Genomic DNA, 225,033 nt, shown 5'->3' with positions numbered 1-225,033 from the left:
TCTGGGAAAATTGTAGGCATCTCGATCTTGAAATCAAGTTCTGGAGGCTCTGCCCTGCGGTAGCCAAGCGAACTCATCTGTCGCCAAGCGTATTGACTTTGATTTTCAGTAATTGCGCTAATCTTTTTTGCTCGGTAGAGAAGAGCTGCCATCGATACGCGCCAGACTGGCTTTAATGCGGCGAGCCTCTGGATTGTCAGACGCCGGCCGGATAAGTAGGGGCGAATGTCGCGTTCTGGCATGAGCAACGCTGATGCGAAATCATTCGCCTCTTCTTCCATTTCCGGTGAAGGCACCTGATGCATGACAACATGCCCAAGCTCGTGCGCGAGGCTGAACCGCTGCCGATCAGCCGGCATGTTGCGGTTCAGGAAGATGCATGGCGGCATGTCCGGCATCTGAACCGTGAAGCCATCCACCTTGAGCGTGGCAAAGTCGCAATGGACAACTAAGCAGCCTGCTCTCTCGACCCACTCAACGAGGTCTCGCAACGGTCCTGATGGTACAAGCCAGGTACGCCTGATGAGGTCCGCGATACGTTCGGGATCGCCACCATATTCGTCGACATCCAGACGCGGAAGGGACAACTCCGGTTCCAGCTCGGCTGAATCAAGCAGTCTTCGAATATGCAGAATCCTGATATTGAGTTCGGCTTCCAGGCGCTCGATTGCCCTCTGCCCAACGCTCGCCCGCTTTCGGTATTGCACGCTCATCGGTAGGCCGATAACCCGGTCATTTTGAAAAAAGAATTCGACGGGAAAATCCAAGGCTTTGCTGACGCTTTTTAACACGTCGTCGGTCGGCCCGATCAGCCCGTTCTCAAGTTTCGACAGATTGGCCTGTGAGACACCTGAGAGCGCAGAGAGCTCGGTCTGACTCCATCCCCGCGCCTGCCGCGCTATCCGCAGCAGGTCCTGATTGAAATCGGCGGGCATTAGTCTTGCCGCTTCTTGCGGTCGTCCGCGGCGCCCTTGAGCTTGACGATGGACACAGCGGGACGTTCGGGTTTCGGCACGGGCATCGGCAACGGAACCAAGGCTTCGTCTGCATCCAGAAAGCTATATTCCCAGGCGATCTGATCGCCGTTGCGGGCGACCACGCAGATGTCGTCGATCTGGGTTTCAAGTCGATTCAGTTTGTAGACGACCTCGACGCGCTGGATCTCTGACAGACCGAACAGATCCTCGTCATGATCGTGAAAAGCGAGCGCCAGTTGCGTAGCAACATTCGACGAGCGTCCCGTCTCATCTGCTTTCTTGAACCGAAACATCACTGTGTCCCGGACGAGGAACTTCATCGTTTCATGGCCGTCGATTACATGGACGGCGTCATGGCCCAGGAGGGCATTGTTCGCGTGTTCAATAATCTGCTCCCAGACGAAATTCGCCCGGCTGCGTTTGTAGCGCCAGACGCCGTTGCGATCGCTGGCCAGCCAGTCATCCCACGCCTCGTAGATTGCGCCGACGATGGGAGCGCGAATTTCATCCAGAATGGGGCGGACGGTCGCTTCACTGGGAATTGGCATGCTCGGGCCTCTATAGTTTCGCAACCGTATAGCGTTCGTGATTTACAAAATCAACATCAAATTATTCAACGTAAAATTCTCTGCACACTGATGATCGGTTGGCCCCGATGATCTGCTCCCCTGGCGACGCCCCAGACGGCTCTCAGGCGCAGCGGACGGCCGCTCGTCGGCCTTTTTAGCGTCGGTGCTGACCGCAGCGAACGGCTCTCCGCCCCTTGTGTTAATCGAGCGGGCTCCGGTCCGGGTCACCGACTGCATGTCCGCTTGTGCGGTGTGGCCGAGGTACCCTCGCGACCGCGAACAACGACCGCGTCCCACACAACATGCCAACGCGAGCACCATCCCGGAATGGGTCGCTCCTCGGCGACCATAAGTGTTCGCTCGTGCGATCTTCGCATTCCCTCTGATGAAACGACCTGCGCGGGTTACTAAAAACGAGGGTTCGAACAGGTTACTCGACAAGTTTTGAGGGGGAGCTGTTTGGAACCAGTTCCTTTCGATGGAACACTTCGCCCCTTCAAGTCTCGACATACACACTCCCGTCGGCACCACCCTTTCACCGGCGGACTACGTGCGGCTTCTCCATACTCCTGGTTCCGTCGGCAAGACGTCGGTCATGGTAAAGGCCTGCCGAGACCGGATCTTTACGAAGACCTACTCGGTCGAGGATGCGCCCCAATGGATCGAACCCCTGCTCGACTACGACGCATACATCACGTTGCATCGCTTCCACGGACCACGCTCAGGGCATCGACTCGCAGCTCTCAACGGCCTCTTCCTTGATCTTGACATCGATCGCGTTCCGAGTCGACTGGCGGACTCAGGTCGCTGGGCTTCCGCAATCAGTGCAAGGGCTTCTGAACTTGGCCTGCCGGAACCGAGTATCCTGCTTTTCACCGGGCGAGGGCTGGGAGCGATCTGGTTGATCGATGAGATGCCGGCCCGAGCGCTACCTCGCTGGCAAGCAGCGCAAGATGCCCTGATCGCGCTTTTCCGTGCCTACGGTGCAGACCCGTCGTGCCGGGACGCCGCTCGTGTCACGCGTCTGCCCGGGTCGATCAATTCGAAGAGCGGGAAGGAGGCCGCAGTTATCGGTGGCTCCCTGAGACGTTACTGCTTCGACGCATTGGCAGACGCGATTTATCTTGCCGCAGGACGACCAACGCGTGAGCAGCTACGATCCAGCAAGGAAGCGACCAAGAAGAAGAAGAAGAAAGCCGGGATCAAACAGACACCCGGCGGCCTGACGCCGCGGGCCAAATTTCGTGCCGTTCAGCGCGATCTCGAGCGCATTTGTTACGCCTGGGGCGGCAGAGTCCCTGAGGGCTTCCGAAACACTTGGCTGCACCTCTTCGCTACGAGCCTGTCGCATACTTCGACGCCGGCCGAAGTCGAGCAGAGGGTCATGGCAGCAGCGGCCTTGGCGACACCGTTCCTGCCGGCCGCGGAGGTGAGGGCCGTGGTGAAGCTTGCCAGTCGCCAGGCGGAACTTCCGAGATCCACCGCCCCCTACGCGACGGCCGCTATCACTACTCCGGAGCTATGATCGCAGAACTGCTCGGCATCTCCGGGCGGACATCCGAAGCTCTCGGGCTGGAACAGATCATGCCTCCGGAAGAGCGCGCGCGTCGCAAAGCGCGCAGACAGCGCGCACGCCGGCATGATGCCGGAGCCACCGCCCGCAATGAGTGGCTGGAGAAGAACGATCAGGAACGGCGGCAGCCTTGGGTCGCGCTCGGAATCTCCCGGAGCACTTTCTTCAGAAGGAAACGGGCAGGCATCGTTGCTGATAGCCAAGAGTCGAGCCGGTACGATGAGACTGGTCCGTGCCCGCTACAGGGGGGCTATGCCTTGCCGAAGGCGCAAGCTGAGGAGCCCCGCTCCTCAGCTATTCTGCCCCCGCACCAGCCACCAGCCACGCCGCCGCAACCGTCCGACGACGAAGCGGAAACGCATGACATTCGCGTTCCCTGCGCAAATCGCCCTCGAGATGGCATTGTTGATTCAAGCCCTTGCGTGCAATCTGATCTCCAATGGGGAGACGGGTATTGCAAGTTGAAGATTTCATTACGCGGTGGCGTGCATCCGGCGGAAGCGAGATCGCGAATTTTCAGACCTTCGCGTCCGAGCTCTGCGACATACTCGGGGTCGACCGTCCGAAACCTGCCCAGAGCGATGGCCAGACAAACGACTATCGCTTCGAACGCCCAGTCACCGAAACCCACACTGGGACACGCCGACGGCGGCGGATAGATCTCTACCGCCGACAGTGTTTCGTCATGGAGGCGAAGCAGGGCGCTGGTCCGAAGGCTGAATCCGAGCAGCTCAGCCTCCTGTCGGCTGAGGACGCCCCCCAGGGTCAACTGGGGCATGGTCGCCGAGGCACGCGAGGCTTCGAAGATACGATGCTACGAGCCCGAAACCAGGCGGACGGCTACGCCCGAGCAATCTCGAAGGAGGACGGATGGCCACCATTCCTGCTGGTCGTCGACGTTGCACATGTCATCGAGGTCTACGCCGATTTCTCCGGCCAAGGACAGGGCTACACCCAGTTCCCCGATGGCAACCGCTACCGCATCACCCTCGAAGATCTCCGGGATGACGAGGTCCGCGAGCGTCTGCGGACCATCTGGTCCGATCCCATGTCGCTCGATCCGTCGCGCACCGCGGCACGGGTCACCCGCGAAATCGCCGACCACCTCGCACAGCTCGGCCGCAGCTTCGAAGGCCAGGGCCATGAGGGAGAGGACGTCGCCCGGTTCCTCATGCGATGCCTCTTCACCATGTTCGCCGAGGACGTCGAACTGCTGCCCAAGGATTCCTTCCGCGACAAGCTGCGGGAACTGCGCGGCAAGCCCGAGATGGCCGCGCCGGTGCTCCAGTCGCTTTGGGAGACGATGAACACCGGCGGCACCTCGACGGTCATCATGGCGAAGCTCCTCCGCTTCAACGGCGGGCTCTTCCGTGATGCCTCGGCGCTGCCCCTGTCCGAGGTGCAGCTGAGCCTGCTGATCGAGGCGGCCGAGGCCGACTGGAAACAGGTGGAACCGGCGATCTTCGGCACCCTGCTGGAACGCGCTCTCGACAAGAATAGCCGACACAAACTGGGTGCCCACTACACGCCGCGGGCCTATGTCGAGCGGCTGGTGATGCCGACAATCATCGAACCCCTGCGCGCCGATTGGCGCAGCGTGCAGGCCGCCGCCGACCTGCTGCGCAGCCAAAGTAAGGAAAAGGAGGCGCTACGCGAGGTCCAGGGCTTCCACCGCAAGCTCTGTGAGGTCACGGTGCTTGACCCTGCCTGTGGGTCGGGAAATTTCCTCTACGTCGCACTCGAACTGATGAAGCGGCTGGAAGGCGAGGTGATCGCCACCATGGAGGAGCTGGGCGAGACGCAGACCAACCTTGGTCTTGCGGGATATACGGTCGATCCGCACCAGTTCCTCGGGATCGAGCTGAACCCTTGGGCCGCCAACGTCGCTGAGCTGGTGCTGTGGATCGGCTACCTGCAATGGCACTACCGCACCCACGGGAAGGCCGCTCCGTCCGAGCCTATTCTGCGCGACTTCAAGAACATCGAACATCGAGACGCCGTGCTCACATGGTCGGACCGCACGCCCCGGCTGGACGAGAATGGCGCCGCAGTGACGCGCTGGGATGGCACGACCACTATGCGCCACCCGGCGACGGGGGAAGAGGTGCCGGACCCCTCGGCACGGGTGCAGATCTACGACTACGTCGATCCACGACCAGCCGCGTGGCCCGAGGCGACCTTTATTGTCGGCAACCCGCCGTTTATTGGGGCAAGGCGCATTCGATCAGCCCTTACACCTGAATATGTAGATGCTTTGAGGCATGCCTACAAAGGCGTACCTCGAACAGTTGATCTCGTGATGTATTGGTGGTGGAAAGCAGCAGAATTGACGCGCCGAAGCTCTGCGCGACGCTTCGGGCTGATCACTACGAATAGCATCACCCAAGATTACTCCAGAAAGCTGACAGAAAAGCTAATTGGCGGGAAGAAACCAAAAATTCACCTTATCTATGCCACCACTAATCACCCATGGGTAGATTCTTCAGATGGCGCAAATGTCAGAATCGCCATGACCGTAGGCTCCGCTACAAAGCCGGCAAGGCCGGTAATTGGCTTGATTGGCCCCGATGGCAAAGCAACCGATGTTCGCGTTGAAAAGATTCACGCTCGCCTCTCCGATGGACCTGACTTCTCGGAGATAAAAGCTTTGGAGGCAAACAGGGGAATTTGTTTTCAGGGCGTTGTTCCCGCAGGGGATGGCTTCAAGCTATCTACAGGAGAGTACGAGAGCTTCCGCAGCAAACTGCGAAACGCCGAAAAAAAATTCGTTCGGAAATATATTATTGGAAAAGATATTCTTGAGCGCCCACGAGGCTATAGAATTATCGACCTTTTTGGAGTTGACGAGTCTGTCGCGAGGACAGAACTGCCAAATCTTTACGCACACCTCCTTGATCGAGTAAAACCGGTTCGAGAAGAAAACGACAGAGAGCAATACAAACGTTTGTGGTGGATATTTGCCGAACCTCGGCCCGCCCTGCGCCGGAGTCTTTCCAACACTGATGCGTATATCGGAACAACCTATACTGCGAAGCATCGCGTTTTTCAAATGGTAAACGCGGATATACTACCGGACGCCATGGTTTATTGCATTGCCTTGCAAAATGCAGAAAGTCTTGCCGTCCTTTCATCCCATGTGCATCTTACATGGTGTAAGGGGTGCACGGGTACTCTTGAAGATCGCCCGCGCTACAATAGTGCCAATACCTTTTCACCATTCCCTTTTCCGGACCTCACTCCCTCGAATCGCACTACCCTCCGTCAGCTCGGCGAGGAGCTGGACGCGCATCGCAAGGAGCGGCAAGCGCAGCATCCCAGTCTGACGCTTACCCAGATGTATAACACCCTCGAAAAACTCCGCGCGGGCGAGACCATCGAAGGCAAGGACAAGCGGGTCTACGAGGACGGGCTGATTGGCCTCCTCAAGGACATCCACGATCGGATCGACGCCGCCGTGGCCGAAGCCTATGGCTGGCCCACCGACCTGTCCGAGAACGACATCCTGATGAACCTCGTCACCCTCAATCGCGAACGCGTCGCCGAGGAAGCGCGCGGCCATGTCCGCTGGCTCCGCCCCGACTACCAGAACCCCGACGGTCGTGCCGCCGAGTCGAAGCAAGGTAAGCTGGAGATCGCCGAGGTCGCCAAGACCGGCAAGGCCCCATGGCCGAAGTCGCTTCCCGCCCAGATCGCCGCCGTCCGCGAGGCGTTGGAGGATCTCGGAGAAGCGGATGCCGAAACCGTCGCCCGCACATTCACCCGGGGTCGAGCCACCACCGTCGCCCCGCTGCTCGAAACGCTCGCGGGCCTCGGCATGGCAGAAATGACCGATGAGGGCCGCTATGCCATCTGACCGCCGCTTCATCATCGAGCCCGAGGGGTTGCCGGATCTCGCTGGCATGATGGTCGCTACGCTCGACGCCCTTCGGCACCTCGGCGGGTCGGGCAGCATCCAGGAGATAGACGAGACCGTCATCCAGCTCGAGGGGCTCTCTGAGGCCGAACAGGCGATCCCGATGCCGAACAATGATCAGCGCCTGAAGGTGAACTACTACCTCGCCTGGGCACGCACCTACCTTCGGCGAGGCGGTGCCGTCGAGAACTCGGCACGTGGTGTCTGGGCCATCACCGAGGCCGGCAGCGCCATCCACGATCGCGCACCCGCGGCTGCCATCGTCGAGACCGTTCAGGCCGAAGAACGCGAGAAGGCGCGGCAGAAGCGCAAGGCCAAGGACGCGGCCGAGATCTCCGGCGATGCGGATGTCGTCATCGCAGACGCGGATGCTGGGCCGGCGGACGAAGAGGACTGGAAAGCTGCGCTGCTCACCGTCCTCGGGTCCATGGCGCCAGATGCCTTCGAGAGGCTGTCACAGCGGCTTCTGCGCGAGGCTGGCTTCACCAAGGTCGAGGTCCGCGGAAAGACCGGCGACGGCGGCATCGACGGGCTCGGCGTCCTGCGCGTGAACCTCGTCTCGTTCCAGGTCTACTTCCAGTGCAAGCGCTGGAGAGGCAGCGTCGGCGCGAAGGAAATCCGCGACTTCCGCGGAGCGCTCCAGGGCCGGGCCGACAAGGGGCTTTTTATCACCACGAGCCACTACACCCCGGCCGCGACCGACGAGGCGACCAGGGACGGCGCCATCGCCATCGACCTCATCGACGGAGACCGTTTGTGCGACCTGCTCAAGGAGAACGGTCTTGGAGTCGCGACCGAGATGGTCGAGCGGGTTCGCATCGACGGCTCATGGTTCGACAGCGTTTGAGCGAAGAATACCAACTTTTCTGACTGTCGCGTTTCCGGCCTTCGACCGACGATCCGACATTCTTCCTGCCACCTCGGGACGGGGTGGTAGCGCCGAGACGGTATTACCGGCGCTTACCATTACCCAAGCAGGTGCCAAGAATGACCGAAGCTACGAAGAAGACCAACGCCGCCCTCGAGAAGAAGGTGCGCAAAGCCGTCGCCGACATCCAGGCGAAGGGCGAAAAGCCGACCAACGCCGCCGTGCGGGAGATCACGAAGGGATCGTTCCGAGACATCGGGCCGATCGTGAAGATCGTCCTCGCTGAACAGAAGGCCGCGGCCGAAGCATCGCGCGCGGCCCCCGAGATGCCCGAAGAGGTGATTGACCTCTATGCCTCCGCTTGGGAGGCAGCCTGGCGCTGCGCCGACGAGGCAGCGGCTATCGAACGGCGCGCCCACGCCAGCCAGCTCGCCGAGGTCGAAGAGGAAAGAGCGGAGGCCCTCGACAATATCGGGCTGGTCGAGGACGAGCGTGACAGTGCCGTCGCCGAGGCAGAGGCCGCCGGGGAACGCGCGCAACAGGCTGAGGAGAGGGTCGCTTCGCTTACGGCAGAGCTCATGGAGGCCAAGGTCCTCATCGCGAAACTCGAAGGTCGTCTCCTTGGGCGGGAGGAGTTCGCCTCGCAGGGCAACAGTCACGCATCCAATGAAGAGAGCTCCGCGGCGCCTGCCGTGAAGGACGACAGTCAAATGTCTCTATTTCCCGACTCCGGCGACGACCGGATCGTCAGGCAAAACGATGACGGCGGCGCGGAGCAAGTAGATGATCCCGACGACGAACAGGATGCAGCGTGATAGTGGAGATGCCGAGACGCCACCGTCTCGGCATCTCTCGTCATGATCCGCGAACCCGCTGGCGCTCCTTGGCCGCATTGGCGACCCTTATAGGCCCAAGGAACTCGTCGCGGTGCAATGCAGCGACCTCGGGGCGCTTGGCTGTATCGAGGTTCTGCTGACCACTTTCCAGGTCCACCCCCCGATCGTCCGCATTCGCTTCGATGACACGCACGCCGAGTGCGAAGCGATCTCGCAGAGATGTGTCATTCTCGACCAGCTCAACCGCGTCCCGGGTTGCCTGCCACGCCGTGCGTAGCTGGAGATTGGTCGTAGCATTGAGGCGTTCCCGGATCTCATCCGGCTTCGCCTCCGGCGAGATCGACCATGCTCCAGGAAAGCTCGCCTCGGACATGATCAGCGGCTCGCCAGCAGCTACCGCCTCGAGAGGTGCCGGTACCGGTTGCCCATCGCTTCTAAGTGCCGCCGCAACGACCCTGGCGCGGCGTCGCGTCTCGGCATCCTGACGGTCTCGTTTGCGAGCCCGTCGCTCGCTCTCCGCTTCCAGTTCTGCATGGGCTTCCTCTCGCTGACGGAGACGGAAAACCCGTCTGGCAAAGCCGACCAACACGTCGAAGGCGGGCCGGATCGCGTCTTTGAGCTTGCCACGCTCCTTCTTGTCGGCAGGTGCTGCGGGTCCGAAAGTAAGGCCCTCCCGGCGGTCCCGATCCCCCGGCCGGTAATCTATCTGGCGCTCCTCGATCGCCCGTGTCCCGACAGTCAGCGCCCTGATCCGTGCCTCTGCGGTCGAAGCGACCGACCGGCCGCGCGAGATCTCCTCGCGTGCTTGAACGGTCAACGAAGCGACTTCATGCTCGCGGACCAATAGGTCCACCTTGTCTCCAGCCATCGAGGCCTTCTCGCGCGCGAGGTGTCGCGCGCTCTCGGCGGCTTCTTTCACAATTGTGGCGAGCTGCTCTTCCTGGCCAGAGATCTCAATCGCCAAGATCTTGCTGCGCTTAGCGTCTTCAGCCTGCTGTGCTTTCGCGGCCTTCGCCTTCTGGTAGTCCGCCCGGCTCAACCGATGGCGCTTCGGCCCATACCGGAGAAGTCCGGCCCCGTCGAAGACTTCCTCATGAAACGAGTCCTGCCAGCCGCGCATGGCCTCGCAGTACGCCCTGTTCGCCCCATGTCCGACAGCTTTCCTATCTGTGCCATCGGCATCGACATGGGCGGCATTGAAGGCGGCCTTCGCAGCATGTCCAGGATGCAGGCCGTCGGCCCGTCCAGCCTGAGGCGCGACGGCGAGATAGTGCGCATGGACATGTTCCTCATCCCAGTGGATCACCCCCATCAGGAGCACACCTCCGCGAGCTGCCAGGGTCTTCTGCTCGTGCTGCATCGCCGAGGTGAGAAGCGCGACGCAGTCGGCGGCGAGAGCCGGATCAGCGAGTGCGTCGCGCGTAAGTGTCGGAAGCGAGACGACGGAGGAATAGAGCGTCCGGGCATCTGATCGCAGCTTCCGCCAAGCCTTCTTCTTTTTCCCGTCTTTGCCCTTCCGCATGTAGGATTCCTTTACAGCCGCAGCCTTGTCATGTTCGGCCCGCACAGCTGCGAACGATCCCACCGTGCCCGGAAGTATCTGCGGCGGGGGGCAACCGGGGTTCACGTGCAGTGAGGCCATGGGATGACGCTCCGCTTCCCGAAGAACCTCCTCGGCGGTCCATGCCCGCGCGCCGTTCTTACGTATCTTCGTCGGCTTGCTGCCGGGTGCGCCCTGGACGGAAAACGTCTCCAGACGCGCGAATTGATATCCTTCCATCGCCATCTCCTTTGTTCGAGGCGACGGGGAAATAGGTAAAAAAGGTGCCCCTCCGGGAATGTCTGCGACGCGCGCCGCAGGCGCGCGTATCAGGCATAGTGTCCGACTATGCGTAGTGCGAGACGCTCCCTTCCGGGGGCTCACTACGCGCGGCTCTCCGAGGGCCCCTTGCGCCGGGGAGGCGGTCCTGGGCGGACGGCCAACGGAAGCTCGCTGCGCGCACTCCCGCGCCTCCGGCGGCCGGGGGGAGTCGTTCCGCACTCTCCCCCCGGCCCCCCGCTGCTCGGGCCTCCCCGGCCCCGGCGAGGAGGGGGCAAGCCCTCTCCTCGACCTCTCCCAACATGACGGCGCCGAGCGCCAGGACCACATCGCGATGCCTTCGGCCGGAAGCGCAAATTGGCGGGAGTGACGCGCGCAGTGGCATGGTCCCGGGGTGCATCTTTCCGTTTCGGCTCCTCTCTGCGAGAGCCGAAACGGAAAGACGCACCGAGGGGAAAAAGACGGAAGACGAAGAGGGAAGATTGAACGCCGCTTGACCCGGACCTGAGCCGGAAACCCCAAGGGAGATCTTCCCATGTTCGATTTCACTCCACCATCCGAGCAGACCGGTCTTGCGCCATCGGATGCCTTCGACGAGCTTCGAGGTTTCGTCGAGGAGCATCGCGAAGGCCTCTTCGCGGCCGCGGAATTGCTGGGTGCCACACCCGGTCTGCGCCTCGCTCAAGCTGCGCTGGACGGCGTGGTCGCGCCGCAGTCGCCGACGCGCCGCACAATGCGGGCGCTCGCCGATCTGCTCGACCTGCTCATGCTCGAACACGTTCACGATCCGTCGCGGATCGAAGCTGCCAGGTTCGCCCGGATCGATCCAGCCAGCCCTGTCGTCGAAGAAATCTGCTTGCTTGCAGACGGTCTCGAAACGGCTCTGGCGTCTTACTGGCAGGCGACCCCCGCCAATGCCTCGCTCGCTGAGGGGAGGGCCGCATGATGGCGAGTCCCCTCAAGAACTGGCGGCTCCTCGTCGATCTCATCGCAGGCTCGGAGATGACCGACGACCTCGTCGCGCGGATAGCAACCATTACTCTGATGCAGGCCCATGTCGTGACGACACAGGTCCACGACGTCGTGATCCCGCATCTGCCGCCAGAACGGCGCGCCGTCGCCCGGGCCTTTGCCGGTCGGCTCGATCGCCGGGAGCTTTTCTCAGTGAGCATTCTGGACGAACTCGACGCCTTCAGGACAACGCTCCAGGACCGGATTGATGCGGGCACCTCCACATCCTGGTACGGCGATGTAGATCATGTACGCGGCGGCTATGAGGTGCTTCATACCGATCCGGCCGCGCGAAAGCTCGGCAAAGTGATCGAAGAGCTCGACCTCCTGTCCGACCTCGTTCTGGCGACCATTTCTGCTGCCGGCGCCATGCGGGAGACTGGATACCTCATCCACCGATAACGATCCGCGGTGCCCCACGGGGGTGCCGCGTCTTGAGGGTCCCAAGACCCGCGTCCATGGCCGGATCACCATGGACGGGCGTGTCGTGTCCCAACTCCTTGCTGCTGCCCGATAGACACGCCCTTGACGCAGAGCGGCTACCGTTCGTGGGGGGGGTGTACCCCAATAAGGAAAATCCACCGGTCCCCTGTCTCTGAACCGATCTCCCTCCCGAGGGCGGCAGGCCGCTCTCGACCGACCAACCAACCCGATCGGTGGAGGGGAAAATGAAGCGCATATTCAAGAAGAGCTGTCGGGCCGAAAGCTTCGATCGCCTTCCTTGCCTGTCGCGCATCATCGCCTCCCGGGGAGAGTGCTGATGTCCCAGAGCTACGGCTATGCGCCGCGCCTGATGCAGGCACGTGAAGCTGCAAGATACCTCGGCGTGTCCGAGAGCAAGTTTCGCAGCCTTGACCTGCAATCGAAAAGGTCCGGCGGAAACCGCCTCTGGGACCTCCGCGATCTCGACGATTACGCCGATCGCCTCGAATACGATGGAGAAAAGACATGCGAGAGCGAAATCGAAGAAGCGGCGGTGGCATTCCGGATGGCACCAGAACAGGCAGCGGCATGAAACTGAAAGGCCTGAAGCGCTACGAAAGCAGCGGCATCAAGTACGTCTACCACCGCGCCACGGGAATCCAGTTGCCAGCCCATCTTCCCGAGGACCACCCAGACTTCCTGGCCGCCTACCTCGCGGCCTGCAATCAAGGTGTAGCCAAGCCGGCGAAGGTCGTAGAGCTGGTAAAGCCAAATTCTGTTGCCGATATCGTTGCCCGGTACCTGCGCTCGCACGACTTCCGGGGCCTTTCCGAGTCCTATCAGGATGTCCGACGCCGTGACATGAAGCGACTTCTGGCGGTGAATGACGGCGCCGTCGGCAGGGTCGCTTTCGCAAGCGTGCGCCCCGAACACATCCGACACCAGATGGATAGCATGGAGCGAAACCCCGCCAACGAACGTCTGAAGTCTTGGAGCGCTCTCGGAGACTTCGCTCTCGGACGGCGTCTGATCATCACGAAGCCCACCGAAGGGGTGAAGAAGCTCAAAGTAGATGCCACGCCGGGCTACCTCCCGTGGACTTTCTCGGACATCTCCAAGTACCGCTCTCGTTGGGAGTATGGCACCGAAGAACGCATGGCCTTCGAGCTGCAATACTGGGCCGGCTGCCGGATCTCGGACTCCGTCGGTCTTGGCCCCGAGAACGTCGATGATGATGGTTGGCTTGTCTTCATTCAGAAGAAAACCGGGAGTGAAGTCTCGGTGCCATTCGACAGAGGCTTGCCGAAGTTCGCGGTAGCCGAAGATCTCGAGCATCTTCGCCTCGCCATCGCGGCCATGGGAGAACGCAGCGGAACCTTCATGTTGACGGTGCATGGCAAAGCTCGCTCCCGCAAGGGCGCCTCGCAGTGGTTCTCGGAAAGGGCTCAAATGGCCAACGTCCCCGCGGGAAAAACGTCTCACGGGCTACGGAAGAGCCGGATGATCCTTCATGCCGAGCGTGGCGCGAACATTCATCAGATCGCTGCGTGGAGCGGACATGAGACGCTGAAGGAAATCGAGCGCTACACGAAGCGCGCCGAAAGGCGGCGGCTTCTCAGCCCTGAACCCTCCGCGCTTGAGACCGGCAGGTTTTTGAAAGAATGAGCGTCCAAGCATCCGAAAAGGGCCGCACTTGGTGCGGCCCTTTTGCTTTCTGCCGCGTGTCACCTCGGCGACACCTCAATGAAATTTCACAGGTGCATAAGGAGAGAAGCGACTGGGAAGCATCCTTCGGGACGCCGTAAATTGTCTAAGGCCCAATCTGCCTTAGACAAAACCGACCAAGAAGCCAGTGATATCAGTGCTTTGCGGAAGGTAGTGGCGCGCTGGGGAGGATTCGAACCCCCGACCCCCTGATTCGTAGTCAGGTACTCTATCCAACTGAGCTACCAGCGCGTTGCGGCGGGGATACTTGCCCCGATCAGGGTTTGCAAGCGGGAAGTCGGGTCATTCTGCAGCCTCTTCGAAGCGCAGGACCGCCTTGGGCAGGACGATGCGGAACGTGGTGCCGGTGTCGTCCGTGCGCGCAAGATCGAGCGTGCCGCCATGGCCCTTAACGAGGTCCGCCGCGATGGAGAGGCCAAGGCCGAAGCCGCCCTTGCGGGTGCCGCCGGAGAAGGGCGAGAAGAGATGCTCCTGCGCCTTGGGCGGAAGGCCCGGCCCGGTATCCTGCACGATCAGGGTCCAGCCGTCGTCGCTTTCAGTGGCCGAGACGCCGATCTCGCCGAACTCCCCGGTCGCGACGATGGCCTGCCGGGCGTTGCGCACGAGGTTGGCAAGGACACGGTAGAGCTGCTCGCTGTCCGCGCGGAGGGTCATGCCGCTGGGCACGTTCACCGAAAAGCTCACATCCTCGTTTTCCGCCGCGAGCCGCTCGCTCTCGATCACGTCGTCGACCAGCGGGGCGAGCGCGAAGCGGGAGAGGCGCGGTGGCGGCTCCTCGGCCTTGCCGAAGGCCAGCGTGCTCTCGCAGAGCGAAATCGCGCGGCTGATGGAGCTGACGAGCTTGGGCGCGGCGCGGGCAACGGCGGGATCCGCGCTGTCCTCCATGCGGTCGGCGAAAAGCTGGGCCGTGGTGAGGATGTTGCGCAGATCGTGGCTGATCTTCGCCACGGCGCCGCCGAGCTGGGCCAGTCGCTGCTTCTGGCGGAGCGCCCCCGTGAGCTGCGTCTGCATCGTCTGGAGCGCCATCTCCGCCTCTCTCAGCTCCAGGACCTTCGCCTCGGGCGTGATGATCCGGCGGGCATCCTCGGGGGCCGAGGCGTAGGACTGCATCGCATCGACCACACGCTTGATCGGCGCGACGATGACCCCCCTGGCCGCGAAGAAGAGAAGCGCGGCCGTGAGGACGGAGATCACGGCGGACAGCAACAGGATGCGCAGGCCGTAGTCGATCATCTCCGCGCGCAGGCGGCTCGTCTCCAGCGTGACCTCGATCAGCAGCCCCGCTTCCCGTACCGGGTTGCCGATGACGCGGACCACCTGCTCGTCGCGTTCGAGCAGGCGGGTGATCGCGTCCCGGATCAACTCAGCGGCGCCCGGGTCGCGCAGATCGTACGTCGCCACGATGGGCTGCGGGATCGGGCTGTCGAGGATCAGCTGCCGCATCTCGTCCCGCCGCAGGACCACGTTCAGAACGCCGGCATTCTGCAGGAGCTCCGCCTCGAGGTCCTGGCTGAGCATGTCGTCCGAGGCGAGAAGTGCGAGGGAGGCGATCTGCGCCCGCTCGAGGCGCGACAGCAGGTAATCCTCGCGGAAGCGCGCGATCGACGGCACGAAGATCAGCACCTCCGCCAGCATGACGAAGGCGAGGGTGAGGATCAGGAACCGTCCGGAGAGCGAGCGAAAGAACGTCACTGTGGGCTGCGCCTCATGGCAGGATGCGTTGGACGGCGCGAACGACGCGCTTCACGTTCGGGTTATCAAAGAGCCGTGGCGAGAAATAGGCGCCCGCGGCGCGCTTGTTCAGTTCCGACAGCGTGGGATAGGGCGCCACCATGCCGGAGATCTGCGACATCTTCAGCTTCGCGGAGATCGCGAGCGACCAGAGCGCGATCAGGTCTCCGGCGCTCTCCCCCACGATGGAGGCGCCGACGGGACGCCCCCCCACCACCATCACCTTGACCCGGCCCTCGGTGCGGCGCTCCGCCTCGGCCCGGTCGTTCTCCGAATAGGTGCTGGTGACGACTTCGACGGCATCGCCATGCGCCTCCCGCGCCTCTTTCTCGGTCAGGCCGCACTGGGCGAGTTCGGGCGAGGTATAGGTTGCCCAGGGCATATGGGACGTCTTCGCCTTCACCGGCAGGCCGAACAGCAGCCTCCGGATGAGCGTCGAGCCGTGATATCCGGCGAGGTGGGTGAACTGCATGCCGCCGGCCGCATCGCCCACGGCATAGACGCGGCGATTGGTGGTCTGCAGCGTGTCGTCCACCTTCAGCCCCTTCTTGTCCCGTTCGATCCCGGCAGCTTCAAGTCCGAGATCGTCCAGCGCCGGCGCGCGCCCGGCCGCCACGAGAAGGTGCGAGCCGCTATACGTCCCCGCCCCGGTGCGCACGGTGACGCCGCCTTCGGTCCACTCGACCTTGTCCGCGTGATGCCCGGTGACGAAGCTCACGCCCTCCCCCTTCATCGTCTCGAGGACGAGCTCGGCATTCTCCGGATCGTCTTTCGCCAGCGGCGTTCCGCCCTCGATGACTGTCACGCGGGCGCCGAGGCGGCGGAAGGCCTGCGCCATCTCGCAGCCGATGTTGCCGCCGCCGATGATGAGCAGGTGCTCCGGCAGCTCCTTCAGGTCGAACAGCGTCTCGTTGGTGAGGTAAGGTCCGTCCGTCAGCCCCTCGACCGGCGGCACGGCGGGACGGGAGCCGGTGGCCAGAACGATCCGGCGGGCGCGGATGCGCGTATCCCCCGCCTCGACCTCGCGCTCCGAGACGAAGCGGGCATGGGCACGGATGACGGTGCAGCCCATCCCCTCGAACCGCTCCTGGCTGTCCACCGGGGCGATGGCGGCGATGACGCCGTGGATGTGATCGTGGACGGCGGCGAAATCGACCTCTGGCTCCACCGGCGCGATCCCGTAGATGCCGCCACTGCGCATCGCGTGGGCATGCCTAGCCGTCGCGATCAGCGCCTTCGAGGGGACGCAGCCGAAGTTCAGGCAATCCCCGCCCATCTCGTTTGCCTCGATCAGGACGACCTTCGCCCCCATCTGGGCCGCGCCGGACGCGACCGTCAGACCCCCGGAGCCGGCACCGATCACGCAGATATCGGCTTCCATCGTTCTCATGTCAGACCCCTTTCGTCCCGCGGACGCTCTTTAGAATGATAGGCAGAAGGGCAAGCGCGCACAGCCCGATGATCGGAAGGAGGATCTGCGGCTCGAACAGGATCGACAGATCCGGCCGCCCGCCCCGCTCGAACACCGCGCCGAGGCCATTGCCGACGGAGGTGAAGACGAGAGCGCCCGGCATGATGCCGAGGAACGTCGTTACCACGAAGGGCAGGAGCCGCACGCCGACCAGCGCCGGCACGATGTTGGCCACGAAGAACGGGACCGCCGGGACGAGCCGGATCAGGAAGAGGACCTCCCACATGTTCCGGTCGATCCCCTGCTTCAGCCGCCGCACGAGGCCCTCCGACGCGTCCATCCGTGCGGCCAGCTGGGCGCCAAGGCCCCATTTCGCCGCCGTGAAGATCGCCGTGGCGCCCAGTGTCGCGCCGACGACGTTGAGGAACACGCCGGGAAAGACGCCGAAGAGAAAGCCCCCCGTCAGCGTCGCGATGGTCGCGCCCGGCAGGGAAAAGGCGACGATGAGCGCGTAGGCGAAGACGAAGCCCGCTGCCGCCGAGAGGTAGTTCCGGTCCCGGAACGCGATGAGATCGTCACGATTCGCAGCCAGCGCCTCGAAGGTCAGCTGGTCGCGCAGAAGAACCGCGCCGGTGATCGCGACCGCCGCGATGAGGACCAGCGCCCCGTATCTGAGAAGTCGCCCCCGCCCCGTCTCGTCCTCCTTGTCCACCACAGCCTGTCCTTCGATTTTGCACCGTAACGCGCCAGACACTATTGTGCAGGCGAGTGAAACCGGCACCAGACCGGGTAACGCGCGCTTGACCCTGCAGGGTCCGCTAAGACGCCGGCGTTTTCGCCCGCGAGATGCGTTGACAGGGCGCGCCCGACCCTCTAGGGACCGGGCTTCGAATATCCGGGGCTCGCGCCGCGGCGCCGGTGGGCGCCCGCCCGAGCGCGCCCACCGACGGACAATGACGGAGACGAGCCCATGAGCAAACGTACGTTCCAGCCCTCGAACCTTGTCCGCAAGCGGCGGCACGGGTTCCGTGCCCGCATGGCCACCAAGGCCGGCCGGAAGATCCTGAACGCGCGTCGCGCGCGGGGTCGGAAATCCCTGAGCGCGTAAGATCCGGCGGGGCGCCGATGGCGACCCTGACGAAGCGTGCCGATTTCATAGCCGCATCGCGGGCACGTCGCTCCGGCACGCCCGCCTTCATGTTGCAGGCCCGGCAGAGACGCGCGGGCGAGGCCGATCCGGATCTGATCCGCGTCGGCTTCACCTGTTCCAAGAAGGTCGGCAATGCCGTCGCCCGCAATCGCGCGAAGCGGCGCCTGCGAGAGATCGCGCGCCTCGTTCTGCCCTGCGAGGGGCAACCCGGCTGGGATTACGTTCTCGTCGGCCGGAAGGATGCGACCGCGGGCCGGCCGTGGGACCTCCTCCTCGGCGATCTTTCCGCCGCATTGACGCATATTCACGGGACCGCGCGGGCGCAGCAGAGTGCCGAGCCGGCTCTATGAGCCCCCTCGCCCGCCTACTGTCCCTTCCGGTCCATGCCTACCGATTGATCCTGTCTCCCTGGGTCGGACGGAACTGCCGCTTCCAGCCGACCTGCTCCGCCTATTCACTGGAGGCGCTGTCCCGCCACGGGGCGGTCAGGGGAGGCTGGCTCACGATGCGCCGCATCGGGCGCTGTCATCCGTTCGGCGGATCGGGCTACGATCCCGTACCGGACCCACCCCGCGACTCGAGGCCGCCTCATGCTCGATGACTCCACCGAGATCCATCCGCTCTTCGAGGGCGCCCCGCAGAGCACCGAATTCCGCAAGCTGCGCAAGCGCATCGTCCGCGAGACGCGTGAGGCGATCGAGAAGTACGGCATGATCGAACGTGGCGCGCGCTGGCTCGTCTGCCTCTCGGGCGGCAAGGACAGCTATACCCTGCTCGCCGCGCTGACCGAGCTGCAATGGCGCGGCCTCCTGCCGGTCGAGATCCTCGCCTGCAACCTCGATCAGGGTCAGCCGGGCTTTCCCGCCACCGTCCTGCCGGAGTTCCTCGAGCGTATGAGGGTGCCTCACCGGATCGAGTACCAGGACACCTACTCCATCGTGATGGACAAGATCCCCGCCGGCCGCACCTTCTGCGCCCTGTGCTCGCGCCTGCGCCGGGGCAATCTCTACCGCATCGCGCGTGAGGAAGGCTGCTCCGCCGTCGTTCTCGGCCATCACCGGGACGACATCCTCGAGACGTTCTTCATGAACCTCTTCCACGGCGGGCGTCTCGCGACCATGCCTCCGAAACTGGTGAACGAGGAGGGTGATCTCTTCGTCTACCGCCCCCTCGCCCACGTTGCCGAAGCCGATTGCGAGCGCTTCGCCACGGCGATGAACTACCCCATCATTCCCTGCGATCTCTGCGGCTCGCAGGACGGCCTTCAGCGCCAGCAGGTGAAGCAGATTCTCGACGGCTGGGAGAAAAACGCGCCTGGCCGCCGACAGGTGATGTTCCGCGCATTGATGAACGCGCGCCCATCGCACCTCCTGGACCCGGGCCTCTTCGATTTCGCGGCCCTGATGCGTCCGAATGCCCCGGCCGCGACGGCCGGCGAGGCGCCTTCCGAAGGTGCGGACGCTCCGTGAGGACAATTTTAGTCAAAGAGCACAAGCGGCATTAAGCTTGCGGTGAGACCCCGGCACTAGGGTCCTGCGAACGCCCGGCACATCCGCCGAGCCAGCAGGAGCGACCGCCGCCGTGACCATCGCACATGCCCTGAACGCGCTTGAACGCCACGGCCGCCGGTTTCTCCGTCGGCCCGATCTCGCTGCTCTCCTGCCGGCGGCGCTCCTGCTCGCCTACTGGCTCGGCGGGGAGCCCGGCCTCGTTTTCTGCGCCGTCCTTCTTCCCCTCGTCCTGATCGGCCTGTCGCGTACCGGAAGGCCGCCGGAAGACCGCGACGCCCTGACCGGTCTTCTGAGCCGGACGGCACTGGAAGAGCGTGCGGACGCCATGCTCGCCACGCCGAACCCGGACTGTGCTGTCCTGGCCGTTCAGATCGACGGCTTCGATGAACTCGTGCGCGACCTCGGCGCGGGAGGGTCCGAGCAGGTCCTGATCCAGATTGCGGAGCGCCTGACAGGCGCCGTCCGCTCCGGCGATGCGGTCGCCCGCCTGGACGGCGATCGCTTCGCCGTCCTCGCCCATGGGCTGGGGCAATCGGGGCTCGATGGCATCCTGGCCTTCGGCGAGCGCTTGCAGGCCACCGCCCTGAATCCGCTGCCGATCCACGCCGGGACCATCTATGTCAGCCTCTCCGCCGGGTTCTGCCCCGGCCACAGGAGTCCCGGACCCGGCGGCGGCGCGCTGGTGAACGCCGCCCTTCTCGCGCTGCGGCAGGCCCGGCAATCGGGTCGAGGCTGCCTGCGCGCCTATTCGACCGCGATCCAGCAGGCGTCGCTCATGCGCGCGGACCTCGCGGCACAGATCGACGAGGCCTTCGAGACGGGCGCCATCCGCGCGTTCTTCCAGCCGCAGACCTCCACCGACACCGGAGAGATCACCGGCTTCGAGAGCCTCGTGCGCTGGGTCCACCCCGATCGTGGGGTCCTGTCGCCGTCGGTCTTTCTCGATGTCGTCCTCGCCGCCGGCATGACCGAGCGCCTGACGCAGGAAATGCTGACCCAGTCCCTCGAGGCCCTCTGCATGTGGCAGCGCGCGGATCTGGGCATCCCGCAGGTCGCCCTCAACCTCTCCATGCATGAATTGCGCAACCCGCACCTCGTCGACCGGATCCGTTGGGAGCTCGACCGATTCGACCTCGCCCCAAATCGACTCGCCATCGAGGTTCTCGAAACGGTCGTCTGCGCGTCCGACGAAGACGTGATCGTCCGTAACGTCACCGCGCTTGCGGAACTCGGCTGCACGATCGATCTCGACGATTTCGGCACCGGAAACGCCAGCATTTCCGCCATCCGCCGCTTCGGCGTCTGCCGGCTCAAGATCGACCGCAGCATCGTGAGCCGCGCCGACAGCGACACCCAGCAGCGCAAGATGGTGTCCGCAATCGTTTCTCTTGCCGAGCAGCTCGACCTCGAAACGCTCGCCGAAGGAGTGGAGACACCGCAGGAGCACGCGACCGTGGCCCAGCTCGGCTGCCGATACGTGCAGGGGTTCGGCCTCGCCCGCCCGATGCCGGTGGAGGACACCCTTCCGTGGATCTTCCGCTACCGCGGGCGGCTCTCGCGGCCGCCGTTGATCGGGCGAACGGGCTGAGAGGGGCGTCCGGGCCGATCGCGTCGGCGACCGAGTAGGTTCGATGCGGCGCCGCGACACGGGGCACGCTTTGCCCCTTGGCCCTTGACCTTTGCGGCCATGGCGGATTGAACCGGCGCGAAGCTCCTCCCCCCCGCCTCCGCAACCGCCGGATCAGGACGTCGATGGACGATCAGAACAAGAATCTCATCCTAGCCACAGCGCTCAGCTTCCTCGTGATCCTGGGCTGGTTCCTGCTGTTCCCACCCGAGCAGCAAGCGCCTCAACCCTCGGATCCCGCGGCAACGCCCGGCGTTCAGGTCACCGAAGGGGAAACCGGCGCGCTGTCGCCGCCCGCCCTCGATGGCCAGCCTCCCCAGACGTCTGCGGGCGCGACCACGGGGCCTGCGACGGACGTTCCCGAGGCGGCCCGCGTGCCGATCGAGACGCCGAAGCTCTCCGGCTCGCTCTCTCTCGCCGGTGGCCGGATCGACGATCTGCTGCTCAGCACCTACGACGACACCCTCGATCCGGACAGCGGCAACGTGCGCCTGCTTTCCCCGGCCGGTGAGCCGGGCGCGTATTACGCGCTGCACGGCTGGGCCCCCGGCGCCGGCCTCGATGCCGTCGCCGTTCCCGGCACCGACACGGTCTGGGACCTCGAGGAGGGTGAAACGCTGACGCCGGAAAGCCCGGTCACCCTGCGCTGGGACAGCCCCTCGGGCCTGATCTTCCGCCGGCAGATCGCGGTCGACGCGGACTACATGTTCACCGTGACCCAGAGCGTCGAGAACCCCACGGAGACCGACGTCCGCGCCGCGCCCTACGGGTTCGTCGCGCGTCACGGTCTTCCGGATCTCGCCAACTTCTTCATCCTCCACGAAGGCGTCGTCGCCATGGCGAACGGCGAGCTCATCGAGGAGGACTACGACAGCCTTGCCGATCTCGACGTGGACGCCCGCATCGGCGCCCGCGCCGTCACCGAGGAAGACGTCACCGGCGGCTGGATCGGCTTTACCGACAAGTACTGGATGACATCCCTCATCCCCTCCCAGGCGGACACGGTCAATCTCGTGTCGCTCTACCAGGAAGGGCCGGACATCTATCAGACGCAGACCGTCTATCCCACGCGGGACATCCCGGCCGGCGCCACCGTCACGCAGGAGAGCCGTCTCTTCGCCGGTGCCAAGGAATGGGAGACGATCCGCGAATACGAGAAAGAAGGCGGCGTCACCAAGTTCATCGACAGCATCGACTGGGGCTGGTTCTTCTTCCTGACCAAGCCGATCTTCGCCGTGCTGCACTGGCTGAACGGCATCATCGGGAACATGGGCGTCGCGATCATCCTGCTGACGCTCTGCATCAAGGCGCTGCTCTTCCCGCTGGCGTACAAGTCCTACGTCTCCATGGCGCGGATGAAGGAACTCCAGCCGGAGATGGAGAAGCTCAAGGAGCGGGCCGGAGACGACAAGGCGAAGCTCCAGCAGGAGATGATGACGCTCTACCGGGAGAAGAAGGTGAACCCCGCCGCGGGCTGCCTGCCGCTCCTGCTGCAGATCCCGATCTTCTTCTCGCTCTACAAGGTCATCTTCGTGACGATCGAGCTTCGGCACGCTCCGTTCTTCGGGCCGTTCCGGGACCTCTCCGCGCCCGATCCGACGTCGCTGTTCAACCTGTTCGGCCTCTTTCCGTGGGCCGCACCAGAGCCCTCGTCCATCCTTGCCATGATCTTCATCGGCATCCTGCCGATCTTGCTCGGCATCTCCATGTGGCTGCAGCAAAAGCTGAACCCGGCCCCGGCCGATGCCACTCAGGCGATGATCTTCGCATGGATGCCGTGGGTCTTCATGTTCATGCTGGGCGGCTTCGCCAGCGGCCTCGTGGTCTACTGGATCGCCAACAACACGATCACCTTCACCCAGCAATACCTCATCATGCGCAGCCACGGATCGAAGCCGGACGTCTTCGGCAACATCCGCTCAGGCTTCAAGCGCAAGAAGTCCGAGGCCAAGTGAGCACGCTTCCCTTCCCCGTCGTCGCCGAGCCGGAGCCGGCGGCGGCCGAGGCGGGGCGGCTGCTCTTCGCCGGTCAGTCGGAGTTCCTCAAGGGCGTCGTCGCGATGTCCGGCCTGCCCCCGGCGGACCGGCCGGAGATCTGCTTCGCCGGGCGCTCCAACGTGGGAAAATCGTCCCTGATCAATGCGCTGACCGGCACGAAGGCGCTTGCGCGCACATCGAACACACCGGGCCGGACGCAGGAAATCAACTATTTCATGGTTGGTGGGGAGCGCCTCTTCCTGGTCGACCTTCCGGGCTACGGCTTCGCGAAGGCTCCTGTCGCCGTCGTCCAGCAATGGCAGGCGCTTCTCAAGCAGTACCTGCAGGGTCGCCAGACCCTCAAGCGCGCCTTCGTGCTGATCGACCATCGCCATGGCATCAAGGCCGTGGACGCCGAGATCCTGTCCCTACTCGACAAGGCGGCGGTACCGTTCCAGACGGTCCTGACGAAGGCGGACAAGGTGAAGGCCGCGGATCGCGAGCAGATCCTCGTACAGGTCCGCGCCGCGCTCCAGAAGCACCCGGCCGCCTATCCCGAAATCGTCGTGACCTCCTCCGAGACGGGCCAGGGCATGGAGACGCTCCGGTCCATCGCCCACGGCCTTTCCGAGGAGTGAAGCGCGGCCGCGCCCTTTCCACCGGGCTCGCGGGGCAGTAACACGGGGCGCAGTGCCTATTCGGAAGCCAGGGATGAAACGACGTGACATGACCCGCGACTCGATCGCCACCGCCCGCACGCTGTCAGAGGCCCTGCCCTATCTGCAGCGCTATTCGGGTGCCACCGTCGTCATCAAGTTCGGCGGCCACGCGATGGGGGACGACGACGAGATGCGGATGTTCGCCCGCGACGTGGTCCTGATGAGCCAGGTCGGCGTGCGTCCGGTGATCGTCCATGGCGGCGGGCCGATGATCAATGACCTGCTGAAGCGGCTGGCCATCGAATCGGAGTTCGTCGGCGGCAAGCGCGTGACGGACGAGGCCACCGTCGAGGTGGTCGAGATGGTCCTCTCGGGCCGCGTCAACAAGCGCATCGCACAGGCGATCAACGACGAAGGCGGCCGTGCGGTCGGGCTATCCGGCAAGGACGCCAAGCTGATCGTCTGCGAACCGGCAGACGAGGCGCTGGGACTGGTCGGCAATCCGACGCAGGTCTCGCCCGACGTCCTCCACACCCTGCACAATGCCGGGATCATCCCCGTCGTCGCGCCCATCGGGGCGGGGCCGAACGGCGAGACCTACAACATCAACGGGGATACCGCCGCCGGCGCCGTCGCCGCCGCACTGAAGGCGGACCGGCTGCTTCTGCTGACCGACGTGGCGGGCGTCAAGGATCTGGACGGAAACGTCGTGACGCGCCTGACGCCGGACGAGGTCGAGCGGATGACCAAGGACGGCGTGATCGCCGGGGGAATGATCCCGAAGACGGAGACAGCGCTGGCCGCGATCCGCGGCGGCGTGCGCGCCGTGGTGATCCTCGACGGCCGCGCGCCCAATGCCTGCCTTCTGGAGCTGTTCACCGACCACGGCGCAGGCTCGCTCATTCGCGAAGACCACCTCGTCCCGGTCCATCCGGGCCAGCCATGAAGACGGTCATCCTGATCCGGCATTCGAAGGCGGAACCCGGCGCAGCCGGGCAGGACGACGCGACCCGGTCTCTGACGATGCGGGGCCGGGCCGCGGCCGACGCGCTCGGCGGCTGGCTCCGCGAGACGGGCTGGGTGCCCGACCTGATCCTCTGCTCCCCGGCATCCCGGACGCGCGAGACGCTGTCGGAGATGGCCTTCGAAAGCGATCTCGAGGTCCGCAAGGAGATCTACGAGGCGAAGACGGACGACCTCATGCAGATCCTCCAAGACGCAGAGGGCGAGACCATCCTTCTCGTCGGGCATAACCCGGCCATCGGCGATCTGGCGCATGTCCTCGTCAGCTCGGCGCCGGATCATCCCCGCTGGGAGACCTACCCCACTTCGGCCGCGTCGGTGATCCGTTTCCACGAGGACGTGGAGCCGGGGGCGGGCGAACTCGTCGAATTCGTGACGCCGCAGGACCTCGTCTGAGCCCGCGGGCTAGACCCTGAAATGCGAAAAGGGGGCCTAGGCCCCCCTCCCCCGACGTCGGACGATTGCCGGTCTCAGTGACCGAGAATCTGACTGAGGAACAGTTTCGTGCGATCCGAGCGCGGGTTGTTGAAGAACTCCTCGGGCTCGTTCTGCTCCACGATCTGGCCCTGGTCCATGAAGATGACCCGGTTCGCGACCTGCCGGGCGAAGCCCATCTCGTGGGTGACGCAGAGCATGGTCATGCCCTCTTCCGCGAGCGAGATCATGGTGTCGAGCACCTCCTTGATCATCTCGGGATCGAGGGCGGAGGTCGGCTCGTCGAACAGCATGATCCGCGGACGCATGCAGAGCGATCGCGCGATGGCGACGCGCTGCTGCTGACCGCCCGACAGCTGACCGGGATACTTGTTGGCCTGATCGGGGATCTTCACCTTCTCGAGGAAGTGCATCGCCGTCGCTTCCGCTTCCTTCTTCGGCACCTTGCGAACCCAGATCGGCGCGAGAGTGCAGTTCTCGAGAATCGTCAGATGCGGAAACAGGTTGAAGTGCTGGAAGCACATCCCGACCTCGGACCGGATCTTGTCGATATTCTTCAGATCCGAGGAGAGCTCCGTTCCGTCGACGACGATGCGGCCCTTCTGATGCTCCTCGAGCGCGTTGATACAGCGGATCAGGGTGGACTTTCCGGACCCGGAAGGCCCGCAGATCACGATCCGTTCGCCGCGATGAACTGTCAGGTCGATATCGCGCAGGACGTGGAACTGGCCGAACCACTTGTTCATGTCCGAGATCTCGATGGCGATCTCGTCGGAAACCTCCATCGCGGATCGCCGGGGCGTGGCGGGAGCGGGAGCATGGGCGGCGGTGTCTGTGGCGGTCATGGCCGGGGCCTCCTTAGCGGTGATCTGTCCGGAGCTTTTGCTCCAGATACATCGAGTAGCGGGACATGGCAAAGCAGCAGATGAAGAACAGCGCGCCGATGAAGATGAAGAGCTCCCAGTAGATCCCGTTCCAGTCCGTGGTGGCACGGATGGCGTTGGAGAGCCCGATCGGATCCAGAAGGCCGATGAAGACGACGAGCGTCGTATCCTTGAAGAGCCCGATGAAGGTGTTGACGATACCGGGGATGGATATCTTCAGGGCCTGCGGCAGGATGATCAGGCGCATCGCCTTCCAGTAATCGAGCCCGAGCGAATCCGCGGCCTCGTACTGCCCCCTCGGAAGCGCGGCGAGGCCGCCCCGGATCACTTCGGCCATGTAGGCCGAGGCGAAGAACGTCACCATGATCACGACCCGGAGCGTGAGGTCGAACGTCGTGCCCGGGGGCAGGAAGTAGTTCAGCAGAAGCGACGCCGTGAAGAGCCACACGATGAGGGGGACGCCCCGCATCAGCTCGATGAAGGCAACCGAGACGGCATGGATGAAGATCAGGTGCGATTGCCGGCCAAGCGCCAGCAGGATGCCGAGCGGCAGGGACAGGGCGATGCCCGAAACGCCGATGATGAAGGACAGCATGAAGCCCCCCATCGCACGGCTCGGCACGGCTTCCAGCCCGATGGGAAGCGCGCTGGACAGGGCGCCGGACAGGGGCGGCAGGACGAACACCCAGAACAGGATCGGCACGGCGATGGCCGCGACCACGCCAAGAAGCGGGGCGACGGCCTTCGCCCCGATCCGGTAGGCTGGCACTCCGAGCGCGAAGCCCGCGAGGACGAGCAGGTAGGGCCAGATCGTCCCGCCCCAGAGCAGCCAGACCATCGCGACGGGATAAATCGCCGAGAACCAGAGCAATTGCCGCGGCACGCGGGTGAAGAGGACGGGCGCGACGGCGACGCCGAAGAGGACAAGCGCCGTGATCGGCCGCCAGTAGAGCTCCGACGGATAGAACCCCAGCAGAAGCTGCTGCCAACGGTCAGTGATGACGGAGAAGCAGGCTGACGGGGCGCCCGCGCCCCAGGTTGCATCCCTGATCTCGCGGCAGGCGGTCAGCGACCCTGCGAACCAGATGGAGTTCCAGAACCACGGGACGATGTGCATGAGCACCCACGCGACGAAGGCGAGGCCGATGATCGTCAGGATCGCGTTGAACCAGGAGGAGAAGAGGTTCTCCCGCATCCACTTCACGGCGCCGCGTTCGGTCGCGGGCGGCTCGCCCTGCGGGACCATGCTCTCGCGGACATAGGGAACGGTTTGCGCGTGCAGGTCGCTCATCTCACCGCTCCTTCAGCTTGATGGTCGAATTGTAGAAGTTCATGCTCGCCGAGATGACGAGCGACAGGACGAGGTAGAAGAGCCCGAGGAGGAGCATCCCCTCCAGCTCCCGTCCCGTCTGGTTGATCGTGATCCCCCCGAGCGTGGAGCGCACGTCCATGTAGCCGACGGCGATGGCGAGCGAGCTGTTCTTCGTCAGGTTCAGGAATTGCGAGATCAGCGGCGGAATGATGACGCGCAGCGCCTGCGGCAGGATGACGAGGTTCATCGTGCGGCTGGGGCGCAGGCCGAGGGCGAAGGCCGCCTCCGTCTGCCCCTTGGAGACGGAGAGGATGCCGCCGCGCACGATCTCCGCGATGAACGCGCCGGTATAGAGCGAGAGCGCGAGCCAGAGGGCGATGAGCGAGTTTCGCATCATGATCCCGCCCTGGAAGTTGAAGCCGCCAAGTTCGGGATAGTCGAGGGAGAGCGGCATTCCGAGGAGGAAGAACGCGATGATGGCAGGGGCGAAGAACAGCGCGAGCGAGACGCGGAAGACCGGCAGGATGCGTCCCGTCGTCTGCTGCTGACGCTTGGCGTACCCGCGATAGACGATGATAGCGGCGATGCTCACCACGACGATGGCCACGAGGGCCCAGACAGCCCAACCGGCCCCGTCGAGGGGCGTGGGACGCGGGATGTAGACGCCGCGATTAGTGACCGCGATGGAGCCGAAGAGGAGCGACGCGTCTCCATTCTCTCCGAAATCCCGCGGCGAGGGCGTGCTTTCGTTGAGGATCGCGAAGAAGGCGATGATCCACAGAAGGACCGGCACATTCCGGAACATCTCGACGTAGACCGTCATGATCTTCGCGACGAGCCAGTTGTTCGAGAGCCTCAGGACGCCGGCGATGGTGCCGACGACGAGCGCAAGCGTACAGCCGAGCGCCGCGACGAGCATCGTGTTCAGGATGCCGACCAGCGCCGCGCGGCCGTGGCTCGACGCGGAACTGTAGGGGATCAGGGACTGGTTGATGTCGTACCCGGCGCGCTGGCCGAGAAAGCCAAAGTCGAAGTCCTTGCCGAGGGCGGCGAGGTTGATGACGGTGTTCCGACCAAGCCAGAACAGGGCGATGGCAAGAAGCATGAACGCGAATATCTGGATCGTGAGCGATCGGTAGCGCGTGTCGTAGATGAGCTGGCTGAGCTGGAACTTGTCCCTCGCCGGCTGGTCGGGAATCGCGGACATACGGGAGCCCTCTTCATTCGGTCGGCCTAGTCGGCACGCGAATGGCATCAGCCGTCGCGGCCGGTGTCAGCTTGTCCTGGGGGTCTTGATACAAAGAAGGGCGCGGCGATGGCCGCGCCCTTCCCCTGTCGGGATATTACCGGAACGGCGGGGCGTAGAGCAGGCCGCCATCGGTCCACTGGGCGTTCAGCCCGCGCGCGAGGCCGACCGGGGTCGTCTCGCCGATGTTGCGCTCGAAGATCTCGCCGTAATTGCCGCCGGCGAGGATCGCCTGGACGGCCCAGTCGGCGTCGAGGCCGATCATCGCGCCGAGGTCGCCCTCGGTGCCGAGCAGACGGTTCACTTCGGGGTTGTCACCCGCAGAGGAGGCCATGTCCTGCACGTTGGCGGAGGTCACGCCGTACTCTTCGGCAGCGATCAGCGCATTCAGCGTCCAGCGGACGATGTCGCCCCATTCGTTGTCACCGTGGCGGACGAGCGGGCCGAGCGGCTCCTTGGAGATGATCTCCGGCAGGATCACGTGGGCACTGGGATCCTCGAAGGTCGCGCGGGTTGCCGCGAGGCCGGAGGCATCCGTGGTGTACACGTCGCAGGCGCCGGCAAGGTACTGCTGCTGAGCCTCGGCGTTGGTCTCGATCGGGACCGGCTCGTACTCCATGTTGTTGGAGCGGAAGTAGTCCGCAAGGTTCAGCTCGGTGGTGGTGCCGGTCTGGATGCAGACCGTGGCGCCGTCGAGTTCCTTGGCGGAGGACACACCCAGATCCTTGGGAATGATGAAGCCCTGGCCATCGTAATAGTTCACGCCGGTGAACTCGAACTTCAGGTCGTTGTCGCGGCTGAAGGTCCAGGTGGTGTTGCGGGCCAGAACGTCGATTTCGCCGGAGGAGAGCGCGGTGAAGCGGGTCTGTCCGGTCGTGGGCACGAACTCGACCGCCTGCGGATCGCCGAGAACGGCGCCGGCCACGGCGCGGCAGACCGCGACGTCGAAGCCTTCCCATTCACCGTTGGAGTTGGGGGACGAGAAGCCGGTAAGCCCGGTGGACACACCGCAGTTCAGCGTGCCGCGGTCCTGGACCTCCTGCAGCGTCTCGGACTGCGCCGATGCAATACCGGCAGTCAGGCCGCTGGCCGCAAGAACGCCGAGAAATACGGATGTCTTCATGTTTACCTCTTCCTGATGGACAGGCCCCACTTGGCGGGGACCGAATTTATAGGAGCCCGTCAGACGGACCCGAACTTGGCGGGTGAAAGCGGCTGCCTCCTCCCGGCGCACCAACTTTGGGCGGAATCCCAAAAAAAGGTCAAGGGTGCTGTACCCCGGTTGGGTGACAGCGGTCGGCGTTCCGGTGGGTCAATGCAGGTGACGCCCGGGAATTGGGCAATTGCTCAGGCCCCAGGCTCAATGCCGCCGCGCCACGCGCAAGCGCACCCCGAGGCGGCTTCAGGCGCCGGGGCGCGAGAGGCGGTAGAATTCGGCGGCACGGAGAAATTCGCCGCGCTTGAGGGCGGCGGTCTCGGCGGCTTCCTCGTCCCGTCCCCATTGGCTTTCCTGCCAATCCTCGTCGACGCGGCTGCGGCGCCAGAGTTCCTCGTCCGGCAACAAACCCTCGATCACGGCGAGGCCGATCACGAGGGAGCCGGACAGGGAAACGAGTTCGGACAGCGCGGTCAGGGAAAAGTCGTCCTGCTGCTCTAGAATCGCGGAGAGACGGGAAAGTGACGCTGCGTCCTGATCCACGGGCACGACACCGCAGGTCGGGACCAGCGCGACGCCGAAACTCGCTTCGGCCCAGTTCAGAAGCGGATCCCAGGCCTCGTCCTGCAGCGCGCGCAAGGGATCGTCCTCCTCCGCGCGATAGCACAGAAGGTCCGTCGCACCGTAGCTCGCCAGCCCCTCGATGAGGCCGTCACGGTTCGAAGCGACCTTGTCGAGCGCTGCATTGGCGGCGCGGGTGACGGGCATGGTGCCCGGATCGATCACGTCGGCCTGCACGTCCCACTCCGCCGCGACGGCGCGGGCAAGCGCCTCCGACGGCAGCACCAGAAGCTGTTTCGCAGGCGTCCGGATCGGCCGCCCGTCCAGTTCGACCCGGAAGCCCGCCGTTTCAGCCTCGACGGAAGACGTCGTCCAGAATCGTTTCGCCCGCCACTCGCTCATCGGCGCCCCCATATCTCATCCAGCCGGCGCATCAGGCCAGCCGCATCGTCCACAATCGCGTCCGGCTCGGCGGACGCGAGACGCTCTGGGGCGTGGTACCCCCAGCTCACCGCGATCGTGCGGAAACCCGCGGCGCGGCCCATCTCGATATCGTAGCTCGTATCGCCGATCATCACCGCATGCGCCGCGTCACAGCCCGTCTCCGCAAGGGCGGCGAGCAGCATCCCCGGCGCGGGCTTGGACGGATGATCGTCCGCGGTCTGGACGGTCTGGAACAGCCCCTCCATGCGATGCGCCTCGACAATCCTGTCGACGCCCCTGCGGGATTTGCCGGTGGCAAGCCCCAGAAGGACGTCGTCCTCCCCGGCGAGCCGGTCCACGATCTCCCGCGTGCCGGGATAGAACGGAGCGAGCGCGTGGCTCCCATCGCCCGCGAACTGCGCGCGGAAACTCCGCTTGTAGGCCTCGACCATCGCATCCCGGTTGCTCTCCGCAATGCCCGGCACGAGCACCTCGATCGCCTGCGGCAGCGAGAGGCCGACGATGCCGAGGATGGCGGCCGCCTCCGGCACGGGACGTCCGGCAGACTGGAACGCCTCCGTCATCGCCATCAGGATATGCGCCTGGGAATCGACCAGGGTGCCGTCCATGTCGAAGACGACGAGTTTGAGAGGCGCGCTCATTCGTCCTCCCGGAACGGATCGTCAGGCACGTCGCCCGCGCGCCATTCGAGGGTATCCCAGGTCCGGGCCATGTGCTCCGGCAGGGGGGCCACGAAATTCATGCGCGCACCGGTCTCGGGATGGGTCAGCGACAGGGAGCGGGCATGGAGGTGCAACTTGCGGGACAGATCGCCCCCCATGCTGGCGCCCCAACCATCGCCGAGGTTTTCCTGCCCCGAACCGCCGTATTTTCCGTCGCCCATGATCGGATGGCCAAGCTCGGCCATGTGCGCGCGAAGCTGGTGCGTGCGGCCGGTGACGGGGACGAGCGCGGCCCAGCTTACGCGGCCGCCGAGGGCCGACAGGACCGCGTAGTCCGTTGTGGCGCGCTTGGCGTCGGGTGTGGTGTCGATCTCGCCCGGATGAACGCAGATCATCCGCTCCCCCTCGCCGCCGGCGCCATGGCCGGCCGCCTTCATCAGGCCGAACCGGATCGTGCCCATCCGGGGCACGGGAACGCCCGCGACGGCGGCCCAGTAGATCTTTCGCGTGGTGCGGTGGCGGAACGCCTCCCCGAGGCCCTTCGCCGCAAGCCGGGTCCGGGCGAGAACGAGAATGCCGGAGGTATCCTTGTCCAGCCGGTGAACGAGGCGCGGCTTCTCGTCGAGGTCGAAACACAGGGCTTCGGCAAGGCCGTCGACATGGCGTCCGCCCTGCCCGCTCCCGCCCTGGCTCGGCAGGCCGGCGGGCTTGTTCAGGACGATCATCGTATCGTCCCGGAACAGCACCGCGCGGCGCATCATGTCCGCATCCTCGTCCGTGACCTTCGGCTTCGGCGCGCTCTTCACCTCGCCGGGCTCCGGCAAGGGCGGCACGCGGACGGACTGGCCCTCCTCGAGGCGCGCGCCGCTCTTCACCCGGCCACCATCGACGCGCAGCTCACCCTTGCGGCACATCTTCTCGATGCGCGATTGCGCAAGATGGGGGAAACGGCGCTTGAGCCAGCGGTCGAGCCGCTGATCCCCTTCGCCCGCGCCCACGGTGATCGTCTGCACGCCGCTCATGTCAGAGCTCCTCGCATCAATGCCGCTCCGAGGACGAGCCCCAGCAGGGACAGGCCCAGTGAAATGCCCACGTAGAGCGCCGCCTGCGCCGTCGCGCCCCGCTCCCAGAGCGTCACCGCCTCGAGGCTGAAGGAGCTGAAGGTGGTGAACCCGCCGAGAAGGCCGGTCATCAGAAGCGGCGCCAGGTGGGTCAGCCCCCTCTCCGCCGACAGCGTGACGAACGCCCCCATGAGGGCCGATCCGACGACGTTGCACAGAAGCACCGCGACGGGAAAGCCGGACGGACCGAGCGGCAGGGCGCGCGCCACGGCCACGCCCACGCCGAAGCGCAGGGACGCGCCGATCGCGCCGCCGAGGGCCACTTGTCCGAAGGTCCAGATCATGGCGCGTGCATTTCGCCCCGGCCCGGCGGTGTCAACCGCTCTCCCCCTGCCGCTTGGCCCGGAGCTTGCCGAAATAGTCCATCCGCTTGGCTAGATCGCGCTCGAAGCCGCGATCCACCGGGTCGTAGAAGCCCGGTCTCTCCATCCCGTCGGGAAAGTAGTTCTGACCGCTGAAGGCGTCCTCGGCATCGTGGTCGTAGGCATAGCCCTGACCGTAGCCCTGATCGCGCATCATCTTCGTCGGCGCGTTGCGGATGATCTTGGGGGGCGGCTCGGACCCGCTCTCGCCCGCCAGCCGCATCGCGGCCTTGAACGCGGCGTACCCGGCATTCGATTTGGGCGCGAGCGCGAGATAGACGATGGCCTGGCCAAGCGCGAGTTCCCCCTCGGGGGAGCCGAGCCGCTCGTAGGTTTCCCACGCGCCGAGGCAGAAGGCCTGCGCCTGGGGATCCGCGAGGCCGATATCCTCGACCGCCATCCGCGTGATCCGGCGGGCGAGGTAACGCGGGTCCTCTCCCCCCTTCAGCATCCGGGCCAGCCAGTAGAGGGCCGCGTCCGGGTCTGAGCCGCGAACGGATTTGTGCAGGGCGGAAATCAGGTTGTAATGGTACTCGCCCGACTTGTCGTATTGCGCCGCGCGCCGCGTGAGGCGGGCGGAGAGCTTCGTGGCATCCAGCGGCGCGTCCACACGCCAGCCCGCCACCTGCTCGATCATGTTCAGAAGCGCCCGCCCGTCCCCGTCCGACATCGCCAGAAGCTGCGCCCGGGCCTCGTCCGTCAGGGGAAGCGGGTGGCCGATCTCCTCCTCCGCCCGGAGCGCGAGCCGCTCGAGCGCGTCGTCGTCCAGGCGCTCGAGGACGAGGACCTGAGCACGGGACATGACGGCGGCGTTCAGCTCGAAGCTCGGATTTTCCGTGGTGGCGCCGACGAGGACGATCGTGCCGTCCTCCATGTGGGGCAGGAAACTGTCCTGCTGCGCCTTGTTGAAGCGGTGGATCTCGTCGACGAAGAGCAGCGTTCCGCGCCCGTTCGTGCGCCGGGCCTTGGCCGCGTCGAACACCTTCCTGAGTTCCGGCACGCCCGAGAAGATCGCGCTGATCTGCACGAACGACAGGTCCGTCTCGTCGGCCAGGAGCCGGGCGATGGTCGTCTTGCCCACGCCGGGCGGCCCCCAGAGGATGAGAGAGCCGAGCTGTCCGCTGGCGAGCATGGTGCCGAGCGGCCCGTCCGGGCCGAGAAGATGATCCTGCCCGATCACTTCCGACAGATGCGCGGGCCGCAGTCGGTCGGCCAGCGGGCGCGGTGCGCCCCTGCCGTCTCGCGCCGTCTCTTGGCCGGTCTCTGTCCCGCCGGGGCCATGGCTGAATAGATCGCTCATGGCCCTGATCTATGCGTCAAAGCGCAGCGACGGAAGGCCCCTCGGCCCCGACCCGCGCGTAGGGCATCGTCCTGCCCTGCGGACGAGGCGCCCCGCCTGAAGGAGTGGGCGGGCCGTTAGTGGACCATGGAGGTCAGGGTGATCTTCACGCACTGGGTGTCCGCGCCATCGATATGCATCACGGGCCCGGCGGCCACGGCATCGAGACCGAACCGCTTGGAGAACCGGGGCCAGCTTGCGGGAATGAGGCAGAGCACCTCCTCGGCACCGAGCTCCCGCGCGGCCTTGCACATCTCGGAGATGAGCTGGGCATGGACGAGGCCGCGGATCTTGTGCGGCACGCTGTTGGAGACGAAGACGCGGCTGCTTTCCCAGACATCGGCGTTCACCGGCGCCTCGAAGTCGAGCAGATCGGCGGGAATCGAGTCCAGAAGGCCCCTCTGAGCGTCCCGGATCATGTATGTATAGATCCCGCAGCGGGCGGTGGTGGGCGTGAGACGGATACCGGCGAGCACCTGCCCCTCCTCGTGCACCGCGATCCAGCGGGACGCGGGCGTGTCGTACTGGTCGTACTCCATGCCCATGGCCTGGGGCAGATCCCAGTTGTTGCGGACGATGAACGAGTCCCGTCTCGCCCTGAGAAGATTGGCGAAGAGCTCGCCGTGATTGTGCATGTTCTCGAAAGAGAGCGTGGTGGCTTGCATAGCAGACTTTCCTCGTTGCTGCTGGTTAAAAACCCCGTACCGTCCTCCGCGGGCAGACCGGAGACCGGCTTCAAATGAGGCGGTTCTCCTGCGCTCTCTGGATTGCCTCCGCAGTCGTCCGGGCCATGAGGCGCGCTCGAGCGGCCGTCAGCCTGGCCTTCAGCGCGCTCTCGGAAATATCGAGCTTCGCGGCCGCGGCAGCATGACGATTCCCTGCTGCAATCAATCGCAGGGCCTCTTTCTGTGCGTGTGTCAGCTTTTCCGGCGGTTCGGTGATCGCATGCAGACGGGTGACGACATCCCCGATTGCGGCGATTTCGTCGTCATCGTACTCCCGGTCGCTTCGGGAGCATCCGACGATGGTCCGGGAGGAGAGCGGCCCCCGGGAGACAACGCATCCGTAGCGCAGACCGAAGCCCGCGGCCTCGTCCAGGATGCCGAACGGATCCGGGATCCCGAGCGCGCTCCAGCGCGCGCTCCCTTCCGTAGAGAAGCCCCACGCGATCATCGGATCACGGAGCGCATATCCACGCGCGGTGTAATGATCGACCCATTCCTGGCGATAGGTCGAAACCGTGATCAGCGGCGCGACAAACCGTATATGCAGACCCGCATGGTATCCCTCGGGAGACATTTTCCCAAGTTTCTCGAGTTCGCGATCTATACCGATATGTCCAGGCATACCTTTTTAGATAGGTTGCCAAGGTTTCGGTCAACGCGCCGCAATTCAATTAAGGAAGATTAATGGCGGCATGTGGGCCATTTACGCCCCTTGTTGCCGTCAAAACCCGGTCCGGTCACCGTGTTGTCACGCAGACCTGACGTCAACCTTGCGTGAGGCCCAAAAAAAGGCGGCCCGGAATGGGGCCGCCTCTTCAATGCACATCATTCTCTCTTCCGCGCGAATTGCGCAGGAAAAAACGATTAATCGTCCGCGTCTTCCTCGACGAGGCGCGCACGGTCCGCCGCGCCCTTCGCATCGGGGTCGCGGTCGACGAGCTCGACGATGGCCATCGGCGCCATGTCGCCATAACGGAAGCCGGCTTTCAGGATGCGGACGTAGCCGCCCTGACGCTCGGCGTAACGCGGGCCGAGCACCTCGAAGAGCTTGGCGACGTGGATGTCCTGCTTGAGCTGCGAGGCGGCCTGACGGCGCGCATGCAGATCGCCGCGCTTGCCGAGGGTGACGAGCTTCTCGACGATGCGGCGAAGCTCCTTCGCCTTGGGCAGCGTCGTCTTGATCTGCTCGTGCTCGATCAGCGAGCCGGACATGTTGGCGAACATCGCCTTGCGATGCTCGTGGGTGCGATTCAGGCGGCGGTATCCGCGGGCGTGACGCATGATGGTCTCCTTACGTGTTTTGCTTTGTCCGGCGGCCGATGCGTGTCAGGCCGCTCTCCTTGGGGCAGATGCCCGGATCGTGGGGCGGGGCACCATACGGCGCCCCAGCCCTCGTCGTCGGATCAGAACTGATCTTCGAACTTCTTCGCCAGGTCCTCGATGTTCTCCGGCGGCCATTCCTCGACGTCCATTCCGAGATGAAGGCCCATGCCCGAGAGCACTTCCTTGATCTCGTTCAGCGACTTGCGGCCGAAGTTCGGCGTCCGCAGCATCTCTGCCTCGGTCTTCTGAATCAGATCGCCAATGTAGACGATGTTGTCGTTCTTCAGGCAGTTGGCAGACCGCACGGACAGTTCGAGCTCGTCTACCTTCTTCAGCAGAAGCGGGTTGAACTCGAGGCCATCGTCGCCCTCATCAGAACGGGCCGATTCCGGCTCGTCGAAGTTGACGAAGATGGACAGCTGGTCCTGCAGGATGCGCGCAGCGTAGGCCACGGCATCGTCGGGGCTGACGGAACCGTCGGTCTCGAGCTTGAGCGTCAGCTTGTCGTAGTCCAGCACCTGCCCTTCACGGGTGGGCTGCACGTCGTAGCTGACCCGCTTGACCGGCGAGTAGATCGCGTCGATCGGGATCAGACCGATCGGAGCGTCCTCGGGGCGGTTCTTGTCCGCCGCGACGTAGCCCTTACCGGTATTGACGGTCAGCTCCATGTAGACGCTGGCGCCCTCGTCCACGTGGCAGATCACGTGGTCCTTGTTCAGCACCTCGATGCCGGCGCTCTCGGAGATGTCGCCGGCGGTGACGATGCCGGGCCCCTTGTACGAGATCGAGACGCGCTTCGGGCCATCCACGTCCATGCGGATCGAGACACCCTTGAGGTTCAGGACGATGTCCGTGACGTCCTCGCGGACGCCGGCAACCGAAGAGAACTCGTGCAGGACGTTGTCGATCTGCACGGAGGTGATAGCGGCGCCCTGCAGCGAGGACATCAGCACACGGCGCAGCGCATTGCCGAGGGTGAGGCCGAAACCGCGCTCCAGGGGTTCCGCGACGACCGTCGCGGAGCGCTGGGGCACGTTGCCAGGCTTCACTTCAAGCTGCATAGGCTTGATGAGTTCCTGCCAGTTCTTATGGATCATGTATGTCGCCTCCATACCTGTTCGGGGCCCATGTCCGTGGCCGCGAACGCCCGAGGTTCAAAATGACGAAAGGGGGCGCCCAAGCCGCCTCTGTGGCAGCCGGGGCGACCCCGATAATCTCGACGGATCAGACGCGGCGACGCTTGGGCGGGCGGCAGCCGTTATGCGCGATGGGAGTGACGTCCCGGATCGCGGTGATGTTGAAGCCGGCTGCGGCGAGGGCGCGAAGCGCGCTTTCACGGCCGGAGCCCGGCCCCTGCACTTCGACTTCCAGCGTCTTCACGCCATGTTCCTGAGCCTTCTTGCCGGCATCTTCGGCGGCCATCTGGGCGGCAAAGGGGGTCGACTTGCGCGAGCCCTTGAAGCCCATGGTGCCGGCGGACGACCATGCGATGGCGTTGCCCTGCACGTCGGAGATCAGGATCTTGGTGTTGTTGAACGAAGAATTCACATGCGCCACACCTGCGGCGATGTTCTTGGAGACCTTCTTGCGCGTGGTCTGACGGCGATCGCGTGCCATGTTCGTGGTCCTCCCTTACTTCTTCTTGCCGGCAATGGCCTTTGCGGGGCCTTTGCGGGTGCGAGCGTTGGTGTGGGTGCGCTGACCGCGCACCGGGAGGTTCCGGCGGTGACGTAGGCCGCGATAGCAGCCGAGATCCATCAGCCGCTTGACGTTCATCTGCACTTCACGGCGCAGGTCGCCCTCGACGGTGAAGTTCGCATCGATATGCTCACGGATCTGGAGAACTTCGCTGTCGGACAGCTCGTTCACGCGGCGAGCCGAATCGATGCCGACGGCCTCACAGATCTGTTTCGCGGAATCCTGGCCGATGCCATGGATGTAGGTCAGCGCAATGGGAACGCGCTTCGCCGTCGGGATGTTGACGCCAGCGATACGTGCCAAGTGATGTGTCCTTTTCCGGTTGCGGTTCCGTAACGCCAGAACCTTTTTTCACAACTGACGACCCGGGGGTGCCTCAAGGCGACCGGGCCGAAAATAAGATTACGCGCGAGGGAATCGTGTTCCCACGCGCGGAAGTCGCCCAATACTGCCAGCGGGAGGAGACGTCAAGCGCCGCGTTTACGCTTTGTCAAGAATCGACGAGATGGCCGAGGACACCGCCCCGATCTCGCCGAGCCCGTCCACGGACGACAGCTCGCCCCTGGCATAGTAATAGCCGATGAGCGGGCTCGTCTTCTTGTAATACTCCAGAAGGCGCTGCTTCAGGCTCTCGGCGTTGTCGTCCGCGCGGCGACGCAGGTCCGTGGAGCCACAATGGTCGCACACCCCCTCCTTCGCCGTCGGCCGGGTCTCGTCGTGGTAGACCTCGCCGCAACTCCCGCAGGTGAACCGCCCGGAGACACGGCGCACCAGCGCCTCGTCCTCGACCTGCATGGAGATCACCGCGTCGAGCGTCTCGCCCCGGCGCCTGAGCAGATCGCCGAGAGCGTCCGCCTGGGCCAGGGTCCGGGGGAACCCGTCGAAGATGAAGCCGCCCTCCGGCCGGTCGCCGGCAAGACGTTCCTCGATCAGGCCGATGACGATCTCGTCGGTCACCAATTCCCCGCGCGCCATGACGTCCGCCACGCGGTTGCCCATCTCGGTCCCGCTATCCTTGGCGGCGCGCAGCATGTCGCCGGTGGAGAGCTGTTCCATGGCCCGCTCCTCCACGAGCGTCCGGGCCTGCGTTCCCTTGCCGGCGCCCGGGGGGCCAAGAAGAATGATGTTCATCGGCGTGCTGTCCCTTTCCTCCCGCCCCGGCGTTTGCCCCGGAGCTGGGACTTCTCAATAAGTCCTTCGTACTGGTGGGCCAAGAGGTGGCTCTGGACCTGCTGGATCGTGTCCATGGTCACCGACACGACAATCAGGACGGACGTGCCGCCGAAGTAGAACGGGATCGCGAACTGCGAGCGGATGATCTCCGGCAGGAGGCAGACGAGCGCCAGGTAGGCCGAGCCGAGCACGAGGATGCGGTTCACGACGTATTCGAGGTAATCCGCGGTGCGCTTGCCGGGCCGGATGCCGGGGATGAACCCGTTCTGGTTCTTGAGGTTGTCCGCCACGTCGTCCGTCTTGAAGGAGACGTTGTGCGTATAGAAGTACGTGAAGAACACGATCATCGCCGCGAAGAACAGCAGGTAGAGCGGCTGCCCCGGCCCGAAATAGGCCAGGATCGTCGACATGACCGGGCCGGACTGCCCCCCGGAGAAGGTGGAGATCGTCGTCGGCAGCAGAAGCAGCGAGGACGCGAAGATCGCCGGGATGACGCCGGCCGGGTTCACCTTGACCGGAAGATGGCTGGTCCCGCCGTCATACATCTTCATGCCGACCTGCCGGCGCGGATACTGGATGTGGATCTTCCGCAGGGCCCGCTCCATGAACACCACGAAGCCGATCACGGCGATGACCATGAGGATCACGCCGATGATGAGAACCGGGCTGATCGTGCCCGAGCGGCCAGAGGCCAGGAACTGCGCCAGCGCGCCCGGGATCTCGGCGATGATGCCGACGAAGATGATGAGCGAGATGCCGTTACCGACGCCGCGCGCGGTGATCTGCTCGCCGAGCCACATCAGGAACATCGTGCCGCCGACGAGCGTGACCACGCAGGAGGCAATGAAGAACAGGCCGGGATCGGCGACGAAGGGGATGCCGTTCGCCTCGCCGGCCTGCAGCGAGACCGCGAGACCGTAAGCCTGGAACGTCGCGAGGAAGACCGTGCCGTACCGGGTGTACTGGTTGATCTTCTTCCGGCCCTGCTCGCCCTCCTTCTTGAGCTGCTCGAGCGAGGGCACGAGGGCCGTCAGGAGCTGCACGATGATGGAGGCGGAGATGTAGGGCATGATGCCGAGGGCGAAGATACCCATCCGGCCGAGCGCGCCGCCGGTGAACATCGACAGGATGCCCCCGATACCGCTGGCCGCATCCTCCATGAAGACGCGCAGGGCGCCGCCGTCGATGCCGGGCACCGGGATGTAGGTGCCGAGGCGGTAGACGATCAGGAGGCCGAGCGTGAACAGGATCCGGCGGCGCAGTTCGGTCGCCTTGCCGAACGCGCCCCAGCTCATGTTGGCGGCCATTTGCTCTGCTGCTGATGCCATGTGCATCGGTCCTTTCATGCAGACGCCGCCGGGCCGGTAAAAACGGCCCGGCGGCGCCGGAATACCAAGGCGAGATGTAAGGGGGTCGGTGCCCCCTCACAACCGCTTATTCAGTCGCAGCCTGGGGCGTCTTCGTCTCGATGGAGCCACCCGCCTTCTCGACCGCGTCCACCGCGGACCTGGAGGCGCCGGCCACCTTGAGCGCGACCTTGGAGGTCAGCTCACCCTTGGCGAGGATGCGCACGCCGTCCAGCTTGCGGCGCACGAGACCGGAGGCGACCAGCGCGTCCTCGTCGATATCGCCCGCTTCGAGCTTGCCCGCATCGATGAACTTCTGCAGCTGGCCGAGGTTGACGACGGCCCATTCCTTGCGGTTCGGCTTGTTGAAGCCGCGCTTCGGAAGGCGCTGGTAGAGCGGCATCTGGCCGCCCTCGTAAGCGTTGATCGCCACGCCCGAACGGGACTTCTGACCCTTGATGCCGCGACCGGCCATCTTGCCCTTGCCGGAGCCGGGGCCGCGCGCGATGCGCTTCTTCTTCGGGGCGGAGCCGATCGCCGGCGCGAGTTCGTTGAGTTTCATGTCGCTCTCTCCTTGCCGGACACACCCCACGAGCGAAGACGGGATGGACACGGCCTGAATGGTGGTGGATCCGCGCCTACGCACGGAAACGGAAGCGACGCCCCCCGGGCCCCGGGAAGCGTCTGGGATCGAAAGCTCGGCTCAGCCGCGCTCTTCGATGATCTCGACCAGATGCGGGATCTTGCGAACCATGCCGCGGATCGAGGGGGTGTCCTCGAGCTCGCGGGTCTTGTGCATCTTGTTCAGCCCGAGGCCGATCAGCGTCTGGCGCTGACTGGCGGGGCGGCGGATCGGAGACCCGATCTGCTTGACGACGATGGTCTTGGCCATGGCTTACGCGTCCTCGGAGACTTGCGCGGACGCCTCGGGGGCCTCTTCACGCTTGGGGAGGATATCCGAGACCTTCTTGCCGCGACGCTGCGCGACATGACGGGGGCTGCTCTCGCGGGAGAGACCCTCCATCGTGGCCCGGATCATGTTGTAGGGGTTCTGCGTGCCGATGGACTTCGCCACGACGTCATGAATCCCCAGCATCTCGAAGATCGCGCGCATCGGACCGCCGGCGATGATGCCGGTACCGGTCGGTGCGGTCCGCATCACGACACGGCCGGCACCGTGGCGCCCTTCGATGTCATGATGCAGTGTGCGGCCCTCGCGCAGCGGAACGCGGATCAGCCCACGCTTCGCCTGCTCGGTGGCCTTGCGGATGGCCTCGGGGACCTCCTTGGCCTTGCCCTTGCCGAAACCGACGCGGCCCTTCTGGTCACCAACCACGACGAGCGCGGCGAAACCGAAGCGCTTGCCGCCCTTCACCGTCTTGCTGACGCGGTTGATCGCCACGAGGCGGTCGGCGAATTCCGGGTTCTCGTCGCGATCGCGACGATTGCCCCGGCGATTGTCATCTCTTGCCATATCCCGTCTCCTCAGAACTTCAGTCCGTTCTCACGTGCGGCATCGGCCAAAGCCTTGATGCCACCGTGGAACAGGAACCCGCCGCGGTCGAAGTAGCATTCCTCGACGCCGGCCGCTTTCGCGCGCTCGGCAATCGCGGCGCCAACCTTGGCCGCTGCCTCGACGTTGTTCTTGCCGACCACGCCGAGATCCGACTCCAGCGAGGAGGCGGCGGCGAGGGTGCGACCCTGAACATCGTCGATCAGCTGGACGCTGATGTTCTTGTTGCTGCGGTGAACCGACAGGCGCGGGCGCCCGACGGCCGTCTTGCGGAGTTTGTTCCGAACGCGCAGACGGCGCTTGAGGAACAGATCTCTTTTACTGTTAGCCATCTTGCCGTCCTTACTTCTTCTTGCCTTCCTTGCGGAAGATATACTCGTCTTTGTACTTGATCCCCTTGCCCTTGTAGGGCTCGGGAGCACGCCATTCGCGGATATTGGCCGCGACCTGGCCGACGAGCTGCTGATCGGACCCCTCGACGACGATCTGCGTGACCTTCGGCGCGGTGATCGTGACGCCCTCGGGCACCGTGAAGTTCACCTCGTGGCTGTAACCGAGGTTCAGTTTCAGGACATCGCCTTGCATCTGAGCCCGGTAGCCGACGCCGTTGATCTCGAGCTCCTTCTTGAAGCCCTCGCTCACGCCGTGGACGAGATTGGCCACCATCGTGCGGGACATGCCCCACTGCTGGCGCGCCCGCTTGGACGTACCGCGCGGGACGACGCTGACGGCGCCATCCTCGACGGACAACGTCACATCGTCGGTGGCGGTGAAGCTGCGGGTGCCCTTGGGGCCCTTCACTTCGACGGTCTGGCCGGAGACTTTCGCCTCAACCCCGGAGGGCAGCGCGACCGGTCTTTTACCAATTCGAGACATCGTGCCCTCCTATCAGAAGATTGTGCAGAGCACTTCGCCGCCCACGTTCTCGGAGCGCGCGGAATGATCCGACATGACACCCTTCGACGTGGAGACGATGGACACGCCCAGGCCCTGACGGACCGACGGGATATCCTTGACGCTCATGTACACCCGGCGGCCGGGCTTGGAGACGCGCTGCAGCTCGCGAATGACCGGCTGGCCTTCGAAATACTTCAGGCTGATCTCGAGTTCGGGGAACGCCCCGTCCTTGATCCGCTCGTAGCCACGGATGTAGCCCTCGCTCGCCAGCACATCGAGCACCCACGCGCGGACCTTGGAGGCCGGCGTGCGTACGGTGGACTTACCACGCATCTGCGCATTGCGGATACGGGTCAGCATATCGCCCAGAGGATCGTTCATACCATACCCTCCTTACCAGCTCGACTTGACCATGCCGGGAATCTGACCTTCGGAGGCCAGCTCGCGCAGCATGATACGGCTCAGGCCCAGCTTGCGGTAATACGCACGCGGACGGCCGGTGAGTGCACAACGGTTGTGAAGCCGCGTGGGGGAAGAGTTCCGCGGAAGCTCGGCCAGCTTGAGCCGGGCCTTGAAGCGCTCCTCCACGGGACGGTTCTCGTCGTTCGCGACATCCTTCAGCGCCTGCCGCTTGGCGGCGTACTTCTCCACCAGCCGCTGGCGCTTCTTCTCGCGCTCGATCATTGCTTTTTTCGCCATGTCGATATTCCTCAGCTGGTAAAGGGCATGTTGAAGTGCTTCAACAGCGCCTTGGCTTCCGCGTCGGTCTTCGCGGTGGTGCAGATGATGATGTCCATGCCCCAGACCTCGTCGACCTTGTCGTACTCGATCTCGGGGAAGACGATGTGCTCTTTCAGGCCCATGGCGTAGTTGCCACGGCCGTCGAAGCTCGTCCCCTTCACGCCGCGGAAGTCCCGCACGCGGGGCAGCGCGATCGTGATCAGGCGATCGAAGAACTCGTACATGCGATCACCGCGGAGCGTGACCTTGGCACCGAGCGGCATTTCCTCACGAACGCGGAAGCCGGCGATCGACTTCTTGGCGCGCGTGACGACGGCCTGCTGGCCGGTCAGCTTGGTCAGGTCATCCTGGGCGGATTTGGCCTTCTTGCTGTCCCGGACGGCCTCGGAGCCCGCGCCGATGTTCAGCACGATCTTGTCGAGACGCGGCACCATCATGCCGTTGGAGTAGGAAAACTCCTCGGACAGCTTGCCGCGGATCTCGTCGCGGTAGAGCTGACGGAAGCGCGGTGTGTAAGTGGTCGAATCAAGCATCGATCACGTCCCCCGTGGTCTTGGCGAAGCGGACCTTCTTGCCGTCCTCGACACGGAAGCCGACGCGCGTCGGCTTGCCGTTCTTGTCGACGAGGGCGAGGTTCGACAGCTCGATCGGCATCGGGACAGGCCGGCGGCCGCCCTGCTGCTGCTGGCTCTGACGGGTGTGGCGAACGGAGACGTTGATGCCTTCCACCACAGCCTTGCCGGACTTGGGATCGACGGACTGGATCGTACCGGTCTGCGTCTTGTCCTTGCCCGCGAGCACGACGACCTTGTCGCCTTTTTTAAGCCTGGCGGCCATCAGAGCACCTCCGGCGCAAGCGAGATGATCTTCATGAAGTTCTTCGCGCGCAGTTCGCGCACCACCGGCCCGAAGATACGAGTGCCGACAGGCTCGCCCGCATTGTTCAGGATGACGGCCGCGTTGCGGTCGAAGCGGATGGCTGTTCCGTCGTCACGACGGACTTCCTTGGCGGTCCGAACGACGACGGCCTTGCGGACATCGCCCTTCTTGACGCGGCCACGCGGAATAGCCTCCTTGACCGACACCACGATGATGTCGCCCACGGAGGCGTATTTACGCTTGGACCCGCCGAGGACCTTGATGCACTGCACCCGGCGTGCGCCGGAATTGTCAGCGACATCCAGATTGGTCTGCATCTGGATCATTAGGTTTCTCCCGACCTTTGGGGGGCGCTGATCGCCCGATCCCCAGGGTTTCGCTCAAACCGGAACGTGGTCCGGGCCGTTATACGGCCTCGACCACCTCCCAGCGCTTGCTCTTCGACACCGGGGCGCATTCCTGGATACGGACTACGTCGCCGGTCTTGAACTTGTTGCCCTCGTCGTGGGCACGGTACTTCTTGGACTTCCGGATCGTCTTTTTCAGAACCGGATGCGTGATGCGGCGCTCGACGAGGACGGTCACGGTGTTAGCGTTCTTGTCGCTCGTCACGGTGCCTTTGAGGATACGCTTGGGCATGGTCTCAGGCCTCCGTCGCGGCGCCGGCCGCCTTTTCGTTCAGAATGGTCAGGACGCGGGCAGTGTCGCGGCGAACCGTACGCATGCGCGCGGTGTTCTCCGCCGCGCCGGTCGCGACCTGGAAGCGCAGGTTGAACGCTTCCTTTTTCAGGCTGACGAGCTGATCGCGCAGCTGATCGGGCGTCTTGTCTCTGAGATCCTTGGCGGTGTTCGCCATGGGTCACCTTTCCTTTCGACATCACGAGAGCGCCCCGTCGGCGGGTAACGCTGATTCCCGTGGAGTTCGTGAATGAGGGGGCCGTCTACGCGCTGCGGGGAGACATTGCAAGCCCTGTCGCGCCGGCCTCTTCCCTCGCCCCTGCCCCGCCGGACCGGAGCGAAGACGTACGGCACTATAGGGGCACGTTTCGTCCGGACCTGAAGGGCGGGAGGACGCGTCGCGGCTGTCCGGTCGGACCTGCCCGCCAGCAATCTGCGCCCCCTCGTAAACCGCGAGTGCCTGGGAGGCGCGCCCCGCTCCCTTGAAACGGAAAAGCCCCCGGCGGACGAACCGCCGGGGGCCTGATCTCTCGATGGCAGGGCCTCTGGCCTTACCAGTCCTCGCGAACCACGAGGCGCGTCTTGATCGGCAGCTTCATGGACGCAAGGCGCAGTGCCTCGCGGGCCACGGCATCGGTGACACCGTCGATCTCGAACATGATCCGGCCCGGCTTCACCTTGGCCGCCCAGAAGTCGACGGAGCCCTTACCCTTACCCATCCGGACTTCGGTGGGCTTCGACGTGACAGGCACGTCCGGGAAGATGCGGATCCAGACACGGCCCTGACGCTTCATGTGACGCGTCATGGCACGACGGGCCGCCTCGATCTGCCGCGCGGTGACGCGCTCGGGCTGCGTCGCCTTCAGACCGTAGGTGCCGAAGTTCAGGTCATACCCGCCCTTCGCCTCGCCGTGGATACGGCCCTTGTGCTGTTTGCGGAACTTGGTGCGCTTTGGTTGCAGCATCTCGTTCTCTCCTTACCGGCCACGACCGCCGCCGCGCGGGGCGGGGCCGTCCTGGATCTCTTGAGCACGACGATCGCGCGCAGCGGGGTCATGCTCCATGATCTCGCCTTTGAAGATCCACACCTTGACACCGATGATGCCGTAGGGCGTCTGACCTTCGGCCAGGGCGTAGTCGATGTCGGCACGAAGCGTGTGCAGGGGCACGCGGCCCTCGCGATACCACTCCGTCCGGGCGATCTCGGCGCCGCCGAGGCGACCCGCGACGTTGACCCGGATGCCGAGCGCACCCATGCGCATGGCGGACTGGACAGACCGCTTCATGGCACGACGGAAGCTGACACGACGCTCGAGCTGCTGCGCGATGCTTTCGGCGACCAGGGCCGCATCCATCTCGGGCTTGCGAACCTCGACGATGTTGAGGTGCAGCTCGCTGTCGGTGATCTTCGCCAGCTTCTTGCGCAGGACCTCGATGTCCGCACCCTTCTTGCCGATGATGACCCCCGGACGCGCCGTGTGGATCGTCACGCGGCACTTGCGGTGCGGGCGCTCGATGATGATCCGGCTGATGCCGGCCTGCTTGCATTCCTTCTCGATGAACTCGCGGATCTTGATGTCCTCGAGCAGAAGGGTGCTGTACTCTTTGGTATCGGCGTACCAGCGGCTGTCCCAGGTGCGGTTGACCTGCAGGCGCATGCCGATCGGATTGACCTTATGACCCATCAGGCTTGCTCCTCGACTTGGCGGACCTTGATCGTGATCTCGGCGAACGGCTTCTGAATCCGGCCGAAGCGACCACGCGCCCGGGGACGGCCGCGCTTCATCACGAGGTTCTTGCCGACCCATGCCTCAGCGACGACGAGCTCGTCGACATCGAGGTTATGGTTGTTCTCGGCATTCGCGATGGCGGACTGCAGACATTTCCGCACGTCCTCGGCGATACGCTTCTTGGAGAAGGTGAGATCGCTGAGAGCGCGCTCGACCTTCTTGCCCCGGATCATGGCCGCGACGAGGTTCAGCTTCTGGGGCGACGTGCGCAGCATGCGGGTCTTCGCCAGAGCCTCGTTCTCCGCCACGCGGCGAGGGTTCTTCTCCTTGCCCATGACTTACTTCCTCTTCGCTTTCTTGTCGGCGGCGTGCCCGTAATAGGTACGGGTGGGCGCATATTCGCCGAACTTCTGGCCGATCATGTCCTCGGACACGTTCACCGGCACATGCTTGTGGCCGTTATAGACACCGAACGTCAGACCGACGAACTGCGGAAGGATGGTGGAGCGGCGCGACCAGATCTTGATGACCTCGCTGCGGCCGGACTCCCGGGATTTCTCGGCCTTCTTCAGGACGTACGCGTCGACGAAGGGGCCTTTCCAGACGGAACGGGTCATAGCTTAGCGCCCCTTTTTGCGAGCGTGGCGGGAGCGAAGAATGAGCTTCTGCGACGCCTTGTTGGTATTGCGGGTGCGTGCACCCTTGGTCGGCTTGCCCCAGGGCGTGACGGGGTGACGGCCGCCCGAGGTGCGCCCTTCGCCGCCGCCATGCGGGTGGTCGATCGGGTTCATCACGACACCGCGGACGGAGGGACGGATGCCGTGGTGGCGCATCCGGCCGGCCTTGCCGAAGTTCTGGTTCGACTGGTCAGGATTCGAGACGGCGCCGACCGTGGCCATGCATTCCTGGCGCACGAGACGAAGCTCGCCGGAGGAAAGCCGGATCTGGGCGTAACCGCCATCACGGCCGACGAACTGGGCATAGGTGCCCGCGGCGCGAGCGATCTGGCCGCCCTTGCCGGGCTTCAGTTCGATGTTGTGGACGATCGTGCCGATCGGCATGCCGGAGAACGGCATCGCGTTGCCCGGCTTCACGTCGACGCGGGTGCCTGCGACGATCTTGTCACCGATGGCGAGGCGCTGCGGCGCGAGGATGTAGGCCTGTTCGCCGTCTTCATAGCGCACGAGAGCGATGAACGCGGTCCGGTTGGGATCGTATTCGATCCGCTCGACCGTCGCGGAGACGTCGAACTTCGTCCGGCGGAAATCGACGATTCTGTAGAGACGCTTCGCCCCGCCGCCGCGGCGGCGCATCGTGATCCGTCCGGTGTTGTTCCGGCCACCCTTCTTCGACAAACCCTCGGTGAGGGATTTGACGGGGCGACCTTTCCAAAGCTCCGAACGGTCGATCAGAACCAGCCCGCGCTGGCCAGGCGTCGTCGGATTGTACGACTTGAGTGCCATGCTTTCTGTCTTCCGTTTCTATTGCCGGGGCAAACCCCGGCAGGACTTCTTCAGTATCGGAAAAAGCGAGCGGCCCCGGTCGCCCGGGGCCGCCTGCGATGGGGCCTGATATTAGAGGCCCGTCGTCACGTCAATGGTGTTCCCCTCCTCGAGGGTCACATAGGCTTTCTTGACGTCGGCGCGGCGGCCGGGGCGACCCCGGAAGCGCTTGGTCTTGCCTTTGGTGATGGTGGTGTTGACCGCCTTCACCTTCACATTGAACAGGGTTTCGACCGCTTCCTTGATCTGCGGCTTGGCCGCACTCATGGAGACCTCGAAGACGACCGCGTTCGCTTCCGATGCGAGCGTGGCCTTCTCCGTGATGATCGGCTTGCGGATCACGTCGTAGTGGTCGGGTTTCGCGCTCATTTCAGACGGGCCTCCAGAGCTTCGACACCCGCTTTCGTGAGCACGAGCGTGTCACGGTTGAGGATGTCATAGACATTGGCGCCGACAGAGGGGAGCACGTCGAGGCCGGCGATGTTCGCCGCAGCGCGGGCGAAGTTGCCGTCGACCTCGGCGCCGTCGATGACCAGCACCTTGCGCCAGCCGCGGTCGGCGACATGCTTGGCGAGGGCCTTCGTCTTGACCTCTTCGAGAGCCGCGGACTCGATGATGACGAGTTTGCCATCACGGGCCTTGTCGCTCAGCGCCATCTTCAGGCCGAGCTTGCGGATCTTCTTCGGCAGGTCGTGCGCATGGCTGCGCGGGGTCGGACCCTTGTAGGTACCACCCTTGCGGAAGATCGGAGCGTTGCGGTCGCCGTGACGCGCGCCGCCCGTGCCTTTCTGGCGATAGATCTTCTTGGTCGAGTAGCTCGTTTCGGAGCGGGTCTTCACCTTGTGGGTGCCGGCCTGCGCGCGAGCGCGCTGCCAGCGGACCACGCGGTGGAGGATGTCCGAACGGGGCTCGACGCCGAAGACCTCGTCGCCGAGATCCACGGTGCCGGCCTCGCCGCCATCCAGCTTGATCACGTCGAGTTTCATTTGTCTTCGTCTCCTTCGGGCGCATTGCCCTCGGCATCGGAATTGTCCGCCTTGGAGGATTCACCGGCGATATCGGCCTCGGCCTCCTTCAGCGCGGCTTCTTCCTGTGCGGCCTGCTCGGCTGCCAGACGCTCGGCCTCGGCGGCCTCCGCGGCGGCGGCTTCGTCGGCAGCTTCCTGGGCCAGACGTTCGGCTTCGCGGGCGGCGGACTTGAGGGCCGCCGGAAGGATCACGTTCTCGGGCACCGGCTTCTTGACGGCGTCCTTGATCGTCACCCAGCCACCCTTGGAGCCCGGCACGGCACCCTTCACCATGATCAGGCCGCGATCCGCATCCGTGCGAACGACCTGCAGGTTCTGGGTGGTGATCCGCGCGGCGCCCATGTGACCGGCCATCTTCTTGCCCTTGAACACCCGTCCGGGGTCCTGACACTGGCCGGTGGAGCCGTGCGAACGGTGGCTGATCGACACGCCGTGAGTCGCGCGAAGGCCGCCGAAATTGTGCCGCTTCATGGCACCTTGAAAGCCCTTACCGATCGACGTCCCGCTGACGTCGACGAATTGGCCTTCGAAGTAGTGGTTTGCGGTGATTTCCTCACCGACGCCGATCAGGTTGTCGGCATCGACGCGGAATTCCGCGATCTTCCGCTTCGGCGCAACATTGGCGACGGCAAAATGGCCACGCATCGCCTGCGTCGTCCGCTTTGCCTTGGCCGAGCCGGCGCCGAGCTGAACGGCGGAGTAGCCGTCCTTTTCAGCCGTCCGCTGCGCGACGACTTGAAGTTCGTCGAGCTGCAATACGGTCACGGGGATCTGCTTCCCGTCCTCCATGAAGAGGCGGGTCATGCCGACCTTCCGTGCGATCACTCCAGAGCGCAACATCGAAGGTCCTCCTCAGTTAAGCTTGATCTCGACGTCCACACCGGCGGCAAGGTCGAGCTTCATGAGCGCGTCCACCGTCTGCGGGGTCGGATCTACGATGTCGAGAAGACGCTTGTGCGTCCGGATTTCCCACTGGTCGCGCGACTTCTTGTCGACATGCGGACCGCGCAGGACGGTGAACTTCTCGATCTTGTTCGGGAGCGGGATGGGGCCGCGCACCTGGGCGCCCGTCCGCTTGGCCGTGGAGACGATCTCCTGCGTACTGGCATCCAGCACGCGGTAATCGAACGCCTTCAGCCGGATACGGATGTTCTGGCTCTGCATCTTTGTCTTGCCTTTCGAGGCGTGTCCGTGAGCCGGAGAGGTGGAGGAGGCTCATCCACCCCCACGTCGCGGTCTTAGTCTTGTGGTGGACAGGGGGGCCCGGCATTGCCGTCCCCCCTGCCATTCACCGTGTGGTTCGGGACGAACCCGAAGCCCCTCGCCTCTTGATCACTCGATGATCTTGGAGACGACGCCGGCGCCGACGGTGCGGCCGCCTTCACGGATGGCGAAGCGGAGCTTCTCTTCCATGGCGATCGGCGCGATCAGCTCGACCTCGAAGGACACGTTGTCCCCGGGCATCACCATCTCGGTGCCTTCGGCCAGCGTCACCGTCCCGGTCACGTCCGTCGTGCGGAAGTAGAACTGCGGGCGGTAGTTGGCGAAGAACGGCGTGTGACGGCCACCCTCTTCCTTGGTCAGGATGTACGCCTCGGCCTCGAACTTCTTGTGCGGCTTCACCGAGCCGGGCTTGCAGAGGACCTGCCCGCGCTCGACGCCTTCACGGTCGATGCCGCGCAGCAGCGCGCCGATGTTGTCGCCCGCCTCGCCGCGATCCAGCAGCTTGCGGAACATCTCGACGCCCGTGCAGGTCGTCGTCTTCGTGTCGCGGATGCCGACGATCTCGATGGAATCGCCCACGTTGATCACGCCACGCTCGACGCGGCCCGTCACGACCGTACCGCGGCCGGAGATCGAGAACACGTCCTCGATCGGCATCAGGAACGGCTGGTCCACGGGACGCTCGGGCGTCGGGATGTAGTCATCCACGGCGGCCATCAGCTCGCGCACCTTGTTCTCGCCGATTTCCGGGTTGTCGCCGTTCATGGCGGCAAGCGCGGAGCCCGAAATGATCGGGATATCGTCGCCCGGGAAGTCGTAGGAGGACAGAAGCTCGCGAACTTCCATCTCGACGAGCTCAAGGAGCTCCTCGTCGTCCACCTGGTCGACCTTGTTCATGAACACCACGAGGCCGGGAACGCCGACCTGGCGGGCCAGGAGGATGTGCTCGCGCGTCTGCGGCATCGGGCCGTCGGCCGCGTTAACGACCAGGATCGCGCCGTCCATCTGCGCCGCGCCCGTGATCATGTTCTTCACGTAGTCGGCGTGGCCGGGGCAGTCGACGTGGGCGTAGTGACGCGCCTCGGTCTCGTATTCCACGTGCGCCGTCGAAATCGTGATCCCGCGCGCCTTCTCCTCCGGCGCGCCGTCGATCTGGTCGTACGCGCGGAAGTCGCCGAAATACTTCGTGATCGCCGCCGTCAGCGTCGTCTTGCCGTGGTCCACGTGACCGATCGTGCCAATGTTCACGTGCGGCTTGTTGCGTTCGAACTTCTGCTTAGCCATCTCGGCCTCCTTGTCGTCTCTCATGCGGTGGGCGACGCGGTGCCCACCCTAACCGTCGGGTGGTGTAGGGTGGGCGCTGGCGCCCACCGCAGGTCAGGCGTACTTCGCCTGGATTTCTTCGCTGATGTTCTGCGGAACGGCCTCGTAGTGGTCGAACTGCATCGTGAACTGCGCGCGGCCCGAGGTCATCGAACGCAGGGTGTTGATGTAGCCGAACATGTTCGCCAGCGGAACGAAGGACTCGATCGCGATCGCGTTGCCGCGCGGATCCTGACCCTGAACCTGCCCGCGACGGGAGGTCAGGTCGCCGATGACGTTGCCCGTATACTCTTCGGGCGTGATCACCTCGACGCGCATCACCGGCTCGAGCAGCTTGGCGCCGGCCTTGCGCAGACCTTCACGCATGGCCATCCGGCTGGCGATCTCGAAGGCGAGGACCGAGGAGTCCACGTCGTGGAACTTGCCGTCGACGAGCGCGACCTTGAAGTCGATCACCGGGAAGCCGGCGAGCGGACCGCTGTCCATCACCGAGTTGATGCCCTTCTCGACCCCGGGGATGTATTCCTTCGGAACCGAGCCACCGACGATCTTGCTCTCGAAGGAGTACCCTTCGCCCGGCTCGGTCGGGGTGATCTGCAGTTTGACCTCCGCGAACTGACCCGAACCACCCGACTGCTTCTTGTGGGTGTAGGTGTGCTCGATCGGCATCGAGATGGTCTCGCGATAGGCCACCTGCGGCGCACCGATGTTCGCCTCGACCTTGAACTCCCGCTTGAGGCGGTCGACCAGGATGTCGAGGTGAAGTTCACCCATGCCCTTCATGATCGTCTGACCGGACTCGAGGTCGGTCTCGACGCGGAAGGACGGGTCCTCGGCAGCAAGACGCTGGAGGCCGGCGGACATCTTCTCCTGGTCGGCCTTCGTCTTCGGCTCGACCGCGATCTCGATGACCGGATCGGGGAACGTCATAGTCTCGAGCACCACCTGCTTCTGCTGGTCGCAGAGGGTGTCGCCCGTGGTGGTCTCCTTGAGACCAGCCAGCGCGATGATGTCGCCTGCGAACGCTTCCTCGATTTCCTCGCGGTTGTTCGAGTGCATCATCATCATGCGGCCGATGCGCTCGCGCTTGCCCTTCGTCGCGTTCATGATCGAGTCGCCCTTCTTGAGGACCCCCGAATAAACGCGGGTGAAGGTGAGCGTGCCGACGAACGGGTCGTTCATGATCTTGAACGCGAGGCCGGCGAAGGGCTGGCTATCATCCGCATTGCGGGCGATGTCGCGGGTCTCGGTCTCGTCATCGGGCGAGAAGCCCATGTAGGCGGGAACGTCGAGCGGGCCCGGCAGGTAGTCGATGACGGCGTTCAGGAGGGGCTGGACGCCCTTGTTCTTGAACGCGGAGCCGGCGAGGACCGGAACGAAGCTCAGCGACAGCGTGCCCTTGCGGATCAGGCTGCGGAGCGTCGGAAGATCGGGCTCGTTGCCCTCGAGATAGGCTTCCATCGCCTCGTCGTCTTGCTCGACGGCGTGCTCGATGAGGGTGCCCCGCATCTCTTCGGCGCGATCCTTGAGATCGTCGCGGATGTCCTGGACGACCCAGCTCGCGCCGAGATCTTCGCCCTTCCAAACCCATTCCTGCATCGTCACGAGATCGACGATACCCTCGAGCTCGTCCTCGGCACCGATCGGGAACTGGATCGGAACCGGCGTGGCGCCGGTCCGGTCGCGGATCATGTCCACGCAGTTCCAGAAGTCGGCGCCGATCTTGTCCATCTTGTTGACGAAGACGATCCGCGGAACCTTGTAGCGGTCGGCCTGCCGCCAGACGGTCTCGGTCTGGGGCTCGACGCCGGCATTGGCATCCAGCACGCAGATCGCGCCGTCGAGCACGGCGAGCGAACGCTCCACCTCGATGGTGAAATCGACGTGTCCCGGCGTGTCGATAATGTTGAACCGGAAGGAGGCCTCCTGCGGCGTGTCGCCGTAGATGCCGGTCGGGTTCGCGCCGTCCTCGGTGCGGAACCAGAACGTGGTCGTCGCAGCCGAGGTGATCGTGATGCCCCGCTCCTGCTCCTGCTCCATCCAGTCCATCGTCGCGGCGCCGTCATGGACTTCGCCGATCTTGTGGGACTTGCCGGTGTAGAACAGGATGCGCTCGGTGCAGGTCGTCTTGCCGGCGTCGATGTGGGCCATGATACCGAAGTTGCGGTAGCGGCCGAGGGAATAGTCGCGTGCCATGGGATGGGTCCTCAGGCTGGGATTTCGGTTACCAGCGGTAGTGGCTGAACGCGCGGTTCGCGTCGGCCATCTTGTGGGTGTCCTCGCGCTTCTTCACTGCGCTTCCGCGGGAGTTGACGGCATCGGCCAGCTCACCGGCCAGACGCTCTTCCATGGTATTCTCGTTGCGGGCGCGGCTGGCGATGATCAGCCAGCGGATCGCCAGCGCCTCGCGGCGCTCGGGGCGCACTTCGACGGGCACCTGGTAGGTGGCGCCGCCGACCCGGCGGGAGCGCACCTCGACGGAGGGCTTCACGTTGTCGAGGGCTTCGTCGAACACCTCGATGGGGGAGCGCTTGAGGCGCCCCTCGACCCGATCGAGGGCGGAATAGACGATGCGCTCGGCGACGGACTTCTTGCCGTCGATCATCAGGTTGTTCATGAACTTCGTCAGAACAATCGAGCCGAACTTCGCGTCCGGCAGTACTTCGCGCTTCTCGGCGGCATGGCGACGGGACATCGCTTCTTCTCCTTACTTCGGACGCTTGGCGCCGTACTTCGAACGACGCTGACGGCGGTCCTTGACGCCCTGGGTGTCGAGGACACCACGGAGGATGTGATAACGGACGCCCGGAAGGTCTTTCACCCGGCCACCGCGAATCAGGACCACGGAGTGCTCCTGGAGATTGTGACTTTCGCCCGGAATGTAGCTGATGACCTCGTACCCGTTGGTCAGACGCACTTTGGCGACTTTCCGCATGGCCGAGTTCGGCTTCTTCGGCGTGGTGGTGTAGACGCGCGTGCAGACGCCACGCTTTTGCGGGCACCCTTCGAGGTGCAGCGACTTCGACCTTTTAACTTTGGGCTGCCGCGGCTTGCGGATCAGCTGCTGGATCGTCGGCATTCGGTTCCCCGTATCGCTTCCATCAGGCGCGCGCGTACCGCGCGGATAGTTCACATCGAATGCGCATTGCGCGTCCGCAAAACGCAAAGACCGCCGGCGCTTCCTCGATCGCGGAAACGACGCGGTGGAATTTCAGAGGATCGAGGCATCGTGCCTGGATCGTGACCACTTCAGTTCTGTATTCTCACTCCGGGGCAACAGGCCGCTCCGGCTTGAGTGGCCGGTCTCTATGGGGAATCGGGGGGCGTGTCAACAGACCCTTCACAATCTGTGTGTATGAGACCCTCCGCCCTCACGTCCGCGGCCGGATCAGGACCTCCTGCGGTCCTGATCCGGCCGCGGACGTGAGGGCGCGTTCCCGGTAGAAGGTGAACACCCCCATCGTCACGACGATTGCCGCGCCCGCGAGCGTCAAGGGACGCGGCCAGTCGCCGAAGACGAACCAGCCGAGGCCCAACGCCCAGAGAAGCGAACTGTACCGCATCGGAGCGACGACGGCGATCTCCCCGACCCTCATGGCAAGGATCGAGAAGACGTAGCCGAAGAGGATCGCCGCAGATGCGCCCGCGAGGATGCCGATCGCTCCCGGCTCCATCGGCGCCCAGCCCCCGCTCACCGTCGCCGCGAGCGCCGCTGCAAGGCCGACACCGCCCGCGGTGAGGGTGGCCACCACCATGGAGGGGACCGCTGCACCCAGGCGCCGTGTACAGAGATCCCTCACGGTGACGGCCCCGACGGCGGCAAGGCAGAGGAGCGAATGCACCGTGAACCCCTCCGTTCCCGGCCGCACCATCAGCAGGACGCCGAAGAAGCCCACGACGATGGCGCTTAGGCGCTTCCATCCTACCGGTTCGCCGAGAAACGCCGCTCCTGCGAGCGTGACGGCGAGCGGCACGGCCTGCAGGATCGCCGTCGCGTTTGCGAGGTCCATGTGAAAGAGCGCGCCGATGAAGGTGAAGGCCGCGACGATCTCCGCGGCGACGCGCAAGGCGATGAGCGAGCGGTCCCGCCCCGCAAGACGAAGCTGCCGCCATTGCCCGAGGGCCCATGCAAGAAGCGCGAGAAGGACGGTCGTCCCCGCTCCGCGGAGCGCGATGGTCTGGAAGAGCGGGATGTCCGAGGAGAGGATCTTGAGCGCCGTGTCGTTGATCGTGAAGGCGGCCATGCTGCCCAGCATCAAGAGCGCACCGCGGGCATTGTCACCGAGCATCCGAACCTGTCCGCGTGTGGAAGTCGCCAAGCGCTAGCGCGGCGACAGAGGAGCGGCAATAGCCTCCGGACGGGATGGTCCCGAATGGCAGTCGCCCGCGGCTTGCGCGCGTGCCTTACCTCTGCACCGCGAACCCCGCCGCCGGCGCATCCGCATCCCTCACGTCGAGGGTATCCACCTTCGCTGGGGAAGGACCGCGCCGCATCTCCCCGAGCATCCGCTCGACAGCGTCCGGCGGGCCGGAGAGGCAGGCCGAGACGCTGCCGTCCGTCTCGTTGCGCACCCAGCCGTTCAATCCGAACACCTCCGCGCGCTCTTTCGTCCAGGCCCGGAAGGACACGCCCTGGACGCGCCCCGTCACCCGCACCGCCACCGATCTTGCTGCATCATCCATAAGGAGGGACCTAGTCGCCCGGTTCCGCCCCGCCAGTCCTCCCCCGCCCCGCAAACGAAAACGCCCCGGCCGATGGGCCGGGGCGCTTCCAGTTCTGAGTGAACCGCAGGATCAGTCGAGGTTCTCGTCGGTGTTCACGACGATCTCGGTCTCGTCGCGGCCAGCGACCTCTTCCTCGGCCGGCGCGGCGAGGGCAGCGGCCTTCTCGGCCTCGGCCCGGCGCTCGTCGATCACCTTGCTGTCCCGCGCGGACGCAATGCTGCGCATCCGGGAGGTTGCGCCCCCCGTACCGGCCGGGATGAGGCGGCCCACGATGACGTTCTCCTTGAGGCCCACGAGCTTGTCCCGCTTGCCCTGCACCGATGCCTCGGTGAGGACGCGCGTGGTCTCCTGGAACGACGCCGCCGAGATGAAGCTGCGGGTCTGCAGCGACGCCTTGGTGATCCCGAGCAGGATCGGCTCGCCCTTGGCAGGCTCGCGCTTCTCCGAGACGGCCTTTTCATTGGCCGCATCGAACTCCGCCTTGTCCACGTGCTCGCCCTTGAGCAGCGTGGTCTGGCCGCTGTCGAGGATCTCCCACTTCTGGAGCATCTGACGGACGATGACCTCGATGTGCTTGTCGTTGATCTTAACGCCTTGCAGACGATAGACCTCCTGCACCTCGTTGATCATGTAGTTCGCCAGCGCCTCGACCCCGAGGATCGAGAGGATGTCGTGGGGCGCGGGGTTGCCGTCCATGATGTAATCACCCTTGCGGATGAAGTCGCCTTCCTGGACGGGGATGTGCTTGCCCTTCGGCACCATGTACTCGATGGCGGTCATCCCCTCCTCGGTCGGCTCGATGGAGATGCGGCGCTTGTTCTTGTAGTCGCGCCCGAACTTCACGTGGCCGTCCGCCTCGGCGATGATCGCGTGATCCTTCGGACGGCGCGCCTCGAACAGTTCGGCCACACGCGGCAGACCACCGGTAATGTCCTTCGTCCGTGCACCCTCACGCGGGATACGCGCCACCACGTCGCCGGCCTTGACGTCCGAACCATCCTCGATGGAGAGGATCGCGTCCACCGACATCGGGTAGGACACCGGGTTGCCCTGCTCGTTGCGCACCGGCTCGCCCGTCTCGGGATCCATGACGATGATCTCGGGCTTGAGCTCGTTGCCCTTGGGCACCGCGCGCCAGTCCACGACGATCTTCTGCGTCATGCCGGTCGCCTCGTCGGTTTCCTCCCGCACGGCAATGCCGTTCACGAGGTCCACGAAGCGGGCCATACCCGACTTCTCGGCGATGATCGGGAGGGTATAGGGGTCCCACTCGATCAGCTTGTCGCCGCGCTCGACGCTCTGGCCATCCTTGACGAAAACCTTGGTGCCGTAGCCGATCTTGAAGATCGCCCGCTCGACGCCCTGCTCGTCCATGATCGCGATGTTCATGTTCCGACCGATCACGACCTGGTCGCCCGCCGAATTCTCGAGGATGTTGGCATCCCGGAACTCGATCGTGCCGGCCTGGCTCGCCTCCTGGAAGGATTGCTGGCCACCCTGCGCAACGCCGCCGATGTGGAACGTCCGCATCGTCAGCTGGGTGCCGGGCTCGCCGATGGACTGCGCGGCGATAATGCCGACAGCCTCGCCGACGTTCACCATCGTGCCGCGGGCAAGGTCGCGCCCGTAGCACATGGCGCAGACACCTTCGTCCGACTCGCAGGTCAGCGGCGAGCGGATGCGCGCCGAGAGGACCGACGCGGTTTCGATCTCGTCCGCCTTGCGTTCGTCGATCAGCTCGCCCTCCGCCACGATCACCTCGTCGGTGCCGGGAACGAGGATGTCCTCGGCGGCGACGCGGCCGAGCATCCGCTCGGAGATCGAGGCGATGACCTCACCGTCGTTGACCGCCGCTTCGACCGTGATCGCGGTGTCCGTCCCGCAATCGTGCTGACGCACGATGCAGTCCTGCGCCACGTCCACGAGGCGGCGGGTCAGGTAGCCTGAGTTCGCCGTCTTCAGGGCGGTGTCCGACAGACCCTTCCGGGCGCCGTGGGTGGAGTTGAAGTACTCCAGCACGGTCAGGCCTTCCTTGAAGTTCGAGATGATCGGCGTCTCGATGATCTCGCCGGACGGCTTGGCCATCAGGCCGCGCATCCCGCCGAGCTGCTTCATCTGGGTGACCGAGCCACGGGCACCGGAGTGGGCCATCATGTAGACCGAGTTCGGCTCCTCTTCGGCGCCGGCCTCGTTGAACCGCTTGGCGGAGATGGTGTCCATCATCGCCTCGGTGACCTTGTCGTTACACTTCGACCAGGCGTCCACGACCTTGTTGTACTTTTCGCCCTGGGTGATCAGGCCGTCCATGTACTGCTGCTCGAAGTCCTTCACCTGCTCGCGGGTCTCGTCCACGATCGGCCACTTCGTGTCGGGGATGACCATGTCGCCCTTGCCGAAGGAGATGCCCGCGCGGAACGCCTCCTTGAAGCCCATGGACATGATCTGGTCGCAGAAGATGACCGACTCCTTCTGGCCGCAATAGCGGTAGACGGTGTCGATGACGCGCTGGACGTCCTTCTTCCGCAGGAGCTGGTTCACCAGCTCGAACGGCGCCTTGGCGTTCAGCGGCAGGAGCGCGCCGAGACGCACCCGGCCCGGCGTCGTCGTGAAGCGGCGCATGACTTCCTGGCCGTTCTCGTCGATCTGCTTGAGGCGGCACTGGATACGGGAGTGCGTGTGCACCTCGCCCGCGTCCAGGGCATGCTCGACCTCCTCGATCGAGCCGAAGACCATGTCCTGGCCCTTCATGCCCTCGCGCTCCATCGTGATGTAGTAGAGCCCGAGGATCATGTCCTGGGACGGCACGATGATCGGCGCGCCGTTCGCGGGGGACAGCACGTTGTTGGTGGACATCATCAGGACACGCGCTTCGAGCTGCGCTTCGAGCGACAGCGGAACGTGCACGGCCATCTGGTCACCGTCGAAGTCCGCGTTGAAGGCGGAACAGACCAGCGGGTGAAGCTGGATCGCCTTGCCTTCGATCAGCGTGGGCTCGAACGCCTGGATGCCGAGACGGTGCAGCGTGGGCGCGCGGTTCAGAAGGACCGGGTGCTCACGGATGACCTCGTCGAGGATGTCCCAGACCTCGGGACGTTCCTTTTCAACCAGCTTCTTCGCCTGCTTGACGGTGGAGCTGAGCCCCTTCGCCTCGAGCCGCGAATAGATGAACGGCTTGAACAGCTCGAGCGCCATCTTCTTGGGCAGACCGCACTGGTGCAGCTTCAGTTCGGGACCGGTCACGATGACGGAGCGGCCGGAGAAGTCGACCCGCTTGCCCAGAAGGTTCTGGCGGAAGCGGCCCTGCTTGCCCTTGAGCATGTCGGACAGCGACTTCAGCGGGCGCTTGTTGGCGCCCGTGATGACGCGGCCGCGGCGGCCGTTGTCGAACAATGCGTCGACGGATTCCTGCAGCATCCGCTTTTCGTTCCGGACGATGATGTCCGGCGCGCGCAGCTCGATGAGCCGCTTCAGGCGGTTGTTGCGGTTGATCACGCGGCGATAGAGATCGTTGAGATCCGACGTCGCGAAGCGGCCGCCATCCAGCGGAACGAGCGGGCGCAGTTCGGGCGGGATGACCGGGATGACGGTCATCACCATCCACTCGGGACGGTTGCCGGATTCAAGGAAGCTCTCGACGATTTTCAGACGCTTGATGATCTTCTTGGGCTTCAGCTCGCCGGTGGCCTCGGCCAGATCCTCGCGAAGCTGCTCGGCGGTCGATTCAAGATCGATCGCAGCCAGCATCTCGCGGATCGCCTCGGCGCCGATGGAGGCCGTGAAGGCATCCGCGCCATAGGTGTCCTGGGCGTCGAGATACTCCTCCTCGCCCATCAGCTGGCCCTGCGTGAGGTCGGTCAGGCCCGGCTCCACGACGACGTAGTTCTCGAAGTAGAGGATCCGCTCGAGGTCGCGCAGGGTCATGTCCAGCATCAGGCCGATGCGGGACGGGAGCGACTTGAGGAACCAGATGTGGGCAACGGGCGCGGCCAGATCGATATGGCCCATGCGCTCGCGGCGGACCTTCTGCAGCGTGACTTCGACGCCGCATTTCTCGCAGACGATGCCGCGATACTTCATCCGCTTGTACTTGCCGCAAAGGCACTCGTAGTCCTTGATCGGACCGAAGATGCGCGCACAGAACAGGCCGTCACGCTCGGGCTTGAACGTACGGTAGTTGATCGTCTCGGGCTTCTTGATCTCGCCGAAGGACCAGCTGAGGATCCGCTCGGGGCTCGCGAGGCTGACCTTGATCTCGTCGAAGACCTTGGGCGGGGTCAGCGGGTTGAACGGGTTCTGGGTGAGTTCCTGGTTCATTGCGATTTCCTAAAACAGGGGCGGTGGGGAGAGGGCCGGACGGCCGCCGCGCGGGCAGCGGCCGTGAAGGAGCGCCTTATTCGGCGTCCTCCTCTTCCGGCACGGTGTCCTCTTCCTCCGCATCCAGGAGTTCCATGTTGAGGCCCAGACCGCGGACCTCCTTGACGAGAACGTTGAACGATTCGGGCACGCCCGCCTCGAAGTTGTCCTCGCCCTTGACGATGCTCTCGTAGACCTTGGTCCGACCGGCGACGTCATCCGACTTCACCGTCAGCATCTCCTGCAAGGTGTAGGCCGCGCCGTATGCTTCAAGCGCCCAGACCTCCATCTCACCGAAGCGCTGACCGCCGAACTGCGCCTTGCCGCCGAGCGGTTGCTGGGTGACGAGGCTGTAGGGGCCGGTCGAGCGGGCGTGGATCTTGTCGTCCACCAGGTGATGGAGCTTCAGCAGGTACTTCATGCCCACCGTGACCCGGCGGGCAAACTGCTCGCCCGTCCGGCCGTCGAACAGCTCGGATTGACCCGAGTGATCGAAGCCCGCGCGCACCAGCTGCTCGTCCACGTCCGCTTCTTTGGCGCCGTCGAAGACCGGCGTGGCGATCGGCACGCCACGCGTGGCATTGCCGGCGGCTTCGAGCAGAAGGGCGTCGTCCATGCCCTCGATGCCCTCGGCGTACACGTCGTCTCCGTAGGCCAGCTTCATCGCGTCGCGCACCGGGGTCATGTCCCCGTTACGACGATAATCGTCCAGGGCATCGTCGATCTTGATGCCGAGGCCGCGGGAGGCCCAGCCCATGTGGGTCTCGAGGATCTGCCCGACGTTCATCCGGCTCGGCACGCCGAGCGGGTTGAGAACGAAGTCCACGGGCGTGCCATCCGCGAGGAACGGCATGTCCTCCATCGGCACGACGCGGGAGATGACACCCTTGTTGCCGTGACGGCCGGCCATCTTGTCGCCCGGCTGGAGCTTGCGCTTCACCGCGATGAAGACCTTGACCATCTTCATCACGCCCGGCGGCAGGTCGTCCCCGCGGCGGACCTTCTCGACCTTGTCCTCGAAACGGGCCTCGAGCGCCCGCTTCTGGTTCTCGTACTGACTGTTCAGCGCCTCGACATGCTGCGCCTCCGTCTCGTCCGACAGGGCGAGCTGCCACCACTGGCCGCGGGACAACGTGCCCAGAAGCTCTTCGGTGATCTCCGAGTTCGCCTTGACGCCCTTCGGGCCCTTCACCGCGGTCTTGCCGAGGATCATGGTCTTTAGGCGGGAGTAGATGTTGCGATCGAGGATCGCGACCTCGTCGTCCCGGTCACGGGCGAGGCGCTCGACCTCTTCGCGCTCGATCTGAAGCGCGCGCTCGTCCTTCTCGACGCCGTGCCGGTTGAAGACCCGCACCTCGACCACGGTGCCGAAATCGCCCGGCGGAAGACGCAGGGACGTGTCGCGCACGTCGGAGGCCTTCTCGCCAAAGATCGCGCGCAGGAGTTTCTCCTCCGGCGTCATCGGCGTCTCGCCCTTCGGGGTGATCTTGCCGACGAGGATGTCCGCGGGGCCGACCTCGGCACCGATATAGACGATACCCGCCTCGTCGAGGTTGCGCAGGGCTTCCTCGCCGACGTTCGGGATGTCCCGCGTGATTTCCTCGGGCCCGAGCTTGGTATCGCGGGCGGCGACCTCGAATTCCTCGATGTGGATCGAGGTGAAGACGTCGTCACGCGCGATGCGCTCGGAGATCAGGATCGAGTCCTCGTAGTTGTAGCCGTTCCACGGCATGAACGCGACGACCACGTTCTTGCCCAGGGCCAGCTCGCCGAGCTCGGTGGAGGGACCGTCGGCGACGACCTCGCCCTTGCCCACCGTGTCGCCCACTTTCACCAGCGGACGCTGGTTGATGCAGGTGTTCTGGTTGGAGCGCTGGAACTTGCGGAGGCGGTAGATGTCCACGCCCGGATCGCCCGGATCGAGATCCCCGGTGGCGCGCACGACGATACGCTGCGCGTCGACCTGGTCGACGATGCCGGTCCGGCGCGCTGTGATCGCCGCGCCCGAGTCACGCGCCACCACTTCCTCGATGCCGGTGCCGACGAGAGGCGCCTCGGCCTGCAGGAGCGGAACCGCCTGACGCTGCATGTTCGAGCCCATGAGAGCGCGGTTGGCGTCGTCGTTCTCGAGGAACGGGATCAGCGAGGCCGCGACGGAGACCAGCTGCTTGGGGGACACGTCGATGAGGTCGACATGTTCGTTCGGCGCCAGGGTGTACTCGCCCGACTGGCGGGTGGAGACGAATTCCTGGACGAACTTGCCGCTCTCGTCGAGCTCCGCGTTCGCCTGGGCCACGACGTGGCGCATCTCCTCGGTCGCGGACATGTAGTGGACCTCGTCGGTCACCTGTCCTTCGTTCACCACGCGGTAGGGCGTCTCGATGAAGCCGTACTTGTTCACACGCGCGAACGTCGCGAGCGAGTTGATGAGACCGATGTTCGGGCCTTCCGGCGTTTCGATCGGGCACATCCGGCCGTAATGGGTCGGGTGGACGTCGCGCACCTCGAAGCCGGCGCGCTCACGCGTCAGACCGCCGGGCCCGAGCGCCGAGAGACGACGCTTGTGCGTGACCTCGGAGAGCGGGTTGGTCTGGTCCATGAACTGGGACAGCTGCGAGGAGCCGAAGAACTCGCGCACGGCGGCAGCGGCGGGCTTGGCGTTGATCAGGTCCTGCGGCATGACCGTGTCGATCTCGACGGAGGACATGCGCTCCTTGATCGCTCGCTCCATGCGCAGCAGGCCGACGCGGTACTGGTTCTCCATCAGCTCGCCGACCGAGCGCACGCGGCGGTTGCCGAGGTGGTCGATGTCGTCGATCTCGCCCTTGCCGTCCCGCAGTTCGACAAGCGCCTTGATGCAGGCGACGATGTCCTCGCGGCGGAGCGTGCGCTGAGTGTCCTCGGCATCGAGAGCGAGACGCATGTTCATCTTGACGCGGCCGACCGCGGACAGGTCGTACCGCTCGCTGTCTGCGAACAGGCTGTCGAAGAGGGTGCTGGCGGCCTCGACGGTGGGCGGCTCGCCCGGACGCATCACGCGGTAGATGTCCATGAGCGCGGTGTCGCGGTTCATGTTCTTGTCCATCGCCATCGTGTTGCGGATGTACGGACCCACATTGATGTTGTCGATGTCGAGCACCGGGATGTCGGTCACGCCGGCATCGAGCAGTTCCTTGAGGGACCCGCCCGTGACGTCACCGGCCTTGTCGACTTCCCAGGTCAGCTCGTCCCCGGCCTCGACGTAGATCGCGCCGGTTTCCTCGTTGATGATGTCCTTGGCGACGAAGCGGCCGATGATCTGGTCGAACGGCACGAGAAGATCGGAGACCTTGCCCTCGTCGATCAGCTGCTTGACGGCGCGCGGCGTCACCTTCTTGCCGGCCTCGGCGAAGACTTCGCCGGTATCGGCATCCACGAGGTCGTAGGTCGGACGGGTGCCGCGGACGCGCTCGGGGAAGAAGTGCGTGACCCAGCCCTTGTTGCCTTCGCGGCGGTAGTTGACGGTCTCGTAATAGGCGTCGGTGATCGCTTCCTGATCAAGGCCGAGCGCATAGAGCAGCGTCGTGACCGGGAGCTTCCGGCGACGGTCGATGCGCGCATAGACGATGTCCTTGGCGTCGAACTCGAAGTCCAGCCAGGAGCCGCGGTACGGGATGATCCGGCAGGCGAAGAGCAGCTTGCCCGAGGAGTGCGTCTTGCCCTTGTCATGGTCGAAGAACACGCCCGGGGAGCGGTGCATCTGGGAGACGATGACACGCTCGGTGCCGTTGACGACGAACGTCCCGTTCTGCGTCATGAGGGGCATGTCCCCCATGAACACGTCCTGCTCCTTGATGTCCTTGACGGACTTGGCGCCGGTATCCTCGTCCACGTCGAACACGATGAGACGGAGGGTCACCTTCAGCGGCGCGGAATAGGTCATGTCGCGCTGCTGGCATTCCTCGACGTCGTATTTCGGACGCTCCAGCTCGTACTTCACGAATTCGAGAACCGCGGTCTCGTTGAAGTCCTTGATCGGGAAGACCGACTGGAACACGCCGGCAATGCCCTCGCCGTCCATCGGCTCGAGCTGATCGCCGGACTTCAGGAAGAGATCGTAGGACGACTTCTGAACCTCGATGAGGTTCGGCATCTCAAGGACTTCCCTGATCTTGCCGTAATATTTCCGAAGCCGTTTCTGACCGAGATAGGATTGCGCCATGCCGTAAGACACCTTTCGTCTGTCGCGGATCGCCAGCGTCCCGGGGCCGGACGCGAGCGCCGCTCACGAATGAAGGCGGCGGGGTTCCATTCCTGCGGCCGTCCCACCGGCCGCGCCCGAACCCCTTCGGGGAGCCTCGCCTTGGACAGGGTCCGCCCGCACGCCGCAGCACGGGCCCTGTCCAAGAAGGGCTCAGGCCGGGCCGGGAATGACTCCCCGGCCCGGCCGTCGTCTCGCACGTCGCCTGGGGCGGCAGACCGCCCCGGCGCGTGATTACTTGACCTCGACCTCGGCGCCGGCAGCTTCCAGCTTGGTCTTGATCTCTTCGGCTTCGTCCTTGGAGACGCCTTCCTTGACGGCCTTGCCGCCAGCTTCGACGAGCTCCTTGGCCTCTTTCAGGCCGAGGCCCGTGATGGCGCGGACTTCCTTGATGACGTTGATCTTCTGACCGCCAGCGGCCTTCAGGATCACGTCGAACTCGGTCTTCTCTTCCTCGGCAGCGCCGCCGGCATCGCCGGCCGGACCGGCCATCATCACCGCGCCGCCGGCGGCGGGCTCGATGCCGTACTCGTCCTTGAGGATGGTTTTCAGCTCTTGCGCCTCGAGAAGGGTGAGACCCACGATCTCTTCGGCGAGTTTTTTCAGATCAGCCATGATTACTTTTCCGTTTGCTTAGATGTGTCCCGACGTTGCGGGGATCAACCCCGCGCCGGTCTCGCGTCGTCTCACGCGGCCTCGCCGCGCTCCTCGATGGTGCTGAGAATGCTCGCGATGTTCGAAGCGGGCGCGCCAATCGCACCGGCGATGTTCGAAGCGGGTGCGCCGATGCAGCCGGCGATGGAAGCGATGAGCTCCTCGCGCGACGGCAGTTTCGACACGGCTTCGACACCGGCCCGGTCGAGGGCCGACCCACCCATTGCACCGCCAATGACTTCGAACTTCTTGTTCGTCTTGGCGAAGTCCTCGACCACCTTGGCAGCTGCCACGGGGTCTTCGGAATAGGTGAGCACGGTCATGCCCGTCAGGTAGTCCGCAATGGAAGCAGCGGGCGTCCCCTCGAGGGCGATCTTGGCAAGCCTGTTCTTGGCAACGCGCACGGAGCCGCCGGCGTCGCGCGCACGCGCCCGGAGGTCCTGCATCTCGGCGACCGTGAGACCTTCGTAGTGGGAAACCACCACGACGCCAGAGCTTTCGAAGATCTGGCCGAGTTCCTCGACCACTTTCTCTTTCTGGGCTCTATCCACAGTTTTACTCCAAGTGTGAGGGACTTACGCCCCCCGGCTCAATTTGATCCCTTTGCCCTCGCGGGCTCAGGAACCGTTCGGGTCCGCACAGGGTCCCGATCCCAGATCGCCCGAGGAGCAGAAGCCCGCACGGAAATCTCGTCTCGGTTTCCCCGTCTCGGGAAGGAATTACCGGACCTTTCGGCCCCACCCTCCGTCTCGGACAGGACGAAGCCCTATGAGAAGGGCCCCGCCATTCGCGCCCCGCCCCGAAGGACGGGAGCGCGAAATCTCATTCGGCAGCCGTGGCCTGCTCCGGCGCCGCGAGGGCGGAGGAGATATCGACCGACACGCCCGGCCCCATGGTGGAGCTCAGCGACACGCGCTGCATGTAGGAGCCCTTCGCGCCGGCGGGCTTCGCCTTGGCGACGGCGTCCACGAAGGCGCGCACGTTCTCGATCAGCTTGGCCTCGTCGAAGGACGCCTTGCCGATGCCGGCATGGACGACACCGGCCTTCTCCACCTTGAACTGGACCTCACCGCCCTTGGCCGCTTCCACGGCCGCGGCGACGTCCGGCGTCACCGTTCCGACCTTGGGGTTCGGCATCAGGTTGCGCGGGCCGAGAATCTTGCCGAGGCGACCGACGATGGGCATCATGTCCGGCGTGGCGATGCAGCGATCGAAATCGATCTTGCCGCCCTGGATGCTCTCCATCAGGTCTTCTGCACCGACGATGTCGGCTCCGGCGGCAGTGGCCTGCTCGGCCTTGTCGCCACGGGCGAAGACCGCGACGCGGACTTCCTTGCCGGTCCCGTTCGGGAGGGAGACCTTGCCACGGACCATCTGGTCGGCGTGGCGGGGATCGACGCCGAGATTGACGGCGATCTCGATGGTCTCGTCGAACTTCGCGCTGGCGTTGGATTTCACGATGGAAACCGCTTCCTCGACCGCGATGTTCTCCTTGCCTGCCACGGACTCACGGGCAGCGCGGGTGCGTTTACCGATCTTTGCCATGACTTACCCTTTCACCTCGATACCCATCGACCGTGCGGAGCCGAGGATGATCTTCATCGCCTGCTCGACATCGGTCGCACTCAGGTCGCGCATCTTCGCTTCGGCGATCTCGCGCACCTGCGCGGTGGTCACCGTCGCGACGGTCTCGCGACCCGGAGCTTCGGCGCCCCGCGGACGGTTGCGCTTGCCCTGCGGCTTCAGGCCGGCGGCCTTCTTCAGATAGAACGACGCCGGGGGCGTCTTGATGTCCATCGTGAAGGACTTGTCCTGGTAGTAGGTGATCACGGTGGGGCACGGCGAGCCGGGCTCCATCTCCTGCGTCTTGGCGTTGAACGCCTTGCAGAATTCCATGATGTTGATGCCGCGCTGACCAAGCGCCGGGCCCACGGGGGGCGACGGGTTCGCCTTGCCGGCGGGGATCTGCAGCTTCATGGTGCCAGCCAGTTTCTTGGCCATGCCATTTCTCCTTACCAACCGGGGCCACGGCGCGCCGCGCCCCGTTCTTCGTTGTCGTGGTCCGGCCTCGCGGGCGCGCCCGCTCCGCCTCCCACGGCTCTCGACGTCAGGACGCTTTCGCGACCTGCGTGAATTCCAGTTCGACCGGCGTCGCGCGGCCGAAGATCGACACCATCACCTTCAGGCGCTGGTTGTCGTCGTCCACGTCCTCGACATTGCCGGCGAAGCCTTCGAACGGCCCATCGGTGACGCTGACCTGCTCGCCGATCTGGTAGCTGATGAGGGAGCGCGGTTGCTGCTCGCCCTCTTCGACGCGGTTCAGGATCTGGTTCACCTCGGCGTCGCGCATCGGCATCGGCTTGCCCTGCGCCCCGAGAAAGCCCGTCACGCGGTTGATCGAGCTGATCAGGTGATACCCGCGGTCGGTCATTTCCATGTGGACGAGCACGTAGCCGGGCATGAAGCGCCGCTCGGCGGTCACCTTCTTGCCGCGCCGCACCTCGATCACCTCCTCGGTCGGAACGAGCACCTCGTCGATCTCGTCCTCGAGACCGGCCGTCGCCACGTCGGTCCGGATCTGCTCGGCGATCTTCTTCTCGAAATTCGAGAGGACGCTGACCGAATACCACCGCTTCGCCATGACCCTGCCCTGTCTTCTTAACCAAGTTCCTCAAACGCAAAGCGGCGTGCTCCGCGAATCGATGCACGCCAGCCGCCGAATGAGGTTCGCGGTCCCTAGCGCCATGCGGCGGCCGGTTCAAGGCCCCCGCGAAAGATGTCAGCCGAAAATGGAGAGAACCGCCGTCAGTCCGGTGCGGATTCCCATGTCGATGAAAAAGAAGAAGATCGCCGCAAGGGTGGCCATGATGAGAACCATGATCGTGGTCAGCACGACTTCGCGCCGCGTCGGCCAGACGACCTTGGCGACCTCGTTGCGGGTCTGCTGGATGAACTGCAGCGGATTGGCCATGGACCGTCTTCTCTCCGTTTGCGCAGATTGAGCGTCGTGCCGCCCAGGTGCGCAGGTTGAGCGTCGTGCCGCAGGTACGGACCTGCTCCGCGAAATTCAACCCGCGGCGCCGCGGCGCGTGCGCGGCAAACTGGCAGGGGCAGAGGGACTCGAACCCACGACCCTCGGTTTTGGAGACCGATGCTCTACCAACTGAGCTATACCCCTAGGCCGGCTGTGGGCCTACGGCACCCACCGGGTGAAATCAAGCAGCTTTCGTCGCATTCTCTGGCGCGCTCTGCGGGTCCCTGCTACCCCGATGTCCATGGACGCTACGTTATCCCCGACAAATGACGAGGACCGGCTGCTGGCAGCCTTTGCGAAGGCCCCCTGGGAGGGCCTCGGACGCCGGGCGCTCGGAGATGCGCGGGCCGTGCCCACGATGCTCTCCGAGGCGGAACAGAAGCTCTATTACTGGCTTGCCGCCTTCTGGTGCGAGGGAGCGGGGGAGATCGTTGATCTTGGCTCCTTCGCCGGGGGCTCCACCGCCCGCCTCGCCGAGGGACACCGCGCCGCCGGGCTCGAGAGCGGGATCCACGCCTACGACCGCTTCACCGCTGACGAGAAGGTGAAATCCTCCATCCTCTACAAGCAGGGCATTGCGCCCTTCGAAGGGGAGGACATCCTGCCGCTCGCGCAGTCGCTGCTCGGCCCTTGGGCCCCCGCCATCACGTATCATCGCGGCGAGATCGACGAGATGACCTGGAGTGGCGGCCCCATCGAGATGCTCGTGATGGATGCCAGCAAGGCTGCGGGGACGATGGATGCGATGTCCGCCGCGTTCATGCCGCATCTCGTCCCGGGCCGCTCCCTGCTCGTCCAGCAGGATTACCTGCACTGGTCCCAGCCCTGGGTCCCGGCGCAGATGGAGCGCATGGCCAGCTGTTTCCGCCCGATCGCCCACGCCCCTCGCGACACGCTCGTCTTTCTCTGCACGGCACCGGTGACGAGCGATATCCTCGAAGCGGGGCGCACCGCGACCGCGCGCGACGAAGCGCTCCTCTCGGATCTGGAGACGGCTCGGGAGCGCTCCAGGGACTGGGGGCTGGCCGATCGCCTTCAGGAGACCATCGACGGACTTCGTGCCAACCCCGGCAAGCGCCGCGCATTCCAGTTCAAGCGGCCGGGATAGAGGGCGCGCCCGGGCGGGGCGCCTCGATATCACCCCCCGCCCACGCCTCGGCTCTCCTCACAGATTGACCGCGCGGGCCAGCCCGGCGACATCTCCCGACGCGAAGTGGGGGATGAGCTCCGCGATCTCTTCTGAAGAGCGGTCCCACCACGCGATCTTCATCAGCAGCGAAACCTCGTCCGGCGGATACCGCATCCGGATCACGCGGGCGGGATTGCCAGCGACGATCGCGTAGGGCGGGACATCCTTCGTGACGACGGACCCTGCCCCGACGATCACGCCGGCCCCAAGGGTGACGCCGGGCATGATCATGGCGTTGTGGCCGATCCAGCAATCGGGGCCGATCTCGGTATCCGGCAGGACCCCAAGCTCCGCCTTGAAGGCCGCCATCGTGTCCGGCGCGAAGATCGCAAAGGGATAGGTGCTGGGACCGGCCATCGGATGATTGGCGGAGGCGGTGACGAAGGTCGCCCCGTGGCCGACCTGTACGAACCGGCCGATCCGGAGACGCTCCGGCGCGCCGGGATAGAGGTAGGGTGCCAGCCGCGCGGCCCAGTCCTCCGGCGGATCGAAGCTCGAGGCGTAGGCATGATCGCCCACCTCGATATTGGGATGGTCGATGGCGGCGGCGAGGTGGACGAGCCCCTCGTGCGGTTCGCCGGCGAGGGTCAGCGGGTACATGGCCCGCGGATCGGAAAGGGTCGGCATGGACGGACTCCGTGCGTTGGCCTGAAAAGACGGCCCGTCTTCGGGGCCGGGGCGGATCAGATCGCGCGGTACTCCATGTCACCCTCCATCGTTTGCGGGTCCCACATTTGTGCTTCTGCCCCCGCAAAGGCAACCCCGCCAAAGGAAAACGGCCGCCCCCGAGGGGACGGCCGCCAAATCTCGTAGAGAAGCCTCAGGCCCCTCGCCTCTTGATCACTCGATGATCTTGGAGACGACGCCGGCGCCGACGGTGCGGCCGCCTTCACGGATGGCGAAGCGGAGCTTCTCTTCCATGGCGATCGGCGCGATAAGCTCGACCTCGAAGGACACGTTGTCCCCGGGCATCACCATCTCGGTGCCTTCGGCCAGCGTCACCGTCCCGGTCACGTCCGTCGTGCGGAAGTAGAACTGCGGGCGGTAGTTGGCGAAGAACGGCGTGTGACGGCCACCCTCTTCCTTGGTCAGGATGTACGCCTCGGCCTCGAACTTCTTGTGCGGCTTCACAGAGCCGGGCTTGCACAGGACCTGCCCGCGCTCAACGCCTTCACGGTCGATGCCGCGCAGCAGCGCGCCGATGTTGTCGCCCGCCTCGCCGCGATCCAGCAGCTTGCGGAACATCTCGACGCCCGTGCAGGTCGTCGTCCTGGTGTCGCGGATGCCGACGATCTCGATGGAATCGCCCACGTTGATCACGCCACGCTCGACGCGGCCCGTCACGACCGTACCGCGGCCGGAGATCGAGAACACGTCCTCGATCGGCATCAGGAACGGCTGGTCCACGGGGCGCTCGGGCGTCGGGATGTAGTCATCCACGGCGGCCATCAGCTCGCGCACCTTGTTCTCGCCGATCTCCGGGTTGTCGCCGTTCATGGCGGCAAGCGCGGAGCCCGAGATGATCGGGATGTCGTCGCCCGGGAAGTCGTAGGAGGACAGAAGCTCGCGAACTTCCATCTCGACGAGCTCGAGGAGCTCCTCGTCGTCCACCTGGTCGACCTTGTTCATGAACACCACGAGGCCGGGAACGCCGACCTGGCGGGCCAGAAGGATGTGCTCGCGCGTCTGCGGCATCGGGCCGTCGGCCGCGTTCACAACCAGGATCGCGCCGTCCATCTGCGCCGCGCCCGTGATCATGTTCTTCACGTAGTCGGCGTGGCCGGGGCAGTCGACGTGCGCGTAGTGACGCGCCTCGGTCTCGTATTCCACGTGCGCCGTCGAGATCGTGATCCCGCGCGCCTTCTCCTCCGGCGCGCCGTCGATCTGGTCGTACGCGCGGAAGTCGCCGAAATACTTCGTGATCGCCGCCGTCAGCGTCGTCTTGCCGTGGTCCACGTGACCGATCGTGCCAATGTTCACGTGCGGCTTGTTGCGTTCGAACTTCTGCTTAGCCATCCAAAGGCGCCTTCTCAATTATCGCGGGCGGCAACGCCCCACCGGGTTCAGGTCCGCAGGCGGGTTAAAGTCTCCGGACGGGGAAATCAAGCGCGTTCGACGGATCCCGCGCGCGCAGGGGCGCGCGGAGAAGGGTGGACCGGCCAAGCCCCGCCCGAGCCGGGCCGCCCCGCCTCCCTTGGAGACGTCAGTCGTCCGAGCTGTCACCGGTGGTCAGGGGCGCGATCGGCTCGGCACCGAACCATTGCCCGTTCTCCCGCATCCACCGCTCGATCAGGCGCGCGGCGTTCTGCGACAGGTTGCGCATCTGCTCTTCCTTCGACTGCGTGAGACCGGAGCCGACGACGGTCTCCCCCGACAGGCGCTCCAGCGCGACGATCTGCTTGGGCTCGGCGTTGAGCTTGGCCTGCGCGGCATCGTCCCAGACGCTGACCGAGACGACGAGCGCCGATTTCGGCGACAGCACGATCGGGATGCCGGGCACGGCGAGGGCGTAGCCGTCGATACTGGCCGCGACGTGGTAGAGCTTGTCGCCCTCGAACCGTCCGAAGCGCTGGTCCAGCGCCTCCTTGAGCGAAGCTTCCCACTCGTCCGGCGTCGCGGTTCGCGAGGGGCCGACCTTCTGCGCATTGTCGGCCACGACGATCGTGTAGCCAACGGCGAAGTCCCCGAGAGGCTCGAGCGGCTCGTCGAGGTCCTTGGTGGGCGAACAGGCCGAGAGGCCGGCGAAGAGCACGCCGGCGAAAAGGCCCCGGGACAGCGGGCGTATCATGGTCGAAAACGTCTGGCGCATGGCGTCTGGCGAAGCTCCCGCTTGGTCAATCAGGCCAAGTGGGCATAGCGTCTCCCCCACGTCCGCGCAATCTTGCGGGGCGAGCCGGAGGCCGATGTGATCCCTTTTCGCCTCCCGCCCGCTCGTCTAGGAACGCGGGCAGGCATGCGGCCCGGCAGACGGAAGGACACATCATGGCGACGACCGACAATCTGAGGCTCGGGGTCAACATCGATCACGTCGCCACGGTGCGCAACGCGCGCGGCGGCGGCGTTCCCGACCCTGTCCGCGCCGCGAAACTCGCCGAGGCAGCCGGGGCGGACGGGATCACGGCGCACCTGCGGGAGGACCGGCGGCACATCGCGGACGCCGACATCGATGCTCTGATGGCGGCGCTGACCGTACCGCTCAACCTCGAGATGGCCGCGACGGACGAGATGCAGGCCATCGCGCTTCGCCACAGGCCCCATGCCGTCTGCATCGTGCCGGAGAAGCGCGAGGAACGCACGACCGAGGGCGGGCTCGAGGTGGCGCAGGACGAGAACCGCCTCGCCCACTTCATCGCCCCCCTGCGCGATGCCGGCTCCCGCGTGTCGATCTTCATCGCGGCCGACCGCCGGCAGATCGAGGCGGCTGCGCGGATCGGCGCGCAGGTGGTGGAGCTGCATACCGGCGCGTATTGCGATGCCCACGCCGAGGGGCGCCTCGAGGATCGGGATGCCGAGCTGGCCCGGATAACCGACATGGCCGACCTCGCCCACGGCCTCGGTCTCGAAGTCCATGCAGGTCACGGTCTCGCCTACGACACGGTCGCCCCCATCGCGGCGCTGCCCGAGATCCGGGAGCTCAACATCGGTCACTTCCTCATTGGGGAGGCGATCTTCGTGGGGCTCGAGGAGGCTATCGGCGAGATGCGCCGCCGGATGGATGCCGCCCGCGCCGGACAGGCCCTCCGGTGGTAGCGGCAGGGGGCCGGGGTGACTAGGCTTGCCCGAAGAGGCAGGAAACCCCGGAGGTCTTCGTCCCATGCGCCATGCCGTACTCGCAGCCCTCGTGGGGCTCCTCTTGACGCTCTCCCCCGTCGCCCATGCTCAATCCGCCTGCACCTATCCGGCCAGGTTCGACGCGCTGATCGAGACCGTGACTGCGGAGCTTCAGGCCATCCGCACCCGTCAGGGCCTGCCCGCCCTCGTGCACGAGCCGCGCCTCTCCCGCGCCGCGATGTCGCACGCCTGCTGGATGGCGCGGACGGACACCCTCTCCCACCGGGGCGCGGGTCGTTCGCAGATGACGGACCGCATCGAAGGTGCCGGATACGCCCATTCCGGCGCCGCCGAGAACATCGCACGAGGGTACGACGCGCCGGAGGAGGTGCTGACAGCATGGATGCGATCGTCCGGACACCGCCGGAACCTGCTCAACCGCAGCCTGACGGAATACGGGCTCGGTTACGCCGTTGCGCCGAATGGAAGGCCTTATTGGGTCATTGTGATGGCACGCCCTCGCTAGCGCATTTCAGGCGGCATATTCCTGCCGGCCCTTCGGCATGATTCAGCACAATCTTAGGTTGACTTCGGGTCAGCGCTCGGCTGCGCTCATTCTTTTTTAAGAAGTCGACCTCATCCTCAAGTGGGACACAGAGAACCCCACTGCGAAGGACCCTCCCATGCCTCGCGCACTCAATGCCATCGGCGCCGCGATCTTCCTCTCCCTCGGCGCGACCCAAGCTGGCGCCTGCATCATTCCCTCCGAAGCGAACGCGCTTTCATCACGCGTGATGGATCTGGCCGACGGGTTGCGATCCCGCGTCGGTGCCGATCCGCTCAACCACGACCCGCGCCTCGCCGAGGCTGCACAGAAGCAGGCCTGCTGGGTCGCCCGGACCGGGAAGACAATCCATCGGGGCGCCGCCGGCGTGTCCTCCCGCGTCCGGCAGACGGGATACCGCTATACGCTTGCCGGCGAGAACCTCGCCTGGAGTTACGAGACCCCCGAACAGGTTGCCGCCGCCTGGATGCGCTCGCGGTCCCATCGGCAGGCCATGCTGGACGACCGCATGATGGAGGCCGGCGTCGCCGTCGCCGTGTCGGAGGACGGGATGCCCGTCTGGGTCCTGGTGCTCGGCCGCCCGATCTGACGGGCCGCGGCGCATTCCTTTAGCGTGGCGGGCAATGCCAGGTCCCGCCACACGGGAAAGGACCGAAGCCGGCAATTTGCGCCCGACGCTTCAGGCGCCGTTTCGTCGCACCGGCAAACCGGCCCCCCCGTGCCCTCGCCGGACCGCGAAGGTCGATCCATCGGCGAGGGAACGATACGAAGCCAGCTCCCGTGCCCGTCTCCGATATCACGGCGGCCTTCGTCATGCGTACGCCCCTCCCGGGGATGCGCCACCTGCAAGAGACAAAGAACGGCTTCGAACCTCCTCTCTGCGCGGCGGTCGACCCGCCACCGGATACGCGCGGAGAGTCCCGCCCCCTCGAGACCACGCCACCCGGATAGCGGCGCACTGGACGACCGGCGGATGCGCCCCTAGGACGCAGGCCATGATCCTGGGAATCGGCACCGATCTTGCGAATATCGACCGCATCGCGGCGACGCTGGAGCGCTTCGGCGACCGGTTCCGCAACCGTGTCTTCACCGAGACCGAACAGCGCAAGGCGGAGCGTCGGCGGGACACGGCCGGCACCTACGCCAAACGCTGGGCTGCCAAGGAAGCCTGCTCGAAAGCGCTCGGCACCGGCCTTCGCATGGGGATCGCCTGGAAGGACATGTCCGTCTCCAACCTGTCCACCGGACAGCCTGTCATGCATCTCACCGGCTGGGCCGCCGAGCGCCTTGCCGGCATGACGCCCGAGGGGCACGAGGCCATCGTTCATGTCACCCTGACCGACGATCACCCCTGGGCGCAGGCCTTCGTGGTCATCGAGGCGCGCCCGCGACCGACGTGACCCACGCGGCCGGCCGTCTTCACGCACGCCCGGGCCGCGCTTGACAGCCCAGCCCCTGCGGACCAAGAGACGCGAAACCCCGGCCGCGCCGGGGCGCAATTTCCAAAGGCAGGGGCGACGCGTCATGACGAGCAAGGCAGAGGTCAAGGACGGCCTGTGGGAAACCGTCAAGACGGTCGTCTATGCCCTGCTGATCGCGGGAGTCTTCAGGACGCTGCTGTTCCAGCCCTTCTGGATTCCCTCGGGCTCGATGAAGGACACCCTGCTGATCGGGGATTTCCTGTTCGTCAACAAGTTCGCCTACGGGTATTCGCAGTATTCCTGTCCCTTCTCGCTCTGCACCTTCATCGACGGGCGCTGGGTCTCCTCCGAGCCCGAACGCGGCGACGTCGTCGTCTTCCGTCACCCGGTGAACGGGACCGACTTCATCAAGCGGCTGATCGGCCTTCCCGGCGACCGGATCCAGATGCGGGACGGCATCCTCTACCTCAACGGCGAAGAGGTGCAGACCGAACCGGACGGAACGTTCGACGAGGTGATGGCGCCGCAGGGTCCCCAGCGCCTGACCCCGCGCTGCGCCAACGGCCCCGTCGGTCAGGGCGGCACCTGCATCAAGGAAAAGTTCACCGAAACGCTGCCGAACGGCGTCTCCCATTCGATCCTCAACATCGGCATGGGCCCGAACGACAACACGCCGGTCTACACCGTGCCCGAGGGCCACTATTTCTTCATGGGCGACAACCGGGACAACTCGACCGACAGCCGCGTGGACCAGCTCGCGCGCGGTGTCGGCATGGTGCCGGCCGAGAACCTGATCGGCCGGGCGGACCGGGTCATCTTCTCCGCCGCCGGGCGCTCGCTCTTCTTCTTCTGGACGTGGCGGGCCGATCGCTTCTTCGAGGAGATCGTATGAAGCTCTCGACGGAGCTGAAGGCCTTCGAGCGCCGGCTCGGGCATGAGTTCGCCCAGCCCGAACTGCTCGTCCTTGCCGTGACGCATCCCTCGATGACGACCGATCAGAGGCCCTCCAACCAGCGACTGGAATTCCTCGGCGACCGCGTCCTGAACCTCTCCATCGCCGACATGCTCTACCGCACCTTCGCGGAGGCCGGTGAGGGCATCCTCGCGCCGCGATACAACGTGCTCGTGCGCAAGGAGACCTGCGCCGACGTCGCCCGGTCCCTCGACCTCGGGGACGCGATGCGGCTCGGCCGGGGCGAGCGGATCACGGGCGGCAAGCGCCGGGATTCGGCGCTCGGGGACAGCATGGAGGCGGTCCTCGGCGCGATCTATCTCGATGCCGGTTTCGACGCCGCCCGCGCCGTCGTCGAGCGGCTCTGGGCACCGCGGCTGTCGACCGTCGAGGCCGAGGCGCGCGATCCCAAGACCGCCCTTCAGGAATGGGCCCAGGCCCGCCGGCTGCCCCTGCCGAACTATACCCTGATAGATCAGGAAGGCCCCGACCACGCCCGCACCTTCACAATCGCGGCCGAGCTCGCTAACGGCGCGCGGGCAGAGGCGAAGGGCGGATCCAAGCGGCAGGCCGAACGCGCCGCCGCCGAGGCCCTGCTGGACAATCTGGAGACCACCGATGAGCGATGAACAAACCGCCACGACCGGAACGCGGGCGGGCTTCGTCGCCCTGATCGGCGAGCCGAATGCGGGCAAGTCCACGCTGCTGAACCGCATGGTGGGGGCCAAGGTCTCCATCGTCACCCACAAGGTGCAGACCACCCGGGCCCGCATCCGCGGCATCGCGATGGAGGGCGCCTCCCAGATCGTCTTCGTCGACACGCCCGGCCTCTTCCGCCCCCGTCGCAGGCTCGATCGTGCGATGGTCGCCGCGGCCTGGTCCGGCGCCGCGGATGCCGACGTCGTGGTCCTGCTCGTCGAGGCGCATCGCGGGCTGACGGAGGGCGTCCGCGCGATCGTCGAATCCCTGAACGACCGGAGCGGCACTGCCCCCGTGGCCCTTGCCATCAACAAGATCGATCGGGTGAAGGCCGAAACGCTGCTCGCGCTGACTCAGAAACTGAACGACGCCTATCCCTTCGCCAGGACATTCCTGATTTCTGCAGAAAAAGGGCATGGCGTGCAGGACCTGCGCGACTGGCTGGCCGCCGAAGTGCCGGAGAGCCCCTGGCTTTACCCCGAGGACCAGATCGCCGATCTGCCGATGCGCATGATCGCGGCAGAGATCACGCGGGAGAAGCTGACCCTGCGCCTCCACCAGGAACTGCCCTACCAGCTCACGGTGGAGACCGAGAATTGGGAAGAGCGCAAGGATGGCTCCGCCCGTATCGATCAGGTGATCTACGTCATGCGGGACGGTCACAAGGGCATCGTGCTCGGTCACAAGGGCGAGACGACGAAGGCCGTGGGCCTGGCCGCGCGAACGGAACTGGAAGAGTTCCTCGGTCGCCGCGTCCACCTTTTCCTGCAGGTGAAGGTCCGGCCGGACTGGCTGAACGAACGTGAGCGCTATTCCGAGATGGGCCTCGATTTCAGCGATGGCGATGGATGAGGCATCTTTTGAGGGTTTGGCGATAGTGTTGCCGCGAAGCCCTTCCGATGAACGATCCTTCAGCGAAGAATCGGACCGAATTTTCGCAGGAAATTCGTTCAGTTTCGCCCGTTTGCGCAGAGCCCCGGCATGAGCCCCCGTCTCGCGACGCATGTTTGGGTGGACGCCTATCTCACGCGTCTCCGTATCGAGGTCATCCCCGCCTTCATCGTCGCACGGGGGGACCCGACAGCGGGCGCCATCCTCGTCAAGCTGAACCCGCTCGACGGCACCGCCCGAGCCTTCCAGCGCATCACGGCGATGGACAACACGCGACCGTGGGATGTGATTGCGGAAGGGGCAGAGGCCGACGTGGACGCCGTCCTGTCCTCGCAGCGGCGGTTCGACCCCGATATCTGGGTGATCGAGGTGGAGGATCGCGCCGGGCGGCATATGCTTGACGCACCCGGCCTCGACTGACGACGGCCGCCTCACCGGACGGGTTCCATGATCGAGTGGCAGGACGAGGGAGCGCTTCTGAGCATACGGCGCCATGCCGAGGGCAACGCCATCGCGGAGATCTTCACCCCCTCCCGAGGCCGGCATGTCGGCGTTGTCCGGGGCGGTGGCTCCCGGCGTCTGGCTCCGATCCTCCAGCCCGGCGCGCAGCTGTCGGTGACATGGCGCGCACGGCTCGAGGATCACATGGGCAACTTTACCGTCGAGCCGGTGAAGAGCCGCTCCGCCGCCGTGATGTCCGACAGGGCGGCCCTGGCGGGCCTGAGTGCGGTGACCGCGCTCGCTGCCTTCGCCCTGCCCGAACGCGCCGCATATCCGAGGTTCTACGCCCAGACCATCACGGTGCTGGATCTGCTCGGAACCTCCCCCAGCTGGCCCTACGCCTACTTGCGATGGGAGCTGGCGCTGCTGGAGGAAATGGGCTTCGGCCTCGATTTCTCGACCTGCGCCGCCGGCGGCAACGCCAACGACCTCTCCTATGTCAGCCCGCGCACCGGCCGAGCCGTCAGCCGCATGGGCGCGGGCGAATGGGCGGACCGTCTGCTCCCGCTGCCGCCCGCCCTGATGGGGGAGCCGCCGCGGGATACGTCAGAAATCCTGGAAGGCCTGAGGACCACCGGCCATTTCCTCGAAACCCGCCTCCGCCCGTCCCTCGGCGAGCGCCCGCTGCCTCCGGCCCGGGCGCGTTTGATCGCGGCGCTCTCGCGACTCTAGTCCGCCCAGAAACACCCTCTCGTCGCCCGTGCCCGGGTTCGACTGCGTCAAGGTCCCCTCCGGGAACTCCGCGTTCGTCCGCGGCGCAGGCGGGTCGGTGCCGCCGGAAGGCCCTAGGCCGGCCGCTCCGTGAGATAGCGTGCGCTTTTCTCGATGGCGGCCTTGGCGGGTACGAACTCCCGCCCCAGCACCGCGTTCGCCGCACTCGTATCGACCTTGTAGTGATACCCCACGGTCGGCACGATCTGCCGAACGGTGGGGTCGAAGATCCCCATGATCCGCAGGGCGAAAGTGGGCGCACGGCGCTTCGGAATGCCGCGCTCGGGGAAAAGGCTGGCGAGATGCTGGGCGATGTCGATGAGAGACAGCCAGCGGGACGAGGCGATCAGGCGGTGTCCGATGGAGCTGTCATAGTCCAGCGCCCGGACATGGAGCCGCGCGACATCCTCCACGTCCACGACGGGCATTCCGACATCGGGGACCATCGGGTCTTTCCCGCTGAGGAACCGTTCCACGAGGCGCAGGGAGGTGCCGTAATGGTCGTCGAGCGGGATGCCGGCGACGAGGCCCGGATTGACCGTCGTCAGCTTCATCCCCGGCGTCTTGCCGACGAAATCCCAGGCGGCGCGCTCCGCAAGCGTCTTCGACTTGGCGTAGGCATTGGCGGTCGGGTGCTCCGGATCGGTCCAGTCCCCCTCCCCCAGGGTGCTGCCCGAATCCTTGCCGCAATACATGATCGCGACGCTGGAGGAGGTCATCACGACCCGTTCCACGCCCGCCGCATGCGCCGCCGACAGGGCCCGCATCGCACCATCTACCGCCGGACGTATCAGCTCCTCGGGATCACCCGGCTGGCTCATCGGGAAGGGGGATGCAGTGTGGATCAGCGCGTCGACCCCTTCCATCGCGGCAGCCCAGCCATCATCGCGGGTCAGATCGAGTTCGACGAAGGACAACCTGTCCAGGGCGTCTGGATCGTCGAGCACGGGACGCAGCGCCTCTCGAACTTCCTCGGCCCGGTTCGGACTGCGCAGGGAGCCGCGCACGGTATGACCGGCCATCAACAGCTCCTTCGCGACATGCTTGGCGATAAATCCGGTTATTCCGGTCAGAAGGACCGTCTTCGGCATGTCGGGGCTCCCCTTTGGATGCTGGCCGGGGCCTGTGCCCCCTTCCCCCAAACGTGGACTTTCACCGCCCGAGCGCAAGGGATCGACCGGCAGCGGCCGTCTCACGCGGCGGTGGATCGCCGGCGTCCCGGGCGAATGCCGCGCAGGTCGGGGTGGCGTCTACGCCCGGAAGGCGACCGGCACTCGGATCCGCTTGTGCGCCGCGTCTGCGCCTGGAACGCCGCGCAAAGAGCCTCCCCTTCGGGAGGGCGCCTTCCGCGTATCAGTCAAAGGCGGCCAGCCGCGGACCATGCGATCGGCCCTCCCCTCCCTCTCTCCCTTCCGGCCGGCCGCCGCCTCGTCTATGGGAGGCCGCATGACCGGTGCCGCCTTCTCCCTCCATCGCCTGAACGCCCTGTCCCTTGCCGGCAGCGGCCTCGCACGACGGGATGCCGTGGCGCCGGCGGCGCAAGGGGAGGGCTTCGCCGCGGCCTATGATCGGGAAACGCTCTGGTACGATGCGTTGACGGTCGGTCGCGAGACATGGCTCATCTGCCCGAAACTGCTCAACCTCTCGCCCCTGCTGAAGACCCTCGAACTCGACGGAACCCCGGTTCGCCTCAAGGGTATTCAGAGACACCGTCGCTACGATATCGCACGGCTTGGGCAGACGGGCCGGCGCCTTTCGGTGTCGCACGAAGGCTGGCATGCGGACTGCGCCGTCGGCCCCCTTCAGACGGATGCCTTCGAGGGGCTCGACGCCTCCGTCCACATCTCACGCAACAACCGTCTGGAATGGATCGCGGACTGGGCCCGATTTCACGTCGCCGAACAGGGGCTGGAGGCGATGCTGGTGATCGACAACGGCTCGGACGACTACCCCCCCGAGGCCATTCTCGACACGATGGAGCGCGCGGGGCTGAAGGCCGGAGCGGTTCTGCTCGCACCGCAGCCCTACGGACCGGTTCGGGCCAGACGCGGCGGGGGCGGGGCTAAGTTCCTGCAACCCGCGATGCTGAACCTCGCCCGGATCCGCTTTCTCGCCCGCGCCCGCGCCGTCCTGTCCGCGGATCTCGACGAGCTGGTCTGGACCGAAGGAAAGAGCATCTTCGACCATGCCGCCGCGGCCCGCACCGGTTGGGCGATGGTGGAGGGGCGCTGGCGGATGCCGCCCGATGGCGCGGCGGCGCCACTGCGTCACGCGGACCACACGCACCTGCGCAAGGGCGACCCCGCCTGCCCGCCCAAATGGTGCGCGCGTCCCGGCGCCGTCCTCTCCCGCCGCGGCTGGGAGGTGCATGGGCCGGAGATGCCCCTTCCCGCCCGCTGGCTGACAGTGCCGGATGGCGGTTACTGGCATTGCCGGGCCGTCACGACGAACTGGAAGGACTACGACCGGCTGAACACCCGCCATATCGGGCCCTTCGACCGGGCCACGGCGGAGAAACTGGCTCTCCGCCTGCCCTGACCCCGAACGCGCCGGACCGGATCCACGCTCGCCTGCCGGTCAGCTACGACAATCTTCGAACCATGAACAATTCGTCGACGTCCCGGCCGCCCTCGATCAGCGCACGGGGAACCCTGCCCGCTTGCTCGAACCCATGGCGCTCGTAGAAGCGAATAGCAGCGACATTGTCATCGTTGACGGTCAGCTCGAGCTGTCGAACACCGCTTCCCACGGCGAAGGCTGTCACCGCGCTCAGCAGCCTGTCCGCAAGTCCGGCTCCGCGCTCGCTTTCGCGCAGGTAGACCATGACGAGCGTTGCACGATGTGCCCTCTTTTCACCGGTCTGGAGCAACAGCCCCATGATCCCCACCGGCTCGTCGCCTTTCAACGCGGCATAGACAGGGGTCTTCAACCGGTTGAGCCATTCCGGGTCCGGAAGCCGCAACCAGTCCGCTTCCGTGTTGGCGAAAGACGAGGGAGAGCAACGCAGGGATTCCAGGCGGATCGCCTTGAACAGAGGCAGGTCTTTTGCGCCGAGCCTGACTATCTTCACGTCTTCCATGGATTTGTCCCGCTTCAGAATGGCTCTGCCACTTCCACGAAACGGGAAAGCGGGCAAGACACGTCGCGGCATGTCCGATCCGCCGGATACAGCGCATCCATGCCCTGCCGCGACGCAGTCTCCCGATCCTTTCGCAGGCGCCCCCACCATCCCGATGCGGCGATGGACGCGGCTGTCGGCCCTGCTGGCTCTCTTGTCATTCGCAAGGCAGGTGCGAGGAGAATTCGCTCAGGCCACGTCGGCTACTGATTGGGCGTCTCCGCTAAGAACTGCCTGATCCATAAAGTGCAGGATCTCTTGTACCGGAGCCTTACTGATATCCGGCTCGTAGCCAAACCTTGTTTGGACGGCGCGGAAGGACGAAATCTCTTCGTCAGTGAACGCCATATCCCATCCCGAGAAGCGCCGGACCGGGGTATGGCCCTCGCTCAACGAGCGAATATTTTCGTGGCGCCAGTCTTTGTTAATGAGAAGTTTCAGTTGATCCAAAGCGTTCTTAGGGCCTTCGACATACTGGGTGTAATATCCGTTTTCCCGGTGCAAATAGCCGGTGATCTCAAGATCGGCGTTCCGATTGCGAGCATGAAGGTAGATCATCACGTCCTCCGGGGAGCGCGGCAGAACTTTCGCTGTTGAGATGTAAAGCCAATGATACAACATTTTCTTCCTTTCATGACGCCCTTCCGTAGGGGTATGAAATGCGGAAATCCTTAAGGTTATCTAAATTTCCCCAGGCGCCGTACGCGTGGCAGAATGCATCATGAGGAACAGGCAGTGTGGTCTCGAAGCGGACCTTCGCTGCGCGGCCTCAGCGGCCGGCTTTCCGTGCGGTCTGCGATCCGGATGGCCGTTGGCATGAGGGTCGGCTCCGCCTTGCACCCTGTATCAGCGCTCCAAGGGGGATGTCTCACGGCTTTTCGGTGAGCGGGCGGTTGGGTCTGCTCGGCACGGCCCCGCAGGAGGGCGGGCGCGGCGGTGTCGAGAGGTGGTTTCGAGGGCGCGGGCGGTCCGTCTTGCCGGAAGGGCGCCTCGGGGCGCTTCAGGGCACGATCGCGCAGTCCTTCGAAACGCCGTGGCGCTCCAGGATCTCGCCCACGCGGCCGGACCTCGCCATCTCGGCCACGAAGGCGTCGAGATGTGCGGCGGCGTCGGGGCGGCCCGCCGGCAGACCCATGGCCTGCCGGATCTCCATGAAGGGTGGCTGGAGCACGCGGGTCCCCGGGCGGGTCTCGCTTCTCGTCTCCATCGCCTCCCTGATGCCGGCGATGGCGGCGACCTGTCCCTCGTCGAGCGCGACGAGCGCCGTTTCGAGGTTATCGTACTCCACAAGGTTCTCGGCCCCCTGCTGCCGCTTCAGATGCAGCGTGTAGGCACTTCCCTTCACGGTCCCGACCTTCAGGCCCTCGGCGATGAGCGCCTTCGAGTCCGCGACCTCCGTTTCCGTGCCGGCGAGGTAGCAGCCTTCGATACGGATATAGGGATGCGTGAAGTGGATCGTCTTCGCGCGGTCGGGATCGACGGCGAGAAAGCAGACGTCCCAGCGATCATCTTCCGCCGTGGAAGAGACCTCGACGGCGCGCTCATGGTCGAGGAAGACCGCCTGAAGCCCCAGACGGTCCGCCAGCGCGCGGGCCAGATCGACGCTGATGCCGTGCGCCGTGCCGCTCTCGTCGCGGGACACGAGAACCGCGTTGCCGTGGTTCAGCGCCACGCGCAGCCGCCCGGTCGGGGCATAGGCCCGGCGCAGGTCCTCGTCGGTCATAGAAGCGTCGCTCATCGGTCATTCCCCTCGGTCCGGTGGCGCGGAAACAGGCCGCGCGCAACTCTGCCGATCTGGCCCGATCCCGCCGCGGATGTCGAGACGCCTCGTCCCGATCAGGCGGGCTGAGCCGCCCCCTCCCGCTTCAGCACCCGCACGGAAGACCACCATGCCACCCCGATCAGGACGGCACCGCCGAGGCCCGTGATCACCTCCGGGATATGGACGAGCGACTGGGCGTACATCACCACCGACAACGCCGTGATCGCGTAGAAGGCGCCGTGTTCGAGGTAGCGGTACTCGCTGAGCGTACCCTTCTCGACAAGCATGATGGTCATCGAGCGGACATACATCGCGCCGATGCCGAGGCCGATGGCAATGACGAAGAGGTTCTGCGACAGCGCGAAGGCGCCGATCACGCCGTCGAAGGAGAAGGAGGCGTCCAGCACCTCGAGATAGAGGAACGCGCCCAAGCCCCCCGATGCCGCGGCGCGCCCCGTTTGCTGAGAGGCGTCGAGCGCGGCGCCCACGAGTTCGACGACGAGGAAGGTCGCGAGCCCCCAGATCGCCGAGGCCAGGAACACGTCCCGCATCCCCTCCCCCTGAAGGCGGGAGAAAATCAGCATGAGCGCGATGACGAGGGTGATCTCCACGCTCCGGATCGCCGCGATGCGCGACAGGCGCGATTCCAGCCAGCCGAACCAGTGCACGTCCTTCTCTTCGTCGAAGAAGAAGCTGAGGCCGACCATCATCAGGAAGGTGCCGCCGAAGGCCGCGATGGGAATATGTGCCTCGTGCATGATTTCGGCATAGGCGGCCGGCTCGGTCGCGGCGAGCGTCAGCGCGGCGAGCGGGCCGATATTGGCGGCGACCACGACGATCAGCAGCGGAAAGATCACCCGCATGCCGAAAACCGCGATCAGGATGCCCCAGGTCAGGAAGCGGCGTTGCCACTTCGGCGTCATCGTCTTGAGCTTGTTGGCGTTCACGATGGCATTGTCGAAGGAAAGGCTGATCTCGAGGACAGCCAAAACCGCGACGATGAAGAAGATCGAGAGGGTGCCGGGCAGCGTTCCCGTGCTCTCCCATCCGAGCCAGAGCCCGAGGCCGAGGCCTACGGCCGTGACCACGAAGGCCCACTTGAAATAATGGAAGATGGAAGTCGAACGGGCATCGCCCGGCGCGCCGGCGGCGCGGGTCTGTCGGTCGTCCATGTGAAGATCTGTCCAGGCGGCTGGAACAAGGGGCAGCGCCGACATCACGGAAGCACCGCCACTTCCGCCAGAGGGGCCCGGCCGCTGCGCGGGTCCGTCCGAGCGGCCCGCGAGAGCTTAGGTAACGCGCGGACGGCTCCGCGGCAAGGGTCGCGGAGGGTCGCGGAGGGGGCTCGTGTGCCGGGCGAATGGGGAGCGCTGGGAGTGCGGTGCAGGGCCGGTCCGCCGCTCAGGCCTCGGCCGGCGCCCCCGAAAAGAGCGCGCCCAGCCCACCGAAGTCGCTCTCGACTTCCAGCACGCAGAGCCGCTCGAAGAGCTCCTCGGCGCGGGCGGCCGGCAGGGCCCGCGTCGCGCAGGCCATGAACTTCGTCCGCACGTCCTCTGCACGGTCAGGCATCACACGGGGATCTCGCGTGATGTCGTCGATCCGGGCCGCGTGGCGGGCGCCACCCGCCATCTCCACGATCACCTCCGCCGACCATTGTCCGTCCGGGCCGTCGCCCATCTGCGGATGCGGGCGCGCGGACGTCTTCTCCAGAAGCGCGGCTATCCGGGGATCGGCAATGGCGGCCGCATCGAAATGGGCGAGAGTGACGTCCCCGTCCGCCAGCGCGCGGGCGGTGCAGTACTGGACGGAGAACTTCGCCTCGAGCGGCGTCTGCGGCCGGGGCGTGTCGGTATGCGCGAGGCGGCGGGGATGAGGCAGGATCTCGATCCGGGCGATCTTCTCCGCCTCGATCCCGTGAGCCTGCCGCAGGTCGAGGCCTGCGCCGATGGCGGCATGTGCGCTCCCGCAGCAGGGCCAGAGCTTGAGCGACAGCCCGTCATCCTCGAGCTCCCAGGGCGCGCCCCACCCCTCGAAGAGCTTCTCGGCGTCGTAATTGCCCGCCCCATTGAACACCTCGAAGAAGCCCTGGTCGTGCTCGAAGGCGCGCGCGCCGGCGGTATAGCCCCGCTCGGCGAGAAGCGCGGCGAGAAGGCCCGCCCGGCAGGAGCGACCGATATGGAGCGGTTTCGTCATCGACCCGAAATTGGCCTTGAGCCCGGCGCTATCGGATGCGGCGATGGACAGGGCCGTGGCGATCTGCGGCTCGGTGAGACCGAGGAGATGCGCCGACGCGGCTGCCGCGCCGATGGTGCCGAGCGTCGCGGTCGGGTGCCAGCCCTTGTCGTAGTGGTGCCAGTGGACGGCTCGGGCGAGGCGGATCTCGGTCTCCACCCCCGCGGCGTAGGCGGCGATGACGTCCCTGCCCCGCGCGGCTCTCGCCTCGGCCAGGGCAAGGAGCGGCGCGACGAGGGGCGCGGATTGATGGCCGCCGAACACGCTGGAGAAATCGTCGAAATCGAGCGCGTGGGACGCGGTGCCGTTCACCAGCGCCGCATCCAGCATCGAAACGCGCGCATCCGCGCCGATCACGGAGGCCGGCCCTGCCGCCTCGCAGATCCCCGGCGTCTCGCGCAGTATGCGGACGCAGTCCTCCGATGCTCCCGCAAGCGCGACGGCCAGCGTGTCGGCGACGCCGATCACCGCGCGGGTGCGAACCAGCTCGGGAAGCGCCTCGAAGCGGATGTCCGCGATGCGCCGGGCGAAGCCGCCCGCGATGGTCTCACGCGTCATTGTCGCTCTCCCCGTCCGTCACCCTGTAGCGCGCCTCGAGATCGTCCCAGCGGCCCTTGTCCACCACATCCTGCCGCTCCTCGAAGCCGGCAAGCCGACCCGATACGCCGGACAGATCGCCATGATCTGCGAGGCTCCTCGCCACATCGGAGGCCGCGCGGATGGAGGCCTGCAGGATCGCGTTGGCATAGAGCACACCGCCGAATCCCATCTCGGCGAGCCGTTCGCGCCCGACCTCCGGCGTCTTGCCGCCATGCACGATGTTCGCGATCTGCGGCACGAGCAGCTCCGCGGCGATCCGGGCCATCTCCTCCTCCGAGGTCGGCGCCTCGACGAAAGTGACATCCGCTCCCGCCTCGATGTAGGCGCGCGCGCGGTCGAGGGCCGCGTCCAGCCCGTGAATCGCCCGCGCATCGGTGCGCGCGACGATCTGCAGATCCCCGTCTTTGCGTGCATCGACGGCGGCGCGGATCTTGGCGACCATGTCGGCCTCGGGGATCACGTCCTTGCCGGCGAAGTGGCCGCAGCGCTTGGGGAAGACCTGATCTTCGAGTTGCAGTCCCGCCGCCCCGGCCCGCTCCAGAAGGCGCACCGTGCGCACGGTGTTCAGCGCGTTGCCGAAGCCGGTATCGGCATCCACCAGGAGCGGCATTTCCGTGGCGTCGGCGATCCGTGCGACGATATCCGCCACCTCCGTCACCGTTGTCAGACCGATGTCGGGCGCGCCCAGATGCATGTTCGCGATCCCCGCGCCGGTGACGTAGATCGCGCCGAAGCCCTGCCGCTCGATCACGCGGGCGAACATGGCGTTTGGAGCGCCGGGCAGGATCGCGGCCTCGCGCCGGGCCAGGAGGTCCCGCAATACCGTCGTCGGTTTCATCGTCGTACCTTCCTCAATGGTCCACGTGACCGATGGGAGCGTGATCGCCCGGCACCACGGGCTGGCGGGCCAGCTCGTAGTGCACCTCGGGGCGACCGCCTTCCCGATGCAGCTCGCGAAGCTCCTCGGCCACGCGGGCGCCGGCCACGGTGCGGCGCTGGTTGTGTCGCTGGGTCTCGATCCAGGTCGCTGTCTTGTAGCGCTCCACCCAGACCTCCGGGTCCTGCATGTCCCGCGACAGGACCCAGCGGCGGGCACCGTCCCGGAACCGGTGGCGGCGGCGTTCGGCCATGAGCCCGAGGAACCGCGGCACGTCCTGCTCGCGGATCCGGTAGCGGATCGTGGTGATCACCGGGCCGCTCTTGGGCAGCATGTCGAGGGAGATCTGCGGCGGCGTCCACGGCCTGTGCGGATCGAGCCCGTAGGTGTCGAGTTCCCGCAGCGCGAAGACGAAGCCGACCCCGATGCCGACGATGAGCACCGCAGCCGAGACATAGAGCGCCGCGGCAACGCCGAGATCGCCGGCGACGTAGCCCCAGAAGAGACTGCCGAACGCATTCCCGCCGAACGCCACGGTCATGTAGATGGACTGGCACCGGCTCAGCACCCAGCGCGGGGCGGAGAGCTGGACGGTGGTGTTGAAGGTCGACATCGTGACCAGCCAACTCGACCCCGCGAGCGCCGAGGCAAACAGGGTCAGCGGCATGGAGCGGCTGACGGCCATGAGCGCCGCCGCCACCGCGAAGACCGCGAACCCGGCCCGCACGACCGCTTCGAGGGACATCTTCGCGCGCAGCCCGCTCGCCGCGAAGGCGCTCACGATAGCCCCGACACCGAAGGCCCCGAGAAGAATGCCGTAGACCTGGGGGCCCCCGTCCAGAAGGTCCCTCGCAACGAGCGGCAGGAGCGCCATGACGGAGATGGCGGCGAAGTTGAACACCGTGCCGCGCAGCATCACCAGCAGGATGCCGGGGGACATGATGACATAGCGCAGGCCCGCGACCATCGCACTTCCGACCGGTTCCGGCGGCAATCGGTCCGCCGCGTTCATCTTCTCCCAGCGCAAGGCCACGAGGAGCACGCCGAGATTCGATATCGCGTTGACGAAGAAGGCCGCGAAGGCCCCCACCGTCGCCACGATCACGCCGCCGATGGCCGGACCGACGCTGCGGGTGATGTTGAAGCCGACGGAGTTGAGCGCGATCGCCTGCGGCAGCGTATCCTTTGCCACGATCTCCGAAACGCGGGTCTGCCAGCCCGGGTTGTTCAGGGCCTTCCCGGAGCCGATGAGGAAGGTGAAGACGAGCAGGAGCCACGGCGTCAGCATGCCCATGAAGGCCAGCACCGCGAGGATGGTGGACACGACGAGGGTGAAGGCCTGCGCCCAGATCACCGTCGTCCGCCGCCCCAGCGCATCGGCGATGGCGCCCGAGGGCAGCGAGAAGAGCATGATCGGCAGCGCGACGGAGGTCTGCACCAGCGCGACGAGCTGAGGCGTCCCGCCCAGCGTCGTCATCGCCCAGGAGGCCCCGACGAGCTGAATGTGCCAGCCGAAATTCGCCGCGAGACCGGTCAGCCAGTAACCTGAATATCCGGGCGTCCTGAAGGGGGCGAAGGATTTGGGGGGCGTCATGGGGCGGCCGTCTCGAAGGGTCCGTCCGTCCTAGCGCGCCCGCCGCGCAAGGGATAGTCCCCGGCTCTGCCCGCGCGCCCGGACGTCTCAGAGAACGCCAAGCGCACCCTTCGTGATCAGAACGATGGAGAGGCCGAAAAGCAGGACCTCGATGACGCGCAGGTAGAGCGCATCCGGCAGCACCTCCACGAGCCTGCGGCCAAGGATGGTCCCGACGATCCCCGTCGCGGCGAGAATCGCCGTCAGCGTCCAGTCCAGCCCGTCGAGCGCGCCCAGGGCCCAGTATCCCGGCAGCTTGGCCAGATTGCCGGCCGCGAAGGCGATGGCGATGGTTCCGGCGAACTGGAGTTTCGGCAGGCGCTGCGGCAGGAGAAAGGCCTGCGCCGGGGGCGCGCCCGAATGGGTGATGAAGGAGGTCACGCCGGTCAGCACCCCCCAGAAAAGACCTGGCGCCACCCGTGCCGCGGCAACCGGCCCCTCCGGGCCCCGCGCCAGCCATTTGCGCCCGACATACCAAAGACCGATCAGGCCGGTGATGATGAGCAGGAGCGGTTCCGGCGTGTAGGGCGTGATCACGGTGGCCAGAAGAACCCCCGCGAACATCGCCGGGATCAGGATGGCAAGGTTCCGCGCGCTGAAATCCCGGCGGTAGAGAAAGACGCCGATCCAGTCGGTCACGAGGAAGACCGGGAGCAAGACCGCCGCCGCCACCACCGGGTTCATCACAAGCGAACACAGCGGCACCGCGATCGCCCCCGCCGAGGCCAGCCCCCCTTTGGAGGCCCCGACGATCAGCGCCGCCACGAGCAGGATGTAGAGATGGTCCACCGCGCGTCCCTCGCCGTCCGGGTATCACCCGCCGTCTCTACCGGCGAAGGCCGCGAAGGGCGAGAGGATCGGTTGTCCATGCGCAGGCTCGGGGGCGGGACGGTCCGTCCCGTTCCTTCATCGGGACGGAGGACTTGCCCGGACATTCGGCACGCGCCTTCTCGGAGTCGTCCCGGAGGCGGGGGCTGCGCATACCGAACATTCCGGCAGCCCCCGCCCCTCGAGGTCAGCTCATCCCTAGCTTCGACCCGAATGATGCATCGGTCCGCCCGTGCGGCGGGGGAAGCCGTAGCCGTGGATCTCGACGAGGTCGATGTCCGCGGAGCGGGAAGCGATGCCTTCGGAGAGGATCGCCTCCCCCTCGCGGGCCATCGCGTCCACGAGACGCGCGGCGATGTCCTCGCGGGGAAGATCAGACGTGCCCCGGACGCGGGACGACAGAAGCTCGGACACCTTGCCCGAAGGCTGCGGCGTGCGGTCCCCCTCGGCGTAATCGTACCAGCCGCCGCGGCTCTTCTGACCCTTGCGGCCCGCTGCGACGAGGAGGTCACCGAGCGTCTCGGGTACATCCTCGCCCGCCTCGCGCGCGGCGTTTCTCTGGGCGGCGGCGATGTCGAGACCGCCGAGGTCCTGCGCTTCGAATGGCCCCATCTTCATGCCGAAGCCGCGCATCGCGGCGTCCACCTCGGCGATGGGGACGCCCTGCTCCACCAGCGCCTCCGCCTCGGCGCGGTACCGCTTGAGGATGCGATTGCCGATGAAACCGTCGCAGATCCCCGCCCGCACCGGCATCTTGCCGAGGCGCGCGCAGAGCTTGAAGGCCGCGGCTTCCGTTTCCGGCGTCGTCCCCGGCAGGGGCACGATCTCCACCAGCTTCATGACGTGGGCGGGGCTGAAGAAGTGCAGTCCGATGCAACGCCCCTGCCCCTCCAGCCCGGCGAAGATCTCCCGGGGGTCGAGATAGGAGGTGTTCGTGGCAAGGATGGTCCTATCACCGCACGCCGCCGCGAGGCGGGCGAAGACATCCCGCTTCACCTCGAGGTCCTCGAACACCGCCTCGACCACCAGATCGCAGCTCGAAAGGTCCGACACATCGGTTGTGACCTTGAGCGCGTCGCCGAGCCTCTCCCGCTCCGCAGCGTCGATCTTGCCGCGCTTCAGGGCGCCGTCGAAATTGCCGAGGATACGGGTTTTCGCGCGCTCGGCGCCCTCATCGCTCGTCTCCATGACCGTGACCGGCAGACCGGCGAGGCCGAGGGCGGTGGCGATGCCGGCCCCCATGGTGCCGCCGCCGACGACACCTGCCGAGGCGATGTCACTGGGCTCGACGCCCTTGAGATGCGCGGGCCGGGGCGCGGCACGTTCGGCGAAGAAGACATGGCGGAGTGCGGCGGCTTCGGGGGCGGAGCGAAGCTCCAGGAACGTCTCCCGCTCATGCGCCATCGCCTCGTCGAAGGAAGCTTCCGTGGCGCGGCGCAGGCAGTCCACCGCACGCACCGGCGCCTGGTGACCGGCCTTCGACGCCGTCTTGGCTGCATCCTGCCAGAAGCTGTCCGGCTGCGGCTCGACCTGTCGCTCCGACGTACGCGGCGGAAGCGGGCGCTCCAGCGCGCTCCGGGCGAAGACCAGCGCCTCCTCCTCGAGATCGCCGGCGACGACGGCATCGACGAGCCCCGCCTTCTCGGCCTTCGCAGCGGAGATGGGACGCCCGGACGTCACCAGCTCGACCGCGGCTTTCGCCCCCATCAGCCGCGGCGTGCGGACCGTGCCGGACGCCCCCGGGATGATGCCGAGATTGACTTCCGGCAGGCCGACTTTGGCGCTCTCATGGGCGATCCGGAACCGGCAGCCCATCGCGATCTCGAGACCGCCGCCGAGCGCTGAGCCGTGGATCGCGGCGATCCAGGGCGTCTCGGACGCTTCGATGCGAGCCACCAGATCCGGCAGATGCGGCGGCTCGGGAGGCTTGCCGAATTCCTTTACGTCGGCACCGGCGATGAAGGTGCGCCCGGCGCAGGCAAGAATGACGGCGCGCACGCCCGGATCTGCGTCCAGCTCCTCCACCGCGTCCCAGAGGGCCTGCCGGACCTCCAGCGAGAGCGCGTTCACGGGCGGATTGTCGAGCGTGGCGATGGCGATGTCGCCCTCGCGGCGGATCGTCAGGACGGACATGTCAGACCCCCAGATAAGCTTCGCGGATGCGGGGATCGGCCACCAGTTCGGCGGACGGCCCCGACATGGTGATGCGGCCGGTCTCCATGACATAGCCGCGATCGGAAATCTTGAGCGCGCCGTAGGCGTTCTGCTCCACGAGGAGAACCGTGACGCCGCGCGCCTTCAGTTCCTCTACGGTGTCGAAGATCTGCTTCTGCAGGAGCGGCGCGAGGCCCATCGACGGCTCGTCGAGAAGAAGACAGGCCGGGCGGGACATCAGCGCGCGGCCGATGGCGAGCATCTGCTGCTGCCCTCCCGAGAGCCCCCCCGCGGGGAGGTGGCGCTTTTCCCCCAGAATGGGGAACATCTCGTAGGCTTCGGCGATATCCTCACGCGTGGCGCCCTTCCGGCTGTATCCGCCGAGGCGCAGGTTTTCCTCGACCGAAAGATTGGTGAAGATCTGCCGTCCCTCGGGAGAATGGCCGAGACCGAGGCCGGTGCGCTTGTGCGGCGCGGCGGTCAACGGCTCCCCCCTGAACCGGATGCTGCCGCCCGAAAGGGGCTGCACGCCGGACAGGCAGCGCAGGAGCGTCGTCTTTCCGGCCCCGTTCGCGCCGATGACGCTCACGATCTCCCCCTCCGCGACGTCGAGGTCGATGCCGTGCAGGACCTCGATCCTGCCATAGCGGGTGGTCAGGTTCTCAACCTTGAGCATGGAGCGCCTCCTCACCGTCCGCGCCCAGGTAGGCGGCGATGACCTCGGGGTTCTGCGAGACCTGGTCCGGCGGCCCTTCGGCGATCTTGCGGCCCTGATCGAGAACGACGACGTGGTTCGAGATCTTCATCACCAGCTTCATGTCGTGTTCCACGAGGAGGATGGCGATGCCCTCCCCGGCCAGTTCGGCGATCAGCGCGTCGATCTCCTCCGTTTCCACCGCGTTGCAGCCGGCGGCGGGCTCGTCGAGGAGCAGGATCTTGGGATCGACGGCCAGCGCCCGGGCGATCTCCAGCCGCTTGAGCTGGCCGTAGGAGAGGTTCCCCGCCTCCTCCTCGGCCAGATCGCCCAGCCGCACCCGCTCCAGCAGTTTCATCGCCCCGTCCCTTGCGAAGGCCGCCCTGCGGCGGACGGACGGCAGGCCCAGGAGGTCGGCCCAGACGGAACCGCGCTCCCGGAGGTGGAAGCCTGCGACGGCGTTGTCGAGCACGGACATCTCGTGGAAGATCTGGAGGTTCTGGAACGTCCGGGCGAGGCCCATCGGAGCCAGCTTGTCCGGCGTCTGGTCAGTGATTTCGACCCCGTTCAGGTGAACCGTGCCGCGGCCGGGCAGGTAGACGCCGGAGATCATGTTGAACAGCGTCGTCTTGCCGGCGCCGTTCGGGCCGATGACGGAAACGATCTCCCCCGCCGGCACGGCGAAGGACACGTCGTCCACCGCCTTGAGACCGCCGAAGGTGATGCCGAGGCCGGAGACGTCGAGAAGGCTCATTTGCGGGTCCTCCTCAGGCGACGCGCGATGGAGGGCAGAAGGCCCTGCGGCATGAAGATCATCACCGTGACCATGATGGCCCCGAGGACGACCTGTTCGTAATCGGCAAGCACGGTCAGCACCTGCGGCAGGAGGGTCAGGATCGCGGCGCCGAAGATGCCGCCCATGACCGAGCCCGCGCCACCGAGGACCGCCATGGTGACGAGTTCGATGGAATGCATGAAGCCCGCCACGTCCGGCGTGATGTAGCGGTTCTGGAGCGCCAGCAGCGAGCCCGACACGGAGGCGAAGACCGCGGAGATGACGAACGCGACGAGCTTCTGCCGGGCGACGTCTATGCCGAGGGTGCGGGAGGCGATCTCGGAGCCGTGCAGCGCGCGCATCGCCCGCCCGGTCGGACTGTCCCGCAGGTTCAGCGCGATCCACGCACCGATCAGAAGCGCGATGCCGCAGACGCCGTACCAGAATTCACCGCCCGACACGCGCCAGCCGAGGTCGCGCAAGAGGTCGCGAAGGCCGAGCTCCTCCACCGCCATCCCGTCCGGACCGCCCGTCAGGGCGCGTTCGTTCTGGATGGTCATGGCGACGAGAATGCCGAAGCCGAGCGTCGCGACGGCGAGGTAATAGCCCTTGAGCCTGAGGATCGGCCGGCCGATCAGCGCGGCGATCCCGGCGGACAGCGCCGCTCCCAGAAGGAGCGCGAATGCCGGATGCAGGCCGAACTGCTCCGGAGCCAACGCGCAGGCATAGGCGCCGATCCCGGCAAAGCCCGCATGACCGAGGCTGATCTGCCCGGCGAAGCCGATCAGGATGACGAGACCAAGCACCGCGATCCCGTTGACGAAGACGAGCGCGCCGATCCGGTAATAGTACCCGGACGGAAAGAAGAACGGCAGGATCACGATGAGAGCGGCGAGGATCGCCAGCTGAATCCATTTGGACATGCGCTTACACCCTCTCCGCCGCGGTCTTGCCGAAGAGGCCCTGCGGCATGACGAACAGCACCCCGAGGATGACGATGAAGGCAACGGCGTCCTTGTATTGCGAACTGAGATATCCCGCTGTCAGCGCCTCGAGAAGGCCGAGCACCAGACCGCCGACGAGGGCCCCCTTGGGATTGCCCATGCCGCCGAGCATCGCGCCGGCGAAGCCCTTCAGCGCAAGGGCCACGCCCACGTCGTAGGAGACGAGCGTGATCGGTGTGACGAGGACGCCCGCGAGCGCACCGATGGCGGCGGAGAGCGCGAAGGAGAGCGTCATGATCCCGCCGGTGTTGATGCCGACAAGCTGCGCGGCGAGGCGGTTGTTCGCCGTCGCGAGGACGGCCTTGCCCATGAGCGTGCGGGTGAAGAAGAGCCAGAGCGCGACGAAAACCGCCAGCGCGCCCAGGATCACCCAGATCGACTGGGGCAGGATCGTCGCTCCCATGACCTCGATGGGGGCATCGCCGCTGAAGGCGGGGTAGCGATGGATCTGCTTGTCGAAGATGAGCTGCGCCGCGCCTTGGATCAGGATCGAGGCGCCGATGGTGATGATGATGATCGAGATCACCGGTGCGCCGCGGGCGGGCTCGATCGCCAGCTTGTTCAGCGCGACGCCGACGAGGGACGTCAGGGCGATGGCGATGAGCGCGGCGGCCGCGAGCGGCAGGCCGGCATCATGCGCGAACCACGTGATCATCCCGCCCAGCATGACGAATTCGCCCTGGGCGAAGTTCACCACGTCCGAGGCATTGTAGATGAGCGTGAACCCGAGCGCGACGAGCGCGTAGACCGCGCCGACCGTCAGGCCGGAAAAGACGAACTGCAGAAAGGCGTCCATGGACGTCTCCACTGAAGGTGGGATGTGGCGAAACCGGCGGAGCCCGGCGGGACGGGATGATGTCCCGCCGGGCGGATGTCGTTCCCGACAGAGTGTTACTCGACGGAGGACCAGCCGCCATCCGTGATCTCGAGCATCCGGAAGGCGGAGAGGTCGAGGCCCAGGTGGTCCTCTTCGCTCATCGTATAGGTGCCGGTGGTTCCGACAAGGCCGTCCGTCGCCTCGAGCGCGTCGCGGATCGCGTCGGGATCGTCCGATCCCGCCTCGCGGATGGCGTTCGTCATGAGCAGGAACGCGTCATGGGCATAGCCGCCGAAGGTGGAGGGCGCCTCACCGTACCGCTCGCGGTAGGCGTCGTTGTAGGATGTCACCACCTCCCGCTGCGCATCGCCCTCTTCGAGTAGGTCCGCGATCAGGAGCGCCGTGCCCGGCAGGCGCACGCCTTCGGATTCAGACGCACCGGCAAGCTCGATGAACGCATCCGAGGCGACGCCGTGGCTCTGGTAGAACGGCGTGTCGATGCCGAGCTGGCTGTAGTTCCGCGTCACGATGGCGGGACCCTGGCCGAAGCCGGGGTTGAGGATCGCGTCGATCCCGTCCGTGTTGCGGATGCGGGTGAGCTGCGGGGTCATGTCCGCATCCTGCGGCCCGTAGGTCTCGTCCGCCGCGATCTCGATGTCGTAGTCGCCGGCGACCTCCTTGCACTGCGCCTGCATCGACGCGCCGAAGCCGTCGGTCCCGGAGATCATGCCGATCGTGGTGAAGCCCCTCGCCTGCATGTCCTCGAAGATCTTCTCGCACGCCATGCGGTCGGTATGCGGCGTCTTGAAGACGTATTCGCGCACCGGATCGATGATCTGGATCGCGCCGGCGAGAGAGATGAACGGAATGCCCTCGTCCTCGGCAAGCGAGGCGATGGACATGGTGGTGCCCGTGGTCGAGCCACCGATGATGGCGACGACCTCGTCATCCTCGATCAGGCGGGTGGCGAAGGTGCGGGCCTGGTTCGGATCGCCGCCGTCGTCGTAGAGGATCAGCTCGACCTCCTCGCCGTCGATGCCGCCCTCCTCGTTCAATTGCTCGACGAGCATCTCGAGGGTCTTCGCCTCGGGATCGCCGAGAAAGGCCGCTCCCCCGGTGGCGGACAGGCTCGCGCCGAGCCGGATCTCGGCTCCCGCGGTGCCGGCCGCCGCGATGGCGGCACAGGTCAGCAGGGCTGTGGTTGTACGGATCGTCATGTCGTCTCCTCCCATGTCGGACAGTAGTGAGTCAGGCGTCGTAAGGTCAGGCGTCGTGCTCTCGGGTTTCCGGGGCCTCCGGCCACCGGACCATCGCGCGCCGGAAGCGCGGCGCGACGAAGGCCGTATCTGTCAGGCTTGCGTTGCCGGCCGGGTTCCCTCCGGTGACGTGAAAGTCGGAGAACGCCGCCGATTGGTTCACGTAGATCCCGCCGGTGAGATTGACCGAGAGATTGACCCCGGCGCGTGCGAAGGCGCGGGACGCGCGCTCGATTTCCCCCTCGTCCCGCGAATAGAGCGCGGCGGTGATCGCGCCTTTCGTGGCCGCGATGCCGGACGCCGCCGAAATCGCCGCTTCCCCGTCGTCGCAGGGAATGAGAAACGCGACGGGGCCGAAGCACTCGTCTTCCTGCGGGCCTGCGGGCCCGTCCACCGCCACGAGCCAGGGCGTCGCGCTCCTGCCATGCCCGGTCTCGCCGCCGGAGCGGATCACCCGCCCGGCACTGGCGGCCTCCGCGGCGCGCTCCGCGACTTCCGGGCGGACGATGGCGCCGCAGATCTGGGCGGCCGCATCGCTGTCCTCCAGAAGTGCGTCGATGGCCTCGGCGAGCCCTGCGCCCACCTCGTCGAATGTCTTCGGTCCCTCATCCGTCACGATCCCTCCGCGCGGGACGTAGACGTTCTGCGGCGAGGTACACATCTGGCCCGAGTAGAGCGACAGGCTGAAGGCGAGGTTCGCGCACATGCCCCGGAAATCGTCCGTGCCGAGGATCGTGACGGAATTCACCCCCGTCTCCTCGCTGAAGAAGAGCGCTTGCCCGGCATGCCGGCGGATCCAGGAGGCGAAGGTGCCGGAGCCGGTGTAATCCACGATCCGCGTCGCGGAATGCGTGACCAGGTCCTCGGTGATCTCCGCGCCCGGCTCGTCCGCCGCCAAGAGCACCGCATCGCGCGGCAGGTCCGCCTCGGCCAGGACGTCGCGCAGCACGCGAACGGTCAGCGCAAGCGGCAGGATCGCGCCCGGATGAGGCTTGACGATCACCGTGTTGCCGGTAGCGAGGCTGGCGAAAAGGCCGGGATAGCCATTCCAGTTCGGGAAGGTGTTGCAGCCGATGGTGAGGGCGACGCCGCGCGGCACGATGTGCCAACGCTTGCGGATGACGATGGGCGGGCGCTTGCCCTGCGGCTTTTCCCAGAGGGTCTCGGCGGCATGTCGGGTCAGCTCGTCATGGGCGGCGGCAACGGCTTCCAGGCCGCGATCCTGCGCATGCGGTCCGCCGGCCTGGAACGCCATCGGAAAGGCCTGTCCCGTCGTGTGCTCCGTGGCGTGGCCAAGAAGGAAACTCATCGCGTTCAGCCGTGTCAGCGCCTCGAGGCAGACGCCGATCCGCGCCTCGACGGGCGCTTCGGACCAGACGTCGAACGCCGATTCGGACGCTTCGATCAGGGTGTCCGGGCAGGCGGCGGGATAGGTGATGCCAAGCGCGCCGCCCCAGGGAGAGACTTCGCCACCGATGCGGCGCTCCTCGGGATGGCCGGCGATCTCGAACGGCGTATCCTTCAGGGCGGCGAAAGCCTCGGCCCCGTCCGTCCGCGCGGTCTCGCCGTAGATCTTGCCGCTCGGGATCTCCGGAAACGGAGTCCAGAACGCACGCGCCTTCGAGGCTTCGACCGCGCGTGACAGCAGATCGCGATGACGGCTCATGAAATCGGCCATGTCTCCTCCCTCTCCAATAACATTTATTGACCGATCGGTCGGTTTATGCAAGTTTCATTTTGGCCTTGCAGAGCGAGGTGGGAGGAGACCCATGACACCAGAAGATACCGTTCTCACGGCGGTCGAGGACGGCGTGCTGCGCCTGACCCTCAACCGTCCGGACAAGCTGAATTCGTTCAACGACGACATGCACCGCGCCCTTTACGCGGGCTTCGAACGGGCAAGGGACGACGATGAGATCCGCGCCGTCCTCCTGACCGGATCCGGCCGCGGCTTCTCCGCCGGGCAGGACCTCGGGGACCGCGATCCCCGCAACGGGCGCGCCGATCTCGGCCACACCATCGAGACCTTCTACAATCCGCTCCTGCGGCTGATCCGATCGCTCGAGAAACCGGTGATCTGCGCAGTGAACGGCGTTGCGGCCGGCGCCGGGGCGAACATCGCCTTCGCGTGCGACATCGTTCTCGCGGCAGGGTCGGCGAAGTTCATCGAAGCCTTCGCGAAGATCGGTCTCGTTCCCGATTCGGGCGGGACGTGGTGGCTGCCGCGGATCCTCGGCGAGCCGCGTGCGAAGGCGCTGGCGCTGACCGCTGAGCCGCTCATGGCGGATCAGGCCGCGGAGTGGGGCCTGATCTGGCGCGCCGTGCCGGACGAGACGCTGATGGATGAGGCGACCGCGCTGGCCCAAAAGCTCGCCGCCGGCCCGACCGTCGGCCTCGGCCTCACCAAGCGCCTGATCCAGGACGCCGCGACGAACGATCTGGACACCCAGCTCGATCTCGAACGGGACGCGCAGCGCGAGGCGGGCAACTCGGACGATTATGCCGAGGGCGTCACCGCCTTCCTCGAGAAGCGCGCGCCTGCGTTCAGGGGCCGCTGAGATGGCGGAGCACGAGACGGACCCCCAGGCCCTCGCCGAAGCCTGCGCCGCCGCGATGTGGCGGACAGATCCCGCATCGCAGGCCCTCGGGATGCAGATCGAGCGCATCGCGCCGGGCGAGGCGACCCTGTCGATGACCGCGACGGAGGTCATGGGCAACGGCCATGGCACGCTCCACGGCGGCTACATCTTCACGCTGGCGGACAGCGCCTTCGCATTTGCCTGCAACACCTACGACGTCAGAACCGTGGCGCAGCACTGCTCCGTCAGTTTCCTGCGTCCCGGCATCGTCGGCGAGCGGCTGACGGCGACGGCACGCGAGGTCGCCCGGACCGGGCGCACCGGCATCTACGACATCCGCGTCGCCCGCAGCGACGGGACGGTCGTGGCCGAGTTCCGCGGGCATTCCCGCAGCCTCGGCCAGCCCATTCTGGAGGAGGATGACACCATGACAGGGAGTCCGACATGATGGACCTGACCCCCGATCCCGGCCTGCTCGACCCGATCGAGACGGCGAGCCGCGACGAAATCGCCAACCTGCAGGAGAGCCGACTGCGCTGGTCGCTCTCACACGCCTACGAGAACTCGCCGTTCTTCCGGAAGCGGTTCGACGAGGCGGGCGTTCATCCGGACGATTTCCGGACGCTTGCGGATCTCGCGAAGTTCCCCTTCACCACCAAGCAGGACCTCAGGGACAACTACCCCTTCGGGATGTTCGCCGTCCCCCGGGAGAAGCTGTCGCGCATCCATGCCTCGTCGGGCACGACGGGCAAGCCGACCGTCGTCGGCTATACCCCAAAGGACATCGACAACTGGGCCGATCTCGTCGCCCGGTCGATCCGGGCCTCGGGCGGGCGCGCCGGCGACATCTGCCACATCGCCTACGGCTACGGTCTCTTCACCGGCGGCCTCGGCGCGCATTACGGCGCTGAGCGGCTCGGCTGCACCGTGGTCCCGATCTCGGGCGGCATGACGGAGCGGCAGGTCACCCTGATCCAGGACTTCAAGCCCCGGATCATCATGGTGACGCCGTCCTACATGCTCTCGATCCTCGACGAGTTCCGCCGGCAGGGTATCGATCCACGTGAAACCTCGCTCGAGGTCGGCATCTTCGGCGCCGAGCCCTGGACCAACGAGATGCGCAGCGAGATCGAGGACCTCTTCGACATGCATGCGGTCGACATCTACGGCCTCTCCGAGGTCATGGGCCCCGGCGTCGCCAACGAATGCGTCGAGACCAAGGACGGGCTGCACATCTGGGAAGATCACTTCTACCCGGAGATCATCGATCCCGAGACGGGAGAGGTCCTGCCGGACGGCGAGCTGGGGGAGCTGGTCTTCACGACGCTCACCAAGGAAGGCCTGCCGATGGTGCGCTACCGGACGCGGGACCTCACGCGCCTCCTGCCCGGGACCGCGCGCTCCATGCGCCGGATGGAGAAGGTCACCGGTCGTTCGGACGACATGATCATCCTGCGCGGCGTCAACGTCTTCCCCACGCAGATCGAGGAGCAGCTCTTCAAGTGCAAGGATCTCGCGCCGCACTTCCAGATCGAGCTGGTGAAGAAGGGGCGGATGGATGCGATGATCGTCCATGTCGAGTGCCTGCCCGAGAGCGCCCACGACGGCGCCCGCTCCGCATCCGCGCAGGAGCTGGCGCATCACATCAAGTCCGTCGTCGGCATCTCCACCGAGGTCCGCGTGCACGATCCCGAGGGCGTCGCACGGTCCCAGGGCAAGGCGCAGCGGGTCCTCGACTCCCGCAAAAGCTGATGCCGGACTGGCCTATCGCCGGCGCGGGGGATACCACACCCCGGCGCCGGCGCGACGAATGGAAAAACGGCTGATGGCACGAACGAGAGCGAGCGATTTCGAGGAGAAACAGCGCATCCTCCTCAAGGAGGCCGCACATGTCTTCGCGAGCCAGGGGATGGACAAGGCGTCCATGTCCCAGATCGCCAAGGAGGCGGGCGTTTCGAAATCGCTCCTCTATCACTACTATCCCTCCAAGGATGCCCTGATCTTCGCGATCATCCTCGATCACCTGGAGCGGATGGAGGCGACGCTGGCGTCGCTCACCGATCACGGGGAGGCGCCGAAAGCGCGCCTGCGCATGCTCATCGGCACGACGCTGGAGGTCTACCGGGGCGCCGACGACGAGCACAAGGTCCAGCTCAATGCCGGACAGGCGCTGACCGATGCGCAACAGGCGCAGATCAGGGCGCTCGAACGCAGGATCGTCGCCCATTTCTCCGCCGTGATCCTGCAGATCAATCCGGACCTCGTGACGCCCGAGCGGTCGCTGCTGATGCCGGTCACCATGTCCCTCTTCGGGATGATGAACTGGGTCTACATGTGGTTCCGGGAGGGCGGCGCGATCACCCGCGACGAATACGCGGACGTCGCGACGACGCTGATCCTCGAGGGCGTCAAGGCCGTTCGCTGAATCCCCGCCGCTCCAGAACCAGCGGATCGTAATCGGGGGCCTCGGCGCGCTTCCGCCCCGCCTCGACGGCGCTCAGGGGCTCGGCCACCGTCAGGCGATCCCGCGCTTCGAGGGCGAGTTGGCGATAGACGCCGGTCCCCTGCCGCTTCCACGCGATCTCCTCTTCGGTCAGCTCCCGCAGCACCTTCGCGGGCGACCCCACCGCCATGGTGCGGGGCGGAATGGTCTGTCCCGCCTTCACGAAGGCCTGCGCCCCGAGGATGGCGCTCTCGCCGAGCACGGCCTCGTCCATCACAACGGAATTCATGCCGACGAGCGCGTTCCGCCCGATGAGGCAGCCATGCAGGATCGCGCCGTGGCCGACATGCCCCTCCTCCTCGACCACCACGTCCTTGCCGGGAAAGGCATGGCAGACGCAGGTCTCCTGCAGGTTGGAGCCGGGCTTCAGCTCCACTCGCCCGAAATCGCCGCGCAGCACCGCGCCGGGGCCGACATAGCATTCGGCGCCCACGATCACGTCGCCGATCAGGATCGCGGCGGGATGGACGAAGGCGGCCGGGTCGATGACCGGCCTGATCCCGTCCCAGGCATAGACCTGCGGGGTCACGCCTCCTCCGGCATCGGCCAGGTCTTCGCCACCATCGTTAGGACGTCGTACTCCGCGACAGTCTCGCCATCTTGGTTGGTCACGAGACAATCCCAGCGAACCTCGCCATGTTCGGCATTCTCGCGCGGATTGATCGCCTTGCAGGTCAGGCGAACCCGGAGCGTGTCGCCGAAATAGACCGGCGTCATGAAGCGCAGGTTGTCGACGCCGTAATTGGCCAGAACCGGCCCGGGCTCCGGCGAGACGAAGAGGCCCGCCGCGAAGGAGGCGATGAGGTAGCCATGGGCCACGCGGTCGTCGAAGAACGGGTTCGCCTTCGCCGCGTCGCTGTCCATGTGGGCGTAGAACGTATCGCCGGTGAACTCGGCGAAGTGCTCTACGTCCCCTTGCGTGACTTCCCGCGCGTCCGTGAGGACCTGATCGCCGATCTCGAGCTCCGCAAGGGACTTGCGGAAGGGATGCACGTCCGCACGCGACGGTGCGCCCGAAACCCATTCGCCGGTGATCGCGGCAATCATCTCTGGCGTGCCCTGAACGGCCGTGCGCTGCATGAAGTGCTTCACGCCGCGCATGCCGCCCATCTCTTCGCCGCCGCCCGCGCGCCCCGGCCCGCCATGGATCAGCGGCGCAAGCGGTGAGCCGTGGCCCGTGGAGGTCTTCGCCGAGCCGCGATTGCCGACGAGGACGCGGCCATGCCAGGGCGCCATCCCGAGCGTGACGTCGCGCGCCACGTCCGCATCGTTGGTGAAGAGGGAGGAGACAAGGGAGCCCCTGCCCTTCCGGGCCAGCTGGATCGCGCCCTCCACGTCCTCGTAGGGAAGGATCGTCGCCACGGGGCCGAACGCTTCGACTTCGTGGACCGCCACGGCCTCCATCGGGGATGCGCAGCGCAGAAGGATCGGACCCAGGAACGCGCCCTTTTGCGGGTCTCCAGACGCGACCCGAACCTCGCCCGGATCGCCGAAGACGATCTCCGCCTCGGCCCTGAGCCGCTCGACCTGAGCCCGCACCGCGTCCCTCTCGCCGAGGCTGACGAGCGCCCCCATGCGCGCGCCGTCTGCATCGGGAAGGCCGGGCTGCGTCTTGCCGAGCCGCTCCTTCAGAGCGTCGATCACCGCATCCTCGAGCGCCGCCGGCACGATGACGCGGCGGATGGCGGTGCATTTCTGCCCGGCCTTCGCCGTCATCTCGTTCGACACCTCGCGGACGAAGAGCGCGAATTCCTCGCTGTCCGGCCCCGCATCCGGCCCGAGGATCGCGGCATTCAGGCTGTCCGCCTCCATCGTGAAGCGCACGGAATTCTCGACGATCGCGGGATGGGTCCGCAGCTTGCGCCCTGTCCCCGCGGAGCCGGTGAAGGTCACAGCGTCCTGCGGCATGACGTGATCCAGAAGATCGCCTGCCGAGCCGCACAGAAGCTGGAGCGCCCCGTCCGGCAGGATCTCCATGTCGAGTATGGCACGCACGACGCTTTCGGTGAGGAACGCCGTCTGCGAGCCGGGCTTCACGAGGCAGGGGACGCCCGCGATGAGCGCCGGCGCGATCTTCTCAAGCATCCCCCAGACGGGGAAGTTGAAGGCGTTGATGTGGATCGCGACGCCTTCCAGCGGGCTCAGGATATGCCGCGCGACGAAGGAGCCGTCCTTCGACAGCATCTCCACCGGCCCCTCGGGAAGGACATGCGCGTTCGGCCATTCGCGGCGCGCCCGCGATGCGAAGGTCAGTAGGGTGCCGATGCCGCCATCGATGTCGACGAACCCGTCCCGCCGGGTCGCGCCGGTCCGGAAGTTCTCCTGGTAGAAGTCTTCCTTCCGCTCCATCAGCTTCAGGCCGATTTCCTTGAGCATCAGCGCGCGCTCGTGGATCGTCAGGCGGCGGAGCGCCGGCCCGCCGACCTCGCGCCCCCACTGAAGCGCCGCGCCGCGATCCAGGCCCTCCGCGCCGATATAGGCGACGGTCTCTCCCGTTGCGGCGTCGGCGAGCGGCTTGCCCTCTCCGTCCCCGGCCGACCAGCGGCCGGACAGGTAGCTCTCCAGCCGGCGCGGGGCTGCGGATACGTCGAACATCTGATCTCTCCCTTAAATATCGAGGCCGAGCGCGGTCAGGCGGCTTTGCGCCTCGTCCCGCCACGCTCGGCGCAGCTCGCCGCCGGAGCGGTGCCGCAGGCCCATCTGGCGCAGCCGCTCGTAGCGATCCGACGCATCGGGCCCGAACGTCTCCTCCACGCGGGGATGCCAGTAGGCGACGGAGGCCCGGGCCGCCTCGCGGCCGGCATCCTCCGAGGCGATCCGCTCCAGCCCCTCGAGGCCGAGCTCCATGTGCCGACGCTCCCGCGGGGCGATGTTGCGGATCTGCTCGGCGAACGGTGCGTAGGACGCCCGTTCCATCTCCGAGAGATGCTGCATCGTGGCGAGGCCCATGAGCACGTTCATCACGACGGCGTCCGTCCAGCTCTCCAGCGGGTAGTTGAAGACGGACAGGCGCATGTCGAGGCCCTGACGCTCCGGATCGAGCCGGGTCTCTCGATCGGTCCGCGCCGCCCAGTCGTGAACGCTGTTGTAGCGCGACTTGTCGGTCCCGAACTCCTCCATCACGTCGAGCACACGCTCCGCGTGGTCGGCCTTCTCGAGAACGATGCGGGACGCCGCGATCCGCTCCTTGATGCCCGGCGCCCAGTTGATCGCGCCAGCGAAACCGGCGGAGCCGGCAAGCTCGCTGTCCACGAAGGACGACATCATGCGCAAAAGCTCGCCGCGGTAGCGCGGCGGCACGTTGTCCGGCGAGGTCAGCTTTCCCCCGCGGGCGAGGTAGTCGCCGAGGGGCGCGGTTTCGCCTGCGGGCTCGAACTCATTCGTCATAGCTGAGGACCACCTTTTCCGAGAGCGGTATGCACTGGCAGGAGAGAACGTAGCCCGCGCGGACCTCGTAATCCTCGAGCGCCTGGTTCTGCATCATCTCCACCTCGCCCTCGAGCACCTTGGCCCGGCAGGTGGAGCAGACGCCAGCCTTGCACGAATAAGGCGCGTCCATCGCGTTCTCGAGCGCGGCATCGAGGATCGCGGTGCCGTCCTTCGGCATCTCGAAACTCCGCGTCGTGCCGTCGAGGGTGACCGTGACGGCGCAGCTCTCCCCCGCCTTCGCCTCCTGCTTCGAGACCGCGCGCTCTTTGGCGCGGCCGGGCTGAGAGGAGGCGAACAGCTCGTACTTGATGCGGTCTTCCGAAATCCCGTGTGCCTTCAGCGCCTCGGCGATGGTCAGCATCATGCCCTCGGGGCCACAGATGAACGCCTGGTCCACCGTCTCCGCGTCGATCCAATGGCGGAAGAGCCCCTCCATCTTCTCCGAGTCGATCCGGCCGGAGAAGAGATCGATATCCTGGCTCTCCCCGCCGAGGACATGGAGCACGGAGAACCGCCCGAGATAGACATTCTTCAGATCGTCCAGTTCCTCGCGGAACATGATCGAGCTGATCTGGCTGTTGGAATAGACCAGCGTCACCCGCGCGCGAGGCTCCCGCGCCAGCACCGTCTTGACGATGGAGAGGACCGGCGTGATCCCGGATCCGCCAGCGAAGGCGAGGTAGTGGCGATCCGTCGAAGCGTCGAGCTCGGTGTGGAACTTGCCCATGGGGGGCATCGCCTCGAGCGTGTCGCCCGGCTTCAGCTCCTCGTTGACCCAGGTGGAGAAGGCACCGCCGTCCACCCGCTTGATCCCGACGCGCAGCTGCCCGTCATCGAGGCCGGAGCAGATGGAGTAGGAGCGGCGCAGCTCCTCTCCGTCGAAATCCCGGCGGAAGGTGAGGTACTGTCCCTGCACGAAGTCGAAGGCGCTTTGGGCCCCCTCCTGCGGCGCGAGGGTGAGGACGACGGCGTCGCGGGTCTCGCGGCGGATGTCGGTGACGGTCAGCGAATGAAAGCGGGGCATGGGCTCAGATGCACTTGAAATAGTCAAAGGGCTCGAGGCAGTCGCGGCATCGCCACGCGGCCTTGCAGGGCGTGGAGCCGAACTGGCTCACGCGCTCGGTATGGAGCGATCCGCAGCGCGGACAGGCGACGTCGAGGCTTGACCGCCCCTCCAGCCGCGCCACGCGCTGCGCGCGCTGATCGGGCGTTCCCGTGCCCTCGATGGGCGGGGCGATGCCGTAGTTGCGCAGTTTCTCGCGGCCCTCGTCCGACAGCCACTGCGTGGTCCAGGGCGGCGACAGGCGCCGTTCGAGGCGGATGCTCTCGACACCCTTTTCCCGCAGGTGGCTCTCGATGGCGAAGTTGATGACGGCGACGGCCGGACAACCCGAATAGGTCGGCGTGACGGCGACGACGAGCGTCTCCCCCTCCCACCGGACCTCACGGACGATGCCGAGATCGACGACGGAGATGACGGGGATCTCGGGATCCTCGACCTCCGACAGCCAGTCCCAGATCTCCGCCTCTGAGGGCAACGTGTCGAGCATTACCAGCTCGCTCCGGGATACGCCCGCTGGAGGAACTGCATCTCGGCCAGGAGGAAGCCCAGATGCTCGGTATGCCGGCCGCTGCGCCCGCCCGTATGGACGTGGCCCTTGGCCTCCGGCACCTCCAGCGTGGCCTCGCGCAGGACCTCGCCCACGGTCTCGTCCCAGGTCGCGCGCAGATCCTCGGGATCCGGCGCGATCCCTTCGGCGATGACGGCCTTGTCCACTCCGTCGCTCTCGAACAACTCGCCCGTATAGGGCCAGTAGAGCGCGAGGGCCGCGTCCATCCTGCGGTGGCTTTCCTCGCTCCCGTCGCCGAGACGGATCACCAAGTCCGAGGAGCGTTCAAGGTGGTAGTGCACTTCCTTCAGCGCCTTCGCCGCGATCTCCGCCACGCGGGGAGAGCTCGAGTCCGTCAGCCGCGAAAGCATCGCGTGGTGCCAGGCGTCGAACAGGAATTGCCGCATCAACGTCTCGCCGATGTCGCCGCGGGGCAGCTCGAGAAGCTGCACGTTCCGGAACCGCATCGCGTCCCTGAGATAGGCGAGCTTGTCCGCATCGCGGCTCTCGTCCTCCACCTCCGCGGCGAGGCCGAGCCACATCTGCGCATGACCGATGAGATCGAGCGCCGTGTTGGCCAGCGCGATGTCCTCCTCGAGCGCGGGCCCCTTTCCGCACCATTCGGACAGGCGGTGGCCGGCGATGAGGGCATTGTCCCCCATCCGGCAGAGCCAGTCGAAGAAGGCGGGCTTCAGATCGACATTCTGAACGTGTGGATCATGGTGCTGCTGCTCGGCGGCGCGCAGCGCGAGCTCCTCCACGTTCGTCGCGTTCATGTCGGGAAGGGATGGCATTACATGTGCCCCACTTCGTCGGGAATGTCATAGAAGGTCGGGTGGCGGTACACCTTGTCCTCCGCCGGATCGAAGAGCGGACCCTTCTCGGACGGGGAGGAGGCGGAGATCTCGGAGGATTTCACCACCCAGATCGACACGCCTTCCTTGCGGCGGGTGTAGACGTCACGCGCATTCGAGATCGCCATTTCCGCATCGGGCGCATGGAGGCTGCCCACGTGACGGTGGTTCAGCCCGTGCTGCCCGCGGATGAAGATCTCCCAGAGCGGCCATTCCTTGGACATGTCGTGTCTCCTCCTTTTGCGGCGTCAGGGGGCGTCCGGGCGCGGCAGCGGCCCGAGGACGTCCTCGATCGCGAGTCCGATTTCGATGAGCCGGCGGTCGCTGCCGGCCGGCCCGTCCAGTTCGATCCCGACCGGAAGGCCCGTCTCCGTACCGAGGGCGGCCGGAACGGACAGGCCCGGCAGCCCGGCATTCGAGCCGGGATCGGTGTTGCGGATGATGCGGTTGAACATCTCGGGGCTGCTCGCCTCCGGCCCCGCCATCCCTGCGACTTGCGGCACGGTGGGGAAGATCAGGGCGTCGATCCCGCCCTCGTCGAAGAGGCTCTCGTACTCCGCGATGAGCGCAGGGCGCCCTTCGGAGATGGCGGTCTCGTAGATCGGTCCGAGCTCCGCCATCGTGCCGTCCGGCATGGGGAGCTGACCGGGCAGGACGATCATCTCGTAGGTGCCCTTCACGTCCGGGCTCGCGATGTCGGACACCACGTCCTCGATGGTCAGCTCGGGCGCATAGGCCTCGAGATAGGCGACGAGGTCGCGCCTGCCCTCGTAAAAGGCGATGGGGAAGCTCAGCGTCGCGTTCAACTCGAAGATGCTCGATGCATCGACGTCCACCATCTCCACCCCGGCCTCTTCGAGCCGGGCGATGGTGTCGTCCCAGACGGCCTGCACGTCGCCATCGAGATCCGCCGTGAAGCCCGGCGCGATGCCGAGGCGAAGGCCATCCAGATCGGCGGCGCGGGCCTCATCGTCCCCGGTCACGACGCGGTCGAGAAGCTCGATATCCGCAACGGTCGCGGCGATGAAGCCCGGCGTGTCGCGGGTCGAGGAGATCGGCACGATCCCTTCGGCGGGGTAGCGCTCCATCGTCGGACGCAGCCCGGCGGCCCCGTTGATCGCGGCCGGCACGCGGACGGATCCGCCCGTATCCGTCCCAAGCCCGGCGAGAACGGCTCCCGCCCCCACGAGGGCGCCCGTTCCGCTGGAGGAGCCACCCGCGAAGCGCGACGTGTCATAAGGGTTGCGCACCCCGGGTTCGGACCCGGTCTGGTAGACGGGATTCCAGCCCGAAATACCGAAGGCGAGTTCGTGCATGTTGCTGGTCGCAACGACGATGGCCCCGGCAAGCGTCAGCCGCTCCACGATGGGCGCGCTCTCCTCGGAGAATACGCTGCGCAAGGCGGGCGTTCCGGCACTCGCCGGCAGGCCCTCCACCTGCGTGTTGTCCTTCACCACGATCGGCAGCCCGGCGAGAGGTCCGCTAACCTCCCCGGCATCGACGGCCTGCGCCCGTTCGAGAGCGCGCTCCCCGTCGAGAACGGCGACCGCGTTCAGCTCGGACCACGCCTCGAACGCGGCCAGCGCATCCTGCACCGCGGCGTCCGCCGACGTCTCGCCAGCGACGATCGCGTCCACGGTCCCGGCGACGCTCGCGCGCTCCTGAGCCGCGGTCGAACCGGCGCCGATCAGGAGCGCCGACGCGGACGCGCCCCCGATCATCGCAGAGCGGAGCCGCCTCATTCGGCGGCGACCTTGGCGGAGGCGCGGCGCGCGCTCGCCTTCTCGGCGTAGGCGTTGAGACCGTCGCGGAACCATTCGCCCTCTTCCCAGGCAGCCTTCCGGGTGCCGAGACGCTCCCGGTTGCAGGGACCGTTGCCCTTGATCACCTCGAAGAACTCGGACCAGTCGGGCTCGCTGAAATCGTAGCCTTCCTTCTCCTCGTTCCACTTCAGATCAGGATCGGGAACGGTCAGGCCGAGATACTCCGCCTGCGGCACCGTCTCGTCGACGAAGCGCTGACGCAACTCGTCATTGGTGTTGATCTTGATCTTCCACCGCATGGACTTCTCGGAGTGGACGGAATCCTTGTCCGACGGGCCGAACATCATCAGCGCGGGGTACCAGAAGCGGTTCAGGGCGTCCTGGGCCATCTCCTTCTGCTCCGGCGTGCCCTCGGCCATCTTCATCATGATGTGATAGCCCTGCCGCTGGTGGAAGCTCTCTTCCTTGCAGATGCGGATCATCGCCCGGCTGTAGGGGCCGTAGGACGTTCGCTGCAGCGGCACCTGGTTCATGATCGCCGCGCCGTCGACGAGCCAGCCGACAGCGCCCATGTCCGCCCATGTCAGCGTCGGGTAATTGAAGATCGAGGAATACTTCATCTCGCCGGAATGAAGCTTCTCCATCAACTCGTCCCGCGTCACGCCGAGCGTCTCGGCCGCGGAATAGAGGTAAAGGCCGTGGCCCGCCTCGTCCTGCACCTTGGCCAGAAGGATCGCCTTGCGTTCCAGCGTGGGTGCGCGGGTGATCCAGTTGCCCTCGGGAAGCTGGCCGACGATCTCGGAATGCGCGTGCTGACCGATCTGGCGGATCAGCGTCTTGCGGTAGCCGTCCGGCATCCATTCCTTGGGTTCGACCTTCTCGTCCCGGTCGATCCGTTCCTGGAACGCGATGTCCTGTTCGGTCGCCTCGGCGTCTCCGCCTTCGGATTTAACCATCTGTGCATACATGACGTGGTCCTCCTATCAGGGGGTCAAACGCGCTCGAGGATCATTGCGATCCCTTGGCCCACACCGACGCACATCGTGCACAGGGCGTAGCGCCCGCCGGTGCGGTGGAGCTGGTGGGTGGCATGGATGACGAGCCGCGCGCCGGACATGCCGAGCGGGTGGCCCATCGCGATGGCGCCCCCATTGGCATTGACGTGCGCCGCGTCGTCGGGGAGGCCGAGCTCCCGCAGGACCGCGAGGGACTGCGCGGCAAAGGCCTCGTTCAACTCGATCACGTCCATCTGCTCGATGGACAGGCCCGCAAGCTTCAGCACCTTGCGCGTGGCCGGGACCGGGCCCATCCCCATGATCCGGGGCGGAACGCCGGCCGCGGCCATGGCGACGACACGAGCGCGCGGGGTCAACCCTTGAGCCTTCGCCGCCTCCTCCGAGGCGACGATCGCCGCGGCAGCGCCGTCGTTCACGCCGGAGGCATTGCCTGCCGTGACGCTGAGATCGGGGCCGTTCACGCCCTTGAGCTTCGACAGCTTCTCCGCCGTCGTTCCCGGGCGCGGGTGCTCGTCGGTCTCGACAATGACCGGGTCACCCTTGCGCTGCGGCACGCTGACCGGAACGATTTCCTCAGCGAAGACGCCGGCCGCCTGCGCCGCGTCCCAGCGGGCCTGGCTCTCGGCGGCGAAGGCATCCTGATCCTCGCGGGAAATCCCGTAATCCGCGGCGACGTTGTCCGCCGTCTCGGGCATCGAGTGGGTCTCGAAGGCCTTCTTCAACTTGGGGTTCGGGAAGCGCCAGCCGATCGTCGTGTCGTACATCTCGGCATTGCGGGAGAAGCCGGAGGTCGCCTTGGCCACCACGAAGGGCGCGCGGCTCATGCTCTCGACGCCGCCGGCCATCATCCAGGCCGCATCGCCAGCGCGGATCGCGCGGGCGGCCATGCCGATCGCGTCCATCCCGGAGCCGCAGAGCCGGTTGATCGTCGTGCCGGGCACCTCGACCGGAAACCCTGCCAAGAGCGCAGCCATGCGCGCGACGTTGCGATTGTCCTCGCCAGCCTGATTGGCGCAGCCGAGGATCACGTCGTCGAGCGAAGCCCAGTCCGCACCCTCGTGCCGGGAGCGAATCGCCTCCATCGGAATCGCGGCGAGATCGTCCGCCCGAACGCTCGACAGGGCACCGCCGTAGCGGCCCACGGGTGTGCGGATACCATCGCAAACGAACGCTTCAGCCATACAATCCTCCCCTTCCGGCCGGGTAGCCGGACCGTTCCTTGAGGGAAAGATAGGGCGCAAAGCATCACACGTAAACGGCTATCTCATATTTTTTGTGATGCTTCGGCGCGGAGTCGTTCCATTCTCCAGCGCGACGCTTCCGTCTCCGCCAGCATCGGACAGGTGTCGTCGCCGAGGTTGAGGCCGATCTCGGCATCCGCCGCCCCTGCGAGGGCGAGGTAGGTCGAGACGAAGACTGCGCGTGCCCGATGCCCCGGCCAGTCCGGCGGCAGGGCGGATGCCGGCAGGCGCGGATCGGCGAGGGCGGCGCCGCGATACGCATCCACGAGCCTCAGACGAAGCGCCAGCGCTTCGGCCCCGTCCGGGGGCGCTCCCGGTTCCGTCCTGAGGGCGTCTTCCAGCGGCGCGAAGCCCTGCAGGAACGCCGTGAAGCGCTCCGCGACCTCACCCAGCGGCCAGAGGTCCGCGGCCGGTGCCGCGAGCGCTTCGGGGGCGAGATCGGGCGCCTCGAGGACGGACGCATCGGGCCGGGGCATGTCCGCCCTGTCCGGCGCGATCGCGGCCGAGGGGCCGAGGGAGGCCCAGCCGGGTGGACGGCTCCGCAGCCCGAGCGCCACGAGCCACCCTTTCGCGGCGGCGGGCGGCGCATAGAGGATGCCGGCCGCTTCGGAGAACTCCGCTCCGGCGTCAGGCGTCAGGCGATAGTAGCTCCGCCGACCGATCCGCTCCCCCTGAAGCCGGCCGGCCCCGACGAGACGTGAGACGGCGGTGCGCACGAGGCTCTCGGAGATGCCGTGCCGGGCGCAGCAATCGATCAGCGTTCCCATCCAGAGCGTTCCGCCCCGCGGCGCGGCGACGTCGCCGTAGATCGTCACGATGAGGGAGGCCGCGCGCGGTGCCGGTCCGGAGAGGATGTCCCGGGCGGCGATCCGCGCCGCCCCGTCCGAAATGTCCATCGCGCCCCGTCCCGCTCACAATGGGCGCTTGATGGCCGCCCGCGTCCGATCGCAAAGCTCCTAAGCCTCTGCCGGGGCGCGTTCAACATCTAGCGGGCGGCGCGGACCCTCACGCGGACAGCTTCAGGCGCGCCTCCCGGCGCTGGCGCTGCACCTCGGGATCGGGATCGAGGCCGGCGGCGAGGAGGCGCTGGGTGTAGCCTTCCCGCGGATCCTCGAAGATCCGGCGCACCGGGCCCTGCTCCATGATCTGCCCGCCCTTCATCACCAGGACGCGGTCCGCGAAATCCCGCACCACGGGGAGGTCGTGGGCGATGAACATGAAGGCGATGCCCAGCTCGTCCCGCAGCTTGCCCAGAAGCGCGATGACCTGCGCCTGGATGGAGACGTCGAGGGCGGAGACCGCCTCGTCGCAGATGATGAGCTCGGGCTCGAGCGCGAGGGCCCGCGCGATGGCGATGCGCTGGCGCTGGCCGCCGGAGAACTGGTGCGGGTAGCGCTGCGCGTGCTCGGCCTCGAGGCCCACCTGCTCCAGAAGCTCCGCCACCCGCTCCCGCCACCGGCGCTTCTCGACCACGCCGGGATGGATCACCCAGGGCTCGGAGACGATCTGGAAGACGGACATGCGCGGATTGAGCGACTGCGTCGGATCCTGGAAGACCATCTGGATCTGCCGCCGTGCCTTCGCCATCTCCTTCGGCGTCATCGCAAGGAGGTCTTCCCCGTGCCAGCGCGCCTCGCCGGCCGTGGCCTCCTCCAGCCGCAGGATCAGCTTGGCGGCGGTCGACTTGCCTGAGCCGCTTTCCCCCACCACCGCCAGGGTTTCCCCCCGCATCAGGTCGAAGCTGACGCCGTCGAGCGCGGTGAAGGCGCCGTAGACCTTGGTCAGTCCGCGGCAGGAGAGGATGGGCTCGGCGCCATCTTCGGGTCGCCGCATGTCCCCCCGGCCGGGCGCTGCCGCGATGAGCTTCCGGGTATAGGGATGCCGGGCGTTGTGGTAGAGATCGTGCGGCGTCCCGCTTTCGACGATGTGCCCGCCTTCCATCACCACCGCGCGGTCCGCCGCCTCGGCAACGACGCCCAGGTCGTGGGTGATGAGGACGAGCCCCATTCCCGTCTCCGCCTGCAGCTCCTCGAGGAGCGTCAGGATCTCCGCCTGCACCGTGACGTCGAGCGCCGTCGTCGGCTCGTCGGCGATCAGGATGTCCGGCTTGAGCCCCAGCGCCATGGCGATCATCAACCGTTGACGCTGGCCGCCCGAGAACTGGTGCGGGAACTTCTTCATCGCCGCATCGGGGTCCGGGATGCCGACACGGGACACGAGGTCGCGGGCCCGCGCAAGCGCCTCGGCGCCCGGCCGGCCATGGGCGGTCAGGGTTTCCGCGATCTGCCAGCCGACGGTGTAGACCGGATTGAGGTGGCTGAGCGGATCCTGGAAGATCATCGCGATGCGCTTGCCGTTGAGACGTCGGCGCTCCTCGGGGGACATGCGCAAGAGGTCCCTGCCCTCGAACAGGATCTCCCCGCTCGCGATTTCGCCCGGCGGGCAATCGATCAGGTTCATGATCGCCGAGGACGAGACGGACTTGCCCGACCCGCTTTCGCCGAGGATCGCGAGGGTCTCTCCCCGGTCGAGGTGCCACGACACGTCGTTCACGGCATTGACGACGCCTTGCGCGGTGTGGAACCGCACGGACAGCCCGCGCACCTCGAGAAGATGATCAGCCATTGACGCGGCCTCCGAGCTCGAGACGCCAGCGCTGCGTCGGATCGAGGGCGATCCGCATCCAGCTCGACAGCAGGTTGAGGGACATCGTGGTGAGGATGATCGCAAGGCCAGGCCAGAAGGCGAGCCACCACGCCGAGGTGAGGTATTGCCGCCCCTGGCTCACCATCAGCCCCCACGTGATCTCGGGCGGCTGGATGCCGATGCCGAGGAAGGAGAGAGCGCTTTCCGCGAGCATGACGAACGCGAAGTCGAGCGTGGCGATGGTCAGCAGCGTCGGCAGGATCACCGGCAGGATGTGCCGGAAGACGATGCGGAAGGTCGAGGCCCCGAGAACCTGCGCTGCCTGCACGAACATCCGCTCGCGGACCTCCAGAACCTCGGCGCGGGTCGTCCGCAGGTAGATCGGGATCCGGGTGATCGCGAGGACGAGGACGAGGTTCAGCACCGACGGCGCGAGGACATAGAGCACGATGACCGCGAGGAGCAGCGACGGGAAGGACATGATCACGTCCGCAAGCCGCATGATGACCTCGCTCCAGATCCGCCGCGAGTACCCTGCGATCAGCCCCAGGGCCGCGCCGATGACGAAGGACGCGGCGACGGCGCCGGCCGCGATCGCGATGGTGTTCTGCGCCGCCACCACGATCCGCGGCAGAAGCGGACGCCCCAAGGCATCGCCGCCGAGGATGTAGAGCCAGCCGCGCTCCAGCGAGAAGGGCGGTGCATTGCGGGCGCGGAGGTTCTGCGCGCCGGCCGCATCGCCGAGAACGAGTGGCCCGAAGATCGCGCAGAGAACGACGATGCCCAGGAAGACGACGGCGGCGGTCGCGAACTTGTCCGCCCAGAGCATCCGCAGAAGGGAGGACTTCGCGGGCGGCGCGGGATTGGGCGCCGCGGGCGCCGGTGCGGTGATGTCGGACATCGGTCGCGCCTCCTGTCTCAGGTGCGGATGCGCGGATCGAGCAGCGCGTATGCGAGGTCGATCAGCAGGTTCATGAGGAAGATCGCGAGCGCGGTGACCATGATCGCGGCGAGGATCACGTTGAAGTCGCGCTGCAGAATGGAGTCGATCATCAGCTTCCCGACGCCGGGAAAGCCGAAGATGCTCTCGACGACGACGGCCCCGTTCAGGAGCGCGGCGGCCTGGTCGCCGATCACCGTGATCACCGGAAGCATCGCGTTGCGGAGGGTGTGGACGAAGATGATCGGGCGGTTCTTCACCCCCTTCGCGCGCGCCGTCTTCACGTAGGCCGACCCGAGGGCGGACAGCATGGAGCCCCGCACCACCTGCAGGATCAGGCCGAACGGGCGGATGAACAGGACCGAGATCGGCAGGATCCAGTGCCAGACCGAGCCCGTTCCGGAGGTCGGCACCCAGCCCAGATTGACCGAGAAGAGCACGATGGCGACGATCGCGATCCAGAAATCGGGGGCCGACGCGCCGACGAGAGAGAGCATCGAGGCGAACCGGTCGAAGGCCGACCCCACGCGGAACGCCGCGATCGAGCCGACGACGATGGCCGCGACCGTCACCAGCGTCATCGTGATCACGGCGAGCTGCAACGTCCAGACGAAGGCTTCGAGCACGACGTCGAGCGCCGGGCGGGCCTTGCGCAGGCTCTCCCCGAAATCGCCGCGGACGAGATCGCCGAGGTAGTGGACAAACTGGATATGGACCGGGTCGTTCAGACCGTGGAGCTCGCGGAAATTCTGCCGCATCTGCTCGCTGGCATCGACCGGAAGGAAGAGCGCCGCAGGATCACCGGTGAGGCGCGAGAGAAAGAAGACGAGGATCACGAGTCCGAAAAGGGACAGCAGACTCGATATCGCGCGTTTTCCGACTGCTTTGTGCATGACGGGCGTCTCCGCTCCCTCGACGTTGACAGGCAAGGCCTGCGCGGAACCCATGTTCCGCGCAGGCCAGGTTTCGGCTCAGTTCAGGCCGATTTCGGCGAGCTGAAGCTGGCTGTTGGTGGCGATGGTCGGGGTATAGTCGATATCCTCGGCCACCCGTGCGAAGCCCACCATGTGGAACAGCAGCGCATCGGCGATCACCTCGTCGTGGAGGTAGGCGAAGAGCTCGGACCACAGCGCGCTGCGCTCGTCACCCGTCGCCGCGGACGCGTCGTCGATCAGCTGATCCACCCTCTCGTCCGCGATCCCGGACTGACGGCCCTCGCTGTCGTACTTCCAGAACATCGAGAAGACGGGGTCGCCGCGGGAATTGTCATGCTGGGCGCCGACGAGGATCGGGCGGTCCTGCACGTAGGGCTTGGAGTAGTACTGCTCGTGCTCGGCCACCTCGACCATCTGGAGGGCGACATTGAAGCCGGCATCGTTCAGCATCCCGGCGATCGCCTCGTAGGTCTCGGTCGCGCCGGGGAAGTTCCCGGTCCGGCCGATGAGGGAGATCTCGGTATCGACCGGAACGCCGTCCGCGGCCGCTTCGTCCAGGAGCGTGCGCGCCTGCTCGGGATCGTAGGGCCACTGCTCGACATCGGCGTTCCAGCCGATCGTCGTCGGCGGAACGATGGCGGTGGCGACATCTGTGCCGTCGGCGAGGATGGTGCCGATGAACGCCTCGCGGTCGATGGCAAGGTTCAGCGCGCGGCGCACCCGCTCGTCATCCATCGGGGCGACCTCGTGGTCGATCCGCAGGTAGACGGTCTCGGAGTTGGGGTAGGACTTGTCGAGCGTGTCGCTAGTTGCCTCGAGGGCGGAGATGGAGGGCGCGATGTCCGCCTCGCCGGTCTCGACCATCGCCGCGCGAACGGCCGCATCGGAGCGGAAGACGTACTCGGCGGCGGACACCTCGGGCGCCTCGCCCCAGTAATCGTCCCGGCGCTCGAGACGGATGTTCTGCCCCGGATTCCACTCGGCCAGGGTGTAGGGGCCGGTCCCGATCGGATCGCGGGTGAACTCCATGCCGGTCTCGGAGGGAACGACCGTCAGGAGGCTCATCAGGAGCGGCATGATCGGCTGCGGATCCTCGGAGGTCACTTCGAGGGTGGTGTCGTCCACCGCGGTCATCTCGATGCCCATGCCCTCGTAGTAGCGGGAGATCTCGCAGGTGTTCTCGCCGCTCTGCGTGCGCTCGAAGGAGTGAACGACATCGCCGGCATCGAAGGCGGAGCCGTCGGAGAACATCACGCCCTCGCGAAGATCGAAGCGCCAGGTCGTGTCGTCCGTCTGCTCCCAGCTCGTGGCCAGGCGCGGCGTCACGCCGCCATCGCCGCGAACGTCGAGCTCGGTCAGCGTCTCGGAGATGTTCTGCAGGACGACGCGGCCGATATTGGACCGCGTGGCCATGCAGGGATCGATCAGGTCGAGCTCTTCGCCCAGAACGATGGTCACCTCGCCCTCCTGGGCCGAAGCGGCCCCGAGCGCAGCAGCCGAGACAAGAAGCGCCCCGCCCAGAATTCCCGTGAATCTCATGGTCTTCCTCCCTGTTGTTCGCGCTCGGGATACGGCTTCTCCGCGTCTTTCGCGCGCCCCATCTCCCTGCGGGGGCATGCGGCGGAAGCCATGGAAGCCGCCACCGAGTCCGCAGCATATTGGTAAAGTTGGCAAACCATGTCAAACGGGAATGATCGAGCTTCGAAAAATCATCTATTTCTATAAGTCTGCGCCTTCTTGGACGCTGGATTCTGGCAACTTTCAGCCAACGAGTTGACAAGTTGACCCCTTTTTGCACATGGTCGGCGAGACGAGAGACACGAGGGTCCGACCGATGACGCCCGAGGACATTGCAGAGCAGATGGATGGCCGCCTGAACGATGGCGCGGCGCTGCTACCCTCCCCTTGCGTGCAGAACCACGCCGCCTTCCTGGCCCGCCTGCCCGGCGGCGACCTCGCCTGCGCCTGGTTCGGCGGATCGCTCGAAGGCAAATCGGACATTTCGGTTCACGCCAGCATCCTGGCCGAGGGAGCCGATGCGTGGGGCCCGGTTGCCGTCCTGACGGATCTGCCGGATCGCTCCGAGCAGAACCCGGTGATCTTCGTCGCGCCCGATGGCGATATCCTGCTGTTCAACACGGCGCAGCCAGCCGGCAATCAGGACGAGTCCCGCGTCTGGATGCGCGCTCTCACCCGGGACGGTGACAAGCTCGTCGCGGGCGAAGGGCGCGAGACCGACCTGCCCGCCGGCACCTTCATTCGCGGCGCGCTCACGATCCGGGACGACGGAGCCTGGATGCTTCCCCTCTTCCTCTGCCACCCGCGCGAGGGGGCCCGCTGGACCGGTGCGCACGACACCGCCGCCATGGGGATCAGCCACGATGACGGGCAATCCTGGCAGGTGGAGGAGGTCCCGGGCAGCCTCGGCACCGTGCACATGACGCCGGTGGATCTCGGCGAGGGCCGGATGGCGGCGTTCTACAGGCGGCGCCAGGCCGATACCGTCCATCGCTCCGAAAGCGGCGACAACGGCCGCACGTGGTCCGCCCCCGCCCCCACCGACGTTCCGAACAACAACTCCTCGATCTGCGCCGCGCGGCTTCCGAGCGGGCGCATCGCCATGGTGTGCAACCCGGTCTCCGCGGCCCTGTCCGGCGCGCGCCGCGCCTCGCTCTACGATGAACTCGAGGGCGAGAACACGCGCCCGGACGCGACGGGAGGCTGCACGCCGATCTGGGGCGTCGAGCGCGCACCGCTCGCGCTTTGCCTCTCGGACGATGGCGGCAGAAGCTTCCCCGTCCGGCACATCGTCGAGGACGGCCCCGGCACCTGCCTGTCGAACAACTCTCTCGACGGAAACAACAAGGAACTCTCCTACCCCGCGCTTCTGCCGCGCGCGGATGGGGGGATCGACATCGCTTATACCTATCACCGTCGCGCGATCCGACATGTCCGGCTCAGCGCCGAAGACATGCGCCGCATCGCCGGCTGAGGAGGAGAATACCCATGTCCGGACTTGACCGGCCCATCACGCTGCACCAGCCGCGCCGGCTCGAAATCGGCGCCGGCTCCGCCCGGACCCTCGGGGACTGGGCAGCCGGCGCGCGGCGCCCCCTCGTCATCGCCAGCGGCCCGACCGAGCAATACGTGGCGCGGCTGAACCTGCCCGGCGACGTCCAGGTCATCGCGGACGTCCCTCCCGAGCCGGATCTTCCCGCCTTCGAGGCGGTTCTGGAGCGCGCGCGACAGATCGAACCCGACCTCGTGGTCGGTCTCGGCGGCGGATCCGTCCTCGACATCGCCAAGCTCGTCGCAGCGATGTGGGACGGCGACCAGACGCTCAGGGACGTGGCCGGGCCGAACAAGGTCGCCGGGCGCAGGACCCCGCTCGCGCAGGTCGCGACCACCGCCGGCACAGGCTCCGAGGCCGGCATTCGCGCGCTCGTGACCGATCCCGAGACCAAGTCGAAGATCGCGACCGAAAGCCCGCACCTTCTGGCCGATATCGCGATCCTCGACCCCGAGCTGACCTATTCCGTGCCGCCCGCGGTCACGGCGGCAACCGGCATCGACGCGATGGCCCATTGCGTCGAGGCCTTCACGAACATCCGCGCCCATGATCTGATCGACGGCTATGCCCGCATGGGGATCGACCTCGTCGGTCGCTACCTGAAGCGCGCCGTGGAGGACGGAACCGACACCGAGGCGCGCTCGGGCATGATGCTCGCGAGCTATTACGGCGGCATCTGCCTCGGCCCGGTGAACACCGCCGCGGGCCATGCGCTCTCCTACCCGCTCGGCACGCGCCTGTCCCTGCCGCACGGCCTCGCCAACGCGATCATCTTCCCGCATGTTCTGGCCTTCAACCAGTCCAGCCGCCCGGAGAAGACCGGTGAGATTGCCCGCGCGCTGTCCCTCGATGCCGGCGACCTGCTGACAAGTGCCCACGGCTTCTGCAGCGATCTCGGCGTGGAGATGCGGCTTGCCGCCCACGGCGCCGACCGTGAGACCCTCGGCGACTGGGCCGCAGAAGCCCATGCCATCCGCCGGCTGATGGACAACAATCCCCGCGACATGTCCGTGGACGACGTCGCCGCCATCTACCAGGCCGCCTACTGAGCAGGAGCTCCCATGCCATCCACCGCCTTTGTCGCACTCGTCTCCTGTTTCGACGAGGATGAACGCCTGAACCTCGACGCCACGCGCGCCCAGGTCCGCCGCCAGGTCGCTGCCGGGAACGGCATCATGGCCGCCGGCACCAATGGCGACTTTACGGCGCTGACCTTCGACGAACGCGTCGCGCTCGTGGAGGCCGTTGTCGACGAGGCGAACGGCGCCGTGCCGGTCATGGCCAATGCCGGGACCGCCGCGACCTACGAGACGACGCTTCTGGCGCGGGAATTCGACCGGATCGGCGTGACCGGAATTGCCGTCATCACGCCCTACTTCATCGCCTGCACGCAAGATGGCCTGCACCGCCACTTCAGCACAGTCGCGGATGCGGTGGAAACGCCGGTCTACCTCTACGACATCCCGGCCCGCACCCAGAACCACATCGAGCCGGAGACCGCCCGCGCCCTTGCCGCACACGGGAACATCCACGGCATCAAGGATTCGGGCGGCAGCCAGGATACCCTGTCCGCCTATCTGGAGATCGGGCGCGAAGCGGAGGGGTTCGACGTCTATTCCGGCCCGGATCACCTCGTTCTCTGGAGCCTTCGGAACGGTGCCGCTGGGTGCATCTCGGGCCTCGGCAACGCCATGCCCGAGACGCTGGCGGACATCGTGCGCGCCTTTGATGCCGGCGACGAGGCAGCCGCCGAGGCGGCGCAGGCCCGCTACGCGGACTTCCGCACCGATCTCTACGCGCTTGGCTATCCGCCGGCGCTGGTCAAGCGCGCGCTGTGGTGCATGGATCCGTCGGTCGGTGCGAGCCGCCAGCCCGCCCTCCTGCCCGATCCCGCGCAGGACGACGCCATCCGCGAGATCCTGCGCCGGTACGAGCTTCTCTAGAGCGACAGGTCCAGCAGGGAGCCGCCGAAGAGGCGCCCCTGGGAATGCCGGATATGTGCGCGCATCACCTCGCGCGCCTGTCCGGCCTGCCCGCCGGCGATCGCATCGTGGATCGCCCGGTGCTCCTCCAGAACAGCCTCCAGAGCCAGCGGCCCGTCCGACATCAGGCTCTCGCCGTGCAGCTTCATGCCGACGTAGATATGCTCGCGCAGCGCCCTCAGGGTCTCGACGTAGTAGGAATTGTTCGCCCCGCTCGCGACGGCGACGTGGAACGCGAAATCGGCGTCCTCCCGGTGCATCTTCGAGCCCGTCGCGTCGGCCAGCATGTCGAGCGAGGCGCGCATCTCACCCAGGATCTCCTCGTTCCGGCGCTCCGCGGCGAGCCCGGCGGCCTCGACCTCGACCGTGAGGCGGAACTCGTAGCAGCGCTGAATGTCGGCGATAGTCTCGACCCGGGCGAAGCCGAGCGGATTGGCCTTCTGCAATCGCACGAAATTGCCGGCGCCCTGCCGCGCATAGACCAGACCCTCCTCCCGCAGACGCTCCAGCGCGGCACGCAAGACGGGCCGGGACACTCCGAAATGCTGCGCCAGCTCCTTTTCCGCCGGGAGCTTCTCGTTGACGCCGTAATCGCCGCGGGTGATCCGCGTGTGCATCGCACGGTACACCTTTTCGGCCAGGGGGGGCCGGGCGCGCTGACCAGCGGTCTCGCTCATGTGGCGTGATCTCCAAACCGGCCCGAGACGCATCCGCGGGCGAGAGCTGCGAGGACGTCCGGCGCGCCGAAGCCCCCGGATTTCGTGACGAGTGCGAGCCTACCCCAAGGCAGTTCCACCTCGCAAACCGGCAGGCCAGGGAAGACCTCCGCAAGAAGGTCGAGCTGTCCGATGCCGAGCTCTGCGAGGATCGCGTTGGCCGTCTCGCCGCCGCAGCACAAGAGGCTCGCCGGGCGATACTGCCGGATGAGCGCCGCCATGCCGGCCGCGAACTCCGCCCCCGCGGGCGCACCATCGCGCCCCGCCCCGCCATCGGTCATGCGGACGACCTCGACGGAGCGGCCGAGCGCCGCGTCACCGACCTGCCCGTCCGGAGCCGCATGCACGGGAATGTCGCTGAGCGCCTCGATCTGGGCGGCCGTGATCGGATCGCGCGAGCCGATCACCATGAGAAGCGGGCCACGCAGCGTCGGCCGCTCGGGCGGACCGCCGGGAAAGAGCGTGCGCGCCAACCCGCCGGCCAGCCCGCTTGCACCGACCCAGAGAACGCCGTCCCGCTCCGCGACCACATGGTCGATCTGGTCATCGCCGGCGGCGTCGGGCGTCTCGACAGGGCCGGAGAACAGCGGCGCGATCTCGATCGGGCACTCCACCCCGTACCCCTCGATGCGGCCGCCCCGCTGCACGCGGCCCATCGCCGGGATCGCCGGCAGAACGACGCAGCGCGGACTGGCCATCGCCTGCGCGAGCACGTCCGTCTCGGCGCCCGGATGCCCCTTCAATCGCGAATCGATTTTCTTGAGGACGATATCGAAGCCGGACGGATCGACCGCCCGGCATAGCGCCTCCATCCGGGCGCGCGCCTCCGCCTCCGATCCGTCCCGCGTCCCGAGATTGACGGCGAGCACGTCCGGCCGCTCGGCGGCAAGGCTGGCGGCCGTCGCCGGCGTCCGCGCAACGGCCACGCGCCGCCCGGCGCCGGCAAAGGCGACGGCGGTATCGAGGGCGCCGGTCAGGTCATCGGCGATCAGCAGCAAACGAGGCAAGCGGCACTCCATGGATCATGTTGTAAACATCCTAATTTAGCCTGTTTTCGCACGCAACATGACAGTTGCACTGCAATGGATCGGTTCTATTGAAACGACTTTACCCATAGGTTAAACCGCGTCTGACCCAATCCGGAGGCCACCGTGAGCGCACCAATCGTCATTACCATGGGAGACCCCTCCGGCGTCGGCGCGGAGGTTTCGGTGAAAGCACTGGCCGAAAGCGGTGAGGCATTCCGCAAGCAGACCATCGTCATCGGCGACCGTGACACGATGGAGCGGGCCGTCGCGGCCTGCGGGGTGGACCTGCCCGTGATCGCGCCCGAGGCATCCGGCGACGGTCTCCGCGTGGATCACGTCGAGGTGGGCGGGCTTCCCGGCCGGTTCGGTGTGCTGGATCCCGCCTGCGGCGAGGCCGCCTTTCGCTACATCGACCGCGCGACGACCGCCTGCCTCGAGGGCCGCGCGGGGTGCATCGTGACCGCGCCGATCAACAAGGAAGCGTTGAATTCCGCCGGCCACCACTACGACGGCCATACCGGCATGCTGGCGCATCTCACCGGCTCCGGATCATCCTGGATGCTGCTCGCCTCGGACCGGCTGAACGTCATCCATACCTCGACCCATGTCTCGCTGAAGGACGCAATCGGCCGGGCCACCACCGAACGCGTTCTCGAGACGATCCGCATCGGTCATGCGCATTTCCGGCGGATGGGCGTCGAGACGCCGCGGATCGCAGTCGCCGGGATCAACCCGCATTGTGGCGAGAACGGCCTTTTCGGACGCGAGGATGACGAGCAGATCGCCCCCGCCGTGGAGGCCGCCCGCGCGGAGGGGATCGATGCGGCAGGTCCGATTTCCGCGGATACGGTCTACCACCGGGCCTATCAGGGCGCCTTCGACCTCGTCATCGCGCAGTACCATGACCAGGGACATATCCCGATCAAGCTGGTCGCCTTCGACACCGCGGTGAACGTCTCCCTCGGCCTGCCGATCCGCCGTTGCTCGGTCGATCATGGCACCGCGTTCGATATCGCGGGCACCGGCAAGGCGAACCACGTCAACATGCTCTCGGCCCTGTCCTACGCGAACCGGATGATGGACGCGGCAGGCTGATGCGGGCCCCGGGGGCCGGCGCCGGAGCGCCGCCCCCCTCGCGCCATCAGTGCGCCGTGTAGCCGCCATCGGCGAGGTGGTAGGAGCCGGTGATGAAGCTCGCCTTGTCGGACAGCAGGAACAGGGTGAGGTTCGCCACTTCCTCGGGCGTGCCCATGCGGTTCTGCGCCGCCTGCCCTTCGAGGAAGCTCTGCGTGGCATTGTCGAGATTGCCTTCGAGAAGCGGCGTCTTGATGAAGCCGGGCGCGAGGGCGTTGACGCGGATGTTGTCCTCGGCATGTTCGAGCGCCGCCGACTTGGTCAGCCCGACGACGGCATGCTTTGCCGCGACATAGGCGCCCGAGCTCGCGAAGCCGACCGAGCCGAGGATCGAGGCCATGTTGACGATGGATCCGCCGCCCGCGCGCTTCATCGCCGGGATGGCGTAGCGGCAGCCGTAGAAGACGCCGTTGAGGTTCACGTCGATCACGGATCTCCAGCCGTCCACCGGATACTCGCCCGTCTTCGCGGCGGGGCCGCTGATGCCCGCGTTGTTGACCAGCATGTGAAGTGCGCCGGTCTTCTCCTCGGCGAAGGCGACGAGCGCCTCGACGCTTTCAGGATCGGAGACGTCGCCGGCGAAGCCATGAGCCGTCCCTCCCGCCTCGGTGATCGCCTTGACCGTCTTGTCGGCATCCTCCTGCTTGAGGTCGGATGCGATGACCGTGGCCCCGGAGGCCGCAAGCGCCGTCGCGATTTCGTAGCCGATACCGGATGCAGCTCCCGTGACGATGGCGGTCTTGCCGTTGAACGAGATATCCATGGCGATCTCCTTTTCTCTTTCCGTTCGAAAGAGATGGGTGCTCGCCGCGACGTCTTCAAACGGACGAAACCGCGCACGCGGTCACGGAAGCGGACCGTCTCACTCCGCCGCAATCGCCTCCAGCCTGCGAAACTGCCCGGCGTGATGCAGAAGCGGCGCGGCCTCCGGGTCGTGATCGAGATGACGGACATGGCCGATGAACAGGGTGTGATCCCCTGCCTCGACCTCCTGCGCGACATCCGCGATCAGGATCGCGGCCGCGCTTTGCAGGACTGGAACGCCGCTCCGGTCCTCGATGAGCGAGGCAAGGGATGCGTCCGGCTTTCCTGCGAAATGGAGGGCATGGGGCCGCATGTGCTGGGCCAGGACGTTCACCGCGAATCTGCCGGACGTCCGGAGCCTGCCGAGCATGCGCGACGTCCGGCCGACCGAGATGGCGATGAGGGGCGGATCGAGTGACACCGACATGAAGGCACTGATCGTCATGCCGTGATCGCCCTCGTCCGTTCGCGTCGTCACGACGGTGACACCGCTGGCGAAGCGGCCGCAGCAATCGCGCAAGGCGCGCGGGTCTACCGCATCGTCGGTCAGGGTATGGGTCATCGAATCGTCCTGTCGCAAGTGGAGGATCGGCCGCCATGCTCCGCCCCCCCCCCGTCTCAACACGCGAGGGGGGCGGGACCGGGGCGGAGACGCTACTCTGCGGCCATGCTGGCGGGCAGTTCCCGCCGTACGAGTTCGGCTCCGGCGGCCAGGGCGGCGAGCTTGCCGCGGGCGACGGCGCGGCTCAGCGGCGTCATCCCGCAATTTGTGCAGGGGTAGAGCTTGTCCGCATCGACGAATTGCAGCGCCTTGCGCAGTGTGGCGGCAACCTCTTCGGGCGTCTCGACGGCGGTGTTGGCCACGTCGATCGCGCCCACCATCACCTTCTTGCCGCGCAGAAGCTCGATCAGGTCCATCGGAACGTGCGAGTTGTGACATTCGAGCGAGACGAGGTCGATATTCGACGCCTGGAGCTTTGGGAACGTCTGCTCGTACTGGCGCCATTCGGAGCCCAGCGTCTTCTTCCAGTCCGTGTTCGCCTTGATGCCGTAGCCATAGCAGATGTGCACAGCGGTCTGGCAGGCCAGACCTTCGATCGCCTTCTCGAGACAGGCGACGCCCCAGTCGTTCACCTCCTCGAAGAAGACGTTGAAGGCGGGCTCGTCGAACTGGACGATGTCGACCCCGGCGGCCTCGAGCTCCCGCGCCTCCTCGTTGAGGATCGTCGCGAACTCCCATGCGAGCTTCTCTCGGCTGCCGTAATGGGCATCGTGAAGCGTGTCGATCATCGTCATCGGCCCCGGCAGCGCCCACTTTATGGGGCAATCCGTCTGCGCGCGCAGGAACTTCGCATCCTCAACGAAGACCGGCTTCCGGCGGCTGACCGGCCCGACGACACTCGGGACGCTGGCATCGTAGCGGTCGCGGATCCTCACCGTCTCGCGCCTGTTGAAATCGACGCCGTCGAGGTGCTCGATGAAGGTCGTCACGAAATGCTGGCGCGTCTGTTCGCCGTCGCTGACGATGTCGATGCCGGCGCCCTCTTGCTCGGCCAGGGTCACGCGCAGCGCGTCGTGCTTGGCGGCAACGAGCTCGTCCCCCTCGAGCTTCCAGGGCGACCAGAGTTTCTCGGGCTCGGCGAGCCAGGAGGGTTTCGGCAGGCTGCCGGCAGTCGAGGTGGGCAGGAGCTTGGTCATGCGGTCGAGTCCTTCGTTGTCGTTCGGGCCGGCCATCAGGCGGCTTGCCGGGCGGACCATTCGGCCAGCCCCGCGCGATGGGGTTCGATCAGGTGATCCTTCGCGAATTGCCCCTGCTCGGTGGCCAGGCGGCTGCGCTCCTCGCGGTCGTAGACGATGCGCGTGAGCGAGTAGTCCGGGTTCTCGAGGCTCGGCGCGAAGATCTCCCCGGCGGCCGCGTTGGCGTTGTAGATCTCGGGGCGGTAGATCCGCTGGAACGTCTCCATCGTCGCGATGGTGCCGATCAGTTCGAGATTGGTATAATCGTTGAGCAGGTCGCCGACGTGATAGAAGGCCAGCGGCGCCGCGCTCCCTTCGGGCATGAAGTAGCGGACCTGCATTCCCATCTTGCCGAAATACTGCTCCGTGAGCGACGTCTCGTTCGGCACGTACTCGGCGCCGAGTACGGGGTGACGGTTCGCTGTACGGCGATATACCTTGTTGTGCGACACGCTGAGGCAGATCACCGGCGGCTTGCGGAACTCCGCGGCATAGGTATCCGACGCGAGGAAGCTTCTGAAGAGCTGGCCATGCAGGTCTCCGAAATCGTCCGGCACGCTGAAGCCCGCACGGCCCTGGTTGTGCTCGGGGATCCTGACGCTGAAGTCGTAATCCCGGACGTAGGACGAGAAGTTGTTTCCGACGAGCCCGTCGTGGCGGGTCCCCGTCCAGCGGTCGAGGATCGTCGTCTTGAGCATCTCGATGGCCGGGAAGGCCGGCCCGTCCGCGCCGATGGCGAGGTCGACCGAGACGATGTCCAGCTCCACGCCGTACCGGTCTCCCTCGGCATTGTCCCACGTCGCCAGCGCGTTGAAGCGGGATTCGATCATCCGCAGCGCGCCGCGCAGGTTCTCCTGCCGGCTCTCGCCCCGTGCGAGGTTGGCGAAGTTCGTGGTCAGCCGCGTGCTGTCCGCGGGCGTGTAGTCTTCGTCGAAACGAAGCGTCTTGATCGTGAAGGCGAAATCGTCGGTCATCTTCTCGTATCTCCTGGCTTTCCGAGCAAAGCCCGAGGTCCTTGCTGTCCTGCGGGACCCGGCGCGCGGGATAGCCGCGCTCGCCTTGATCCGCCCCCGCTATATGGCGAAGCCCGACCATGATGAAAAATGTTCATTTCTCAGGGATCGATGACCGGATGTCATGTCGCCTTTCCGGAGGATCGCGGCTCGGCGCGGTGCGTCAGACCCGGACGTTCGCGGCAATCGTCATGAAACCGTCGAGATAATTCGCGGACTGGCCAACGCGGTGACCGAGGTGGATGGACTTCGCGATCCCCTCGCCGATCCGCACGCCCGTCACCCCCTCGACGCCGCGCAGGAGCCAGTCCGGCGTGGCACTGACGGCGCGGCCGGACGAGACGAGACGCAGCATCAGGTCGGTCGTCTCCACCGTCCGGTGCCGCCGCGGGCGCGCATGGGCCGGAACGAGGAACCGGGTGTAGATGTCGAGCCGCTCGCGCGAGACGGGGTAGGTGATCAGCGTTTCGCCTGCCAGATCGCCGGGATCGACATGCGCCTTCCCCGCCAGGGGGTGCGTGTCGGCAACGGCGAGAACCAGCTCGTAGTCGAAGACCGGCGTGTATTCGAGGCCGGGGCGCTCAATCGGATCGGGCGTCACGAGGATGTCGATCTCGTGGCCCAGAAGCGCGGTGAGACCACCGAACTGGAACGCCGTGGTCACGTCGAGATCGACATCCGGCCATTCGGCGAGAAACGGATCGACGACGCGCATCAGCCAATCCTGGCAGGGGTGGCATTCCATTCCCACCATGATCGCCCCGCGCCGGCCGCGGGCGTAATCCTCGAGGATCGTCGCGCCGTTTTCCAGCTGCGGCAACACCCTCTGCGCCAGCCCCAGGAGATACTCTCCCGTCATGGTCAGCCGCAGCTTGTGGCCCTCGCGCTCCCACAGCTTGACGCCATGGCGCGCCTCGAACCGGCGGATCGCGTGGCTCACCGCCGATTGCGTGAGGTTCAGCCGATCGGCGGCCAGCGTCAGGCTCCCCGTCCGGTCGATCTCGCGCAGGATGGCCAGCGGTTGGATGTCGATCATCAGGCACGCCCTTCCCGTCGGTCTGCCGCGATTTTCGCATGAGCCGACAGGGCCGGGTGATACCACGTGCACGCCGGCAGGCCAGTACCGCCCCTGCCTTCCGTACGAAGCGCGGCGTGGCGACGCGCGGGCCCCGCCCCTTCGAACATTCCGGGTGGCTGCGCCCACGGGGCCATCATCCGGCTACGATACGACAGGGCCATATCAAACCCACTTCATTCCCCGGCAACACTGTGTAACTTTCACCGTCATGACCGCATATCCGGATAAAATCGATCTTCGGATCCTCGCCGAGCTTCAGCGCGACGCGTCGCAGTCCCAGCGGGCCATCGCCGAACAGGTGGGACTGTCCCAGAATGCCTGCTGGCGACGCCTCAAGGCGCTCGAAGCGTCAGGTGCGATCCAGCGGCATACCGTCGTGATCGATCGCACCGCCCTGAACGTCAGCCTCGTGGTGTTCGCGCTGATCAAGACCCGCCATCATTCGGCCGACTGGCTTCGCGAGTTCCGACAGCACGTGTCCGACATCCCCGAGATCATCGACTTCTTCCGGATCGGCGGGGAGTACGATTACCTGCTGAAGATCATAACACGGGACATGTCGACCTACGACGCGGTCTACAAGCGCCTGATCGAGAAGCTCGAGCTCGAAACGGTGACCTCGTACTTCGCCATGGAAGCGATCGAGGAACAACGTGCCATCCCCCTGACGTAGGTTCCCGACCGCAGACCGTCCGGACGGCGCGTCCGGACAGCCCGGTCGCCCGCGCCGGGCACGTACACATGGTCGACAACGGCGGCATCACCGACGAGGATGTCGAGGCAGGGTGCATCCTACCCTGCTGTTCCAACCCGTTCGGCCACCTGACCGTCGAGGGCTGATCCACCCCGTTCCAGAAGGCCGAGCATGACGAACGATCCGCTTCTCCAGCCCTACGCGCTCAAGCACCTGACGCTGAAGAACCGGCTGATGATCTCGTCGCACGAGCCGGCCTACCCCGAGGACGGGATGCCGAAGGACCGCTATCGCGCCTATCACGCCGAACGTGCGCGTGCGGGCGTCGGCCTGACCATGACCGCCGGCTCGGCCAGCGTCTCGCGCGACAGCCCGCCCGTGTTCAACAACATCCTCGCGTGGAAGGACGAGGTGGTCGGCTGGATGCGCGAGCTGACCGACGAATGCCACGATCACGGCTGCGCGGTGATGATCCAGCTGACCCATCTCGGCCGCCGCACCCGCTGGGACAAGGCCGACTGGCTGCCTGTCGTCTCGGCCGGGCACGAACGTGAAGCGTCGCACCGCGCCTTTCCCAAGATGGCCGAGGACTGGGACATCGCCCGCATCATCGAGGATTACGCCGATGCCGCGGAACGGATGCAGGCGGCAGGGCTCGACGGGATCGAACTTCAGGCCTACGGGCACCTGATGGACCAGTTCTGGTCGCCGCTGACCAACAGTCTGGACGGCGATTACGGCGGTCCGCTGGACAACCGCCTGCGCTTCACCTTCGACGTGCTCTCGGCGATCCGGGCCCGGGTCGGCGACGACTTCATCGTCGGCGTGCGCTACACCGGTGACGAGGGCCTTCCCGGCGGGCTCGACAAGGAAGACGGGCTGGAGATCTCCCGCCGCCTGAAGGCCTGCGGCATGGTCGACTTCCTGAACGTGGTGAAGGGGCACATCGATACCGATGCCGGCCTAACCGACGTGATCCCGGTCCAGGGCATGAGATCCGCCCCGCATCTCGACTTCGCAGGAGAGGTGCGCGCCGCAACTGAATTCCCCACCTTCCACGCCGCCAAGATCCAGGACGTCGCCACCGCGCGGCATGCCATCGCCTCGGGCAAGCTGGACCTCGTGGGCATGACCCGCGCGCACATGGCGGATCCTCATATCGTCGCGAAGATCATGCGCGGGGAGGAAGAGCGCATCCGCCCCTGCGTCGGCGCCAATTATTGCCTCGACCGGATCTACCAGGGCGGCATGGCGCTGTGCGTCCACAACCCCTCGACCGGGCGTGAACTGGAACAGCCGCACGAGATCGAGCCATCCGGCAGCCCGGGCCGTGTCGTCGTTATCGGTGCGGGGCCCGCCGGGCTGGAGGCGGCGCGTGTCGCCGCGCTGCGCGGCCACGAGGTGATCGTGCACGAGGCGGCCAACCACCCTGGTGGCCAGATCCGCCTGACCGCGCAGACCGAGCGGCGGCGCGAGATGATGCAGATCATCGACTGGCGCTTCGCGGAGTGCGAACGCTCCGGCGTGCGGTTCCATTTCAACAGCTTCGCCGGCGAGGACGAGGTGCTGGAAGACAGCCCCGACACGGTGATCGTCGCCACCGGCGGCCTGCCGCATTCCTCGGTGCTGACCGAGGGCGACGCGCTGGTCGTCTCGGCCTGGGATATCCTGTCGGGGGACGTGGCGCCGGGCGAGAACGTGCTGATCTACGACGATGCCGGGGACTACCCCGCCCTGCAGGCGGCCGAGAAGATCGCGCAGGCCGGCGGGCGGGTCGAGATCGTGACGCGCGACCGCACCATCGTGCCCGAGGTGATGGCGATGTCGCTGACACCATCGCTCCGGGTCCTGCAGGCGCTCGACGTGACCTTCACGCCGACATGGCGGCTGGACGCGGTTGCACGGGACGGGAACGCGCTTCGGGCCACCCTGGGGAGCGACTACGGCTCCATGACCCGGACGCGGCAGGTTGACCAGGTGATCGTCAACCACGGCACCCGGCCGCTCGATGAGGTCTATTTCGACCTGCGGCCCGGATCGTCGAACCTGGGCGAGGTCGATTACGAGGCGCTCGTCGCCGGGCAGAAACAGGCCGTCACGCGCAATCCGGACGGGCGGTATCGCCTCTACAGGATCGGCGATGCCGTCGCCGCGCGGAACGTTCATGCGGCCATCTACGACGCGTTGCGGCTGGTGCGCACCCTGTGAACGAAGAAAAGCCGGCCCGAAGGCCGGCTTTCCCAACTCGCTTGTCCGGCCCGTCTTACTGGGCGGCAGCGCGGGCTTCGTCCAGCCAGGCGTTCCAGCTATCCTGGTGCCCGGAGATCCACGCATCGGCGTGACGCTCGATGTCGGACTCGGAATCTTCGCCGTCACGCATCAGCAGGTTCTGGGCGCTGATGTCGTTGGCGGAGAGCTCCATAATCTCGAACAGTTTCGCGGCAGCCGGGTTGGCCTCGGCGAAATCGCGGTTCGCGACGATGCGCTGGTCGTTCGCCTGGAAGCCGTAGTTCGTGCCGTCGTCGAGCGCGGTGTCGACGTCCGAACGTTCGCCGGGCAACGAGGAATACGGCACCTCCAGCCAGACGACATCTTCGCCCGGGACCAGAACACCGGACACCCAGTAAGGCGTCCAAGTGTAGTACAGGATCGGCTCGCCGTTGTCGTAACGCGTGATCGTGTCGGCGATGATGGCCGAGTAGGAGCCCTGGTTGTGCGTGACCGTATCGCGCAGGCCGAAGGCGTCGAGCTGGTGCTCGATCACCTGCTCGCAGCCCCAGCCCGGGGTGCAGCCGGTCAGATCCGCCTTGCCGTCGCCGTCGTTGTCAAACAGCTGGGCGATCTCGGGATCCTCAAGCTGGCCGAGATTGGTGATGCCGTGCTCTTCCGCGGTCGCGCGGTCGATCAGGTAGCCCTGCAGCGCGCCCGGAGAATAGACGCCCTGGCGGTAGATATCCTCTTCGCCGCCGGCAGACTTGAAGAAGTCGGCGTGAAGCGGATCCCAGTGGTCCGCGAGGAACGTGCCGTCGCCATTGGCGATGGCCACGTGCGCGGCGGCATATTCCAGTTCGCTGATGTCATCGACGTCGTAGCCCAGCTCCTCGAGCGCCTTCATGACGAGGAGCGTCTGGAACGTCTCTTCGGCGATCGACGATTTCAGCGGCGTGACCGAGACGCCCTCGCCGGGCATGTCCTGAGCCAGCGCGGCGCCCGCGAATGCGACGCTGAAACCGCCGGCTGCAAGTGCGGCGCGGCTGGTGCGGGTGATGGTTCGAAACATGTCGTATTCCTTCTTGATGGTGTGGCGGCCGCATGGGCCGCTCACGTGGTTCGATGTCCGGCTCGCGTCACGGCGACCGGATCATCCGGCCGCTTCAGTCTTGCCCGTCGGCGCGCGGCGCCCCGATTTACCGAACAGAAGCCGCCGTGCGAGCCCGACCGGGCCCGCCTCGTACCAGGCGATGTTTCCGCGCTCGCGCTTGGAAACGCCCATTGCCTGGGTCATGCGGTCGATGATGATGGCCAGAAGAACGATGCCGAGCCCGCCAACGGTCGCAAGGCCCATGTCCAGACGGCCAATCCCGCGCAGAACCATCTGCCCGAGCCCGCCGACGGCGATCATCGAGGCGATGACCACCATCGACAGCGCCAGCATCAACGTCTGGTTCACGCCGGCCATGATCGTCGGCATAGCGACCGGCAGCTGCACCTTGCGCAGGAGTTGCCCGCGCGAGGCGCCGAAGCTGCGCGCCGCCTCGACCAGATCGGCCGGCACCTGCCGGATACCGAGATTCGTCAGGCGGATCAGCGGGGGCAGCGCGAAGATGATCGTGACGACGACGCCGGGGACGTTGCCGATGCCGAACAGCATCACGATCGGCACGAGGTAGACGAAGGCCGGCGTTGTCTGCATGGCGTCCAGAACGGGCCGCGTGATCGAGGCCGCGCGGTCGTTTCGCGCCAGCCAGATGCCGGTCGGAAGGCCGATGAGGATGCAGAAGAAGACCGAGGTGAACACGAGCGACAACGTGACCATTGCCTCGTCCCACGCCCCGATCAGGCCGACGAAGAGGAACGAGAGCACCGCACCGACGCCGAGCCGTGCACCAGCCGCCTGCCATGCGACCAGTCCGATCAGGATCAGCATGAACGGCGCAGGCACCGACAGAAGCGAGCCTTCGATCGCGTTCAGCACTCCGTCGACGGGCCAGCGGATCGCCTGGAAGACCGGGCGGAAATTGTCGACCACGAAGTCCAGAGCGCTTTCGACCCACGCTTCGAGCGGGATCAGCGCCTCCTGGAAGGGGTCCCAGAAATCGAAGGTCGTCTCTTCGGCGGGCGCGGCGCCCGCCAGCCAGTCCGGCGTGGCCGGCTCCGGCGCGGCGTCTCCGCGTTGACCCCACGGGTTCGACGCGCCGCCATCCCCGCCAGAGGGGGTGTCCTCGGCGCCGGACCCGCCGGATGGGGTGTCCGCGGGGTCAGACCCGCCCAACGACCATGGGTTGCCGGAGCCGTTCCCCTCTGCCTGAGCGAGTTCGTAGGTGCTGTCGATCTGTTGTTCAAACATCCTCGGTCTCCCTGGTCAGCGCGCCGAGCAGCACGGCACGTGACACGACGCCCAGGTAGCGCCCGTTTGCGTCGATGACGGGCAGGCCCGCCGGTGCGGCGTTGACCGGCCCGATCGCCTCGCCGATGCGCTGGTCCGCCCTCAGCGGCTCGATGCCCGGCAGGAACGCGCGCGCGATCTGCGGGTCGGCCGATTTCATCTCGCGCTCGAGACTTTCGGCGGACACGATCCCGAGGAACTTCTGCGACTTGTCGACGACATACGCAAAGTCGCGGTCGGCGCCGGCGATGCGTTCCCGCGCGGACCTCAGGTTGCCGTCCCGTTCGACGACCGTGACCTGGCGCTTCGTGGCGATGTCGGCGACGCTGATGACGGTGCTGACATCCACCCCGCGGAAGAAGGAGCGGACGTAGTCGTTGGCCGGGTTGTTCAGGATCTCGTCGGGCCGGCCGACCTGAACCACGACGCCGCCCTGCATGATCGCGATGCGGTCGCCGATCCGCATCGCCTCGTCGAGGTCATGCGAGATGAAGATGATCGTGCGCTTTTCCTTTGCCTGCAGCTCGAGCAGCTCGTCCTGCATTTCCGTCCGGATCAGCGGGTCGAGCGCGGAGAACGCTTCGTCCATCAGCAGGATAGTCGGGTCGTTCGCGAGGGCGCGGGCAAGGCCGACACGCTGTTGCATGCCCCCGGACAACTCGTTGGGATAGCTCTGTTCGTTCGCGGCAAGACCGACCTGCTCCAGCGCGACGCGGGCGCGCTCCTCGCGCTTGTCCTGGGGAATGCCGGACAGCTCCATGCCGAAGGCCGTGTTCTGCAGGACGGTCATGTGCGGCATCAGCGCGAAGGACTGGAACACCATCGAGATGTGGTCCCGGCGGAAGGTGTTCAGTTCCTTCTCGCTCATCCTGGCGATGTCGGCGCCCTTGACGATTATCTCGCCGGCGGACGGATCGATCAGGCGGTTCAGCATCCGCACCAGAGTGGATTTGCCGGAGCCGGACAGTCCCATGACGACGAAGATCTCGCCTTCCTGGACGTCAAAGCTCGCATCGCAGACGCCGATCGTCATCCCCGTGCGACTGAAGACCTCGTCCTTGTCGTGGCCCTCCCGATACAGGCTGATGGCCTTGTCCGGATGTTCCCCGAACACCTTGAAGAGCTGTCTCACCGAGAGAGCGGTATCTGTGTTCAAATCCTGTCACCTTCTTCTGGTTCGAGCGGATGCCCCGTTTCGGCGGACAGCGCAGATGCACGGACGCTCGGGCCAGACGCTGGATGAAGCGGCCGCGACTGCGTCGGCAGAGGAGTGGCATGCGCTCCACCCGGCGCTTCGCTGAGAGCGCGACGGGCGTCAGGCACCTTCGCTCCGCCTCGCATGGAGGCGGACCAAAGCCTTCGCTGCCAGGAACTGCTCGGCGGAATATGGGCTAACATCGTGGTTTCCGGGGTGCAACGCGATCGCGGACATTCCTCCGATCGCTCGGTTCGCCTTACCCGGGGGGAGATGCGGAGCGTCCGGGAACTGCGACGGAAGGCCCCTTTTGGTGCCCCCGAGAATCGCGTAAAGCCCCAGTTCTGGGGGATTGGCATGGCAGCTAGCGTACATCTGGTAAAGCTCTGCGTCGGAATCGACAAGATTTCCGCGCTCAAGGAGCGGCAGGCCCTGCCCCATGCCAGGACATCCGACGGGTTTCCCAGGCACGTCACCCGGATGTGGCCGAAACGGGAGGCCGACCTTCTGGACGGCGGCTCGATCTACTGGGTGATGAACGGGCTCCTCATGGCGCGGCAGGCCCTCGTTCGGTTGGAAGAGGTGCGGCGGGAGGACGGGATCCTCCGTTGCGGCATGGTCCTTTCCCCCGAGATCGTCCCCGTCGAGCCGCAGCGCAAACGCCCCTTCCAGGGCTGGCGTTACCTCAAGCCGGAGGATGCCCCGGCGGACCTGACCGGCCCGGCCGAAGAGGATGACGAGGACCTGCCTCCGTCTCTCCTCGCGGCCCTGGCGGATATCGGCGTGCGCCGCGGCTGACGCTCAGCGCTTGCGGAACGTGAGGTAGTGCGGCGTGCGGCCCTCCCGCAGCGCCTTCTGCTCGTAGCGGGTGGAGATCCAGTCCCCCCACGGCTCCCGCCAGTCCCGCGCGCTTTCGGCCAGCCACTCGAAGCCGTGGCGCGGCACCTCTTCGAGCGTCTGGCGGACGTAATCGGGAATATCCGTCGCCACGCGGAACTCCGCCCCCGGCTTCAGAACCGCCGCGAGGGGCTCCAGATGCTCCTCGGTCACGAAGCGGCGGCGGTGATGCCGCGCCTTCGGCCAGGGGTCGGGGTAGAGGAGGAACGCCTTCGACACCGACCCTTCCGAAAGGACGTCGAACAGGTCCCGCGCGTCTCCGGGATGGATGCGGAGGTTGTCGACGCCCGCCGCCTCGATCTTCCCCAGGAGCATGGCGACGCCGTTGATATACGGCTCCGCGCCGATGATCCCGGCCTGCGGGTTGTGCGCCGCCTGATGAACGAGATGCTCGCCCCCGCCGAAGCCGATCTCCAGCCAGATCTCCCGCTGCCCGAAGAGCGCCGGAAGATCGAGGGGCTCGCGGTCCGGGTTTTCCTCCCAGCCCACCTTGCCGGGCGACAGGGGCGCCAGCTCCGTCTCCAGCCGCCGCTCTTGGGAGGGCCTGAGATGCTTGCCCTTCCGCCGCCCGTAGAAGTTGCGCCAAGGCGCGCCGGAGGGGGCGGAACCGGGGGTATCTGTGTCGTCGTCGCTCATGGAGAGGGCGAATACATCACAGGCGGGGCAAAGGGCAATCGGGCGCGGATACGCGCGGGCGGCACCACCGGGCCGGGCCAACCGATGCATCCCGCCACCAATGTGAATGGAAGCGCCAGCGCGATGGGGCGCTTCCGTCCTGTCTCACTCCCCGTAGGGCACCCAGATGTTCTTCACCTGGGTCGCGCGGTGGAGGAAGCCCTTGTTCTGGCCGTGGGCGCCGGACCAGTCACGGGCCCCGTCGCCTTCCGTCCAGGTCTGCTTCAGGTTCCCGGCGCTTTCGGCCTCGACCATGCGGGCGCCCTCGGACCCGCCGATATACCAGATCCCGGCCACTTCGTCGTGCTGCGCCAGTGTCCGGGCGAGCTCGTCGCGCGGCCCTGTCACGATGTTGACGACGCCGGCGGGGACGTCGCTCGTCTCGATCACCTGGTAGAGATCGGTCGCGGCGAGCGCGCCCAGCTGGGAGGGCACGGCCACCACGCTGTTGCCCATAGCGATGGCGGGAAGAACAAGGGAGATGAACCCTAGGAGCGGCTGCGCGGTAGGGCAGACGATCCCGAGGACACCGAGCGGCTCGTGCATCGCGAGGGTGACATGGGCGCTCTTCGTCTGATGCACCTTCCCGTCGAACTTGTCGGCCTGCGCGGCGTACCAGAAACAGCGGCGGATGGCGGTCTCGACCTCGCCCCCGGCATCGGGCGCGCCGAGGCTCTCGAGCCGCGCGGTGAACTCGTCCGCCCGCGCCGAGAGATTCTCGCCGAGATAATAGAGCACCTGAGCGCGGTTGTGCCCGGTGGCCTTGCCCCAACTGCCAGCCTTCGCCGCCGCCTCGACGGCGTTGCGGATGTCCTTGCGATTACCGAGACCGACAAGGCCCACCGGACCCTTAGGCCCCTCGATGGTGTAGGAGTAGCCCGAATCCGGCCGCGCTTGCTTGCCGCCGATATAGAGCTTCGCGGTGCGGTCGATGCCGCCCGTTCCTCCGCCGCCATGGGGGGCTGAGGAAGGTTTCGGGAGATCGGCGCCCGGCCCGTCCGGCGTCTTGTGACGGAGGTAGGCCATCATGCCCTCGCTGCCGCCCTCCCGGCCGAACCCGCTTTCGCGGTAGCCGCCGAAGCCCGCCCCCGCATCGAAGACGTTGGTGCAGTTGATCCAGACGACGCCGGCCTTCACCTGCGCCGCGATATCGAGGCAGAGGTTCACGTTCTCCGACCAGATCGAGGCGGCGAGGCCGTAGCGGGTGTTGTTCGCGAGCGCGATCCCGTCCGCCGGGGTGCGGAAGGTGGTCAGGGTGACGACGGGGCCGAAGATTTCCTCGGTCGAGAGCACGGAGGCCGGTTCGACCCCGGTTGCGAGCGTCGGCGGGTAGAAGCAGCCCTCGGGCGCATGACCCTGATGGAGCGTCACGCCCTCCGCCTTGCCCTGCCCCACCAATTCCCTGATGCGCGCGAGCTGTACGGGATGGACGATGGCGCCGACATCGGTGGACTTGTCGAGCGGATCGCCGGTCCGCAGCGTTTCCATCCGGGCACGCAGCAGCGTCTCGAAGCGCCCGGCCACCGCCTCGGCCACGAGGATGCGGGCGCCGGCGCAGCAGACCTGCCCCTGGTTGAACCAGATCGCATCCACCACGCCCTCGACCGCCGCGTCCAGATCGGCATCGGCGAAGACGATGAAGGGGGACTTGCCGCCGAGTTCCAGCGTCAGGCCCTTGCCGCTCCCGGCGATCTGCCGGCGGATGGTCTTGCCGACTTCGGTGGAGCCGGTGAAGGCGACCTTGTCGATCCCCTCGTGCCCGACGATGGCCGCGCCCGTCTCCCCGTCGCCGGTGACGATGTTCACCACGCCCTCGGGCAGGCCCACCTCGGCGCAGATCTCGGCGAAGGCAATCGCCGTGAGCGGCGTGTATTCCGCGGGCTTCAGCACCACCGTGTTGCCCGCCGCGAGCGCCGGGGCGATCTTCCATGCCAGCATCAGGAGCGGGAAGTTCCACGGGATGACCTGCCCGCAGACGCCGTAGGGTTCGGTCCCGCCGAACTCGTCCCCGGCGATCTCAGCCCAGCCGGCATGGTGATAGAAATGGCGGGCGACGAGGGGCACATCGATGTCCCGGCTTTCCCGGATCGGCTTGCCGTTGTCGATGGTCTCCAGGACCGCGAGGAAGCGGGCATGCTGCTGGACATGGCGGGCGATGGCATAGAGGTGGCGGGCCCGCTCATGGCCCGAGAGCTTCGCCCAGGCCGGCTGCGCCTTGCGCGCCGCGGCCACGGCGGCGTCCACGTCGGACGCGGTGCCTTGGCTCACCCGGGCGATCGTCTCGCCCTTCGCCGGGTCCTGCACCTCGAAGGTCTCGCCGGGCGCCGTGAAGGCTCCGCCGATGAAATGGCCGAAGCCCTCCTCGTGGCGTGCAAGCCAGTCGCGGACGATGGTGCTGTCCTCGGGGGCGGGTCCGTAATCCATGGTCTGAAGAATGTCCTGAATGCTCATCTCGGGGCCCTTACGACGCGGCGTGGCGGTGGGAGGCGGCGTAGCGCCCGGTGACGTGATGCTCGAGCTGGCGTTCGATATCGCCCAGCATCGAGGAGGCGCCGAAGCGGAAGAGGTCCGGCTCCAGCCAGTCCCGGCCCAGCTCCTCCTTCATGAGGACCTGCCAGCCGATGGCCTCCTTGGCCGCCTTCATCCCGCCGGCGGGCTTGAAGCCGATGCGGTAGCCCGTCTCGGCGCCGTAATCGCGCAGCGCCCTGATCATCACGAGGGAGACGGGGAGCGTCGCGTTCACGCCCTCTTTGCCGGTGGAGGTCTTGATGAAATCCGCTCCCGCCTGCATCGCGACCATCGAGGCGGCGTAGACGTTGCGCAGGGTCTGGAGGTCCCCCGTCGCGAGGATCGCCTTCATGTGCGCCGCGCCGCAGGCCTCGCGCATGGCGCGGATCTCGTCGTGGAGCGCCTGCCAGTCCTGCCGAAGGACATGCTCGCGCGTGATGACGATGTCGATCTCGTGGGCGCCCTCCGCGACCGCCCATTCGATTTCCTTCAAGCGCAGGTCGAGGGGCATGAGGCCGGCCGGGAAGCCCGTCGCGACCGACGCGACGGGAATGCCCGTTCCCTCGAGCGCGGCGACGGCATGGGGGACCATCGTGGGATAGACGCAGACCGCGCCCACATGCAGGTCCATCCCGCCGAGGCCGAGGCCCTCCATGATGCGCGGCGCGATGGGCTGGCGTGCCTTGGCGCAGAGCCGGCGGACGCGGTCGCCCGTGTCGTCGCCCGCGAGCGTGGTGAGGTCCACGCAACGCACGGCGTTGACGAGCCAGGCCGCCTGGTAATCCTTCTTCACCGAGCGCCGCGCGCCCAGCGTCGCGGCCCGGCGCTCCGCGGCGGACCGGTTCACCGCGTGCCCCTCGAACATCGAGAGCGTCAGCGGCATCACCGGGTTGCGCCCCGCCTTCGGTGTCTCGAGTGCTGCCGGCAGGAGGCCGGCGGAAGAGCTGCCCGCTCCCGCGGTCCGGCTCTCAAGCATCTGATGGTCTGTCATCGTGGCCTCTCTCATCGGGTGGGCCGGAGGCGCGTCCTCCGGCTCGGGCGGCATCGGGATGCCTTCGGGTCGCGCTCTTGCGGAGGTCAGTCCTGCGGCAGCCCCGCGCAGAACCTTTCGAACCCCGCCGCGTCGGCATAGCTCGTCTGGGTGCCGCGCGCGGTGATCGACTGGGCCGCATAGCGCGCCGCGCGGGCCAGGGCCGCGTCCGGCGCCTCGCCGGCGCTCAGAAAGCGCGCGAAACTGCCGATGAAGGCATCTCCGGCGCCCGTAGTATCCACCGGCTCGACCTTAACGGGCGCGATGTCCGTCACGTCGTCCGCGGTCACGTGCCGCGCGCCGCGGCCGCCGAGCGTTACTACGACGTTGCGGATGCCCCTGGCGATCAGCGAGCGGGCCGCCGCGATCACCTCGTCATCCGTCCCCGTCGGCAACCCCGAGAGCAGCGCCAGTTCGCTCTCGTTCGGGCAGAACCAGTCGAGCCCGGACAGCCGCGAGATGTCGAGCTGGGGATCGGCCGGTGCGGGGTTCAGGATCGTCGGCACGCCATGCTTCGCGCCGAAGGCCACGGCATGATAGACCGTCTCGAGAGAGACCTCGAGCTGAAGCAGGATCGCGTCGCGATCCTTCAGCGTCTCCTCGGCGGCGTCGATGTCGGCCGGCGAGAGCGAGGCGTTGGCCCCCTTCACGATCAGGATCGCGTTCTCCCCGTCGGGCTCGACGAAGATCGGCGCGACTCCGGAGGCCGCCCCGTCCACCTTGCGGACATGGGTCACATCGATGCCGCTGTCGACGAGGTTCTGCCGGACCAGCGGGCCGAACATGTCGTCCCCGATGCAGGTCACCATCGCCACGTCAGCCCCGAGCCGCGCGGCCGCGACCGCTTGGTTCGCGCCCTTGCCGCCGAAGCCTTGGGCGAAATCCGGCGCCTCGACGGTTTCGCCGCGATCGGGCATCCGCTCCACGTAGGTGACCAGGTCGACCATGTTCGATCCAACCACGGCAATCCTGTCAGTCATTCGTCGTCTCCTTCTCCGCCGATGGCGGCGATCGTGTCGGCCAGCCGGGCGGCGTCGTCCTGCGTGACGTAACCGAACCGCGCGGCGAAGCTGCGCACCTCGCCCGGGGCGAGTGTCTTTACGTTGCCCTTCGCCTTCTCTGCCAGATAGCCCTCCGGCTCGCAGGTCGAGGGCAAGGCGAACGCCGCGACCGTCGCATCCGCACCGTGGAGGATCCAGCGGGCCATGTGGTCGAATTCGGCGGGGCGGAAGGACATGGCGAACCCGTCCCCCTCCGGGCGCTCCAGCATCGCATGTGTGAAGCCGTCCGCATCGGTTCCCGGACGGTCCACGTAGATCACCTGCTCCGGGTCCCAGCTTTGCGGCTCATCGAGGCGACGGCCCTTGCTCGGCGCCTCGGACAGCTCGCTGAGGAACGCGCGGTAGGCCTCCGTCGGGGTCACGTGCGCCGGGACGTCCGTTCGCACCCGCGTCCGCGAAGGCGAGAACGGCGCCGCCTGGTGGATCACGCCATCCGCCACGAAGGCGAAGTTGACGTGGCACATGTACATCAACTCCATCGGCAGGGCGGAGCGGTTCTCCACCTCCATCGCCATCTCGATCGTCGTTCCGCCCCTGAGCGTGATCGAGGGCCGCGCCCGGTAATGGGGGCCGAAGCCCAGGACGTGATCCGCATGGCCCGCGATCCGGGCGAAGGGGCCCTCCCCGTCCTCACCGATCTCGAGCCGCGCGCTTTCCATCGCCTTGCACGGCATCTCTCCGTGCAGGGGATGGGTATCATCCGGGCCGGGGCAGCCATTGGTCAGAAGCCCGCTATGGTAGGCAAGGCACCCATAGGTCTCCACGATCGAACTGGCCGGACGCGGCTCCGGGAAGGCGCTGTCCATCGTGAGGCGCACCCCGTCGAACACACCGTCCCAGAGCATCTGCCCCATGAACGGCAGCACGTCGACATGCCCCCGCCCGTTGGCGATCCGCAGAACGGCGATGCCGAGGCCGGTGCGCCAGCCGGCCACCGTGAACCCGTGGCCGCTGGCAAGCTCGCGCGGAGCCGGGCCGAAGGCTTCGGGAGCGAGGGGGATCGTCACGCACATCGTCATTTCCCCCGTCCACGGCGCAGCGAGTTGAGCGCGATCACCACGATCAGGAACGCCCCCCAGACGAAGTCGATCAGGTGGTTGGACACCCGCATCATCTGGAAGCCGGAGGACAGCAGCGTCAGGGAGATCACCGCCAGCGCGACACCGAGGACGTTGCCGCGACCGCCCGCAGGGTTCGTCCCGCCGAGGACCGCGATCAGGACGGCCTGAAGCAGGTACGATGCGCCGTAGTCGGACTTTGCCGCATTGGTCCTCGCCGACAGGAGTATGCCGGCCATCGCCGCGAGGCCGCCCGTCAGCATGTAGGACCACACGATCATCCGCCCCCGTTCGATCCCCGCGAAGAGGGACGCCTTGGGGTTGGTCCCGATCAGCTTGAGCCGCAGCCCGAAGGACGTGCGCGACAGGAGCAGCGATAGCCCGATGCAGACGATCACGAAGAGGATGAGCGGAACCGGGATCGCGGCGATCTTGCCGTTGCCGAGCCAGGTCCAGGGGTCCGGAAAGCCGACGATGGCCGGGCCGCCCGTCAGGACGAGACAAAGGCCGATGAAGACCTGCCCCGTGCCGAGCGTCGCAAGGATCGGCGTGATCCTGAGCCCCGAGATGAGCAGACCGTTGATCAGGCCGGCAAGGACGCCGACCAGGAGGCCGATCCCGACCCCGAGAACCACCGGCGCGACGCCGAGCGAGCCGGCGCCGGCTTCGCCGGCGACCCAGCCGAAGACCGTGCCCGCGGTGATCCCCGCAAGGTTGGCGACGCCGATGATCGACAGGTCGATCCCGCCGGTCAGCATCGCGATCATCATGGCGATGGCGAGGATGCCCAGCTCCGGCATGAAGAAGGCCATGGACTCGAAGTTGTAGGAGGAGAGGAACATGTTCGGCCGCATCACCGTCATGGCGACGAGGACGAGGATGCAGATCACCCCGAGCTGGACGTTGGTGTTGCCGCTGGCGCGGACGAGGGTTCCCCTGACATCGGAGCCGGACGCGGTGGTCTTGGTATCGCTCATGGTTTGGCTCTCCCTCAGACCAGCGCGCGGCGGTCGCGCAGAGCGGTGATTGCGACGGCGACGATCAGCATCCCGCCGACCACGACCCTCTGCCACGTCGTGTCGATCCCCATGAGGATCAGCGAGTTCTGGATCATCACGAGGATGAACACCCCCATGACCGTCCCGAGAACGCTCCCCCGTCCGCCGAAGATCGAGGCGCCGCCAAGCACCACGGCCGCGATCACGTCCAGCTCCAGCCCGACGAAGTCCCGCGGGTTGGCCAGCCAGATCATCGACGAGTGCAGGAGCCCCGCGAAGCCCGCGAGCGCTCCAGCCGTGCAGTAGACGAAGATCATCGTGCGGCCGGTGTTGAAGCCGACGCGCTTCGCCGCCTCTGCATCGGCGCCGTAGGCATAGACGGAGCGGCCGATCATCGTGCGGGTGAGAAGCAGGTGAATGACCAGCGCCGCGGCAATGTAGACGAGGATCATCGCGGTCAGGCCGAACGTCGTCCCGTTGGCCCGCTCCAGCGTCAGCACATCCGTGCGGCCGAAGGCGATGAGCGCATCGGGCATCTGGTTGATGTTCACGTTGGAGGTGCCGATCCCGCCGAGCACCAGACCGCGCACAACGGAGGCGGTGCCGAGGGTCACGATAAGCGGGATCATGTTGAACTTGTGGATGATCCCGGCATTCACGAGGCCGAGGAGCGCACCGATCACGGTCGCGAAGAGGAACGGGATGACGACGCCGTCATACTCGAACTCCACCATCCCGCGCACCACGATGTACATTCCCGCCACGGCGAAGGCCGGAAAGGACACGTCGATCCCGCCTGAAATCATCACCAGGAGGACCCCGAGCGCCATCAGGCCGATGACAACGTTGGCCTTCAGCAAGCTGAAGAGGTTCGCCATCTGCCAGAATGCGGGGTTCACGAGGCCGATGAAGACCATGGCGACCACGAGGATCAGCGCGATGAGCACGTCCGCGTTGTGAAAGAGTCTCATGCGGGCTCCCCTTCGGTTTCGGCGGACAGCGCGGTCTCGAGGGCGTCTTCGGTGAGCGCGTCGCCCGTCAGCTCCCCCGTCAGTCGCCCGTCCGCCATGGCCAGGACGCGGTTGCAGTTGGCCGCGAGCTCGGGAAGGTCGTCCGAGATCATGATGACGGCGAGGCCCTTGTCGCGGGTCAGGCCGTGGATGATCGAATGGATCTGCTCCTTGGAGCCGACATCGACGCCGACCGTCGGCCCGTTCAGGATCAGGACGCGGGCATCGGTCATCAGCCAGCGCCCGATGACGACGCGCTGCTGGTTGCCGCCCGACAGGGTCGAGACCGGAACTTCGGGTCCGGGCGCGGAAATCTGCATGTCATCGAACATCGCCCGGGTCTCGTCGCGGGCGCGCTTGCGGTCGATCCAGAGGCGGGGCGCGTAGCCGTCGAGCGCGGCGGAAATGGCGTTGTCCTGGATCGAACGGCTGAGGAAGAGCCCCTCCGACAGACGGTCCTCCGGAACATAGGCAATGCCCGCGTCGATCGCCTCGGTGACGGATGCCGGCCGGTAGGGCTTGCCGTCCACCAGAATGTCCCCGGTCACCTCCTGGCCGAGACCGAAGATCGCCTTGGCGAGGGCCGTACGCCCCGCTCCGATCCGGCCCGACAGGCCGACGACCTCGCCCGGCAGGATCTGAAGCGAGATGTCCCGCACGTCCTTGCCGATCCCGACGCCCCGAAGTTCGAGCCGCGGCGTCGTGCCGGGGCTGACCTCGGGCGCCGCGAACCGCCCGGTATTGAGATCCCGCCCGGTCATGGCGCGGGTGATCTTGCGTTCGTCGAACTCGGCGATCGGCCCTTCGGCGACCTTGCTGCCGTTGCGGAAGACGGTCAGACGCTCCGAGATTTCCAGCATTTCGCGCATCTTGTGGGAGACGAAGAGGATCGCGATCCCCTGGGCCTGTAGGTCCCTCACGATGCGGAACATCCGGGCCACCTCGCGGCCGGTCAGCGCGGTGGTCGGCTCGTCCATGATGATGAGCCGGGCATCGGCCAGAACCGCGCGCGCGATGGCCACGATCTGGCGCCCGGCGGCGGAGAGCGTCTCGACGCTCGCATCGAGGTCGAGGGAGACGTCGAGGCGCTCGAGCACCTCCTTCGCCATCTTTCGTCCGCGGCCCCAGTCGACGCCGCGGCGGCGCTCCCGCAGATAGGTATTCAGGAACAGGTTCTCGACGACCGTGAGGGTCGGAAAAAGCGACAGATCCTGGTAGATGACCTGAACGCCCCGCGCGATTGAGGCGGCGGGGTCAAGCTTGTCCACGACCTCCCCGTCGATCAGGATCTCCCCACCGTCCGGCTGATAGACCCCTGAAATGACCTTGATGAGCGTGGATTTGCCGGACCCGTTCTCTCCGGCGAGGCAGTGGATCTCGGCGGGCGCGAGGCTCATCGAAACGTCGTCGAGCGCGCGAACGCCGCCGAACCGCTTCGAGATGCCCCGAAGCTCGATCAGGGGGGGCGATGCCATGGGGTTATCTCCGCAAGTGGGTGGCGGCGCGGAGAGGACCGGAGCCCACCCCGCGCCGCCAGAGGGCGCGACGGATCAGAAGTTGTACTGATCCATGTTGTCCTTCGTGACGCCGACCCAGCCGGAGCCGTAGAGCACGTTGGACCGGTCCTCGCTGGCTTCGCCCAGGCTGTCGTAGCCTTCGAGACCGAGGTTCAGCCCCTCGGCGATCTGATCGTCACGCTCCTCGAGCGCGGCAACGGCAAGCATGTTCATCGCGTAGCCCGCGACCGCCGGATCCCAGAACTGGATATAGTTGATATCGCCGTTCTGGATGTACTCGCCCGCGACGGACGGCAGGCCCGTACCGGCGAAATGAAGCTGACCCTGAAGCCCGCTCTCGGCGATCAGGCGGCCGGCGCCGGCGGAAGTCGGCATCGGGCCGCCGACGATCCCGGTGATGTCCGGATGCGCGGTCAGCGCTTCCTTCAGCTTGGTGTAGTCGGTGTTGGCGTCGTCATAGGTCTCGAGACGGTCGGTCACCATCTCCATGTCGGGATAGGCTTCCTCCTGACGGGCGATGGCGCCGTCGATCCACTCGTTCTGGGACTTGGAGGTCAGGCTGCCGACCGTGGCGACGTACTGGCCGGTCTCGCCCATCTGCGCGGCCAGCTCATCCATCAGCTTGGCACCGTAGGCGAGGTTGTCGAACGCCTCGAGATCGTAGTCGACGTTCTCGATGCTGGACGCTTCGTGGCTGATCACGACGATGCCGCGATCGCGGGCCTTCTTCAGCACCGGCTCCACCGCCTCGACGGAGAACGGCACGATGGCGATGGCATCGACGCCCTGGGCGATGAGGTTCTCGACGAGCTGGACCTGCGCCGCGGCATCGGCCGAGCTGGGACCGACCATCCAGGTGTCGTGCCCGGTATCGGCGCCGAACTGCTGGACGCCTTCGCGCATCCGGTCGAACCACGCGATGCCGTCGACCTTCACCACCGTGGCGATGCTGTAGGTCTCGTCGGTCTGGATCAGGTCCTGGTTGATGGCGCTGGTATCGACGGCCTGGTCCTGTGCGGTCGCGGCGCTGGCGGCGACGACGGCCATCGCGGCGATCGTTGTGACGTGAAGTTTCATGATGTCCTCCCTGTGCGGCCCGAAGGCCGCGATTGTGCACCGCCCCTCCCGGGCGGCTCCTCCTCACCGCTGCGACCCGTTTCTGTTCGGATCGCAACATTACTCCCGAGGAGGATCAGGAAAGCACCGTCCCTGTCAACCGATTCCGGTAAAAACCCCGCTCTCGGTGACGAACCCGTCCAGATCGGAAACGCGGGCGAAGCCGGCTGGCCGGGTACGCCCGCGCTTGCTGTCGTCCATGACGACGAACGTCTTCGGCGCCTTCGCCAGCGCCGCCCGCTTCAGCGCAATTTCGTAGTCGTGGGAGCAGGACAGCAGGCCCTGCCCGTCCATCCCGCCGGCGGAGAGGAACGCCATGTCGATCTGGTAGGGCCTGAGTGCCGCCTCGGGATCGCCGGGGTGACAGGACCGCGTCGGCGCCTTAACCGACCCGCCGAGAAGCTCGACCTCGATACGTCCCTGCAGCAGATCCGCCAGCGTCAGGCAGTGGGTCACGATCCGCGCCGCCCGGCCCTGCGCCAGGAGCCGCGCCAGATGCGGCAGCGTCGTCCCGGTATCGAGAAAGACGGAGGCATCCTGCGGCACCAGCCCCAGCGCGCGCTCCGCCGCCTGTCGCTTGGCCTCGATCGCCCGCTGCATCTGCGCATCGAAATCGTACCGGTCGGGCACGATGTACCCGCCGCGGCAGGCAAACCCCGCCCCGGACGAGGCCGCATCCCGCCTGAGGGTCATTTCCGTCACGCCAAGCTGCTCGGCCACGTCCCGCAGCCGCAGCGACGGCGTCACGTCCAGAAGGGCGGTGATCAGTTCGATACGGTGGGTCAGACCGCTCGGACGGGTCATTCAGGCTCGATCCTCGGACGATTGCGTGGAACCACGAAACTGCGCGCTCCGGGGCCTTGCGTCAAATGCAACCTTCAGCTGTGCAAAACCGGGGAAGCCGGGTTGCAGGACTGCCCGGACGGAATGACGACGGCAAACGGACGGCCCCCGCCCGCCTCGGGACATCTGCCGCGTTTCACGTGAAAGCCTCGGCTCCCGGACCGCTCCGCCGCGAGGCAAGGGGTGCGCCCGGCGCGCGCAGCGGCGCTCCTCCCCCCCCGGTCATGTATACAGAACCAGACGGCTCTGCCCTTTGCGCCAAAAGCTTCGCCTCTGGTCAGCCGGCCGCCCCGAATGCGGCCCTTCGCTGCGCCAAGCCGGAAGGTCAGCAGTGCGGACCTTGCGGCCGGTCAGGTATGCCGTAATCCTCCGCTCACAGTGACTTGAAAGGACGCCAGTGAGCGACATGCTTGCGAAAGCTATTCGGACAGCAGCAAAAGGAAGCGGCTGGTCCGTGAAACGGGATGTGCTTTCAAAGCGCATGGATGACCACCTCCTCGCCGTGCATCCCCGAAGGGGATCGATAGGACGGATCGAGTTCCGGGCAAAGCCAGCCGCTTGGGACCACATGTTATGGCCAATCCTGCAGATTGAAGGAAATGATCTGCAGCCAGCGAGCTTTCATTTCACCGGAGCCTTCACCTGCGACAGTCCCGCACTACTTCAGCAAGATCTGGAACCACCTGCATCACATGAGCAATTTGCTCGCGAGATGGTCCAGCTTGCCGAGCGCATCCCGCGTATGGTCAGCCTGTGGCAAGAATATGATCTAGCCCGCGCTATTGCAGACGAAAGACCGCAGGAACCATATCGCTATCATATGACCCGTGTTTTGGAGCGGATCTGTTGCGGAGATCGGCAAACTGCCTGTGAAATATGTGAAGCCGCATTGCAGGGAGATCTGGACCTGCGCGGCTTTTTCTCTTCGACCGACAAGCTGACACCGTCGGACGCGAATGGACGCAGACAAAGCCTATCGTTTTTCGATCTGGCGCAGCTATGGATAAGCCGCCACTGACCGGTTTGGGCTCCTTCCAGACCTCCGCCGCACGCTGCCTGAACGGCAGCTTCGGCCGTCGAGAAGCGCACCATTTTACTTAAAGAGGCAGCTCCGGCTCAGGGCCGAGGTAGCCCCCCGTCTCGAAACGATATTGGTCTCCCGGAGGGCTGCGGCCGGCAGGTAGCGCCCCCCGGCCGCCGTCCCTTCGCGTCAGATCTCGGACGTCAATGTGCCGACGAGGTCCGTGCGTTCCCAGGAGAACCCGCCATCCGCCTCGGGGGCGCGGCCGAAATGGCCGTAGGCGGCCGTGCGTTCGTAGATCGGGCGGTTGAGTTCGAGATGCGTGCGGATGCCGAGGGGCGTCAGGTCCATCGAGGCGCGGATGGCCTTCTCGATGGCGACGTCGTCGACCTGGCCCGTTCCGTAGGTCTCGCAATAGATCGACAGCGGCTTGGCCACCCCGATGGCGTAGGAGAGCTGGATCGTGCAGCGCTTGGCGAGACCGGCCGCAACGACGTTCTTCGCGAGATACCGCGCGGCATAGGCTGCGGACCGGTCGACCTTCGTCGGATCCTTGCCGGAGAACGCCCCCCCGCCATGGGGAGCGGCGCCTCCATAGGTATCCACGATGATCTTGCGCCCGGTGAGACCGGCATCTCCGTCAGGTCCGCCGATGACGAACGTCCCTGTCGGGTTCACCCACCATTCGGTCGCCTCGGTCAGAAAGCCCGCGGGCAGCACTTCGCGGATGTAGGGCTCCACGATCTCGCGGATGTCGGCGCTGGTCTGGCCTTCATCGGCATGCTGGGTGGACAGCACGACGGAGGTCACCTCCACGGGCTTGCCGCCTGCATAGCGCAGCGACAGCTGGGTCTTCGCGTCCGGCCGGAGGGTCGGCTCCTGCCCCGCCTTGCGGACCTCCGCAAGTCGCCTGAGGATCGCGTGGGAATAGAGGATGGGCGCCGGCATGAGTTCGGGCGTCTCGTCCGTGGCATAGCCGAACATGATGCCCTGGTCGCCGGCGCCGTCCTTGTCCACGCCCTGCGCGATGTGGGAGGATTGTTCGTGCAGGCGGTTCTGGATCTCGCAGGTGTTCCAGTGGAACTTCTCCTGCTCATAACCGATGTCGCGGATGCAGCGGCGGGCGATGCCCTCCACGCTCTTCATCACGTCCTGAAGCCGGTCCTTGTCCGCAAGGCCGATCTCGCCGCCGATGACGACGCAGTTCGTCGTGGCGAAGGTCTCGCAGGCGACGCGGGCCTCCTTCTCCTCGGTAAGAAGCGCGTCGAGGATCGCATCGGAAATGCGGTCGCAGACCTTGTCGGGATGCCCTTCGGAAACGGACTCCGAGGTGAAGGTATAGTCTAGCCGGCTCATGTGCGGGGATGCTCCGTTGAGTTACGCCGCCACGCCAGGAAGCCGTTGTGACGGACCGAGACAGAGGGTTACGCCCGAGCCGGACCGCGGTCAACTCCGCTCGCGTTTTCGCGAGGACAAAAGAAGAAGCATGGTGAGCAAAAGGATAAGGCCGATCCGCACCGGCCAGTCCCCCACCTTGGCATAGGGCGTCGGCGGCAGGGGCGCCGGGAGCGCGGCATCGAGAAAGCCCGCCTCCCCCAGCCCCAGCGCGCCCGTGACGCGGCCGAACGGGTCGATCATCGCCGAGACGCCCGTATTCGCGGCACGCGCAAGTGGCAGGCCCTGCTCCACCGCGCGCAGGCGCGCCTGCGCCAGGTGCTGGTAGGGGCCGGAGATCTGGCCGAACCACGCATCGTTCGTGACCTGCATCAGCCAGTCCGGGCGGGAGGGCGCGGCGGCAACGTCGTTCGGAAAGATCGCCTCGTAGCAGATGAGCGGCAGCGCACGGCCGGCGCCGGGCAAGTCGATCAGCCGCGGGCCGGGACCGAAGGCGTAGCCCCCCGTCTCCCCGGCCGCGAGTCCGAAGAGGCCGACCCGAGCGGCAAGGGAGGCCATCGGCATGTACTCCCCGAACGGCACGAGGTGATGCTTGTCGTAGAGGTCCGTCACCCCGCCCTGCCCGTCCAGCACGACGAGGGAATTGTAGTAGACCGCGCCCTCGATCCGTTGGACGCCGAGCGCGACGGGCCGGCCGCCGGAGGCCTCCGCGATCATCTGAAGGGCCTCTCCTGCGTCCTCGAGAAGCCACGGGATCGAGGTCTCCGGCCAGAGGACGAGGTCGGGCGCGGGGCCCGGCGGGGCGGCGGCGGTCAGTTCGAGCTGCCGCTGGAAGAAGGCGCGGGCACGCTCCGGGATCCACTTCTCCTCCTGCCGCGCATTGGGCTGAACGAGGCGGACGGTGGCCTGCGGCTCCCCGACGGCCCCGGCAGGCACGCGCCAGATGCCGTAAGCCGCGGGCGCGGCGGCGAGGGCCGCGCCGGCGATGGCCCCGAGCGCGATGCGCGAGGGCCCGAGAAGCGCCGGAAGCGCGGCTGCGGCAAGGGTCAGGAGGGACAGGAGATGCGGCCCGCCAAGGGCTGCGATCTGCATCTGGGGCGCGCCGATCCAGATGTGACCGATGAGCGCCCAGGGAAAGCCCGTCCAGAGTACGGAGCGCAGCATCTCCGCCGCCGTAAGCCACAGCACGAGATGCGCGGCCCGGCCCGCCCGACCCGGGCCGAGGGCGCCGGCAAGGGCCCCTGCCCCGCCCCAGAAGAGCGCAAAGCCGATGGCGCAGAACAGCAGCGCGAACGGTGCCATCCATCCGTGCCGCGCGATGTCGATCAGGAACGGCTCCACGATCCAGTGGAGGGACGCGGCGAAGTAGCCGGTGCCGACGAGCCAGCCCCGGAACGCGGCGGACCGCCAGTGAGATGCGCCCGAGATCAACCAGATCGCGGCGGCGAAGGCCGCGAGCGACAGCCAGGGCCATGAGAGCGGTGCCTGCCCTGTTGCCGCGACGATGCCGACGGCAAGGCAGGCCAGGCGGGTCCGCCAGGGCCGCCCTGGCACGTCGCTCCGCACTGCTTCGTCCATGACACTCTCCGTCCTCGCGGCTCTACGGGGGAGGCCATGCCACAGCGGCCGGGCGGAGGGAACAGACCGCGCGAGAGGTGTCCCTGGCGGTCACGGCGCCGCGAGGCACGGAACCCGCTTCCGCAAACGGTGTTCGACGCGGTAACGCAGGGACAAGGATTTCCCAGATGCAGATCTTCCGGTGTCCCGCCTGTTCGGCACCGCTCTACTTCCGCAACTCGGTCTGCCGCTGCGGCGAGGCAGTGGCCTTCGATCCCGATGCGCAGGAAATGCGTGTCGGCGCTGAGTTCTGTGCGAACCGGGAGCGGATCGGCTGCAACTGGATCGCGGAAGAGGGAGACCTCTGCCGGTCCTGCGCCATGACCGAAGTCGTTCCCGATGTGCGCGAGCCGGACAACGTGCCTCTCTGGGCGCAGACCGAACTGTCGAAGCGCTGGATGCTCGCGAACCTCGCGCGCTGGGGCTGGTTCACCTCCTCCGATACAGGTCGGCGCCCGGTTTTCCGCCTGCTGTCAGAGCAGACGGCGACGGGTCAGGCGAGCGTCATCATGGGGCACGCCGACGGCACCATCACGATCAACGTCTCCGAGGCGAGCGAGGCGGTCCGCGCCGAGCGGAGGGAACAGCTGGGCGAGCTCTACCGCACCATGATCGGCCACATGCGGCACGAGATGGCGCACTTCCTGCAGCTCCGCCTCGCGGAGGATCCCGATTTCCTCGAAGGTTTCAGGGCTCTTTATGGCGACGAGCGCGCCGATTACGGCGAGGCGCTCAAACGGCATTATGCCGATCCAGGCGCTCCGGGGGAGGACCATATAACCTCCTACGCTACCTCGCATCCGCACGAAGACTGGGCGGAGACGATCGCGCACCTGTTGCACCTGACGGACCTTCTGGACAGCGCCGCGGCGGCCGGGCTGTCTCTCGGAACGGGCGGTCCGCCGCCGGGATACGATGCCTATGCCGAGACGTCCTGCGAGAGCCTGCTGAGCTACGCGATCCCGATCACCATCGCCGTCAACCACGTGAACCGCGCGGTGAACCTGCCCGATCTCTATCCGTTCGTCCTGCCGCAGGGCGTCCGGGACAAGCTTTCCTTCGCGCATGGGCACCTGCGGATCGCGCCGATGGTGTAGGATCTCCGGCGCGGGCCCGTTCAGCCCCGGAGCCCGTGTGGACCCACGCCCCGATCCCGAAATGAAGACGGCCGCCGGATCGCTCCGGCGGCCGTTTTGTCTCGCATGACCGGCGATCCGGGTCAGCCCGGCAGCCTGACCCTCAGACGCTTGATGCGGCGAGGGTCCGCGTCGATGACCTCGAGTTCGGCGCCGCTGTCATGCTGCAGGACCTCGCCGCGCGCGGGCACCCGGCCGGCCATCATGAAGGCGAGGCCACCGAGCGTATCGATCTCCTCGGCCTCCTCGGGATCGACGAAGGTCAGGCCCACATCGGCCTCGAAGTCCGATAGCGGCGTGCGCGCATAGGCGAGATAGACCCCCGGCTTCTCCTCGGACCAGAGCGCCGCCTCGTCGACGTCATGCTCATCCTCGATGGAGCCGATCACCTGCTCGATCACGTCCTCGATCGTCACGAGACCGTCGACGCCGCCGTACTCGTCGATCACGAGCGCCATGTGCCGCCGGTCCGTCTGCATCTTCTGCAGAAGGACGCCGATCGGCATCGAGGGCGGCGCGTAGAGCAGCGGGCGCACCAGCGACTGGATGTCGAAATCGTCCTCGCCATGACCGTTGAACCCGTAGCGAAGCGCGAAATCCTTCAGGTGGATGAGGCCCACCGGCGTATCGAGCGTGTTCTCGTAGACCGGCAGCCGGCTGTTGCCGCTCTCGCGGAACACGTCGACCAGCCCGTCACGGGTGATGTCGAGTGGCACGGAGGTGATCTCCACCCGCGGTATGGCAACGTCCTCGACGCGCATCCGCTTGAGGTTCGACAGGCCGGGAAGACCCGGCGCCACCATACGGCCGGCGGAGCGGCCGTCGGCGTCCCCCATCTCGTCACCTTCATCCTCACCGGGTCCGAACCAGTCGCCCAGCTTGTTCCAGAAGCCGCGCCTCTGGTCGTCCTCTTCGTCATCCTGCGCGCTCTGCGCCGCCGGAGACGATGCGTCGGTTGAGTCCGTCATCCTTCCCTATTCCAAATACCGCCCCGTGGGAGAGGCCGACTCCGATCCATATGGGTCCGGCTCACCCAGTTGTCCAAGTATCCGGACTTCCGTGGATTCCATCAAGACCGCATCCGAATCGGTAACATGGTCATACCCCAGCAAGTGCAGGATGCCATGCACAAGTAGATGCATCACGTGGGAGCCAAGCGGCTTGCCGCCCGCTTCCGCCTCCGCCGCGCAGGTTTCGAAGGCCAGGGCGATATCCCCGAGAAACGGAGGCTCGCCCGGAAAATCGGGCGGCGGGAGCGGCAAGGGGGGCTCTCCGGGCGTGTCCGGCGCGAGGTCCTCGGCGGGCCAGGAGAGCACATTGGTGGCTTTCGGCTTGTCCCGAAACTCGCCGTTGAGCACGGCGATCCGGTCGTCCGAGCAGGCCAGAAGGGAGATCTCGACATCTCCGGGCAGGCCCAGCTCCGCCGTGACGCCCGCGAGGGCGCGCTCCGCCAGCTCCTCCAGCGGCAGGACGGACCAGTCCTCCGCCTCGGTCACGAGATCGACGCCCATGCGCGATGCCGCCCGCCCTCAGGCCGGCGGCGCATCCTTGTCGTAGGCCTCGATGATCTTCGCGACGAGCGGGTGCCGCACCACGTCCTTCGACGTGAAGTAGTTGAACGAGATGCCCTCCACGTTCTTCAGGAGCCGTTCCGCCTCGGACAGGCCGGACACGACGCCGCGCGGCAGGTCCACCTGGGAGCGGTCCCCGGTGATCGCCATCCGGGAGCCTTCGCCGAGACGGGTGAGGAACATCTTCATCTGCATCGCCGTGGCGTTCTGCGCCTCGTCGAGGACGACGGCCGCGTTCGCCAGCGTCCGGCCCCGCATGAAGGCGAGCGGCGCGATCTCGATGCGCTTCTCCTCCATCAGTCGGGGCAGCTGCTTGGCCGGGAAGAAGTCGTTCAGCGCGTCGTAGAGCGGCTGCATGTAGGGATCGACCTTCTCCTTCATGTCGCCGGGCAGGAAGCCGAGCCGCTCCCCGGCCTCCACGGCGGGACGCGCGAGGATGATCCGGTCGACATGGCCGCCGATGAAGAGGTTCACCGCCACGGCGACGGCAAGGTAGGTCTTGCCGGTCCCGGCGGGCCCGATGCCGAAGGCCAGTTCGTTGCCCATCAGCGCGCGCACATAGGCCTTCTGCGCATCGGTGCGGGGCTCGACGATCTTCTTGCGGGTCTTGATCTCGATCCGGCCGCCCTGGAACATCTCGAGCTGGTCGGTCGGGCTGGCGGACGGCTCTCCGGGATCGGTGCCAAGGCGGAGGGCGCCGTCGATGTCGCCCGCCTCGACCGGGCGCCCGGCCTCGAGCCGCTCATAGAGCTGTTGCAGGATCACCTCCGCCCGCGCGCGCGCATCGGCCGGGCCGATCAGGCCGAGCACGTTGCCGCGTCGGGTGATCTGTATGCCGAGGCCTTTCTCGATCTGGGCAAGGTTGCGGTCGAACTCCCCGCACAGTTCGACGAGAAGGCGGTTGTCGGAGAACTCCAGCGAGGTCTCCATGACGTCGTCCGAGGGAGGGGTGACGAGGGGGCTTAGTCCCAAATGCGCGCTCCGGTGCTGCAATCCTTTATACCTGTTCCCATGCTGATCCTCGCGGCCCCTCCATGCAAGCCGCCCGGTGGCGATTTCACGAAAACGGCACAAAATAAGCCGCGGGCCCGGGGGTCCGCGGCGAAATATTGCAGGGCGATGCTGCCGGACGGCCCGTGCTGGGGCCGGGACCTACCGCGGGTCGGGGAACGAGGAGCCGCTCTTGAAGGGCCCGACGACGGTGTTGGGCGCGCCGGCGCCGGAGCAGACGGGCTTGCCGTAACGGTCGCGGCGGACATCCATGTAACCTTCGAGGCCATCATCGATGATCCAGTGGTCACAGCCGTTGGGATCGATCCAGATCCCCGCCTGAAGCTGGCTGAGATCCTTCGAATCGATCCCGCGGTCACGGCCCTTGTCGGCGGGCACGGCGCAGGCGGACAACGTGCCGAGTGCGGCGAGGATCGCGACGGTCCTGATCGTGTTCATCGTGGCATTCCTCACTTGATGCACTGCACTTCGACGCGGCGGTTCTGCGCCATGCCGGCGGCGGTGGCGTTCGAGGCGCGCGGCTGGCGCTCTCCGTAGCCGCGGACGGACAGGACCGGAACGCCGGCCTGCTGCGCCACCTGCGCCACGGCGCTCGCGCGGCGCTGCGACAGGTTCATGTTGTACTCGTCGCTCGCCCGGCTGTCCGTGTGGCCGGTGATCGCAAAGGCGCGGGCATCGGCGGAGCGAAAGAAGCTGACCAGGCTCTGGCGGGCACCGGGCCGGACCGTCGCGCTGTCCGTGGCGAAGAGCGTATCGGAATTCATCACGCCGCAGATCGCGCCCATGCGGCAGATCGGCAGGCCTTCGCTGTCGAGGTGGGAACTCATGTAGCCCTCGGCGCCATCATCCATGACCCAGTGCTCGCACCCGTCCGGGTCGACCCAGATCGTCGGAATGTACTTCTCCTGCGCGGTGGCGGAGGTGGCCATGGCGCCGAGCGCCAGTGCACACGCGGCCAGCGCCGGGATGAGGCCCCTCAGGCCCCGCTTCGGTGAAATCTTCACAACAGTCGCCCTTTACTACCCTCTGGAACAAGAGGTGCGACAGCCCCCCAGGGTCTGCGCATCGCCCTTGACACTAGAGCGGTCTCGCGTCGCTGTGAAGTCTGCGAAAGTCCGGTTTTTCAGTTTATTCGGCGACAGTTGGCGTGAGCGGAAGGGCATTGTAGCCCCGGCCGGACGCTCAGCCCCCGATCGCCTCGCCGCGAAGCGAATGCGAGCCGGCCTCGACAATGCGCACGCGCGCGATCTCGCCTTTCGGCAGATCCGCCTCGAAATGAACCGCGTGCAGGTGCTCCGACTTCCCGGCGAGCTGCCCCGGAAGGCGGCCGGCCTTCTCCACGAGCACGCGCGTCTCACGGCCCACCATTGCGGCCTGCGCTTCCGCCTGCTGCTCCGCCAGGAGCGCCTGCAGGGTCTGGAGCCGCGCATCGGCCACATCGGGCGCCACCGGGTCGCGTTCAGCGGCTGGCGTGCCGGGGCGGGCGGAGTACTTGAACGAATAGGCCTGCGCGTAATGCACGGCGCGCACGAGGCTCATCGTGTCCTCGAAATCCGCATCCGTCTCGCCGGGGAAGCCGACGATGAAGTCCCCCGAGAGGGCGAGGTCCGGCCGGGCCGCGCGCAACCGGCCGATCAGGGCAAGATAGCTTTCGGCGGTGTGGCGGCGGTTCATCGCCTTGAGCATCCGGTCGCTGCCCGATTGCACCGGCAGGTGCAGGTACGGCATCAGCTCGGGACAATCTCCATGGGCGGCGATCAGGTCGTCTTCCATGTCGTTCGGATGGCTCGTCGTGTACCGGATGCGCTCGATCCCCTCGATCCGCGCAAGGCGCCGGACCAGCCAGCCGAGGCTGCGCGTCGCGTCGCCGTCCGCGCCGTGGTAGGCATTGACGTTCTGACCGAGGAGCGTGATTTCCCGCACCCCCTGCCGCGCCAGCCCTTCAGCCTCGCCGATCACGCGGGCGACCGGGCGCGACACCTCGGCGCCGCGGGTGTAGGGCACGACGCAGAAGGCACAGAACTTGTCGCAGCCCTCCTGCACGGTGAGAAAGGCGGCCGGACCCCGCGTCGGGCTCGGCCGGGCGGGAAGATGGGCGAACTTGTCCTCGTCGAATTCCGTCAGCACCGCCGCGCGGCCGCCGGCGGCCAGCTCCGGCAGGCGGTGATAGCTCTGCGGACCGACGACCATGTCGACAATCGGTTGCCGGGCGAGGATCTCCTCCCCCTCCGCCTGCGCCACGCACCCCGCGACGCCGATCTTGAGGTCGGGATTCAGCGTCTTGAGGGGCTTCAGTCGACCGAGCTCGGAATAGACCTTCTCCGCTGCCTTCTCCCGGATGTGGCACGTGTTGAGCAGGATCATGTCCGCCCCCTCGGCCGTGTCCGTCCGCTCGTAGCCCGACCCGCCCATGGCCTCGGCCATGCGCTCGCTGTCGTAAACATTCATCTGACAGCCATAGGTCTTGATGAAGAGTTTCTTCTTCGGCTGTTCGGTCATGGGACATCACCTCGGAGCGGAACCCGGCACCGATACCGCTTCGGACGCCGTATCGCAACGGGCCCCGGGGTCCGGGCCCGGCGCGACGATTGTGGGCTTCGGCATGGGCGGGCGGCGGTCGCGATCGCCGGGCGTTGCCAAGGCCGGGTCACTCCGGTAAGCCCGAACAGTTATGTACTATCATAACGATATTTGAATTTTCGAGCCCCAGCACAGGAGCTTTCCATGCAGACCGCATTCTACAAGTATCTCGGCGTCCTCGCCGCCGGATCCGCGCTCGCCTTCTCCGCCCCCGCCTTCGCCCAGACGAGCGAAGATGCCGCCGGCCACGATCATTCCGGGGAGCATGCGCACGATCACGATCACGATGAGGACGTCCACAGCGGCTATTTCGACGACGATCAGATCGAAGCGCGGTCCCTCGCGGATTGGGAGGGCGACTGGCAGTCGGTCTTCCCGCTGCTGCAGGACGGCACGCTCGACCCGGTGATGGCCCACAAGGCCGATCATGGCGACATGACCGAGGACGAGTACAAGGCCTATTACGAGGTCGGCTACGAGACCGACGTCGAGCGCATCACCATGGACGGCGATACGGTGACCTTCTTCAGCGGCGGCGTGCCGCTTCAGGGGCGATACGAGGACGACGGCCACGAGGTGCTGACCTACGAGAAGGGCAATCGCGGTGTCCGCTACATCTTCGAGAAGAGCGAGGGCGACGCGGACGCTCCGGACTTCATCCAGTTCAGCGACCATGCCATCGCGCCGGAAGATGCCGGGCACTACCACCTTTACTGGGGCGACGACCGGGCCGCGCTTCTCGAGGAAGTCACCAACTGGCCGACCTATTATCCCGCGGATCTGAGCGGCGACGAGGTGGCCGGGAAGATGATGGCCCACTGATCCCGGGCCATGACGTGGGCGGCCCCGAGGGCCGTCCACGATCCCGGCGACCGGCCGGCAGGGCGTGCCGTGCCGCAGATCAACACTACGCCCGCCGACATCCGCGCGTCCGGCGCACCCTCCTCCATCTCGTCCTTCCCTGTCTTTCCGGCGACGGGACGCCGCATCGCCGGGCGCCCTTCGGCACCGCCCGGCATTGATAGGCCATGCGTCCCCGCCCTATGGTGGCGCCCGCAAGACAGCCGAAGGACTGAAGTCCCCCCGTGCCCTACCCCTCCCTGGATACCTTCCTCGCCTCGCCCGACGCCCGCACCGCGACAGGCCCCGTGGCGGTCGTGCTGCTGGAGGACAGCGTCGAAATCGCCTCCACCCTGCGGCACCTCTGCACGAGCGGCTTCCGGACAATCGTCGCGCTCGCACCGGAGGGAATCGAGGTGGAGACGGACGCCGAGGGGCGCATCCAACCCGTTGCCTTCGACACGTCCGCTGACTGGCCGCTCGTCGAAGCGGTGAACCGGATCTCGGCCGCGGTTCCCGAGGGGACATGGCTGCACTACTGCTACAACGCCGAATACCTCATCTATCCGTTCTGCGAGACGCGGACGGTCGGAGAGATGCTGGCCTTCCATGCCGAGGAACGGCGGGATGCGATGCTGACCTATGTGGTCGATCTCTACTCGGACGACCTCGCCGCCCATCCCGACGCCGTCTCGCTCGAGCGGGCGCATCTGGACAAGGCCGGGTATTTCGCGCTTGCCCGGCAGGGCGAGGACGGCCCGCTGGACAGGCAACTCGATTTTTATGGCGGCCTGCGCTGGCGGTTCGAGGAACACGTCCCGAAGGCACGGCGCCGGATCGATCGGGTCAGCCTCTTCCGCACGGCGCGAGGCCGGACACTCAGACCCGACTTCACCCTCTCGGAGGAAGAGCTGAACACCTATGCCTGCGCGTGGCACAACAACCTGACCGCGGCGGTCTGCTCGTTCCGCACCGCAAAGGCGCTGAAGCTCAACCCGGGGTCGACCTTCGATATCGAGAGCTTCACCTGGTATAATTCCATCCCGTTTTCCTGGACGTCGCGGGAACTTATGGACCTTGGATTGATGGAGCCCGGCCAGTGGGTCTGACGCGCTAAAGGGCGCGGCCTGCTCCATACGCGCTCCCTCAAACCTTCTGCGCCGGCGGAACCTTTAGGGCTTCCGTTCATTTGCCGCTCATGTCGAGACGAATTACATGACCGCGCCGCCCCCCGCCCCCGAACCGGCAGAGGAGGACGGCTCAAGCCGGGAGGCAGGGCGGATGGACGAGAGCACGCGGAACCGCGTGGCGCCTGTAGCCCTGATCGGTCTTTTCGTGATCGCGGCCTGCGCGTCGCTTGTCATAGCGCGGGCTTTTTTCCTGCCGGTGATCATGGGCTTCCTGCTCGCCCTGACCTTCAGCCCCGTCCGGCGCGGCATGTCGCGCCTCGGCGTACCGGCCGGCATCACGGCGGGCCTGATCGTCCTCATGCTTCTGGTGACCCTTGTCGCGGCCGTGGTCGGTCTCTCGGCCCCGATCCGGGACTATATCGACGACGCGCCGACCATCCTCAGCCAGGTCGAGCAGAAACTATCCGTGTTCTCGGAGGCGCTACGTACCGTCACCGAAGCGAACGAGCGCATGAGCAATCTCGCCAGTTCCGCGGGCGGCGATGGCGCCGCGGCAGACCCCGCCGCGGCGGCGGCGTCCGGCGGCGCCCCCACTGCGCAACCACAGCAGGTGGTGGTGAGCGACGAGCCGGGCATGCTCGCACGACTTGCCATGGTCGCACCGTACGTCCTTGGACAGGCGATCCTGACCCTCGTTCTGCTGTTCTTCCTGCTGAGCGTCGGAGATCTGTTCTACGAGAAGATCGTGCAGGCCGTACCGACCTTCCGCGACAAGAAGAACGCGATCCGCATCGCCTACGACATCGAGCGCAAGCTCAGCCGGTACTTTTTCACGATCTCGATCATCAACTTCGGACTGGGCGTCAGCATCGCGCTCGCGATGTGGGGCCTGGGCATGCCGAACCCGATCCTGTTCGGAGCGGTCGCGTTCATTTTCAACTTCGTGCCCTATATCGGCGCCATCGCGGGCGTGGCGCTCGCCACCGTGATCGGCATCGTCGCGCTACCCACCGTGGGCCAGGCCCTGATTGCGGGCGCGGTCTATTTCCTGCTGACGAGCTTCGAGGGACAGTTCGTAACGCCCTATGCCGTCGGCCGGAGCCTCAAGCTGAACCCCGTCGTGGTCTTCATCTCCGTCGCTTTCTGGGGATGGGCGTGGTCCGTCGTCGGGATGATCGTGGCCGTGCCGACGCTCATCGCCCTGCGCGCCTTCGCCGATCACGTCGCCGGAATGCGGGGAATTGCAATCTTCCTGTCCGGGCGGGACGACGAGCTGCCGAGGATCCACCAGACCACGACGCCTCCGGCGGACAAGGTCTATGCGGCAGCGCAGAAGGAAGCGGAAACGGACGCGCCTGCCCTGCCCCATGTCGAGCCCGATCTGTCGAATGCACAGAAGGAAGCGACGGCCACCTGAGGCGCCTCGGGACCCGCTTTCGCGCGCCCCGGTGGGAACGAAGGTCTCTCGGGAGTGCCGTCTGGACGGCTTGTCGCTGCCAAGGGGTGCGCTTCGATGGGAAGGACACCGCCGCCCGAACTGGCGGGAGACTAAGCGGTGATCTTTTCTACCTCGAGATCAGTCCCGGGAGAGACGGATCACGACATCCACCTTGGAGATGCGCGCGCCGCCCGGAGCCTTCGGAAGCCGGACGATCTCCAGCTCGTCCGCCGGCGCATCGAACAGCTCGGCGGTATCGTCCCAATAGAAATGGGGGTGATCGTCGATCCGTGTGTCGAAATAGCTCTTCGAGCCATCGACCGTGATCTCCTGCATCAGGCCCGCATCGCAAAACGCCTTCAGCGTATTGTACACCGTCGCGAGGGAGACCTTCTCCCCGGCGCTGCGGGATGCCTCGAACAGGCTTTCGGCCGTGACATGGCGGTCTTCGCCGTCGCCGACGAGAAGAGACGCCAGAGAGACCCGCTGGCGGGTGGGCCGAAGGCCGGCGCGAGAGAGCCAATTGCTGCCTCGCTCCACGGCCTTTTCCGAAAGGGTGTCGCTGGGTTTGGTCATTGCACGGTTTTATATGGCATCTTACCCCGTGTTTTCAATTGGATTTCGGGGCACCCACTTGATTGGGCCCAGGCCCGGCCGAGCTATTGCGCCGTGCTTCTTCGCAATGGTAGGAAGCGAAACCGACACGGGACCAACCCCAGGGGCAGGCTACATGGCGGATTTTCCGACCAGTTTCGACAAGGACGACCTTCTGCGCTGTGCGCGCGGTGAGCTGTTCGGGCCGGGCAATGCCCAGCTTCCCGAACCGCCGATGCTGATGATGGATCGGGTCACGGATATCAGCGGCGATGGCGGCGAGAACGGCAAGGGCCACGTCACGGCCGAGTTCGACATCACGCCCGACCTCTGGTTCTTTCCGTGCCACTTTCCGGGCAATCCGGTCATGCCGGGCTGTCTCATGGTGGACGCACTCTGGCAGCTGACCGGGTTCAACCTCGGGTGGCGCGGCTGGACCGGCCAGGGCTTCGCGCTCGGCGCCGGCGAGGTGAAGCTCTCGGGCATGATCCGCCCTGATCGCAAGCTCGTGACCTACCACATCACCTTCACTCGCGTGATCGAGCGGCGCCTGAAGATGGGCGTGGCCGATGGCCGGGTCGAAGCGGACGGCGAGACCGTTTGCGAAGTCCGCGACATGAAGGTCGGCCTGTCCGCCGCGAATGTCAGCAGCTGAGCCGAAAGGAGGCGCCATGCGCCGCGTCGTCATCACGGGACTGGGGATCGTCTCCCCCATCGGCAACAATCCGTCCGAAGTGGATGCCGCCCTCAGGGCCGGCCGCTCGGGCGTCGAACGCTCCGAAGAGATGGCCGAGCACGGCTTCCGCAGCCAGGTCGCCGGTACGCTGAAGATCGATCCCTCCGAGCATATCGACAAGCGCGCCCTGCGGTTCATGGGACCGGGCGCAGCCTATGCCCATATCGCGATGCAGCAGGCGATCGCCGATTCCGGTCTGACCGAGGCTGAAGTCTCCGATCCCAGGACCGGCCTCATCGCCGGGTCCGGCGGGCCCTCCACCTCCAACCTATTCGCGGCGCACCAGATCGTGCTCGAAAAAGGCAGCCCCAAGCGCATCGGGCCTCTCATGGTGCCGCGCGGCATGTCCTCCACGGTGAGCGCGAACCTGTCCACCGCCTTCAGCATCAAGGGCATCAACTACTCCATCACCTCGGCCTGCTCGACCTCGCTGCACTGCATCGGCGCGGCAGCGGAGCAGATCCAGATGGGCAAGCAGGACGTGATGTTCGCCGGTGGCGGGGAGGAGCTGGACTGGACGCTGTCCTGTCTCTTCGATGCGATGGGTGCAATGTCCTCGAAGTTCAACGACAGCCCGGAGAAGGCCAGCCGCGCTTTCGACAAGGACCGCGACGGTTTCGTCATCGCAGGCGGCGGCGGCATGGTCGTCCTCGAGGAGCTGGAGCGGGCGAAGGCCCGCGGCGCCAACATCCTCGCCGAAGTGACAGGGTTTGCCGCGACCTCGGACGGGCATGACATGGTCGCCCCGTCGGGCGAAGGCGGCGAACGGGCCATGCGCCTCGCGCTCGACACCCTGCCCGAGGGACGCAAGGTCAGCTACATCAACGCCCACGGCACCTCCACGCCGGTGGGCGATGTCGGCGAAGTGGAAGCGGTGCGCCGCGTTTTCGGCGAGGGCAGCACCCCACCGATCAGCTCCACCAAGTCGATGACGGGCCACAGCCAGGGCGCCACCGGCGCGCAGGAGGCGATCTATTGCCTCCTGATGATGAAGGGGGACTACATCGCCCCCTCGATCAACGTGGAGACCCTCGATCCCGCCCTGCACGAGGGCGAGATCGCGAGGGACCTGCGCGAGACGGCCGGGCTCGACACGGTCATGACAAACAGCTTCGGCTTCGGCGGCACGAACGGATCGATGCTGCTGTCCCGCTACGAGGAGTAGGCCCATGGCCGACCTGCTGACAGGCAAACGCGGTCTCATCATGGGCGTCGCGAACGAACGCTCCATCGCGTGGGGCATCGCCAAGGCAGTGGCCGCCGAGGGGGCCGAACTGGCATTTACCTACCAGGGCGAGAATTTCGGCCGCCGCGTCGAGCCCCTGGCCGCAAGCGTTGGCTCCGACTTCCTGATCGATGCGGACGTGATGGACGATGCCTCGATGGACGGCGCTTTCGAACAGATCGAGGAGCGCTGGGGCAAGCTCGATTTCCTGGTCCATGCCATTGCCTTCTCCGACAAGGCGGAACTCGCTGGCCGCTTCATCAACACCACGCGGGAGAATTTCCGCAACTCCCTCACCATCTCCACCTACTCCCTGATCGACGTCGCGCGCCGGGCGCGCCCGCTGATGACCGAGGGCGGGACGATCCTGACCCTGACCTACCAGGGCTCCAATCGCGTGACCCCGTATTACAACGTGATGGGCGTGGCGAAGGCGGCGCTGGAGAGCACCGTTCGCTACCTCGCCAACGATCTGGGACCGGAGAAGATCAGGGTGAACGCGATTTCGCCCGGTCCGATGAAGACGCTGGCCGGAGCCGCCATCGGCGGCGCGCGTCGCACCTTCCGGATGACCGAGATGAACGCGCCCCTGCGAGAAAATGCGACGCTCGACGCCATCGGTGGCACGGCGGTCTACCTTGCGTCCGATTACGGGTCCTGCACCACGGGCGAGATCATCATCGTCGACGGGGGCTTCCATGTCCTCGGCATGCCGCAGGCCGAGAACATCTGATCGCGCCGGAAGCTGTAGGCAGGGCGCACGACGCGTCCGGGGGACATGGGCATCGGCCACTGTGTGCCCCCGCCGAAACCACTTCCTGAATTCGAAATTTCTGCGAAATTTCGTGTTCGTCTAACCGTCCTTCCTTGGACGAGTTAACTCGGGTCGTCTGCCAGAGCGGGCCCGGCCCCGCGCTTCCGCTTGCGCCGCCCCAGAAGCCCCATCTGGCGAAACAGGATCAGCTGCCCGGCACAGGTCACGGCCAGGATCAGGCACACGATCCAGAACGCGGCGGGCGACTCCACCCCCGGCATTCCGCCGACATTGATCCCGAGCAGACCGGTAATGAAGCCGAGCGGCAGGAAGATCGCGGCCACCACGGACAGGACCAGCATCTGATGGTTCATCTGCTCGGAGCGGGCATCCATCAGTTGATCCTGTACGACCTGAGCCCTTTCCCGGATCGCGTCCAGCTCCTCGCCGAGACGGGTCACGCGCTCCGTCGCCTCCCGAAGGCGCACCCTGTCGGCCTTGGTAAGCCAGGTCAGATCCTCGATCTCGAAGGTGGAGAGCGCGTCCCGCTGAGGGAACATGTACCGCCGCATCTGGATCGACATGGCGCGGATGTCGCCGAGCTCGTGCCGCGAGACGTTCTCCGTGCCGCCGAACAGCATCTCCTCCTCGAGCGTATCGATCCGCTCGTTGAGATGGGTGACGATCGGCTCCGTCCGGTCCGCAAGCCGAAGGGCCAGCCTGGCGACGAGATCGCCCGGAGTGACCGGCCCCTGCCCCCGCGCGATTTCATCCCTGATGTCCAGCACCGCCGCGAGCGGATTGCGCACCACGCTGACCACGCGCGTCCCCTGGATCCACAGACGAATGGAGACCATGTCCTCCGGCTCGGCGCCGGGATTGAGGTTCACCCCGCGCAGGTTGAGGATCACGCCGCCATCGTGGACGGTGCAACGCGGGCGCGTCTCGTCTGCCGTGAGAGCGTTGAAGACCACCGGAACGAGGCTGGCACCGTGAAGCCAGCCCTGACCGGCCGGGCTGTCCCGGAACATGTGGATCCAGAGAAAACCGCCGCCCTCCTCGGGCGGCTCGCCCGGCGCTATGGGGCCGAGCGGTTCGCCCTTCCCGTTGCGGGCGAGGTGATAGGCGACAAGCGCCGGCGTGCTCTCGTCGGGCGGCAGCGCGGCCGGCGCGCTCTCCAGGTCAGGGGACTCCACAAGCGTCACAGGTCGATCGGCTCCCCGGCCCCGGCCGTCCCCTCGTCTTCGGGGCCAGGCTCCGGAGCGTCTCCATCCTCCTCCGGATCCTTGTAGCGCAGGATGATATCACCGTTCGGCAGTTTTTCCGGCGGCTCGTAATTGCTCACGTCCCCGATCATGTCCTGAAGCTCGCCGAGCATCGGCCCCATCTGCCGGGCGAAGCGGCGGAGGGAGGGCTCAAGGTCCTCGGCGAGGTCCCGCAGGTCGGGCTCGACCTCCTCCCGGAAGCCGTCGAAGAGGTCACGGGCTGTATCCCCGAGGGACTCGCCCTCGTTTTCCACGTCAGGCAGGGGAGCGATGGGCGGATCCTCATCCTGCGCGTGGAGGGGCGTGGCAATGGCGAGGATGAGGGCGTAGGCGGCAATCTGTTTCATGGCGTAGAGATTTAGCGGGCGAAGGTCGTTCGGAAAGATCATGCGCGCTCCCGTGATATTTGGTCCCAGGCGGCGTTCAGGTGAACCATCCGCGCCTCTGCCATCCGCACGGCCTCCTGCGGCACACCGCGGGCGATCATGCGATCGGGATGGCTTTCCTTGATCTGCCTGCGCCAGGCGCTGCGGATCTGGTCGAGCGGAATGTCCGGCGTGACGCCGAGGACCGCATAGGGATCCGGCGCGGCATCGCCGACGAAGCGCGCCCGGATCGCGGCGAACTGCGACCCCGGCAGGCCGAAGATATCGGCCACTCGTTCGAGGAACCTCGCTTCCGCCCGGTGATAGGCCCCATCCGCCACGGCCACGTGAAACAGGCCTTCCATCACGTCACCGAGCACGGGATCGCCGGTGGGAAACATCCGTGCGATCTTGCCAGCATATTCCTCGAACCCCGCCACGTCGGTGCGCGCGAGGTTGAAGACGCGGGCCGCGTTTGCCAGCTCCTCCTCGGGAATCTGGAAGACCTTGCGAAAGGCCGCCACCTCGTTGCGGCTCACGGACCCGTCCGCCTTCGCCATTTTCGCGCCGAGCGCGATCACGGCGATGGTGAAGCCGACCGAGCGCTCCGGCGGCGTGCCGAAGTCGAGCAGAGCGCCCAGGCCCTCGCCGTTGCGAAGCGCGGAGAGAGCGGATGTGATGCGGGTCCAGATCGACATGGTTGTATTCTACAGGAATGCCGCAACGCCGCACAGAGGGGTCGTTCGCCGGAAAAGGCTCGCAAGGTCCTCGTGATCGCCGCGCCCTACCCCTTCGGCGGGCCTGTGACATCAGAGGGCCGATTTATGGGACATCTGATCCCACGGGGGCGGTCGTTGTCTTGTCCTCTGCGCGACCGGACAGATCTGCCCCACCGTCAACCACGCGCCAGGTATTCCGGTGACGCCCCCTGAGGGAGCGGATCCTAGCAAAGACCCCCTCCGGCACCGGCCACTCCCTGCCGTTCACGCCGTGCGGTCGCCGCGCGCCTTTCGGATCAAATCAAGAATGCCGCGCGCGGCATCGGGAATGTTCGTGCCCGGGCCGAAGATCGCGGAGACCCCGGCGCCTTTCAGGAACTCGTAATCCTGGCTCGGGATCACGCCGCCGCAGACGACGAGGATATCGCCGGCATCCTCGACGCGCAGGGCCTCCACCAGTTTCGGAGCGAGGGCCTTGTGTCCGGCGGCCTGGCTGGAAATGCCGACGACATGAACGTCGTTGTCCACCGCGTCGCGTGCGGCTTCCTCGGGCGTCTGGAAGAGCGGCCCGACATCCACGTCGAAGCCGATATCGGCGAAGGCCGTCGCGATGACCTTGGCGCCGCGGTCATGGCCGTCCTGCCCCATCTTCACCACCATCATCCGCGGCCGACGCCCCTCCTCCTCGGCGAAGGCCGCGACGTCCCTCTGGATCGCCTCGAATTCCGCATCGCCGTCGTAGGCAGCGCCATAGACGCCGGCGAGCGTCTTCACTTCCGCCCTGTGACGGCCGAAGACCTTCTCCATGGCCATGCTGATCTCCCCCACCGTCGCGCGCGCCCGCGCCGCTTCCACCGCGGCCTCGAGGAGGTTGCCCCCCTCCAGGGCACGGCGCTCCACCTCCGAGAGCGCGGCCGCGGTTGCTCCCTCGTCCCGATCCGCCCGGATCCGCGCCAGCTTCTCGATCTGGCCCGCGCGGACCGTCTCTCCAGCGATGTCGAGGATGTCGATCGGATCCTCGGTCTCCTTGCGGTACCGGTTGACGCCGACGACCACGTCCTCCCCCCTGTCGATGTTCGCCTGTCTCCGGGCGGCGGTCTCCTCGATCCGGAGCTTGGGCATGCCGGAGGCGACGGCCCTCGTCATTCCGCCCATCTCCTCGACCTCCTCCATCAACGCCCAGGCGGCTTCGGCGAGGTCCCCGGTCAACCGCTCGACGTAGTAGGATCCGGCGAGCGGATCGACGACGCCGGTGACTCCGGTCTCCTCCTGCAGGATGAGCTGGGTGTTGCGGGCGATGCGGGCGGAGAAGTCGGTCGGCAGGGCTATGGCTTCGTCCAGGGCGTTGGTGTGCAGCGATTGCGTTCCGCCCAGAACCGCGCTCATCGCCTCGTAGGCCGTCCGGATGACGTTGTTGTAGGGATCCTGCTCGGCCAGCGAGACGCCGGAGGTCTGGCAATGGGTGCGCAGCATGGAGCTCTTCGGGTCCTGCGGCGTGAACTCCTCCATCACGCGGGACCACAGGAGCCGCGCGGCCCGCAGCTTTGCCGCTTCCATGAAGAAGTTCATGCCGATGGCGAAGAAGAACGACAGGCGCGGCGCGAAGCGGTCGACGTCCATCCCCCGCGCGATGGCGGCGCGCACGTATTCCCGCCCGTCCGCCAGGGTGAAGGCCAGCTCCTGGACGAGGTTCGCCCCGGCCTCCTGCATGTGGTAGCCGCTGATCGAGATCGAGTTGAACCGTGGCATCTCCCCCGCGGTGTACTCGATGATGTCCGCGACGATCCGCATCGAGGGCTCGGGCGGATAGATATACGTGTTGCGGACCATGAACTCCTTCAGGATGTCGTTCTGGATGGTCCCGGAGAGCTCGCTGCGCGGGACGCCCTGCTCCTCCCCCGCCACGATGAAGGAGGCGAGGATCGGGATCACCGCGCCGTTCATGGTCATGGAGACGGACACGTCCTGAAGGGGAATGCCTCCGAAGAGTACGTTCATGTCCTCCACGCTGTCGATGGCGACGCCGGCCTTTCCCACGTCCCCCTCGACGCGGGGGTGATCGCTGTCATAGCCGCGGTGGGTCGCAAGATCGAACGCGACGGAGACGCCCTGCTGCCCGGCGGCGAGCGCGCGGCGGTAGAAGGCGTTGCTCTCCTCGGCGGTGGAGAAGCCCGCATATTGCCGGATCGTCCAGGGCCGCCCGGTATACATCGTCGCACGCACGCCCCTCGCATAGGGTGCGAACCCCGGCAGGGAGCCGATATGCGCAAGCCCCTCGAGGTCCGCTTCGGTGTAGAGCGGCTTCACCGAAACCCCTTCCAGCGTGTGCCAGACGAGCTCGCCCGGGGTCCGTCCCTTCGTCTCCTTGCGCACGAGATCGGCCCAGTCGTTGAGGGAAGGCGGCGTCGATGGGCCGGTCTCATGCGTCATCGTGATCTCCTCGGGTCCGGGCATGTCTTCGCCTATGCCCCCCGATTGACTATATAACCCCCATGCATGTCCACGCGACCTTCCGTTTTCTTGCCCTCGCCGGCGCTCTCTTCCTCATCGGGGGGAGCGCTCTTTTCGCCCAGACGGATGCACCGGAGGGTGAGGATGCGCTTGCCGTCGGCGCGGATCCGTTGCCGGAGGATGCACCGGAGCCGCCGGATGCCGATCTTCCGCTGGAGATCCGCGATGCCGCCGAGGTCGATCTGGCCGATTACCTCTGGACGCGGCGGCCCATCGTCGTCTTCGCGGACACCCCGGCCGATCCCCGCTTCATCGAACAGGTGGAGCTTCTCTCCGCCCGTCCGGACGAGCTGATCTCGCGGGATGTCATCGTGGTGACCGACACAGACCCCGATGCCCGGTCCGGCGTCCGCTCCCAGCTCCGTCCGCGCGGCTTCGCGCTGGTGATCATGGGAAAGGACGGGCGGGTGGAGCTCCGCAAGCCGTTCCCGTGGGACGTGCGGGAGATCAGTCGCACCATCGACAAGATGCCCCTTCGGCAGAACGAGATGCGGGAGCAGCGCAGCGGCGGCGGCTCCTGAGCGGGGCAGAATTGCAAAATCAGGCGGGAAACGCTATATCAGGGGCATGGGAGCGCCCGGCGCTCCGCCGAGGGAAAGGACCGTCGATGGACCGCGAGACCCACACGCCTATTCCGACGACCGGTCGAACCGGGCCGCGCCCGGGGTATTGACCGCACGGCGCGGACGCGGCGGCACTAGGCCATCGCGGATCGCCCGCTCGTCCTGTCGTGCCGCCTCCGGCCCGTCTTCGGCATAGACCTCGATCAGCCGCAGCGCGATCAGCCCGTAGCGCAGGGCCTGCTTCTTCATCTCGATATAATCGCCGTACATGACCAGCCTCGAGGACGTCTCGGCGTTCGCGAAGGCGGTCGAGCGCATGTCCCGCGCGAGTGTCGCGATGGCGCGAAGCTGGCGGTAGAACAGCACCACGGCGTCGATCGAGGTGCGCGGCAGGATGTGTATCTCCCCCGTCACTGCACGGAAGATCATGTCATCCTGCTCGGTCGGAATGAGCGGAACGTGAGACGGCTCCGCCGCGAAGCGTTCTGCCATCTGCGCCTCGTGCCCGTCCAGAAGCGCCTCCGATCCGAGGTTGTGGACGTGGGCGCTGATCTCCGCGAAGAGGGCGCGGTGGATGTCGCGGATGCGCTCGGCGCGCTGCTCCCTGTCCCGCGCGATCCCTTCGAGATACCGCCGCTCGTCCGCCTTGCGGTTCTGCCAGCCGTTCACCATCCAGCCGATGGCGAGGAAGGCCCCGGCGATCACCGCCTGCCAGATCCGCGGGTCGATCGCCGCCCAGGTCATCTGCGCGTCATCGCGATACCACCGGTCACGAACAGCAGGACAAGCGCAGCGCCAGCGCCTTCCTTAAAGGTGACGTATCCGGCCAGCATGCCGTAGAGCGCCGCCCCCCAGATCAGCACGACGAGCGCGAACGCCCCGGCCCAGAACCGCCCCTTGAGAAGCCGCCCGGCAAGGATCATCCACGACCCGGCATAGCCCGCGAGGCCCCCGAACGCCGGCACAACCAGCGTTCCGATGAAGGCAGCCAGACGGCCGCTCGAAAGCACCACCCCGGCCAGCGCGGCGTTGACGGCCCACGCGACGGCAAGTCCGGCAACGAAGGCAAGGGCGTGGGTGGCCCAGGACGCGAGGCGGTTCATTCGAACTCCATGATGATCTCGTCCACGGCGAGGCTGTCCCCGCTGGAGACCTTCACGGCGGCGACGCGGGCCTTCCGCTCGGCGCGCAGGATGTTCTCCATCTTCATCGCCTCGACGGTGCAGAGCGGTTGCCCCTCCTCGACCTCTTGGCCCTCTTCGACGTGAAGCGCAACGACGAGCCCCGGCATCGGGCATAGCAGCAGCCGGGATGTATCCGGCGCGGCTCGCTCCGGCATCAGGGCGGCCAGCTCGGCCTGCCGCGGCGTCCAGACCTTCACGTCGAGATCCGCGCCGCGGTGCCGGATGCGGAATCCCGTCGCGCACGTCCGGACGTTCAGCGTCACGGCATCGCCATCTGCCTCGATGCGCGCGAGCGTCTGCCCCGGCGTCCAGTCGCTCACGACGTCATGAACCGCGCCATCGGCGAAGCGCACCTTTGCCCCGCCCTCCCGCGGCTCCACCTCCACGGCGAAACTCCGGCCGGCAAGCGCAACGACCCAGGACGCGCCGACACGCCGCTCGTGATTGTCCATCCGCCCCGAGATCCGCGCGCGCCGGATCTCGGCGACGCGAAACATCGCGGCGGCGGAAGCGGCGATGCGGCGCAGCGTGTCCTCCGGAAGTTCGGCACCGCTGAACCCCTCGGGGTATTCCTCGGCAATGAAGGCCGTCGTCAGCTCCCCGGCTGCGAAGCGGGGATGGTCCATCACCGCGCTGAGGAAGGGAAGGTTGTGCCCGATCCCCTCCACCTCGAACGCATCCAACGCCTCGCGCATCGCCTCGAGCGCAGCCTGTCGATCCGGCCCCCAGGTACAGAGCTTGGCGATCATCGGATCGTAGAACATCGAGATCTCACCGCCCTCGAAGACGCCGGTATCGTTCCGCACCGCCTTGTCCTCGCGCGCAAACTCGCGGGGCGGGCGGTAGCGGGTCAGACGCCCGATGGACGGCAGGAAGTTGCGATAGGGATCCTCGGCGTAGAGCCGGCTCTCGATGGCCCATCCAGACGTCTTCACATCCTCCTGCCGCAGCCGCAGGGGCTCGCCGGCCGCGATCCGGATCATCTCCTCGACAAGATCGATCCCGGTCACCAGCTCCGTCACCGGGTGCTCGACCTGAAGGCGGGTGTTCATTTCGAGAAAGTAGAAGTTCCGCTCGGCATCCACGATGAACTCGACCGTGCCCGCACTGCGATACCCCACCGCCTGCGCCAGCGAAACGGCCTCGCCCCCCATCGCGGCGCGCGTCGCCCCATCGAGGAAGGGTGAGGGGGCCTCCTCGATCACCTTCTGGTTCCGGCGCTGGATGGAGCATTCGCGCTCCCCGAGGTGGATGCAGTTCCCCTGCCCGTCCGCCAGAACCTGGATCTCGATATGGCGCGGGCTGGTGACGAACTTCTCGATGAAGATGCGGTCATCGCCGAAGCTGGAGCGCGCTTCGGACCGGGAGGAGCCGAAGCCCTCCCGTGCCTCCGCCTCGGTCCAGGCGACGCGCATGCCCTTGCCGCCGCCGCCGGCGCTGGCCTTTATCATCACCGGATAGCCGATCTCGCCGGAGATCCGGGCGGCATCGTCCTCGTTCGCGATCAGCCCCATATACCCCGGAACGGTGGAGACACCGGCCTCCGCGGCGATCTTCTTCGAGGCGATCTTGTCCCCCATCGCCTCGATGGCGTGGGCGCCGGGACCGATGAAGGCGACGCTCTCGGCCTCCAGCGCCTCGGCGAAGGCCTTGTTCTCCGACAGGAAGCCGTAGCCGGGATGGACCGCATCGGCGCCGCTTGCGCGAACCGCCTCCATGACGCGAGGTATGGAGATGTAGGACTGGTCCGCCGGCGCAGGACCGATCCGGATGGCCTCGTCCGCCATGCGGACGTGGAGCGCGACCCGGTCGGCATCGGAGTAGATGGCGACCGTCCTGATCCCCATCTTCCGCGCGGTGGCAATGACGCGGCAGGCGATCTCACCGCGGTTGGCGATCAGGATCTTGCCGAACATCGGCGCTCCTCCCTCAGGGACGCGCCGATACAACGAAAAAACGCCACCCCGGCGGCGCGGCCGAGGTGGCGTTCTTGAGTCCGGATCAGGCGGCGCGGTGCCGCCCGAGGCCGATCAGCGGCAGACGCCCGCGTCGTCGCAATAGACGCCAGCGAGGGCACCGACGGCCGCACCGGCCGCAACGTCGTTGTCGGTGGCAGACGCAGCCACGCCGCCAATGGCCGCGCCGGTGACGCCCCGCTCGAGATCGGTGTCGCACGCGGCGAGACCGGCAACGACGGAGAGGGCGAGAACGGGCTTGATGAGGGCTTGCATGAAAATCTTCCTGTTTTGTTGCTGCTCAATGGAACAGTGCTTCGCGCGGTACGCCGCAGCAACTCGCGGGTGCAGGAAATGTTCCAATTCGGCGCAATGCCGCCGAAGGCAGTCCTTGGGGCGCGCGCCCTCTCGCCTCGGGGAAGCGCGCTGCCGGAGCGCCGGGGCGCGCCCGGCACGAGACGATCCGGCACGGCACCACGGGCGGCCGATGTCGGCCGCCCGAGTGGAGCCATGCGCCGGATCACGCCCAATCCTCGTCGTCCTCCTCGGCGCCGCCTTCGGCCGCCTCCTCGTCCTCTCCCCATTCCCCGGCCTCAGACGGCACGGAATTGGGAAACGCGGCGTGTGCGGCAGCGACGTCGATCCTGAGAAGCTGGCTGTAATCCTTTGGATCGAACGGTTCGGACGCTGGCAGGACTTCGCGGCCGAGAAACCAGGAGAGCCGTCCGCCGTCGAGGTTGCCACGCTCGAACGGCTCGTCTCCGAACTGATCCCAAAGCGCCGCCATGAAGGCGGCATCGGCCGCGCGATCCGCCGGACGGCGATCGGCGAAACGCTTGCGCTCGATGAGGGGCGTGGGCCCCGCCTTGTTCGCGCGCCGGATCGTGAATGTGAAATCGGTGCCGGTCAGGCGGCTTGGGAATCCGCGATGCTTGATCATGCCGCACCCTCGACCGGACGGAGGAGCGGGAGCAGTGTGGCGGGCCTTTGACAAGCCCGCCACTGCGTCGGCTCAGTACTTGCTGTAGACCGGCTCGGCGACGATGGGCTCTTCGACGAAGACCACTTCTTCTTCCTGCGCACATGCCGCAGCGAAGGCAACGAGGCCGAGGGCGAAAATGACTTTAATGCTCGTGGACATCCCTGTCTCCTGTAAGGTGTATCGAAACCTCGAACGCACGTTGGCGTGATCGGGTTCCACTTGGGTGTTGCGGTCGCCCTGGGGCGTCCACCGCTGACGATAGCGTGAATTTCCGTCGGGAAATAGGTAGCGTGCATTCGGCCCGTGTCCTGTGACTTGGCTGCACCATCAAGGCGCAGGATATCGCGCATTCATTGCCAGACGCAGGCCCCCTGCTCCACCCGGTATGCGCCTATGAACATCGTCGCGTCGGTGTCCGAGGCACCGCGTTCGACCGGACGATCCAGCAGGATCACGGTGATATCTTGAGCTTTCTGCGCATCGACGCCCGAGACCTCTTCGGCGCAGAGCGCATCGAGATCGGCTTCGACCGCCATGTAGTCGAGATCGCCGCCTTTCGCCGCGATCCTGGGGGCAAGATAGCGAAGAATGAGCCATGTCTCGCCGCTCGCCTGGCGTTCGACGAAGCGGTCGAGCGGAATGACCTCCTGCCCCGAGGGGAGAGGGCCCGCGACGGCGGCCGATGCCAAAAGGAGCGAAAGTGAGAGGGAGATGGAACGCAATCCGCGCCGGCGCCTCCCAACACCGGCGCGGATTGACCGGGCTCTAATGCCCGGTAGCTGGCGCTCGCCGACAAACTGGTCGGCGCCTCCTTGGCCAGTGGTGTTCCGCGGCCCGGAACCGATTCGGTCCCGGATCATGGCGGGATGATGACGCATGTTATCCATTTTCCGCAAATGATTTATGCAAGTCTCGGCAATGACGGCGCAAACATCCCTCGAAAGTAAAACCAATGATGCCCGGAGGCGCCTCATAGCGGGATGTTGTCGTGCTTTTTCCACGGCAACTCGGCGTTCTTGCCCCTCAAAGCGGCAAGGGCCCGCGCCACGCGCCTCCGCGTCGCATGCGGCTGGATCACGTCATCGATGAAGCCGCGTTCCGCAGCGATGAACGGATTTGCGAATCGCTCCTCATAATCAGCCGTCCGCTCGGCGATCTTTTTCGGATCGCCAAGCTCCGAGCGATAGAGAATTTCCGCTGCCCCTTTCGCGCCCATTACGGCGATCCGGGCCGTCGGCCATGCGTAGTTGACGTCACCGCGCAAATGCTTGGAGCTCATCACGTCATATGCGCCGCCATAGGCCTTGCGGGTGATCACGGTCACCTTGGGCACCGTCGCTTCGCCGTAGGCGAAGAGCAGCTTGGCGCCATGCTTGATGACCCCGCCGAACTCCTGCCCCGTCCCCGGCAGGAACCCCGGAACGTCCACCAGCGTCAGGATCGGGATACCGAAGCAGTCGCAGAACCGCACGAACCGCGCAGCCTTGCGACTGGAATCGATATCGAGGCATCCGGCAAGCACCATCGGCTGATTGCCGACCACGCCGACCGTCCGCCCCTCGATGCGGATGAAGCCGGTGATGATGTTCTGGGCGAACTGCGCCTGCATCTCGTCGAAATCGCCCTCGTCGGCGATCTTCAGGATCAGCTCCCTCATGTCGTAGGGCATGGTCGGACTGGACGGGACAAGCGTGTCGAGGCTTTCGTCGATCCGCTCGGGGGCGTCGAAGAACGGGCGGACAGGGGCGTCGGAGCGGTTTGACAGCGGCAGGAAATCCACCAGTCGCCGCACTTCGGCCAACGTCTCCACGTCCCCCGCATAGGCCGCGTCCGCGACAGAGGAGCGGCGCGTATGCGTGGAGGCGCCGCCCAGCTCTTCGGCCGTCACGACCTCGTTCGTGACCGTCTTCACCACGTCGGGGCCGGTCACGAACATGTAGCTCGTGCCCTCCACCATGAAGATGAAATCCGTCATCGCCGGCGAATAGACCGCTCCGCCCGCGCAGGGGCCCATGATGACGGAGATCTGCGGCACGACGCCCGATGCCTCGATGTTGCGCCGGAACACCTCGGCATAGCCCGACAGGGAGGCGACCCCCTCCTGGATGCGCGCGCCGCCCGAATCGTTCAGCCCGATGATGGGGGCTCCGACACGCACGGCCATATCCATGATCTTGCAGATCTTCTGGGCGTGGGTCTCGCTCAGTGATCCGCCGAAGACAGTGAAATCCTGGCTGAAGACGCAGACCATCCGGCCGTTGATCGTGCCCCATCCGGTGATGACGCCGTCCCCCTCCGGACGCTGCTCATCCATGCCGAAATCGGTGCATCGGTGGCGGACGAACATGTCGAACTCCTCGAAGGAGCCCTCGTCCAGCAACAGGTCGAGCCGTTCCCGCGCGGTCAGCTTGCCCTTGGCATGCTGAGCCGCGATGCGCTTCTCGCCGCCGCCCTGCCTCGCATCCGCACGCCGCGCCTCCAGTTCCTCGACGATCTCCTTCATGCGCTTTGCATCCTCCCCCGCGCGCCCATTCGGCGCCGTCCATCCAAATGGCTGCCGGCCTGCATGGCAAGTGCGGGCATGCAAGATAGGCCGTTGGCATGCCCCTCGGGGTTGCCTATAGCGTCACTCATGGCCGGCTCCCCCAGCGTCCGTTTTCTAGACCGGACTACCCCGCCCCACATCGTCACGCTCGTCGCCCTGGCCAGCATCTCGGCGCTGAGCATGAACGTGTTCCTGCCGTCGCTGCCCTCGATGACGGAGCATTTCGGAACGCCCTACGCGGTGATGCAGCTGACGGTGACGGCGTATCTCGGCATCAACGCCGTCCTCCAGATCCTGATCGGTCCGATCTCGGACCGGTTCGGACGTCGCCCGGTCCTTCTCGGCGCGATGGCGATCTTCCTTCTCGCGACGCTCGGCACCCTCTTCGCCGCAAGCGCCGGCGGCTTTCTCTTCTGGCGAATGATGCAGGCGGCGGTGGTGACGGGGCTGGTGCTCTCCCGCGCCGTCGTGCGGGACATCTATCCCCCCGACCGCTCCGCCTCGATGATCGGATACGTCACGATGGGCATGGCTCTGGTCCCGATGATCAGTCCGATGATCGGCGGCGTTCTCGACGAGGTGTTCGGCTGGAAGGCCAATTTCTGGCTGCTGTTCGTCTGCGGCGCGGGCGTGGCCGCCCTCATCCACCTCGATCTCGGCGAGACGGCGACGGACACGGCAGCCACTTTCTCGGCTCAGTTCCGCGAATACCCCGAACTCGTCACGTCGCGCCGGTTCTGGGGCTACTGCCTCACCGCGATGCTGGCCTCGGGCGCGTTCTTCAGTTTCCTCGGCGGTGCGCCCTACGTCGCGACGGAAGTGTTCGACCTGTCGCCATCCCAGATGGGCGGGTTCTTCGGCTTTCCGGCGGTGGGCTACGCCTTGGGCAACTTTCTCACCGGGCGCTACTCGAGCCGCGTCGGCATCGACCGGATGGCGATCCTGGGCTGCGTGGTCTGCGCCGCTGGCCTGGCGTCGCTGGCGCTCTGGATGGCGACGGGTCCGGTCTCGCCCGTCGTCTATTTCGGCTCGTTCATCTGGGTCGGCATCGGCAACGGCCTCGTCCTGCCGAACGTCACCTCGGGGATGCTGTCGGTCCGTCCGCGGCTTGCAGGCACCGCGAGCGGCCTCGGCGGGGCCTGCATGATCGGCGGAGGCGCGGTGCTGTCGGCGATCGCGGGCGCTGCGCTGACCCCGTCCGCGGGCCACTGGATCCTCGCGGGGCTCATGCAGGCCTGCTCCGCGCTGGCCCTTCTGGTGATCCTCTGGGTCGCCTCGATCAACCGGCGCGAGGCAGCGGCCGGCCAGAGGCCCTGACTGCGCGACGCGACCGGGAGCGTCCGGACAGAGGTGCAGAATGACGGGCCGATCCTCACCTCGAAGACGGATGCGCCTCGACATGAACGGCCGTGCCCTCGCCCGGTGCCGCCCCCCCTTCATGGGACGGGAGTGACGCCGCGCAGGATCGTGGTACGGTCCGGCAAGGCCACATCCGCGCCTCGCCTTGCCCCTGGACCCGACAAGCTACCCCATGATCCTTCTCAGTCTCCTCTTCGCCTGCCTCTTCGCCGTCGTCCATCTCGGCATCGGCTGGCTGACCTTCCTCGGCCGGACGCCGCGCAGCCGCTGGCTCTCGGGCGCGGGAGGCGTGGCGGTGGCCTATGTCTTCCTGCACGTGCTGCCCGAACTCGCGGAGCACCGCAGCATCTTCGCCGAGGAGCTGGGCACCGACGAGGGCATGGCGGAGGGCGTCGTCTATTCCCTCGCCCTGATCGGCCTCGTGGTCTTCTACGGGCTGGAACGCGCCATCAAGACGTCCCGCAAGAGAGAGATGGCGACCGGGCAGGAAGAGGCGCATCCGGCCGGGACCTTCTGGCTGCATATCGGCTCCTTCGCCGCCTACAACGTCATCATCGGCTACCTGCTGCTGCACCGCGAGGAGGAGGGCATCTGGTCGCTCGTGATCTACGGGATCGCCATGGCCCTGCATTTCGTCACCAACGATTTCGGACTGCGGCAGGATCACAAGGCGCGTTACGATCACGTCGCCCGGTGGATCCTCGCCGGCGCCGTCCTCGGTGGGTGGGCCCTCGGCAGCTTCGCCGACCTGTCCGAGCTGTCCATCGGCTTCCTCTTCGCCTTCCTCGCAGGCGGGGTGGTGCTGAACGTCCTCAAGGAGGAACTGCCCGAGGAGCGCGAGAGCCGTCTCTGGCCCTTCGTCGGCGCGGCGGCGGTCTACGCGGTCCTGCTCCTGTCGATCTGAGAGGACGGGAAGACTGCCATCTTCGTCAGAAAGATCTGCCTCTCATGGGGCCGAGCGGTGCTCGCCATTGCCGATCGCTGCTGTTCAGGCAGCACGCGGCGAAAGTCTGTGAGGAGCCCACTGTCACCGTGTTTTGCAGCGCAGCCAATGTCTGTTACCGAATTGGTGGTGAGAGCGTTCAAAAAAGCAATGGAATTTTGAACTCGGGTTCAGGCAGCGTCAAATGAGGACTGTTTCCAGCTACCAGATAACATCGATAAGACGTCCATCGCTATGTTGACACACTCCGACACCGCCAGCTGTCGTGAAACCACTTGAGTCAGCATATTGCAGCTGACAGGACAGAGTTGATCCTTGATTGCCAATCAATGTGGCAACAGCGTCTCCAGTATAGCTGGACGCTACCAACGTAGACGCGCCAACATTACCAATCGTTGTGGAGCCTCCCGTCATGACAGCTTTGCCAGCGAACGCTTCTTGATCGATCGTTGCTGTTAAACTGTCACTCGACATGCCTTGTTCGTATGCAAACGTTACCGGTTCGCCTGTACCCCGGACCACACCCTGCATGTTACCGCTGCATCCCGAAAGCATGGAAACAGTAAGCGCGAGTGACGACGCAGCGATGAATGATTTTGACATAGAATCCCTCATTGTTTTTCTATGACTGTAAGGTAGCACGGGCAGTTGAGCAATTTGGACTTCTATAGAACGGGCTGATTTTTGAAATGGATTGTTTGTTGAACCATCTCAAAAGCAGCCGTAGCGAAGGCGCACTTTGCCCCGCACTGCCAATGCTCACGACCCTCTCAACGAAAGGCCGCTTCGACGCAGGTCGCCCGCGCGCAGCCAAAGCTAACGCCGAGAGGGGCAGAACGATGTCGTGCTGTACAAGAGGAAATGGTGGAGCCTAGGGGGGTCGAACCCCTGACCTCGTCATTGCGAACGACGCGCTCTCCCAACTGAGCTAAGGCCCCTTGACGCGGGTATTTGGAGAAAAGGGGCGCCGGTGTCAACGCCCCTTCGCATCATTCCGCCGCGTCGGCGTAGGCCTCCATCGGGGGGCAGGTGCAGACGAGGTTGCGGTCGCCGTAGGCGTTGTCCACGCGGCCGACGGGGGGCCAGTACTTGTCCACGTTGAAGGCGCCGGGCGGGAAAGCGCCCTCCTCCCGCGAATAGGGTCTGTTCCACTCGGCCACGAGATCCCGCGTCGTATGCGGCGCATGGCGGAGCGGCGAGTCCTCCGCCGCGATGTCCCCCCGCTCCACCGCCGCGATCTCCTCGCGGATGGAGAGCATGGCGGAGACGAAGCGGTCGAGCTCGGCCTTGGTCTCGCTCTCGGTCGGCTCGATCATCAGCGTACCGGCAACCGGCCAGCTCATCGTCGGCGCATGGAAGCCGCTGTCGATCAGCCGCTTGGCGATGTCGTCCACGGTGATGCCGGCCTCCTTGAAGGGCCGCGTGTCGATGATGCACTCGTGCGCCACCCGTCCGGACCGCCCGCGATAGAGCACCGGATAGGCCTCCCCCAGCCGCGCGGCGAGATAGTTGGCGGAGAGGATCGCGACCTCGGTCGCCCGGCGCAGCCCCTCCCCGCCCATCAGGAGGCAATAGGCCCAGGAGATCGGCAGGATGGACGCCGAGCCGAGCGGCGCGGCCGAGACGGCGCCGGAGCCGCGGCCCGGCAGGAACTCCGCCAGATGCGCCTTCACCCCGATCGGCCCCATGCCGGGACCGCCGCCGCCATGCGGGATACAGAACGTCTTGTGCAGGTTCAGGTGGCTGACATCGGCGCCGATCCGGCCGGGACGGACGAGGCCGACCATTGCGTTGAGGTTGGCACCGTCGAGGTAGACCTGGCCGCCGTGCTCGTGCGTGATCTCGCAGACCTCGCGAACCGTCGTCTCGAAGACGCCGTGGGTCGAGGGGTAGGTGATCATGCAGGCGGCGAGCCGGTCCCCGGCCTCCTCCGCCCGCGCGCGGAAATCCTCGATGTCGATATCACCGTTCCCGGCGGCCTTGACCGGGACCACCTTCATCCCGGCCATTTGAGCCGAGGCGGGGTTGGTCCCGTGCGCCGAGGTCGGGATCAGGCAGATGTCGCGCTCCTCCCCCCGGCTCTCGTGGTAGGCGGCAATCGTCATCAGGCCCGCATATTCGCCTTGCGCGCCGGAATTGGGCTGAAGGGACATCGCGTCGTAGCCGGTGATCTCGCAGAGCTTGGCGGACAGATCCTCCGCGAGCTCGGCATAGCCCTCCGCCTGATCGGCCGGCGCAAAGGGATGGAGAGCGGCGAAGCCGGGCCAGGAGATCGGCAGCATCTCCACCGCGGCATTCAGCTTCATCGTGCAGGAGCCGAGCGGGATCATGGTCCGGTCGAGGGCGAGATCGCGATCCGAGAGGCGCCGCATGTAGCGCATCATCTCCATCTCGGCCCGGTTCATGTGGAAGATCGGGTGGGTGAGATAGTCGGACGTGCGGAGAAGCTCCTCGGGCAGGGCCGCCTCGGTCGCCTCGAAGGGACGCATCATGCCGAAGGCGCGGGCCACGGCCTCGACGGTCTCCTCCCCCGTGGTCTCGTCGAGGGTGATGCCGACATGGTCCTCGCCCACGGCGCGCAGGTTCAGCCCCTCGCCGCGGGCGCGGGAGAGAAGGCCCGCCTGGTCCGCCGTTTTCACGCGAATGGTGTCGAAGGGCGTGGCGGGGAAGACCTCGTGACCGGCGCTCCGCAGAACCCGGGCAAGCGATGCCGTCCTCAGATGAACGCGCTCGGCGATGGCGCGCAGGCCCTTCGGCCCGTGGAACACCGCGTAGAAAGAGGCGATGACGGCGAGAAGCGCCTGCGCGGTGCAGACATTCGAGGTCGCCTTCTCCCGCCGGATATGCTGCTCCCGCGTCTGCAGCGACAGGCGGTAGGCGGGCGTGCCGTGTCCGTCCTTCGACACGCCGACGATCCGTCCCGGCATGGTCCGCTTGAGCGCGTCCGAACAGGACATGAATGCCGCATGCGGCCCGCCATAGCCCATCGGCACGCCGAAGCGCTGCGCCGATCCGACGGCGATGTCGGCGCCCATCGCGCCCGGTTCCTTTAGCAGAGTGAGCGCAAGAAGGTCGCAGCAGACGCAAGCGATCCCGCCCGCCTCGTGCAGCGCCGCGATGGGCTCCGACAGATCCCGCAGATCGCCCCAAGTCCCGGGATAGGCGTAAAGCGCGCCGAAGACGGCGCCCGGTTCCGGCTCCCCGCGCAGGATCTCGATCCCGAGCGGGCGGGCGCGGGTTTCGATCACGTCCACCACCTGCGGGTGCACGTCATCAGCCACGAGGAACGCGGTCGCCTTCGATTTCGACGCCCGCCGCGCCATCACCATCGCCTCCGCCGCGGCCGTCGCCTCATCGAGAAGGGAGGCATTGGCCACGGGAAGCCCGGTCAGGTCCGCCACCATTGTTTGGAAGTTCAGGAGGGCTTCCAGGCGGCCCTGAGCGATCTCGGGCTGGTAGGGCGTGTAGGCGGTGTACCAGGCCGGGTTCTCGAGGACGCAGCGCTGGATGACGGGCGGCATGTGGGTCCCGTGATACCCCTGCCCGATCAGCGAGGTCATCACGCGGTTCTTCGCGGCGACGCCCCTCAGCTTCGACAGAAGCGCAGCCTCGGTCATGGCCTCCCAGGACAGCGGTTCGGACTGGCGCAGATCGGGCGGCACGGTCTCGTCCACCAGCGCGTCCAGGGACGGCGTGCCGATCGCCTGCAGCATCGCCTCCATTTCCGCGGGCGACGGCCCGATATGGCGGCGGTTGGCGAAGTCGTCGGGATCGTACCCGGTGGGCGAGAAGGGCATCGGTGAGGTTCCGCAGCTTGGGGAGGGATCGGGGAAACGGCCGGGGAGCGTTTACTCCGTCAGCTCCTTGTACTCGTCCTCGTCCATGAGGTCGGCCCAGGCATCGGGATCCTCGAGCTTCATCTTGAAGAACCAAGCCGCGCCAAGCGGGTCCTCGTTCACGAGGCCGGGTCCGTCCACGAGCTTGTCGTTGACCTCGAGGATCTCCCCGTCGAGCGGCGCTGAGATGTCCGAGGCGGCCTTGACGCTTTCGATGACGACCACTTCGTCGCCCTTCGCCACGACCGTCTCGGGCTCCGGCAGCTCGACGAAGACGACGTCCCCGAGCTGCTTGGCGGCGTGCTCGGTGATGCCGATTGTGGCGATGTCTCCCTCGAGGGACACCCATTCGTGGTTTTCGGTGAATTTCATGCGGAAAGCTCCCTGATCAGCGGCGATAGGCGTGGGGATGGAAGGGCATCGGAACGATGCGGGCCGGGATGCGACGCCCGCGCACCTCGCCCCAGACAAGGCTGTCCGGCTGGGGCGGGTTCCGGGGCAGGTACGCCATGGCGACGGGCCCTTCGACGGAGGGGCCGTGACCGCCCGAGGTGACGTGGCCGAAGGGGGTCTCCGCCGTCTCGCCGGCAAAGATCGGCGTACCGGCGCGGAACGGGGCGCGGCCTTCGGGGCGCAGGCCCATGCGAAGACGCGCTGGCCCGTCCCCGGTCAGCTCGGCAAGGATGCGCGTGGCGCCGGGGAAGCCTCCCGCGCGCGCGCCGTCCCGCCTGCGGACCTTGGGAATGGCGAATTTCAGCCCCGCCTCGGCCGGGCTCGTCCCGGGTCCGATATCGGTGCCGGAGAGGCAGAGACCGGCTTCGAGGCGAAGCGAATCGCGGGCGCCGAGACCCGCCGGCTGAACCCCCGCCTCGACGAGGGCGGAGGCGAGGGCCTCGGCCTCCCCGGCGGGGATCGAGATTTCGAACCCGTCCTCCCCGGTATAGCCGGACCGGGTGATCCATAGGCTCCCCGAACGCACGGCATCCATGAAGCGCATCTGCCGCACCTCGGGGGCGTGGCCGGCCAGCGCGTCCTCCGCGTCCGGCCCCTGCACCGCGATCAGCGCGCGGGATGTGTCATGGCGGACCTCCGCCTCGGGCAGTCCCTGCCGCAGGACCTCGAGATCGGCCTCGGTGAAGGCGGCATTGACCACAAGGCGCAGAACGTCCCCCTCGCGGGAGACCATGAGATCGTCGAGGATGCCGCCGTCTTCGGTCGTGAGGAAGCCGTAGATCTGCCGGCCGTCCTTCAGGCCGACCACGTCCTGCGGCATCAGCCTCTCCAGCGCCTCGGCGGCGCCGTCCCCGGTGATCTCGACCTGCCCCATGTGGGAGACATCGAAGAGCGCGGCGCCGGAGCGGGCCGCCTTGTGCTCCGCGATGGTCCCGGCGGGATAGGACATGGGCAGGGCCCAGCCGGCGAATGCGGCCATGCTGGCCCCGAGCCGCTCGTGGAGCGGGTAGAGCGGTGTCTTGAGCGTATCGGGCACGGTGGTCTTCCCCTTGCGGCACAAAGCGGCGCGTCTCCCGCGCCGCCATGCCCCCTCTGTCCTTGCGCCTGAGATCGCTATCCCTTCGGCGGGCGCATCATCGGCGCCACTCTCCAGAGTGTATAGTCCCGTTCGGTTCTTTTGCCTGAGCGTTTCCGGGGCGGTTGCGCCTTCGGCCCCGGGCCTCGCGGCCCGGCGTCTCCCGAGTGGGTGTGATCATGGGTAACGTCAGGCGGACTGACCTGCAACCCTTGCGTTCGGGCCGCCAAGACTGCACCTGACGGGCATGACACCTCGTTTCTTCGGTTACGGCTCGCTCGTGAACGCAGCCACCCATTCCTATCCGGACGCCCGCCCGGCCCGCCTCGGCGGGTGGCGGAGGGTCTGGCGGCATACCTCCCTGAGGCCGGCGGTCTTCCTGTCGGTCGAGGAGGCGGAGGGCAGCGCGATCCACGGTCTGACCGCCGATGTGCCGGGGGCGGACTGGACCGCGCTCGACATCCGAGAGGGCGCGTATCGCCGCCACAAGGTCAGCGTTACCGAGCTTCCGGGAGAGACGCAGATCCAGGCGCAGGTCTACGCCGTGCCCGAAGATGACGAGATCGCGGGCCTGCGCCATCCGATCCTGCTGTCCTACCTCGACGCTGTCGTGCAGGGCTTCGTGCGGGTCTTCGGGGAGGACGGCGCAGCCGGGTTCTTCGAGACCACGGCAGGCTGGGACATCCCCGTCCGCGACGACCGGGACGCCCCGATCTACCCCCGCGCCCAACTCCTCGAGACCCGCGAGCGGGAGATCGTCGATCATCACCTCCGGGCGCTCGGCTGCGAGATCATCGAGGGTGAGGTCCCGATCGGCAAGGCGACCGCGCCGGCCCCTTAGACCGCGCCACCGCGAAAGGCCCTTCGGCGCGCCGGCCCGCATTCGGCGCTGCCTCCCCGGCGAAGGGGCGCCGCCCCCTGCCCTTGGCCGGCGCCTTCATCATCGCGGGCCCGGCCTGAAATTCCCGCCTCTCCTGCCGCGCAGGGTCTTCAAAGCGCACCAATCTTCCCCTGCCCCTTCCCAACGGGGACGATTCCCGCTATAGGCCCGGCCTTCATGAAACCCGGGCATACACCCTTGGAGGATGCCCGACCTGGTAGGAGAATCATTATGGCCGGAGAGATCCCGGATCTCGTCGCGCAGGCCCGGACGGGGACAGGCAAGGGGGCCGCTCGTCAATCGCGCCGCAACAACATGGTGCCCGGTGTCGTCTATGGTGGCGGTGTCGATCCCGTTTCCATCGAGCTGCCCTACAACGAGCTGATCAAGCGTCTTCGTGCGGGCCGGTTCCGCGCAACGCTGTTCAACCTCAAGGTCGAAGGTCACGATGACGTTCGCGTCATCTGCCGCGCCGTGCAGCGTGACATCGTCAAGGACCTTCCCACGCATGTCGACTTCATGCGTCTGCGTCGGACCTCGAAGATCAACCTCTACATCCCCGTCGAGTTCGAGGGTGAAGAGGACTGCCCCGGCGTGAAGGCCGGCGGCGTGCTGACCGCGGTTCGTCCCGAGGTCGAGCTGGTCGTGACCGCGGGGGACATCCCCGAGAAGATCGTCGCCGACGTGTCGAAGATGAAGATCGGCGACACGCTGACGATCTCCTCGATCAACCTTCCGCAGGGCGCCAAGCCGACGATCGACCGCGACTTCGTCATCGCCAACATCCAGGCGCCGTCCGGCCTCGCCTCCCAGAAGGACGAGGACGAAGAGGACGAAGCTGCCGCGGACGAGGTTCCGGCGATGGAGCAGACCGACGACGCAGAGGCCGAATCCTGAGCGATCCGGTCCACTGTTGATGCGCATCGAGGGGGCGCGCCGCACCGAGCGGCGCGCCCCTTTTTTTCGTCCGGCCGGCGCGGCCCCGGCCGGTCCCGCCCTCAGCTCAATTCCTGGACGGTCTCGAAGATCTCCAGCTCCGGTGGGCCGAGATACATTTCCTTCGAGCCGCCCGCCCCGGCATGAGCCGCACGGAACGCCTCGGACTTGGTCCAGGCGATGAAATGCTCTTCGCTCTCCCACGCCGTATGGCTGGCGTAGAGACGATGATCGCCCTTCTCCGGCCCCTTCAGAAGGTGGAACGATCTGAAGCCCGGCACCTCCTTCAGGTGGCTGTCGCGCTTCGTCCAGACATCCTCGAACTCGGCCTCCTTGCCGAGAGCGACCTTGAAACGGTTCATGGTAAGATACATCGCGGTCCCCTTTCGTCTGAGCGCAGTTCGGGGCAGAAGGGGGGCGTCGTCAACCAGATGGCGGACAGGGGAGCGAACCCATGCTGCTGATCGTCGGGCTCGGCAATCCGGGCGCAAAGTACGAGAAGAACCGGCACAACATCGGCTTCATGGCCGTCGACCGGATCGCCGAGGATCACGCCTTCGCGCCGTGGCGGGGCAAGTTCCAGGGCTCCGTCGCCGAGGGTCTCCTTGGCGGAGGCAAGGTGCTGCTCCTGAAGCCCGAGACCTTCATGAACCGCTCCGGTCAGTCGGTGAACGAAGCGATGCGCTTCTACAAGCTGGCCCCGTCCGACGTGACCGTGATCCATGACGAGCTGGACCTCGCCCCCGGCAAGGTTCGCTGCAAGACGGGCGGCGGCCATGCGGGGCATAACGGCCTGCGCTCCATTCACCAGGCGATCGGCCCCGAGTACCACCGCGTCCGCCTCGGAATTGGGCATCCGGGGCACAAGGACGCGGTCTCGGGATACGTCCTGAAGGATTTCGCGAAGGCCGAGGCGGAGTGGCTGGACGACGTCCTGCGCGGCATTTCGGACGGTGCGGCGGACCTCGCCCGCGGCGATAGCGGCGCCTTCCAGAACAAGGTCGCGCTGCGGACCCGCCCGCAAAGGCCCGGCCCGGAGAAACGGTCAGAGACCTCGCCGGCCGGTGGGACCCCGGAGCCGAAGGCGGAGGAGCCGGCACCGGACGACCGTTCCCCCATGCAGAAACTCGTGGACCGCTTCCGGTAGGCGTCGTCGCCCGCGCCCGATGCGCCATTCACGACAGGCGCTTCCAGTAGACCGGTGTCACCGCCCGGCGACTGGACGGCCGCGGTCCTCCCGCTAGCTGCACTCCCATGGAACGCGACGCACCGATCAACGTGCTCGGCACCGAGCTTCGACCCTGCGGCATGGATCCCGTGACAGGTTTCTTCCGCGATGGCTCCTGCAACACCTGCGCCGAGGATAGCGGCAGTCACACCGTCTGCGCGGTCATGACGGACGAGTTTCTCGCGTTCTCGAAGTATGTCGGGAACGACCTCAGCACGCCCCGCCCCGAGTTCGGCTTTGCCGGGTTGAAGGCCGGAGACCGCTGGTGCCTCTGTGCAGCGCGGTTCTTCCAGGCCTGCGAGGAGGGCCTGGGACCCAAGGTCGACCTCTCCGCCACCCACCGCCGTGCGCTGGAGATCGTTCCCTTTGCGGTGATGGAAAAGCAGGCAAAGTAGACGCGCTCGCAGCTCCTGCCCTCCCAGCCATGAGCCAGCAGCGGACGCCCCTTACGTCTGACGCCTGAGCCCTGACGGGATCGCTCCGGCGCCTCGCCTGTCAGTCTTCCTGATCGCCGGACTCGTCCTCGGGCTCATCGCCGGGTCCGTTCTTCCCGAAGGCTGCATCGGTCCCGCTCTGCTCCGGTGCCTCGTCGCCCGCGCCCGCACCGGCATCGAAGAACAGCCGCACGACCTCGCCGTTGCGCATGGCATCAACGGTGATCTGACCGTTCTCGCCCTCGTGCATCTCGACCTCGGTGTAGCCCTCAGCCTCGAGTCGGCTTTCGAGCTCGGCGGGCATCGTCTGCGCGAACGTCGCCGAACCGGAAATGAGAGCGGCAGCGGTCAGTGCGGCGGCCTTGTACATGAAACGGATCCTCGTGGGTGTCAGACCTGCGTCGGAATGGGACGAACGATCAGAGATCGTTGTCCTCGCTGCCCGGATCCGTGACATTCCGCTCGGTGATCGTGAGATCGCCATCGCCGGCCTCGCCGGTGGCATTGGTCGAACACGCGGCCAGAAGGCCCGCGAGCGCGGCAGCAAGTGCAATCCGAATGATCATGGGGTCCCTTTCAACGCATGTCGAAAGGGGAAACCTCGGACCTCGCGAAAAGGTCCGAGAAACAAGATGCACGTCGTGAATGCGCGGATTGCCGCTACAGATCGACGCCCAGATGCTCGGCCACGGCGAAGATGTCCTTGTCGCCCCGGCCGCACATGTTCATCACGATGATATGGTCGGACGGCAGATCCGGCGCGATCTTCATCACATGGGCCAGCGCGTGGGACGGTTCCAGCGCAGGGATGATGCCTTCGAGCGCGCAGGACAGCTTGAACGCCTCCAGCGCCTCCCGGTCCGTAATCGAGACATATTCCGCCCGCTTGGTGTCGTGCAGCCAGGCGTGCTCCGGCCCGATGCCGGGATAGTCGAGGCCGGCGGAGATGGAGAACCCCTCGAGGATCTGCCCGTCATCGTCCTGGAGCAGGTAGGTCCTGTTGCCATGGAGAACGCCGGGCCGGCCGCCGGTCAGCGAGGCACAGTGCTCCATCTTGTCGTCGACGCCCTTGCCGCCCGCCTCGACACCGATGATCCGGACCGAGCGGTCATCGAGGAACGGGTGGAAGAGCCCCATGGCATTGGATCCGCCGCCGATCGCGGCGATGACGGTATCCGGCAGGCGCCCCTCGCCCTCCTGCTCGGCGAGCTGCCAGCGCACTTCCTTGCCGATGACGGACTGGAAGTCCCGGACCATGGCCGGATAGGGGTGCGGGCCGGCGACCGTGCCGATGCAGTAGAACGTGTCGCGCACGTTCGTCACCCAGTCGCGCAGGGCATCGTTCATGGCGTCCTTGAGCGTGCCGCGGCCGGACGTCACCGGCACGACCTCGGCGCCCAGGAGACGCATCCGGAACACGTTGGGCTTCTGCCGCTCCACGTCGTGCGCGCCCATGTAGACGACGCATTTCAGGCCGAACTTCGCGCAGACCGTCGCGGTGGCGACGCCGTGCTGCCCCGCGCCGGTCTCGGCGATGATGCGCTCCTTGCCCATGCGCCGCGCCAGGAGGATCTGGCCGAGCACGTTGTTGATCTTGTGGGCGCCCGTGTGGTTCAGCTCGTCGCGCTTGAGGTAGATCCTGGCACCGCCCAGATGCTCGGTCAGGCGATCGGCGCGGTAGAGCGGCGAGGGACGGCCGACATAGTGCTTCCACAGGTGGTCCATCTCGGCCCAGAAGCTCTCGTCCGTCTTCGCCCTGTCATACTCCGCCTCGAGCGAGAGGATCAGCGGCATCAGCGTTTCGGACACGAACCGTCCGCCGAAATCGCCGAAGCGGCCCTTCTCGTCGGGCACGTTGAGGAAGCTGTTGATGAGATCGTCGGGCATCGGGGATCCTCCCTCTGGCAGGCCGGTCTCGGTCTAGCGCGCGCGGGCTTCGGGGGAAAGCGCCGATCTCTGCCGCGCCCGGGCGCGCAGGTAGACCTCGATCATCCAGCCGAGCATTGCCGCATTGAGCAGATGCCAGAGCCAGTGGGTCCCGATCGGGATGGAGGCGCAGAGGGACGCATCGAGCGACCGCGCGACGAGAGAGAGCGTCAGGAGGGCAGCCCCGATCCCGAGCCCGCGCGCCAATTCCCGGTCCCGGCTGCGCAGGAGGATCGCGTAGCCGGCGATGAGGAGCGGAACAGGCCAGTACGGCGCCGAGATGGAGAAGAACGGGAGATGGTAGAACACCGAGGAAAAGAGCGCGGCGTAAGGCACGAACGCCGCGGTGCAGATCGAGGCTGCCCAGACCGGCATCCGCCAGAAATGCAGGTTCGCCGCGAAGACGTAGAGCAGGATGAAGACGAGGATGGGGGTGGTATCGGCCACGCTCGCCCACGGCGTCGCGAAAGTGTGGAAGAGCGCCGAGCCGATCCCGATGGCCAGAAGGACGAGTGACAGCATGAGCGCCAGCGGCGTCCCCCGCCCCGCCGAGCGGCGCCACATCACGAGGGCTGCGAGAATGAAGGCGGCGTTGGTGATCGCGTTCACCGGCTCGGCCCAGAGGCCCGGCTCCAGCCGCTCGCAATAGGCGTCGATCATGATCCCCCTCCCGAAAGGTGGCAGCGCCCCGCCCCGGCATGTGCGGAGCGGGGCGCGTCGCCCGATGAGACCTGCCTCACGTCCCTCTTCTTCTTGTTATTCCTTTACCGCCGCAGGAACGCGTCGGAGAAACCGGCACCGCGCGCGATCCCGAGGGCGCGGCTGGCGTCGGCAGATGATGAGAACGGCCCTGCGAGCACGACCTGAAGGCCCGACGAGGTCCGGCTCGTGGCAACCGGCAACCCGCTCTGCCTGAGCCGCGCCGCCGCGCCGCTAGCGTTCGATGGCTGACCGAAAGCGCCGACCTGAACGTAGGCGCGCGCGGACTGGGACGGAGCCTTCGTCGAGGCCCTCACCTCTGCCCGGGGCGCCTCCCGGCGAACGACGACGCGGCGTTTTCCCTGCCGCGGAACGTCATCCGTCCAGACCTGCCCCATCTGGGCCTCGCCGACAGCCGTGCGCGGCCCGCGGTTGGGGTTCAGGCGTCCGTCCGTCCATGCCTCGCGGTAGCCCGGCGGCGTCCTGACCTCGGCCGGTGCCGGCACGACCACCCGGCGACGGGTATCCGCGGGCGCCACGGCAGCGGCGGCTGCGGTGCGCGCCGTGCGGTTGGTCCGGACCTCTCCGGTCACCGGATCCTGAGCCTGCGGCCCGCAGCGGACGCCGGGCTGGGGATGGGTGTACTGGCGGCTGACGCCGGTGCGCTCGGGGCAGGCCGGAACGCCGGTGCGGACGGCAACCGTCCTGGCCGTCGCGGCAGGCCGCGCGCGTGTCTCGGCCTCGGCCCTCGCCTGCGCGGCCGCCCTGGCCTGCTTCTGAGCTTGTGCCTGAGCGGCGGCCCGGTCCCGCGCCGCCTGCTCCGCCGCGCGGGCATTGGCCTTGGCCTGCGCCTGCGCAGCCCGCCGCGCCCGCTCCGCCCCGGCTCTCGCCTGCGTGCCGACGCTTGCCTGCCGGGCGGTCGGGGCCGCTTGCCTTGGCTCGGGAGCGGCCGCGACGGCCGGGCTGCGCCGCGCCCCGAGGCTCGGCGTCGCACCGCAGACGGACTCGCGATCCCGCGTCAGCCGCGGCACCCACGTCACCTGTCCGCCGAAGCCCGCCCGCACGAAGACGCAGCCCTGACTGTCGACGTATTGCGTTCCCGAATAGCTGGCGGGCGGAAACTCGGCAGGCGCGGAGGATTGCGCCACCGCCTGTCCCGAAAAGGCACTCAAACTCAGACCGGCCGCCAGAGCGAGCACCGGGATGCCCCGGCAACGTCTCATATACATCCCCCACGGATTGCTACCCGTGATTCTGCCTCTGATTCGGTAACGAGTAAAGCGGCAATTGCGCTTATTTTGTGCCGAACATCCGGTCACCCGCATCCCCTAGCCCCGGCACGATGTAGCCCTTTTCGTTGAGGCTGTCGTCGAGGGAGGCCGTCACGATCGGCACGTCGGGATGCGCCTCCTTCATGCGTGCGACGCCTTCGGGCGCTGCGAGAAGGCACAGGAAGCGGATGTTCTTTGCTCCGGCCTGCTTCAGAAGGTCGATGGCCGCGACGCTGGAATTGCCCGTGGCGAGCATCGGATCGACGGCGATCACCAGCCGGTCCTCGAGCTCGGTCGGGACCTTGAAATAGTACTGCACCGGCTCGAGCGTCTCCTCGTCGCGGTAGAGGCCGACGAAGCCCACGCGGGCCGAGGGGATAAGCTCCAGAACGCCGTCCAGAAGGCCGTTCCCGGCCCGCAGGATGGAGATCAGCGCCAGTTTCTTTCCCGCCAGGACCGGCGCGTCCATCGGCTGGACCGGCGTCTCGATGCGCCGCGTGGTCAGCTCCATCTCCCGCGTGATCTCGTAGGCCAGAAGCTGCGAAATCTCCCGCAGGAGCTGCCGGAAGACCGCGGTGGAGGTCTCCTTCTCCCGCATCAGCGTCAGCTTGTGCTGCACCAGCGGATGGCGGACGACGGTCAGGTGGTCGGTCGCGGAAGTATCGGTCACGTGCGGCCCTCCAGGCGCGTCATCAGCTCTTTGCGGAATGTCTCGTCGCAGAACGCCGCCCGTGCCGCAACCCGGGCAAGCTCCGCGAAGTCCCCTTCGTCCCAGCCGAACACGTCCGCGAGGCGCTGGTACTCGTGCTCCATCGTGGTGTGGAAGAAGGGCGGATCGTCGGTCGAGACGCAGACCGGCACCCCCTTCGCGCGCAGGGTCTCGATCGGATGACTGGCCCAGGAGGGATAGACGCCGAGCGCCACGTTGGAGCCGGGGCAGACCTCGAGAACGATGCCGTCCTCCGCCAGCCTTTCCATCAGCGCGGGATCTTCGACGGCGCGCACCCCATGGCCCACGCGGGAGACGCCGAGGGAGAGCGCGTCGCGCACGCTGTCCGGCCCGCCCCATTCGCCGGCATGGGCCGTGAGGCCGAGCCCCGCCTCCCGCGCGCAATCGAAGGACCACGCGAAGTCCTGCAAACGGCCCATCCCCTCGTCGCCGCCGATGCCGAACCCGGTGATCCAGCCCCCGGCCGTCTCGGCAGCGCAGCGCGCGACCGCCCTGGCCTTTTCCGGCCCGAAATGGCGAATGCAGGTCACGATCCCGCGGGAAGTTATCCCGTCCTCCACCCGCGCCGCCTCGGCCGCCTCTTCCATCGCCCCGAGATAGTCCCGCCAGGCGCCCACGTCGCCGCCGCCGCAGAAGTCGGGAGAGACGAAGAACTCGGTATGGATCACGCCCTGCGCCGCGGTCTGCGACAGGACCTCCCGCGTCAGCCGCCGGTAATCCTCCGGCGTGGTCAGAACCGAGGTCGCCGCCTCGTAGACCTTCAGGAACTCGAGGAACCCGTCATAGGCGTAGGAGCCGTCCTCGGCGAAGATTTCGGACAGGTCGACCGATTTCTCCTTCGCGATCCCTCGAATGAAGGCCGCTGGCGCCGCCCCTTCGAGATGCAGGTGCAGTTCTATTTTCGGGATGTCGCGCATTTCGGACGCCTCCTTGGTCTCGCTCTAACGATTCCGGGGGGAAGGGCGGGCGACGGCAGCGCCCCCCTTTCCTCCTGGCTTCAACTCATGCCCGCGCGGGCAGGAAGCTCTTCCCCGGCCCCACCGGGTCGATCCCCAGATGCGCCGCCACGCTCGCGGCGACATCGGCGAATGCAACGAGACCCGCCTCCCCCGCTCCGATCCCGGCGCAGAGGACGGGGACGCGCTCGCGGGTATGGTCGGTGCCGAGATAGGTCGGATCGTTGCCATGGTCGGCGGTCAGGATCATCAGGTCACCCTCCCTCAGCCGTGACAGGACAGCGCCGATCTCCCGGTCGAACCATTCGAGCGCCCGCGCATAGCCCTCGGTATCCCGCCGATGACCGTAGAGGCTGTCGAACTCGACGAAATTGGCGAAGGTCAGGCTGCCGTTCTCCGCCTCGTCCACCAGCCGTCCGAGATGCGTCATCAGCTCGGCATCGCTGCCCTTGGCGACGTCGTCGATCCCGCGCATGGAGAAGATGTCGCCGATCTTGCCGACCGCATGGACACGGCGGCCGGCCTTCGAGGCGACATCGCAGAGCGTGTCGGAGGGCGGCAACATGGCGAAATCGCGCCGCCCCGCCGTGCGGGTGAACCCGGTATCGGCGGAGCCGACGAACGGCCGCGCGATGACTCGGCCGACCCGCATCTCGTGCAGCCTCGGCGCCACCGCCTCGCACAGCGCGATCAGGCGGTCATAGCCGAAGGTCTCCTCGTGCGCCGCGATCTGGAAGACGCTGTCCACCGAGGTGTAGCAGATCGGCCGGCCGCTCTGCATATGCGCCTCGCCCAGCTCCTCGATGATGTTGGTGCCGGAGGCATGACAATCGCCGAGTATGCCGTCCGTTCCGGCCTGGTCCGCCACGAAGCGGGACAGCTCCTCCGGAAAGGCCGACTCTCCTTTTGGAAAGTAGTGCCAGTCCCACGGCACGGGAACGCCAGCGAGTTCCCAATGTCCGGACGGGGTGTCCTTGCCGCGCGAGACCTCGGTCGCCGCGCCCCAGACGCCTTCGGGCTGGGCGCCGAGGCCGGGCGCGGTCGCACCGGAGGCGAGCTGGATCGCGCGCCCGAGTCCGAGGCGATCGAGGTTCGGCATCCGCAAGGGGCCGGAGCGTTGGCCGTTGGCGAGGCCCGCGGTGCAGCATTCGGCGATATGCGCCAGCGTGTTGGCTCCGGGATCGCCGAAGTCCTCGGCGTCGGGCGCACCGCCGCAGCCCACACTGTCCATCACCACAAGAAAGGCCCGCGTCATGTCCGTCCTCCGATCCGGGTCAGGATGAGGGGCCCCGGTGTCGCCCCTTCGCCAATGGTGACGAGCGCGCGCAGTTCCCCGGCGGCGCGTTCCGCCTGCTCCGGGCTCCGCGCATGGATACGCCCCAGAAGATGCCCCGGCCCCGCCGCATCACCGATCCGGGCAAGGGCCGTGACGCCGACGGAGGGGGCGATCTTGTCCCCGTCCCTCAGCCGGCCGCCGCCGAGCCCGATGACCGCGCGGCCGAGCGCTGTCCCGTCGATCGCCGTGACCACGCCGGCCTCCTCGGCGCTCACGTCCAGCATGACAGAGGCCTGCGGCAGGGTCTCGGCCCAGCGCTCCGCGAAATCCCCCGGCCCGCCCTGCGCCCTGACCATCCGGGACAGGCGCTCCATTGCCTGCCCGCCGTCGATCGCGGATCGGAGTGAGGCCGCGCCGTCCTCCAAAGATGCCGCGAGACCGCTCGATGCGAGAAGCGCGGCGCCGAGCGCGACCGTCAGCTCCTTCAGGCGCCGATCGCCCTTCCCCGACAGGACGGCCATCGCCTCGGCCACCTCGACCGCGTTTCCGGCCGCGGGGGCGAGGGGCTCGGACATGTCCGTCACCAGAGCCGTCGTCGGGCAGCCGGCGGCGTTGGCGGTGGAGACGAGGGCGTCGCCCAGCGCCTCGGCCGCCGCGCTGTCCTTCATGAACGCGCCCGAGCCGGTCTTCACATCGAGCACCAGACCCTCGAGGCCCGCGGCGAGCTTCTTCGACAGGATGGAGGCGGTGATGAGATCGAGACTGTCGACCGTCCCGGTCACGTCCCGGACCCCGTAGAGTCGCCGGTCCGCCGGAGCGATCCCGGCGCTGGCGGAGACGATGGCGCAGCCCGCCTCCCGAACGATCGCGTCCAGCCTCCGCGCGTCCGCTTCCACGTCGAAACCGGGGATCGCTTCCAGCTTGTCCAGTGTCCCGCCCGTATGCCCGAGCCCGCGCCCCGAGATCATCGGGACGAACGCGCCGCAGGCCGCGAGCGCGGGCGCGAGAACGAGGGAGACGCAATCCCCCACGCCGCCCGTCGAATGCTTGTCGAGGACCGGGCCCGGAAGATCCCAGCGCAGCACCTCGCCGCTGTCGCGCATGGCGAGCGTGAGCGCGGCCCGGGACGCGGCGTCGAGCGGGACGTGGCAGAGGCCCATGGCGAAGGCGCCCGCTTGCGCGTCCGATACGCTGCCATCGGCGAGGCCGGCCGCCATCCATTCGAGCGCCGCCGCCTCCGGCACGCGCCCGGCCCGGAGGCCGGCAAGGATCGAGGGCGCGTCCACGAGCTCTACTCCATGTGCCCCGGACCGAACGCGCCGGGCAACAGCTCGGCCACGCTGTTCTCCCGGATCGTCCCGTCCGTGGTTCCAAGCGTCACGCGCGCATCCTCCGCGGCGAACTCCGCCAGCTTCTGACGGCAGCCGCCGCAGGGCGGCACGGGATCGGGGCTGTCGGCGATCACGGCGACCTCGGCGATCTGGGTCTCCCCCGCCGCGATCATGGCGGCGATGGCGCCGGCCTCGGCGCAGGTGCCCTCGGGATAGGCGACGTTCTCGACGTTGCAGCCGACATGGGTGTTGCCGTGCACGGTCAGGATCGCCGCGCCCACCTTGAACCCCGAATAGGGCGCGTAGGCCTTCTCGCGCACCGTCCGCGCCGCCATCATCAATTCCGTCTCGGCCATGGTCCCTCCCGGGCGTGCTCTGCATTCTTCTTTCGGGGAACATGCGCCCTCCGGGCGCGGTTGTCACCTCGACCGCCACGTCAGAGGACTGCGTCCCATGCCGAAGACCCCGGACAGTTTCATGATGCCCAACCCCGCCGCCGCGCCGGACAGCACCGCGACCGGTCGGGACGATCCCATGACCGCCGAAACCTCAGCCACGTTGCGGGCGCTCTGCGACAAGGCGGGCGAACCTTTCGATGCCAGCCTGACCGAAGAGCAGGCGCTGCGCCGGAAGGCCGAGCTCGAGGGCGAGACGGGGCTCGACGCCGGGGGCTGAGTGCCCTCTCGCGCTCGTGATCTCCAAGTGCGGGAGGGGCGGAACATTGAGCGAACCTGCGGGGTTCCAGCTCCGAATGTTCCCTTCACGCGAGACAGACATCATGGACAAGACCACCGAACACCCCAAGGAAGACGCGCCCGGAAACGCCGAGAAGCCGGTGGACGACTGGGTTACGGGCGAAGAGCCGATGACCGGCGCACAGGCGAGCTACCTCCAGACCCTCAGCGAGGAGGCCGGGGAGGAGTTCGACCCGGACCTGTCCAAGGCCGACGCCAGCAAGCGGATCGACGCGCTTCAGGGAAAGACCGGCCGCGGCGACTGACTTTATCGCAACCCACGATGCGCGTCCGAGATGACGCGGCCAAGCGCCGGCTCCTGCCCCACGGAGCTGGCGCTTTTGTGTCGCACGTCCCCCTCGAGCATCTCGGCCCTCAACCAGCCACTCCGGCCCCCTCATTCGGCACCGCCTCCCGGCTGATCGCCCTGCTCCGCCCTCGATGCCCATTCCGGTTTGCCGAGCGCGGGGTTTCTAGTATCGGAGGCGCATGACCCCGCAAGGAGCGCGACCCAGGATGGGAACGGACAACGAGCCCCCCCGCACACAGAGCTTCGCTCTGAACTATCATGAGTTCCCGCGTCCAGGTAAGCTCGAGGTCCAGGCCACGAAGCCCCTGGCCAATGGCCGGGACCTGTCGCTCGCCTATTCGCCCGGTGTCGCCGAGGCCTCCTTGCGCATCGCCGAGGATCCGTCCACCGCCTCGCGCTACACGACCCGCGGCAACCTCGTCGCCGTGATCTCGAACGGCACCGCGGTTCTCGGTCTCGGCAATATCGGTGCGCTTGCCTCCAAGCCGGTGATGGAAGGCAAGGCGGTGCTGTTCAAGAAGTTTGCCGGAATCGACTGTTTCGACATCGAGGTGGACGTCTCCGACCCCGAGAAGCTGGCGGAGGTCGTCTGCGCGCTCGAGCCCACCTTCGGCGCGATCAATCTCGAGGACATCAAGGCCCCGGACTGTTTCGTGGTCGAGAAGATCTGCCGCGAGCGGATGAACATCCCGGTCTTCCACGACGACCAGCACGGCACGGCCATCGTCGTCGGCGCGGCGGCGCTGAACGCGCTGCGCGTGGCGAAGAAGAGCTTCGGCGAGATCAAGGTCGTTTCCACCGGCGGCGGCGCAGCGGGGATCGCCTGCCTCAACATGCTCCTCAGCCTCGGCGTGAAGCGCGAGAATGTCTGGCTCTGCGATCTCGACGGCCTCGTCCACGAGGGCCGCGAGGCGAACATGAACCCGCAGAAGGCCGCTTTCGCCCAACCGGGCGGGCCGCGGACGCTGGATGACGTGATCGACGGGGCGGACCTCTTCCTCGGCCTCTCCGGGCCCCGTGTCCTCGGCCCCGAATTGGTCGGCCGCATGGCGGACCGTCCGGTGATCTTCGCGCTGGCGAACCCGGAGCCGGAGATCCAGCCCGATCTCGCCCGCGAGGCCAAGCCGGACGCGCTGATCGCCACGGGCCGCTCGGATTATCCCAACCAGGTCAATAACGTCCTGTGCTTCCCCTACATCTTCCGCGGGGCGCTCGACGTCGGGGCGACTGAGATCAACGACGCGATGAAGGTGGCTTGCGTGGAGGGCATCGCCGCCCTTGCGCGCCGCACCACGAGCGCCGAGGCAGCCGCGGCCTACAAGGGCGAGCAGCTGACCTTCGGCCCCTCCTACCTGATCCCGAAGCCCTTCGATCCGCGGCTGATGGGCGTGGTCGCGCCCGCCGTCGCCCGCGCGGCGATGGAGAGCGGTGTCGCCTCCAAGCCGATCGCGGATCTCAACGCCTACAAGCGGACGCTCGACGGATCCGTCTTCCGCTCCGCGCTCCTGATGCGCCCGGTCTTCGAGGCCGCGTCCCGCGCCGAGCGCCGGATCGTCTTTGCCGAGGGCGAGGACGAGCGCATCCTGCGCGCGGCGAACGCGATCATCGAGGAGACCACGGACAAGCCGATCCTCATCGGCCGGCCCGAGGTCGTGGCCATGCGCGCGGACCGCGCCGGCCTCTCCATCCGTCCCGGCGTCGATTTCGATATCGTGAACCCCGAGGACGATCCGCGCTACCGCGCCTACTGGGAGACCTATCACGGCCTCGTCGCGCGCCGCGGCGTCACCCCCGACATCGCCCGCGCGATCATGCGCACCAACACCACCGCCATCGCCGCCGTCATGGTGCATCGCGGCGAGGCGGACAGCATGATCTGCGGCACGGTCGGCCAGTACCTCTGGCACCTGCAATACATCACGCAGGTCCTGGGCGGGCACGGCCTGCGGCCCACCGGGGCGCTCTCGCTGATGATCCTCCAGGATGGCCCGCTTTTCGTCGCCGACACGCAGGTCCATCCCGAGCCGACACCGGAGCAGATCGCGGAATCGGTGATCGGGGCGGCGCGCCATGTCCGCCGCTTCGGTCTGGAGCCTAACGTGGCGCTCTGCTCGCATTCTCAATTCGGCAACCTCGACTGCGATTCGGGTCGGCGGATGCGCGCGGCGCTCGATATCCTGGACCGCGCGCCCCGCGATTTTGCCTACGAGGGGGAAATGCACGTGGATGCGGCGCTCGATCCGGACCTGCGCGAGCGGATTTTCCCGGGCGGCCGCCTTTCCGGCGCCGCAAATGTCCTCGTCTTCGCCAACTCGGACGCGGCCTCCGGCGTGCGCAACATCCTGAAGTCGAAGGGCGGCGGCCTGGAGGTGGGTCCGATCCTGATGGGAATGGGCAATCGCGCCCATATCGTGACCCCGTCGATCTCCGCCCGCGGCCTGCTGAACATGAGCGCGATCGCAGGCACGCCGGTCAGCCACTACGCCTGATCACCGGCAGGACGGCCACCGTCCTGCCGCAATCCGTAACTCCTCCTTAACCCTATGATCTCATGGCATCTTCTCGCCCTGGGATTTAGTCGCTAGTAATGGGTTTACCGCAGGTGGGCTCCCGCCGTGCGGCACCGAGGAGAACCTCCCCCAGATCTTTAGTTGTTGCCATGTACGTGGCGCGCCTTTTCCCGGACGGAGTCCGGGCGGCGTGCACGTTACGAGGCCCTCGCGTGAAAGGACCCGACCCATGCGCATCCTAGCGACCGAAACCACCTGGGGCGCCGCCTCGACGATCACCGACCTGCGCGCCGCCGGCTTCGCGATGTCGACCGTCCAGACCGGCCAGGAACTGGTGGACTGGGCCGATCTCGGCCAGATCGACGCCGTCATCGTCGACGTGGACCTTCCGGACCTCGCCTGGCGCGAGGCGGTGAAGCTGATCCGCTCCTACCGTCCGCGCCTGCCGATCCTCGTCCTGATGCCCCCCGGATCCGATAGCGGCGCGCGCGCTGCCGCGTTCGGTCTCGGCGCGGACGACGTCCTGCTCGAATGCGCCGACGCGCGGGAATCGGCCGCCCGGATCGGCGCGGTGGTCCGCCGCCGCGCGGGCCTCGCCCATCCCGTCCTCGTCTCCGAGGGTCTCGCCTACGATCTCGTAACCTGCACCGCGACCGTGAGGGGCCAGCCCCTTCACCTGACGCCAACGGAATCGCGGCTCGTGGAAATGCTTGCCCTCCGCCACGGACGCACCGTGGAGAAGGAGGAGATGCTCGCCCATCTCTATGACGTGGAGGAGGGTCCCGAAGTGAAGACGATCGACGTGCATGTCTGCAAGATCCGCAAGAAGATCGCCGATCTGGGTGGCGGCTCGGGCGCCATTTCGACGGCGTGGGGGCGTGGCTACGGCTTCGGCCTCAACGCCCGGGACCAGGCCCGCCAGCTGACGGAGGCCGCGCTGCACTTCGTCGAGCGGCGCAGGCGCAAGGTCACGATCCGGGAGGATCGCCGCCAGCTCGCGTGACGGCGGCCCTCGTCAGGGAGGGCCGGTCCCCCGGCTCCTGCCCTGGCCTCGCCTACTTCAGCGCCGCGGCCTGAACCGCGCCACGATGGAGCAGGAGCTCGAGGTGCTGCGCGCTGTCTTGCGTCTCGTAGAGGCTGAGGAAGGCTGTATCCCGTGCCAGCGCATCCAGCTTCCGGCCCGTGCAGGGAGCTGGCGAACCTCCGCACCTAGCCGCGCGAAGCTGGGCATAGGTGGCATCGGTGGGGGCGCCCGCCGGCGCTCCGAGGCCGCCGAACTGCATCATCTCGTACAGTTCGAGGGAGCCGAACATCGCCACCGTCGCCCGGACGTGGATCGCGCAGTTGCCGTCCAGGCCGGTGACGAAGAAGGAGCGCGGTTGCGAGGATCCGTAGGCGCTGTCGTAGAGCACGAACTGCGTCCGACCGCTCTCGGGGCGCTTGTCCACCGGTGTGCCGAGCGCCTCGCCGGACACGCCGCACACCTTCGTCATCTCGCCGAACGGGGGCGGGTTGGCGACGACGGTGGCGATGGTGTTGGCCTTGACCTCGGCGGCCGGTGTCGTCTCGCTCGGCCCGCCGGCATGGGCGGGGATCGTCAGCCAGGCGAGGGCAAGGACGACGAGTGTGGCGCAATCGCGGACGCGCATCCGGAAAACCTCCGTTGAAGTCGCATGATCCTGGAGGTGCTACAGAGGGGGCCCGTGTCCGGCAAGCGGGTGGGGCGGGTCAAATCACAACCTGAGCGTGAAGTCGCGCGCCGATGGGCGGGGCCGCGCGCACAGGCGGGTCCAGCGCGCACGGAACCGCCGTTTTCACGCGGCTGCGTTCACGTTTTCTCAAGCGCGCCGCTGCCGGCGACTCAGCTCCGCAGCGCCACGGGCTCCGCATCCTCGACCAGCGCCACGCCGCGGAGGGACTTGATCGCCCCCCGGATCGTCGCGCTTACCGGAAGCCCGTCCCCGAGGACGAACTCCACTTCGGCAAAGCCCGGGGCGTTGATCTCCAGGAGGATCTGTCCCCGCTCCCGCGTCTGGGCGCCGTACCGCTCCAGGACGGTCGAGACCATTTCCACAGCGTCCGGCTCTTCGAGCACGACCCGCACCGCGCCGCCTTCCGCGCCCGCAACCGCCTGCTCGAGAGGGGTCGCGCCGCGGCAGAGGAGCTTGAGCTGGTCCGCCTCCGCCGTCGCCTCGGCGGTGATCACGACGTTGCTGCCGGGCTCCAGCGCATCCCGTGCCGCCTCGAGCGTGTCCGAAAAGACGGTGACCTCGTAGAGGCCGGTCGGATCCGACAGGGAGACGAACGCGAAGCGATTTCCGCGGGCGGACTTGCGCTCCTGCTTGGCGGAGACGGTGCCGGCCATCTTCACGATGGCGGGGCCATTGGCGCTTTCGGCCCGGACCCGCTCCAGCGTCTTGATGCCCTTCCGCTTGAGCGCGCCCATGAAATCGTCGAGCGGGTGGCCGGAGAGGTAGAACCCGACGGCGCGGTGCTCCTCCCCAAGCCGCTCGGCGGGCATCCAGTCCTCAGCGTTCGGCATCCTCGGCTCAGGCAGATCGTCCCCCGCCTCGCCGAAGAGCGAGACCTGGTTGGAGTGGCGCTGCTCGTGGATCGCGGCGGAATAGGCGACGAGGGCATCGAGGCCGTCCAGCACGCGGCGGCGGTTGCGGTCGAGCTCGTCGAAGGCGCCGGCGCGAACCAGCATTTCGAGCGGCCGCTTGCCGATGCGCTTGAGATCGACCCGGCGGGCGATGTCGTAGAGCGTGGCGTAGGACCGATCCCCGCGCCCGTCCACGATGAGCTGCATCGCGTCGGCCCCGACGTTCTTGAGCGCGCCGAGCGCGTAGAGGATCTTGCCATCCTTCACGCCGAAGGTCGCGAGGGAGCGGTTCACGCACGGCGGGATGATGTCGATCTTCAGGCCCCGGCGCACCTCCTCGGCGTAGATCGCGAGCTTGTCCGTCAGGTGGATATCACAGTTCATCACCGCGGCCATGAACTCGACCGGGTGGTTCGCCTTGAGCCAGGCCGTCTGGTAGCTGACCACGGCATAGGCGGCGGCGTGGGACTTGTTGAACCCGTAATTGGCGAACTTCTCGAGAAGGTCCCAGACCTCCTGGGCCTTGTCCTTGTCGACGCCGTTCTTCTCGGAACCATCCAGGAACTTCGGCCGCTCGGCGTCCATCGCCTCCTTGATCTTCTTGCCCATCGCGCGGCGGAGCAGGTCGGCGCCGCCGAGGGAGTATCCCGCCATCTCCTGCGCGATCTGCATCACCTGTTCCTGGTAGACGATGATGCCCTGCGTCTCGTCGAGGATATGGTCGATCAGGGGGTGCAGCCGGTCCCGCTCGGAGAGGCCGTTCTTGACCTCGCAATATTTCGGGATGTTCTCCATCGGACCGGGCCGGTAGAGCGCGACGAGGGCGACGATGTCCTCGATGCAGGTGGGCTTCATGCGCCGGAGCGCGTCCATCATGCCGGTGGATTCCACCTGGAACACGGCGACGGTCTTCGCGTCGGCGTAAAGCTTGTAGGAGGCCTCGTCGTCGAGGGGGATCGCGCCGATGTCGTTGAGGTGGCCCTCCGGCGGTTCGAACAGCGTCTCCCCGGCGGGAGAGACGTGGAGCGGACGCCCTCCGGCGACGATGAGATCGACCGCATTCTGGATGACGGTCAGGGTCTTGAGGCCGAGGAAGTCGAACTTCACCAGCCCGGCCTGCTCCACCCATTTCATGTTGAACTGCGTGGCCGGCATGTCCGACCGCGGGTCCTGATAGAGCGGAACGAGCGCATCGAGCGGCCTGTCCCCGATCACGACGCCGGCGGCGTGGGTGGAGGCGTTGCGCAGGAGCCCCTCGACCTGCTGGCCGTAGGTCAGGAGGCGGTCGACCACCTCCTCGGCCCGCGCCTCGGCGCGCAGCCGCTCCTCCTGCACCAGCGCCTGCTGGATGGAGACGGGCTTCACGCCCTCCACCGGAATCATCTTCGACAGCCGGTCCACCTGCCCGTAGGGCATCTGGAGGACCCGGCCGATATCGCGGACGGCGGCCTTCGACAGAAGCGCGCCGAAGGTGATGATCTGGCCGACCTTTTCCCGCCCGTACTTGCCCTGCACGTAGCGGATCACCTCTTCGCGGCGGTCCATGCAGAAGTCGATGTCGAAGTCGGGCATGGAGACCCGCTCGGGGTTGAGGAACCGCTCGAAGAGGAGGGAGTAGCGCAGTGGATCGAGATCCGTGATCGTCAGCGCATAGGCGACGAGTGAGCCCGCGCCCGACCCTCGCCCCGGCCCGACCGGGATGTTCTCATCCTTCGCCCACTTGATGAAGTCCGCGACGATCAGGAAGTAGCCGGGGAAGCCCATCCCCTCGATGATGCCGAGCTCGAATTCGAGGCGTTTCTCGTACTCCTCGACCGGCGCGGCGTGGGGGATCACGGCGAGACGGGCCACGAGGCCGTCCTTCGCCTGCCGCCGCAGCTCGGCCACCTCGTTGTCGGCAAAGCGCGGCAGGATCGGATCCCGCAACTCGGACACGACGTGGCAGCGCCGTGCGATCTCCACGGTATTCTCGATCGCCTCGGGCAGGTCGGCGAAGAGCGCGGCCATCTCCTCCGGGGTCTTGAGGTAATGCTGGGGGGTCAGACGCCGGCGCGGCTCCTGCTGGTCGACATAGGCGCCCTCCGCGATGCAGATCAGCGCGTCATGCGCTTCGTACATCGTGGGCTTGGGGAAGTAGGCGTCGTTGGTGGCGACGAGCGGCAGGCGCATGGCATAGGCCATCTCGATCATCGGCCGCTCGGTCAGCGCCTCCTCCTCGGGCAGGCCGTTCTCCCCCGGATGGCGCTGCAACTCCACGTAGAGGCGATGCGGGAACGCCGCGGCGAGGCGGGAGGCCAGCGCCTCCGCCGCCGGACGGCGCCCCTGCAGGATCAGCCGCCCGAGAGGCCCGAGCGGACCGCCGGTGAGACAGATGATGCCCTCGGCATGCTCCGTCAGCTCCTCCACCGTGACATGCGCCTCGCGCCCGTCGCCCCGGAGATAGAGAAAGCTGTTGATCTTCATCAGGTTGGCGTAGCCCGCCGCGTCTTGGGCGAGCAACACGACGGGCGCCGGCGGGATCGGCCGCGCGCCGGGTTCCGGCTCCTGGTATTCGAGGCTGACCTGACAGCCCATGATCGGCTGGATGCCCTGCCCTGCCGCCGTGACGGAAAATTCCAGCGCGGCGAACATGTTGTCCGTGTCGGTCACCGCGACCGCCGGCATCTTCATCTCGCGGCAAAGGCCGGGCAGCTTCTTGAGCCGGACCGCGCCCTCAAGGAGAGAGTACTCGGAATGGACGCGCAGGTGGATGAATCGGGGGGCTTTGGACATGGCGCCACCATAGGCGCAGGCGCCCCCTGGCGGAAGCGGCGAGAGGTGCGGCGTGGCGTCAGGCGTGCCCGGCTCCGAGGGCCCCCGAACGGGACGGAGAAGCGCCGCCAAACCGGGCATCTCCGGCGCGAAACCAGGCAGATGCCCCGCTTTACCCTCCGCTCCCCGATCCGCGAGGGCTTGCCAAGTGGCTTTCGTCCGGCTTTCCTTGCCCTCGGCGCGTTCTACGCCGCATCGAGCGCGCCACCGCCTGGACACACCGGTACCGCGGCCCTTGAGACCTTCATGCCCGTCACGTTCCTGCTGAACGGCGATCCCGTCTCCGTGGATGCCCCGCCGACCCGAACCCTGCTCGACTGGCTGCGCGAGACCCGCGGGCTGACCGGGACCAAGGAGGGCTGCAACGAGGGCGATTGCGGCGCCTGCACCGTGATGGTGACGGACGAACGCGGCGCCCGCGCGCTCAACGCCTGCATCCTCTTCCTGCCCCAGATCGACGGCAAGGCCATCCGGACCGTCGAAGGCATCGCCGGACCGGACGGCGTGCCCCATCCCGTGCAGCGCGCCATGGTGGACCAGCACGGCAGCCAGTGCGGCTTCTGCACGCCGGGCTTCGTGGTCTCTATGGCCGTCGGGCACAAGAACGGACGGCGGGATCATGACGACATCCTCGCCGGCAATCTCTGCCGCTGTACCGGATACGCCCCGATCATCCGCGCCGCCGAGGCCGCTGCGGAAGCGGAGATCCCTGAGTGGATGGAAGAGGATCTCTCGAAGCTCGGCCACTCCGCCGCCCCGGGAACGGACGACGCGGCGGCGAAGGGCGGGCGTCCGGGCGCCGACTGGGGGGAGCGCGATCCCGTCGCCGGAACCGGGGCCGCGACCGGTGCTGGGAATGCCATCCTCGATCACGGCTGGGTCCGCCCCGGCAGCGTGGACGAGATGGCCGCGTGGTACGAGGCGAACCCGGATGCCACCCTCGTCGCGGGGGCGACCGATGTCGGGCTCTGGGTGACGAAGGGCCTGCGCGACCTCGGCCCGGTCTGCTTCCTCGCAGGCGTGTCCGACCTGCGCGGCATCGAGATCGGGGACGAGGAGATCCTGATCCGCGCGATGACCCCGTGGGCCGATGTGCGGGAAGCGCTCGCCCCTCTCTTCCCCTCCTTCGGCGAGATGATACGCCGCTTTGCCTCGGAGCAGATCCGGGAGGCCGCGACGATCGGCGGCAACATCGCCAACGGCTCTCCCATCGGGGACGGCCCGCCCGCTCTCATCGCCCTCGGCGCGACGCTGCACCTCAGGAAGGGCGATGCGCGGCGGCAGATCCCGCTCGAGCGGTTCTTCATCGAGTACGGCAGGCAGGACCGCGAGCCGGGCGAGTTCGTCGAGGCGGTCTCCCTGCCCGCGCGGGCCAGGGCCCTGCGCTGCTACAAGCTCTCCAAGCGCTTCGATCAGGACATTTCCGCCGTCTGCGGCTGCTTCAACGTCATGCTGGAAGGCGATGAAGTGCGCTCCGCCCGGATTGCGTTCGGCGGAATGGCCGGCACCCCGAAGCGCGCCATCGCGGTGGAGGAAGCGCTTCTGGGCCGGGCCTGGAGCGAAGAGACCATCGCCGCCGCGCTGCCGGCCTTCGCCGAGGATTTCGCGCCGCTGTCGGACATGCGCGCCTCCGCCGAGTACCGCCTGGAGGCGGCCCGGGGGATGCTCAGGCGCTACCATGCCGACCTCACCGGCGCCGCCCCCTCCATCCTCGAGGTGACGTCATGAGTGTCGCGACCTCCCTTCCGCATGACAGCGCCTGGCTCCACGTCACCGGGCAGGCCCGCTATATCGACGACATCCCGGCCCCCGCCGGCGCGCTTCACCTCGCCTTCGGTCTCTCTGCCGTCGCCGCGGGCCGGATCGCGCGGATGGACCTGTCGGCGGTGCGCGCGGCGGACGGTGTCGTCGCCGTTCTGACCGCAGAGGACCTGCCCGCGGAGAACGACGTCTCCCCCTCTCCCGATTTCCACGAGGAGATACTGTCCTCCGGCGAAGTCCATTACATGGGCCAGCCGATCTTCATCGTCGCCGCGACGAGCCATCTGGCCGCGCGCCGCGCCGTGCGTCTCGCCGAGGTGGAGATCGAGGAGAGCGCCGCGATCCTGACCATCGAGGACGCCATCGCGGCGGAGCGCCGGTTCGAGGACGGGCCGGTGATCTGGACGAAGGGCGACCCCGCGCCCGCCATCGCTTCCGCCGCAGAGGTGATCGACGGCTCCATCAGGATCGGCGGGCAGGAGCATTTCTACCTCGAGGGGCAGGCCGCGCTCGCGCTGCCGGAGGAGGATGGCGGCGTCCTCGTTCATTCCTCCACCCAGCATCCGACCGAGATCCAGCACAAGGTGGCCGAGGCGCTCGGCCTGCCGATGTCCGACGTCCGCGTCGAGGTGCGGCGGATGGGCGGCGGCTTCGGCGGCAAGGAAAGCCAGGGCAACGCGCTCGCCGTCGCCTGCGCCGTCACCGCCCGCGCCACCGGCCGCCCCTGCCGGATGCGCTACGACCGGGACGACGACATGGTCATCACCGGAAAGCGCCACGATTTCCGTATCGACTATCGCGCCGGGATCGACGCGGACGGACGCATCCTCGGTCTCGAGGTGGAGCAGTTCTGCCGCTGCGGCTGGAGCCAGGACCTCTCGCTTCCCGTGGCGGACCGGGCCATGCTCCACGCGGACAACGCCTATAACCTGCCCGCCGCCCGCATCGTCTCCCACCGCCTGCGCACCAATACCCAGAGCGCGACCGCCTTCCGGGGCTTCGGCGGGCCGCAGGGAATGGTCGGGATCGAACGGGTTATGGACAAGATCGCCCACCGCCTCGGGCGTGACCCGATCGAGATCCGCCGCGCCAACTACTATGACGAAGCGGACGGGCACGACGCCGGCAGCGGCATCGCCGGCACCGCCGCTGCGGAGGACGCCGCCCGCGGCCACGCTCTCGATCACGCCGATCCCGCCAGCCGCGGCTCGGCCAGCGGCACGCGCGGCGCCGATATCCGCCCCGATCCCCGCGGCCACCAGACCACGCCCTACGCGATGCCGGTGGAGGATTTCATCCTGCACGCCATGACGGACAGGCTGGCCGAAACCTCCGACTACGCGGCCCGCCGGACCGCCATCGCCGAGTGGAACGCGGCAAGCCCCGTGCTGAAGAAGGGGATCGCGCTCACGCCGGTGAAGTTCGGCATCTCCTTCACGCTCACCCACCTCAACCAGGCCGGCGCGCTCGTCCATGTGTACACCGACGGTTCGGTGCGGATGAACCACGGCGGCACCGAGATGGGACAGGGCCTTTTCCGCAAGGTCGCGCAGGTCGCCGCGAGCCGCTTCGGGGTGGATGCGTCGCGGGTGAAGATCACCGCGACCGATACCGGCAAGGTCCCGAACACCTCGGCGACCGCCGCCTCATCCGGCGCCGATCTCAACGGCATGGCCGTCCGCGCCGCCTGCGACGCGATCAGGGAGCGGATGGCGGCCTTCGTCGCCGAGCGGCAGCAGGCGGATCCTGCCTCGGTGCGGTTCGAGGACGGCCACGTCCATGTCGGCGGCGAGGCCTACCCTTGGGAGGACGTCGTGCGGGACTGCTACCTCGCCCGCGCCAGCCTCTCCGCCACCGGCTTCTACAAGACGCCGAAGATCGTCTGGGACAGGGTCGCGGGCGAAGGCCGCCCGTTTTTCTACTTCGCCTACGGCGCGGCGGTGACCGAGGTCGTGATCGACACGCTCACGGGCGAGAACCGCATCCTCGGGACCGACATCCTGCACGATGCCGGCGCCTCGCTGAACCCGGCCATCGACATCGGCCAGATCGAGGGCGGTTTCGTCCAGGGCGCCGGCTGGCTCACAACCGAGGAGCTGGTCTGGGACGAGAAGGGCCGCCTGACGACCCACGCTCCCTCGACCTACAAGATCCCGGCCTGCTCGGACCGGCCCCGCCGCTTCAACGTCGCGCTCTGGGAGGCGCCGAACCGTGAGGAGACGATCTATCGCTCGAAGGCCGTGGGCGAGCCGCCGCTCATGCTGGGCATTTCCACGCTGATGGCGCTGTCCGACGCCTGCGCCGCCTGCGGACCGAACTATCCGAACCTCGACGCGCCGGCGACGCCGGAGCGCGTCCTCGCCGCCGTCGCCCGCGCCAGGGGGGCGGGATGAGCTTCGATGAGGCCTCCCTCCGCCGCGCCGTCGCGCGCCATGGCCGCGTCGCGCGGATCGCCGTGGCCGAGGCGAAGGGCTCGGCCCCGCGGGAGGCCGGCGCGTCGATGCTGGTCTGGCCCGGCGGACAGGAGGGCACGATCGGCGGCGGCACCCTCGAATGGCAGGCCACGGAGCGCGCCCTGGCCCGGCTCGCCGGGGGCGGCGCCGCGGTCGAGACCATCCCCCTCGGCCCCGGCATCGGCCAGTGCTGCGGCGGCGCGGTCAAGCTCCTGACGGAAGTCTGGGATGACGATGCCCTCACCCGGCTCAGGATCGAGCGCGGGCACGCCGTGCGCCCCCTGTCGCAAAATGCGGATGCGCCGCCCGCCGCCTTCCTCGGCCGCCTTGCACGGTCAGCGGTCCACCTCTCCGCCGGCTGGGCCGCCGAGCCGCTCGCCCGGTCCGGCCGACCGCTCTGGATCTGGGGCGCCGGCCATGTCGGCCGTGCGCTCGCCGCCGTCATGGCCCCCCTTCCCGGCTGGGACATCTCCCTGATCGACATCGCCCCCGAGCGGTTCCCGGCCGATCCCCCGGCGGTCCCAGTCATCGCCCCCGAGGTCGCGCCGGCCGCCGCGCGCGCCCCGGCGGAGGCGGCGCATCTCATCGTGACGCACTCCCACGCGCGGGACCTCGAGATCTGCCACCGCCTCCTTCTGCGCGATTTCGCCTTTGCCGGCCTCATCGGGTCGGAGACGAAGCGCGCCCGGTTCGGCGCAAGACTGAGGCAGATGGGTCATTCCGATGCCTCCGCAGGCCGCATCGCCTGCCCGATCGGCGATCCGGCCCTCGGCAAGCACCCCCAGGCCATTGCCCTCGGTGTCGCGACTTCGTTACTTCGCTTGACGAGCACCAGTCACGAAGGGAGCGCCACGGCGTGACGACCCTCTTTACCGCGGATGGATTGACCAAGGCCTATCCGGGCGTCGTCGCCAATGACGACGTGTCCTTCTCGGTGGCTCCGGGCGAGATCCACGCGCTTCTCGGCGAGAACGGCGCCGGCAAGTCCACCCTCGTGAAGACGATCTTCGGCCTCGTCAAACCCGACCGCGGCGCCATGACGCTGCACGGCGCGCCCTTCGCCCCGGCGGATCCCAGTGCCGCGCGACGGGCGGGCGTCGCGATGGTGTTCCAGCACTTCTCCCTCTTCGATGCGCTGAGCGTCGCCGAGAATGTCGGGCTCGGCATGGAAAACCCGCCGCCTCTCGGCCGGCTCGCCCGCCGCATCACCGAGGTCAGCCAGGAGTACGGCCTGCCCCTCGATCCCTCCCGCCGCGTCGGAGACCTCTCCGCCGGGGAGCGTCAGCGGGTGGAGATCGTGCGCTGCCTGCTGCAAGACCCGAAGCTCCTGATCATGGACGAGCCGACCAGCGTCCTCACCCCGCAGGAGGTGGAGATCCTCTTTCGCACGCTGAACCAGCTTGCGGACGAAGGCACGGCGATCCTCTACATCTCCCACAAGCTGGGTGAGATCCGCGCCCTCTGCGAGCGGGCGACGATCCTGCGCCGCGGCGCGGTCGTCGCAACCTGTCGCCCCTCGGAGACCTCCTCGGCCGAGCTTGCCGAGCTGATGGTGGGCTCAGCCCTCTCCCGGCCGGAGCGCCCCGCCGAAACCGCGGGCGACACGATCCTCGAGGTCAGGGGGCTGACCCTGCCTCCCGCCTCCGCCTTCGGAACGCGCCTTCAGGACGTGTCCTTCACGGTCGGCGAGGGTGAAATTCTCGGCCTAGGCGGTGTGGCCGGAAACGGTCAGGACGAGCTTCTGGCCGCGCTCTCCGGAGAGATGTCCTCCGCCGCGGACGCGATCCGACTGGAGGGTGCCGGGATCGGCCGGACCGGGCCCCGCGAGCGCCGCGCTCTCGGCCTTCTGACCGGCCCCGAGGAACGCCTCGGCCACGCCGCCGCGCCGGACATGAGCCTGACCGAGAACGCCGCCCTCACCGGCTGGCAGCGCGAGGAGCTGACCCGGAACGGCCTCATCCGCTGGGGACGCGCCCGGGACTTCGCCGAACGCATCATCGCCGAGTTCGACGTGCGCACCCCCGGCCCGGACGCCGCCGCGCGCGCCCTTTCGGGCGGCAACCTGCAGAAATTCGTCATCGGGCGGGAAATCCTGCAACGCCCCCGCGTCCTCGTGGTGAACCAGCCGACATGGGGCGTCGACGCCGCGGCCGCGGCCGCCATCCGGCAAGCCCTTCTCGACCTCGCGCGGGAGGGGAGCGCCGTCGTCGTCATCTCGCAGGACCTCGACGAGATCCTCGAGGTCGCCGGCCGCTTCGCCGCGCTGAATGGCGGACGCCTCAGCGAGCCGGTCCCGGCGGACGGGCTCACCATGGAGCGCATCGGCCTGATGCTCGGCGGCGCCCATGACATGGAGGCGGCCCATGCCGGCCCCCATCATGCCTGAGCCCGGCCTCCGCATTCATCTTTCTGGAAATACCCCCGCCGGAGGCGGTCCTGCCGCATCCGCAGCCGCGCCGGAGGCCACAGCTTGATCACGCTCGAAAAACGCCCCTCGCCATCCCGCGCCTGGGCCTGGGCCACGCCCGTCCTAGCCGTCGTGCTCACGATGATCGCCGGGGGGCTGATGTTCGCGCTGCTCGGCAAGGATCCCGCGGGTGCGATCCGCACGATCTTCTGGGCCCCGCTCTTCGATCCGCAATTCGCCTCCTATTCCCGCCCGCAGCTCCTGGTGAAGGCCGGCCCGCTGATCCTCATCGCCGTCGGGCTCGCGATGGGCTTCCGGGCGGGCATCTGGAACATCGGCGCCGAGGGGCAGTACATCATCGGCGCGCTCTTCGGGGCGGGCGTCGCGCTCGCGGCCTATCCCTCGGGCAGCCCGCTGATCTTTCCCGCGATGATCGTCGCCGGTGCGCTCGGAGGCTTTCTCTGGGCGATGATACCGGCGCTCCTGCGGGTCTTCTTCAACACCAACGAGATCCTCGTCTCGCTTCTTCTCGTCTACGTCGCGGAGCAGTTCCTCGCGGCCATGGCGCTCGGGCCGATGAAGAACCCCGAGGGCGGCGGCTTTCCCGGCTCCCGCAATCTCCAGCAATACGACGCGGCCTCCAATCTCGAGCTCCTTCCGGGCACCGGACTGCACTGGGGCGTCGCCGCCGCGATCGTCGCCGTGATCCTCGGGCATGTCATGCTGACGCGGCACCTGATGGGCTTCCACATCCGCCTGGCCGGGCAGGCCCCTCGCGCGGCGCGCTTCGGCGGGGTTCATCCCGGCCGGCTGGTGATCTTCTGCCTCGGCCTCTCGGGCGCGCTGGCGGGCCTTGCCGGCATGTTCGAGGTCTCCGGCCCCGCCGGCCAGGTCAGCATCGACTTCAATTCGGGCTATGGCTTCACCGCGATCATCGTGGCCTTCCTCGGCCGCCTGCATCCCGTCGGCATCCTCCTTGCCGGGCTCCTGATGGCGCTCACCTATATCGGCGGGGAGCTTGCGCAGTTCATGCTGGGCATTCCGGCCGCCGCCATCCAGGCGTTCCAGGGGATGCTCCTGTTCTTCCTCCTAGGCGTGGACGTGCTGACCAACTTCCGCATCCGGATCGGCGCGCGGGGGGCTGCCTGATGGACCTGTCCTCGATCAACTGGCTCCTGCTCATCGCGGCCCTCATGGTCGGCGCGACGCCGATCCTCCTCGCCGCCATCGGGGAACTCATCGTGGAGCGCTCTGGCGTTCTGAACCTCGGCGTCGAGGGGATGATGATCACCGGCGCGATCTGCGGCTTCGCCGTCGCCGTGGAAACCGGCAGCCCCGCCCTCGGCTTTCTCGGCGGGGCGCTCGGCGGCGCCGTCCTGTCGCTGGTCTTCGGCCTCCTGACGCAGGTCTTCCTGTCCAATCAGGTGGCGACGGGCCTTGCGCTCACGCTCTTCGGCCTCGGCCTCTCGGCGCTGATGGGACAATCCTATGTGGGCATCCGCCCGCCGGCCACGCCCAAGCTGGATCTCGGCCCCCTGTCGGACATCCCCGTCCTCGGACCGATCCTCTTCCGGCACGATCCGATGATCTACATCTCGATCCTGATCGTCGCCCTCGTCTGGGCCGTCCTCTTCCGCACCCGCGCCGGCCTCATCCTGCGCGCCACCGGAGAGAGCCCCGAGGCCGCCCATGCGCTGGGGTACCGCGTGATCCGCATCCGCCTTCTCGCGATTGCCTGTGGCGGCGCGTTGGCCGGGCTCGGCGGAGCCTACCTCTCGCTCGTGCGGGTGCCGCAATGGACCGAAGGGATGACCGCCGGCGCCGGCTGGATCGCCCTCGCCCTCGTCGTCTTCGCCAGCTGGCGGCCCTGGCGCGTCCTGATCGGCGCCTATCTTTTCGGCGGCCTGACCGTGCTGCAACTGAACCTGCAGGCGGCGGGCATGAAAATGCCGGTCGAATACTTGTCGATGTCGCCGTACATCATCACCATCCTCGTGCTCGTGCTCATCTCGTCCGGCCGCGGACGGATCTCGACGAGCGCGCCGGCCGCCCTCGGCCGGACGTTCCATGCCTCCACGTGAGGCCAATACGAATCCAACAGGGAGAGTGCATTTCATGCTCATCAGACATCTACTCGCCGGCGCCGCGATGGCGCTCACGGCCACAGGCGCGCTGGCACAGGACGACGGCGAGCCGCTCAAGGTCGGTTTCGTCTATGTCGGCCCGATCGGAGACGGCGGCTGGACCTACGAGCACGAGCAGGCCCGCCTCGCGCTCGTCGAGGAATACGGCGACCGGATCGAGACGGTCTATCAGGAGAGCGTCCCCGAGGGCGCCGATGCCGAGCGCGTGCTGACACAGATGGCACTGTCCGGCACGGATCTCATCTTCACCACGTCCTTCGGCTACATGGATCCGACGATCAACGTCGCGCAGAAATTCCCGGATGTGAACTTCGAGCACGCCACCGGCTACAAGCGCGCCGACAACGTCGCGACCTATTCCTCGCGCTTCTACGAGGGCCGGGCCGTCATCGGGCACGTCGCCGGCAAGATGACCGAGACCAACAAGATCGGGTACATCGCCTCCTTCCCGATCCCCGAGGTCATCCGCGGCATCAACGCCGCCTACATCGCCGCGAGCGAGGCCAATCCCGATGTCGAGTTCAACATCGTCTGGGCCTACACCTGGTTCGACCCGGCCAAGGAAGCGGATGCCGCGCAGGCCCTGATCGAGCAGGGCGCCGACGTGATCCTGCAGCATACCGATTCCACCGCCCCGCTTGCCGCCGCGGAGCAGGCCGGCGGCGTGGTCGGCTTCGGCCAGGCCTCGGACATGGCCGAGTACAAGCCCTCCCCGCGCGTCTCCTCCATCATCGACAACTGGGCGCCGTACTACATCGAGCGCGTCGGCGCGGCCATCGACGGAACCTGGGAGAGCAAGGACACCTGGGGCGGTATCGACACCGGCATGGTCGAGATCGGCGAGATGACGGACGCGATCCCCGAGGATGTCCGGCAGGAAGCGCAGGACCTCGCCGACAGCATCTCCTCGGGCGAGTACCACCCCTTCACCGGCCCCCTGAACTACGCCGACGGCACCGAGTGGCTTGCCGAGGGCGAGACGGCCGATGACGGGACGCTTCTCGGCATGGACTTCTACGTCGAAGGCATCGACGCCGAGATCCCCAACTGATCGGGGCGAGACAAGCAGATCGAGAAAGGCCCGCCTCGTTTGGCGGGCCTTTGCATTTGGTGGTGCACCTCGTGGCCGAACTCGATGTGGGCATCACGCCGTGTCCGACATAGTCTCCCCGTAGAGTTTCTCGGAGGCGGTGCAATGGTTCAGGGGCTAAGCCATATGACGTTCATCGTGAGCGATCTCGACAAGATGGAAGAGATGCTCACGACGGTCCTGGATGCCAAGAAGATCTACGACAGCGGCGACAGGACGTTCTCCATCTCCAGAGAACGCTTCTTCGATATCGCGGGCATCTGGGTCGCGACGATGGAAGGCGCCCCCCTCCCGGAAAAGACCTACAACCATGTCGCCTTCAGAATAAGACCGGACGACTACGACGAAAGACTTGAGCGCATAAAGGCGCTTGGTCTGGAGGTCCGGGAGGGCCGTTCACGCGTCGAGGGCGAGGGTCATTCGATCTACTTCTACGACTACGACAACCACATGTTCGAGCTGCACAGCGGCACTCTGGAAGAGCGGCTCGAGCGCTATGCGAAGACTTGACCCGGGCGTTCGCGGCAAGCCTTCGCTCCGGGAAACCCGCGACGCGCGCGGCCGTTCTGCCGGCGACGATCGCGTCCGCCCCGCCTTGCGGGGCAGGTTGCGTGGGCGGTCATGGCCGTTCCGGCCCGACCCCCACGCAACCCCGTTCGAAGGCGCCGTGACCGGCCTCAGCCGTCCTTCCGGATCGTCTCGTTCTTCGGATCGTACGGGCTGTCCTCGGTGACTTCGGCATCAAAGAGCTCGCCCAGCATCCGGACCTTGAGCTTCGTGCCCGGCGCGGCGTGATCGGGGTGGACGTAGCCCATGCCGATGGACTTGTCGAAGGCGGCCGACCAGCCTCCCGAAGTCAGGCGGCCAACCCGCTCCTCACCGGCATAGAGCGCCTCGCGGCCCCAGGGATCGGCATCGTCCGGACCGTCGATCAGCAGCGTGACGCAGGTCGAGCGGATGCCCTTCTCCTCCATCGCCGCCTTGCCGTGGAAGTCCTTGGAGAGGTCCACGAAGCGGTCGAGGCCGGCCTCGAGGGGGGTTGCGTCCCGGCCGAGTTCGTTGCCGAAGGCACGGTAGGACTTCTCCTGCCTGAGCCAGTTCTGCGCCCGCGCTCCGACGAGGGTCAGCCCGTGTTCGGCTCCGGCCTCCACCAGCTTGTCGAAGAGGTGGTTCTGCATCTCCATCGGGTGGTGCAATTCCCAGCCGAGTTCCCCGGTATAGGCGACGCGCAGCGCCATGACGGGCACCATGCCAAGCTCGATGTTGCGCATGGAGAGCCACGGGAAGCGCTTGTTGGACAGGACCGTCTCCGGCTCCGCGTCCCGCACAAGGCTCTTCAGCACGTCCCGCGCCTTCGGACCGGCGAGGGCGAACACGCCCCATTGCGTGGTGACGTCCTGGACGTCGATCCGGCCGAACTCGGCTTCCTTGTCCTCGACGGCCTTCCGCAGGAAGTCGCCGTCATAGGCGGACCAGGCGCCGGCGGAGACGAGGTAGAAGCTGTCCTCCGCGAGGCGCACGATGGTGTACTCGGTGCGGACGGTGCCGGCGGAGGTCAGCGCGTAGGTCAGGTTGATCCGGCCGGTCTTCGGCAGGCGGTTGCATGTGAACCAGTCGAGGAAGGCGGCGGCGCCGGGCCCCTTCACGGTGTGCTTCGTGAAGGCCGAGGCGTCGATCATGCCGACGTTCTCGCGGATCGCCTTCGCCTCGGCGCTGGCGTATTGCCACCAGCCACCGCGGCGGAAGGACCGGGCGCCGTGGTCGTCGAAGTCGATCCCCCCGAAGTAGTTCGGACGCTCCCAGCCGTTCACCACGCCGAACTGCGCGCCGCGGGCGGCCATGCGGTCGTAGCAGGGCGCCGTGCGCAGCGGCCGGCAGGCGGGGCGCTCCTCGTCGGGGTGATGGAGGATGTAGACGTGCTCGTAGGCCTCCTCGTTCTTCCGGGCGGCATACTCGGTCGTCATCCAGTCGCCGTAGCGCCGCGGATCGAGGGAGGCCATGTCGATCTCCGCCTCGCCCTCGGTCATCACCTGGGCGAGGTAGTGCCCGGCGCCGCCGGCGGCGGTGATGCCGAAGGAGAAGCCCTCCGCCAGCCACATGTTGCGCAGGCCCGGCGCGGGCCCGAGGAGCGGGTTGCCGTCCGGCGTGTAGCAGATCGGACCGTTGTAATCGTCCTTGAGGCCCACCGTCTCGGAGGACGGGATACGGTGGATCATGGACATGTATTCCTCCTCGATCCGCTCGAGGTCGAGCGGGAAGAGGTCGGCGCGGAAACTGTCCGGCACACCGTATTCGAAGCGCGCGGGGGCGTTCAGCTCGTAGGGGCCGAGGATCCAGCCTCCGCGCTCCTCGCGCACGTACCACTTGGCATCCGCGTCGCGCAGGACCGGGTGCTGCGGGTTGCCGGCGCTGCGGTACTCCACGAGCGCGGGATCAGGCTCGGTGACGATGTACTGGTGCTCGACAGGGATCGCCGGGATCTTGATGCCGAGGAGTTTCGCCGTGCGCTGCGCATGGTTGCCGGTGGCGGTGACGACGTGCTCGGCGGTGATCTCCGCGGTTTCGTCCGAGGGGACGAGGTTGCCCCCCTTCTCCACCATCTTCGTGACGGACACGATCCATTCGGAGCCGGTCCAGCGGTAGCCGTCCACCTGCCAGCGCCGCTCGATCGTGACGCCATGCTGCCGCGCGCCCTTCGCCATCGCCTGGGTGACGTCGGCGGGATTGATGTAGCCGTCGGTCGGATGGAAGATCGCGCCCTTGAGATCCTCGGTGTTCACGAGCGGCCAGCGCTCGCTGATCTGATCCGGGGTCATCCATTCGTAGGGAATGCCGACGGTCTCGGCGGTGGAGGCGTAGAGGCGGTACTCGTCCATCCGCGCGTCGGTCTGGGCCATGCGCAGGTTGCCGACGACGAAGAAGCCGGCATCCAGCCCCGTCTCCTCCTCCAGCGTCTTGTAGTAGCGGATGGAGTAGTCGTGGATGTGGCTCGTGGCGTAGCTCATGTTGAAATACGGCAGGAGGCCGGCGGCGTGCCATGTGGAGCCGGCGGTCAACTCGTCCCGCTCGAGGAGCATCGTGTCCCAGCCGGCTTTTCCGAGGTGATAGGCGATCGATGTCCCGACGGCGCCGCCGCCCACCACCAGTGCCCGAACATGCGTTTTCATCGCGCGGTACTCCGTCTCGTGACCATCACCGGAATGAGGCCAGCGGCGTCGCTCTGCCGCGAAAGGCGCGACGCCATGGGCGCTGTTTGCGACAAAGCGGTGAAGAGACGGCAGGGAGAGGACCGGTTCGGAAGCAGGGGACCTGCGCGGCGGGGCGCGAACGGCGCGCCGCGGCCCGGCCGCTTTGCCGCGGGGGGCGGGCCGGCGCGTGGCCCGGCCCCCCTTCAACCTATCGGCGGCGTTTCGGCGGCTCGGGCGGCGCGTCGGGATCGTCCGGGTCGTGCCGGCCGACGCCCTTGAATATGGCGCGGAACGGCAGCGCCCACACGATCCCGAGGATCACGTACACCGCCAGTTCGACCCAGATCGACGGACGGTCCAGCGCGTTCAGTATGGTAACGGCCACGACGACGTAGGCCGGAAGGCCGATCAGCAGGATCAGCAGCGAAAGCCGCTTCCGCGTCTTGTGACCGAGCGCCATCAGTCGGCGAAGGGGTCAGTGACGAGGATCGTGTCCTCCCGCTCGGGCGAGGTCGACAGAAGCGCGACGGGGCACTCGATCAGCTCTTCCACGCGGCGGACGTACTTGATCGCGGCGGCCGGAAGATCCGCCCAGCGGCGCGCGCCGGCGGTGCTTTCCGACCAGCCTTCCATCGTCTCGTAGATCGGCTCGACCCGGGTCTGCGCCTCGCTGGCGGTGGGCAGGTAGTCGATCCGCTCGCCGTCCAGCATGTAGCCGGTGCAGATGCGCAGTTCCTTGAAGCCGTCCAGCACGTCGAGCTTCGTCAGCGCGATGCCGGAAACGCCGGACGTGGCGCAGGTCTGGCGCACGAGGGCGGCGTCGAACCAGCCGCAGCGGCGCTGCCGGCCGGTGACGGTGCCGAACTCATGCCCCCGCTCGCCGAGGCGGCGGCCATTGTCGTCGATCAGCTCGGTCGGGAACGGGCCCTCTCCGACGCGGGTGGTGTAGGCCTTGACGATCCCGAGGACGAAATCGACGGCGCCCGGGCCGACGCCCGTCCCCGTCGCGGCCATGCCTGACATCGTGTTGGACGAGGTCACGAAGGGATACGTGCCAAAATCGATGTCGAGAAGCGCGCCCTGCGCCCCTTCGAAGAGGATGCGCTTGCCGGCGCGGCGGGCATCGGTCAGCTCCCGCCAGACCGGCTTGGCGAAGGGCAGGACCTTGGGGGCGACCTCGCGCAGCGCATCCATGAGCGCGGCGCGGTCCACCGGCTCCATCCCGAGGCCGCGGCGGAGCGCGTCGTGGTGGACGAGCAGGCGGTCGACCCGGCCTTCGAGCGTGGCCGCATCGGCCAGATCGGCGACACGGATGGTGCGGCGGCCCACCTTGTCCTCGTAGGCGGGGCCGATGCCGCGCCCGGTGGTCCCGATCTTGGAGTTGCCGGCGCCGGCTTCGCGAGCGCGGTCCAGCTCACCGTGGACGGGCAGGATCAGCGGCGTGTTCTCGGCGATCATCAGGCTGTCCGGGGTGACGTGCACGCCCTGCTTGGCCAGTCGCTCGATCTCCTCCAGCAGGGCCCAGGGATCGAGGACGACACCGTTGCCGATGACCGAGAGCTTGCCGGTGCGGACGATGCCCGAGGGAAGCAGCGAGAGCTTGTAGACCTCACCGTCGATGACGAGCGTGTGGCCGGCATTGTGGCCGCCCTGGAAGCGGGCGATCACATCCGCGCGCTCGCTCAGCCAGTCTACGATCTTGCCTTTTCCTTCGTCGCCCCACTGGGCGCCGACAACGACGACGTTAGCCATTTGATGCACCCTTTCTCGAGCCGGCGCCGGTATAGCCGCGCCGCCCGCCGGGCGAAACCGGCAATCGTCGAAGCGCCGCGATGTCGCGGGCAGCCCGCCCTTTCCCGCCGATCGCCGCCTCCGGCGGCAGCGCCGCCCCACTGGACAATCCCCCCCGCCCCGCCCCATGTCTGGTGCGACCTGACCTGCCCCGAAGGAGCGCCCCAATGAACATCGATCTTCTCAAGCGCCTGTGCGAGACCCCCGGCGTTCCGGGATGCGAGGACCGGGTGCGCGACCTGATCCGCGAAGAGGCCGAGGGTCTCTTCGACGCGATCGAGACGGACCCGATGGGCTCGCTGCTCTGCCGCCGGGATGCGCGCGGCGACACTGGCGGCGAGGCGCCCACCCGCGTCATGCTCCTGTGCCACATGGACGAGATCGGGTTTCTCGTCAGCCACGTGTCCGAGAAGGGCTTCGTCTACGTCCAGCCGGTCGGCGGCTTCGATCCGCGGACGCTGTTCTCCCGCCGCGTCCTCGTCTGCACCGACGACGGCGACATTCCCGGGATCATGAACCCCGCCGGCAAGGGCCTGCACATCTCCTCCCCCGAGGAGCGCAAGAAGGTCCCCGAGATCTCCGAGTTCTACATCGACACCGGCCTCGGCGAGGCGGCGGCAGAGCGTGTGCGCGTCGGCGACATGGTGGTGATGGACGCGCCCTTCGCGGAAATGGGTGACAAGATCGTCTCCAAGGCGCTCGACAACCGCATCGCCTGCTGGCTCGGCCTCGAGGCGATCCGGGCGCTGGGGGATGCCGCGAACTCGGCGGAGATCCATGTCGCCTTTACCTGCCAGGAGGAAGTCGGCCTTCGCGGCGCGAAGACGGCGGCCTACCGGATCAAGCCCGACATCGGTCTCGGCATCGACACGACGCTTGCCTGCGACACCCCCGGCGTGCCCGAGGCGGACCGCACGACGCAGCAGGGCAAGGGCTTCGGCCTGCACCTGCGGGACGGCTCCTTCATCGCCGATCGCGGCCTGGCCCGCGACGTCGAGGATCTGGCGAAGGAGAAGGGCATCCCCTTCCAGCGCACCATGCTTCGCGCCGGCGGGCAGGACGGTGCGGCGGCGCAGCAGGCGGCGGCGGGCGCGAAGGCGCTCGGGATCGTCGTCGGCACCCGCTACATCCACACGACCTGCGAGATGATCGACAAGACGGACCTGACCGCCGCGCGGGACATCCTCGCCGCCTATCTCGCCCGCTGACCGTCATCCTGACTGATCGCGCCCCGGCGCCGCGCCCCTGATGGGTTGCGGCGCCGACGCGCTTCCCATAGATACCCGCCAGTCCGATCTAGGGGCCTCCACGCCATGCAGAACGTCATTCTCATCGTCCACCTGGTCCTGGCCCTGTGCCTGATCGGCATCGTGCTGCTTCAGCGCTCCGAAGGCGGCGGCCTCGGAATGGGCGGCGGCGGTGGTGGCGGTGGCGGCGTCATGAGCGGTCGCGCGGCGGCCACGGCGCTCGGCAAGCTCACCTGGGCCTTCGCCATCGCGTTCATCGCGACGTCGATCACGCTGACGATCCTCGCGGCAGCCGATTCGTCCTCCAGCTCGGTGACCGAGCGCCTGACGGGCCGTCCCGCGGCGGAGACTCCGGCCGAGACGCCGGACAGTGACAGGCCGTCCGGCACGGATCTGCTCCCGCCGTCCGCGGATGGCGACGCACCGCTGGTGCCGCAAGCCGCCGACTAGTCGGGCCCGCGGCCGCCGGACCCACGGCAGACACAAGAATTCGCTGCCCCGAACGCGGGGCGCAACATCATATAGAGGGCGCCGGCCTTGTCCGGCTCCGCGGAATGACCTATAGGCTTGGGTCCCGTGGTGCCGCGCTATCGGCACGTCCGAATGACGGAATTTCCGGGCCCGAGGCGCCCGAATCACGCGGGGGGCCTTCATGGCGCGATTCATCTTCATCACAGGCGGTGTCGTGTCGTCCCTCGGCAAGGGCCTTGCGTCAGCGGCGCTCGGTTCGCTCCTGCAGGCCCGTGGCTTTACCGTCCGCCTGCGCAAGCTCGACCCCTATCTCAACGTCGATCCCGGCACGATGAGCCCGTTCGAGCATGGCGAGGTCTTCGTCACCGACGATGGCGCCGAGACCGATCTCGACCTTGGCCACTACGAGCGATTCACCGGCGTCGCCGCCCGCAAGACGGACAGCGTCTCCTCCGGCCGGATCTATTCCAACGTGCTGGAGAAGGAGCGCCGCGGCGACTACCTCGGCAAGACCATCCAGGTCATTCCTCACGTCACCAACGAAATCAAGGACTTCATCTCGATCGGCGAGGACGAGGTCGATTTCATGCTGTGCGAGATCGGCGGCACGGTGGGCGATATCGAGGGCCTTCCGTTCTTCGAGGCCATCCGCCAGTTCAGCCAGGACAAGCCGCGCGGGCAGTGCATCTTCATGCACCTCACGCTTCTGCCGTGGATCAAGGCGTCGGGCGAGCTCAAGACCAAGCCGACGCAGCACTCCGTCAAGGAACTGCGCTCCATCGGCATCGCGCCCGACATCCTGGTCTGCCGCTCCGAAGGGCCGATCCCGGCGAAGGAACGGGAGAAGCTGGCGCTGTTCTGCAACGTCCGTCCCGATGCCGTCGTCGCCGCGCAGGATCTGTCCACGATCTACGACGCGCCGCTCGCCTATCACCGCGAAGGTCTCGACCAGGCCGTGCTCGATGCGTTCCAGATCAGCCCCGCCCCGAAGCCGGACCTCTCTCGCTGGGAGGACGTCTCGGACCGTATCCACAATCCCGAGGGCGAAGTCCGGGTGGCCATCGTCGGCAAGTACACCCAGCTTGAGGACGCCTACAAATCCATCGCCGAGGCGCTGACCCATGGCGGCATGGCGAACCGCGTGAAGGTTCGGGCGGAGTGGATCGACGCGGAGCGGTTCGAGCGGGAGGACCCTGCGCCGCTCCTCGAGCGCTATCACGCGATCCTCGTCCCCGGCGGCTTCGGAGAGCGCGGCACGGAAGGCAAGATCCGCGCCGTCGAGTTCGCGCGAACCCGCAAGATCCCTTATCTCGGGATCTGCCTCGGGATGCAGATGGCGGTCATCGAAGGGGCACGGAACGTCGCCGGCCTGAGCACCGCCGGCAGCCAGGAATTCGACCATGAGGCGGGGGAGAAGCGGTTCGAGCCGGTGATCTTCCACCTCAAGGAATGGATCAAGGACAACGAAACCGTCGCCCGCTCCGTGCTTGACGACAAGGGCGGCACCATGCGCCTCGGCGCCTACGAGGCGCAGTTGAAGGACGAGTCCCTCGTCCGCGAGATCTACGGCGCCCCGACGATCTCCGAGCGCCACCGCCACCGCTACGAGGTGGACATCAAGTATCGCGAGAAGCTCGAAGAGGCGGGTCTGTGCTTCACCGGCCTGTCGCCGGACGGCCGCCTGCCCGAGATCGTCGAATGGAAGGACCATCCCTGGTTCGTCGGCGTCCAGTTCCACCCCGAACTGAAGTCCAAGCCCTTCGACCCCCACCCCCTCTTCCGCGATTTCGTACGCGCCGCGAAGGACGTCAGCCGACTGGTCTGATCAGAGCGAGGTCCGCACCGGCACCGGCGCCCTGCCCGGATCGTCACCCGTACGGCGGGACACGCTGCCGCCTCTCCTTGAAGGCAACGCAGGGCGTCCTGCCGCCGGCTCCCCGGCCTCCACTCTCTTAGGGTCGCGCCGTCCCCCCCCCCCCCCCCCCCCCCCCCCCCCCCCCCCCCCCCCCCTCTCCCCCCCCCCCCCCCCCCCCCCCCCGCCCCCCCCCCCCCCCCCGCCCCCCCCGCCCCCCCCCCCCCCCCCACCCCCGCCCCCACCCCCCCCCCCCCCCCCGCCGCCCCCCCCCCCCCCCCCCCCCCCCCCCCCCCCCCGCCGCCCCCCCCCCCCCCCCCCTCCCCCCCCCCCCCCCCGCCCCCCCC

General features: G+C 66.7%; 221 protein-coding genes, 3 tRNA genes, 1 pseudogene and 3 riboswitches (1 of these 228 only partly in view). Of the genes and pseudogenes, 70 read left to right on the top strand and 155 right to left on the bottom strand.

All coding sequences use genetic code 11. The annotated features are described in order from the left end of the window. Positions 1-935, bottom strand: the 5' portion of a protein-coding gene (locus tag RM543_RS06405) for a helix-turn-helix domain-containing protein (protein ID WP_311690066.1). The gene continues 136 nt to the left of window position 1, outside the view; the window shows 935 of its 1,071 coding nt (coding positions 1-935); it begins with the start codon at positions 933-935; its stop codon lies off the left edge, out of view. Continuing rightward, positions 935-1,525: a hypothetical protein gene (locus tag RM543_RS06400; protein WP_311690065.1), complete on the bottom strand. Its 591-nt coding sequence runs from the start codon at positions 1,523-1,525 to the stop codon at positions 935-937. The genes RM543_RS06405 and RM543_RS06400 overlap by 1 nt, the downstream gene beginning before the upstream one ends. 499 nt (positions 1,526-2,024) lie before the next feature. Here RM543_RS06400 and RM543_RS06395 point away from each other — a divergent pair, with 499 nt between their 5' ends. The 4 genes from RM543_RS06395 to RM543_RS06380 all read left to right on the top strand — a co-directional run bounded on the left by RM543_RS06395 (position 2,025) and on the right by RM543_RS06380 (position 8,715). Continuing rightward, on the top strand, positions 2,025-3,071 hold the full coding sequence (locus RM543_RS06395) for a hypothetical protein (RefSeq protein WP_311690064.1): 1,047 nt from the start codon (positions 2,025-2,027) through the stop codon (positions 3,069-3,071). Between the two features lie 502 nt (positions 3,072-3,573). Beyond that, entirely contained in the window at positions 3,574-6,972 is a 3,399-nt protein-coding gene (locus tag RM543_RS06390; protein ID WP_311690063.1) for a class I SAM-dependent DNA methyltransferase, read from the top strand. Then, positions 6,962-7,879: a restriction endonuclease gene (locus RM543_RS06385; RefSeq protein WP_311690062.1), complete on the top strand. Its 918-nt coding sequence runs from the start codon at positions 6,962-6,964 to the stop codon at positions 7,877-7,879. Before RM543_RS06390 ends, RM543_RS06385 begins: the two co-directional genes overlap by 11 nt. A 140-nt stretch (positions 7,880-8,019) precedes the next feature. Continuing rightward, a complete protein-coding gene (locus RM543_RS06380; protein ID WP_311690061.1) occupies positions 8,020-8,715 on the top strand; it encodes a DNA-binding protein in 696 nt (231 codons plus the stop codon). A gap of 40 nt (positions 8,716-8,755) precedes the next feature. Here RM543_RS06380 and RM543_RS06375 read toward each other — a convergent pair whose 3' ends face one another. Then, positions 8,756-10,516 carry a hypothetical protein gene (locus tag RM543_RS06375; RefSeq protein ID WP_311690060.1) on the bottom strand — a complete coding sequence of 587 codons (1,761 nt, stop codon included), beginning with the start codon at positions 10,514-10,516 and terminating at the stop codon, positions 8,756-8,758. Between the two features lie 574 nt (positions 10,517-11,090). Between RM543_RS06375 and RM543_RS06370 the strand changes: the two genes are divergently transcribed. The 4 genes from RM543_RS06370 (at position 11,091) to RM543_RS06355 (ending at position 13,654) form a co-directional block, all read left to right on the top strand. Next, entirely contained in the window at positions 11,091-11,501 is a 411-nt protein-coding gene (locus tag RM543_RS06370) for a hypothetical protein (protein ID WP_311690059.1), read from the top strand. Then, positions 11,498-11,968 (top strand): hypothetical protein, encoded by a 471-nt coding sequence (locus tag RM543_RS06365; protein ID WP_311690058.1) that lies wholly within the window; start codon positions 11,498-11,500, stop codon positions 11,966-11,968. Before RM543_RS06370 ends, RM543_RS06365 begins: the two co-directional genes overlap by 4 nt. 358 nt (positions 11,969-12,326) lie before the next feature. Next, the gene (locus tag RM543_RS06360; protein WP_311690057.1) at positions 12,327-12,581 is read left to right on the top strand and encodes a DNA-binding protein; all 255 of its coding nucleotides are present in this window, start codon (positions 12,327-12,329) and stop codon (positions 12,579-12,581) included. Beyond that, positions 12,578-13,654, top strand: a complete 1,077-nt coding sequence (locus tag RM543_RS06355; protein ID WP_311690056.1) for a site-specific integrase — start codon at positions 12,578-12,580, stop codon at positions 13,652-13,654. The genes RM543_RS06360 and RM543_RS06355 overlap by 4 nt, the downstream gene beginning before the upstream one ends. A gap of 214 nt (positions 13,655-13,868) precedes the next feature. Here RM543_RS06355 and RM543_RS06350 read toward each other — a convergent pair. The 4 genes from RM543_RS06350 to RM543_RS06335 all read right to left on the bottom strand — a co-directional run bounded on the left by RM543_RS06350 (position 13,869) and on the right by RM543_RS06335 (position 17,568). Then, a tRNA-Arg gene (locus tag RM543_RS06350) sits at positions 13,869-13,945 on the bottom strand. A gap of 51 nt (positions 13,946-13,996) precedes the next feature. Continuing rightward, the gene (locus RM543_RS06345; protein ID WP_311691320.1) at positions 13,997-15,349 is read right to left on the bottom strand and encodes a sensor histidine kinase; all 1,353 of its coding nucleotides are present in this window, start codon (positions 15,347-15,349) and stop codon (positions 13,997-13,999) included. 70 nt (positions 15,350-15,419) lie between these two features. Next, positions 15,420-16,835 carry a dihydrolipoyl dehydrogenase family protein gene (locus tag RM543_RS06340; RefSeq protein WP_311690055.1) on the bottom strand — a complete coding sequence of 472 codons (1,416 nt, stop codon included), beginning with the start codon at positions 16,833-16,835 and terminating at the stop codon, positions 15,420-15,422. Between the two features lies 1 nt (position 16,836). Then, entirely contained in the window at positions 16,837-17,568 is a 732-nt protein-coding gene (locus RM543_RS06335; protein WP_311690054.1) for a TVP38/TMEM64 family protein, read from the bottom strand. A gap of 258 nt (positions 17,569-17,826) precedes the next feature. Here RM543_RS06335 and rpmH point away from each other — a divergent pair, with 258 nt between their 5' ends. The 9 genes from rpmH (at position 17,827) to RM543_RS06290 (ending at position 25,198) form a co-directional block, all read left to right on the top strand. Then, entirely contained in the window at positions 17,827-17,964 is a 138-nt protein-coding gene (gene rpmH / locus RM543_RS06330) for a 50S ribosomal protein L34 (RefSeq protein WP_025311815.1), read from the top strand. Positions 17,965-17,981: 17 nt separating this feature from the next. Next, positions 17,982-18,356 carry a ribonuclease P protein component gene (rnpA, locus tag RM543_RS06325; RefSeq protein WP_311690053.1) on the top strand — a complete coding sequence of 125 codons (375 nt, stop codon included), beginning with the start codon at positions 17,982-17,984 and terminating at the stop codon, positions 18,354-18,356. After that, complete coding sequence (gene yidD, locus RM543_RS06320) at positions 18,353-18,607, top strand: membrane protein insertion efficiency factor YidD (RefSeq protein WP_311690052.1); 255 nt, start codon at positions 18,353-18,355, stop codon at positions 18,605-18,607. The genes rnpA and yidD overlap by 4 nt, the downstream gene beginning before the upstream one ends. Then, a complete protein-coding gene (gene ttcA / locus RM543_RS06315; RefSeq protein ID WP_311690051.1) occupies positions 18,597-19,475 on the top strand; it encodes a tRNA 2-thiocytidine(32) synthetase TtcA in 879 nt (292 codons plus the stop codon). The genes yidD and ttcA overlap by 11 nt, the downstream gene beginning before the upstream one ends. A 112-nt stretch (positions 19,476-19,587) precedes the next feature. After that, positions 19,588-21,105, top strand: a complete 1,518-nt coding sequence (locus RM543_RS06310) for a putative bifunctional diguanylate cyclase/phosphodiesterase (protein ID WP_311690050.1) — start codon at positions 19,588-19,590, stop codon at positions 21,103-21,105. A 164-nt stretch (positions 21,106-21,269) separates the two neighbouring features. Next, complete coding sequence (yidC, locus tag RM543_RS06305) at positions 21,270-23,099, top strand: membrane protein insertase YidC (RefSeq protein WP_311690049.1); 1,830 nt, start codon at positions 21,270-21,272, stop codon at positions 23,097-23,099. Beyond that, positions 23,096-23,758, top strand: coding sequence for a ribosome biogenesis GTP-binding protein YihA/YsxC (gene yihA / locus RM543_RS06300; RefSeq protein ID WP_311690048.1), 663 nt, complete (start codon positions 23,096-23,098; stop codon positions 23,756-23,758). The genes yidC and yihA overlap by 4 nt, the downstream gene beginning before the upstream one ends. Before the next feature lie 73 nt (positions 23,759-23,831). Then, positions 23,832-24,725 (top strand): acetylglutamate kinase, encoded by an 894-nt coding sequence (gene argB, locus RM543_RS06295; protein WP_311690047.1) that lies wholly within the window; start codon positions 23,832-23,834, stop codon positions 24,723-24,725. Then, positions 24,722-25,198, top strand: coding sequence for a SixA phosphatase family protein (locus tag RM543_RS06290; RefSeq protein WP_311690046.1), 477 nt, complete (start codon positions 24,722-24,724; stop codon positions 25,196-25,198). Before argB ends, RM543_RS06290 begins: the two co-directional genes overlap by 4 nt. Before the next feature lie 74 nt (positions 25,199-25,272). Here RM543_RS06290 and RM543_RS06285 read toward each other — a convergent pair whose 3' ends face one another. The 53 genes from RM543_RS06285 to RM543_RS06025 form a co-directional block, all read right to left on the bottom strand. Continuing rightward, positions 25,273-26,082: an amino acid ABC transporter ATP-binding protein gene (locus RM543_RS06285; protein WP_311690045.1), complete on the bottom strand. Its 810-nt coding sequence runs from the start codon at positions 26,080-26,082 to the stop codon at positions 25,273-25,275. A 13-nt stretch (positions 26,083-26,095) separates the two neighbouring features. Continuing rightward, positions 26,096-27,412 carry an amino acid ABC transporter permease gene (locus RM543_RS06280; RefSeq protein WP_311690044.1) on the bottom strand — a complete coding sequence of 439 codons (1,317 nt, stop codon included), beginning with the start codon at positions 27,410-27,412 and terminating at the stop codon, positions 26,096-26,098. A 1-nt stretch (position 27,413) separates the two neighbouring features. Further along, a complete protein-coding gene (locus RM543_RS06275) occupies positions 27,414-28,640 on the bottom strand; it encodes an amino acid ABC transporter permease (protein ID WP_311690043.1) in 1,227 nt (408 codons plus the stop codon). Between the two features lie 136 nt (positions 28,641-28,776). Continuing rightward, positions 28,777-29,802, bottom strand: coding sequence for an amino acid ABC transporter substrate-binding protein (locus RM543_RS06270; protein WP_311690042.1), 1,026 nt, complete (start codon positions 29,800-29,802; stop codon positions 28,777-28,779). A 279-nt stretch (positions 29,803-30,081) separates the two neighbouring features. Continuing rightward, the gene (locus tag RM543_RS06265; protein ID WP_311690041.1) at positions 30,082-30,798 is read right to left on the bottom strand and encodes an ATP12 family chaperone protein; all 717 of its coding nucleotides are present in this window, start codon (positions 30,796-30,798) and stop codon (positions 30,082-30,084) included. After that, positions 30,795-31,481 carry an HAD-IA family hydrolase gene (locus RM543_RS06260; RefSeq protein WP_311690040.1) on the bottom strand — a complete coding sequence of 229 codons (687 nt, stop codon included), beginning with the start codon at positions 31,479-31,481 and terminating at the stop codon, positions 30,795-30,797. The genes RM543_RS06265 and RM543_RS06260 overlap by 4 nt, the downstream gene beginning before the upstream one ends. Further along, entirely contained in the window at positions 31,478-32,524 is a 1,047-nt protein-coding gene (locus RM543_RS06255; protein WP_311690039.1) for an RluA family pseudouridine synthase, read from the bottom strand. The genes RM543_RS06260 and RM543_RS06255 overlap by 4 nt, the downstream gene beginning before the upstream one ends. Beyond that, positions 32,521-32,907: a fluoride efflux transporter FluC gene (locus RM543_RS06250; RefSeq protein ID WP_311690038.1), complete on the bottom strand. Its 387-nt coding sequence runs from the start codon at positions 32,905-32,907 to the stop codon at positions 32,521-32,523. The genes RM543_RS06255 and RM543_RS06250 overlap by 4 nt, the downstream gene beginning before the upstream one ends. A gap of 31 nt (positions 32,908-32,938) precedes the next feature. Further along, on the bottom strand, positions 32,939-34,285 hold the full coding sequence (locus RM543_RS06245; RefSeq protein ID WP_311690037.1) for a replication-associated recombination protein A: 1,347 nt from the start codon (positions 34,283-34,285) through the stop codon (positions 32,939-32,941). Between the two features lie 116 nt (positions 34,286-34,401). Next, positions 34,402-34,989 carry an acyl-homoserine-lactone synthase gene (locus RM543_RS06240; RefSeq protein WP_311690036.1) on the bottom strand — a complete coding sequence of 196 codons (588 nt, stop codon included), beginning with the start codon at positions 34,987-34,989 and terminating at the stop codon, positions 34,402-34,404. Positions 34,990-35,059: 70 nt separating this feature from the next. Beyond that, positions 35,060-35,671, bottom strand: coding sequence for an autoinducer binding domain-containing protein (locus RM543_RS06235; RefSeq protein ID WP_432280435.1), 612 nt, complete (start codon positions 35,669-35,671; stop codon positions 35,060-35,062). 242 nt (positions 35,672-35,913) lie between these two features. Further along, entirely contained in the window at positions 35,914-36,330 is a 417-nt protein-coding gene (rplQ, locus tag RM543_RS06230; protein ID WP_311690034.1) for a 50S ribosomal protein L17, read from the bottom strand. 122 nt (positions 36,331-36,452) lie between these two features. Then, positions 36,453-37,469, bottom strand: coding sequence for a DNA-directed RNA polymerase subunit alpha (locus tag RM543_RS06225; protein WP_116087261.1), 1,017 nt, complete (start codon positions 37,467-37,469; stop codon positions 36,453-36,455). A gap of 127 nt (positions 37,470-37,596) precedes the next feature. Beyond that, complete coding sequence (gene rpsK, locus RM543_RS06220) at positions 37,597-37,989, bottom strand: 30S ribosomal protein S11 (RefSeq protein ID WP_311690033.1); 393 nt, start codon at positions 37,987-37,989, stop codon at positions 37,597-37,599. Positions 37,990-38,004: 15 nt separating this feature from the next. After that, entirely contained in the window at positions 38,005-38,373 is a 369-nt protein-coding gene (gene rpsM, locus RM543_RS06215) for a 30S ribosomal protein S13 (RefSeq protein ID WP_116086986.1), read from the bottom strand. Between the two features lie 177 nt (positions 38,374-38,550). Further along, on the bottom strand, positions 38,551-39,201 hold the full coding sequence (locus RM543_RS06210; protein ID WP_311690032.1) for an adenylate kinase: 651 nt from the start codon (positions 39,199-39,201) through the stop codon (positions 38,551-38,553). After that, a complete protein-coding gene (secY, locus tag RM543_RS06205; protein ID WP_116086981.1) occupies positions 39,198-40,571 on the bottom strand; it encodes a preprotein translocase subunit SecY in 1,374 nt (457 codons plus the stop codon). The genes RM543_RS06210 and secY overlap by 4 nt, the downstream gene beginning before the upstream one ends. Positions 40,572-40,677: 106 nt before the next feature. Further along, on the bottom strand, positions 40,678-41,151 hold the full coding sequence (rplO, locus tag RM543_RS06200; RefSeq protein WP_311690031.1) for a 50S ribosomal protein L15: 474 nt from the start codon (positions 41,149-41,151) through the stop codon (positions 40,678-40,680). Between the two features lie 141 nt (positions 41,152-41,292). Next, positions 41,293-41,481, bottom strand: a complete 189-nt coding sequence (gene rpmD, locus RM543_RS06195; protein ID WP_311690030.1) for a 50S ribosomal protein L30 — start codon at positions 41,479-41,481, stop codon at positions 41,293-41,295. A gap of 3 nt (positions 41,482-41,484) precedes the next feature. Next, a complete protein-coding gene (gene rpsE / locus RM543_RS06190) occupies positions 41,485-42,063 on the bottom strand; it encodes a 30S ribosomal protein S5 (RefSeq protein ID WP_311690029.1) in 579 nt (192 codons plus the stop codon). 11 nt (positions 42,064-42,074) lie between these two features. Continuing rightward, positions 42,075-42,434, bottom strand: a complete 360-nt coding sequence (gene rplR, locus RM543_RS06185) for a 50S ribosomal protein L18 (protein ID WP_116086973.1) — start codon at positions 42,432-42,434, stop codon at positions 42,075-42,077. A 10-nt stretch (positions 42,435-42,444) separates the two neighbouring features. After that, entirely contained in the window at positions 42,445-42,978 is a 534-nt protein-coding gene (gene rplF, locus RM543_RS06180) for a 50S ribosomal protein L6 (RefSeq protein ID WP_311690028.1), read from the bottom strand. A gap of 12 nt (positions 42,979-42,990) precedes the next feature. Further along, positions 42,991-43,380 carry a 30S ribosomal protein S8 gene (gene rpsH, locus RM543_RS06175; protein WP_311690027.1) on the bottom strand — a complete coding sequence of 130 codons (390 nt, stop codon included), beginning with the start codon at positions 43,378-43,380 and terminating at the stop codon, positions 42,991-42,993. Positions 43,381-43,392: 12 nt separating this feature from the next. Beyond that, positions 43,393-43,698, bottom strand: a complete 306-nt coding sequence (rpsN, locus tag RM543_RS06170; RefSeq protein WP_311690026.1) for a 30S ribosomal protein S14 — start codon at positions 43,696-43,698, stop codon at positions 43,393-43,395. Positions 43,699-43,709: 11 nt separating this feature from the next. Beyond that, positions 43,710-44,273, bottom strand: coding sequence for a 50S ribosomal protein L5 (rplE, locus tag RM543_RS06165; protein ID WP_311690025.1), 564 nt, complete (start codon positions 44,271-44,273; stop codon positions 43,710-43,712). Then, positions 44,266-44,577 (bottom strand): 50S ribosomal protein L24, encoded by a 312-nt coding sequence (gene rplX, locus RM543_RS06160; protein ID WP_311690024.1) that lies wholly within the window; start codon positions 44,575-44,577, stop codon positions 44,266-44,268. Before rplX ends, rplE begins: the two co-directional genes overlap by 8 nt. Continuing rightward, positions 44,577-44,945, bottom strand: coding sequence for a 50S ribosomal protein L14 (rplN, locus tag RM543_RS06155; protein ID WP_047996064.1), 369 nt, complete (start codon positions 44,943-44,945; stop codon positions 44,577-44,579). The genes rplX and rplN overlap by 1 nt, the downstream gene beginning before the upstream one ends. A 79-nt stretch (positions 44,946-45,024) precedes the next feature. Beyond that, the gene (gene rpsQ, locus RM543_RS06150) at positions 45,025-45,258 is read right to left on the bottom strand and encodes a 30S ribosomal protein S17 (protein ID WP_311690023.1); all 234 of its coding nucleotides are present in this window, start codon (positions 45,256-45,258) and stop codon (positions 45,025-45,027) included. 4 nt (positions 45,259-45,262) lie between these two features. Next, positions 45,263-45,475, bottom strand: coding sequence for a 50S ribosomal protein L29 (rpmC, locus tag RM543_RS06145; RefSeq protein ID WP_311690022.1), 213 nt, complete (start codon positions 45,473-45,475; stop codon positions 45,263-45,265). 373 nt (positions 45,476-45,848) lie between these two features. Next, complete coding sequence (rplP, locus tag RM543_RS06140; protein WP_116086957.1) at positions 45,849-46,262, bottom strand: 50S ribosomal protein L16; 414 nt, start codon at positions 46,260-46,262, stop codon at positions 45,849-45,851. Positions 46,263-46,274: 12 nt separating this feature from the next. Then, entirely contained in the window at positions 46,275-46,982 is a 708-nt protein-coding gene (rpsC, locus tag RM543_RS06135; protein ID WP_116086955.1) for a 30S ribosomal protein S3, read from the bottom strand. Then, positions 46,982-47,362, bottom strand: coding sequence for a 50S ribosomal protein L22 (rplV, locus tag RM543_RS06130; protein ID WP_116086953.1), 381 nt, complete (start codon positions 47,360-47,362; stop codon positions 46,982-46,984). The genes rpsC and rplV overlap by 1 nt, the downstream gene beginning before the upstream one ends. Before the next feature lie 3 nt (positions 47,363-47,365). Next, positions 47,366-47,644: a 30S ribosomal protein S19 gene (rpsS, locus tag RM543_RS06125; RefSeq protein WP_116086951.1), complete on the bottom strand. Its 279-nt coding sequence runs from the start codon at positions 47,642-47,644 to the stop codon at positions 47,366-47,368. Between the two features lie 3 nt (positions 47,645-47,647). After that, positions 47,648-48,490, bottom strand: a complete 843-nt coding sequence (gene rplB / locus RM543_RS06120) for a 50S ribosomal protein L2 (RefSeq protein ID WP_311690021.1) — start codon at positions 48,488-48,490, stop codon at positions 47,648-47,650. Between the two features lie 111 nt (positions 48,491-48,601). Beyond that, entirely contained in the window at positions 48,602-48,898 is a 297-nt protein-coding gene (locus RM543_RS06115) for a 50S ribosomal protein L23 (RefSeq protein WP_116086947.1), read from the bottom strand. Beyond that, the gene (gene rplD / locus RM543_RS06110; protein ID WP_311690020.1) at positions 48,895-49,515 is read right to left on the bottom strand and encodes a 50S ribosomal protein L4; all 621 of its coding nucleotides are present in this window, start codon (positions 49,513-49,515) and stop codon (positions 48,895-48,897) included. Before rplD ends, RM543_RS06115 begins: the two co-directional genes overlap by 4 nt. Next, positions 49,512-50,396 carry a 50S ribosomal protein L3 gene (gene rplC, locus RM543_RS06105; protein ID WP_311690019.1) on the bottom strand — a complete coding sequence of 295 codons (885 nt, stop codon included), beginning with the start codon at positions 50,394-50,396 and terminating at the stop codon, positions 49,512-49,514. The genes rplD and rplC overlap by 4 nt, the downstream gene beginning before the upstream one ends. A 12-nt stretch (positions 50,397-50,408) precedes the next feature. Beyond that, positions 50,409-50,720, bottom strand: a complete 312-nt coding sequence (gene rpsJ / locus RM543_RS06100) for a 30S ribosomal protein S10 (protein WP_116086940.1) — start codon at positions 50,718-50,720, stop codon at positions 50,409-50,411. Positions 50,721-50,888: 168 nt separating this feature from the next. Continuing rightward, positions 50,889-52,064 carry an elongation factor Tu gene (gene tuf / locus RM543_RS06095; RefSeq protein WP_311690018.1) on the bottom strand — a complete coding sequence of 392 codons (1,176 nt, stop codon included), beginning with the start codon at positions 52,062-52,064 and terminating at the stop codon, positions 50,889-50,891. A gap of 93 nt (positions 52,065-52,157) precedes the next feature. Further along, the gene (gene fusA / locus RM543_RS06090; RefSeq protein WP_311690017.1) at positions 52,158-54,299 is read right to left on the bottom strand and encodes an elongation factor G; all 2,142 of its coding nucleotides are present in this window, start codon (positions 54,297-54,299) and stop codon (positions 52,158-52,160) included. Positions 54,300-54,327: 28 nt separating this feature from the next. Beyond that, on the bottom strand, positions 54,328-54,798 hold the full coding sequence (gene rpsG / locus RM543_RS06085) for a 30S ribosomal protein S7 (protein WP_311690016.1): 471 nt from the start codon (positions 54,796-54,798) through the stop codon (positions 54,328-54,330). A 12-nt stretch (positions 54,799-54,810) separates the two neighbouring features. After that, the gene (gene rpsL, locus RM543_RS06080; RefSeq protein ID WP_116086934.1) at positions 54,811-55,182 is read right to left on the bottom strand and encodes a 30S ribosomal protein S12; all 372 of its coding nucleotides are present in this window, start codon (positions 55,180-55,182) and stop codon (positions 54,811-54,813) included. 292 nt (positions 55,183-55,474) lie between these two features. Then, positions 55,475-56,392 carry a DMT family transporter gene (locus tag RM543_RS06075; RefSeq protein WP_311690015.1) on the bottom strand — a complete coding sequence of 306 codons (918 nt, stop codon included), beginning with the start codon at positions 56,390-56,392 and terminating at the stop codon, positions 55,475-55,477. Positions 56,393-56,507: 115 nt separating this feature from the next. Beyond that, positions 56,508-56,786 carry an acylphosphatase gene (locus tag RM543_RS06070; RefSeq protein ID WP_311690014.1) on the bottom strand — a complete coding sequence of 93 codons (279 nt, stop codon included), beginning with the start codon at positions 56,784-56,786 and terminating at the stop codon, positions 56,508-56,510. Between the two features lie 111 nt (positions 56,787-56,897). Next, positions 56,898-61,142: a DNA-directed RNA polymerase subunit beta' gene (rpoC, locus tag RM543_RS06065; RefSeq protein ID WP_311690013.1), complete on the bottom strand. Its 4,245-nt coding sequence runs from the start codon at positions 61,140-61,142 to the stop codon at positions 56,898-56,900. Positions 61,143-61,218: 76 nt separating this feature from the next. Then, positions 61,219-65,382, bottom strand: coding sequence for a DNA-directed RNA polymerase subunit beta (rpoB, locus tag RM543_RS06060; RefSeq protein ID WP_311690012.1), 4,164 nt, complete (start codon positions 65,380-65,382; stop codon positions 61,219-61,221). Positions 65,383-65,655: 273 nt separating this feature from the next. Continuing rightward, positions 65,656-66,036 carry a 50S ribosomal protein L7/L12 gene (gene rplL / locus RM543_RS06055; RefSeq protein WP_311690011.1) on the bottom strand — a complete coding sequence of 127 codons (381 nt, stop codon included), beginning with the start codon at positions 66,034-66,036 and terminating at the stop codon, positions 65,656-65,658. A gap of 71 nt (positions 66,037-66,107) precedes the next feature. Next, the gene (gene rplJ, locus RM543_RS06050; protein ID WP_311690010.1) at positions 66,108-66,626 is read right to left on the bottom strand and encodes a 50S ribosomal protein L10; all 519 of its coding nucleotides are present in this window, start codon (positions 66,624-66,626) and stop codon (positions 66,108-66,110) included. A gap of 271 nt (positions 66,627-66,897) precedes the next feature. Beyond that, positions 66,898-67,620: a 50S ribosomal protein L1 gene (gene rplA / locus RM543_RS06045; protein ID WP_311690009.1), complete on the bottom strand. Its 723-nt coding sequence runs from the start codon at positions 67,618-67,620 to the stop codon at positions 66,898-66,900. 3 nt (positions 67,621-67,623) lie between these two features. Further along, complete coding sequence (gene rplK / locus RM543_RS06040) at positions 67,624-68,076, bottom strand: 50S ribosomal protein L11 (RefSeq protein ID WP_311690008.1); 453 nt, start codon at positions 68,074-68,076, stop codon at positions 67,624-67,626. 106 nt (positions 68,077-68,182) lie between these two features. After that, positions 68,183-68,716 (bottom strand): transcription termination/antitermination protein NusG, encoded by a 534-nt coding sequence (gene nusG / locus RM543_RS06035; RefSeq protein WP_116086915.1) that lies wholly within the window; start codon positions 68,714-68,716, stop codon positions 68,183-68,185. 138 nt (positions 68,717-68,854) lie between these two features. Next, positions 68,855-69,046: a preprotein translocase subunit SecE gene (gene secE, locus RM543_RS06030; protein WP_311690007.1), complete on the bottom strand. Its 192-nt coding sequence runs from the start codon at positions 69,044-69,046 to the stop codon at positions 68,855-68,857. A gap of 131 nt (positions 69,047-69,177) precedes the next feature. Continuing rightward, positions 69,178-69,253: transfer RNA gene (locus RM543_RS06025), tRNA-Trp, on the bottom strand. 97 nt (positions 69,254-69,350) lie between these two features. On the opposite strand from RM543_RS06025, the gene RM543_RS06020 reads away from it, so the two are divergent. Then, positions 69,351-70,217 (top strand): hypothetical protein, encoded by an 867-nt coding sequence (locus RM543_RS06020; protein ID WP_311690006.1) that lies wholly within the window; start codon positions 69,351-69,353, stop codon positions 70,215-70,217. Between the two features lie 57 nt (positions 70,218-70,274). Here the strand turns inward: RM543_RS06020 and RM543_RS06015 are convergent, their stop codons facing one another. The 3 genes from RM543_RS06015 to RM543_RS06005 all read right to left on the bottom strand — a co-directional run bounded on the left by RM543_RS06015 (position 70,275) and on the right by RM543_RS06005 (position 73,107). Continuing rightward, positions 70,275-70,925 carry a CatB-related O-acetyltransferase gene (locus tag RM543_RS06015; protein ID WP_311690005.1) on the bottom strand — a complete coding sequence of 217 codons (651 nt, stop codon included), beginning with the start codon at positions 70,923-70,925 and terminating at the stop codon, positions 70,275-70,277. A gap of 213 nt (positions 70,926-71,138) precedes the next feature. After that, a complete protein-coding gene (tuf, locus tag RM543_RS06010) occupies positions 71,139-72,314 on the bottom strand; it encodes an elongation factor Tu (protein ID WP_311690004.1) in 1,176 nt (391 codons plus the stop codon). Positions 72,315-72,501: 187 nt separating this feature from the next. Further along, entirely contained in the window at positions 72,502-73,107 is a 606-nt protein-coding gene (locus tag RM543_RS06005; protein ID WP_311690003.1) for a hypothetical protein, read from the bottom strand. A gap of 173 nt (positions 73,108-73,280) precedes the next feature. Here RM543_RS06005 and RM543_RS06000 point away from each other — a divergent pair, with 173 nt between their 5' ends. The 9 genes from RM543_RS06000 (at position 73,281) to recO (ending at position 79,770) form a co-directional block, all read left to right on the top strand. Then, a complete protein-coding gene (locus RM543_RS06000) occupies positions 73,281-74,048 on the top strand; it encodes a pyridoxine 5'-phosphate synthase (protein ID WP_311690002.1) in 768 nt (255 codons plus the stop codon). Positions 74,049-74,112: 64 nt separating this feature from the next. Further along, on the top strand, positions 74,113-74,595 hold the full coding sequence (locus RM543_RS05995) for a CAP domain-containing protein (RefSeq protein WP_311690001.1): 483 nt from the start codon (positions 74,113-74,115) through the stop codon (positions 74,593-74,595). Between the two features lie 157 nt (positions 74,596-74,752). Next, complete coding sequence (locus tag RM543_RS05990; protein WP_311690000.1) at positions 74,753-75,223, top strand: CAP domain-containing protein; 471 nt, start codon at positions 74,753-74,755, stop codon at positions 75,221-75,223. Between the two features lie 406 nt (positions 75,224-75,629). Beyond that, positions 75,630-76,034, top strand: a complete 405-nt coding sequence (gene acpS / locus RM543_RS05985; RefSeq protein ID WP_311689999.1) for a holo-ACP synthase — start codon at positions 75,630-75,632, stop codon at positions 76,032-76,034. 124 nt (positions 76,035-76,158) lie between these two features. Continuing rightward, positions 76,159-76,947, top strand: a complete 789-nt coding sequence (gene lepB / locus RM543_RS05980) for a signal peptidase I (protein WP_311689998.1) — start codon at positions 76,159-76,161, stop codon at positions 76,945-76,947. After that, positions 76,944-77,636, top strand: a complete 693-nt coding sequence (gene rnc / locus RM543_RS05975) for a ribonuclease III (protein WP_311689997.1) — start codon at positions 76,944-76,946, stop codon at positions 77,634-77,636. Before lepB ends, rnc begins: the two co-directional genes overlap by 4 nt. After that, positions 77,626-78,558 carry a GTPase Era gene (gene era, locus RM543_RS05970; RefSeq protein ID WP_311689996.1) on the top strand — a complete coding sequence of 311 codons (933 nt, stop codon included), beginning with the start codon at positions 77,626-77,628 and terminating at the stop codon, positions 78,556-78,558. Before rnc ends, era begins: the two co-directional genes overlap by 11 nt. 129 nt (positions 78,559-78,687) lie before the next feature. Beyond that, positions 78,688-79,017, top strand: coding sequence for a DUF1491 family protein (locus RM543_RS05965; protein WP_311689995.1), 330 nt, complete (start codon positions 78,688-78,690; stop codon positions 79,015-79,017). 30 nt (positions 79,018-79,047) lie between these two features. Continuing rightward, positions 79,048-79,770: a DNA repair protein RecO gene (gene recO, locus RM543_RS05960; protein ID WP_311691318.1), complete on the top strand. Its 723-nt coding sequence runs from the start codon at positions 79,048-79,050 to the stop codon at positions 79,768-79,770. A gap of 113 nt (positions 79,771-79,883) precedes the next feature. Here the strand turns inward: recO and RM543_RS05955 are convergent, their stop codons facing one another. Then, the gene (locus RM543_RS05955) at positions 79,884-80,900 is read right to left on the bottom strand and encodes an NAD-dependent epimerase/dehydratase family protein (RefSeq protein ID WP_311689994.1); all 1,017 of its coding nucleotides are present in this window, start codon (positions 80,898-80,900) and stop codon (positions 79,884-79,886) included. A 355-nt stretch (positions 80,901-81,255) separates the two neighbouring features. On the opposite strand from RM543_RS05955, the gene RM543_RS05950 reads away from it, so the two are divergent. Then, a complete protein-coding gene (locus RM543_RS05950; RefSeq protein ID WP_311689993.1) occupies positions 81,256-82,347 on the top strand; it encodes a hypothetical protein in 1,092 nt (363 codons plus the stop codon). Between the two features lie 43 nt (positions 82,348-82,390). On the opposite strand, the gene RM543_RS05945 is transcribed toward RM543_RS05950, so the two are convergent. The 15 genes from RM543_RS05945 to paaN all read right to left on the bottom strand — a co-directional run bounded on the left by RM543_RS05945 (position 82,391) and on the right by paaN (position 99,237). Continuing rightward, a complete protein-coding gene (locus RM543_RS05945) occupies positions 82,391-82,888 on the bottom strand; it encodes a GNAT family N-acetyltransferase (RefSeq protein ID WP_311689992.1) in 498 nt (165 codons plus the stop codon). A 228-nt stretch (positions 82,889-83,116) separates the two neighbouring features. Continuing rightward, the gene (locus RM543_RS05940) at positions 83,117-83,548 is read right to left on the bottom strand and encodes a BLUF domain-containing protein (RefSeq protein ID WP_311689991.1); all 432 of its coding nucleotides are present in this window, start codon (positions 83,546-83,548) and stop codon (positions 83,117-83,119) included. Positions 83,549-83,927: 379 nt separating this feature from the next. Further along, a complete protein-coding gene (locus tag RM543_RS05935; RefSeq protein ID WP_311689990.1) occupies positions 83,928-84,665 on the bottom strand; it encodes a transporter substrate-binding domain-containing protein in 738 nt (245 codons plus the stop codon). Positions 84,666-84,763: 98 nt separating this feature from the next. Continuing rightward, on the bottom strand, positions 84,764-85,861 hold the full coding sequence (locus RM543_RS05930; RefSeq protein ID WP_311689989.1) for a DUF475 domain-containing protein: 1,098 nt from the start codon (positions 85,859-85,861) through the stop codon (positions 84,764-84,766). A gap of 229 nt (positions 85,862-86,090) precedes the next feature. Next, positions 86,091-87,479, bottom strand: a complete 1,389-nt coding sequence (locus RM543_RS05925) for an MmgE/PrpD family protein (RefSeq protein ID WP_311689988.1) — start codon at positions 87,477-87,479, stop codon at positions 86,091-86,093. Continuing rightward, positions 87,469-88,359, bottom strand: coding sequence for an isocitrate lyase/PEP mutase family protein (locus RM543_RS05920; protein ID WP_311689987.1), 891 nt, complete (start codon positions 88,357-88,359; stop codon positions 87,469-87,471). Before RM543_RS05920 ends, RM543_RS05925 begins: the two co-directional genes overlap by 11 nt. Positions 88,360-88,372: 13 nt before the next feature. Then, positions 88,373-89,992: an MFS transporter gene (locus tag RM543_RS05915; RefSeq protein WP_311689986.1), complete on the bottom strand. Its 1,620-nt coding sequence runs from the start codon at positions 89,990-89,992 to the stop codon at positions 88,373-88,375. A gap of 87 nt (positions 89,993-90,079) precedes the next feature. Next, positions 90,080-90,820 (bottom strand): sulfite exporter TauE/SafE family protein, encoded by a 741-nt coding sequence (locus RM543_RS05910; RefSeq protein ID WP_311689985.1) that lies wholly within the window; start codon positions 90,818-90,820, stop codon positions 90,080-90,082. 237 nt (positions 90,821-91,057) lie between these two features. Next, the gene (locus RM543_RS05905) at positions 91,058-92,992 is read right to left on the bottom strand and encodes a 3-hydroxyacyl-CoA dehydrogenase NAD-binding domain-containing protein (RefSeq protein ID WP_311689984.1); all 1,935 of its coding nucleotides are present in this window, start codon (positions 92,990-92,992) and stop codon (positions 91,058-91,060) included. Between the two features lies 1 nt (position 92,993). Beyond that, complete coding sequence (locus RM543_RS05900) at positions 92,994-93,689, bottom strand: ABC transporter ATP-binding protein (protein WP_311689983.1); 696 nt, start codon at positions 93,687-93,689, stop codon at positions 92,994-92,996. Continuing rightward, a complete protein-coding gene (locus RM543_RS05895) occupies positions 93,676-94,461 on the bottom strand; it encodes an ABC transporter ATP-binding protein (RefSeq protein WP_311689982.1) in 786 nt (261 codons plus the stop codon). Before RM543_RS05895 ends, RM543_RS05900 begins: the two co-directional genes overlap by 14 nt. Beyond that, a complete protein-coding gene (locus RM543_RS05890; protein WP_311689981.1) occupies positions 94,458-95,405 on the bottom strand; it encodes a branched-chain amino acid ABC transporter permease in 948 nt (315 codons plus the stop codon). The genes RM543_RS05895 and RM543_RS05890 overlap by 4 nt, the downstream gene beginning before the upstream one ends. 4 nt (positions 95,406-95,409) lie before the next feature. Next, entirely contained in the window at positions 95,410-96,282 is an 873-nt protein-coding gene (locus RM543_RS05885; protein ID WP_311689980.1) for a branched-chain amino acid ABC transporter permease, read from the bottom strand. Between the two features lie 95 nt (positions 96,283-96,377). After that, positions 96,378-97,520 carry an ABC transporter substrate-binding protein gene (locus RM543_RS05880; RefSeq protein WP_311689979.1) on the bottom strand — a complete coding sequence of 381 codons (1,143 nt, stop codon included), beginning with the start codon at positions 97,518-97,520 and terminating at the stop codon, positions 96,378-96,380. 46 nt (positions 97,521-97,566) lie between these two features. Further along, entirely contained in the window at positions 97,567-99,237 is a 1,671-nt protein-coding gene (paaN, locus tag RM543_RS05875) for a phenylacetic acid degradation protein PaaN (protein WP_311689978.1), read from the bottom strand. A 91-nt stretch (positions 99,238-99,328) separates the two neighbouring features. Between paaN and paaG the strand changes: the two genes are divergently transcribed. The 4 genes from paaG (at position 99,329) to RM543_RS05855 (ending at position 102,563) form a co-directional block, all read left to right on the top strand. Beyond that, positions 99,329-100,117 carry a 2-(1,2-epoxy-1,2-dihydrophenyl)acetyl-CoA isomerase PaaG gene (gene paaG / locus RM543_RS05870; RefSeq protein WP_311689977.1) on the top strand — a complete coding sequence of 263 codons (789 nt, stop codon included), beginning with the start codon at positions 99,329-99,331 and terminating at the stop codon, positions 100,115-100,117. Position 100,118: 1 nt separating this feature from the next. Beyond that, complete coding sequence (gene paaI / locus RM543_RS05865) at positions 100,119-100,586, top strand: hydroxyphenylacetyl-CoA thioesterase PaaI (RefSeq protein ID WP_311689976.1); 468 nt, start codon at positions 100,119-100,121, stop codon at positions 100,584-100,586. Next, complete coding sequence (gene paaK, locus RM543_RS05860) at positions 100,583-101,890, top strand: phenylacetate--CoA ligase PaaK (protein ID WP_311689975.1); 1,308 nt, start codon at positions 100,583-100,585, stop codon at positions 101,888-101,890. The genes paaI and paaK overlap by 4 nt, the downstream gene beginning before the upstream one ends. A gap of 73 nt (positions 101,891-101,963) precedes the next feature. Further along, entirely contained in the window at positions 101,964-102,563 is a 600-nt protein-coding gene (locus RM543_RS05855; protein WP_311689974.1) for a TetR/AcrR family transcriptional regulator, read from the top strand. Here RM543_RS05855 and RM543_RS05850 read toward each other — a convergent pair. From RM543_RS05850 to RM543_RS05780, 15 genes are all read right to left on the bottom strand, one after another. Next, entirely contained in the window at positions 102,547-103,170 is a 624-nt protein-coding gene (locus RM543_RS05850) for an acyltransferase (protein ID WP_311689973.1), read from the bottom strand. The genes RM543_RS05855 and RM543_RS05850 overlap by 17 nt on opposite strands. Beyond that, positions 103,167-105,236 carry a phenylacetic acid degradation bifunctional protein PaaZ gene (gene paaZ / locus RM543_RS05845; RefSeq protein ID WP_311689972.1) on the bottom strand — a complete coding sequence of 690 codons (2,070 nt, stop codon included), beginning with the start codon at positions 105,234-105,236 and terminating at the stop codon, positions 103,167-103,169. Before paaZ ends, RM543_RS05850 begins: the two co-directional genes overlap by 4 nt. Positions 105,237-105,248: 12 nt before the next feature. Then, positions 105,249-106,028 (bottom strand): Phenylacetic acid catabolic protein, encoded by a 780-nt coding sequence (locus tag RM543_RS05840; RefSeq protein WP_311689971.1) that lies wholly within the window; start codon positions 106,026-106,028, stop codon positions 105,249-105,251. Next, positions 106,018-107,094, bottom strand: a complete 1,077-nt coding sequence (paaE, locus tag RM543_RS05835) for a 1,2-phenylacetyl-CoA epoxidase subunit PaaE (protein WP_311689970.1) — start codon at positions 107,092-107,094, stop codon at positions 106,018-106,020. The genes RM543_RS05840 and paaE overlap by 11 nt, the downstream gene beginning before the upstream one ends. 4 nt (positions 107,095-107,098) lie before the next feature. Then, a complete protein-coding gene (gene paaD, locus RM543_RS05830) occupies positions 107,099-107,620 on the bottom strand; it encodes a 1,2-phenylacetyl-CoA epoxidase subunit PaaD (protein WP_311689969.1) in 522 nt (173 codons plus the stop codon). Further along, a complete protein-coding gene (gene paaC / locus RM543_RS05825; RefSeq protein WP_311689968.1) occupies positions 107,620-108,474 on the bottom strand; it encodes a 1,2-phenylacetyl-CoA epoxidase subunit PaaC in 855 nt (284 codons plus the stop codon). The genes paaD and paaC overlap by 1 nt, the downstream gene beginning before the upstream one ends. Continuing rightward, positions 108,474-108,758 carry a 1,2-phenylacetyl-CoA epoxidase subunit PaaB gene (gene paaB, locus RM543_RS05820; protein ID WP_116086833.1) on the bottom strand — a complete coding sequence of 95 codons (285 nt, stop codon included), beginning with the start codon at positions 108,756-108,758 and terminating at the stop codon, positions 108,474-108,476. The genes paaC and paaB overlap by 1 nt, the downstream gene beginning before the upstream one ends. 24 nt (positions 108,759-108,782) lie before the next feature. Continuing rightward, on the bottom strand, positions 108,783-110,276 hold the full coding sequence (gene iaaH / locus RM543_RS05815; RefSeq protein WP_311689967.1) for an indoleacetamide hydrolase: 1,494 nt from the start codon (positions 110,274-110,276) through the stop codon (positions 108,783-108,785). Beyond that, positions 110,273-111,265 carry a 1,2-phenylacetyl-CoA epoxidase subunit PaaA gene (gene paaA, locus RM543_RS05810; protein ID WP_311689966.1) on the bottom strand — a complete coding sequence of 331 codons (993 nt, stop codon included), beginning with the start codon at positions 111,263-111,265 and terminating at the stop codon, positions 110,273-110,275. The genes iaaH and paaA overlap by 4 nt, the downstream gene beginning before the upstream one ends. A gap of 23 nt (positions 111,266-111,288) precedes the next feature. Further along, positions 111,289-112,494, bottom strand: a complete 1,206-nt coding sequence (gene pcaF / locus RM543_RS05805; protein ID WP_311689965.1) for a 3-oxoadipyl-CoA thiolase — start codon at positions 112,492-112,494, stop codon at positions 111,289-111,291. Positions 112,495-112,577: 83 nt separating this feature from the next. Then, the gene (locus RM543_RS05800) at positions 112,578-113,450 is read right to left on the bottom strand and encodes a PaaX family transcriptional regulator (RefSeq protein ID WP_311689964.1); all 873 of its coding nucleotides are present in this window, start codon (positions 113,448-113,450) and stop codon (positions 112,578-112,580) included. A 109-nt stretch (positions 113,451-113,559) separates the two neighbouring features. Then, positions 113,560-115,179, bottom strand: coding sequence for a dipeptide ABC transporter ATP-binding protein (locus tag RM543_RS05795; protein ID WP_311689963.1), 1,620 nt, complete (start codon positions 115,177-115,179; stop codon positions 113,560-113,562). Next, positions 115,172-116,101: an ABC transporter permease gene (locus RM543_RS05790; protein WP_311689962.1), complete on the bottom strand. Its 930-nt coding sequence runs from the start codon at positions 116,099-116,101 to the stop codon at positions 115,172-115,174. Before RM543_RS05790 ends, RM543_RS05795 begins: the two co-directional genes overlap by 8 nt. A gap of 17 nt (positions 116,102-116,118) precedes the next feature. Further along, positions 116,119-117,033 carry an ABC transporter permease gene (locus tag RM543_RS05785; RefSeq protein WP_311689961.1) on the bottom strand — a complete coding sequence of 305 codons (915 nt, stop codon included), beginning with the start codon at positions 117,031-117,033 and terminating at the stop codon, positions 116,119-116,121. A gap of 78 nt (positions 117,034-117,111) precedes the next feature. Beyond that, positions 117,112-118,614, bottom strand: coding sequence for an ABC transporter substrate-binding protein (locus RM543_RS05780; protein WP_311689960.1), 1,503 nt, complete (start codon positions 118,612-118,614; stop codon positions 117,112-117,114). 295 nt (positions 118,615-118,909) lie between these two features. Here RM543_RS05780 and RM543_RS05775 point away from each other — a divergent pair, with 295 nt between their 5' ends. From RM543_RS05775 to RM543_RS05765, 3 genes are read left to right on the top strand one after another with little or no spacing between them, the layout of a single operon-like run. Further along, positions 118,910-120,067: a sialidase family protein gene (locus RM543_RS05775; protein ID WP_311689959.1), complete on the top strand. Its 1,158-nt coding sequence runs from the start codon at positions 118,910-118,912 to the stop codon at positions 120,065-120,067. 14 nt (positions 120,068-120,081) lie between these two features. Further along, positions 120,082-121,194 (top strand): iron-containing alcohol dehydrogenase, encoded by a 1,113-nt coding sequence (locus RM543_RS05770; RefSeq protein ID WP_311689958.1) that lies wholly within the window; start codon positions 120,082-120,084, stop codon positions 121,192-121,194. Positions 121,195-121,206: 12 nt separating this feature from the next. Beyond that, positions 121,207-122,088 (top strand): dihydrodipicolinate synthase family protein, encoded by an 882-nt coding sequence (locus RM543_RS05765; RefSeq protein WP_311689957.1) that lies wholly within the window; start codon positions 121,207-121,209, stop codon positions 122,086-122,088. On the opposite strand, the gene RM543_RS05760 is transcribed toward RM543_RS05765, so the two are convergent. Both RM543_RS05760 and RM543_RS05755 read right to left on the bottom strand, forming a co-directional pair. Further along, positions 122,085-122,804, bottom strand: a complete 720-nt coding sequence (locus RM543_RS05760; RefSeq protein WP_311689956.1) for a FadR/GntR family transcriptional regulator — start codon at positions 122,802-122,804, stop codon at positions 122,085-122,087. The two genes, RM543_RS05765 and RM543_RS05760, sit on opposite strands and share 4 nt — an antisense overlap. Further along, positions 122,801-123,850, bottom strand: coding sequence for a four-carbon acid sugar kinase family protein (locus tag RM543_RS05755; RefSeq protein ID WP_311689955.1), 1,050 nt, complete (start codon positions 123,848-123,850; stop codon positions 122,801-122,803). The genes RM543_RS05760 and RM543_RS05755 overlap by 4 nt, the downstream gene beginning before the upstream one ends. Before the next feature lie 144 nt (positions 123,851-123,994). Here RM543_RS05755 and pdxA point away from each other — a divergent pair, with 144 nt between their 5' ends. Beyond that, positions 123,995-124,966, top strand: coding sequence for a 4-hydroxythreonine-4-phosphate dehydrogenase PdxA (pdxA, locus tag RM543_RS05750; protein ID WP_311689954.1), 972 nt, complete (start codon positions 123,995-123,997; stop codon positions 124,964-124,966). Between the two features lie 46 nt (positions 124,967-125,012). Here pdxA and RM543_RS05745 read toward each other — a convergent pair whose 3' ends face one another. The 5 genes from RM543_RS05745 to RM543_RS05725 all read right to left on the bottom strand — a co-directional run bounded on the left by RM543_RS05745 (position 125,013) and on the right by RM543_RS05725 (position 129,595). Further along, positions 125,013-125,768 (bottom strand): SDR family NAD(P)-dependent oxidoreductase, encoded by a 756-nt coding sequence (locus RM543_RS05745; protein ID WP_311689953.1) that lies wholly within the window; start codon positions 125,766-125,768, stop codon positions 125,013-125,015. A 99-nt stretch (positions 125,769-125,867) separates the two neighbouring features. Then, on the bottom strand, positions 125,868-126,371 hold the full coding sequence (locus tag RM543_RS05740; RefSeq protein ID WP_311689952.1) for a flavin reductase family protein: 504 nt from the start codon (positions 126,369-126,371) through the stop codon (positions 125,868-125,870). Positions 126,372-126,463: 92 nt separating this feature from the next. Next, entirely contained in the window at positions 126,464-127,507 is a 1,044-nt protein-coding gene (locus RM543_RS05735; protein WP_311689951.1) for a methionine synthase, read from the bottom strand. Between the two features lie 35 nt (positions 127,508-127,542). Beyond that, positions 127,543-128,520: a DUF1852 domain-containing protein gene (locus RM543_RS05730; RefSeq protein ID WP_311689950.1), complete on the bottom strand. Its 978-nt coding sequence runs from the start codon at positions 128,518-128,520 to the stop codon at positions 127,543-127,545. Positions 128,521-128,722: 202 nt separating this feature from the next. After that, positions 128,723-129,595 (bottom strand): LysR substrate-binding domain-containing protein, encoded by an 873-nt coding sequence (locus tag RM543_RS05725; protein ID WP_311689949.1) that lies wholly within the window; start codon positions 129,593-129,595, stop codon positions 128,723-128,725. A 250-nt stretch (positions 129,596-129,845) separates the two neighbouring features. Between RM543_RS05725 and RM543_RS05720 the strand changes: the two genes are divergently transcribed. The 3 genes and pseudogenes from RM543_RS05720 to RM543_RS05710 all read left to right on the top strand — a co-directional run bounded on the left by RM543_RS05720 (position 129,846) and on the right by RM543_RS05710 (position 132,539). Beyond that, on the top strand, positions 129,846-130,310 hold the full coding sequence (locus tag RM543_RS05720) for an Lrp/AsnC family transcriptional regulator (protein ID WP_311689948.1): 465 nt from the start codon (positions 129,846-129,848) through the stop codon (positions 130,308-130,310). Positions 130,311-130,363: 53 nt separating this feature from the next. After that, positions 130,364-130,477: pseudogene (locus RM543_RS05715) on the top strand (hybrid-cluster NAD(P)-dependent oxidoreductase); the annotation flags it as partial. 25 nt (positions 130,478-130,502) lie between these two features. Continuing rightward, positions 130,503-132,539 (top strand): oxidoreductase, encoded by a 2,037-nt coding sequence (locus RM543_RS05710; protein WP_311689947.1) that lies wholly within the window; start codon positions 130,503-130,505, stop codon positions 132,537-132,539. Between the two features lie 55 nt (positions 132,540-132,594). Here RM543_RS05710 and proX read toward each other — a convergent pair whose 3' ends face one another. From proX to proV, 3 genes are all read right to left on the bottom strand, one after another. After that, entirely contained in the window at positions 132,595-133,611 is a 1,017-nt protein-coding gene (gene proX, locus RM543_RS05705; RefSeq protein WP_311689946.1) for a glycine betaine/L-proline ABC transporter substrate-binding protein ProX, read from the bottom strand. An 81-nt stretch (positions 133,612-133,692) separates the two neighbouring features. Next, positions 133,693-134,898: a glycine betaine/L-proline ABC transporter permease ProW gene (proW, locus tag RM543_RS05700; RefSeq protein WP_311689945.1), complete on the bottom strand. Its 1,206-nt coding sequence runs from the start codon at positions 134,896-134,898 to the stop codon at positions 133,693-133,695. Continuing rightward, entirely contained in the window at positions 134,891-136,069 is a 1,179-nt protein-coding gene (proV, locus tag RM543_RS05695; RefSeq protein ID WP_311689944.1) for a glycine betaine/L-proline ABC transporter ATP-binding protein ProV, read from the bottom strand. Before proV ends, proW begins: the two co-directional genes overlap by 8 nt. A gap of 420 nt (positions 136,070-136,489) precedes the next feature. Here proV and RM543_RS05690 point away from each other — a divergent pair, with 420 nt between their 5' ends. Next, complete coding sequence (locus RM543_RS05690; RefSeq protein WP_311689943.1) at positions 136,490-136,930, top strand: DUF1489 family protein; 441 nt, start codon at positions 136,490-136,492, stop codon at positions 136,928-136,930. A 3-nt stretch (positions 136,931-136,933) separates the two neighbouring features. Here RM543_RS05690 and trmB read toward each other — a convergent pair whose 3' ends face one another. The 10 genes from trmB to RM543_RS05640 form a co-directional block, all read right to left on the bottom strand. Continuing rightward, positions 136,934-137,665 carry a tRNA (guanosine(46)-N7)-methyltransferase TrmB gene (trmB, locus tag RM543_RS05685; RefSeq protein WP_311689942.1) on the bottom strand — a complete coding sequence of 244 codons (732 nt, stop codon included), beginning with the start codon at positions 137,663-137,665 and terminating at the stop codon, positions 136,934-136,936. Positions 137,666-137,809: 144 nt separating this feature from the next. After that, positions 137,810-140,155, bottom strand: a complete 2,346-nt coding sequence (locus RM543_RS05680; protein WP_311689941.1) for an aldehyde dehydrogenase family protein — start codon at positions 140,153-140,155, stop codon at positions 137,810-137,812. A 10-nt stretch (positions 140,156-140,165) separates the two neighbouring features. Further along, entirely contained in the window at positions 140,166-141,095 is a 930-nt protein-coding gene (gene deoC, locus RM543_RS05675; RefSeq protein ID WP_311691316.1) for a deoxyribose-phosphate aldolase, read from the bottom strand. Positions 141,096-141,289: 194 nt separating this feature from the next. Further along, entirely contained in the window at positions 141,290-142,222 is a 933-nt protein-coding gene (gene rbsK / locus RM543_RS05670) for a ribokinase (RefSeq protein ID WP_311689940.1), read from the bottom strand. Then, entirely contained in the window at positions 142,219-143,310 is a 1,092-nt protein-coding gene (locus RM543_RS05665) for a DUF4432 family protein (protein ID WP_311689939.1), read from the bottom strand. The genes rbsK and RM543_RS05665 overlap by 4 nt, the downstream gene beginning before the upstream one ends. Before the next feature lie 8 nt (positions 143,311-143,318). Continuing rightward, positions 143,319-144,338: an ABC transporter permease gene (locus RM543_RS05660; RefSeq protein WP_311689938.1), complete on the bottom strand. Its 1,020-nt coding sequence runs from the start codon at positions 144,336-144,338 to the stop codon at positions 143,319-143,321. Between the two features lie 14 nt (positions 144,339-144,352). After that, positions 144,353-145,330: an ABC transporter permease gene (locus tag RM543_RS05655; protein ID WP_311689937.1), complete on the bottom strand. Its 978-nt coding sequence runs from the start codon at positions 145,328-145,330 to the stop codon at positions 144,353-144,355. Beyond that, complete coding sequence (locus RM543_RS05650) at positions 145,327-146,844, bottom strand: sugar ABC transporter ATP-binding protein (protein ID WP_311689936.1); 1,518 nt, start codon at positions 146,842-146,844, stop codon at positions 145,327-145,329. Before RM543_RS05650 ends, RM543_RS05655 begins: the two co-directional genes overlap by 4 nt. 75 nt (positions 146,845-146,919) lie before the next feature. Then, on the bottom strand, positions 146,920-147,963 hold the full coding sequence (locus RM543_RS05645; RefSeq protein WP_311689935.1) for an autoinducer 2 ABC transporter substrate-binding protein: 1,044 nt from the start codon (positions 147,961-147,963) through the stop codon (positions 146,920-146,922). Positions 147,964-148,098: 135 nt separating this feature from the next. Further along, entirely contained in the window at positions 148,099-148,806 is a 708-nt protein-coding gene (locus tag RM543_RS05640) for a DeoR/GlpR family DNA-binding transcription regulator (protein WP_311689934.1), read from the bottom strand. Positions 148,807-149,242: 436 nt separating this feature from the next. Between RM543_RS05640 and RM543_RS05635 the strand changes: the two genes are divergently transcribed. After that, positions 149,243-149,863 (top strand): hypothetical protein, encoded by a 621-nt coding sequence (locus RM543_RS05635; RefSeq protein ID WP_311689933.1) that lies wholly within the window; start codon positions 149,243-149,245, stop codon positions 149,861-149,863. 192 nt (positions 149,864-150,055) lie between these two features. On the opposite strand, the gene metK is transcribed toward RM543_RS05635, so the two are convergent. Both metK and lnt read right to left on the bottom strand, forming a co-directional pair. Then, positions 150,056-151,222 carry a methionine adenosyltransferase gene (gene metK, locus RM543_RS05630; RefSeq protein ID WP_311689932.1) on the bottom strand — a complete coding sequence of 389 codons (1,167 nt, stop codon included), beginning with the start codon at positions 151,220-151,222 and terminating at the stop codon, positions 150,056-150,058. Between the two features lie 9 nt (positions 151,223-151,231). Next, positions 151,232-151,279, bottom strand: a riboswitch (SAM-SAH riboswitch). A gap of 33 nt (positions 151,280-151,312) precedes the next feature. Further along, positions 151,313-152,839, bottom strand: coding sequence for an apolipoprotein N-acyltransferase (gene lnt, locus RM543_RS05625; RefSeq protein ID WP_311689931.1), 1,527 nt, complete (start codon positions 152,837-152,839; stop codon positions 151,313-151,315). A 167-nt stretch (positions 152,840-153,006) separates the two neighbouring features. On the opposite strand from lnt, the gene RM543_RS05620 reads away from it, so the two are divergent. Further along, positions 153,007-153,975: a zinc-binding metallopeptidase family protein gene (locus tag RM543_RS05620; RefSeq protein WP_311689930.1), complete on the top strand. Its 969-nt coding sequence runs from the start codon at positions 153,007-153,009 to the stop codon at positions 153,973-153,975. A gap of 122 nt (positions 153,976-154,097) precedes the next feature. Here RM543_RS05620 and RM543_RS05615 read toward each other — a convergent pair whose 3' ends face one another. The 6 genes from RM543_RS05615 to miaB all read right to left on the bottom strand — a co-directional run bounded on the left by RM543_RS05615 (position 154,098) and on the right by miaB (position 159,095). Then, positions 154,098-154,982, bottom strand: coding sequence for a hemolysin family protein (locus RM543_RS05615; protein WP_311689929.1), 885 nt, complete (start codon positions 154,980-154,982; stop codon positions 154,098-154,100). Positions 154,983-154,988: 6 nt separating this feature from the next. Then, on the bottom strand, positions 154,989-155,525 hold the full coding sequence (ybeY, locus tag RM543_RS05610) for an rRNA maturation RNase YbeY (RefSeq protein ID WP_311689928.1): 537 nt from the start codon (positions 155,523-155,525) through the stop codon (positions 154,989-154,991). An 18-nt stretch (positions 155,526-155,543) separates the two neighbouring features. After that, entirely contained in the window at positions 155,544-156,515 is a 972-nt protein-coding gene (locus RM543_RS05605) for a PhoH family protein (protein ID WP_116086758.1), read from the bottom strand. A gap of 222 nt (positions 156,516-156,737) precedes the next feature. After that, the gene (locus RM543_RS05600; protein ID WP_311689927.1) at positions 156,738-157,034 is read right to left on the bottom strand and encodes a hypothetical protein; all 297 of its coding nucleotides are present in this window, start codon (positions 157,032-157,034) and stop codon (positions 156,738-156,740) included. Between the two features lie 11 nt (positions 157,035-157,045). Then, entirely contained in the window at positions 157,046-157,525 is a 480-nt protein-coding gene (locus RM543_RS05595; RefSeq protein WP_311691314.1) for an OmpA family protein, read from the bottom strand. A gap of 253 nt (positions 157,526-157,778) precedes the next feature. After that, entirely contained in the window at positions 157,779-159,095 is a 1,317-nt protein-coding gene (gene miaB / locus RM543_RS05590) for a tRNA (N6-isopentenyl adenosine(37)-C2)-methylthiotransferase MiaB (protein WP_311689926.1), read from the bottom strand. A 225-nt stretch (positions 159,096-159,320) separates the two neighbouring features. On the opposite strand from miaB, the gene RM543_RS05585 reads away from it, so the two are divergent. The 3 genes from RM543_RS05585 (at position 159,321) to RM543_RS05575 (ending at position 162,563) form a co-directional block, all read left to right on the top strand. Continuing rightward, a complete protein-coding gene (locus tag RM543_RS05585) occupies positions 159,321-159,998 on the top strand; it encodes a metal-binding protein ZinT (protein ID WP_311689925.1) in 678 nt (225 codons plus the stop codon). 263 nt (positions 159,999-160,261) lie between these two features. Next, on the top strand, positions 160,262-161,125 hold the full coding sequence (locus RM543_RS05580; RefSeq protein ID WP_311689924.1) for a hypothetical protein: 864 nt from the start codon (positions 160,262-160,264) through the stop codon (positions 161,123-161,125). 106 nt (positions 161,126-161,231) lie between these two features. After that, complete coding sequence (locus RM543_RS05575) at positions 161,232-162,563, top strand: AI-2E family transporter (RefSeq protein WP_311689923.1); 1,332 nt, start codon at positions 161,232-161,234, stop codon at positions 162,561-162,563. Positions 162,564-162,722: 159 nt separating this feature from the next. Here the strand turns inward: RM543_RS05575 and irrA are convergent, their stop codons facing one another. Continuing rightward, positions 162,723-163,160 (bottom strand): iron response transcriptional regulator IrrA, encoded by a 438-nt coding sequence (irrA, locus tag RM543_RS05570; protein WP_311689922.1) that lies wholly within the window; start codon positions 163,158-163,160, stop codon positions 162,723-162,725. Positions 163,161-163,314: 154 nt separating this feature from the next. Between irrA and fabA the strand changes: the two genes are divergently transcribed. From fabA to RM543_RS05555, 3 genes are read left to right on the top strand one after another with little or no spacing between them, the layout of a single operon-like run. Then, positions 163,315-163,833 carry a bifunctional 3-hydroxydecanoyl-ACP dehydratase/trans-2-decenoyl-ACP isomerase gene (gene fabA, locus RM543_RS05565; RefSeq protein ID WP_311689921.1) on the top strand — a complete coding sequence of 173 codons (519 nt, stop codon included), beginning with the start codon at positions 163,315-163,317 and terminating at the stop codon, positions 163,831-163,833. A gap of 16 nt (positions 163,834-163,849) precedes the next feature. Continuing rightward, complete coding sequence (gene fabB / locus RM543_RS05560) at positions 163,850-165,079, top strand: beta-ketoacyl-ACP synthase I (RefSeq protein WP_311689920.1); 1,230 nt, start codon at positions 163,850-163,852, stop codon at positions 165,077-165,079. Positions 165,080-165,083: 4 nt separating this feature from the next. Then, on the top strand, positions 165,084-165,872 hold the full coding sequence (locus RM543_RS05555) for an enoyl-ACP reductase FabI (protein WP_311689919.1): 789 nt from the start codon (positions 165,084-165,086) through the stop codon (positions 165,870-165,872). A 143-nt stretch (positions 165,873-166,015) separates the two neighbouring features. On the opposite strand, the gene RM543_RS05550 is transcribed toward RM543_RS05555, so the two are convergent. The 4 genes from RM543_RS05550 to scpA form a co-directional block, all read right to left on the bottom strand. Beyond that, positions 166,016-167,089: a zinc transporter ZntB gene (locus tag RM543_RS05550; protein WP_311689918.1), complete on the bottom strand. Its 1,074-nt coding sequence runs from the start codon at positions 167,087-167,089 to the stop codon at positions 166,016-166,018. Between the two features lie 5 nt (positions 167,090-167,094). Then, positions 167,095-167,505, bottom strand: coding sequence for a hypothetical protein (locus tag RM543_RS05545; protein ID WP_311689917.1), 411 nt, complete (start codon positions 167,503-167,505; stop codon positions 167,095-167,097). Between the two features lie 38 nt (positions 167,506-167,543). Beyond that, positions 167,544-168,221 carry a molecular chaperone DjiA gene (locus RM543_RS05540; RefSeq protein WP_311689916.1) on the bottom strand — a complete coding sequence of 226 codons (678 nt, stop codon included), beginning with the start codon at positions 168,219-168,221 and terminating at the stop codon, positions 167,544-167,546. A gap of 285 nt (positions 168,222-168,506) precedes the next feature. Then, positions 168,507-170,672 (bottom strand): methylmalonyl-CoA mutase, encoded by a 2,166-nt coding sequence (scpA, locus tag RM543_RS05535; RefSeq protein WP_311689915.1) that lies wholly within the window; start codon positions 170,670-170,672, stop codon positions 168,507-168,509. Positions 170,673-170,734: 62 nt separating this feature from the next. On the opposite strand from scpA, the gene RM543_RS05530 reads away from it, so the two are divergent. Then, a complete protein-coding gene (locus RM543_RS05530) occupies positions 170,735-171,274 on the top strand; it encodes a DUF4174 domain-containing protein (protein WP_311689914.1) in 540 nt (179 codons plus the stop codon). 108 nt (positions 171,275-171,382) lie between these two features. On the opposite strand, the gene RM543_RS05525 is transcribed toward RM543_RS05530, so the two are convergent. The 8 genes from RM543_RS05525 to RM543_RS05490 all read right to left on the bottom strand — a co-directional run bounded on the left by RM543_RS05525 (position 171,383) and on the right by RM543_RS05490 (position 177,940). Then, a complete protein-coding gene (locus RM543_RS05525; protein WP_311689913.1) occupies positions 171,383-172,060 on the bottom strand; it encodes a hypothetical protein in 678 nt (225 codons plus the stop codon). Next, positions 172,057-172,419, bottom strand: coding sequence for a hypothetical protein (locus RM543_RS05520; protein ID WP_311689912.1), 363 nt, complete (start codon positions 172,417-172,419; stop codon positions 172,057-172,059). Before RM543_RS05520 ends, RM543_RS05525 begins: the two co-directional genes overlap by 4 nt. After that, positions 172,416-174,416: an acetyl-CoA carboxylase biotin carboxylase subunit gene (locus RM543_RS05515; protein WP_311689911.1), complete on the bottom strand. Its 2,001-nt coding sequence runs from the start codon at positions 174,414-174,416 to the stop codon at positions 172,416-172,418. The genes RM543_RS05520 and RM543_RS05515 overlap by 4 nt, the downstream gene beginning before the upstream one ends. A 114-nt stretch (positions 174,417-174,530) precedes the next feature. Continuing rightward, the gene (locus RM543_RS05510) at positions 174,531-174,731 is read right to left on the bottom strand and encodes a hypothetical protein (RefSeq protein ID WP_311689910.1); all 201 of its coding nucleotides are present in this window, start codon (positions 174,729-174,731) and stop codon (positions 174,531-174,533) included. 244 nt (positions 174,732-174,975) lie between these two features. Further along, complete coding sequence (locus RM543_RS05505) at positions 174,976-175,395, bottom strand: hypothetical protein (protein ID WP_311689909.1); 420 nt, start codon at positions 175,393-175,395, stop codon at positions 174,976-174,978. Positions 175,396-175,467: 72 nt separating this feature from the next. Next, positions 175,468-175,596 (bottom strand): hypothetical protein, encoded by a 129-nt coding sequence (locus RM543_RS05500; protein WP_255415161.1) that lies wholly within the window; start codon positions 175,594-175,596, stop codon positions 175,468-175,470. 191 nt (positions 175,597-175,787) lie between these two features. Further along, positions 175,788-176,315 (bottom strand): DUF6497 family protein, encoded by a 528-nt coding sequence (locus RM543_RS05495; protein WP_311689908.1) that lies wholly within the window; start codon positions 176,313-176,315, stop codon positions 175,788-175,790. A gap of 92 nt (positions 176,316-176,407) precedes the next feature. Continuing rightward, positions 176,408-177,940 (bottom strand): acyl-CoA carboxylase subunit beta, encoded by a 1,533-nt coding sequence (locus RM543_RS05490; protein ID WP_311689907.1) that lies wholly within the window; start codon positions 177,938-177,940, stop codon positions 176,408-176,410. Positions 177,941-178,069: 129 nt separating this feature from the next. Between RM543_RS05490 and RM543_RS05485 the strand changes: the two genes are divergently transcribed. After that, positions 178,070-179,299 (top strand): multidrug effflux MFS transporter, encoded by a 1,230-nt coding sequence (locus tag RM543_RS05485; RefSeq protein WP_311689906.1) that lies wholly within the window; start codon positions 178,070-178,072, stop codon positions 179,297-179,299. A 214-nt stretch (positions 179,300-179,513) separates the two neighbouring features. After that, on the top strand, positions 179,514-180,245 hold the full coding sequence (locus tag RM543_RS05480; RefSeq protein ID WP_311689905.1) for a ZIP family metal transporter: 732 nt from the start codon (positions 179,514-179,516) through the stop codon (positions 180,243-180,245). Positions 180,246-181,146: 901 nt separating this feature from the next. Here RM543_RS05480 and RM543_RS05475 read toward each other — a convergent pair. The 4 genes from RM543_RS05475 to gcvT all read right to left on the bottom strand — a co-directional run bounded on the left by RM543_RS05475 (position 181,147) and on the right by gcvT (position 185,609). Then, positions 181,147-181,222, bottom strand: a tRNA-Ala gene (locus tag RM543_RS05475). Positions 181,223-181,273: 51 nt separating this feature from the next. After that, a complete protein-coding gene (gene gcvP / locus RM543_RS05470; RefSeq protein WP_311689904.1) occupies positions 181,274-184,081 on the bottom strand; it encodes an aminomethyl-transferring glycine dehydrogenase in 2,808 nt (935 codons plus the stop codon). A 51-nt stretch (positions 184,082-184,132) separates the two neighbouring features. Continuing rightward, positions 184,133-184,492 carry a glycine cleavage system protein GcvH gene (gene gcvH, locus RM543_RS05465; RefSeq protein WP_311689903.1) on the bottom strand — a complete coding sequence of 120 codons (360 nt, stop codon included), beginning with the start codon at positions 184,490-184,492 and terminating at the stop codon, positions 184,133-184,135. 16 nt (positions 184,493-184,508) lie between these two features. Next, positions 184,509-185,609: a glycine cleavage system aminomethyltransferase GcvT gene (gene gcvT, locus RM543_RS05460; RefSeq protein WP_311689902.1), complete on the bottom strand. Its 1,101-nt coding sequence runs from the start codon at positions 185,607-185,609 to the stop codon at positions 184,509-184,511. A 46-nt stretch (positions 185,610-185,655) separates the two neighbouring features. Beyond that, positions 185,656-185,732: riboswitch (glycine riboswitch) on the bottom strand. Continuing rightward, positions 185,733-185,824: riboswitch (glycine riboswitch) on the bottom strand. Positions 185,825-185,895: 71 nt separating this feature from the next. Between gcvT and RM543_RS05455 the strand changes: the two genes are divergently transcribed. Together RM543_RS05455 and RM543_RS05450 are read left to right on the top strand one after the other, a co-directional pair. Further along, positions 185,896-186,489 (top strand): gamma-glutamylcyclotransferase family protein, encoded by a 594-nt coding sequence (locus tag RM543_RS05455; protein ID WP_311689901.1) that lies wholly within the window; start codon positions 185,896-185,898, stop codon positions 186,487-186,489. Between the two features lie 270 nt (positions 186,490-186,759). Continuing rightward, positions 186,760-187,425, top strand: a complete 666-nt coding sequence (locus RM543_RS05450) for a 50S ribosomal protein L25/general stress protein Ctc (protein WP_311689900.1) — start codon at positions 186,760-186,762, stop codon at positions 187,423-187,425. Between the two features lie 101 nt (positions 187,426-187,526). Here RM543_RS05450 and hmuQ read toward each other — a convergent pair whose 3' ends face one another. After that, positions 187,527-187,838, bottom strand: a complete 312-nt coding sequence (hmuQ, locus tag RM543_RS05445) for a heme-degrading protein HmuQ (RefSeq protein ID WP_311689899.1) — start codon at positions 187,836-187,838, stop codon at positions 187,527-187,529. Positions 187,839-187,918: 80 nt separating this feature from the next. On the opposite strand from hmuQ, the gene pth reads away from it, so the two are divergent. Both pth and RM543_RS05435 read left to right on the top strand, forming a co-directional pair. Next, the gene (gene pth, locus RM543_RS05440; RefSeq protein ID WP_311689898.1) at positions 187,919-188,611 is read left to right on the top strand and encodes an aminoacyl-tRNA hydrolase; all 693 of its coding nucleotides are present in this window, start codon (positions 187,919-187,921) and stop codon (positions 188,609-188,611) included. Between the two features lie 107 nt (positions 188,612-188,718). Next, positions 188,719-189,087: a DUF2237 family protein gene (locus tag RM543_RS05435; RefSeq protein ID WP_311689897.1), complete on the top strand. Its 369-nt coding sequence runs from the start codon at positions 188,719-188,721 to the stop codon at positions 189,085-189,087. A gap of 100 nt (positions 189,088-189,187) precedes the next feature. Here the strand turns inward: RM543_RS05435 and RM543_RS05430 are convergent, their stop codons facing one another. The 10 genes from RM543_RS05430 to RM543_RS05385 form a co-directional block, all read right to left on the bottom strand. Next, positions 189,188-189,496, bottom strand: coding sequence for a hypothetical protein (locus RM543_RS05430; protein WP_311689896.1), 309 nt, complete (start codon positions 189,494-189,496; stop codon positions 189,188-189,190). A gap of 49 nt (positions 189,497-189,545) precedes the next feature. Next, positions 189,546-189,692 (bottom strand): hypothetical protein, encoded by a 147-nt coding sequence (locus RM543_RS05425; RefSeq protein ID WP_311689895.1) that lies wholly within the window; start codon positions 189,690-189,692, stop codon positions 189,546-189,548. A 94-nt stretch (positions 189,693-189,786) separates the two neighbouring features. Beyond that, a complete protein-coding gene (gene trpB / locus RM543_RS05420; protein WP_311689894.1) occupies positions 189,787-191,013 on the bottom strand; it encodes a tryptophan synthase subunit beta in 1,227 nt (408 codons plus the stop codon). 33 nt (positions 191,014-191,046) lie between these two features. Next, entirely contained in the window at positions 191,047-191,712 is a 666-nt protein-coding gene (locus RM543_RS05415) for a ceramidase domain-containing protein (RefSeq protein WP_311689893.1), read from the bottom strand. Between the two features lie 104 nt (positions 191,713-191,816). Continuing rightward, complete coding sequence (locus tag RM543_RS05410; protein WP_311689892.1) at positions 191,817-192,980, bottom strand: SPOR domain-containing protein; 1,164 nt, start codon at positions 192,978-192,980, stop codon at positions 191,817-191,819. Positions 192,981-193,044: 64 nt separating this feature from the next. Next, positions 193,045-193,692, bottom strand: coding sequence for a uracil phosphoribosyltransferase (upp, locus tag RM543_RS05405; protein WP_116086682.1), 648 nt, complete (start codon positions 193,690-193,692; stop codon positions 193,045-193,047). Next, complete coding sequence (locus RM543_RS05400; protein ID WP_311689891.1) at positions 193,689-194,669, bottom strand: adenosine deaminase; 981 nt, start codon at positions 194,667-194,669, stop codon at positions 193,689-193,691. The genes upp and RM543_RS05400 overlap by 4 nt, the downstream gene beginning before the upstream one ends. A gap of 85 nt (positions 194,670-194,754) precedes the next feature. Next, complete coding sequence (locus tag RM543_RS05395; protein ID WP_311689890.1) at positions 194,755-195,963, bottom strand: phosphopentomutase; 1,209 nt, start codon at positions 195,961-195,963, stop codon at positions 194,755-194,757. Continuing rightward, complete coding sequence (locus RM543_RS05390) at positions 195,960-197,270, bottom strand: thymidine phosphorylase (RefSeq protein ID WP_311689889.1); 1,311 nt, start codon at positions 197,268-197,270, stop codon at positions 195,960-195,962. Before RM543_RS05390 ends, RM543_RS05395 begins: the two co-directional genes overlap by 4 nt. A gap of 5 nt (positions 197,271-197,275) precedes the next feature. Further along, entirely contained in the window at positions 197,276-197,671 is a 396-nt protein-coding gene (locus tag RM543_RS05385) for a cytidine deaminase (protein WP_311689888.1), read from the bottom strand. Between the two features lie 97 nt (positions 197,672-197,768). Between RM543_RS05385 and RM543_RS05380 the strand changes: the two genes are divergently transcribed. The 4 genes from RM543_RS05380 to RM543_RS05365 all read left to right on the top strand — a co-directional run bounded on the left by RM543_RS05380 (position 197,769) and on the right by RM543_RS05365 (position 201,872). Further along, positions 197,769-197,990 (top strand): DUF3072 domain-containing protein, encoded by a 222-nt coding sequence (locus tag RM543_RS05380; protein ID WP_311689887.1) that lies wholly within the window; start codon positions 197,769-197,771, stop codon positions 197,988-197,990. Between the two features lie 103 nt (positions 197,991-198,093). After that, complete coding sequence (locus tag RM543_RS05375; RefSeq protein ID WP_311689886.1) at positions 198,094-198,315, top strand: DUF3072 domain-containing protein; 222 nt, start codon at positions 198,094-198,096, stop codon at positions 198,313-198,315. Positions 198,316-198,565: 250 nt separating this feature from the next. Continuing rightward, positions 198,566-200,848 carry an NADP-dependent malic enzyme gene (locus RM543_RS05370; protein WP_311689885.1) on the top strand — a complete coding sequence of 761 codons (2,283 nt, stop codon included), beginning with the start codon at positions 198,566-198,568 and terminating at the stop codon, positions 200,846-200,848. 250 nt (positions 200,849-201,098) lie between these two features. After that, a complete protein-coding gene (locus RM543_RS05365; RefSeq protein ID WP_311689884.1) occupies positions 201,099-201,872 on the top strand; it encodes a response regulator transcription factor in 774 nt (257 codons plus the stop codon). A 52-nt stretch (positions 201,873-201,924) separates the two neighbouring features. On the opposite strand, the gene RM543_RS05360 is transcribed toward RM543_RS05365, so the two are convergent. Both RM543_RS05360 and dnaE read right to left on the bottom strand, forming a co-directional pair. Beyond that, positions 201,925-202,518: a hypothetical protein gene (locus RM543_RS05360; RefSeq protein ID WP_311689883.1), complete on the bottom strand. Its 594-nt coding sequence runs from the start codon at positions 202,516-202,518 to the stop codon at positions 201,925-201,927. Positions 202,519-202,730: 212 nt separating this feature from the next. Beyond that, positions 202,731-206,243, bottom strand: a complete 3,513-nt coding sequence (dnaE, locus tag RM543_RS05355) for a DNA polymerase III subunit alpha (RefSeq protein WP_311689882.1) — start codon at positions 206,241-206,243, stop codon at positions 202,731-202,733. Positions 206,244-206,528: 285 nt separating this feature from the next. On the opposite strand from dnaE, the gene xdhA reads away from it, so the two are divergent. The 8 genes from xdhA to fosX all read left to right on the top strand — a co-directional run bounded on the left by xdhA (position 206,529) and on the right by fosX (position 216,647). After that, on the top strand, positions 206,529-208,010 hold the full coding sequence (gene xdhA / locus RM543_RS05350) for a xanthine dehydrogenase small subunit (protein WP_311689881.1): 1,482 nt from the start codon (positions 206,529-206,531) through the stop codon (positions 208,008-208,010). After that, positions 208,007-210,436 (top strand): xanthine dehydrogenase molybdopterin binding subunit, encoded by a 2,430-nt coding sequence (gene xdhB / locus RM543_RS05345; RefSeq protein WP_311689880.1) that lies wholly within the window; start codon positions 208,007-208,009, stop codon positions 210,434-210,436. The genes xdhA and xdhB overlap by 4 nt, the downstream gene beginning before the upstream one ends. After that, the gene (xdhC, locus tag RM543_RS05340) at positions 210,433-211,356 is read left to right on the top strand and encodes a xanthine dehydrogenase accessory protein XdhC (protein ID WP_311689879.1); all 924 of its coding nucleotides are present in this window, start codon (positions 210,433-210,435) and stop codon (positions 211,354-211,356) included. Before xdhB ends, xdhC begins: the two co-directional genes overlap by 4 nt. Continuing rightward, on the top strand, positions 211,353-212,882 hold the full coding sequence (locus RM543_RS05335; RefSeq protein WP_311689878.1) for an ABC transporter ATP-binding protein: 1,530 nt from the start codon (positions 211,353-211,355) through the stop codon (positions 212,880-212,882). Before xdhC ends, RM543_RS05335 begins: the two co-directional genes overlap by 4 nt. 84 nt (positions 212,883-212,966) lie before the next feature. Further along, positions 212,967-214,052 carry an ABC transporter permease gene (locus RM543_RS05330; protein WP_311689877.1) on the top strand — a complete coding sequence of 362 codons (1,086 nt, stop codon included), beginning with the start codon at positions 212,967-212,969 and terminating at the stop codon, positions 214,050-214,052. After that, complete coding sequence (locus tag RM543_RS05325; RefSeq protein WP_311689876.1) at positions 214,052-214,984, top strand: ABC transporter permease; 933 nt, start codon at positions 214,052-214,054, stop codon at positions 214,982-214,984. Before RM543_RS05330 ends, RM543_RS05325 begins: the two co-directional genes overlap by 1 nt. Positions 214,985-215,018: 34 nt before the next feature. After that, positions 215,019-216,098: a BMP family ABC transporter substrate-binding protein gene (locus RM543_RS05320; RefSeq protein ID WP_311689875.1), complete on the top strand. Its 1,080-nt coding sequence runs from the start codon at positions 215,019-215,021 to the stop codon at positions 216,096-216,098. A gap of 144 nt (positions 216,099-216,242) precedes the next feature. Further along, the gene (gene fosX / locus RM543_RS05315) at positions 216,243-216,647 is read left to right on the top strand and encodes a FosX/FosE/FosI family fosfomycin resistance hydrolase (protein ID WP_432280434.1); all 405 of its coding nucleotides are present in this window, start codon (positions 216,243-216,245) and stop codon (positions 216,645-216,647) included. Between the two features lie 167 nt (positions 216,648-216,814). On the opposite strand, the gene RM543_RS05310 is transcribed toward fosX, so the two are convergent. The 3 genes from RM543_RS05310 to RM543_RS05300 all read right to left on the bottom strand — a co-directional run bounded on the left by RM543_RS05310 (position 216,815) and on the right by RM543_RS05300 (position 221,077). After that, positions 216,815-219,304 (bottom strand): GcvT family protein, encoded by a 2,490-nt coding sequence (locus tag RM543_RS05310; RefSeq protein WP_311689873.1) that lies wholly within the window; start codon positions 219,302-219,304, stop codon positions 216,815-216,817. A gap of 229 nt (positions 219,305-219,533) precedes the next feature. Further along, positions 219,534-219,785: a DUF2842 domain-containing protein gene (locus RM543_RS05305; protein WP_311689872.1), complete on the bottom strand. Its 252-nt coding sequence runs from the start codon at positions 219,783-219,785 to the stop codon at positions 219,534-219,536. After that, complete coding sequence (locus tag RM543_RS05300; RefSeq protein WP_311689871.1) at positions 219,785-221,077, bottom strand: adenylosuccinate synthase; 1,293 nt, start codon at positions 221,075-221,077, stop codon at positions 219,785-219,787. The genes RM543_RS05305 and RM543_RS05300 overlap by 1 nt, the downstream gene beginning before the upstream one ends. A gap of 206 nt (positions 221,078-221,283) precedes the next feature. Between RM543_RS05300 and RM543_RS05295 the strand changes: the two genes are divergently transcribed. From RM543_RS05295 to pyrG, 3 genes are all read left to right on the top strand, one after another. Then, entirely contained in the window at positions 221,284-222,324 is a 1,041-nt protein-coding gene (locus RM543_RS05295; RefSeq protein ID WP_311689870.1) for a M42 family metallopeptidase, read from the top strand. Positions 222,325-222,429: 105 nt separating this feature from the next. Further along, entirely contained in the window at positions 222,430-222,813 is a 384-nt protein-coding gene (secG, locus tag RM543_RS05290) for a preprotein translocase subunit SecG (RefSeq protein ID WP_311689869.1), read from the top strand. A gap of 202 nt (positions 222,814-223,015) precedes the next feature. Continuing rightward, a complete protein-coding gene (gene pyrG, locus RM543_RS05285; RefSeq protein ID WP_311689868.1) occupies positions 223,016-224,659 on the top strand; it encodes a CTP synthase in 1,644 nt (547 codons plus the stop codon). Positions 224,660-225,033: the final 374 nt, after the last annotated feature.

Source organism: Tropicimonas omnivorans, assembly GCF_031846565.1.
Lineage (GTDB): Bacteria > Pseudomonadota > Alphaproteobacteria > Rhodobacterales > Rhodobacteraceae > Tropicimonas_B > Tropicimonas_B omnivorans.
The sequence above is the reverse complement of the archived record's forward strand: the minus strand, read 5'-3'. Positions and strand labels throughout refer to the sequence as shown.

Excerpts from the sequence above, each read along its gene's own strand:
- RM543_RS06400 (WP_311690065.1), bottom strand. The coding sequence starts at position 1,525 with ATGCCAATTCCCAGTGAAGCGACCGTCCGCCCCATTCTGGATGAAATT.
- RM543_RS06395 (WP_311690064.1), top strand. The coding sequence starts at position 2,025 with ATGGAACACTTCGCCCCTTCAAGTCTCGACATACACACTCCCGTCGGC.
- RM543_RS06385 (WP_311690062.1), top strand. The coding sequence starts at position 6,962 with ATGCCATCTGACCGCCGCTTCATCATCGAGCCCGAGGGGTTGCCGGAT.
- RM543_RS06380 (WP_311690061.1), top strand. The coding sequence starts at position 8,020 with ATGACCGAAGCTACGAAGAAGACCAACGCCGCCCTCGAGAAGAAGGTG.
- RM543_RS06375 (WP_311690060.1), bottom strand. The coding sequence starts at position 10,516 with ATGGAAGGATATCAATTCGCGCGTCTGGAGACGTTTTCCGTCCAGGGC.
- RM543_RS06370 (WP_311690059.1), top strand. The coding sequence starts at position 11,091 with ATGTTCGATTTCACTCCACCATCCGAGCAGACCGGTCTTGCGCCATCG.
- RM543_RS06365 (WP_311690058.1), top strand. The coding sequence starts at position 11,498 with ATGATGGCGAGTCCCCTCAAGAACTGGCGGCTCCTCGTCGATCTCATC.
- RM543_RS06360 (WP_311690057.1), top strand. The coding sequence starts at position 12,327 with ATGTCCCAGAGCTACGGCTATGCGCCGCGCCTGATGCAGGCACGTGAA.
- RM543_RS06355 (WP_311690056.1), top strand. The coding sequence starts at position 12,578 with ATGAAACTGAAAGGCCTGAAGCGCTACGAAAGCAGCGGCATCAAGTAC.
- RM543_RS06345 (WP_311691320.1), bottom strand. The coding sequence starts at position 15,349 with ATGCTGGCGGAGGTGCTGATCTTCGTGCCGTCGATCGCGCGCTTCCGC.
- RM543_RS06340 (WP_311690055.1), bottom strand. The coding sequence starts at position 16,835 with ATGAGAACGATGGAAGCCGATATCTGCGTGATCGGTGCCGGCTCCGGG.
- rpmH (WP_025311815.1), top strand. The coding sequence starts at position 17,827 with ATGAGCAAACGTACGTTCCAGCCCTCGAACCTTGTCCGCAAGCGGCGG.
- rnpA (WP_311690053.1), top strand. The coding sequence starts at position 17,982 with ATGGCGACCCTGACGAAGCGTGCCGATTTCATAGCCGCATCGCGGGCA.
- yidD (WP_311690052.1), top strand. The coding sequence starts at position 18,353 with ATGAGCCCCCTCGCCCGCCTACTGTCCCTTCCGGTCCATGCCTACCGA.
- ttcA (WP_311690051.1), top strand. The coding sequence starts at position 18,597 with ATGCTCGATGACTCCACCGAGATCCATCCGCTCTTCGAGGGCGCCCCG.
- yidC (WP_311690049.1), top strand. The coding sequence starts at position 21,270 with ATGGACGATCAGAACAAGAATCTCATCCTAGCCACAGCGCTCAGCTTC.
- argB (WP_311690047.1), top strand. The coding sequence starts at position 23,832 with ATGAAACGACGTGACATGACCCGCGACTCGATCGCCACCGCCCGCACG.
- RM543_RS06290 (WP_311690046.1), top strand. The coding sequence starts at position 24,722 with ATGAAGACGGTCATCCTGATCCGGCATTCGAAGGCGGAACCCGGCGCA.
- RM543_RS06285 (WP_311690045.1), bottom strand. The coding sequence starts at position 26,082 with ATGACCGCCACAGACACCGCCGCCCATGCTCCCGCTCCCGCCACGCCC.
- RM543_RS06280 (WP_311690044.1), bottom strand. The coding sequence starts at position 27,412 with ATGAGCGACCTGCACGCGCAAACCGTTCCCTATGTCCGCGAGAGCATG.
- RM543_RS06275 (WP_311690043.1), bottom strand. The coding sequence starts at position 28,640 with ATGTCCGCGATTCCCGACCAGCCGGCGAGGGACAAGTTCCAGCTCAGC.
- RM543_RS06270 (WP_311690042.1), bottom strand. The coding sequence starts at position 29,802 with ATGAAGACATCCGTATTTCTCGGCGTTCTTGCGGCCAGCGGCCTGACT.
- RM543_RS06265 (WP_311690041.1), bottom strand. The coding sequence starts at position 30,798 with ATGAGCGAGTGGCGGGCGAAACGATTCTGGACGACGTCTTCCGTCGAG.
- RM543_RS06260 (WP_311690040.1), bottom strand. The coding sequence starts at position 31,481 with ATGAGCGCGCCTCTCAAACTCGTCGTCTTCGACATGGACGGCACCCTG.
- RM543_RS06255 (WP_311690039.1), bottom strand. The coding sequence starts at position 32,524 with ATGAGCGGCGTGCAGACGATCACCGTGGGCGCGGGCGAAGGGGATCAG.
- RM543_RS06250 (WP_311690038.1), bottom strand. The coding sequence starts at position 32,907 with ATGATCTGGACCTTCGGACAAGTGGCCCTCGGCGGCGCGATCGGCGCG.
- RM543_RS06245 (WP_311690037.1), bottom strand. The coding sequence starts at position 34,285 with ATGAGCGATCTATTCAGCCATGGCCCCGGCGGGACAGAGACCGGCCAA.
- RM543_RS06240 (WP_311690036.1), bottom strand. The coding sequence starts at position 34,989 with ATGCAAGCCACCACGCTCTCTTTCGAGAACATGCACAATCACGGCGAG.
- RM543_RS06235 (WP_432280435.1), bottom strand. The coding sequence starts at position 35,671 with ATGCCTGGACATATCGGTATAGATCGCGAACTCGAGAAACTTGGGAAA.
- rplQ (WP_311690034.1), bottom strand. The coding sequence starts at position 36,330 with ATGCGTCACGCCCGCGGATACCGCCGCCTGAATCGCACCCACGAGCAT.
- RM543_RS06225 (WP_116087261.1), bottom strand. The coding sequence starts at position 37,469 with ATGATCCATAAGAACTGGCAGGAACTCATCAAGCCTATGCAGCTTGAA.
- rpsK (WP_311690033.1), bottom strand. The coding sequence starts at position 37,989 with ATGGCACGCGATCGCCGTCAGACCACGCGCAAGAAGGTCTCCAAGAAC.
- RM543_RS06210 (WP_311690032.1), bottom strand. The coding sequence starts at position 39,201 with ATGAACATCATTCTTCTTGGCCCCCCGGGCGCCGGCAAGGGAACGCAG.
- secY (WP_116086981.1), bottom strand. The coding sequence starts at position 40,571 with ATGGCATCAGCAGCAGAGCAAATGGCCGCCAACATGAGCTGGGGCGCG.
- rplO (WP_311690031.1), bottom strand. The coding sequence starts at position 41,151 with ATGAAACTCAACGAACTCGCGCCGGCGATCGGCTCCGCCCCGAAGAAG.
- rpmD (WP_311690030.1), bottom strand. The coding sequence starts at position 41,481 with ATGGCCAAGACCATCGTCGTCAAGCAGATCGGGTCTCCGATCCGCCGC.
- rpsE (WP_311690029.1), bottom strand. The coding sequence starts at position 42,063 with ATGGCAAGAGATGACAATCGCCGGGGCAATCGTCGCGATCGCGACGAG.
- rplR (WP_116086973.1), bottom strand. The coding sequence starts at position 42,434 with ATGGCTAACAGTAAAAGAGATCTGTTCCTCAAGCGCCGTCTGCGCGTT.
- rplF (WP_311690028.1), bottom strand. The coding sequence starts at position 42,978 with ATGTCTCGAATTGGTAAAAGACCGGTCGCGCTGCCCTCCGGGGTTGAG.
- rpsH (WP_311690027.1), bottom strand. The coding sequence starts at position 43,380 with ATGAACGATCCTCTGGGCGATATGCTGACCCGTATCCGCAATGCGCAG.
- rpsN (WP_311690026.1), bottom strand. The coding sequence starts at position 43,698 with ATGGCGAAAAAAGCAATGATCGAGCGCGAGAAGAAGCGCCAGCGGCTG.
- rplE (WP_311690025.1), bottom strand. The coding sequence starts at position 44,273 with ATGCTTGATTCGACCACTTACACACCGCGCTTCCGTCAGCTCTACCGC.
- rplX (WP_311690024.1), bottom strand. The coding sequence starts at position 44,577 with ATGGCCGCCAGGCTTAAAAAAGGCGACAAGGTCGTCGTGCTCGCGGGC.
- rplN (WP_047996064.1), bottom strand. The coding sequence starts at position 44,945 with ATGATCCAGATGCAGACCAATCTGGATGTCGCTGACAATTCCGGCGCA.
- rpsQ (WP_311690023.1), bottom strand. The coding sequence starts at position 45,258 with ATGCCCAAGCGTATCCTCAAAGGCACCGTGACGAGCGACAAGAACGCT.
- rpmC (WP_311690022.1), bottom strand. The coding sequence starts at position 45,475 with ATGGCGAACACCGCCAAGGATCTCAGAGACAAGACGCCCGATCAGCTG.
- rplP (WP_116086957.1), bottom strand. The coding sequence starts at position 46,262 with ATGCTGCAACCAAAGCGCACCAAGTTCCGCAAACAGCACAAGGGCCGT.
- rpsC (WP_116086955.1), bottom strand. The coding sequence starts at position 46,982 with ATGGGTCATAAGGTCAATCCGATCGGCATGCGCCTGCAGGTCAACCGC.
- rplV (WP_116086953.1), bottom strand. The coding sequence starts at position 47,362 with ATGGGCAAGGAGAAGAACCCTCGCCGCGTGGCGGAGAACGAGGCTCTG.
- rpsS (WP_116086951.1), bottom strand. The coding sequence starts at position 47,644 with ATGACCCGTTCCGTCTGGAAAGGCCCCTTCGTCGACGCGTACGTCCTG.
- rplB (WP_311690021.1), bottom strand. The coding sequence starts at position 48,490 with ATGGCACTCAAGTCGTACAATCCGACGACGCCTGGCCAGCGCGGGCTG.
- RM543_RS06115 (WP_116086947.1), bottom strand. The coding sequence starts at position 48,898 with ATGAGCGCGAAACCCGACCACTACGACGTGATCCGCAAGCCGATCATC.
- rplD (WP_311690020.1), bottom strand. The coding sequence starts at position 49,515 with ATGAAACTCGACGTGATCAAGCTGGATGGCGGCGAGGCCGGCACCGTG.
- rplC (WP_311690019.1), bottom strand. The coding sequence starts at position 50,396 with ATGTTGCGCTCTGGAGTGATCGCACGGAAGGTCGGCATGACCCGCCTC.
- rpsJ (WP_116086940.1), bottom strand. The coding sequence starts at position 50,720 with ATGCAGAGCCAGAACATCCGTATCCGGCTGAAGGCGTTCGATTACCGC.
- tuf (WP_311690018.1), bottom strand. The coding sequence starts at position 52,064 with ATGGCTAAGCAGAAGTTCGAACGCAACAAGCCGCACGTGAACATTGGC.
- fusA (WP_311690017.1), bottom strand. The coding sequence starts at position 54,299 with ATGGCACGCGACTATTCCCTCGGCCGCTACCGCAACTTCGGTATCATG.
- rpsG (WP_311690016.1), bottom strand. The coding sequence starts at position 54,798 with ATGTCCCGTCGCCATGCCGCCGAGAAGCGCGAAGTACTGCCGGACGCG.
- rpsL (WP_116086934.1), bottom strand. The coding sequence starts at position 55,182 with ATGCCGACGATCCAGCAGCTGATCCGCAAGCCGCGGCAGCCCAAAGTT.
- RM543_RS06075 (WP_311690015.1), bottom strand. The coding sequence starts at position 56,392 with ATGCTCGGTGACAATGCCCGCGGTGCGCTCTTGATGCTGGGCAGCATG.
- RM543_RS06070 (WP_311690014.1), bottom strand. The coding sequence starts at position 56,786 with ATGGATGATGCAGCAAGATCGGTGGCGGTGCGGGTGACGGGGCGCGTC.
- rpoC (WP_311690013.1), bottom strand. The coding sequence starts at position 61,142 with ATGAACCAGGAACTCACCCAGAACCCGTTCAACCCGCTGACCCCGCCC.
- rpoB (WP_311690012.1), bottom strand. The coding sequence starts at position 65,382 with ATGGCGCAATCCTATCTCGGTCAGAAACGGCTTCGGAAATATTACGGC.
- rplL (WP_311690011.1), bottom strand. The coding sequence starts at position 66,036 with ATGGCTGATCTGAAAAAACTCGCCGAAGAGATCGTGGGTCTCACCCTT.
- rplA (WP_311690009.1), bottom strand. The coding sequence starts at position 67,620 with ATGGCAAAGATCGGTAAACGCACCCGCGCTGCCCGTGAGTCCGTGGCA.
- rplK (WP_311690008.1), bottom strand. The coding sequence starts at position 68,076 with ATGGCCAAGAAACTGGCTGGCACCATGAAGCTGCAGATCCCCGCCGGC.
- nusG (WP_116086915.1), bottom strand. The coding sequence starts at position 68,716 with ATGGCGAAGCGGTGGTATTCGGTCAGCGTCCTCTCGAATTTCGAGAAG.
- secE (WP_311690007.1), bottom strand. The coding sequence starts at position 69,046 with ATGGCCAATCCGCTGCAGTTCATCCAGCAGACCCGCAACGAGGTCGCC.
- RM543_RS06020 (WP_311690006.1), top strand. The coding sequence starts at position 69,351 with ATGGACGCTACGTTATCCCCGACAAATGACGAGGACCGGCTGCTGGCA.
- RM543_RS06015 (WP_311690005.1), bottom strand. The coding sequence starts at position 70,925 with ATGCCGACCCTTTCCGATCCGCGGGCCATGTACCCGCTGACCCTCGCC.
- tuf (WP_311690004.1), bottom strand. The coding sequence starts at position 72,314 with ATGGCTAAGCAGAAGTTCGAACGCAACAAGCCGCACGTGAACATTGGC.
- RM543_RS06005 (WP_311690003.1), bottom strand. The coding sequence starts at position 73,107 with ATGCGCCAGACGTTTTCGACCATGATACGCCCGCTGTCCCGGGGCCTT.
- RM543_RS06000 (WP_311690002.1), top strand. The coding sequence starts at position 73,281 with ATGGCGACGACCGACAATCTGAGGCTCGGGGTCAACATCGATCACGTC.
- RM543_RS05995 (WP_311690001.1), top strand. The coding sequence starts at position 74,113 with ATGCGCCATGCCGTACTCGCAGCCCTCGTGGGGCTCCTCTTGACGCTC.
- RM543_RS05990 (WP_311690000.1), top strand. The coding sequence starts at position 74,753 with ATGCCTCGCGCACTCAATGCCATCGGCGCCGCGATCTTCCTCTCCCTC.
- acpS (WP_311689999.1), top strand. The coding sequence starts at position 75,630 with ATGATCCTGGGAATCGGCACCGATCTTGCGAATATCGACCGCATCGCG.
- lepB (WP_311689998.1), top strand. The coding sequence starts at position 76,159 with ATGACGAGCAAGGCAGAGGTCAAGGACGGCCTGTGGGAAACCGTCAAG.
- rnc (WP_311689997.1), top strand. The coding sequence starts at position 76,944 with ATGAAGCTCTCGACGGAGCTGAAGGCCTTCGAGCGCCGGCTCGGGCAT.
- era (WP_311689996.1), top strand. The coding sequence starts at position 77,626 with ATGAGCGATGAACAAACCGCCACGACCGGAACGCGGGCGGGCTTCGTC.
- RM543_RS05965 (WP_311689995.1), top strand. The coding sequence starts at position 78,688 with ATGAGCCCCCGTCTCGCGACGCATGTTTGGGTGGACGCCTATCTCACG.
- RM543_RS05955 (WP_311689994.1), bottom strand. The coding sequence starts at position 80,900 with ATGCCGAAGACGGTCCTTCTGACCGGAATAACCGGATTTATCGCCAAG.
- RM543_RS05950 (WP_311689993.1), top strand. The coding sequence starts at position 81,256 with ATGACCGGTGCCGCCTTCTCCCTCCATCGCCTGAACGCCCTGTCCCTT.
- RM543_RS05945 (WP_311689992.1), bottom strand. The coding sequence starts at position 82,888 with ATGGAAGACGTGAAGATAGTCAGGCTCGGCGCAAAAGACCTGCCTCTG.
- RM543_RS05940 (WP_311689991.1), bottom strand. The coding sequence starts at position 83,548 with ATGTTGTATCATTGGCTTTACATCTCAACAGCGAAAGTTCTGCCGCGC.
- RM543_RS05935 (WP_311689990.1), bottom strand. The coding sequence starts at position 84,665 with ATGAGCGACGCTTCTATGACCGACGAGGACCTGCGCCGGGCCTATGCC.
- RM543_RS05930 (WP_311689989.1), bottom strand. The coding sequence starts at position 85,861 with ATGGACGACCGACAGACCCGCGCCGCCGGCGCGCCGGGCGATGCCCGT.
- RM543_RS05925 (WP_311689988.1), bottom strand. The coding sequence starts at position 87,479 with ATGACGCGTGAGACCATCGCGGGCGGCTTCGCCCGGCGCATCGCGGAC.
- RM543_RS05920 (WP_311689987.1), bottom strand. The coding sequence starts at position 88,359 with ATGAAACCGACGACGGTATTGCGGGACCTCCTGGCCCGGCGCGAGGCC.
- RM543_RS05915 (WP_311689986.1), bottom strand. The coding sequence starts at position 89,992 with ATGACGCCCCCCAAATCCTTCGCCCCCTTCAGGACGCCCGGATATTCA.
- RM543_RS05905 (WP_311689984.1), bottom strand. The coding sequence starts at position 92,992 with ATGTCCGTCCTGACGATCCGCCGCGAGGGCGACATCGCCATCGCCACG.
- RM543_RS05900 (WP_311689983.1), bottom strand. The coding sequence starts at position 93,689 with ATGCTCAAGGTTGAGAACCTGACCACCCGCTATGGCAGGATCGAGGTC.
- RM543_RS05895 (WP_311689982.1), bottom strand. The coding sequence starts at position 94,461 with ATGAGCCTTCTCGACGTCTCCGGCCTCGGCATCACCTTCGGCGGTCTC.
- RM543_RS05890 (WP_311689981.1), bottom strand. The coding sequence starts at position 95,405 with ATGTCCAAATGGATTCAGCTGGCGATCCTCGCCGCTCTCATCGTGATC.
- RM543_RS05885 (WP_311689980.1), bottom strand. The coding sequence starts at position 96,282 with ATGGACGCCTTTCTGCAGTTCGTCTTTTCCGGCCTGACGGTCGGCGCG.
- RM543_RS05880 (WP_311689979.1), bottom strand. The coding sequence starts at position 97,520 with ATGACGATCCGTACAACCACAGCCCTGCTGACCTGTGCCGCCATCGCG.
- paaN (WP_311689978.1), bottom strand. The coding sequence starts at position 99,237 with ATGGCCGATTTCATGAGCCGTCATCGCGATCTGCTGTCACGCGCGGTC.
- paaG (WP_311689977.1), top strand. The coding sequence starts at position 99,329 with ATGACACCAGAAGATACCGTTCTCACGGCGGTCGAGGACGGCGTGCTG.
- paaI (WP_311689976.1), top strand. The coding sequence starts at position 100,119 with ATGGCGGAGCACGAGACGGACCCCCAGGCCCTCGCCGAAGCCTGCGCC.
- paaK (WP_311689975.1), top strand. The coding sequence starts at position 100,583 with ATGATGGACCTGACCCCCGATCCCGGCCTGCTCGACCCGATCGAGACG.
- RM543_RS05855 (WP_311689974.1), top strand. The coding sequence starts at position 101,964 with ATGGCACGAACGAGAGCGAGCGATTTCGAGGAGAAACAGCGCATCCTC.
- paaZ (WP_311689972.1), bottom strand. The coding sequence starts at position 105,236 with ATGTTCGACGTATCCGCAGCCCCGCGCCGGCTGGAGAGCTACCTGTCC.
- RM543_RS05840 (WP_311689971.1), bottom strand. The coding sequence starts at position 106,028 with ATGACGAATGAGTTCGAGCCCGCAGGCGAAACCGCGCCCCTCGGCGAC.
- paaE (WP_311689970.1), bottom strand. The coding sequence starts at position 107,094 with ATGCCCCGCTTTCATTCGCTGACCGTCACCGACATCCGCCGCGAGACC.
- paaD (WP_311689969.1), bottom strand. The coding sequence starts at position 107,620 with ATGCTCGACACGTTGCCCTCAGAGGCGGAGATCTGGGACTGGCTGTCG.
- paaC (WP_311689968.1), bottom strand. The coding sequence starts at position 108,474 with ATGCCATCCCTTCCCGACATGAACGCGACGAACGTGGAGGAGCTCGCG.
- paaB (WP_116086833.1), bottom strand. The coding sequence starts at position 108,758 with ATGTCCAAGGAATGGCCGCTCTGGGAGATCTTCATCCGCGGGCAGCAC.
- iaaH (WP_311689967.1), bottom strand. The coding sequence starts at position 110,276 with ATGAGGCGGCTCCGCTCTGCGATGATCGGGGGCGCGTCCGCGTCGGCG.
- paaA (WP_311689966.1), bottom strand. The coding sequence starts at position 111,265 with ATGTATGCACAGATGGTTAAATCCGAAGGCGGAGACGCCGAGGCGACC.
- pcaF (WP_311689965.1), bottom strand. The coding sequence starts at position 112,494 with ATGGCTGAAGCGTTCGTTTGCGATGGTATCCGCACACCCGTGGGCCGC.
- RM543_RS05800 (WP_311689964.1), bottom strand. The coding sequence starts at position 113,450 with ATGGACATTTCGGACGGGGCGGCGCGGATCGCCGCCCGGGACATCCTC.
- RM543_RS05795 (WP_311689963.1), bottom strand. The coding sequence starts at position 115,179 with ATGGCTGATCATCTTCTCGAGGTGCGCGGGCTGTCCGTGCGGTTCCAC.
- RM543_RS05790 (WP_311689962.1), bottom strand. The coding sequence starts at position 116,101 with ATGTCCGACATCACCGCACCGGCGCCCGCGGCGCCCAATCCCGCGCCG.
- RM543_RS05785 (WP_311689961.1), bottom strand. The coding sequence starts at position 117,033 with ATGCACAAAGCAGTCGGAAAACGCGCGATATCGAGTCTGCTGTCCCTT.
- RM543_RS05780 (WP_311689960.1), bottom strand. The coding sequence starts at position 118,614 with ATGAGATTCACGGGAATTCTGGGCGGGGCGCTTCTTGTCTCGGCTGCT.
- RM543_RS05775 (WP_311689959.1), top strand. The coding sequence starts at position 118,910 with ATGACGCCCGAGGACATTGCAGAGCAGATGGATGGCCGCCTGAACGAT.
- RM543_RS05770 (WP_311689958.1), top strand. The coding sequence starts at position 120,082 with ATGTCCGGACTTGACCGGCCCATCACGCTGCACCAGCCGCGCCGGCTC.
- RM543_RS05765 (WP_311689957.1), top strand. The coding sequence starts at position 121,207 with ATGCCATCCACCGCCTTTGTCGCACTCGTCTCCTGTTTCGACGAGGAT.
- RM543_RS05760 (WP_311689956.1), bottom strand. The coding sequence starts at position 122,804 with ATGAGCGAGACCGCTGGTCAGCGCGCCCGGCCCCCCCTGGCCGAAAAG.
- RM543_RS05745 (WP_311689953.1), bottom strand. The coding sequence starts at position 125,768 with ATGGATATCTCGTTCAACGGCAAGACCGCCATCGTCACGGGAGCTGCA.
- RM543_RS05740 (WP_311689952.1), bottom strand. The coding sequence starts at position 126,371 with ATGACCCATACCCTGACCGACGATGCGGTAGACCCGCGCGCCTTGCGC.
- RM543_RS05735 (WP_311689951.1), bottom strand. The coding sequence starts at position 127,507 with ATGACCAAGCTCCTGCCCACCTCGACTGCCGGCAGCCTGCCGAAACCC.
- RM543_RS05730 (WP_311689950.1), bottom strand. The coding sequence starts at position 128,520 with ATGACCGACGATTTCGCCTTCACGATCAAGACGCTTCGTTTCGACGAA.
- RM543_RS05725 (WP_311689949.1), bottom strand. The coding sequence starts at position 129,595 with ATGATCGACATCCAACCGCTGGCCATCCTGCGCGAGATCGACCGGACG.
- RM543_RS05720 (WP_311689948.1), top strand. The coding sequence starts at position 129,846 with ATGACCGCATATCCGGATAAAATCGATCTTCGGATCCTCGCCGAGCTT.
- RM543_RS05710 (WP_311689947.1), top strand. The coding sequence starts at position 130,503 with ATGACGAACGATCCGCTTCTCCAGCCCTACGCGCTCAAGCACCTGACG.
- proX (WP_311689946.1), bottom strand. The coding sequence starts at position 133,611 with ATGTTTCGAACCATCACCCGCACCAGCCGCGCCGCACTTGCAGCCGGC.
- proW (WP_311689945.1), bottom strand. The coding sequence starts at position 134,898 with ATGTTTGAACAACAGATCGACAGCACCTACGAACTCGCTCAGGCAGAG.
- RM543_RS05690 (WP_311689943.1), top strand. The coding sequence starts at position 136,490 with ATGGCAGCTAGCGTACATCTGGTAAAGCTCTGCGTCGGAATCGACAAG.
- trmB (WP_311689942.1), bottom strand. The coding sequence starts at position 137,665 with ATGAGCGACGACGACACAGATACCCCCGGTTCCGCCCCCTCCGGCGCG.
- RM543_RS05680 (WP_311689941.1), bottom strand. The coding sequence starts at position 140,155 with ATGAGCATTCAGGACATTCTTCAGACCATGGATTACGGACCCGCCCCC.
- deoC (WP_311691316.1), bottom strand. The coding sequence starts at position 141,095 with ATGCCGCTGACGCTCTCGATGTTCGAGGGGCACGCGGTGAACCGGTCC.
- rbsK (WP_311689940.1), bottom strand. The coding sequence starts at position 142,222 with ATGACTGACAGGATTGCCGTGGTTGGATCGAACATGGTCGACCTGGTC.
- RM543_RS05660 (WP_311689938.1), bottom strand. The coding sequence starts at position 144,338 with ATGAGCGATACCAAGACCACCGCGTCCGGCTCCGATGTCAGGGGAACC.
- RM543_RS05655 (WP_311689937.1), bottom strand. The coding sequence starts at position 145,330 with ATGAGACTCTTTCACAACGCGGACGTGCTCATCGCGCTGATCCTCGTG.
- RM543_RS05650 (WP_311689936.1), bottom strand. The coding sequence starts at position 146,844 with ATGGCATCGCCCCCCCTGATCGAGCTTCGGGGCATCTCGAAGCGGTTC.
- RM543_RS05645 (WP_311689935.1), bottom strand. The coding sequence starts at position 147,963 with ATGAAACTTCACGTCACAACGATCGCCGCGATGGCCGTCGTCGCCGCC.
- RM543_RS05640 (WP_311689934.1), bottom strand. The coding sequence starts at position 148,806 with ATGACCCGTCCGAGCGGTCTGACCCACCGTATCGAACTGATCACCGCC.
- metK (WP_311689932.1), bottom strand. The coding sequence starts at position 151,222 with ATGAGCCGGCTAGACTATACCTTCACCTCGGAGTCCGTTTCCGAAGGG.
- lnt (WP_311689931.1), bottom strand. The coding sequence starts at position 152,839 with ATGGACGAAGCAGTGCGGAGCGACGTGCCAGGGCGGCCCTGGCGGACC.
- RM543_RS05620 (WP_311689930.1), top strand. The coding sequence starts at position 153,007 with ATGCAGATCTTCCGGTGTCCCGCCTGTTCGGCACCGCTCTACTTCCGC.
- RM543_RS05615 (WP_311689929.1), bottom strand. The coding sequence starts at position 154,982 with ATGACGGACTCAACCGACGCATCGTCTCCGGCGGCGCAGAGCGCGCAG.
- ybeY (WP_311689928.1), bottom strand. The coding sequence starts at position 155,525 with ATGGGCGTCGATCTCGTGACCGAGGCGGAGGACTGGTCCGTCCTGCCG.
- RM543_RS05605 (WP_116086758.1), bottom strand. The coding sequence starts at position 156,515 with ATGGAGACCTCGCTGGAGTTCTCCGACAACCGCCTTCTCGTCGAACTG.
- RM543_RS05600 (WP_311689927.1), bottom strand. The coding sequence starts at position 157,034 with ATGAACACGATCAGGACCGTCGCGATCCTCGCCGCACTCGGCACGTTG.
- RM543_RS05595 (WP_311691314.1), bottom strand. The coding sequence starts at position 157,525 with ATGGCCACCTCCGCCACCGCGCAGGAGAAGTACATTCCGACGATCTGG.
- miaB (WP_311689926.1), bottom strand. The coding sequence starts at position 159,095 with ATGACCGAACAGCCGAAGAAGAAACTCTTCATCAAGACCTATGGCTGT.
- RM543_RS05585 (WP_311689925.1), top strand. The coding sequence starts at position 159,321 with ATGCAGACCGCATTCTACAAGTATCTCGGCGTCCTCGCCGCCGGATCC.
- RM543_RS05575 (WP_311689923.1), top strand. The coding sequence starts at position 161,232 with ATGACCGCGCCGCCCCCCGCCCCCGAACCGGCAGAGGAGGACGGCTCA.
- irrA (WP_311689922.1), bottom strand. The coding sequence starts at position 163,160 with ATGACCAAACCCAGCGACACCCTTTCGGAAAAGGCCGTGGAGCGAGGC.
- fabA (WP_311689921.1), top strand. The coding sequence starts at position 163,315 with ATGGCGGATTTTCCGACCAGTTTCGACAAGGACGACCTTCTGCGCTGT.
- fabB (WP_311689920.1), top strand. The coding sequence starts at position 163,850 with ATGCGCCGCGTCGTCATCACGGGACTGGGGATCGTCTCCCCCATCGGC.
- RM543_RS05555 (WP_311689919.1), top strand. The coding sequence starts at position 165,084 with ATGGCCGACCTGCTGACAGGCAAACGCGGTCTCATCATGGGCGTCGCG.
- RM543_RS05545 (WP_311689917.1), bottom strand. The coding sequence starts at position 167,505 with ATGAAACAGATTGCCGCCTACGCCCTCATCCTCGCCATTGCCACGCCC.
- RM543_RS05540 (WP_311689916.1), bottom strand. The coding sequence starts at position 168,221 with ATGTCGATCTGGACCCGCATCACATCCGCTCTCTCCGCGCTTCGCAAC.
- scpA (WP_311689915.1), bottom strand. The coding sequence starts at position 170,672 with ATGACGCATGAGACCGGCCCATCGACGCCGCCTTCCCTCAACGACTGG.
- RM543_RS05530 (WP_311689914.1), top strand. The coding sequence starts at position 170,735 with ATGCATGTCCACGCGACCTTCCGTTTTCTTGCCCTCGCCGGCGCTCTC.
- RM543_RS05525 (WP_311689913.1), bottom strand. The coding sequence starts at position 172,060 with ATGACCTGGGCGGCGATCGACCCGCGGATCTGGCAGGCGGTGATCGCC.
- RM543_RS05520 (WP_311689912.1), bottom strand. The coding sequence starts at position 172,419 with ATGAACCGCCTCGCGTCCTGGGCCACCCACGCCCTTGCCTTCGTTGCC.
- RM543_RS05515 (WP_311689911.1), bottom strand. The coding sequence starts at position 174,416 with ATGTTCGGCAAGATCCTGATCGCCAACCGCGGTGAGATCGCCTGCCGC.
- RM543_RS05510 (WP_311689910.1), bottom strand. The coding sequence starts at position 174,731 with ATGCAAGCCCTCATCAAGCCCGTTCTCGCCCTCTCCGTCGTTGCCGGT.
- RM543_RS05505 (WP_311689909.1), bottom strand. The coding sequence starts at position 175,395 with ATGATCAAGCATCGCGGATTCCCAAGCCGCCTGACCGGCACCGATTTC.
- RM543_RS05500 (WP_255415161.1), bottom strand. The coding sequence starts at position 175,596 with ATGTCCACGAGCATTAAAGTCATTTTCGCCCTCGGCCTCGTTGCCTTC.
- RM543_RS05495 (WP_311689908.1), bottom strand. The coding sequence starts at position 176,315 with ATGCGTCATCATCCCGCCATGATCCGGGACCGAATCGGTTCCGGGCCG.
- RM543_RS05490 (WP_311689907.1), bottom strand. The coding sequence starts at position 177,940 with ATGAAGGAGATCGTCGAGGAACTGGAGGCGCGGCGTGCGGATGCGAGG.
- RM543_RS05485 (WP_311689906.1), top strand. The coding sequence starts at position 178,070 with ATGGCCGGCTCCCCCAGCGTCCGTTTTCTAGACCGGACTACCCCGCCC.
- RM543_RS05480 (WP_311689905.1), top strand. The coding sequence starts at position 179,514 with ATGATCCTTCTCAGTCTCCTCTTCGCCTGCCTCTTCGCCGTCGTCCAT.
- gcvP (WP_311689904.1), bottom strand. The coding sequence starts at position 184,081 with ATGCCCTTCTCGCCCACCGGGTACGATCCCGACGACTTCGCCAACCGC.
- gcvH (WP_311689903.1), bottom strand. The coding sequence starts at position 184,492 with ATGAAATTCACCGAAAACCACGAATGGGTGTCCCTCGAGGGAGACATC.
- RM543_RS05455 (WP_311689901.1), top strand. The coding sequence starts at position 185,896 with ATGACACCTCGTTTCTTCGGTTACGGCTCGCTCGTGAACGCAGCCACC.
- RM543_RS05450 (WP_311689900.1), top strand. The coding sequence starts at position 186,760 with ATGGCCGGAGAGATCCCGGATCTCGTCGCGCAGGCCCGGACGGGGACA.
- hmuQ (WP_311689899.1), bottom strand. The coding sequence starts at position 187,838 with ATGTATCTTACCATGAACCGTTTCAAGGTCGCTCTCGGCAAGGAGGCC.
- pth (WP_311689898.1), top strand. The coding sequence starts at position 187,919 with ATGCTGCTGATCGTCGGGCTCGGCAATCCGGGCGCAAAGTACGAGAAG.
- RM543_RS05435 (WP_311689897.1), top strand. The coding sequence starts at position 188,719 with ATGGAACGCGACGCACCGATCAACGTGCTCGGCACCGAGCTTCGACCC.
- RM543_RS05430 (WP_311689896.1), bottom strand. The coding sequence starts at position 189,496 with ATGTACAAGGCCGCCGCACTGACCGCTGCCGCTCTCATTTCCGGTTCG.
- RM543_RS05425 (WP_311689895.1), bottom strand. The coding sequence starts at position 189,692 with ATGATCATTCGGATTGCACTTGCTGCCGCGCTCGCGGGCCTTCTGGCC.
- trpB (WP_311689894.1), bottom strand. The coding sequence starts at position 191,013 with ATGCCCGACGATCTCATCAACAGCTTCCTCAACGTGCCCGACGAGAAG.
- RM543_RS05415 (WP_311689893.1), bottom strand. The coding sequence starts at position 191,712 with ATGATCGACGCCTATTGCGAGCGGCTGGAGCCGGGCCTCTGGGCCGAG.
- RM543_RS05410 (WP_311689892.1), bottom strand. The coding sequence starts at position 192,980 with ATGTATATGAGACGTTGCCGGGGCATCCCGGTGCTCGCTCTGGCGGCC.
- RM543_RS05400 (WP_311689891.1), bottom strand. The coding sequence starts at position 194,669 with ATGCGCGACATCCCGAAAATAGAACTGCACCTGCATCTCGAAGGGGCG.
- RM543_RS05395 (WP_311689890.1), bottom strand. The coding sequence starts at position 195,963 with ATGACGCGGGCCTTTCTTGTGGTGATGGACAGTGTGGGCTGCGGCGGT.
- RM543_RS05385 (WP_311689888.1), bottom strand. The coding sequence starts at position 197,671 with ATGGCCGAGACGGAATTGATGATGGCGGCGCGGACGGTGCGCGAGAAG.
- RM543_RS05380 (WP_311689887.1), top strand. The coding sequence starts at position 197,769 with ATGCCGAAGACCCCGGACAGTTTCATGATGCCCAACCCCGCCGCCGCG.
- RM543_RS05375 (WP_311689886.1), top strand. The coding sequence starts at position 198,094 with ATGGACAAGACCACCGAACACCCCAAGGAAGACGCGCCCGGAAACGCC.
- RM543_RS05370 (WP_311689885.1), top strand. The coding sequence starts at position 198,566 with ATGGGAACGGACAACGAGCCCCCCCGCACACAGAGCTTCGCTCTGAAC.
- RM543_RS05365 (WP_311689884.1), top strand. The coding sequence starts at position 201,099 with ATGCGCATCCTAGCGACCGAAACCACCTGGGGCGCCGCCTCGACGATC.
- RM543_RS05360 (WP_311689883.1), bottom strand. The coding sequence starts at position 202,518 with ATGCGCGTCCGCGATTGCGCCACACTCGTCGTCCTTGCCCTCGCCTGG.
- dnaE (WP_311689882.1), bottom strand. The coding sequence starts at position 206,243 with ATGTCCAAAGCCCCCCGATTCATCCACCTGCGCGTCCATTCCGAGTAC.
- xdhA (WP_311689881.1), top strand. The coding sequence starts at position 206,529 with ATGCCCGTCACGTTCCTGCTGAACGGCGATCCCGTCTCCGTGGATGCC.
- xdhB (WP_311689880.1), top strand. The coding sequence starts at position 208,007 with ATGAGTGTCGCGACCTCCCTTCCGCATGACAGCGCCTGGCTCCACGTC.
- xdhC (WP_311689879.1), top strand. The coding sequence starts at position 210,433 with ATGAGCTTCGATGAGGCCTCCCTCCGCCGCGCCGTCGCGCGCCATGGC.
- RM543_RS05325 (WP_311689876.1), top strand. The coding sequence starts at position 214,052 with ATGGACCTGTCCTCGATCAACTGGCTCCTGCTCATCGCGGCCCTCATG.
- RM543_RS05320 (WP_311689875.1), top strand. The coding sequence starts at position 215,019 with ATGCTCATCAGACATCTACTCGCCGGCGCCGCGATGGCGCTCACGGCC.
- fosX (WP_432280434.1), top strand. The coding sequence starts at position 216,243 with ATGGTTCAGGGGCTAAGCCATATGACGTTCATCGTGAGCGATCTCGAC.
- RM543_RS05310 (WP_311689873.1), bottom strand. The coding sequence starts at position 219,304 with ATGAAAACGCATGTTCGGGCACTGGTGGTGGGCGGCGGCGCCGTCGGG.
- RM543_RS05305 (WP_311689872.1), bottom strand. The coding sequence starts at position 219,785 with ATGGCGCTCGGTCACAAGACGCGGAAGCGGCTTTCGCTGCTGATCCTG.
- RM543_RS05300 (WP_311689871.1), bottom strand. The coding sequence starts at position 221,077 with ATGGCTAACGTCGTCGTTGTCGGCGCCCAGTGGGGCGACGAAGGAAAA.
- RM543_RS05295 (WP_311689870.1), top strand. The coding sequence starts at position 221,284 with ATGAACATCGATCTTCTCAAGCGCCTGTGCGAGACCCCCGGCGTTCCG.
- secG (WP_311689869.1), top strand. The coding sequence starts at position 222,430 with ATGCAGAACGTCATTCTCATCGTCCACCTGGTCCTGGCCCTGTGCCTG.
- pyrG (WP_311689868.1), top strand. The coding sequence starts at position 223,016 with ATGGCGCGATTCATCTTCATCACAGGCGGTGTCGTGTCGTCCCTCGGC.